General features: G+C 65.2%; 224 protein-coding genes, 2 tRNA genes, 5 pseudogenes and 1 riboswitch (1 of these 232 running past the window's edge). Of the genes and pseudogenes, 119 read left to right on the forward strand and 112 right to left on the reverse strand.

Annotated elements, in window-relative coordinates:
- Positions 1-255: 255 nt before the first annotated feature.
- Complete coding sequence (locus tag QX135_RS19335; protein ID WP_316178383.1) at positions 256-540, reverse strand: hypothetical protein; 285 nt, start codon at positions 538-540, stop codon at positions 256-258.
- Positions 541-1,413: 873 nt separating this feature from the next.
- Between QX135_RS19335 and QX135_RS19340 the strand changes: the two genes are divergently transcribed.
- The 7 genes from QX135_RS19340 (at position 1,414) to QX135_RS19370 (ending at position 5,483) form a co-directional block, all read left to right on the forward strand.
- Entirely contained in the window at positions 1,414-2,664 is a 1,251-nt protein-coding gene (locus tag QX135_RS19340; protein WP_316234218.1) for a site-specific integrase, read from the forward strand.
- Between the two features lie 121 nt (positions 2,665-2,785).
- On the forward strand, positions 2,786-3,001 hold the full coding sequence (locus QX135_RS19345) for a hypothetical protein (RefSeq protein ID WP_316234219.1): 216 nt from the start codon (positions 2,786-2,788) through the stop codon (positions 2,999-3,001).
- A complete protein-coding gene (locus QX135_RS19350; RefSeq protein WP_316234220.1) occupies positions 2,971-3,306 on the forward strand; it encodes a hypothetical protein in 336 nt (111 codons plus the stop codon). The genes QX135_RS19345 and QX135_RS19350 overlap by 31 nt, the downstream gene beginning before the upstream one ends.
- Positions 3,303-3,518 carry a hypothetical protein gene (locus QX135_RS19355; RefSeq protein ID WP_316234221.1) on the forward strand — a complete coding sequence of 72 codons (216 nt, stop codon included), beginning with the start codon at positions 3,303-3,305 and terminating at the stop codon, positions 3,516-3,518. Before QX135_RS19350 ends, QX135_RS19355 begins: the two co-directional genes overlap by 4 nt.
- Positions 3,511-3,864, forward strand: a complete 354-nt coding sequence (locus QX135_RS19360) for a hypothetical protein (protein ID WP_316234222.1) — start codon at positions 3,511-3,513, stop codon at positions 3,862-3,864. The genes QX135_RS19355 and QX135_RS19360 overlap by 8 nt, the downstream gene beginning before the upstream one ends.
- 212 nt (positions 3,865-4,076) lie before the next feature.
- Complete coding sequence (locus QX135_RS19365; protein WP_316234223.1) at positions 4,077-4,847, forward strand: hypothetical protein; 771 nt, start codon at positions 4,077-4,079, stop codon at positions 4,845-4,847.
- A 66-nt stretch (positions 4,848-4,913) separates the two neighbouring features.
- Positions 4,914-5,483: a hypothetical protein gene (locus tag QX135_RS19370; protein WP_316234224.1), complete on the forward strand. Its 570-nt coding sequence runs from the start codon at positions 4,914-4,916 to the stop codon at positions 5,481-5,483.
- 448 nt (positions 5,484-5,931) lie between these two features.
- Here the strand turns inward: QX135_RS19370 and QX135_RS19375 are convergent, their stop codons facing one another.
- From QX135_RS19375 to QX135_RS19405, 7 genes are all read right to left on the reverse strand, one after another.
- Positions 5,932-6,237 carry a hypothetical protein gene (locus QX135_RS19375; protein ID WP_316234225.1) on the reverse strand — a complete coding sequence of 102 codons (306 nt, stop codon included), beginning with the start codon at positions 6,235-6,237 and terminating at the stop codon, positions 5,932-5,934.
- A 20-nt stretch (positions 6,238-6,257) separates the two neighbouring features.
- Entirely contained in the window at positions 6,258-6,470 is a 213-nt protein-coding gene (locus QX135_RS19380) for a hypothetical protein (protein WP_316234226.1), read from the reverse strand.
- Positions 6,471-6,567: 97 nt separating this feature from the next.
- Entirely contained in the window at positions 6,568-6,822 is a 255-nt protein-coding gene (locus QX135_RS19385) for a hypothetical protein (RefSeq protein WP_316234227.1), read from the reverse strand.
- A 256-nt stretch (positions 6,823-7,078) separates the two neighbouring features.
- Positions 7,079-7,390, reverse strand: coding sequence for a hypothetical protein (locus tag QX135_RS19390; RefSeq protein WP_316234228.1), 312 nt, complete (start codon positions 7,388-7,390; stop codon positions 7,079-7,081).
- Positions 7,387-8,301 carry a hypothetical protein gene (locus QX135_RS19395; protein WP_316234229.1) on the reverse strand — a complete coding sequence of 305 codons (915 nt, stop codon included), beginning with the start codon at positions 8,299-8,301 and terminating at the stop codon, positions 7,387-7,389. Before QX135_RS19395 ends, QX135_RS19390 begins: the two co-directional genes overlap by 4 nt.
- On the reverse strand, positions 8,279-8,920 hold the full coding sequence (locus QX135_RS19400) for a hypothetical protein (RefSeq protein WP_316234230.1): 642 nt from the start codon (positions 8,918-8,920) through the stop codon (positions 8,279-8,281). The genes QX135_RS19395 and QX135_RS19400 overlap by 23 nt, the downstream gene beginning before the upstream one ends.
- Positions 8,920-9,255 (reverse strand): hypothetical protein, encoded by a 336-nt coding sequence (locus tag QX135_RS19405; RefSeq protein ID WP_316234231.1) that lies wholly within the window; start codon positions 9,253-9,255, stop codon positions 8,920-8,922. The genes QX135_RS19400 and QX135_RS19405 overlap by 1 nt, the downstream gene beginning before the upstream one ends.
- 136 nt (positions 9,256-9,391) lie before the next feature.
- Here QX135_RS19405 and QX135_RS19410 point away from each other — a divergent pair, with 136 nt between their 5' ends.
- From QX135_RS19410 to QX135_RS19455, 10 genes are all read left to right on the forward strand, one after another.
- Complete coding sequence (locus QX135_RS19410) at positions 9,392-9,583, forward strand: hypothetical protein (RefSeq protein WP_316234232.1); 192 nt, start codon at positions 9,392-9,394, stop codon at positions 9,581-9,583.
- Positions 9,584-9,589: 6 nt separating this feature from the next.
- A complete protein-coding gene (locus tag QX135_RS19415) occupies positions 9,590-11,887 on the forward strand; it encodes a hypothetical protein (RefSeq protein WP_316234233.1) in 2,298 nt (765 codons plus the stop codon).
- Positions 11,887-13,488 carry a hypothetical protein gene (locus QX135_RS19420; RefSeq protein ID WP_316234234.1) on the forward strand — a complete coding sequence of 534 codons (1,602 nt, stop codon included), beginning with the start codon at positions 11,887-11,889 and terminating at the stop codon, positions 13,486-13,488. The genes QX135_RS19415 and QX135_RS19420 overlap by 1 nt, the downstream gene beginning before the upstream one ends.
- On the forward strand, positions 13,485-13,883 hold the full coding sequence (locus QX135_RS19425; RefSeq protein ID WP_316234235.1) for a hypothetical protein: 399 nt from the start codon (positions 13,485-13,487) through the stop codon (positions 13,881-13,883). The genes QX135_RS19420 and QX135_RS19425 overlap by 4 nt, the downstream gene beginning before the upstream one ends.
- Positions 13,880-14,191 (forward strand): hypothetical protein, encoded by a 312-nt coding sequence (locus QX135_RS19430; protein WP_316234236.1) that lies wholly within the window; start codon positions 13,880-13,882, stop codon positions 14,189-14,191. The genes QX135_RS19425 and QX135_RS19430 overlap by 4 nt, the downstream gene beginning before the upstream one ends.
- Entirely contained in the window at positions 14,188-14,490 is a 303-nt protein-coding gene (locus QX135_RS19435) for a hypothetical protein (protein ID WP_316234237.1), read from the forward strand. The genes QX135_RS19430 and QX135_RS19435 overlap by 4 nt, the downstream gene beginning before the upstream one ends.
- 92 nt (positions 14,491-14,582) lie before the next feature.
- Positions 14,583-15,311, forward strand: coding sequence for a hypothetical protein (locus QX135_RS19440; RefSeq protein WP_316234238.1), 729 nt, complete (start codon positions 14,583-14,585; stop codon positions 15,309-15,311).
- Positions 15,308-15,490 (forward strand): hypothetical protein, encoded by a 183-nt coding sequence (locus QX135_RS19445; RefSeq protein WP_316234239.1) that lies wholly within the window; start codon positions 15,308-15,310, stop codon positions 15,488-15,490. Before QX135_RS19440 ends, QX135_RS19445 begins: the two co-directional genes overlap by 4 nt.
- Complete coding sequence (locus tag QX135_RS19450; protein ID WP_316234240.1) at positions 15,490-15,696, forward strand: hypothetical protein; 207 nt, start codon at positions 15,490-15,492, stop codon at positions 15,694-15,696. Before QX135_RS19445 ends, QX135_RS19450 begins: the two co-directional genes overlap by 1 nt.
- Entirely contained in the window at positions 15,693-16,073 is a 381-nt protein-coding gene (locus QX135_RS19455) for a hypothetical protein (RefSeq protein ID WP_316234241.1), read from the forward strand. Before QX135_RS19450 ends, QX135_RS19455 begins: the two co-directional genes overlap by 4 nt.
- On the opposite strand, the gene QX135_RS19460 is transcribed toward QX135_RS19455, so the two are convergent.
- The 5 genes from QX135_RS19460 to QX135_RS19480 form a co-directional block, all read right to left on the reverse strand.
- The gene (locus QX135_RS19460; protein WP_316234242.1) at positions 16,068-16,568 is read right to left on the reverse strand and encodes a hypothetical protein; all 501 of its coding nucleotides are present in this window, start codon (positions 16,566-16,568) and stop codon (positions 16,068-16,070) included. The two genes, QX135_RS19455 and QX135_RS19460, sit on opposite strands and share 6 nt — an antisense overlap.
- A complete protein-coding gene (locus tag QX135_RS19465; protein WP_316234243.1) occupies positions 16,565-17,512 on the reverse strand; it encodes a hypothetical protein in 948 nt (315 codons plus the stop codon). Before QX135_RS19465 ends, QX135_RS19460 begins: the two co-directional genes overlap by 4 nt.
- Positions 17,513-17,692: 180 nt before the next feature.
- Positions 17,693-17,768, reverse strand: a tRNA-Lys gene (locus QX135_RS19470).
- Positions 17,769-18,296: 528 nt separating this feature from the next.
- On the reverse strand, positions 18,297-21,023 hold the full coding sequence (locus QX135_RS19475; RefSeq protein WP_316178336.1) for a glycosyltransferase: 2,727 nt from the start codon (positions 21,021-21,023) through the stop codon (positions 18,297-18,299).
- A 354-nt stretch (positions 21,024-21,377) separates the two neighbouring features.
- On the reverse strand, positions 21,378-21,971 hold the full coding sequence (locus QX135_RS19480) for a beta-1-3, beta-1-6-glucan biosynthesis protein (protein ID WP_315774716.1): 594 nt from the start codon (positions 21,969-21,971) through the stop codon (positions 21,378-21,380).
- Between the two features lie 381 nt (positions 21,972-22,352).
- Between QX135_RS19480 and QX135_RS19485 the strand changes: the two genes are divergently transcribed.
- The gene (locus QX135_RS19485; protein ID WP_316178394.1) at positions 22,353-23,933 is read left to right on the forward strand and encodes a beta-(1-6) glucans synthase; all 1,581 of its coding nucleotides are present in this window, start codon (positions 22,353-22,355) and stop codon (positions 23,931-23,933) included.
- Here QX135_RS19485 and QX135_RS19490 read toward each other — a convergent pair.
- A complete protein-coding gene (locus QX135_RS19490) occupies positions 23,893-24,273 on the reverse strand; it encodes a hypothetical protein (RefSeq protein WP_284416120.1) in 381 nt (126 codons plus the stop codon). The two genes, QX135_RS19485 and QX135_RS19490, sit on opposite strands and share 41 nt — an antisense overlap.
- 108 nt (positions 24,274-24,381) lie before the next feature.
- Complete coding sequence (locus QX135_RS19495; protein WP_316178333.1) at positions 24,382-25,737, reverse strand: hypothetical protein; 1,356 nt, start codon at positions 25,735-25,737, stop codon at positions 24,382-24,384.
- 135 nt (positions 25,738-25,872) lie between these two features.
- On the opposite strand from QX135_RS19495, the gene glmU reads away from it, so the two are divergent.
- Positions 25,873-27,219 carry a bifunctional UDP-N-acetylglucosamine diphosphorylase/glucosamine-1-phosphate N-acetyltransferase GlmU gene (glmU, locus tag QX135_RS19500; protein ID WP_316178331.1) on the forward strand — a complete coding sequence of 449 codons (1,347 nt, stop codon included), beginning with the start codon at positions 25,873-25,875 and terminating at the stop codon, positions 27,217-27,219.
- 9 nt (positions 27,220-27,228) lie between these two features.
- Here glmU and QX135_RS19505 read toward each other — a convergent pair whose 3' ends face one another.
- Positions 27,229-27,456, reverse strand: a complete 228-nt coding sequence (locus tag QX135_RS19505; protein ID WP_315772131.1) for a hypothetical protein — start codon at positions 27,454-27,456, stop codon at positions 27,229-27,231.
- Between the two features lie 230 nt (positions 27,457-27,686).
- On the opposite strand from QX135_RS19505, the gene glmS reads away from it, so the two are divergent.
- The 3 genes from glmS (at position 27,687) to QX135_RS19520 (ending at position 31,167) form a co-directional block, all read left to right on the forward strand.
- Positions 27,687-29,513, forward strand: coding sequence for a glutamine--fructose-6-phosphate transaminase (isomerizing) (gene glmS / locus QX135_RS19510; RefSeq protein ID WP_315797383.1), 1,827 nt, complete (start codon positions 27,687-27,689; stop codon positions 29,511-29,513).
- A gap of 52 nt (positions 29,514-29,565) precedes the next feature.
- Positions 29,566-30,180, forward strand: a complete 615-nt coding sequence (locus QX135_RS19515; RefSeq protein WP_315785352.1) for a LysE family translocator — start codon at positions 29,566-29,568, stop codon at positions 30,178-30,180.
- A gap of 189 nt (positions 30,181-30,369) precedes the next feature.
- On the forward strand, positions 30,370-31,167 hold the full coding sequence (locus QX135_RS19520) for a DUF502 domain-containing protein (protein ID WP_315737899.1): 798 nt from the start codon (positions 30,370-30,372) through the stop codon (positions 31,165-31,167).
- A 45-nt stretch (positions 31,168-31,212) separates the two neighbouring features.
- Here QX135_RS19520 and QX135_RS19525 read toward each other — a convergent pair whose 3' ends face one another.
- Complete coding sequence (locus QX135_RS19525) at positions 31,213-31,587, reverse strand: VOC family protein (protein WP_315757431.1); 375 nt, start codon at positions 31,585-31,587, stop codon at positions 31,213-31,215.
- Between the two features lie 281 nt (positions 31,588-31,868).
- On the opposite strand from QX135_RS19525, the gene QX135_RS19530 reads away from it, so the two are divergent.
- A complete protein-coding gene (locus QX135_RS19530) occupies positions 31,869-33,761 on the forward strand; it encodes an autotransporter domain-containing protein (RefSeq protein ID WP_316178328.1) in 1,893 nt (630 codons plus the stop codon).
- Between the two features lie 163 nt (positions 33,762-33,924).
- Positions 33,925-34,788 carry an NAD(P)-dependent oxidoreductase gene (locus tag QX135_RS19535; RefSeq protein WP_316178326.1) on the forward strand — a complete coding sequence of 288 codons (864 nt, stop codon included), beginning with the start codon at positions 33,925-33,927 and terminating at the stop codon, positions 34,786-34,788.
- Positions 34,789-34,914: 126 nt separating this feature from the next.
- Here QX135_RS19535 and recG read toward each other — a convergent pair whose 3' ends face one another.
- Complete coding sequence (gene recG / locus QX135_RS19540) at positions 34,915-37,017, reverse strand: ATP-dependent DNA helicase RecG (RefSeq protein WP_316178324.1); 2,103 nt, start codon at positions 37,015-37,017, stop codon at positions 34,915-34,917.
- 196 nt (positions 37,018-37,213) lie between these two features.
- Between recG and QX135_RS19545 the strand changes: the two genes are divergently transcribed.
- A complete protein-coding gene (locus QX135_RS19545; protein ID WP_315757546.1) occupies positions 37,214-37,501 on the forward strand; it encodes a succinate dehydrogenase assembly factor 2 in 288 nt (95 codons plus the stop codon).
- Positions 37,501-41,016 (forward strand): transcription-repair coupling factor, encoded by a 3,516-nt coding sequence (gene mfd, locus QX135_RS19550; protein ID WP_316178322.1) that lies wholly within the window; start codon positions 37,501-37,503, stop codon positions 41,014-41,016. The genes QX135_RS19545 and mfd overlap by 1 nt, the downstream gene beginning before the upstream one ends.
- 12 nt (positions 41,017-41,028) lie before the next feature.
- Here the strand turns inward: mfd and QX135_RS19555 are convergent, their stop codons facing one another.
- On the reverse strand, positions 41,029-41,250 hold the full coding sequence (locus tag QX135_RS19555) for a hypothetical protein (protein WP_316234244.1): 222 nt from the start codon (positions 41,248-41,250) through the stop codon (positions 41,029-41,031).
- A 180-nt stretch (positions 41,251-41,430) separates the two neighbouring features.
- Between QX135_RS19555 and QX135_RS19560 the strand changes: the two are divergent.
- Together QX135_RS19560 and QX135_RS19565 are read left to right on the forward strand one after the other, a co-directional pair.
- A pseudogene (locus QX135_RS19560) lies at positions 41,431-41,931 on the forward strand (integrase core domain-containing protein); the annotation flags it as partial.
- Positions 41,932-42,173: 242 nt separating this feature from the next.
- Positions 42,174-44,294, forward strand: coding sequence for an MASE1 domain-containing protein (locus QX135_RS19565; RefSeq protein WP_316178320.1), 2,121 nt, complete (start codon positions 42,174-42,176; stop codon positions 44,292-44,294).
- On the opposite strand, the gene QX135_RS19570 is transcribed toward QX135_RS19565, so the two are convergent.
- The 3 genes from QX135_RS19570 to ctrA form a co-directional block, all read right to left on the reverse strand.
- On the reverse strand, positions 44,289-44,951 hold the full coding sequence (locus QX135_RS19570; RefSeq protein ID WP_316178319.1) for a response regulator transcription factor: 663 nt from the start codon (positions 44,949-44,951) through the stop codon (positions 44,289-44,291). The two genes, QX135_RS19565 and QX135_RS19570, sit on opposite strands and share 6 nt — an antisense overlap.
- Before the next feature lie 231 nt (positions 44,952-45,182).
- A protein-coding gene (locus QX135_RS19575) for an IS3 family transposase (protein WP_315797622.1) occupies positions 45,183-46,336 on the reverse strand; the annotation gives its coding sequence in 2 pieces (ribosomal slippage) (positions 45,183-46,087 and positions 46,087-46,336; 1,155 coding nt in all).
- Positions 46,337-46,734: 398 nt separating this feature from the next.
- A complete protein-coding gene (gene ctrA / locus QX135_RS19580) occupies positions 46,735-47,436 on the reverse strand; it encodes a response regulator transcription factor CtrA (protein WP_012046382.1) in 702 nt (233 codons plus the stop codon).
- A gap of 422 nt (positions 47,437-47,858) precedes the next feature.
- Here ctrA and fliI point away from each other — a divergent pair, with 422 nt between their 5' ends.
- The 4 genes from fliI to QX135_RS19600 all read left to right on the forward strand — a co-directional run bounded on the left by fliI (position 47,859) and on the right by QX135_RS19600 (position 51,453).
- Positions 47,859-49,181 (forward strand): flagellar protein export ATPase FliI, encoded by a 1,323-nt coding sequence (fliI, locus tag QX135_RS19585; protein ID WP_315734073.1) that lies wholly within the window; start codon positions 47,859-47,861, stop codon positions 49,179-49,181.
- 109 nt (positions 49,182-49,290) lie between these two features.
- Positions 49,291-49,710 (forward strand): flagellar export protein FliJ, encoded by a 420-nt coding sequence (gene fliJ / locus QX135_RS19590; protein ID WP_315714036.1) that lies wholly within the window; start codon positions 49,291-49,293, stop codon positions 49,708-49,710.
- Positions 49,711-49,863: 153 nt separating this feature from the next.
- On the forward strand, positions 49,864-50,412 hold the full coding sequence (locus QX135_RS19595; RefSeq protein ID WP_315714037.1) for a sigma-70 family RNA polymerase sigma factor: 549 nt from the start codon (positions 49,864-49,866) through the stop codon (positions 50,410-50,412).
- Positions 50,413-50,463: 51 nt separating this feature from the next.
- On the forward strand, positions 50,464-51,453 hold the full coding sequence (locus QX135_RS19600; protein WP_316179999.1) for an anti-sigma factor domain-containing protein: 990 nt from the start codon (positions 50,464-50,466) through the stop codon (positions 51,451-51,453).
- A 131-nt stretch (positions 51,454-51,584) separates the two neighbouring features.
- Here QX135_RS19600 and QX135_RS19605 read toward each other — a convergent pair whose 3' ends face one another.
- The 4 genes from QX135_RS19605 to QX135_RS19620 all read right to left on the reverse strand — a co-directional run bounded on the left by QX135_RS19605 (position 51,585) and on the right by QX135_RS19620 (position 57,493).
- Positions 51,585-51,785 carry a hypothetical protein gene (locus tag QX135_RS19605; protein ID WP_315734069.1) on the reverse strand — a complete coding sequence of 67 codons (201 nt, stop codon included), beginning with the start codon at positions 51,783-51,785 and terminating at the stop codon, positions 51,585-51,587.
- 372 nt (positions 51,786-52,157) lie between these two features.
- Positions 52,158-54,284: a flagellar biosynthesis protein FlhA gene (flhA, locus tag QX135_RS19610; protein WP_315714040.1), complete on the reverse strand. Its 2,127-nt coding sequence runs from the start codon at positions 54,282-54,284 to the stop codon at positions 52,158-52,160.
- Between the two features lie 1,107 nt (positions 54,285-55,391).
- Positions 55,392-57,056, reverse strand: coding sequence for a hypothetical protein (locus QX135_RS19615; RefSeq protein WP_316234245.1), 1,665 nt, complete (start codon positions 57,054-57,056; stop codon positions 55,392-55,394).
- Positions 57,056-57,493: a very short patch repair endonuclease gene (locus QX135_RS19620; RefSeq protein WP_315784005.1), complete on the reverse strand. Its 438-nt coding sequence runs from the start codon at positions 57,491-57,493 to the stop codon at positions 57,056-57,058. The genes QX135_RS19615 and QX135_RS19620 overlap by 1 nt, the downstream gene beginning before the upstream one ends.
- Positions 57,494-57,539: 46 nt before the next feature.
- Here QX135_RS19620 and QX135_RS19625 point away from each other — a divergent pair, with 46 nt between their 5' ends.
- Positions 57,540-59,639, forward strand: a complete 2,100-nt coding sequence (locus QX135_RS19625; protein ID WP_315784007.1) for a Z1 domain-containing protein — start codon at positions 57,540-57,542, stop codon at positions 59,637-59,639.
- 6 nt (positions 59,640-59,645) lie between these two features.
- Positions 59,646-60,746 carry a DNA (cytosine-5-)-methyltransferase gene (locus QX135_RS19630; protein WP_315784008.1) on the forward strand — a complete coding sequence of 367 codons (1,101 nt, stop codon included), beginning with the start codon at positions 59,646-59,648 and terminating at the stop codon, positions 60,744-60,746.
- Positions 60,747-60,980: 234 nt separating this feature from the next.
- On the opposite strand, the gene QX135_RS19635 is transcribed toward QX135_RS19630, so the two are convergent.
- Positions 60,981-61,991 carry an NAD(P)-dependent alcohol dehydrogenase gene (locus QX135_RS19635; protein WP_316234246.1) on the reverse strand — a complete coding sequence of 337 codons (1,011 nt, stop codon included), beginning with the start codon at positions 61,989-61,991 and terminating at the stop codon, positions 60,981-60,983.
- Positions 61,992-62,074: 83 nt separating this feature from the next.
- On the opposite strand from QX135_RS19635, the gene QX135_RS19640 reads away from it, so the two are divergent.
- The 3 genes from QX135_RS19640 (at position 62,075) to maiA (ending at position 64,215) form a co-directional block, all read left to right on the forward strand.
- Positions 62,075-62,422, forward strand: coding sequence for a MerR family transcriptional regulator (locus QX135_RS19640; RefSeq protein ID WP_315775336.1), 348 nt, complete (start codon positions 62,075-62,077; stop codon positions 62,420-62,422).
- 506 nt (positions 62,423-62,928) lie between these two features.
- On the forward strand, positions 62,929-63,444 hold the full coding sequence (locus QX135_RS19645; RefSeq protein WP_316234247.1) for a cytochrome family protein: 516 nt from the start codon (positions 62,929-62,931) through the stop codon (positions 63,442-63,444).
- Between the two features lie 99 nt (positions 63,445-63,543).
- On the forward strand, positions 63,544-64,215 hold the full coding sequence (gene maiA, locus QX135_RS19650) for a maleylacetoacetate isomerase (RefSeq protein ID WP_316234248.1): 672 nt from the start codon (positions 63,544-63,546) through the stop codon (positions 64,213-64,215).
- Between the two features lie 110 nt (positions 64,216-64,325).
- Here maiA and QX135_RS19655 read toward each other — a convergent pair whose 3' ends face one another.
- From QX135_RS19655 to QX135_RS19675, 5 genes are all read right to left on the reverse strand, one after another.
- The gene (locus QX135_RS19655) at positions 64,326-65,495 is read right to left on the reverse strand and encodes a TAXI family TRAP transporter solute-binding subunit (RefSeq protein WP_316234249.1); all 1,170 of its coding nucleotides are present in this window, start codon (positions 65,493-65,495) and stop codon (positions 64,326-64,328) included.
- Between the two features lie 383 nt (positions 65,496-65,878).
- Entirely contained in the window at positions 65,879-68,110 is a 2,232-nt protein-coding gene (locus QX135_RS19660) for a tetratricopeptide repeat protein (RefSeq protein WP_315784018.1), read from the reverse strand.
- A 360-nt stretch (positions 68,111-68,470) separates the two neighbouring features.
- Entirely contained in the window at positions 68,471-68,764 is a 294-nt protein-coding gene (locus QX135_RS19665) for a DUF1330 domain-containing protein (protein WP_315784020.1), read from the reverse strand.
- Between the two features lie 192 nt (positions 68,765-68,956).
- A complete protein-coding gene (locus QX135_RS19670) occupies positions 68,957-69,169 on the reverse strand; it encodes a 4-oxalocrotonate tautomerase family protein (protein ID WP_315734040.1) in 213 nt (70 codons plus the stop codon).
- Positions 69,170-69,224: 55 nt separating this feature from the next.
- On the reverse strand, positions 69,225-69,965 hold the full coding sequence (locus tag QX135_RS19675; protein WP_315784022.1) for an SDR family oxidoreductase: 741 nt from the start codon (positions 69,963-69,965) through the stop codon (positions 69,225-69,227).
- A gap of 103 nt (positions 69,966-70,068) precedes the next feature.
- Here QX135_RS19675 and QX135_RS19680 point away from each other — a divergent pair, with 103 nt between their 5' ends.
- Positions 70,069-70,962: a LysR family transcriptional regulator gene (locus QX135_RS19680; protein WP_315784024.1), complete on the forward strand. Its 894-nt coding sequence runs from the start codon at positions 70,069-70,071 to the stop codon at positions 70,960-70,962.
- A 30-nt stretch (positions 70,963-70,992) separates the two neighbouring features.
- Here QX135_RS19680 and QX135_RS19685 read toward each other — a convergent pair whose 3' ends face one another.
- From QX135_RS19685 to QX135_RS19710, 6 genes are all read right to left on the reverse strand, one after another.
- Positions 70,993-71,289 (reverse strand): copper-binding protein, encoded by a 297-nt coding sequence (locus tag QX135_RS19685; protein ID WP_316179984.1) that lies wholly within the window; start codon positions 71,287-71,289, stop codon positions 70,993-70,995.
- A 95-nt stretch (positions 71,290-71,384) separates the two neighbouring features.
- Positions 71,385-71,843: a cupredoxin family protein gene (locus QX135_RS19690; RefSeq protein ID WP_315796948.1), complete on the reverse strand. Its 459-nt coding sequence runs from the start codon at positions 71,841-71,843 to the stop codon at positions 71,385-71,387.
- A 47-nt stretch (positions 71,844-71,890) separates the two neighbouring features.
- On the reverse strand, positions 71,891-73,225 hold the full coding sequence (locus QX135_RS19695; RefSeq protein WP_316179982.1) for a copper oxidase: 1,335 nt from the start codon (positions 73,223-73,225) through the stop codon (positions 71,891-71,893).
- Positions 73,226-73,238: 13 nt separating this feature from the next.
- Positions 73,239-74,651 carry a TolC family protein gene (locus QX135_RS19700; RefSeq protein ID WP_316179980.1) on the reverse strand — a complete coding sequence of 471 codons (1,413 nt, stop codon included), beginning with the start codon at positions 74,649-74,651 and terminating at the stop codon, positions 73,239-73,241.
- Between the two features lie 10 nt (positions 74,652-74,661).
- Positions 74,662-74,952 (reverse strand): hypothetical protein, encoded by a 291-nt coding sequence (locus tag QX135_RS19705; RefSeq protein ID WP_316179978.1) that lies wholly within the window; start codon positions 74,950-74,952, stop codon positions 74,662-74,664.
- A 72-nt stretch (positions 74,953-75,024) separates the two neighbouring features.
- The gene (locus QX135_RS19710; RefSeq protein ID WP_316179976.1) at positions 75,025-75,492 is read right to left on the reverse strand and encodes a hypothetical protein; all 468 of its coding nucleotides are present in this window, start codon (positions 75,490-75,492) and stop codon (positions 75,025-75,027) included.
- 171 nt (positions 75,493-75,663) lie between these two features.
- On the opposite strand from QX135_RS19710, the gene QX135_RS19715 reads away from it, so the two are divergent.
- Both QX135_RS19715 and QX135_RS19720 read left to right on the forward strand, forming a co-directional pair.
- Positions 75,664-76,902 (forward strand): MFS transporter, encoded by a 1,239-nt coding sequence (locus QX135_RS19715; protein ID WP_316179974.1) that lies wholly within the window; start codon positions 75,664-75,666, stop codon positions 76,900-76,902.
- A 310-nt stretch (positions 76,903-77,212) separates the two neighbouring features.
- Positions 77,213-78,529 carry a TAXI family TRAP transporter solute-binding subunit gene (locus QX135_RS19720; RefSeq protein ID WP_316179972.1) on the forward strand — a complete coding sequence of 439 codons (1,317 nt, stop codon included), beginning with the start codon at positions 77,213-77,215 and terminating at the stop codon, positions 78,527-78,529.
- Positions 78,530-78,548: 19 nt separating this feature from the next.
- Here QX135_RS19720 and proC read toward each other — a convergent pair whose 3' ends face one another.
- Positions 78,549-79,376, reverse strand: coding sequence for a pyrroline-5-carboxylate reductase (gene proC / locus QX135_RS19725; RefSeq protein ID WP_316163769.1), 828 nt, complete (start codon positions 79,374-79,376; stop codon positions 78,549-78,551).
- Between the two features lie 163 nt (positions 79,377-79,539).
- A complete protein-coding gene (locus QX135_RS19730; RefSeq protein WP_315771836.1) occupies positions 79,540-80,040 on the reverse strand; it encodes a YbjN domain-containing protein in 501 nt (166 codons plus the stop codon).
- A 393-nt stretch (positions 80,041-80,433) separates the two neighbouring features.
- Positions 80,434-80,627: riboswitch (FMN riboswitch) on the forward strand.
- A 77-nt stretch (positions 80,628-80,704) separates the two neighbouring features.
- Here QX135_RS19730 and QX135_RS19735 point away from each other — a divergent pair.
- From QX135_RS19735 to QX135_RS19770, 8 genes are all read left to right on the forward strand, one after another.
- The gene (locus QX135_RS19735) at positions 80,705-81,310 is read left to right on the forward strand and encodes a 6,7-dimethyl-8-ribityllumazine synthase (protein WP_315784044.1); all 606 of its coding nucleotides are present in this window, start codon (positions 80,705-80,707) and stop codon (positions 81,308-81,310) included.
- Positions 81,311-81,793: 483 nt separating this feature from the next.
- On the forward strand, positions 81,794-83,002 hold the full coding sequence (locus QX135_RS19740) for an MHYT domain-containing protein (protein ID WP_315771839.1): 1,209 nt from the start codon (positions 81,794-81,796) through the stop codon (positions 83,000-83,002).
- Between the two features lie 328 nt (positions 83,003-83,330).
- Positions 83,331-84,194, forward strand: coding sequence for a xanthine dehydrogenase family protein subunit M (locus tag QX135_RS19745; RefSeq protein WP_315784049.1), 864 nt, complete (start codon positions 83,331-83,333; stop codon positions 84,192-84,194).
- A gap of 195 nt (positions 84,195-84,389) precedes the next feature.
- Complete coding sequence (locus QX135_RS19750) at positions 84,390-84,890, forward strand: (2Fe-2S)-binding protein (RefSeq protein ID WP_315771842.1); 501 nt, start codon at positions 84,390-84,392, stop codon at positions 84,888-84,890.
- The gene (locus QX135_RS19755) at positions 84,887-87,310 is read left to right on the forward strand and encodes an aerobic carbon-monoxide dehydrogenase large subunit (protein ID WP_316179966.1); all 2,424 of its coding nucleotides are present in this window, start codon (positions 84,887-84,889) and stop codon (positions 87,308-87,310) included. The genes QX135_RS19750 and QX135_RS19755 overlap by 4 nt, the downstream gene beginning before the upstream one ends.
- Positions 87,311-87,479: 169 nt before the next feature.
- Positions 87,480-88,349: a MoxR family ATPase gene (locus QX135_RS19760; RefSeq protein ID WP_316179964.1), complete on the forward strand. Its 870-nt coding sequence runs from the start codon at positions 87,480-87,482 to the stop codon at positions 88,347-88,349.
- Positions 88,346-89,551, forward strand: a complete 1,206-nt coding sequence (locus tag QX135_RS19765; RefSeq protein WP_316179961.1) for a VWA domain-containing protein — start codon at positions 88,346-88,348, stop codon at positions 89,549-89,551. Before QX135_RS19760 ends, QX135_RS19765 begins: the two co-directional genes overlap by 4 nt.
- Positions 89,552-89,767: 216 nt before the next feature.
- Positions 89,768-90,583, forward strand: coding sequence for an XdhC/CoxI family protein (locus tag QX135_RS19770; RefSeq protein ID WP_316179960.1), 816 nt, complete (start codon positions 89,768-89,770; stop codon positions 90,581-90,583).
- 15 nt (positions 90,584-90,598) lie between these two features.
- Here the strand turns inward: QX135_RS19770 and QX135_RS19775 are convergent, their stop codons facing one another.
- The 7 genes from QX135_RS19775 to QX135_RS19805 all read right to left on the reverse strand — a co-directional run bounded on the left by QX135_RS19775 (position 90,599) and on the right by QX135_RS19805 (position 97,296).
- Complete coding sequence (locus tag QX135_RS19775; protein ID WP_315796935.1) at positions 90,599-90,772, reverse strand: hypothetical protein; 174 nt, start codon at positions 90,770-90,772, stop codon at positions 90,599-90,601.
- On the reverse strand, positions 90,773-91,375 hold the full coding sequence (locus QX135_RS19780; RefSeq protein WP_316179958.1) for an ADP-ribosyltransferase domain-containing protein: 603 nt from the start codon (positions 91,373-91,375) through the stop codon (positions 90,773-90,775). It abuts the gene before it with no gap.
- Positions 91,376-91,496: 121 nt separating this feature from the next.
- Positions 91,497-92,591 carry an HWE histidine kinase domain-containing protein gene (locus tag QX135_RS19785; RefSeq protein ID WP_316179956.1) on the reverse strand — a complete coding sequence of 365 codons (1,095 nt, stop codon included), beginning with the start codon at positions 92,589-92,591 and terminating at the stop codon, positions 91,497-91,499.
- A 274-nt stretch (positions 92,592-92,865) separates the two neighbouring features.
- Positions 92,866-93,690, reverse strand: a complete 825-nt coding sequence (locus QX135_RS19790) for a carbohydrate ABC transporter permease (protein ID WP_315733991.1) — start codon at positions 93,688-93,690, stop codon at positions 92,866-92,868.
- Positions 93,687-94,622 (reverse strand): sugar ABC transporter permease, encoded by a 936-nt coding sequence (locus QX135_RS19795; protein ID WP_316179955.1) that lies wholly within the window; start codon positions 94,620-94,622, stop codon positions 93,687-93,689. The genes QX135_RS19790 and QX135_RS19795 overlap by 4 nt, the downstream gene beginning before the upstream one ends.
- On the reverse strand, positions 94,619-95,938 hold the full coding sequence (locus tag QX135_RS19800) for a sugar ABC transporter substrate-binding protein (RefSeq protein WP_315733987.1): 1,320 nt from the start codon (positions 95,936-95,938) through the stop codon (positions 94,619-94,621). The genes QX135_RS19795 and QX135_RS19800 overlap by 4 nt, the downstream gene beginning before the upstream one ends.
- 125 nt (positions 95,939-96,063) lie before the next feature.
- Positions 96,064-97,296: a benzoate/H(+) symporter BenE family transporter gene (locus QX135_RS19805; protein WP_316179952.1), complete on the reverse strand. Its 1,233-nt coding sequence runs from the start codon at positions 97,294-97,296 to the stop codon at positions 96,064-96,066.
- Positions 97,297-97,533: 237 nt separating this feature from the next.
- Between QX135_RS19805 and QX135_RS19810 the strand changes: the two genes are divergently transcribed.
- Positions 97,534-98,064, forward strand: coding sequence for an REP-associated tyrosine transposase (locus QX135_RS19810; protein WP_316179950.1), 531 nt, complete (start codon positions 97,534-97,536; stop codon positions 98,062-98,064).
- A gap of 463 nt (positions 98,065-98,527) precedes the next feature.
- On the opposite strand, the gene QX135_RS19815 is transcribed toward QX135_RS19810, so the two are convergent.
- From QX135_RS19815 to lgt, 5 genes are all read right to left on the reverse strand, one after another.
- The gene (locus tag QX135_RS19815) at positions 98,528-99,481 is read right to left on the reverse strand and encodes a ribose-phosphate pyrophosphokinase (RefSeq protein ID WP_315735662.1); all 954 of its coding nucleotides are present in this window, start codon (positions 99,479-99,481) and stop codon (positions 98,528-98,530) included.
- A gap of 186 nt (positions 99,482-99,667) precedes the next feature.
- The gene (locus QX135_RS19820; protein WP_315733982.1) at positions 99,668-100,231 is read right to left on the reverse strand and encodes a hypothetical protein; all 564 of its coding nucleotides are present in this window, start codon (positions 100,229-100,231) and stop codon (positions 99,668-99,670) included.
- A 198-nt stretch (positions 100,232-100,429) separates the two neighbouring features.
- On the reverse strand, positions 100,430-101,176 hold the full coding sequence (pgeF, locus tag QX135_RS19825) for a peptidoglycan editing factor PgeF (protein ID WP_409999119.1): 747 nt from the start codon (positions 101,174-101,176) through the stop codon (positions 100,430-100,432).
- A gap of 20 nt (positions 101,177-101,196) precedes the next feature.
- Positions 101,197-102,324: a class I SAM-dependent methyltransferase gene (locus QX135_RS19830; protein WP_315733979.1), complete on the reverse strand. Its 1,128-nt coding sequence runs from the start codon at positions 102,322-102,324 to the stop codon at positions 101,197-101,199.
- On the reverse strand, positions 102,321-103,178 hold the full coding sequence (gene lgt, locus QX135_RS19835) for a prolipoprotein diacylglyceryl transferase (protein WP_316179948.1): 858 nt from the start codon (positions 103,176-103,178) through the stop codon (positions 102,321-102,323). The genes QX135_RS19830 and lgt overlap by 4 nt, the downstream gene beginning before the upstream one ends.
- 257 nt (positions 103,179-103,435) lie before the next feature.
- Here lgt and QX135_RS19840 point away from each other — a divergent pair, with 257 nt between their 5' ends.
- From QX135_RS19840 to ychF, 4 genes are all read left to right on the forward strand, one after another.
- Positions 103,436-103,726: an accessory factor UbiK family protein gene (locus tag QX135_RS19840; protein ID WP_315714079.1), complete on the forward strand. Its 291-nt coding sequence runs from the start codon at positions 103,436-103,438 to the stop codon at positions 103,724-103,726.
- A gap of 184 nt (positions 103,727-103,910) precedes the next feature.
- Positions 103,911-104,600: a 50S ribosomal protein L25/general stress protein Ctc gene (locus QX135_RS19845; protein WP_315733977.1), complete on the forward strand. Its 690-nt coding sequence runs from the start codon at positions 103,911-103,913 to the stop codon at positions 104,598-104,600.
- Between the two features lie 72 nt (positions 104,601-104,672).
- The gene (gene pth, locus QX135_RS19850; RefSeq protein WP_315733976.1) at positions 104,673-105,278 is read left to right on the forward strand and encodes an aminoacyl-tRNA hydrolase; all 606 of its coding nucleotides are present in this window, start codon (positions 104,673-104,675) and stop codon (positions 105,276-105,278) included.
- A 40-nt stretch (positions 105,279-105,318) separates the two neighbouring features.
- A complete protein-coding gene (ychF, locus tag QX135_RS19855; protein ID WP_315778028.1) occupies positions 105,319-106,416 on the forward strand; it encodes a redox-regulated ATPase YchF in 1,098 nt (365 codons plus the stop codon).
- Positions 106,417-106,431: 15 nt separating this feature from the next.
- On the opposite strand, the gene QX135_RS19860 is transcribed toward ychF, so the two are convergent.
- Positions 106,432-106,722, reverse strand: a complete 291-nt coding sequence (locus tag QX135_RS19860; protein ID WP_315714083.1) for a DUF4282 domain-containing protein — start codon at positions 106,720-106,722, stop codon at positions 106,432-106,434.
- Positions 106,723-106,942: 220 nt separating this feature from the next.
- Between QX135_RS19860 and QX135_RS19865 the strand changes: the two genes are divergently transcribed.
- The 3 genes from QX135_RS19865 to QX135_RS19875 all read left to right on the forward strand — a co-directional run bounded on the left by QX135_RS19865 (position 106,943) and on the right by QX135_RS19875 (position 108,142).
- The gene (locus QX135_RS19865; protein WP_315757358.1) at positions 106,943-107,404 is read left to right on the forward strand and encodes a MaoC family dehydratase; all 462 of its coding nucleotides are present in this window, start codon (positions 106,943-106,945) and stop codon (positions 107,402-107,404) included.
- Complete coding sequence (locus QX135_RS19870) at positions 107,404-107,883, forward strand: MaoC family dehydratase (RefSeq protein WP_316179945.1); 480 nt, start codon at positions 107,404-107,406, stop codon at positions 107,881-107,883. Before QX135_RS19865 ends, QX135_RS19870 begins: the two co-directional genes overlap by 1 nt.
- A 109-nt stretch (positions 107,884-107,992) precedes the next feature.
- Positions 107,993-108,142 carry a hypothetical protein gene (locus tag QX135_RS19875; RefSeq protein ID WP_315714401.1) on the forward strand — a complete coding sequence of 50 codons (150 nt, stop codon included), beginning with the start codon at positions 107,993-107,995 and terminating at the stop codon, positions 108,140-108,142.
- 59 nt (positions 108,143-108,201) lie between these two features.
- On the opposite strand, the gene QX135_RS19880 is transcribed toward QX135_RS19875, so the two are convergent.
- From QX135_RS19880 to QX135_RS19905, 6 genes are all read right to left on the reverse strand, one after another.
- Positions 108,202-108,339: a hypothetical protein gene (locus QX135_RS19880; protein WP_315733970.1), complete on the reverse strand. Its 138-nt coding sequence runs from the start codon at positions 108,337-108,339 to the stop codon at positions 108,202-108,204.
- Positions 108,340-108,496: 157 nt separating this feature from the next.
- Complete coding sequence (locus QX135_RS19885; RefSeq protein WP_315714086.1) at positions 108,497-108,910, reverse strand: hypothetical protein; 414 nt, start codon at positions 108,908-108,910, stop codon at positions 108,497-108,499.
- A gap of 151 nt (positions 108,911-109,061) precedes the next feature.
- The gene (locus QX135_RS19890; RefSeq protein WP_316179944.1) at positions 109,062-109,991 is read right to left on the reverse strand and encodes a hypothetical protein; all 930 of its coding nucleotides are present in this window, start codon (positions 109,989-109,991) and stop codon (positions 109,062-109,064) included.
- Between the two features lie 134 nt (positions 109,992-110,125).
- Positions 110,126-110,566: a nuclear transport factor 2 family protein gene (locus QX135_RS19895; protein WP_315733968.1), complete on the reverse strand. Its 441-nt coding sequence runs from the start codon at positions 110,564-110,566 to the stop codon at positions 110,126-110,128.
- Positions 110,567-110,757: 191 nt separating this feature from the next.
- Positions 110,758-111,024 (reverse strand): hypothetical protein, encoded by a 267-nt coding sequence (locus QX135_RS19900; RefSeq protein ID WP_315714089.1) that lies wholly within the window; start codon positions 111,022-111,024, stop codon positions 110,758-110,760.
- 134 nt (positions 111,025-111,158) lie between these two features.
- Complete coding sequence (locus tag QX135_RS19905; protein WP_316179942.1) at positions 111,159-111,605, reverse strand: nuclear transport factor 2 family protein; 447 nt, start codon at positions 111,603-111,605, stop codon at positions 111,159-111,161.
- Positions 111,606-111,909: 304 nt separating this feature from the next.
- On the opposite strand from QX135_RS19905, the gene QX135_RS19910 reads away from it, so the two are divergent.
- Positions 111,910-112,134 carry a hypothetical protein gene (locus QX135_RS19910; RefSeq protein WP_315735660.1) on the forward strand — a complete coding sequence of 75 codons (225 nt, stop codon included), beginning with the start codon at positions 111,910-111,912 and terminating at the stop codon, positions 112,132-112,134.
- 478 nt (positions 112,135-112,612) lie between these two features.
- On the opposite strand, the gene QX135_RS19915 is transcribed toward QX135_RS19910, so the two are convergent.
- From QX135_RS19915 to QX135_RS19950, 9 genes and pseudogenes are all read right to left on the reverse strand, one after another.
- Complete coding sequence (locus tag QX135_RS19915) at positions 112,613-112,876, reverse strand: hypothetical protein (RefSeq protein WP_316230985.1); 264 nt, start codon at positions 112,874-112,876, stop codon at positions 112,613-112,615.
- Positions 112,877-113,057: 181 nt separating this feature from the next.
- Entirely contained in the window at positions 113,058-113,339 is a 282-nt protein-coding gene (locus QX135_RS19920; RefSeq protein ID WP_316179940.1) for a hypothetical protein, read from the reverse strand.
- A 9-nt stretch (positions 113,340-113,348) separates the two neighbouring features.
- Positions 113,349-114,137 (reverse strand): DpnI domain-containing protein, encoded by a 789-nt coding sequence (locus tag QX135_RS19925; protein ID WP_316179938.1) that lies wholly within the window; start codon positions 114,135-114,137, stop codon positions 113,349-113,351.
- Positions 114,138-114,273: 136 nt separating this feature from the next.
- A pseudogene (locus QX135_RS32445) lies at positions 114,274-114,454 on the reverse strand (hypothetical protein); the annotation flags it as partial.
- A 29-nt stretch (positions 114,455-114,483) separates the two neighbouring features.
- On the reverse strand, positions 114,484-114,699 hold the full coding sequence (locus QX135_RS19930) for a hypothetical protein (RefSeq protein ID WP_316179936.1): 216 nt from the start codon (positions 114,697-114,699) through the stop codon (positions 114,484-114,486).
- Between the two features lie 128 nt (positions 114,700-114,827).
- Complete coding sequence (uvrB, locus tag QX135_RS19935) at positions 114,828-118,319, reverse strand: excinuclease ABC subunit UvrB (protein ID WP_316234250.1); 3,492 nt, start codon at positions 118,317-118,319, stop codon at positions 114,828-114,830.
- A 188-nt stretch (positions 118,320-118,507) separates the two neighbouring features.
- Positions 118,508-118,690, reverse strand: coding sequence for a hypothetical protein (locus QX135_RS19940; RefSeq protein WP_315733962.1), 183 nt, complete (start codon positions 118,688-118,690; stop codon positions 118,508-118,510).
- Between the two features lie 203 nt (positions 118,691-118,893).
- Positions 118,894-119,106 (reverse strand): hypothetical protein, encoded by a 213-nt coding sequence (locus QX135_RS19945; protein WP_315733961.1) that lies wholly within the window; start codon positions 119,104-119,106, stop codon positions 118,894-118,896.
- A gap of 66 nt (positions 119,107-119,172) precedes the next feature.
- Entirely contained in the window at positions 119,173-120,096 is a 924-nt protein-coding gene (locus QX135_RS19950) for a LysR substrate-binding domain-containing protein (RefSeq protein WP_315757352.1), read from the reverse strand.
- Between the two features lie 90 nt (positions 120,097-120,186).
- On the opposite strand from QX135_RS19950, the gene QX135_RS19955 reads away from it, so the two are divergent.
- From QX135_RS19955 to QX135_RS19965, 3 genes are read left to right on the forward strand one after another with little or no spacing between them, the layout of a single operon-like run.
- Positions 120,187-120,951, forward strand: a complete 765-nt coding sequence (locus QX135_RS19955) for a sulfite exporter TauE/SafE family protein (protein WP_316234251.1) — start codon at positions 120,187-120,189, stop codon at positions 120,949-120,951.
- 7 nt (positions 120,952-120,958) lie between these two features.
- Positions 120,959-121,198: a hypothetical protein gene (locus tag QX135_RS19960; protein ID WP_316234252.1), complete on the forward strand. Its 240-nt coding sequence runs from the start codon at positions 120,959-120,961 to the stop codon at positions 121,196-121,198.
- Between the two features lie 30 nt (positions 121,199-121,228).
- On the forward strand, positions 121,229-121,924 hold the full coding sequence (locus QX135_RS19965; protein WP_316234253.1) for a glutathione S-transferase family protein: 696 nt from the start codon (positions 121,229-121,231) through the stop codon (positions 121,922-121,924).
- Here the strand turns inward: QX135_RS19965 and QX135_RS19970 are convergent.
- Entirely contained in the window at positions 121,921-122,703 is a 783-nt protein-coding gene (locus QX135_RS19970) for a crotonase/enoyl-CoA hydratase family protein (protein WP_316234254.1), read from the reverse strand. The two genes, QX135_RS19965 and QX135_RS19970, sit on opposite strands and share 4 nt — an antisense overlap.
- Before the next feature lie 102 nt (positions 122,704-122,805).
- On the opposite strand from QX135_RS19970, the gene QX135_RS19975 reads away from it, so the two are divergent.
- The gene (locus tag QX135_RS19975; protein WP_315813098.1) at positions 122,806-123,435 is read left to right on the forward strand and encodes a helix-turn-helix domain-containing protein; all 630 of its coding nucleotides are present in this window, start codon (positions 122,806-122,808) and stop codon (positions 123,433-123,435) included.
- Here QX135_RS19975 and QX135_RS19980 read toward each other — a convergent pair.
- From QX135_RS19980 to QX135_RS19995, 4 genes are all read right to left on the reverse strand, one after another.
- A complete protein-coding gene (locus QX135_RS19980) occupies positions 123,410-123,895 on the reverse strand; it encodes a hypothetical protein (RefSeq protein WP_316234255.1) in 486 nt (161 codons plus the stop codon). The genes QX135_RS19975 and QX135_RS19980 overlap by 26 nt on opposite strands.
- Before the next feature lie 15 nt (positions 123,896-123,910).
- Positions 123,911-124,477, reverse strand: a complete 567-nt coding sequence (locus tag QX135_RS19985) for a hypothetical protein (RefSeq protein ID WP_316234256.1) — start codon at positions 124,475-124,477, stop codon at positions 123,911-123,913.
- Positions 124,478-124,753: 276 nt separating this feature from the next.
- A complete protein-coding gene (locus QX135_RS19990; RefSeq protein ID WP_316234257.1) occupies positions 124,754-125,437 on the reverse strand; it encodes an HAD family phosphatase in 684 nt (227 codons plus the stop codon).
- On the reverse strand, positions 125,434-125,655 hold the full coding sequence (locus QX135_RS19995; RefSeq protein ID WP_315784232.1) for a cysteine-rich CWC family protein: 222 nt from the start codon (positions 125,653-125,655) through the stop codon (positions 125,434-125,436). Before QX135_RS19995 ends, QX135_RS19990 begins: the two co-directional genes overlap by 4 nt.
- A 140-nt stretch (positions 125,656-125,795) precedes the next feature.
- On the opposite strand from QX135_RS19995, the gene QX135_RS20000 reads away from it, so the two are divergent.
- The 4 genes from QX135_RS20000 (at position 125,796) to QX135_RS20015 (ending at position 131,544) form a co-directional block, all read left to right on the forward strand.
- A complete protein-coding gene (locus QX135_RS20000; RefSeq protein WP_316179923.1) occupies positions 125,796-127,316 on the forward strand; it encodes a DUF1800 domain-containing protein in 1,521 nt (506 codons plus the stop codon).
- A complete protein-coding gene (locus tag QX135_RS20005) occupies positions 127,313-128,536 on the forward strand; it encodes a DUF1501 domain-containing protein (protein WP_316179921.1) in 1,224 nt (407 codons plus the stop codon). Before QX135_RS20000 ends, QX135_RS20005 begins: the two co-directional genes overlap by 4 nt.
- Before the next feature lie 137 nt (positions 128,537-128,673).
- Positions 128,674-128,994, forward strand: coding sequence for an antibiotic biosynthesis monooxygenase (locus QX135_RS20010; protein WP_315733939.1), 321 nt, complete (start codon positions 128,674-128,676; stop codon positions 128,992-128,994).
- 567 nt (positions 128,995-129,561) lie between these two features.
- Positions 129,562-131,544: an AI-2E family transporter gene (locus QX135_RS20015; protein WP_316179919.1), complete on the forward strand. Its 1,983-nt coding sequence runs from the start codon at positions 129,562-129,564 to the stop codon at positions 131,542-131,544.
- Between the two features lie 161 nt (positions 131,545-131,705).
- Here QX135_RS20015 and QX135_RS20020 read toward each other — a convergent pair whose 3' ends face one another.
- The 5 genes from QX135_RS20020 to QX135_RS20040 form a co-directional block, all read right to left on the reverse strand.
- Positions 131,706-132,167 carry a GNAT family N-acetyltransferase gene (locus QX135_RS20020; RefSeq protein WP_316179917.1) on the reverse strand — a complete coding sequence of 154 codons (462 nt, stop codon included), beginning with the start codon at positions 132,165-132,167 and terminating at the stop codon, positions 131,706-131,708.
- Between the two features lie 63 nt (positions 132,168-132,230).
- Entirely contained in the window at positions 132,231-132,425 is a 195-nt protein-coding gene (locus tag QX135_RS20025; RefSeq protein WP_315733936.1) for a hypothetical protein, read from the reverse strand.
- A gap of 67 nt (positions 132,426-132,492) precedes the next feature.
- A complete protein-coding gene (locus QX135_RS20030; RefSeq protein WP_316163147.1) occupies positions 132,493-132,744 on the reverse strand; it encodes a hypothetical protein in 252 nt (83 codons plus the stop codon).
- 194 nt (positions 132,745-132,938) lie between these two features.
- Positions 132,939-133,589: a glutathione S-transferase family protein gene (locus QX135_RS20035; protein WP_315714112.1), complete on the reverse strand. Its 651-nt coding sequence runs from the start codon at positions 133,587-133,589 to the stop codon at positions 132,939-132,941.
- Between the two features lie 193 nt (positions 133,590-133,782).
- A complete protein-coding gene (locus tag QX135_RS20040) occupies positions 133,783-135,015 on the reverse strand; it encodes a glycosyltransferase family 87 protein (protein ID WP_316179916.1) in 1,233 nt (410 codons plus the stop codon).
- A gap of 191 nt (positions 135,016-135,206) precedes the next feature.
- Here QX135_RS20040 and QX135_RS20045 point away from each other — a divergent pair, with 191 nt between their 5' ends.
- The 8 genes from QX135_RS20045 to QX135_RS20080 all read left to right on the forward strand — a co-directional run bounded on the left by QX135_RS20045 (position 135,207) and on the right by QX135_RS20080 (position 143,981).
- Positions 135,207-136,409, forward strand: coding sequence for a pyridoxal phosphate-dependent aminotransferase (locus tag QX135_RS20045; protein ID WP_316179914.1), 1,203 nt, complete (start codon positions 135,207-135,209; stop codon positions 136,407-136,409).
- Positions 136,410-136,553: 144 nt separating this feature from the next.
- Positions 136,554-137,054: a DUF992 domain-containing protein gene (locus QX135_RS20050; RefSeq protein ID WP_410053225.1), complete on the forward strand. Its 501-nt coding sequence runs from the start codon at positions 136,554-136,556 to the stop codon at positions 137,052-137,054.
- 172 nt (positions 137,055-137,226) lie between these two features.
- A complete protein-coding gene (locus QX135_RS20055; protein ID WP_315778050.1) occupies positions 137,227-137,700 on the forward strand; it encodes a DUF992 domain-containing protein in 474 nt (157 codons plus the stop codon).
- Positions 137,701-137,876: 176 nt separating this feature from the next.
- The gene (locus QX135_RS20060) at positions 137,877-139,925 is read left to right on the forward strand and encodes an elongation factor G (protein ID WP_315771870.1); all 2,049 of its coding nucleotides are present in this window, start codon (positions 137,877-137,879) and stop codon (positions 139,923-139,925) included.
- Positions 139,926-140,130: 205 nt separating this feature from the next.
- Positions 140,131-140,433: a helix-turn-helix transcriptional regulator gene (locus tag QX135_RS20065; protein WP_315757334.1), complete on the forward strand. Its 303-nt coding sequence runs from the start codon at positions 140,131-140,133 to the stop codon at positions 140,431-140,433.
- A 93-nt stretch (positions 140,434-140,526) separates the two neighbouring features.
- The gene (locus QX135_RS20070; protein WP_315784136.1) at positions 140,527-142,290 is read left to right on the forward strand and encodes a SulP family inorganic anion transporter; all 1,764 of its coding nucleotides are present in this window, start codon (positions 140,527-140,529) and stop codon (positions 142,288-142,290) included.
- 126 nt (positions 142,291-142,416) lie between these two features.
- A complete protein-coding gene (locus QX135_RS20075) occupies positions 142,417-143,259 on the forward strand; it encodes a shikimate dehydrogenase (protein WP_315733927.1) in 843 nt (280 codons plus the stop codon).
- A gap of 143 nt (positions 143,260-143,402) precedes the next feature.
- Positions 143,403-143,981, forward strand: coding sequence for a hypothetical protein (locus tag QX135_RS20080; protein ID WP_315784236.1), 579 nt, complete (start codon positions 143,403-143,405; stop codon positions 143,979-143,981).
- A 281-nt stretch (positions 143,982-144,262) separates the two neighbouring features.
- Here QX135_RS20080 and QX135_RS20085 read toward each other — a convergent pair whose 3' ends face one another.
- A complete protein-coding gene (locus QX135_RS20085) occupies positions 144,263-145,399 on the reverse strand; it encodes an alpha-hydroxy acid oxidase (protein WP_315733926.1) in 1,137 nt (378 codons plus the stop codon).
- Between the two features lie 401 nt (positions 145,400-145,800).
- Between QX135_RS20085 and glmM the strand changes: the two genes are divergently transcribed.
- The 4 genes from glmM (at position 145,801) to QX135_RS20105 (ending at position 150,097) form a co-directional block, all read left to right on the forward strand.
- Positions 145,801-147,153, forward strand: a complete 1,353-nt coding sequence (gene glmM / locus QX135_RS20090; protein WP_315733925.1) for a phosphoglucosamine mutase — start codon at positions 145,801-145,803, stop codon at positions 147,151-147,153.
- A 597-nt stretch (positions 147,154-147,750) separates the two neighbouring features.
- Entirely contained in the window at positions 147,751-148,596 is an 846-nt protein-coding gene (locus tag QX135_RS20095) for an outer membrane protein (RefSeq protein WP_315778051.1), read from the forward strand.
- Positions 148,597-148,785: 189 nt separating this feature from the next.
- Positions 148,786-149,613, forward strand: coding sequence for an outer membrane protein (locus tag QX135_RS20100; protein ID WP_315733923.1), 828 nt, complete (start codon positions 148,786-148,788; stop codon positions 149,611-149,613).
- Between the two features lie 28 nt (positions 149,614-149,641).
- Positions 149,642-150,097: a GNAT family N-acetyltransferase gene (locus tag QX135_RS20105; protein ID WP_316179872.1), complete on the forward strand. Its 456-nt coding sequence runs from the start codon at positions 149,642-149,644 to the stop codon at positions 150,095-150,097.
- 5 nt (positions 150,098-150,102) lie between these two features.
- Here the strand turns inward: QX135_RS20105 and QX135_RS20110 are convergent, their stop codons facing one another.
- Positions 150,103-150,954, reverse strand: coding sequence for an amidohydrolase family protein (locus tag QX135_RS20110; protein WP_316179870.1), 852 nt, complete (start codon positions 150,952-150,954; stop codon positions 150,103-150,105).
- Complete coding sequence (locus QX135_RS20115) at positions 150,951-151,937, reverse strand: aldo/keto reductase (RefSeq protein ID WP_316179868.1); 987 nt, start codon at positions 151,935-151,937, stop codon at positions 150,951-150,953. Before QX135_RS20115 ends, QX135_RS20110 begins: the two co-directional genes overlap by 4 nt.
- 106 nt (positions 151,938-152,043) lie before the next feature.
- Here QX135_RS20115 and QX135_RS20120 point away from each other — a divergent pair, with 106 nt between their 5' ends.
- From QX135_RS20120 to QX135_RS20145, 6 genes are all read left to right on the forward strand, one after another.
- A complete protein-coding gene (locus QX135_RS20120; protein WP_316163141.1) occupies positions 152,044-152,334 on the forward strand; it encodes a hypothetical protein in 291 nt (96 codons plus the stop codon).
- Positions 152,335-152,478: 144 nt separating this feature from the next.
- Complete coding sequence (locus QX135_RS20125; RefSeq protein ID WP_315784151.1) at positions 152,479-153,651, forward strand: phosphoserine transaminase; 1,173 nt, start codon at positions 152,479-152,481, stop codon at positions 153,649-153,651.
- A gap of 275 nt (positions 153,652-153,926) precedes the next feature.
- Positions 153,927-155,516 carry a phosphoglycerate dehydrogenase gene (gene serA, locus QX135_RS20130; protein ID WP_315733917.1) on the forward strand — a complete coding sequence of 530 codons (1,590 nt, stop codon included), beginning with the start codon at positions 153,927-153,929 and terminating at the stop codon, positions 155,514-155,516.
- 452 nt (positions 155,517-155,968) lie between these two features.
- The gene (locus QX135_RS20135; RefSeq protein ID WP_316180008.1) at positions 155,969-157,636 is read left to right on the forward strand and encodes a mucoidy inhibitor MuiA family protein; all 1,668 of its coding nucleotides are present in this window, start codon (positions 155,969-155,971) and stop codon (positions 157,634-157,636) included.
- Between the two features lie 134 nt (positions 157,637-157,770).
- Positions 157,771-159,627, forward strand: coding sequence for an ATP-dependent zinc metalloprotease FtsH (ftsH, locus tag QX135_RS20140; protein WP_315778055.1), 1,857 nt, complete (start codon positions 157,771-157,773; stop codon positions 159,625-159,627).
- 117 nt (positions 159,628-159,744) lie between these two features.
- On the forward strand, positions 159,745-161,430 hold the full coding sequence (locus QX135_RS20145) for a methyl-accepting chemotaxis protein (RefSeq protein ID WP_315771877.1): 1,686 nt from the start codon (positions 159,745-159,747) through the stop codon (positions 161,428-161,430).
- 72 nt (positions 161,431-161,502) lie between these two features.
- Here QX135_RS20145 and QX135_RS20150 read toward each other — a convergent pair whose 3' ends face one another.
- From QX135_RS20150 to mgtA, 4 genes are all read right to left on the reverse strand, one after another.
- Positions 161,503-162,858: an esterase-like activity of phytase family protein gene (locus QX135_RS20150; protein ID WP_316179864.1), complete on the reverse strand. Its 1,356-nt coding sequence runs from the start codon at positions 162,856-162,858 to the stop codon at positions 161,503-161,505.
- A gap of 122 nt (positions 162,859-162,980) precedes the next feature.
- Positions 162,981-163,925, reverse strand: a complete 945-nt coding sequence (locus QX135_RS20155) for a DMT family transporter (protein WP_316234258.1) — start codon at positions 163,923-163,925, stop codon at positions 162,981-162,983.
- A gap of 130 nt (positions 163,926-164,055) precedes the next feature.
- On the reverse strand, positions 164,056-164,985 hold the full coding sequence (locus QX135_RS20160; RefSeq protein WP_315733912.1) for a DMT family transporter: 930 nt from the start codon (positions 164,983-164,985) through the stop codon (positions 164,056-164,058).
- A gap of 144 nt (positions 164,986-165,129) precedes the next feature.
- Positions 165,130-167,688, reverse strand: coding sequence for a magnesium-translocating P-type ATPase (gene mgtA, locus QX135_RS20165; protein ID WP_316179861.1), 2,559 nt, complete (start codon positions 167,686-167,688; stop codon positions 165,130-165,132).
- A 128-nt stretch (positions 167,689-167,816) separates the two neighbouring features.
- Between mgtA and QX135_RS20170 the strand changes: the two are divergent.
- From QX135_RS20170 to QX135_RS20195, 6 genes and pseudogenes are all read left to right on the forward strand, one after another.
- Positions 167,817-167,956 (forward strand): annotated as a pseudogene (locus tag QX135_RS20170) (FtsX-like permease family protein); the annotation flags it as partial.
- Positions 167,954-168,298 (forward strand): annotated as a pseudogene (locus QX135_RS20175) (ABC transporter ATP-binding protein); the annotation flags it as partial. The pseudogenes QX135_RS20170 and QX135_RS20175, both read left to right, overlap by 3 nt.
- Before the next feature lie 347 nt (positions 168,299-168,645).
- Positions 168,646-169,938 carry an adenylosuccinate synthase gene (locus tag QX135_RS20180; protein WP_315733910.1) on the forward strand — a complete coding sequence of 431 codons (1,293 nt, stop codon included), beginning with the start codon at positions 168,646-168,648 and terminating at the stop codon, positions 169,936-169,938.
- Positions 169,939-169,974: 36 nt separating this feature from the next.
- On the forward strand, positions 169,975-171,624 hold the full coding sequence (locus QX135_RS20185) for a hypothetical protein (protein ID WP_315784161.1): 1,650 nt from the start codon (positions 169,975-169,977) through the stop codon (positions 171,622-171,624).
- A gap of 54 nt (positions 171,625-171,678) precedes the next feature.
- On the forward strand, positions 171,679-172,125 hold the full coding sequence (locus QX135_RS20190; RefSeq protein ID WP_315798168.1) for a DUF5413 family protein: 447 nt from the start codon (positions 171,679-171,681) through the stop codon (positions 172,123-172,125).
- 48 nt (positions 172,126-172,173) lie between these two features.
- Positions 172,174-172,725 carry a DUF4112 domain-containing protein gene (locus QX135_RS20195; protein ID WP_410052046.1) on the forward strand — a complete coding sequence of 184 codons (552 nt, stop codon included), beginning with the start codon at positions 172,174-172,176 and terminating at the stop codon, positions 172,723-172,725.
- Positions 172,726-172,824: 99 nt separating this feature from the next.
- On the opposite strand, the gene QX135_RS20200 is transcribed toward QX135_RS20195, so the two are convergent.
- The 3 genes from QX135_RS20200 to msrA all read right to left on the reverse strand — a co-directional run bounded on the left by QX135_RS20200 (position 172,825) and on the right by msrA (position 174,725).
- Positions 172,825-173,109, reverse strand: coding sequence for a hypothetical protein (locus QX135_RS20200; RefSeq protein WP_315733902.1), 285 nt, complete (start codon positions 173,107-173,109; stop codon positions 172,825-172,827).
- A 396-nt stretch (positions 173,110-173,505) separates the two neighbouring features.
- Positions 173,506-173,916, reverse strand: coding sequence for a peptide-methionine (R)-S-oxide reductase MsrB (gene msrB / locus QX135_RS20205; RefSeq protein ID WP_315733900.1), 411 nt, complete (start codon positions 173,914-173,916; stop codon positions 173,506-173,508).
- A 95-nt stretch (positions 173,917-174,011) separates the two neighbouring features.
- A complete protein-coding gene (msrA, locus tag QX135_RS20210; RefSeq protein ID WP_410052045.1) occupies positions 174,012-174,725 on the reverse strand; it encodes a peptide-methionine (S)-S-oxide reductase MsrA in 714 nt (237 codons plus the stop codon).
- 939 nt (positions 174,726-175,664) lie between these two features.
- Between msrA and QX135_RS20215 the strand changes: the two genes are divergently transcribed.
- Both QX135_RS20215 and QX135_RS20220 read left to right on the forward strand, forming a co-directional pair.
- Complete coding sequence (locus tag QX135_RS20215) at positions 175,665-175,922, forward strand: hypothetical protein (RefSeq protein ID WP_315733898.1); 258 nt, start codon at positions 175,665-175,667, stop codon at positions 175,920-175,922.
- Positions 175,923-176,099: 177 nt separating this feature from the next.
- Positions 176,100-176,351 (forward strand): hypothetical protein, encoded by a 252-nt coding sequence (locus QX135_RS20220; protein WP_315757314.1) that lies wholly within the window; start codon positions 176,100-176,102, stop codon positions 176,349-176,351.
- A gap of 10 nt (positions 176,352-176,361) precedes the next feature.
- Here the strand turns inward: QX135_RS20220 and ppk2 are convergent, their stop codons facing one another.
- From ppk2 to napE, 7 genes are all read right to left on the reverse strand, one after another.
- Positions 176,362-177,489 carry a polyphosphate kinase 2 gene (gene ppk2, locus QX135_RS20225; RefSeq protein ID WP_315757313.1) on the reverse strand — a complete coding sequence of 376 codons (1,128 nt, stop codon included), beginning with the start codon at positions 177,487-177,489 and terminating at the stop codon, positions 176,362-176,364.
- Between the two features lie 146 nt (positions 177,490-177,635).
- Complete coding sequence (locus QX135_RS20230) at positions 177,636-178,745, reverse strand: ATP-dependent RecD-like DNA helicase (protein ID WP_315733892.1); 1,110 nt, start codon at positions 178,743-178,745, stop codon at positions 177,636-177,638.
- A 265-nt stretch (positions 178,746-179,010) separates the two neighbouring features.
- Complete coding sequence (locus tag QX135_RS20235; RefSeq protein WP_315733889.1) at positions 179,011-179,673, reverse strand: NapC/NirT family cytochrome c; 663 nt, start codon at positions 179,671-179,673, stop codon at positions 179,011-179,013.
- Positions 179,670-180,122, reverse strand: a complete 453-nt coding sequence (locus QX135_RS20240) for a nitrate reductase cytochrome c-type subunit (RefSeq protein ID WP_410052051.1) — start codon at positions 180,120-180,122, stop codon at positions 179,670-179,672. The genes QX135_RS20235 and QX135_RS20240 overlap by 4 nt, the downstream gene beginning before the upstream one ends.
- Before the next feature lie 23 nt (positions 180,123-180,145).
- Complete coding sequence (gene napA, locus QX135_RS20245) at positions 180,146-182,650, reverse strand: nitrate reductase catalytic subunit NapA (protein WP_316179854.1); 2,505 nt, start codon at positions 182,648-182,650, stop codon at positions 180,146-180,148.
- Positions 182,651-182,665: 15 nt separating this feature from the next.
- Entirely contained in the window at positions 182,666-182,986 is a 321-nt protein-coding gene (locus QX135_RS20250; protein ID WP_315733883.1) for a chaperone NapD, read from the reverse strand.
- Positions 182,987-183,003: 17 nt separating this feature from the next.
- Positions 183,004-183,189, reverse strand: a complete 186-nt coding sequence (gene napE / locus QX135_RS20255; RefSeq protein ID WP_315733882.1) for a periplasmic nitrate reductase, NapE protein — start codon at positions 183,187-183,189, stop codon at positions 183,004-183,006.
- 385 nt (positions 183,190-183,574) lie between these two features.
- Here napE and QX135_RS20260 point away from each other — a divergent pair, with 385 nt between their 5' ends.
- From QX135_RS20260 to QX135_RS20285, 6 genes are all read left to right on the forward strand, one after another.
- Complete coding sequence (locus QX135_RS20260; protein WP_316179853.1) at positions 183,575-184,531, forward strand: aliphatic sulfonate ABC transporter substrate-binding protein; 957 nt, start codon at positions 183,575-183,577, stop codon at positions 184,529-184,531.
- Positions 184,532-184,565: 34 nt separating this feature from the next.
- Positions 184,566-185,741 carry an FMNH2-dependent alkanesulfonate monooxygenase gene (gene ssuD, locus QX135_RS20265; protein ID WP_315813121.1) on the forward strand — a complete coding sequence of 392 codons (1,176 nt, stop codon included), beginning with the start codon at positions 184,566-184,568 and terminating at the stop codon, positions 185,739-185,741.
- Positions 185,738-186,544, forward strand: coding sequence for an ABC transporter permease subunit (locus QX135_RS20270; protein WP_315771890.1), 807 nt, complete (start codon positions 185,738-185,740; stop codon positions 186,542-186,544). The genes ssuD and QX135_RS20270 overlap by 4 nt, the downstream gene beginning before the upstream one ends.
- Before the next feature lie 9 nt (positions 186,545-186,553).
- Entirely contained in the window at positions 186,554-187,414 is an 861-nt protein-coding gene (locus tag QX135_RS20275) for an ATP-binding cassette domain-containing protein (protein WP_315733874.1), read from the forward strand.
- A 14-nt stretch (positions 187,415-187,428) separates the two neighbouring features.
- Positions 187,429-188,004: a flavin reductase family protein gene (locus QX135_RS20280; RefSeq protein ID WP_315733872.1), complete on the forward strand. Its 576-nt coding sequence runs from the start codon at positions 187,429-187,431 to the stop codon at positions 188,002-188,004.
- 91 nt (positions 188,005-188,095) lie between these two features.
- Positions 188,096-188,251, forward strand: a complete 156-nt coding sequence (locus QX135_RS20285; RefSeq protein ID WP_315733870.1) for a hypothetical protein — start codon at positions 188,096-188,098, stop codon at positions 188,249-188,251.
- Here the strand turns inward: QX135_RS20285 and QX135_RS20290 are convergent.
- The 9 genes from QX135_RS20290 to QX135_RS20330 all read right to left on the reverse strand — a co-directional run bounded on the left by QX135_RS20290 (position 188,242) and on the right by QX135_RS20330 (position 197,063).
- Complete coding sequence (locus tag QX135_RS20290; protein WP_315733868.1) at positions 188,242-188,766, reverse strand: hypothetical protein; 525 nt, start codon at positions 188,764-188,766, stop codon at positions 188,242-188,244. The two genes, QX135_RS20285 and QX135_RS20290, sit on opposite strands and share 10 nt — an antisense overlap.
- Entirely contained in the window at positions 188,696-190,075 is a 1,380-nt protein-coding gene (locus QX135_RS20295; protein WP_315784177.1) for a sigma-54 dependent transcriptional regulator, read from the reverse strand. Before QX135_RS20295 ends, QX135_RS20290 begins: the two co-directional genes overlap by 71 nt.
- A gap of 53 nt (positions 190,076-190,128) precedes the next feature.
- Positions 190,129-190,476, reverse strand: coding sequence for a flagellar motor switch protein FliN (fliN, locus tag QX135_RS20300; RefSeq protein WP_315733864.1), 348 nt, complete (start codon positions 190,474-190,476; stop codon positions 190,129-190,131).
- 30 nt (positions 190,477-190,506) lie between these two features.
- Positions 190,507-191,127: a FliH/SctL family protein gene (locus QX135_RS20305; RefSeq protein ID WP_315757304.1), complete on the reverse strand. Its 621-nt coding sequence runs from the start codon at positions 191,125-191,127 to the stop codon at positions 190,507-190,509.
- Positions 191,127-192,221, reverse strand: a complete 1,095-nt coding sequence (fliG, locus tag QX135_RS20310) for a flagellar motor switch protein FliG (protein ID WP_315733860.1) — start codon at positions 192,219-192,221, stop codon at positions 191,127-191,129. The genes QX135_RS20305 and fliG overlap by 1 nt, the downstream gene beginning before the upstream one ends.
- A gap of 44 nt (positions 192,222-192,265) precedes the next feature.
- Positions 192,266-193,867, reverse strand: a complete 1,602-nt coding sequence (gene fliF, locus QX135_RS20315; protein ID WP_316234259.1) for a flagellar basal-body MS-ring/collar protein FliF — start codon at positions 193,865-193,867, stop codon at positions 192,266-192,268.
- Positions 193,868-194,204: 337 nt separating this feature from the next.
- A complete protein-coding gene (locus tag QX135_RS20320) occupies positions 194,205-194,480 on the reverse strand; it encodes a DUF1153 domain-containing protein (protein WP_002714638.1) in 276 nt (91 codons plus the stop codon).
- Between the two features lie 267 nt (positions 194,481-194,747).
- On the reverse strand, positions 194,748-195,446 hold the full coding sequence (locus tag QX135_RS20325) for a flagellar hook assembly protein FlgD (protein ID WP_315733856.1): 699 nt from the start codon (positions 195,444-195,446) through the stop codon (positions 194,748-194,750).
- A gap of 12 nt (positions 195,447-195,458) precedes the next feature.
- A complete protein-coding gene (locus QX135_RS20330; RefSeq protein ID WP_410052050.1) occupies positions 195,459-197,063 on the reverse strand; it encodes a flagellar hook-length control protein FliK in 1,605 nt (534 codons plus the stop codon).
- 355 nt (positions 197,064-197,418) lie between these two features.
- Between QX135_RS20330 and mnmA the strand changes: the two genes are divergently transcribed.
- The 4 genes from mnmA (at position 197,419) to QX135_RS20350 (ending at position 200,018) form a co-directional block, all read left to right on the forward strand.
- Positions 197,419-198,615, forward strand: a complete 1,197-nt coding sequence (gene mnmA / locus QX135_RS20335; protein ID WP_315733852.1) for a tRNA 2-thiouridine(34) synthase MnmA — start codon at positions 197,419-197,421, stop codon at positions 198,613-198,615.
- A 27-nt stretch (positions 198,616-198,642) separates the two neighbouring features.
- Positions 198,643-199,278 carry a class I SAM-dependent methyltransferase gene (locus QX135_RS20340; protein WP_315733850.1) on the forward strand — a complete coding sequence of 212 codons (636 nt, stop codon included), beginning with the start codon at positions 198,643-198,645 and terminating at the stop codon, positions 199,276-199,278.
- A 75-nt stretch (positions 199,279-199,353) separates the two neighbouring features.
- The gene (locus QX135_RS20345; RefSeq protein ID WP_315757300.1) at positions 199,354-199,704 is read left to right on the forward strand and encodes a hypothetical protein; all 351 of its coding nucleotides are present in this window, start codon (positions 199,354-199,356) and stop codon (positions 199,702-199,704) included.
- 237 nt (positions 199,705-199,941) lie between these two features.
- A tRNA-Met gene (locus QX135_RS20350) sits at positions 199,942-200,018 on the forward strand.
- Here the strand turns inward: QX135_RS20350 and QX135_RS20355 are convergent.
- The 3 genes from QX135_RS20355 to traA all read right to left on the reverse strand — a co-directional run bounded on the left by QX135_RS20355 (position 199,975) and on the right by traA (position 205,352).
- Positions 199,975-201,633, reverse strand: coding sequence for a recombinase family protein (locus QX135_RS20355; protein WP_316234262.1), 1,659 nt, complete (start codon positions 201,631-201,633; stop codon positions 199,975-199,977). The two genes, QX135_RS20350 and QX135_RS20355, sit on opposite strands and share 44 nt — an antisense overlap.
- Positions 201,634-201,964: 331 nt before the next feature.
- Positions 201,965-202,177: a helix-turn-helix transcriptional regulator gene (locus QX135_RS20360; RefSeq protein ID WP_316179834.1), complete on the reverse strand. Its 213-nt coding sequence runs from the start codon at positions 202,175-202,177 to the stop codon at positions 201,965-201,967.
- A 160-nt stretch (positions 202,178-202,337) separates the two neighbouring features.
- A complete protein-coding gene (gene traA / locus QX135_RS20365; protein WP_316179832.1) occupies positions 202,338-205,352 on the reverse strand; it encodes a Ti-type conjugative transfer relaxase TraA in 3,015 nt (1,004 codons plus the stop codon).
- Between the two features lie 180 nt (positions 205,353-205,532).
- Here traA and QX135_RS20370 point away from each other — a divergent pair, with 180 nt between their 5' ends.
- From QX135_RS20370 to ligD (QX135_RS20390), 5 genes are all read left to right on the forward strand, one after another.
- Positions 205,533-205,859, forward strand: a complete 327-nt coding sequence (locus QX135_RS20370) for a conjugal transfer protein TraD (RefSeq protein WP_316179831.1) — start codon at positions 205,533-205,535, stop codon at positions 205,857-205,859.
- A gap of 1 nt (position 205,860) precedes the next feature.
- On the forward strand, positions 205,861-206,127 hold the full coding sequence (locus tag QX135_RS20375) for a conjugal transfer protein TraD (RefSeq protein WP_316179829.1): 267 nt from the start codon (positions 205,861-205,863) through the stop codon (positions 206,125-206,127).
- A 388-nt stretch (positions 206,128-206,515) separates the two neighbouring features.
- Entirely contained in the window at positions 206,516-207,166 is a 651-nt protein-coding gene (locus QX135_RS20380) for a DNA polymerase ligase N-terminal domain-containing protein (RefSeq protein WP_316179827.1), read from the forward strand.
- Positions 207,163-208,125 carry a non-homologous end-joining DNA ligase gene (gene ligD, locus QX135_RS20385; RefSeq protein WP_316179826.1) on the forward strand — a complete coding sequence of 321 codons (963 nt, stop codon included), beginning with the start codon at positions 207,163-207,165 and terminating at the stop codon, positions 208,123-208,125. The genes QX135_RS20380 and ligD (QX135_RS20385) overlap by 4 nt, the downstream gene beginning before the upstream one ends.
- Positions 208,122-209,054: a non-homologous end-joining DNA ligase gene (gene ligD, locus QX135_RS20390; RefSeq protein WP_316179824.1), complete on the forward strand. Its 933-nt coding sequence runs from the start codon at positions 208,122-208,124 to the stop codon at positions 209,052-209,054. The genes ligD (QX135_RS20385) and ligD (QX135_RS20390) overlap by 4 nt, the downstream gene beginning before the upstream one ends.
- Here ligD (QX135_RS20390) and QX135_RS20395 read toward each other — a convergent pair.
- Positions 209,051-209,491, reverse strand: a complete 441-nt coding sequence (locus QX135_RS20395) for a universal stress protein (RefSeq protein WP_316179822.1) — start codon at positions 209,489-209,491, stop codon at positions 209,051-209,053. The two genes, ligD (QX135_RS20390) and QX135_RS20395, sit on opposite strands and share 4 nt — an antisense overlap.
- A gap of 30 nt (positions 209,492-209,521) precedes the next feature.
- Complete coding sequence (locus QX135_RS20400) at positions 209,522-209,959, reverse strand: hypothetical protein (protein ID WP_316179820.1); 438 nt, start codon at positions 209,957-209,959, stop codon at positions 209,522-209,524.
- Positions 209,960-210,017: 58 nt separating this feature from the next.
- On the opposite strand from QX135_RS20400, the gene QX135_RS20405 reads away from it, so the two are divergent.
- From QX135_RS20405 to QX135_RS20460, 12 genes and pseudogenes are all read left to right on the forward strand, one after another.
- Positions 210,018-210,668, forward strand: a complete 651-nt coding sequence (locus QX135_RS20405) for a BON domain-containing protein (protein WP_316179818.1) — start codon at positions 210,018-210,020, stop codon at positions 210,666-210,668.
- A gap of 29 nt (positions 210,669-210,697) precedes the next feature.
- A complete protein-coding gene (locus tag QX135_RS20410) occupies positions 210,698-210,877 on the forward strand; it encodes a hypothetical protein (RefSeq protein WP_316179816.1) in 180 nt (59 codons plus the stop codon).
- A gap of 7 nt (positions 210,878-210,884) precedes the next feature.
- Positions 210,885-211,802: a hypothetical protein gene (locus QX135_RS20415; protein ID WP_316179814.1), complete on the forward strand. Its 918-nt coding sequence runs from the start codon at positions 210,885-210,887 to the stop codon at positions 211,800-211,802.
- Between the two features lie 76 nt (positions 211,803-211,878).
- Entirely contained in the window at positions 211,879-212,970 is a 1,092-nt protein-coding gene (locus tag QX135_RS20420) for an IS5 family transposase (RefSeq protein WP_316179811.1), read from the forward strand.
- A complete protein-coding gene (locus tag QX135_RS20425; protein ID WP_316179809.1) occupies positions 212,970-213,314 on the forward strand; it encodes a hypothetical protein in 345 nt (114 codons plus the stop codon). Before QX135_RS20420 ends, QX135_RS20425 begins: the two co-directional genes overlap by 1 nt.
- Positions 213,315-213,461: 147 nt before the next feature.
- Positions 213,462-213,746 (forward strand): annotated as a pseudogene (locus QX135_RS20430) (Hsp20/alpha crystallin family protein); the annotation flags it as partial.
- A gap of 78 nt (positions 213,747-213,824) precedes the next feature.
- Positions 213,825-215,189: a DegQ family serine endoprotease gene (locus tag QX135_RS20435; protein WP_316179807.1), complete on the forward strand. Its 1,365-nt coding sequence runs from the start codon at positions 213,825-213,827 to the stop codon at positions 215,187-215,189.
- Between the two features lie 407 nt (positions 215,190-215,596).
- A complete protein-coding gene (locus QX135_RS20440) occupies positions 215,597-216,061 on the forward strand; it encodes a CBS domain-containing protein (protein WP_316179805.1) in 465 nt (154 codons plus the stop codon).
- Positions 216,062-216,339: 278 nt separating this feature from the next.
- A complete protein-coding gene (locus QX135_RS20445) occupies positions 216,340-216,702 on the forward strand; it encodes an HPF/RaiA family ribosome-associated protein (RefSeq protein ID WP_316179804.1) in 363 nt (120 codons plus the stop codon).
- A 24-nt stretch (positions 216,703-216,726) separates the two neighbouring features.
- The gene (gene ald / locus QX135_RS20450) at positions 216,727-217,839 is read left to right on the forward strand and encodes an alanine dehydrogenase (RefSeq protein WP_316179802.1); all 1,113 of its coding nucleotides are present in this window, start codon (positions 216,727-216,729) and stop codon (positions 217,837-217,839) included.
- Between the two features lie 120 nt (positions 217,840-217,959).
- Complete coding sequence (locus QX135_RS20455; protein ID WP_316179800.1) at positions 217,960-218,280, forward strand: hypothetical protein; 321 nt, start codon at positions 217,960-217,962, stop codon at positions 218,278-218,280.
- Positions 218,281-218,307: 27 nt separating this feature from the next.
- Positions 218,308-218,724: a DUF2267 domain-containing protein gene (locus tag QX135_RS20460; protein WP_316179799.1), complete on the forward strand. Its 417-nt coding sequence runs from the start codon at positions 218,308-218,310 to the stop codon at positions 218,722-218,724.
- 38 nt (positions 218,725-218,762) lie between these two features.
- On the opposite strand, the gene QX135_RS20465 is transcribed toward QX135_RS20460, so the two are convergent.
- The 3 genes from QX135_RS20465 to QX135_RS20475 form a co-directional block, all read right to left on the reverse strand.
- Positions 218,763-219,188, reverse strand: coding sequence for a DUF2267 domain-containing protein (locus QX135_RS20465; RefSeq protein ID WP_316179797.1), 426 nt, complete (start codon positions 219,186-219,188; stop codon positions 218,763-218,765).
- Between the two features lie 53 nt (positions 219,189-219,241).
- Positions 219,242-219,970, reverse strand: a complete 729-nt coding sequence (locus QX135_RS20470; protein ID WP_316179796.1) for a CBS domain-containing protein — start codon at positions 219,968-219,970, stop codon at positions 219,242-219,244.
- Between the two features lie 70 nt (positions 219,971-220,040).
- Positions 220,041-220,727, reverse strand: coding sequence for a CBS domain-containing protein (locus QX135_RS20475; protein WP_316179794.1), 687 nt, complete (start codon positions 220,725-220,727; stop codon positions 220,041-220,043).
- Between the two features lie 131 nt (positions 220,728-220,858).
- On the opposite strand from QX135_RS20475, the gene QX135_RS20480 reads away from it, so the two are divergent.
- Positions 220,859-222,875, forward strand: the 5' portion of a protein-coding gene (locus QX135_RS20480; protein ID WP_316179791.1) for a protein-L-isoaspartate(D-aspartate) O-methyltransferase. 23 nt of this gene lie beyond the right edge of the window; 2,017 of the gene's 2,040 nt are visible here — the first part of the coding sequence; the start codon lies at positions 220,859-220,861; the stop codon falls past the right edge of the window.

A 222,875-nucleotide genomic window follows, 5' to 3' on the forward strand; every position in this document is an offset into this window, starting at 1 on the left:
CGAGATATCCCAAGCTCGCGAGCCACAGGCAGAACGCCTTCGCCTCGCTCGACGCGCTTGATCGCCTTCAGTTTGTAGGCCGTCGGAAATTGACGGTTCTTTCCTCTTGCTGCCACAGGTCATCCTCGGAATGCCTGTCACTTGAGATTATCGTGTCTCACTTGAGGGGTGCAGTCCACCGTAATCCCCGGGCCGGTGTCACCGTAATCGTTGGGACTCGAGTGGGTCGTAGCAAGCGCCGTCGTCACCGTTCAACTACTTGTGTGTTCGACGATACTGTTGCTCCTGCTTCAGCCGGGCGCCATCGCCAAACTTGCTCTCAGTTCTATCCAGTTGACTGTCAACAATCGCCTCGTGGTTGGACTGGGCCCTATCTTCTGAGCTCTGACCCGGCTTTCCGTTGTCGAGATTAGACCCCGCGAGGTCACCAGGAAGAACTACCAAATCCGGCGGAATCGTTTCTGAATTCTGCGCAAGTCCGGCTTGGCTCCAAGTAACCGAGGCGAGGGCGACAAGAATGCAAGGGATATTGTAGCGCATGGCATAACCTCCAAAGCTTCAGTGAACGTGGCCAACTAGAACGCTCTTTTCGAAGCGAGTCTCTCGCAAGACATCGTCCAGTTCGTCACCGTTCGCGGGTTCTTTTCGACGTGGGTTTTCTGGCCCGAACCGTCCACTCGGCTGATTCTAAGATATTCCTCGGATCCCGAATCGGACGTCTCTTTGAACGAAATGGTGAGGTCGGTGACTTTGAGGTCGGAATACACAATTCCGCCGTCGCCTCTAACAGTATTCCCCTGGGTGTCGAAGGAGAAAACCCAAGGATTGTTGTTGCTTCCATGGATGATGCAAGAGATGTCAATGATCTCAGCTCCGGCCGGGCTGGTCCCAAACGTCGCCGCGCCGACTCCGACTGCAATGGTCCAACATAATGACGACCACATCGCATAGGATCGCAGAGATGGCTTCTGATTGCCTTGAGGATCTGATGATGTCCCTGTCCAATTCACCAAAACACCTCAAGAACGATTTCTGCTGCACAACGCATAATTGTGCCTTGAATCAGCCAGATGTGCCAGTCGTTAAATCGATATGATCTATCCCAGCGGCGACGGCCGATTGAGAATTGGTGAGCGCGCTGGGGCTCGAACCCAGGACCCCGTGATTAAAAGTCACCTCAGGCCTACTAGAGGCCGTTTTGTTTTTGCTGACAAAATTCTGTGTCAGCACCTGCATCCCCTAAAATATCCGCACTTTCTGGAAAACCCCGTGACTTTTTGAAAATCGCTGTGTAAGACCAGTGCAAGTTATTGTGCTGACACAGTGCTGACACAGCGGGGGTGCGCGATGCCACAACTTCAATCTTTGAGCGAAAAAATCGTTGCCGGGCTCCAGGTGCCGGAGGCCGGAAACGTGGTCTATTGGGCCGCCGGTCTGAAGCTGCAGGGGCATGTGACGCCGGCCGGCTTTGGTGTGCGCGTCACCTCGAACGGTGCGCGTTCGTTCGTCCTCAATCATCGTGTCGACGGGCGTGAGCACCGCGAGACCATCGGCCGCTGGAACCTCAACCAGACCGGCGGCGACATCTCTCTCCTGGCCGCCATCGTGGCGGCGAAGGCCCGCGCCGAGGAACTGAGGAAGGGCATCGACAAGGCCGGCGAGAAGGTCGATGCCCGGCCGGAGCGCACGCGCAGGCTGGAGGAGGTCGCCAAGCCGAAGGCGCTGACGATCAACGACATGCTCGACCAGTTCGAGAAGAGGTATCTTGACGAGAAGGGCCTGCGCAGCGCCGACGCCTACAAGGGCGCGTTCAAGCGCTACGTTCGGCCCGACCTCGGCGACTACAGCATCTATGACATCCGCCGCAGCCACGTCACCGCGATGCTGGAGGATATCGCGGATGAGGAAGAGGGCGGCGGCTCGACAATGCGAGATCGCACGCTGGCTTACTTCCGCAAGGCTTGCAATTGGCAGTGCACGCGCGATGACGAGTTCCGCTCGCCCATCGTCAAAGGCATGATGCTGGGCACCGAGGCCAGGACGCGCATCCTCGACGATCAGGAGATCCGCGACCTATGGGCCGCGCTCGACAGGGTGAAGGAGCCGGCCTGCTATGCCCGCTACGTGAAGACGCTGCTCTTGACCGCGACGCGGAGGACCGAGGCGGCTGAGATGCATTCGACCGAGATCAAGGGCAACGACTGGACCATCCCGGCCGCGCGGTACAAGACCAAGGTTGACACGGTGATCCCGCTCTCCAAGGCCGCCCTGGCGCTGATCGACGGCAAGCCGGCGGGCTGCACCGGCAATGCGTGGTTTGTGTTCTCGACGACCGCAGGCGCCGTCAGCTTCAGCGGTTTCAGCAAGGCCAAGGCGGCGCTCGACAAGGCGCTGGTCGAGGTGCGCAAGGAGCGCGGCGAAATGGAGCCGATGAAGGACTGGCGCTTGCACGACCTGCGGCGCACCGCCAGAACGCTGATGTCCAAGGCGAAGGTGTTGCCGGACATCGCCGAGCGCTGCCTTGGTCACAAGATCGTTGGCGTGCGCGGCGTCTACGACCAGTTCGAGTTCCTCGACGAGAAGCGCGACGCCTTCGAGAAGCTGGCCGCCCAGGTCGAGCGCATTCTCAATCCGGAGAGCAACGTCGTTCCGCTGCGCGCGTAAGACGTCTTGTCAGTTGTCATTGCGGGTGTGGACAAGCTGGATACCGGTCGGTTTTCTGCGACTTCCTGCCACCGATTTTCATAGACTCCCACTTCCTCACAAAAGTGGGAGTTTGTTTGCCATGAGTGAACCGGAAATTGCAGGAAAATACCTGACCCGCCCGCAGCTGGCGGTGTTGCTCGGAAACTGGCTGCGCGGCAAGCCTTATACCGAAACCAACATCCGTCTCTGGGAGCGCAAGGGCAAGGCGCCGCCGCGCATCAAGGTTGGCAATAAGACGTTGTACGTCTCTGAAGACGTCGACGCATGGCTGCGCTCGCAACCGAGGGTGCGGTGATGGACGACGAGCTGATGCGCGTGTTCTGGGCGCTCCGGCGCGCCCTCCATCGCCAAGCCGACCGGGAGAACGATCCGCCGAACGTCTTCAGCCAGGGTAGGACGCTGGCCGACAAGGCCCATGTAACCGTGCGCGGCGATCTCGATCTTATGGAGATGGCCCGGCAGATCGTTGCCGATCTGCGGCGGCACGACAGGGCACCGCAGCTGATCGAGCGGACCGCCGAGGCCACAGGGCGGCACATCGTCGACCGGCTGCTGAAGCACGTAGTTGCGCCGGCTACATCCCAGGACTGGGACACATGACCCGCCGCAGCGACTTCAGCCGCCTCGCCGATCGCGACCGCGCGCGCCTGCGGGGCTCTGAGAGCATCGGCGGCCGGTTCTCCGGCCCGCCCGTGCTCCTGCCGGAGAAGGCGCACCAGCGGCCTCCGCAGCGCGACCGCGCGGCCATGCGCCAGGAGTGCGACCGCGCCTATCAGACGTGGCTGACCAAAAGGAGACTTCAACATGACTGACTGCGCCAGCTGCCGGACCGCACTCAACGAGGTCAACACGCCGTCGAATTACTCTGTCGCGCTTGGGCGCGCGCGCACGCGCGGCTTCAACAAGCCGTTGTGCCTCGACTGCCTCATCAAGTTGGACCAGTCCGAAATGCCCGACGCGGTGACAGTCGCCGAGGAACTGATCGATGAGGTGTGCGGCTCCGTTGCGGACCGCTACTCGCGCGGCATCTCGCGCAAGACGCTTGAGGACGCGGTCCGCCTGCTGGCAGACCAATTCAAGCGCGACCCGCAGTCCGCCATGAAGGAGGCCGACGCAATCGATGCACTCCTCGACGACGAGGAGGATGAAGACGAGTGACTCGTTTGCCGTCCAGCTGATGAAAGGCTTAGGATGAAGCGGCTCCGGCGGTTGCGCCGGCCGGAGCCGCGAGATGGGTGCCACGCGCCGTGGAGGCCCAGAGTGCAAGCAAACAACCCGCCCCGCAAAGGAAGGTCGTCGCCGTGAGTGATACCCGCCAGACCAAACTGACGCAAGCGCCATCGCGGACGGTGCCGCTCGCATCTATCAGGTTGCGCGAGATCGAGCGCCTCATCACCGACATGTACGGCCCGGTGCTGCCCGACGACGATGCCGGGCGCGAGATCGCAATGCTGGCGCTGAACACCATCGCCTACAAGAAGGCGAAAGATCCGGAGTGGCTGATGCGCGATTGGATCGCCCGGCGCGCGCCATGCATCAATGGCGAGGAACTCGACGCCCGCATCTGCAGCGTGCTCGGCCAGCCGATGCGGTATAGGGCGGACACGCTCGCCCAGGAGCTGGGCCTTCTCTATGTCGACCGGCAGCGCCTCGCAATCACGACCATCGGCGCCATCGACGTGCCGAAAGAGCAGCGCGACGAACTGCGCCGGGAACGCGACAAGATCCGCAAGCGCATGAAGCGGCGCAAGGCCGGAGCGGTTCCGCGCGAGCAATTCGAGGCCGAAAGCGTCAGGGCAAAAGCCGCCGCCGAAGGCATCAATCCGAGCACATGGTATCGGCGGCAAAAGGGCGCCAATTCCCATTATGCTGCGGACGGACGTGTTGCATTGCCAGTGGCGCGTGATGGGAGGGCGCGCCTAGAAGCGCGTCCCGGACGTCACGCGGGCAATGGTCTCACCAGTTGGGCCGATGACCCGAGCGACTGCGCCTATCGGCTTGCGCTCGCGTCACAGAGCAACGGCATCATGCTGGGAGAGATGGCGACACCTGTTTCCTCTGCCGCGCGCGCGATGCCCTTTGCCCCCGCCATCGCGTCAGCCTATGCTTGCGGCAGCCTCGCCGCTCTGTCGAGCGTCTAGACCGACATCGTCGCACCAACCGGCGCGGTGATGCTCGTTACTAACTCTAGTAAAAGCGATACGACGATGCCCCAGCTTCGCAACATCCGCCGCGAGCGCTTCGCGCAGAACTTCATCTCCGGCAAAGCGCAAGGCCTCTCCAACGGCCGGATCTACATGCTCAGCGGATACACCGCCAAGAGCGTGGAAGCCGCCGACGTCAACGCCTGCCGCCTCCTGCAGCAGCCCGACGTCGCCGCCAGGATCGTCGAGCTGGCCGCACCTGCCAAAACCATCGTGCGCGATGCCGAGCACTTCATGGGCAAGTTCGAGCAGGTGTTCCAGGGCAGCATCAAGGCCGAACAGTTCGGCAATGCCAACCGCAGCGCCGAGCTGCAGGCTCGCATCGGCGGCGTGCTGACTGACAAGCTGGAAGTGTCCGTCGAGTTTGGCGGGGCAAGGAATGCTAAGGAGGTCGTCGCCGAGATGCTGCGCGAGTTCGGCAGCGTCGCCGAGATGCGGGCCTGCCTCAACGACATCATCGCCCAGGCCGAGGAGATCGCGGCGGAGCAGGCGAAGGCGATCAACGGGCATGCTGTCGTGGCCGGAGCTGACACAGTGCTGACACAGCTCGACAAAGCAGAGAAAGTCGAATGATATCAACGCAGGCCTCGTGATTGATAATCATGGGGCGCTGCCCTGGTCGAGATTTCCCCCGCCGCCACAGCCGCCCCTGGTCGCCGCCGACCCCGAGGTCGACGCCTCCGACCCCAAGGGGAGCCTTAACCCCCACCCAGGGGCTGCAGGCAGGGCGGCTCGATCGAAATAGAGTTCCTCCCCTCCCTCTCCATCCCCCCATATCCCAAAACTTTTTGGATTTGGGGCCCCACCTCCCTGAGCCTCTGCCCATGGGGCCCCTCCAAATCGGACAATTTGTCCAGTTTGCCGATCTCGAGCCTCTGCCCGCTCCAGACGACCCCGCCAAAACCTAGCGCGAGTCGCCCATGCGTTTCCAGGGGGGGGTGCCCGTGTTGTAAGACCGGGCCGAGGTCTGAGCCTCTCCTGAGCCTCCCTAGGGGCCCGGCTACTGCGGGGCGGTTACCATTCACTGGCGCACCAAGCCGGCGAGCCAGCCAGCGTAGTAGCTGGCGGTGACCATGAGGCGCGGTGACATGATCGGCAGCAGGAGCCAGTAGACGAACGGCTGATAGTTCTTGCTGAAGACGGCTTGCTCGATCGCAAACACGATGATGCCGATGCCGAACAATTTGCGGCCCAGGCCGATGGGCAACCAGGGATATTTGAGCGCAACCTCGGGCATGGCGGCGCGGAACCTTGCGACAAAAAATGTGGTTGCCAGGATGATGACGCCCCATGCGATCAAGCCGTGGCCGATGGTTTCCGCTGTCATGGTGACCCCTCGCTCGATCCCTATGGGCAGCCAGCCAGATGGACCACGGCGCCGATCTTGAAGCCGGGGTCGGTGGAGCATTCCGGCGGCCAGGAGACGATAGCCCAGAGGCAGACGGCAATGGCGATAGCGGCGGCGGCTATTTCTCCCCGAGGAGAAATAGCCCTGCCGCGCAGGATCGCACGCCAGGGAACCGATACGGTGCGATCGAAATGCAGGGAATGCAGGCTCATCTGAGGCCTCCAAAATTCGGCCCCAAAATAATCCCGCTTGAGTCCGTGTCAAGAAGCGCAGCAAAATCAATACTTTGACCGCGTGGTCACTTCTTGCCTAGCGCCTGTGGCGGCGCTGCTCCAGCAGCCGGGTCCGGGTCTCATCGTCCGCCAGGATGGTGGCTTGCGACGTCTGCTGCGCTTGGATGATGGTGACCTGATCGTGGATGACATCGACCTTGCTGCTGATGCGGTCGATGGTGTCGATGGCGCGAAGCGCGATCCAGCCGGCGATCGGGAGGGCGCAGCCGCCGGCCAGGATGGCGAGGCGGGCCAGGACGATGAGGGTCACATTATGGGCGAGGGTGGTCATTAGCTGATCGAGATGCCGCCCCGGACGATGGTGCCGCCGGTCGGCACCCCGGCCGAACCCGGACCAAACGGTTCCGCTGATCTGGACGTTGGTGAGCGCCAGCGCCGCTGAGATGACCGTCGCGCTCGCGTTGGCCGCGAGCCGGACCGTGACCAGCGCGGTCAGAAAAGATAGCCGATCACCGCCGAGGAGACCACCCAGTCGGCGGTGCCACCCGCTGTCGGGACAAACTTCGCGAGGTCGACGAGGCGGGTCATCAGCAGCGGCCCATGGTCTGGTCATTGACGATCGTGACAATCGCGGCGGACGGTCGCAGCAGCCGATTGGCGGCGCTTTCGAGCAGGTCGAGTTCAACGCTCGATCCGTCGCCCCCTGCGCGACGGGAGCGCAGGTTGGCCAGGATGGCGTGCGCCAGATCGGTCCGCTTGACGACGCCTGCAACCTCCAGCATCGAGGCGAGGCCGTCGGTAATCGTCTCGATCGTGCTTTCGCAGGCGTTGAGTCGGCCGTGCAGCACCTGGATCTCGGCGCGCAGCTCTTCGGTTTCGCTCAACTCTGTCATGGTCATGCCGCCCTGATCAGGGTGATGCCGGCGACGAGCAGCGGCGGCATGTTCTGCGCGGCGCCATTGCCGGCGTTGTTGACGGTGATGCCGGTGGCCGCCGCCTGCGTCAGGAAGCCGCCGATCTGGATTGGCGCGCCAGTGCCACCGGTGACGAGACCCGGCGGGCTCCCCGCGCCTGACATCACCGTCCCGGTGTTCTGCGCGTGCTGATGCGTCGGGTCGGTGATGCTGTGGTTATGCGTCTGCGTTTGCTGATCGCCGCCGCCCGCAAAGATGGTATTGCCGGCCACGCCGGAGACCGCCGAGGAGACGCGCCCAACGCCCTGGTCGAGCATGTACCGCGTCCGGCCGCGCTGATCCGGCAATGTCGTTGAGCCGAGGATGAGCGCAAGCGTCGGATAGGTCGCCGAGGAGAACGTGCCGCCGTTGCAGATCAGGTAGGGCGGCACCGTGCAGCCGGAGACCCAGTTCGGGACCGATGAGCCGGCATAGTCCCAATATTCGCCGACGCGGCCGAGGTTTTTGAACCGGATGTTGGTGCCGTCGTTGACGACATCGACGATCTCGCCGGGCGGAATGCAGACCGCCTGACCGCCGGCCACCGTCGTCTGCAGCGTGATCGTAAACGCGCTCGACCCGGTGCAGGTGTTGTAGACCTCGTAGCTCTTTTTGAACGAGGTCGGGAAGGTCGCCGTGATCGACGTCAACAGCGTCGAGTTGAAGGTGATGGTCTTATTCTGGAATTGCGCGGCAGACAGGGCGACGCTGCCGGCGGCGCCGCTGATCGTCGTCAGTCCGCCGCCGACCAGATCGAGCAGCGTCATGTTTGCGTTGACGGGCGTGTCCCAGGTGCCGACCTGATCGCCACGCCCCGGCTCCTCAAGCTGCAGGTTAGGCGAGAACGTGCTGACCATAGGTCTGCTCCAAACTTTGAGCGGGCGCTCGATCCTTCTCGCCGAGCAGCTCCATGAGATCGGCGCGCGTCAGCGTCTCGATCGCAATCGCCGCCAAGCTGAAATAGTCCTGCCGGCCGGAGACCTTCATCGCCAGCGCAACGCGCCGGATCATGCTCTCGCCGGGCCGCTCGACGTGTTCGTCGCGCTGCGCCCTGGCGTTGCGGTCCTTATGCTCGACAACATGCCGGATCGGTTTCGGCCCCGGCTTCGCCGTTGGCGCGCTGCCTCGGCGCCAATGCACCAGAACCGTATTCGGGTGATTGCAGCGCATGCGCTCGGCTTCGGAAAGCGTCGCGCGGTACGCCTCGATCTCGCCGAGGTGTTCGACCATGAGCACCGCGTTGTATCTCTCGTGATTGTCGAGGTCGGCCATGCCCGCTTCGCGGAGCCAGTCGCGCATGTGCTTCTGATAGCTGCTGCCGAAAGGCGCGTTGACCCGCGCCCGCGCCATGCACTCGCGCCGCGCCGCCTGCAGCGCCCGGCCGATCGCGACCCAATCAGCGAAGGTTGCGCGGCTTTGATCCTTCAGCCGCTGCCATGCGGCCTTGCCTTCCGCGATGATGCTGGCGTCGCTCATCACGCCACCCCTTGCTGCAGCGCTGTCAGCTGCGAGAAGCCGCTCGCGTTCTGCGTCAGTCGCCATGCCGCGATCGGCATCGTGCTGATCGCGCCGACGAACGAGACCGACGAGGCCGCCGGGCCGCCGACCTGGGAGGCCTGCAGCACGGTCAATGTCGAGCTGGAGAAGGTCGAGCTGGGGTCCTGCAGCGTGACGTCGATCTGGCAGGTGCCGTTCAGGCCGGACAGCGTCGCCTGAAAACCGATCTGTTGCGGCGGCACGCTCCACCAATTCGTCAATTTCCACGGCGAAGAGCCGGACGATGAAAGCGTGACTGTGATCGGCTGGGTCATCGCGCTGTCTCCGTCAGAAGTCTTAGTTAGCATGCTATCTGACAGTTAGTTTGTAGTTCGCGCGCTCATTGCGCGCGGACCATGTCGGGTGATAGCATGTATTGACCATCTGCTCAAAGCATTCATGGAGAGCGCAATGGGCACGACAAAACAGCAGACCATCGCAGATCGGATTTACGCGGAGCGGCTGGAGCACGACCGCGCCTACGCGCGCTATCGCGCGACCGGCGACACCGGGCCCATCAACGCAAGCGACCGCCGCATGGCGAAGCTGCAGCAGGATCTCACCAACGCGGGCGATAATCTTTACATCCCGCCGGGCAAGTAGGCTGCGATGGGCAGCAAGGACACCCAGACCAGCAACACGCAGCAGTCGCAGACCTACACGCCGGCTGGCGGGAGCTATTTGACCAACGCGCTCAATCAGGCGCAGGGCCTCGCCGGCCAGAACCTCACTGTCCCGACCGCGCCGGTTGCCGGCTTCCAGCCGCTGCAGCAGCAGGCCTTCGGCGCGATCCAGGGCGCGCAGGGCATGGCGCAGCCGTACTATCAGCAGGCGCAGAACTACTTTTCGCCGCAGGGCGCGCAGGCGTTTTTCAATCCGTTCGCCGATGCCGTCACCGCCCAGATGCAAAACGTTTTCGGCCAGCAGAACCAGCAGAACACGGCCAATTTGGTGCAGTCTGCCGGCGGCGTTGGCGCCGACCGCATCGCCGTTGGCCAGGGCAACCTCGCCAATCAGCAGGCGCTCGCCGCAGGGCAGACCTATGCCAATCTGTACGGCCAAGCGCAGCAGCAGGCGCAGCAGGCCGGGCAGAACATCGCCGGCCTGGGGACGACCGCGCAGAACACCGCGCTGCAGGGCGCTAATGCGCTGCTCGGCGCGGGAGGCCTGCAGCAGTCGCTGGCGCAGCGGCAGCTGAACGCGCCTTACCAGCAGCAGCTCGCCCAGATGGCGCTGCCGTTCCAGCTCAGCAACTTCTTCAGCAACACGGCAGGCGCGCTTGCGCCGGGCCTCGGCGGCACCACGAGCGGGCAGGGGACGACGAGCAGCCAGTACAATCCCTCGCTCTGGTCGCAGATCCTCGGCGGAGGCGCGGCGCTGGCCGGGATCGGTGGCGGACTGTCCGGCGGCGACCTTTCCGCGCTCAATCCGTTCGGCTCCTCGCCGAGCTATGGCGGCGGCAACATGTGGAGCGGTGACGCCTATGGCGGCAGCAGCGCCAATCCCCTCCCTGGGCTGACGGCGGCGGACTACGGCGCAGGCTTCGCCGAGGGCGGCGCTGCCGAGGACGATGTCATCGACCCGCACAATTGGATGGCCGCCGACAGCGGATTGATCCCGGTCGCGCAGATCGCGCGCGCCACCGCGCCGAAACCAAATCTCAATCTGACGCCGCCCGCGCCGTCGAAGGGCGGCAGCGGAGGCGGCGGCCTCGGCGACGTCATCTCGACCGTTGGCAAGATGGCCATGATGTTTGCGGCGCGCGGCGGCGCGATCAATCCGTTCGCCAATGGTGGCGAGGTCTCTGATCAGGAGCGCCAGCTGGGCATGGACTACCTGCGGCAGGCGTTCACGGACCCGACGCGCCAGCAGGGCATGGACAAGCTGCGCGATGTCATGCAGCGGCAGTACGGCATCAATCCGAACGACCCGATCCGGCTGGACCCGCAGGCCGACGCCGCGTGGCGCGCCAGTGTCGACGCCAGCAACGAGACCCCTGCAGCAGTCTCCGCTCCTGCAGGCGCCGCCGCCGCAGCGCCTGCGGCAGCTCCCGGCGCACCTCCTGCGCCGGCTGCGGCGGCGGCATCACCTCCGGCGGCCAATCCGTTCGCGCCACCCCAGCGCAGCAGCATGCAGCAGTTCATGTCCTCGCCCTATGGCGCGCTGCTCGCTGGCGGCCTGTCGCTGATGGCAGGCCGCCCGGCGCTGGAAGGCTTGGCCTTCGCGCAGAAGCAGGAGGGCATCGATCAGGCCAGCCAGCGCTTGGAGCTGGAGGCGCAGAAGCACGCCGACGAGCTGGAAGCGGCCAAGGAGCTGACGCCGTATCAGAAGGCGTCGCTCGACCTTCAGCGGGAGCGGCTCGCCGCCGTGCAGGGCAAGGAGAAACCGCTGCCTGCCTCGCTGCTCAAAGACCTCGGCGAGAAGGCGACGAGCGCCAATCAGCTGCGCGCGCTCGAAACCGGCTTCAAGCCGGACTATGCGGGCTCCGGCTCGGCGACCATCGGCGACGTCAAGAATTGGGCGGCGCGGCAGTTCAACATCGGCAACACCGACGCCGCCGATTGGTGGCAGAGCTACCAGGGCTATCAGAACAAGGTCCGGCATGAGCTGTTCGGCTCGGCGCTGACCGCGACCGAGGCCGCGCAGTGGGAGCGGCAGTCGATCAATCCCGGCATGGCGCCCGATCGCATCAAGGCCAACCTCGCGCGGCAGCGTGAGATCGTCGAGGGCGCGCTGCGCCGTCGCGCCGACTCGCTCAAGAAGCAGGGCTATAGCGCGGAAGGCATCGACGCCGAGGTCGGTCCGCTGGGCAAGTCGACTGGCGCGCCGCAGGTTGGCGAGATCCGCACCAACGCGCATGGCGTCAAGGGCCGGTGGACCGGCCAGGGCTGGGAGGTCATCCACTGATGCCCGTCCTGAGCAATGACGAGTTCGAGAACTACGGCGCGCCGGCAGGAGCCGCGCAGCCGCAGGTTTTGAGCACCGACGAGTTCGAGAACTTCAAGCCGGCCGACAAGCCGCTGGCGTGGTCGGACGTCCCTGGTCAGGCGCTCGCCAATGCGCCGGGCAGCGCGGTCCAGTTCGCCAAGGACGTCGTCCAGCCGATCCTGCATCCGATCGACACTGTCGAGAACATCGGCAAGGTCGGCGCTGGCCTCGCCAATCAGCTCGGCATCGGCATCGGCGGACCGGACCCGGAAGCCGATCAGGCATGGGACCAGTTCAAGGGGTTTTTCAAGGACCGGTACGGCTCGGTCGAGGGGTTCAAGAAGGCGCTGGCGACTGACCCGGTTGGCGTGCTCGGCGACGCCTCGATCCTGCTCTCCGGCGGCGAGACGGCGCTGGCGCGCGCTCCGGGCCTCGTTGGCAAGGTCGGCAGGGCCGCTGGCGAGGTCGCCGCTGCGCCGGGCCGAGCGGCTGGCGCTCTTACGCGCGGCGCCGGCAACCTCGCTGCGGAGGGTCTTGGACTGACGACAGGCGCAGGCGCCGAGCCGATCAAGGCGGCGCTGCGAACCGGCATCGAGGGCGGCGGCGCAGGCGAAGCGTTCCGCGCCGGCATGCGCGGCGAGCGGCCATTGGAGGACGTCGTCAGCGAGGCGCGCGGCGCGGTCGACCAGATGCGGGTCGAGCGCGGCCAGGGCTATCGCGAGGCCATGGCCGACATCGGCATGGACACCAAGGTTCTCAACTTCGACAAGATCGACGACGCGATGCGCGAGGCCGGCAAGGTCCAGACCTATAAGGGACAGGACTTGTCGCCGACGACGCAGGCGGTCAGGTACAAGCTGGCCGACATCGTCGACGAGTGGCGGGCGCTCGACCCTTACGAGTTTCACACCGCCGAGGGGCTGGACGCGCTCAAGCGCAAGGTCGGCGACATCCGCGACGCGACCGAGCTGCATACGCCAGAGCGGGTCGTCGCGGACCGCGTCTACAACGCGATCCGAGGGACCATCGTCAAGCAGGCGCCGGACTACGGCCGCGCGATGGAGGCCTATGCGAAGGTCTCCGACACCATCAAGCAAATCGAGCGGACGCTCAGTCTCAATCCCAATGCCAACATCGACACCGCATTGCGGAAGCTGCTCGCGGTGACGCGCGACAACGTCAGCACCAATTTCGGCTACCGCAAGCAGCTGGTCGAGATCCTGCGCAACAGCGGTGCCGAGCATCTGCTCGACCGGATCATGGGTCACGCCCTGGGCCATTGGGCGCCGCGCGGCATCGCGCGCGTCGGCGCCGGCTTGGCGACCGCAGGTCTCGGCGCGCTGTCGACGCCTGCGCTCGCCGCGCTGCCTGCGATGTCGCCCCGGCTCGTTGGCGAGGCCGCCCATGCGGTCGGCCGAGGCGCGAGCTATCTGCGCCGCCCGGCCCAGCTCGCCGCTCCAGGCCGTCTGCGCGCGCTTGGGATCGCCTCTCAGCCTCCGCAGCAGGAACCGAAGGCCTCGCGGTTGGCGGCCAGCTTCGCGGCGCGGTATTATCCGATGAACAGACAGGAACAGCCATGACCATCGACAACAAGACGCTGCTCGCCGACACCATGCGCGGCTATCAGTACGCCCGCGAGGAGGCCTATTCCGAGCTGCGCCGCGCCCAGATCGACGACGACCGCACGGCCGCCGCCGAGGCGGTGTTCAAGATCAACGATCTCGACGTCAAGATGCAGAACCTCGACCGGCTCTACGCCCAGGCCGAGCACCGGCCGGAGCCGCAGCAGCGCGCGCCGAGCAACAAGTTTGGACTGTCGCCCGAAGAGGAAGAGATCGCGCGCAGCATCGGCGGCTCCATCAAGGGCATGACCGACGAGCAGCGCCTGGAGCGCTATGCACAGCAGAAGCAGCGCTATCAGCAGGCACGCGCGAGCGGCGAATACCGCGACGACCAGGGCAGGGTGACCCGATGACGCTGACCTTCAAGAGCACCGCGCTGGACGTCATCACCCACGACTATGGCCGGGCGAAGTATACCGCCACGCGCGAGGGGTCGAACTGGGTGGTGACCGGCCACAATGAAGCCGGGGAGCCGGTCAGGAAACAGATCAATTGGTGCCCGAACCGGTTTGATGCAGCGGCCCATATGCTTCAGTTCGCGATGGAGCAGCATGACGAGACCAAGCGCGCGCGGCCATCGCCGCGCGTGGACCGCGTTGTCAACGTCTACGACGACGGCGCCGTCGGCGCCGCGCCGATCGTTCCGAGGAGATGGCCATGAGCAGGCAGAGCAGGATTGAGGAGTACCGCAGGCCCGACAAGGCGGTCTCTGGCTTTTCGAGCAAGAAAGAAGATTTGGCCTACTGGGCTAAGCGTGCCAGCGACAACAGCCAGAACGCGACCAGGGCGAAGAGCGGAGATGTGAAGCTGCCGGACAACGGCGGCCAGCCGAAGGTGCATAGCACCAGCGCGGGGCCGCACGGTCATGGCATCGATCCTTACGACAAGGCGAGTCGCAACGTGAACAGCGCCGGGTCCAGCTACATGCGCCACGTTCGGCGGACGGTGGGCGGGAGCTAATCACCATGCGTAGGACGCAGCGAGTTCAACCCTATCGGGGCGGCGGAGAACAGCACCCTGCCGACGTCCCTGATGCGGCTCCGGCGGCGGAGATGGCCCCGCCGCTGGAGGCTGCCGCAGCGCCGCCGGAGCTGACCGAACAGGAGCGCGAGGAGCAGGAGCGCAACGAGCGCGCCGTCCGCGAGGCCCTGGCGCGGCAGCGCCGAGCCGAGGAGCTGTCGGCGGAGATGTCCCGCATGTCGCCGGTCGAGCGCGAGCTGGCGCAGCGCTTCCCCGACATGACGCCGGCCGAACGCTGGTTCGTCCTGCAGCATCCCGAGGTGCTGCATGAGGACAATGTCCACTTTGTCGCCGAGAGCTACCAGCGCGGCCAGCGCATCGGGCTGCAGCGCGGGAGCAAGGAGCTGTTCGCGCTGATCCTCGACGATATCGACACGCGCCAGCGGGCCGCGCGGGGTGCCGAAAGCCTCGACCGCGACGTTGAGCGCGAGCGGCTCATCTCGGCGGCGCAGGGTGGCGCGCCGGAGATCCCGGCCGAGCCAGCTGTTGAAACGGCAAGTGAACCCTCGCTGCCCGCGATCCCCGCACCCAGGAAAGGCATGCCGATGGCTGCACCCGTGTCCCGCAGCGAACCCCCGACCTATTCCGGGAGGCCGCGCGAGCCAAATTTTTTGACCCCCGAGGAGCGCGAGATCGCGCGCAACAGCTTCTCCGCGCCCGGCATGACCAACGCGCAAAAAGAGTACCTCTACCTCAAGAACAAACAGCGCTATCACCAGATGGTCCGCGACGGGACCTACACCACGGAGCGCAACCGGTGAGGGACGCTGAGCGCGATGCATGGACGTTCGCCGAGCTGCTGGTCCCCTGGATCGGCGAGGTGCTGATCAACGACCCGGAAGGCAAGCCGCTGACCCTGGCGCGCATCGTCCAGCTCGCCTGCCAGCACTATGGCGAGGCCGCGCTGCCGCTGCTCGATGCCGAGATTACGGTGCACTAATGGTCTCGTTCAAGCCGCAGCACCAGGGCCAGGAGCACGCAGGCATCGGCAAGTGCGACACCCTGCTGCAGGCGCCGCTGCTGACGCTGTCGATCATGCAGCGCGCGGCGCCGGCCGATTTGCCGCGCTACCGTGCCAAGGTGCGCCAGCAGCTGCAGGCGGCTGTCGACGCCTGCATGGCGCTGGCCGACGAGTTCAGCCGGTGAGAACGGACCGCAGCCAGGGCCGCCCAGGCGGCTACAATCCCCGAACCTATGGCGACCCGGATGAGCCGGACAGGCGCGCCAAGGCGCTGCAATCGCGCAAGGAAAAATTCGCGGCGCTGAACCGCTTTGTGACAAAAGCCGGCGGCTGGGTCACGAGCATCCCCGGCGACTATCTCGTGACCATCGAATGCACGGAAGGCTCGAGTTTGCCGGAGAAATTGCAGGATCTCGGCTATCGGCTGCGCGAGGTCGACCGGCGCGAACGCATGATCTCCAATGCGACGACCGAGGAAATTGTGGACTTGTGTCACAACAAGACCCGCACGCTTTCGCATGCGGGCCTCGTGCCTGTGATCGTCTATTCCTTCGAGCTATGAGATCGGTCTCAGCCGCTGCTGCAGCTCGTCTGTCAGGATGCGATATTCCCAATAGTCCATAAGCACCTCCCGGTTCAGCTCGATGAACCGGGTCACCTGCTGGAGCAGCGCGGGTGAGGCAATGTTGCCGGCCTTCACGCTGCCATCGCTGATCGCAACCGAGGCGGTCTCGCAATGCGGGCTGATCGAGTCCGGCGGATTGATCGCCACCTTCACCCGCGCCGCGTGCTGGGTCTTCCCCTTCGGACTGATGAAGATGGTGTTATCGATGCCCGTGACGTTCTTGCGGTACGAGACCATTTCCTCGACCAGCTCCTCTTCGGCGATCTCATCGGCCAAGTTCTGATCAACCAGCACGGGCCGGTACATCGTGCCGGTGTTTGAGGAGCTGATCGTCAGAGAAAAGTTGTTGCTCTGCAGGTAGGAGACGACCTCCGGCGGCAGCCGGCGCTCGACCTCAACCTTGACCTTTTCCAGTTCCGCAAGCGTCGTCATGCTGTCCTCCGGGAGACCATCAACAATAGGCCCCCGACCTGTGGAAGCAAGGCCAGGAGCAGCAGGCGGACCATGGCGACGTCACCCTCGGAGGGGCTGACGCGGCCAGCCGTCACCCAGGCAGTCAGCTGGACCATTGCCGCCGCCTGCGGATCGGCGCCGGTCTGGACCGCACCCATGGCCGCCGCTAGCCCGGCGCGCGCCGTTTCAACGGCGGTCTCACGCTCCCGGCAGAACCGGCCGACGCCGCCCTTGCATTCGAGATCCCGCGCCTTCATCGCGTCACCCAGGGCCGCCTGCGCCGCCGTCACCGCCGGGGTGACGCGGCTCCCGCGCGCCAGGGTGACGTCGCTTATGCTGGTCGAGGCAAAGCCGACCGAGCCGAGCATGGCGAAGGCGAACACCGCCACCCAGGTCGCCCAGGCCGCCACCTTGCTGCCGACGTCCTGGCAGGAGGCCGCGACCGAGGGCAGCGCCAGGGCGGCGCAATCAGCGCAAAGACCCAGCGCCAGGAACAGCCAGCCGGAGAGATCCGAGCTGCCCAGGCTATGGGCGTAGACCGCGTTCATGGACAGGCCGACCAGGGCGAGGCCGAGGGCGGCGGCGCGCAGGGCGAGGCGGGAAAACATTGACGGTGGCGTCAATGTTTCGGGCGTCACGTCCAGGGCGAGGCGGGCGGGGGATAGACCGTCTCGCCCGCGTTCTGGGCGGTCGAGGCGTGCGTTACTAGGATGAGTAATGACCAGCTCCGGCGCGTTCTGGGCGGCCGAGACGGTGGCGGGCGGCACCACCGCCGGCAGCTGCGCGGCCTTGGCGGCTCGGAGCCGGGCCTTGTAGGCGCGCTGCCTCTCGGCGCCGGTCTTGGGGCGCTGTGTCAGCGCTGTGTCAGCAGTTTTTTGGTGTTGCGGGAGGGGGATTATGGACGCAATGGTGGCGTCAGCCATGGTGAACCGTCCTGTCGGTTTGGCGTGGTTAGGGCCGGTTCCGTGCTTCCAACACGGTTCCGGCCCGCTATGTATGCACAGCATGGCTCTGAGCCGCAACCCCCCGAGGATTTTGCTGACATATTGCTGACACAGCCATTTTCTGTGTCAGCAGGTTTTGAGCTAAGTGCTTGATTTTGTTGGTGAGCGCGCTGGGGCTCGAACCCAGGACCCCGTGATTAAAAGTCACGTGCTCTACCGGCTGAGCTACGCGCTCGCTTCCAGGGAAGCGGTGTGGCGGCTGGAGCCGTCACTGTCCGGATCGTCGGCAGGATACCATGATAACGCGCAAGGCGTCGCCGTGATTCACTGCGGCGCGGGAACGGGGCGGCAAAAACCCCGGCCATGGGCCGCATGCTGTCGCCCGCGCTGTGTAGGGGGTGGGTTTGTTTCGGTCAATAGGGGGGTGAAACCACAGAGGCGTGGTGGGGTGAATTGTGTGAGCGGGTGGAGAGGGTTGGGGGTGTGGTGGGCGGGAGTGTGCCGCGGCGGCGGGGGCCTCGTGGTTCGAGACGCGCCGCCAAGGGGCGGCGCTCCTCACCATGAGGGTTGAGAAGGGGGGCGTGAGGGCGGTCGCACCGCTGGATAGGGGCGCAGACCTCGCCGCAGATCGCTCGGGCCGCGCACGCCGTCCTCATCCTGAGGAGCCCGCCGGAGGCGGGCGTCTCGAAGGATGGCCGCGGGCGGGCTGTCCCATGCAATTGCCGGGGACCGGTGCCGAAGTCACCCGACGCCGGCCTCTCGGCTACACCTTCTCCGGCACCTTCGTCGCGGCCGGCACGGCCACCTTGGCCGCCGCGCTCACTGTCGCCGGTTGCATCCCGGGCCCCGCCAGCTCCGGCACCCAGACCGGGCGCAGGCCGATCAGCTCGGCGGTGCGGACGGTGGCGTGGCGCCAGAATTCGAAGGAGTTGATGCGGGACATCTCCAGCAGCGCGATGGCGACCGCTGAGAGGAACGGCAGGCTCTCCAGGATCAGGACGGCGGCGAAGATGTAGAGCTCGGTGATGGCAAGCGTGTTGGTCACGATCAGGATGGTGGCGCCGATCAGGAGCAGGGCGCCGATCACCGCCTCCCAGAACGCCTGGAACTCGATCGACATCCTGGAGAGACCGCCCTTGGACGTGCGGGCAAAGGCGAGGTGCTCGGTGATCAGGCCCTGCGCCACGGCGCGGCTGACGGTCCACTGCACGCTCATGGCCGCGACCATCGCGCCCAGCATCTGCCACGGCTTCACCGCCACCCGCAGCCGGTAGAGGATCAGGAAGTGGGCAAGCGAGACCACGAAGGCGGCGAGGATCGGGATGGTCAGGATCTTGTCGGGAATGGCGATGCCGGCGAAGGCAACGATCGGCGTCCAGATCAGGTTGAGGATCGCGACCACGACGCCGAGGCTCTCGGCACCGAGCCAGTTGAGCCAGCCGAGCGAGAACTCGCGCTTCTGGTCCGAGGTCAGCCGGCTGTGGCCGGGCAGGAAGCGGCGCCAGTGCTTCTTGACGATCTGGAAGCCGCCATAGGCCCAGCGATGGCGCTGCTTCTTGAACGCCTCGTAGGTGTCGGGCAGGAGGCCCTGGCCGTAGCGGGTGTTGGTGTAGTGGGTCTGCCAGCCCAGCTCCTGGATGGCGAGGCCGAGATCGGTGTCCTCGCAGATCGTGTCGCTCGACCAGCCGCCGGCCATGTCCATCGCCGCGCGCCGGATCAGGCACATCGTGCCGTGCACGATGATCGCGTTCTCCTCGTTGCGCTGGACCATGCCGATGTCGAAGAACCCGGCATATTCGCCATTCATGATGTAGTGCATCAGCGACAGATCCTCGTCGCGATGCTCCTGCGGCGCCTGGACCAGGCCGACGGCGGGGTCGGCGAAGGCCGGCACGAGGTCGGAGAGCCAGTCCGGCGTCACGACATAGTCGGCGTCGATGATGCCGATGATCTCGGCGTCGACGGCGGTGCGCTCCATCGCGATGCGCAAGGCGCCGGCCTTGAAGCCCTTGACCTTCTCGGCGTTGATGAACTTGAAGCGCTCGCCGAGCATGCGGCAGTGATCCTGGATCGGCTGCCAGAACGCCGGGTCGGGCGTGTTGTTGATGATGCAGACGACCTCGTAGTTCGGGTAGTCGAGCCGCGCCAGCGCATCCAGCGTCTGCTTCATCATGTCGACCGGCTCGAAATAGGCCGGCACGTGGATCGACACCTTCGGGCAATAGCCCTCCGGCATGGCGGCGCGGTCGCGCGCGGCCTTGTCGCGGGTCAGCAGACGGCGCGGCTCGCGGCCGAAGGCGATCGCGGCGATCTCCTCGATGCGGGCCATCGCAATGAGGATCAATGGAACCAAGAGGATCAGGCCGAGGGTCAGTGCGAAGGTCGAGCCCCAGACGAAATAGTGCACGTTCCAATAGGCGAAGACGTTGGAGACCCAGGCACCGACGCCATGTGCCGTGATGGCGAGCATCATGGCCTGCAGCACGGTCGGCTGGCGCAGCCGCACGATCGGCAGCGACAGCAGCACGCCGACCAGCAGCGCGATGGCCGCGAGCTGCCAATAGTCGGGATTCACGATCGGGCCGGTCCAGGCGAATTTCGCCTCGCGCGCGGCATTCAGGACGCCCCAATACGGGCCGACGCCGCCTTCGAAATATTTCCAGGGCTGATCGATGGCCTCGACGATGTTGTATTCCATGCCGATCGAGGCGGCCTGGGCGAGAAAATTGCGCAGCACCTTCGCCTGCCGGAGCGGGCCCGGCACGGCGGGGCCGCGGTTGTCGCCGCTGCGGCTGTAGCCCTGGCTCGGCCAGCCGAACTCGGCGATCATGATGCGCTTGCCGGGGAACTGCTTCTTCAGAAGCTGATAGCGATCCACCGCCTGATCGACCGCCTGGTCGTCGGTGAAGAATTCCCAATAGGGCAGCACGTGCGCGGCGATGAAGTCGACATTGGCCGCGAGCTCGGGGTTGTCGCGCCAACTGTTCCAGACGTCGCCGGTGGTGACGGGCACGTTGACCGACTTCTTCACGCGCTTGATCTTCTCGATCAGCTCATCGACCTTCTGGGTCGCCGTGAGGATGGTCTCGTTGCCGACCACGATGCCGATGACGTTGCTGTTGCGGCGGGCGAGGGTGATGGCCGACTGGATCTCGCGCTCGTTGCGGTCCGGATCCTTGTCGATCCAGGCGCCGAGCATCACCTTCAGTCCGGCCTCCGCGGCCAGCGGCGGCACGATCTCGAGGCCGCCGGTAGAAGAGTAAAGCCGGATGGCCCGCGTCATCGTGGCGAGCTTCTTCATGTCGGCGCGGATACGTTCCGGCGAGGCCACGGTGTTGGCGCCGGGGGCTCCGGTTCCTTCATGCGGATCGTAGGAAACGCTCTGCAGCAGGCCGGTGAAATTGGGGGCCTCCTGCTTGTCCTGCAGCAGTCCCCAGAGGGCGGCGTGCACAGCGGTGACGAGGAGCAGGACGGCGACGACGGCACGCATTGGAGGGGCAACCATTCCTAGGATCAAGTCAGCGGCGAAGCGGAGCGGTCGATCGCCGTTCCATCTCGGGTATGCGATGCTACCGGGAGCACGTTCACGCGTGACGTTCGACGACGAACGACGAAGGCGGTCATTCTCACGCCGTCACAGCCGAAGGCCGCGACATCATATGCCATCCCAACAGAGCCCAATGATGCTGAACGGTGCCTGAACCGGGGCGAGGCTCAAGCGCGCGTCGACGACCTCGATCGTATCTCGATCGTATCCTGCCACGTGATCGGAGCGCTGTCATGCGCACGCCACGCATGGGGGGCGGTCGCCGGGATCGTGCGTCCTGCCTGCCTCAGGCGCCGGTCACTTCGCCGGAGGCTGCGCGGGCGAGGGCGAAGCCTGGGGGGCGGGCTGCTGCGTCGGCGCTGGAGACGCCTGCGCGGCCGGCGTCGCTGCCGGGCTCGAGGCTGGGCCCGGCGCAGGCGCCGCAGCCACCTGCGGCTTCGCGTCCGGATTGATCCAGCAGGTATGGACGTGGTTGTTCAGCGAGTTCGGCACCTTCGGATCGATCTGCGGGATGAATCGCGTCAGGCAGCGGAAGGCGGCCTGAACGTGGCCACCGGGGCAGCCGAACCGGTCATAGAGATCGAGGTGGCGGAAGGCGGTATCGAGGTCGTCGTTGTACATCAGCTGGACGACGCGGCGGCCGAGCCAGACGCATTCGGGATTGCCGGCCGGGCCGCCACTGAGCGCCTGGGACGCTTCGGTGAATTCGTCGGCCTTGCGCTGGTTGTCCCTCGACACGTCGGCCGGATTGGCCGCCTGCGGCTTTTGGTCCTGGGGATGGTCGCTGCCGCTCTGGGCGAGGGCGCCGGGCGCGCCGATGAGGAGCACGAGGCCCAGAGCCGCGGACAGGCGCGAAACCGAAAACTTGGACTTGAGCACGCGTCGACCCATAAATTCCCCGATTGTTGCCTTCGTGCCGTCCCCTGACGGACGCAGTGGTGATGCCGATCAAATCGGCCCCGATTGCGGCGGGAGATTGATTCCGACTGTCGCGGAGCGTTCCTGACGGGCGCTTGCGCAGGGCCGAGAAACCTGGTTGCGACGGCCGGGGTCAACCGGGATTCCCAATGACCGGAATCTCGGAATTTGTCCAGCAACGTACCAACTTTCTCGCGTCATCGTAAAAGGGTGATTTGGAGCGGGTCCGCCAAGAGTGCCGGAGGGCTCGGCCGATCGCCTACTTGGCAGATCGCCGCCGACCGGGTAATCGACACCACCCTGCCTGGAGACACGGAACTGAAATCCCTTCCTACGCCGCTGGCGCTTCTGCTCATATCCTTGGGTGTCATCGCCGCCGCGTGGTGGTGGCTGGCCCAGCCGATCACGCTCGCGCGCGCGCCGATCGAGCTCGATTCGAAGCTGCAGTGCGTGTCCTATGCGCCGTTCCGCGGCCAGCAGAGCCCGCTGGATCCGACCACCCATATCGACGCCGAGCAGATCGAGCAGGACCTGGTGCAGCTCGCCAAGATCTCCGAATGCGTGCGCACCTATTCGATCGAGAACGGCCTCGACCAGGTGCCGGGAATCGCATCCCGGGTCGGCATCAAGGTGATCCAGGGCATCTGGCTCGGCTCCAACAAGCTGAAGAACGAGCAGCAGATCGCGATCGCGGTCGACCTGATCAAGCGCTATCCGAAGGTGATCACGGCGGTCGTGGTCGGCAACGAGGTGCTGCTGCGCGGTGAGATGACGACCGCCGATCTCGCTGCGACCATCCGCAGCGTCAAGGCCCAGGTCCAGGTCCCCGTGACCTATGCCGACGTCTGGGAGTTCTGGCTGCGCAATCGCGAGCTCTACGACATCGTCGACTTCGTCACGGTTCATATCCTTCCGTATTGGGAGGACATGCCGGTGCGCGCGAAATTCGCCGCCTCCCATGTCGACGCCATCCGCCAGCAGGTCGGCGTCGCCTTTCCGGGCAAGGAGATTCTGATCGGCGAGACCGGCTGGCCGAGCGAGGGGCGGATGCGCGAGGGTGCGCTGCCGTCGCGCGCCAACCAGGCGCGGGTGGTGTCGGAGATCCTCAGCCTCGCCAAGCGCGAGAACTTCCGCGTCAACCTGATCGAGGCCTATGATCAGCCGTGGAAGCGCAAGCTCGAGGGCACGGTCGGCGGCTATTGGGGCCTGATCAGCGACGACCAGCGCGCGCTGAAATATCCGCCGGGCGAGCCCGTCAGCAACTATCCGCTGTGGAAGCTGCAGATGGGCGGCGGCATGATCCTGTCGTTCGTGGTGTTCTTGGCCGGGTGGCTGACGGTGCGGCGCCGGCCCTGGCCGCCGCACGTCTCAGCCTGGATCGGGGTCGGGTTCTCCGCGACGACAGCGGGCGTGCTGTTCGGCATGGCCGCGGACAAAATGTTCTATGAGAGCCTCGGTGTCGGCGGCTGGCTGCATTGGGGGGCGCTGCTCGCTGCCGGCGTCCTGGCGCCCATCCTCAGCGCCAACGCGGCGATGGCCGGGCGGCCGTTGCCGACCTTTCTCGACCTGCTCGGACCGAATGACGGCCGCAAGCAGTTGAAGATCACCTACCTGCTGGGCCTGGTCCTCGTCGTGACGGTGCTGATTGCGGCCGAGACGGCGCTCGGCTTCGTGTTCGACCCGCGCTACCGCGATTTCCCGTTCGCGAGCCTGACCATGGCAGTGGTGCCGTTCGCGATGCTGCTCGGCAATCGTCCGGCGCAGGGCGCGCGCCCGATCGCCGAGGCCAGCTTCGCCGGCCTGCTCGCGATCTCCTCGGTCTACGTGATCTACAACGAGGGCCGCGACAACTGGCAGGCGATGTGGACCTGCGCGATGTATCTGCTGCTGGCGTTCACGCTGTGGCGGGCGCGGGCCGCGCAAAGCCGAGGATGAGCAGGCCGATCGCCAGCCCCGACAGCACGATGTTGTAGAGCACGATGCCGAGGCCGGCGGCGATCAGCCCGCCGGTCAACAGCACGATCGACGGCCGCATCACGTGCAGCACTGCAATCACCAGCGCGGTGGCGCCGAATACCGAATTCTTGAACAGCGTGGTCGCGACCGCCCGGCTCTTGCAGGCCAGCGTCTGCAGGCCCGCATCGCAGGCCAGCGCGACGCTCGACAGCTCGATCGCGAGATAGCGCAGATAGAGGGCATAGCCGACGGTGACGAAGCCTATGATCAGGAGCCATTGCACCTGATAGGGCGAGAGGCGGAACGGGGTCTTTTTCATGCGCGGGACTATGCTGCGGAAAGGATCGTCGGACAAGCCGCAAAGCCGGTTCGCGGACTGCTTTCACAATCCGTCCCAACCGGCTTTGGCTGCACGATGATTTGAGGCTCAGGAGCGGCGGAAGAACGACGACAGCGCCGACGGTTGCTCGGGCTTGGGCGCCTCTGCCGGCGGCGGCGCTGGTGCTGCTGCTGTGGGCGGCGGCTCCTCGCGCTTGCCGTGGCGCTGCTGCTGGGCCTGCGGCTGAAACGTGCGCCGACGCTGCACCGGCTTCAGGGCGGCAGCCGCCGGAGCGCCCGGCTTGGCCGCCTCGGCCCCCTCCGGCTCCTCACGGACTGCGAGGCGCTGGCCGTCATAGACGGTGGTCTCGCAAGCGCGCCGGCTCTCGGCGAGCACCGCGCAGATCTTCGCCGCCGTGGCCGCGTCGCCCAATGGGCCGGCGCCGAGTCGCAGCTGCATGCCCGGACCGCTCCGGCCTTCCTTCAGGATGATGATCGGCCTGAGCGAGGCGAGGTCGGCATGGGTCTTCACGAGATCCCGCCACAGCGCCCGCAATCCTCCGAGCGAGCTGGCCGCGCCGAGATCGACTGCGAATTCGGTCTTCTGGACCGCCGTGACCGTGACGTCCGTGCTGTCATTGCCCTTGGCGGCGGCCTCTGCGGGCTCAGCCTTTGCGAGCTTGTCGGTCTCGGCCGGCTTGCCGGCCGGGTCCGGTGCGCCACCAGGCGACTGGGAACCGGTCGCCGCGACGGCGGGTGCAGGTGGGGGCGGCGACAGAGCGGCGGAGACGGACGATGACGAAGCACCCGACAGCCCGGCCGACATCGGCCTGGACTGCTCCTGTTTCGTCTTGTCGGCGCTCGCGGCAGCCGCCGGGGAACCGGGCTGAGCCGGATTGATTCCGGCGGCCCCGTTGGGAATCGGCATGAACGGCGACGCGTTCGCGTAGGCCGGCAAGGGGCTGGACGCCGCGGAACTCGATGGGGCCGCCACCGTGGCCTGGGACTCCACGGCCGCGATCTGCGGCGCGGGTGCGACTTTGCCGCCGGGGGCGGGATTGGCGGTTGCCTGGGCGCTCTGCTTGGCCAGCGCGCCGGTCACCGAGTCCAATCCCTGCTCGAGCACGGTCACGCGCGCGTACAGCCGGTCGCGATCGGTGTTGAGCGTCTCGATGGCCGCGCCGAGCTGGCGCGCCTCGCCTTGCGTCTCGCGGGCCAGCGACTGCAGCAATTGTGCCTGGCGCGACAGATCGGCCGCGGAAACACGGTCCTGCCGCCATCCCTGTGCGGCCTGATTGGTGAAAACGGCCAGGCCGACGGCGCCGACGGCGCCAGCCCCCCACCAGCCGAGCCGCCACAGCGCGCGGCGATCGAGCTCGTTCTCGTCGGCAAACAGTCCGGACAGAGTCGCCCCCGTCTTCTCAGCTCCGTTCGTGCCGGCGGATTTGCGGGAGTCCTTAGCCATGAACCTGCCTTAATCGAATCACGAAGCGAACATTAACAGGAAAACCACCAGGGGCTTCAGCGGGTGCGGTTTGCCCCGCGCAGAAAACGCATTATGACAGCGCGACCTATGCGCTCCCTTCATCCCAGGTGTTTCATGACCGCTCGATCCAGTCTGACCATCGTGCTTGCGGCAGGCGAGGGCACGCGGATGCGCACGAGCGTCCCCAAGGTGCTGCATCCCATCGCCGGCGAATCATTGCTCGCGCACGTCCTGGCGGCGGCGCCGCAAGGCGATGGCGCCAGCATCGCCGTGGTGGTGGGGCCAGGGCACGAAGCGGTCGAGAAGGAAGCCAAGCGCCTGCGGCCCGACGCGGATATCTTCGTTCAGCGCGAGCGGCTGGGGACGGCGCATGCGGTGCTGGCGGCGCGGCAGGCGATCGCGCGCGGCGCAGACGATCTGCTGGTCGCATTCGGCGACACGCCGCTGATCACGGCCGAGACGTTCGCGCGCCTGCGGTCAGCGCTCGCGGAAGGCGCAGCGCTCGCCGTGCTCGGCTTCCGCGCCGCCGATCCGACCGGCTATGGACGCCTTCTGCTCGACGGATCGAAGCTGGTCGCGATCCGCGAGCAGGCCGATGCAAGCGAAGCGGAGCGGGCGATCACGCTGTGCAATGCCGGGGTGATGGCGATGGACGGCCGTCGCGCGCTCGCGATCCTCGACAGGATCGGCAATGCCAACAGCAAGGGCGAGTACTATCTGGTCGATGCGGTGGCGATCGCGCGCGAGCAGCGGCTCGAGGCGGTCGTGATCGAGACCTCCGAGGACGAGGTGCGCGGCGTCAATACCAAGGCGCAGCTCGCCGAAGCCGAGGCGGTGATGCAGAACCGGCTGCGCCGCGCGGCGATGGATGCAGGCGTGACGCTGGTCGCGCCGGAGACCGTCTACCTCGCTGCGGATACCACGTTCGGCAAGGACGTGACCATCGAGCCGTTCGTCGTGATCGGCCCCGGCGTGTCGATCGGCGACGGCGCGGTGGTGCATTCGTTTTCGCACATCGTGCAGTCCAAGCTCGGCCGGAACAGCCTGCTCGGGCCGTTCGCGCGGCTGCGGCCCGGTACGACACTCGGAGACGGCGCCAAGATCGGCAATTTCGTCGAGGCCAAGGCCGCGGTGCTGGAGGCGGGCGTGAAGGTCAATCACCTGTCCTATATCGGCGACGCCCATGTTGGGGCCAATGCCAATATCGGTGCCGGCACCATCACCTGCAACTATGACGGCTTCAACAAGCACAAGACCAATATCGGCGAGGGCGCTTTCATCGGCACCAACACCTCGCTGGTGGCGCCGATCACCATCGGCGCCCGCGCCTATATCGGCTCTGGCTCGGTGATCACGCGCGACGTTCCCGATGATGCGCTGGCGCTCGAGCGGAGCCCGCAGACGACGCGTGAGGGCGCCGCGGCGCGCTTCCGGAATGCCAAGCAACGCCACAAGAAGTGAGCTGAGAAATCAGCTTTCGTCGTCCTGGAACTCAGCGAACATCGCACGTGTCAAACGCCACCCGCGGCGGGTGGCGTGCTTGACGGGCTCGTTGGCGCGATGTTTGATCGGCATCGGCTTGAGCTCGTTGCTCAAGGCCGGCGGCGGCCAGTGCGCCAGATGGCTTCCGGAGGTCGGATGCGACAGGCTCAGCGGGCTGGTGCCTTTGGGATCAGTTGGGCGGCGGCTATAGGTCATGGCGTCCTCTCCGACGCGACAGTCTCTGCGCGAAAGCGTTGACCGGGCGTTAAGTGCGCTCCGAACCGGACCTCCGCATCAAACCGGAGTTGCATGCAGGCCCTCGGTTAGGGCTCCCACTTAAACCCTGTCGCAATCCGCAATAATTATTGAATCCTGAAAGCGCGCGGTTTTCGTTAAGACAATGCCACGCTTTTGAATCTTTCTCGACGATTTGGGGACTAGCGCTGATGTGCGGAATCATCGGGATCCTGGGACGCGGGCCGGTTGCCGAGCATCTCGTCGATTCCTTGAAACGTCTCGAATATCGCGGCTACGATTCCGCGGGCGTTGCCACGCTCGAGGGCGATCATTTGGACCGGCGGCGCGCCGAGGGCAAGCTCAAGAACCTGCAGAAGCGGCTCGAGCAGCATCCGCTGAAGGGGCACGCCGGCATCGGTCACACGCGCTGGGCGACCCACGGCAAGCCGACCGAGAGCAACGCGCATCCGCATGCGACTGACAACGTTGCCGTGGTACATAACGGCATCATCGAGAATTTTCGCGAACTACGGGCCGAGCTCGAAAAGCAGGGCGCCAGGTTCGCGTCGGAAACGGACACCGAGACCGTCGTCCATCTGGTCAACTCCTATTTGCTGAAAGGCCATTCGCCGCAGCAGGCCGTGGCTGCGTCGCTGCCGCAATTGAAGGGCGCGTTCGCGCTGGCCTTCCTGTTCAAGGGTCATGGCAACCTCCTGATCGGTGCGCGCAAGGGCTCGCCGCTCGCGATGGGCTACGGCGACGGTGAAATGTTCCTCGGCTCGGATGCGATCGCGCTGGCGCCGTTCACCGACACGATCAGCTATCTCGATGACGGCGACTGGGTCGAGATCACTCGCGACTCCGGCATCATCCACGACGCCTCGGGCGCGGTGGTGAAGCGCGACGTGTTGAAATCCGGCGCGTCGTCGTTCCTGGTCGACAAGGCCAACTATCGCCACTTCATGGCCAAGGAGATCCACGAGCAGCCGGAGGTCGTCGGCCATACGCTGGCGCGCTATGTCGACATGGGCACCGAGCGCGTAGTGCTGCCGGCGCGGCTGCCGTTCGACTTCAAGGACATTCAGCGCATCTCGATCACCGCCTGCGGCACCGCGAGCTACGCCGGCTTCGTCGCCAAGTACTGGTTCGAGCGCTTCGCGCGCGTGCCGGTCGAACTCGACGTCGCCTCGGAGTTCCGCTATCGCGAGGCGCCGCTGCGCCAGGGCGATCTCGCCATCTTCATCTCGCAATCCGGCGAGACTGCCGACACCCTGGCGGCGCTGCGCTATGCGAAGTCGCAAGGCGTGCACACGCTCTCCGTCGTCAACGTGCCGACCTCGACGATTGCGCGCGAGAGCGAGATCGTGATGCCGACGCTCGCCGGCCCGGAGATCGGCGTTGCCTCGACCAAGGCCTTCACCTGCCAGTTGATGGTGCTCGCGGCGCTCGCGATCGCGGCAGGTCGCGGCCGCGGCGAGCTCTCCGAAGCCGACGAGACCAAGCTGGTGCATGGCCTGGTCGAGGTGCCTCGCCTGATCGCGGCGGCGTTGACGACCGAGCCGCAGATCGAGAAGCTCGCCCGCGAGATCGCGAAGTCGAAGGACGTGCTCTATCTCGGCCGCGGCACCTCCTATCCGCTGGCGCTGGAAGGCGCGCTGAAGCTGAAGGAGATCTCCTACATCCACGCCGAGGGGTACGCCGCCGGCGAGCTCAAGCATGGGCCGATCGCGCTGATCGACGAGACCATGCCGGTCGTCGTCATCGCGCCCTATGATCGCGTGTTCGAGAAGACGGTGTCGAACATGCAGGAGGTCGCCGCGCGCGGCGGCAAGATCATCCTGATGACCGACGCCAAGGGAGCCGAGGAGGCGACCGTGGACTCGCTGGTGACGATCACCATGCCGGATATGGCCGCGACGTTCACGCCGATCGTCTACGCCATCCCGGTGCAGCTGTTGGCCTACCACACCGCCGTGGTGATGGGGACCGACGTCGACCAGCCGCGCAACCTCGCCAAGTCGGTCACGGTGGAATAGGCAAACGTCCGGCCCGGCGGATCGGTCGGTTCGCTTGATCACGGGGATCGGGATGACCCTCAACACCTGGCTGCTGTTCTTCGTCACGTCCGTGGGGATCTCCCTGACGCCAGGCCCGAACGGCCTGCTCGCCTTGACGCACGGGGCGCTGCACGGCGGACGCAGGACGCTGTTCACGATCGCGGGCGGCCTGATCGGCTTCATCCTCGTCATCGCGCTGTGCATGTTCGGCATCGGTGCGCTGGTGCAGTCGTCGATCACCTGGCTCGTGGTCCTAAAATGGGTGGGCGGGCTCTATCTCGCATGGCTCGGGGTCAAGTTGTGGCTCGCGCCGCCGGTGGGCGTCGATCTGGCCGACCAAGCCGTGACGGCCAGAGGACACGCGCTGTTCCGCCAGGGTTTCCTGACCGCGGCGACCAACCCGAAATGCCTGCTGTTCTTCAGCGCGCTGCTGCCGCAGTTCATCGATCCCGATCGCAGCCTGGCGGTGCAGTTCGCCGTCGTGGCCGTCACCTATACGGTGACCGAGTTCGTCACCGAATACGCCATCGCCAGCGCGGCGGCCCAGGTTCGCCCCTGGCTCGCGCGGGTTGGGCGGCGCTTCAACCAGGTCTGCGGCGGCATCTTCGTGGCGGTCGGGCTGGCCTTGCCGCTGCGCAGCGCCTAGGGCGCCGCGTTCGGCCGTCCGCGTCGCAATTCGCCGCCACGGACCTGAAGCACCTTCCGCCTGAAATGGGTGTCCGGCTGCCGGGCCACAGGTCAGCGGCAAAGCGCGCATGTGTCGGAAAGAGGGCCTTTGCCCTTCAAAAATCTGCTAAGACCCTTAGCTGAGATTTGATCCGACCCGGAAGTTCGCATGAGTTCCCGCGACGACCTGCCGCCAGAGACCGATCCCTTGGCCGATGCTCCGGCCGAGACGCCCCACCATGGGCTGATGTTCCGGTTTCGCAACTATTTCCTGACCGGCCTCGTCGTAGCCGGACCCGTCGCCATCACGCTCTACATCACGTGGTGGTTCGTGACCTGGGTGGACGGGCTGGTCCGGCCGTTCGTGCCTCTGGTCTATCGTCCGGAAACCTATCTGCCGTTCGGCGTGCCCGGCTCCGGCCTGATCGTGGCCGTGATCGGACTGACGCTGCTCGGCTTCCTGACGGCCAACCTGATCGGCCGCACCCTGGTCGACCTCGGCGAGCGGCTGCTCGGCCGCATCCCGGCGGTGCGGGCGATCTATCGCGGCCTCAAGCAGGTGTTCGAGACGCTGTTCTCGGGCAAGGGCTCGAGCCTGCGCCGAGTCGGCCTGGTCGAGTTTCCGTCGCCGGGCATGTGGTCGATCGTCCTGATCTCGCAGCCGCCGAGCACGGAGATTGCGAGCCGCCTGCCCGGTGACGACGAGCAGATCTCGGTGTTCTTGCCGTGCGCGCCGAACCCCACCACGGGCTTCTTCTTCTATCTGCCGCGGAGCAAGATCATCGAGGTCGACATGAGCGCCGAGGACGCGGCGACGTTGATCATGTCATGCGGCGTGGTGCAGCCGGGATCCGACCAGCAGAAAAAGGTCGCGGCGCTGGCCAACATGGCCAACACCGCGCGCCTCGCCAACGCACCCGCGCAGCCATCGCCGCATCGCGAGCCGGAGCCGGCCAAGGCGGACTAGGCTGAAAGGCCGATTGATGCGCATGGCCGGCCACCCGCGGAGGGGCTAGGCCGCATCCTGCGGAACGAACACGCGCAGGCGATGCCCGTCCGGATCGAGCGCGACGAACGTCGTTCCGAAATCCATCCGCGTCGGCGCTTGCGCGATCGAGAGTCCGCGCGCCTTCCAGTCGTCGTGCAGCCTCTGGACCTCGCCGGCATCGCCGACCGCGAACGCGACCTCGGCGAAGCCTGCGGCGCCTGTCGCTGTCGGCTCGACCGTGTGCCGCGACCACAAGCCCAGCATGACCCCCTCGCGCAGCGGCAGCATGGCGAACGTCGGCGATTGTTCGATCACGGGCCGGCCGAGCAGATCCGCATAGAAGGCGGCGCTCCTCGGCGGGTTGTCGACGTAGAGGATCAGGAAATTGAAGTCGGGCATCGTCGTTTCTCCGGTGGCGGCGCCGTCTGCAGCGCTTCAGCCACACGACTAGCCGAGCCCTCTGCCAGATTCTGTCAGCAGCCTTCGTGAGCATGGTCGGTGGCGGTCCGGTCCGCCCAGCGGGCAAACGTGCGCATCGCGGCGCTTTGCACTGCATGATGATGCGGGGAAAGCACAGCCACGGATGTCGTCGTTCCTACAACCAGCGGGCGGTGGTGTTTCGAATGGTCACCATGGAAACATCGGGCAAACAAAAGTAAGGCGTTGGGGAGGCGCGTAGGATGCCTGTGAGTAGGACGACATTGTTGTGCGCGGTCGCGCTGTCCGCAGCGTCCCTGCAACTGATGGGGCCGGCAGCAGCCCAGACCACCTATACGCGCATTCAGGCATTTGGCGACAGCTACGCCGACACGGGCAATCTCTGGACCTTCACCGGCGGCGCCGGCAAGCTGCCGCTCTATCCCACCGGCCGCTTCAGCGGCGGCACGAATTTCGTCGACACGACCTCGGCGCTGCTCGGCATTCCCCAGCTCAACTACGCGATCGGCGGCGCCATGGCCGGCAACACCAACGTGGTGGCGCCCGGCATTCCCGGCTTCTTCCAGGAATGGAGCGGACTGACGGGCTTCTCCGGCAGGATCTCGTCGACCGACCTGGTCGAAATCTCGGTCGGCGGCAACGATGCGCGGGCCTATTACCGCGCCGGCGGCTCGCTCGCTGGAGCGCCGACGGCCGCGGCCGTCACGGCCCAGCAGGCCATGGCCGGCATCAACGCGCTGGTCGGGGACGGCGCGCGCAGCATCGTGTTCACGGCCGGCGATGTCAGCACCTTGCCGGAGGCCGTAGGCAACGCCAATGCCCCGGCCGGCAAGGCCTACAGCACGACCTATAACAGCCTGATGCAGCAGTCGCTCGCTGGCGTCGCGCGTTCGGGCGTACGTGTCGAGTATGTCGACACCGGACTGGTGGGGACGCTAATCCAGGCCAATCCACAGCGCTATGGCTTCACCAATGTCGGCGCCTGTCCGGTGGCGTGCATCGGCAATCCGGCGCTGCAGAGCCAGTATCTGTTCTATGTCGACGGCGTGCACCTGACCTCGCACGGCTTCGAGGTGCTGGGCCAGTACATCGTCAACCGCCTCAACGCGCCGCTGACCTTCGCGCCGCAGGGCGAGGTGGCATCGATCACGGCGATGGGGTTTGCCTCGACGCTGTTCGGCAAGCTGGATCAGTTCCGCGAGACCACCGGCTTCGCGCCGTCGACGATGAATTCCTTTGCCGCCGTGACGAAGGCGCCTTACGCCAAGTCCCCTTACACCAAGGCGCCGCCGCTGGCGCCGGTCAGCCCATGGTCGTTCTACATGCAGGGCAATGGCGGCGTCAGCGACCGCCAGGGCAGCGCCGCCTCGAACGGCTTCAATCTCGACAGCATCGGCGGCACAATTGGTGTCGAGTACCGGCTGTCGGCGAACTCCATGATCGGTACCGCCTTCGACTATTCCAATCCGAAGGCGAGGCTGTTCAACAGCGCCGGCACCACGGATGCCAACTCCTATCAGTTCGGCCTCTACGGCGCCTGGGCGAGCAGCAACCTGTTTGCCGAGGGCCTGGCGACGATCGGCCGTCAGGACTATCGCAACACGCGGCCGGGCGTGGTCGACACCATCACCTCCAGTCCCGGCGGCACCACCTTCGTCGCGGCCGGGAAGGCCGGTTACCTGTTCGACGCAGGCACGGCGAAGCTCGGCCCGATCGGCGGGCTGACCTATGCCCGCGCCCGTGTCGACGGCTTCACCGAGACCGGCGATCCTGCGCTGACGCTCGCGGTCGGCTCGCAGACCGCCGAGACCCTGATCGGCAGCGTCGGCGTGCAGCTGCGCACCCCGTTCCAGGTGCAGGGCAACGTCATCAATCCGTACCTGAACCTGACGCTCGATGACGACATCATCGGCAACGGCCGCCTGATTCAGTACAACGCGACCTCGGCGCCCGTCATCGTCAACAACTGGACGGTTCCGAACGGCACCTCGCACAACGTCTACGGCCGGGTGAGCGCCGGCGTTGTGGCGCCATTCTGGAGCAATGTGGCGCTGACGGTGAATGTGTCGCGCACGATCGGACGCACGGGGGGAGACGATTTCTTCGGCAGCGGAGGCTTGAAGATCGCGTTCTGAGGGTCTGCCGCGGCAGCCAGCGTTCTCGGGGGCTCTGAGGGGGCGCTGGCGTTGCGGCCAAGGCGAGGGCAGCCCGGAAGGGCTGCCCTTCGTTTTCGTGCCTTCAGTTTTGTCATGGGGTGGGCATAGTTTTAGAGACCATCGTTGGAATCGGAGCGTCATCATGCCTCCCAGCATTGCCGTCATCGCGCCCGGCGCCATGGGCAGCGCCATCGCCGCCCGTCTCGTGGAGCACGGCTGCAAGGTTCTGACTTCGCTCGAGGAGCGCAGCGCGGCGACGCGGGCGAGGGCGGCCGCATCCGGCATGGTCGGCGCCAGCGACGCCGAGATCGCCAATGCCGACATCATCCTGTCGATCGTGCCGCCGGGCGAGGCTGTGGCGCTGGCGGAGCAACTCGCGACGGTCATCAATCGGAATTCGAAGAAGCCCATCATCGTCGACTGCAACGCCGTCAACGTCGACACCATCCGGACCATCGAGGACATCGTGCTGTCCTCGGGCGCGCGCCTGGTCGATGCCGCCATCATCGGTCTGCCGCCGAAGCCGGGCACGAAGGGACCGGCGTTGTATGTGAGCGGCGAGGCGGCCGTTGATGTCGCCGTGCTGGGCCAACTCGGGCTCGATCTGCGCCGGATCGAAGGGCCGATCGGCGCGGCTTCGGCGCTGAAGATGTCCTATGCGGGCATCAACAAGGGCCTGACGGGGCTCGGCGCCGCGATGGTGCTGGCCGCCACCCGCGCCGGCGCCGCCGACGCGCTGCGCGACGAGTTGGCGCTGAGCCTGCCGCACGTCCAGGCTCGGCTTGCCAATGCGCTGCCGGACATGCTGCCGAAGGCCTATCGCTGGGTCGCCGAAATGCGCGAGATCGCGGGCTTCCTGGGTGATGACCATCCGGCCGCGCTGATCTACGAAGGCTTCGCCCGTCTGTTCGAGCACATCGCGACGGACGTGCAGGGGCAGGGCACCGATGCAGCGCAGCTGGTGGCGTTCGCCGAGAGCTGCAAGGTGAATAAGCCGGCGTCATAGACTCGTAGGGTGGGCAAAGGCGCACCGCGCAACGCGCGGTGTGACGTGCCCACCGTTGTTCTTTACGACCATCGACATGGTGGGCACGCGCCGCCTTTGGCGTCGCTTTGCCCACCCTACGACATGTCAGCCCGCCGTCAGCAGCGGGATCGCCTCGTCGCGTTCGTAGAGATAGAGCAGGCAGCGCAGCGCGTCGCTGCGCGGGCCCTTCAGCTTCGGGTCTTCCTTGAGGATCCGCAGCGCCTCGTCGCGCGCCTGGGTGATCAGCTGGGCATGCACCTCGGGACGGGCGATGCGATAGCCGGGCAGGCCACTCTGGCGGATGCCGAGCACGTCGCCTTCGCCGCGCAGCTTGAGGTCCTCCTCGGCGATCCGAAAACCGTCGGTGGTCTCGCGGATCACGGCGAGCCGCGCCTTCGACATCTGCCCCAGCGGCTCGTGATAGAGCAGGATGCAGGTCGAGGCCTCCGAGCCGCGGCCGATGCGGCCGCGCAACTGGTGCAGCTGGGCGAGGCCGAAGCGCTCGGCATTCTCGATCACCATGATGCTGGCGGCCGGTACGTCGACGCCGACCTCGACCACGGTGGTCGCAACCAGCAGCCGCAACTCGTGGGTCGCGAACCGGCCCATGACGTCGTCCTTCTCGCTGCCCTTCATCTTGCCGTGGACGAGGCCGACCTTGGCACCGAAGCGCTCGCGCAGGCTCTCGAAGCGATCCGTCGCATTGGTGAGATGATCGATGCCCTCGGCCTCGGATTCCTCGACCAGCGGGCAGATCCAGTAGACCAGCTTGCCGGCATCGAGCGCGCGCCCCACCGCGTCGATGACCTCGCCGAGCCTGGTGTCGGCGACCGCACGGGTGTCGATCGGCTGCCGGCCGGCCGGCTTCTCGCGCAGCTCGGAGATGTCCATGTCGCCGAAATAGGTCAGGACGAGGGTGCGCGGGATCGGCGTCGCCGAAAGCACCAGCACGTCGACGGCCTCGCCCTTCGAGGTCAGCGCCAGCCGCTCGCGCACACCGAAGCGATGCTGCTCGTCGACGATGGCGAGCGCCAGCGACTTGAAGACCACGTCGTCCTGGATCAGCGCGTGGGTGCCGACCAGCAGGTCGATTTCGCCGGCCTCCAGACGCGCAAGAATGTCGCGACGCTCCTTGCCCTTCTCGCGCCCCGTGAGAATGGCCACGTTCATCCCAGCGCGCTCGGCGAGCGGCGTGATGGTCTTGGCATGCTGGCGCGCCAGAATCTCGGTCGGGGCCATCAGGGCCGCCTGCTTGCCGGCCTCGGCGACGGCGGCTGCCGCCAGCAGCGCCACCACCGTCTTGCCGGAGCCGACATCGCCCTGCAGCAGCCGCAGCATCCGTACCGGCTTTTCGAGATCGGCGGCGATCGCGGCCATCGCCTCGGCTTGCGAGTTCGTCAGCGCATAGGGCAGGGCGTCGATGATCTTGCGGCGCAGACGGCCGTCGCCGGCATGACGGTTGCCCGCGGGCCGGCGCAGTTGCGCCCGCACCAGTGCCAGTGCCAGTTGGCCGGCGAGCAGCTCATCGAAGGCCAGCCGTGACCAGAACGGGTTTTCCGGCAGGATGTCGGTCAGCTCCTGCGGCACATGCACCCGCGTCAGCGCCTCCTTCAAGGGCGGGAAGCCACAGCGGCTGAGCACCTCCGGACTGATCCATTCCGGCAGCTCGGGCAGCTTGGTCAGCGCCGCGGCAATCGCGCGCCGCAACGATCCGAGTGCGAGGCCTTCCGTCAGCGGATAGACCGGATCGATGCCGGAGAGTTTTGCAAACCCCGCTTCATCCAGGATGCGGTCGGGGTGCACGATCTGCGGCACGCCGTCATACATCTGCACGGTGCCGGAGACATAGCGCTTGGCGCCGACCGGCAGCACCTTCTCGATGTAGTCGCCCTTGGGACGGAAGAAGGTCAGCACGACGTCGCCGGTCTCGTCGCTGGCGTAAACGAGGTACGGCGCGCGGGCGTTGCGCGAGGGGCGGTGGCGATCGACCGTGACTTCGAGCGTCACCATGGTTCCGGCCTCGGCGTCGCGCACCTTGGGCCGGTGGCGGCGGTCGATGACGCTGGCCGGCAGGTGCAGCAGCAGGTCGACCAGCCGCGGCGTCTCGCTGCAGCCGAGCAGGTAGCGCAGCAGCTTGTCCTGCTTCGGCCCGACCCCGGAGAGGGTGGTGACCGGCGCGAACAGGGGATTGAGAACGCTTGGGCGCATGGACCGAACACTTAAAGCGGTTTGAGAGCCGGAATAGCCGCGAATGCCAAGACATCCACGTCTTTTTCTCAGGTTTCAGGTGCCGGGCATGCCGGTTCTGCAGCCTGGGAGGGCTGACAGGAGCGCTGCGTGCCGCTATATCGAACCGCGCCCGGCACCGTCCGGGCTTTTGGCGTTGTCCTGCAGGAATATCGCGATGACCGGAACGACCCGATCGAGCCAAGGCCTAGACGACCGTCGCAAGCGGCTCCTGTTCCGCTGCTGGCATCGCGGCACCCGTGAGATGGACCTGATCCTCGGCCGCTTCGCCGATGCAGAGATCGGGAGCCTCTCCGAGAGCGAGCTGGCCGAGCTCGAACAGCTTCTGGAAGTTCCGGACCCGGATTTCTATGCCGCGGTGACCGGCGCCCGGCCGCTGCCGCCGGAGCAGACCCCGGCATTGTTCGAGCGCATCAAGGCGTTCCGCGCGGTGGGCGCCGATTGATGAAGAGCCCGGTCAAGTCGCCAGCCGAGCATCTCGCGCCGGGGCGCGCGCTGACGCTCGCCAATGTCGCCGAGGGCGCCGAAGGCCTGGTCGTCTCCGATCTCGCGCGGGCGGTCGCGGCCAAGCCGAAGCCGCCGGCGGTGAGCCTCGCCGTGGTCTGTCGCGACGGCAATCGGATGCAGCAGCTGGCGCGGGCGCTCGACTTCTTCGCGCCGGATCTGCCGGTGATGCAGTTCCCGGCCTGGGACTGCCAGCCTTACGATCGCGTCTCGCCGCATGGCGGTATTCTCGCCCAGCGCGTCACGACGCTGGCGCGGTTGTCGCGCCTCGCCGGCAGCGACAAGCCGCTGATCGTGCTGACCACCGTCAACGCCATCGTGCAGCGCGTGCCGGCGCGCGACACCATGGCCGGGCAGGCGCTGTCGGTCGCGCCCGGCCATGTCGTGCCGATGGACTCCGTCGTTGCCTGGCTCGAGCATAACGGCTATCACCGCTCGTCGACCGTGCGCGAGAGCGGCGAATATGCGGTGCGCGGCGGCATTCTCGACCTGTTTCCCGCCGGCCTCGACCAGCCGGTGCGCTTCGACTTTTTCGGCGACAGCCTGGAATCGATCCGCACCTTCGACGCCGAGACGCAGCGCACCTTGCTCGACATGCGCTCGCTCGACCTTGTGCCGGTGTCGGAATTCCAGCTCGTCACCGACACCATCCGCCGCTTCCGCATGGGCTATGTCGCCGAGTTCGGCGCGCCGGAGCGCGATGACGCGCTGTACGAGGCCGTCAGCGAAGGCCGCCGCTATCCCGGCATGGAGCACTGGCTGCCGCTGTTCCACGACAAGATGGAGACCTTATTCGACTATCTGCCGAACACGCCCATCGTGATCGAGCCGCAGGGCGAGGATGCCGCGCGCGAGCGCTTCAAGCAGATCATCGATTATTACGACGCGCGCCGCGAGGCGATGGAGCATCCCGGCGGCGGGGCGATCTACAAGCCGCTGACGGTCGACCGCCTCTATCTGACGTCCTCCGAATGGGCCGAGCGGCTCACCGCCGTCCCGCTGGCGCGTGTCACTCCGTTCGCGGTGCCGGAGAGCGCCAACGTCGTCGACATCGGCGCGCGGCAGGGCCGCAATTTCGCGCCCGAGCGCAACGACGCCGCCGTCAACGTGTTCGAGGCAGTTGTCGCCCACGTGCAGGCATTACAATCGGTGCGCAAGAAGGTCGTGATCGCGCTGTGGAGCGAAGGCTCGCGCGACCGCATGGCCAGCATGCTGAAGGACCACAAGCTGATCCACGTCACCAGCGTCAACACCTGGCGCGTGGTGCAGGCGACGCCGCGCAACGAGACCATGCTCGCGGTGCTGGGCCTGGAGACCGGCTTCGAGACCGATCAGATCGCGGTCATCTCCGAGCAGGACATTCTCGGCGACCGCCTGGTGCGGCCGCGCCGGGCGAGCCGCAAGCTCGACAATTTCATCTCGGAGGTGACGAGCCTCGCGATCGGCGACATCGTGGTCCATGTCGATCACGGCATCGGCCGTTTCGTCGGGCTGCAGACGCTCGAGGTCGCCGGCGCGCCGCATGACTGTCTCGAACTGCGCTATGCCGGCGAGACCAAGCTGTATCTGCCGGTCGAGAACATCGAGCTGTTGTCGCGCTACGGCTCCGACCAGACCAACGTCGAGCTCGACAAGCTCGGCGGCTCCGGCTGGCAGACGCGCAAGGCCAAGCTGAAGAACCGCATCCGCGAGATGGCCGGCGAGCTGATCAAGATCGCCGCCGAGCGCATGCTGCACGAGGCACCGAAGCTGCCGGTGCAGGCCGGCCTCTATGACGAGTTCTGCGCCCGCTTCCCCTATGACGAGACCGAGGACCAGCTCGCTGCGATCCAGGCGACGCTCGCCGATCTCGAAGCGGGACGTCCGATGGACCGGCTGGTCTGCGGCGACGTCGGCTTCGGCAAGACCGAGGTGGCGCTGCGCGCCGCCTTCGCCGTCGCGCTCGACGGCAAGCAGGTCGCTGTCGTCGTGCCGACCACGCTGCTCGCGCGCCAGCATGCAAAGACTTTTGCTGAGCGCTTCAAGGGCTTTCCGGTCAACGTCGCACAGGCGTCGCGGCTGGTCAGCACCAAGGAACTCAATCAGGTCAAGAAGGGCCTCGCCGACGGCTCGGTCGACATCGTCGTCGGCACCCACGCGCTGCTCGGCAAGGCGATCAAGTTCCGCGATCTCGGCCTCGTCATCGTCGACGAGGAGCAGCATTTCGGCGTCAGCCACAAGGAGCGGCTGAAGCAGCTGCGCGCCGAGGTGCATGTGCTGACCCTGTCGGCGACGCCGATCCCGCGCACCTTGCAGCTCGCACTCACCGGCGTGCGCGAGCTGTCGATCATCGCCTCGCCGCCAGTCGATCGTCTCGCCGTTCGCACCTTCGTCGCGCCGCACGACCCCGTGATGATCCGCGAGGCCCTGCTGCGTGAGCGCTATCGCGGCGGTCAGGCGTTCTACGTCGTGCCGCGTATCGACGATCTCGCCGAGGTCAAGGAGTTCCTCGACAAGACCGTGCCGGAGATGAAGGTCGCCGTCGCGCACGGCCAGATGGCGCCGACCGTGATCGAGGACATCATCGGGGCGTTCTACGACGGCAAGTTCGACATCCTGCTGTCGACCACGATCGTCGAATCCGGCCTCGACATTCCCCGCGCCAACACGCTGATCGTGCACCGTGCCGACATGTTCGGCCTTGCCCAGCTCTATCAGCTGCGCGGCCGCGTCGGCCGCTCCAAGCTGCGCGCTTATGCGCTGTTCACCCTGCCGTCGACGCACAAGATCAGCCCACTGGCCGAAAAGCGCCTGGGCGTGCTGCAGTCGCTGGAGACGCTGGGGGCCGGCTTCCAGCTCGCCAGCCACGACCTCGACATCCGAGGCGCCGGCAACCTCCTCGGCGACGAGCAGTCCGGCCACATCAGGGAGGTCGGCTTCGAGCTCTATCAGTCGATGCTGGAGGAGGCGATCGAGAACCTCAAGGCTGGCATCACTGAGCCGACCGTCGACCGCTGGTCGCCCCAGATCACCATCGGCATGCCCGTGCTGATCCCCGAGGACTACGTCTCCGACCTCTCGGTGCGACTGTCGCTGTACCGCCGGCTCGCCGATCTCGAGACCGACGACGAGATCGACAACTTCGCGGCCGAGCTGCGCGACCGCTTCGGCAAGTTGCCGGACGAGACGCGCTATCTGTTCAAGGTCGCCGCGATCAAGAACTACTGTCGCAGGGCCAATGTCGAGAAGGTCGATGCCGGCCCGAAGGGCGCGGTCATCGCCTTCCGCGACAACAGCTTCGCCTATCCCGATCGTCTCGTCGCCTTCATCAAGCGCCACGGCCAAGCCGCCAAGGTGCGCCCCGACATGAAGGTCGTGTTCCTGCAGGTCTGGGAGACGCCCGAGGAGCGGCTCGCCGGCACCACCGATATCCTGAAGGAACTCGCCGACCTCGCGGAGAAGAAGAAAGCGGCGTAGCGGAATGGAGCGTTAGCGAAGCATCCAGCCGAAATGCAACGCAAGGCTGGCGATCGTGAAGACTGAGACGATCGCGATCACGCTGATCCAGTCGGTCTCATCGCGAGATTGTCTGTTCTGCATCGCAAGGCTCCGCTTCACAAGACGCCACACGCCCCGTCCGATGATCAGATCAGACGAGTGAGGCGAATGCGCGATCTGAAGATGTACGTGTTTGGTTGAGATCGTGGCCAAGCCGACGTTCCGTCATTGCGAGCGAATCGGAGCAATCCAGAGCCGCGCCAGAATTCTGGATTGCTTCGTCGCTTTGCTCCTCGTGACCTGCCCCTAAGAATTTCCTCCAGAAGGATTTAGAGTCCGGCCTGACGAAGGACGGACAGATGAAGCGTAAACGGTTCACGGAAGAGCAGACCAGACGTCACCAAGGAGAGCCTGGGAGCGATCGCTGACACCTCGATCTCGGGCCGGCGGGTGGCGCGGGAGCTGACCACTATCGTCGCCCGACGCGGCAAGCCGGGTTCGATCGTCTCGGACAACGGCACCGAGTTCACCTGCAATGCGATGCTGGCCTGGTGCAAGGACAACGCCATCGACTGGCACTTCATCGCGCCCGGCAAGCCGATCCAGAACGCCATTGTCGAGAGCTTCAACGGCCGGATGCGCGACGAGTTCTTGAACGAAACGCTGTTCTTCGGCCTCGACGACATACGGCGCAAGCTCGCCGCCTGGGTCACGGACTACAACGGCGAGCGGCCGCACTCCTCACCGAAATACCAGACCCCTGCGGCCTATGCCGCCAACCTTCCCGCAACGGGCGATCGGCTGCGCAACCCCGACCAGCTCCGCCAATCGCCCGTTGCTGCATCCGCGCCACTCGGCGTAAGACCCAACAGGACTCCAAATGCTCCTGGATGAAACTTCGGTGGCAGGTCAGTTGCAGAACACGGCGGGCCTGCGATGCCCGCCCGTATCGGCACCATGCGAGCGCTAGCTAAGCCCGGCTCGAACGCGTGTGCAACCTTGAGATGGTCGCACGAGTCCCTAAAGAGGATTAATGTTTCGCAGATCTTTATCAACGAGATCAGTTTCGCAGATCTTCAAGAAGATCAAAGGTCAGTTGTGGGGGGCGATCCAACTGCCTGGTCCAGGCATCGACGATGTCCGATCCACGATCACTATCGCCGGAGATAAATTTCCGCCGAGGCATTAGCTATGCCAGCGGTCTGGTCGCAATTGGACTGATCTATTTCGCCCTGGCAAAAGGTGGCCTTGCTCTCGCCTCTATTCATCCCAGTGCAACGCCAATTTGGCCACCGACAGGTGTCGCGCTGGCGGCGGTGCTGTTGTGGGGATATCGGACTTGGCCCGCAATTTTCACGGCGGCGGTGATCGCCAATGCGGCGACCGCCGGCTCGGTTGCCACCGCAATTGCGATTGCGACCGGCAACTCTCTTGAAGCCGTTGTTGGCGTTTACCTCATCAATCGATGGTCGAGCGGATGTAATACGTTTTCGACGCCAAATTCTGTCGCGAAGTTTACCCTGATTTGCCTCGTGATCGCGACACCGATCAGCGCCACCATTGGACTGTCCAGCCTGGCAACCGCCGGGTACATCGAACGGACGAATTTCGCAAACGCCTGGGTCACATGGTGGCTGGGAGATGTGACCGGCGCGCTGGTCATTGCCCCCGTTATCGTGCTTTGGGCATCAAGCCCCTACCATGCTTTCAACCGCAAGGAATTTTTGGAGACGGTCGGCGTCCTCGCAACAGCGGCGGCTGTTGGACTCATTGCTTTCAGCCCCCTGATCGAGCAAACGCCGAGCCGAAATCCACTGGGTTTTCTTGCGATCCTGCCAATGTTGTGGGCGGCGCTGCGCCGCGGTCCACGTGACACTGCAACCGTTGCGCTGGTGCTTGCGGGGATCACGATTTGGGGGACGCTCACGGGCGGCGGCCCCTTCACGACCGTGGATCTCAACGTTTCATTCCTGCTGGTATTGATGTTCTTGATCAGTATTACCGTTCCAAGCTTGTTACTGAGCGCCGACGTCGAGGTGCGCAAGAAAGCGGAGGAAAGTCTGCGCCACGCGCACATGGAACTCGAACGGAAGGTCGCAGAACGTACGCAAGAGTTGGAGCTCGCCAATGCAGCAAAATCGCGCTTTCTTGCCATGGCAAGCCATGATTTGCGGCAGCCATTACATGCACTAGGCCTGTTCGTTGCGCAGCTGCGCACGCCGCTCAAATCGGGGGAAAGGACAAAGACGATCGAGCGGATCGATGCAACGCGCAAAGAAATGGATGAAATGTTCAACTCGCTCCTGGATATTTCCAGGCTCGATGCTGGAATCCTTACACCCAAAATTACCGAATTCCCGATCGCGCGCCTGTTGCAAACAATTGAGACTACGTTTGATCAGGCAACGCGAGAAAAAGGCTTGCGTCTACGCGTTCGGCGAAGTGATGCCTGGGTGCGGAGCGACGCCATGCTGCTCGAACGCATACTGCTCAATCTGGTATCCAATGCTGTGCGCTATACGTCACGGGGCGGGATCATCGTCGGATGTCGTCGGCGCGGTGAAATGTTGCGTATCGAAGTATGGGATAGCGGTCCCGGCATTCCTGAGGATCAGAAGCAGAATATCTTTGGCGAGTTTTTTCAACTACCCGGCCCAGAACGGAACCGGTACGGCGGCCTGGGGCTCGGCCTGGCTATTGTCGACAGGCTTCGCGTACTTCTCAACCATCAAGTCGACTTAGCTTCGACTGTGGGCCGAGGTTCGCGATTCGCAATCTTGATTCCGATGGCCGATAAATGCGTCACGTCCACCGAGCCCGTCGACTCACCTCGCCCCGCAGTCGTTGCGGTCGAAGGTAAGGTAATTCTTGTTATTGCCGATGCTCCAATTGTGCGAGAGGAGACAGGCGGATTGCTTGGCAAATGGGGATACTCCGTCCTTACCGCCGGATCCGACGAAGCTGCGCTTATCCGACTGGCTGAGCGCCAGCAACGCCTCGATCTTATAATCTCGGATTATCATCTTGCGAGCGGAAAGACCGGGATCCGAGCAATTGAACAAATTAGTGCGGCGTTTGGCTCATCAATTCCAGCTATCCTCACCAGCGGCGATACGGCACCCGAACCATTACGTGACGCGAAGGATAGAGGGTACATTTTGCTGCACAAACCTGTCGACCCAATGCGGCTCCGCGCTGTCATGCAAGAGTTCTTGAGGGATCAAGACGATAGGAGAGACACCGGGGCGGCGTTATGAATCAGATTTCGGCGACAATTCCCAGCCCATTTTTCCGACTTTTATTACTGCCTCGGTGCGACTCGTTACATTGAGTGCCTTGAGAACGACCGTGATGTGGTTCTTCACTGTCGGCACGGCCATATCGAGGGTCTTGGCAATGATCTTGTTACTTTTTCCCTTCATCAGGAGCGCAAGCACGTCAATCTGCCGATCGGTCAACCCGAGACCCTTGGGAGAGTCGCGCGTCGCTAGCTTATTTGTAAGCCGCGGAGACGTTGGTTCCTCAAGAATCTCCGAGGGAATGTAAATGCCGCCAGAAAACACCAACTTGATGGCGTTGAGCATGACCTCACGTTCGGTCGTTTTCGGGATGAAACCCAGAGCGCCTAGTTTGAAAGCGCGCTTGACTGTATCTTGATCATCCGAGGACGAGAGCATGACGATAGCAATGGTCGCATAGCGGTCACGCAGTTCGCGGAGCACAGAGAAGCCATCTCGATCAGGCAAATTGATATCAAGCAAAATGAGGCTGATGTCAGGATGTTCCTCGACTATGTGCACTGCCTCACGGCCGTTCGAAGCTTCAAAAATGACGGAGTCTCGCTTCAGTTGTTTCACGACAGCGTGCAACGCCTCGCGGATTAATGCATGATCGTCGACAATAAGAACTTTCATAAAAGCTCTCCGTCATCTCATTGCACGGAGATCCAACTTAAAAAACATACACCCACCTTCGGGTCTTTGGCGAGGAAGAAGCTGGCGGAAGACTGGCTCCCGATACCGTCCATCCACCATCATCCTTGGCCCAACCAGCGGTTCGCCGCCGGGCACTCAAGGTAGGAGCCGAATGCCGTTGTGTGGTGTAATTGTAATCACTGAGCTGCTGCCGGTTTGATGGACACCCGGTCAAGCTAATCCCACCTTGCGCTCGAACTCAACCGGGCTGACGTAGCCGATGGTCGAGTGCCTGCGGGTCGTGTTGTAAAATCTCTCGATGTAGTCGAACACATCGGCTCGCGCCTCGTCTCTGGTCCTGTAGGTTTTGCTCTCCGTCCGTTCGGTCTTGAGCGACGAGAAGAAGCTCTCCATCGCCGCATTGTCCCAGACATTGCCGGAACGGCTCATGCTGCAGACGATGCCGTGGTCGGCCATCAGGCGCTGGAACTGCTCGCTGGTGTACTGGCTCCCCTGGTCGGAGTGGTGCAACAGCGCATCCGGTTTGCCCCGTCGCCAGACTGCCATCAGCAACGCATCGGTCACCAGCTGAGCCGTCATGGCGGCGCTCATCGACCAGCCCACCACCCGGCGCGAGAACAGGTCGATCACTGCTGCAACGTAGAGCCAGCCCTCGGCCGTCCAGAGATACGTAAAGTCGGCGATCCACTTCTGGTTCGGCCGCTCGGCGGCGAACTGCCGGTCCAGCAGGTTCGCCGGCACTGTCTCGAGTTGCCGATCGCCACTGTCCTTCGGTAAACACCGGCGTCGCGGCCGCGCCCGCAAGCCCTGCAGGCGCATCAGCCGTTCGATCTGGTGGAGGCCGCAGTCCACCCCGTCGGCGAGCAGATCACGCCACACCCGGCGCGCGCCGTAGGTGCGGTCGCTAGCCATGAAGCTGGCCTTGACCTTGCCGCCGAGCTCTTCGTCGCTGCGGGATCTGGCGCTGGGAGAGCGGTTCAGCCAGGCATGAAAGCCCGACCGCGACACCCCCAGCGCATTGCATAGCCATGCCACCGGCCAGATCGCCCGGTGCTTCGCGATGAAGACGAACTTCATGTCGCTTCCTTCGCGAAGAAGGCTGCGGCCTTTTTTAGAATATCCCGCTCGGCCTTCAATTTGGCGACCTCACGGCGCAACCGCTCGATCTCCTGCTGCTCAGGCTTCATCTGGCCATGGCCGGGAAAGGCCCGTACCGGGTCGGAGCCGAACTCCTTGACCCACTTGCGCAGCACGTTCTCATGAACGTCCAGATCGCGGCCGGCTTGCGCCACCGATACCCCGCGCTCCCTGACCAGCTTGACCGCCTCGACCTTGAACTCGCGACTGAACTTCCGTCTCTTCATCGCCCACCTCCGGCTTCATGAAACACCCAATCTCGGTGTCCATCAAACCGGCAGCAGCTCAGTTGGGGGTGGGGGTTTCTTGCTCCGAACGAAGTTTGTGGCGCATGCAGGCACGAGCGGGGTGTGCGCTGATAGGGATGACTAATCAGCTGTCGGTGGGGTGGCTTCCATGAAGTCCATTTCCGTGGACCCCCACCCCCGACCCCTCCCCGCAAGGGGGAGGGGAGCGCACCGATCGGGTCGCGAGAGTTTGGGTCGAGCGCCCCCAAGGCTCCGAGCAAACAAGCACCGGCCCCACAGCAATCACACCCCCCACAAACAAAAACCCCGCCATTTGCGGCGGGGCCCAGTCTGGGAGGAGCAAGCCGGTGAGGCCTGCCGGAGTACCCAGTGAAAGATCAGGCGGGGATGCGCTCGTCCATGTCGTGCGGCTCGCGCAGCACGTAGCCGCGGCCCCAGACGGTCTCGATGAAGTTGCGGCCTTCGGAGGCGTTGGCGAGCTTCTTGCGCAGCTTGCAGATGAAGACGTCGATGATCTTCAGCTCGGGCTCGTCCATGCCGCCGTAGAGATGGTTGAGGAACATCTCCTTGGTGAGCGTGGTGCCCTTGCGGAGCGAGAGCAGCTCCAGCATCTGGTATTCCTTGCCGGTCAGGTGCACGCGCTGGCCGCCGACCTCCACCGTCTTGGTGTCCAGGTTGACGACGAGGTCGCCGGTCTGAATGACCGACTGGGCGTGGCCCTTGGAACGGCGGACGATCGCGTGGATGCGGGCGATCAGCTCGTCCTTGTGGAACGGCTTGGTCATGTAGTCGTCGGCGCCGAAGCCGAGACCCTTGACCTTGTCCTCGATCCCGGCAAGGCCGGAGAGGATCAGGATCGGCGTCTTGATCTTCGAGACGCGCAGCTGCTTGAGCACGTCGTAACCGGACATGTCGGGCAGATTGAGGTCGAGAAGGATGATGTCGTAATCGTACAACTTGCCGAGGTCGACGCCTTCTTCGCCAAGGTCAGTCGTGTAGACGTTGAAGCTCTCAGACTTCAACATCAGCTCGATCGACTGCGCGACGGCGCTGTCATCCTCAATCAGCAAAACGCGCATGCCAGTTCCCCATAGTCGCCGCTCCGGGCGTCAGGTCGGCCGCCATCGCGGCACTCAAAACGCCTTTGAACAACTGATTCGGATCCTGACGAGAGATGGTTAACAAATCCTGATTCCCCTCCGCAAGCTCTATCCGTGCAATTTTTATCGAATCGCCGTAAGGTGTTGCGATAAGGCAGTTTTTCTTAGCCGTCCTCGTTCAAGCTCCATGTTAAGAGATGGACCTAACCGACTCTCGGATCTCACCGCTTTTCGAAGGCGGCAAAGCGAAGCACGTCAGTCACTCCAGACCATGACGTAATGATTAATGATGCGAGTAAACACAGAGTTAAACCGACGACGCGAATCTGCCCCTACTTAAGGTTTTCGCAATGAAGGCTCTGGCGCAATGAACTTTCTCTCGCGATGAAGGCGCTTTGGCAATGAAGGCCCTGGCCGAGCAGATCAGCGACATCGACGCCGTGAACACCTATGGGCGTGTCGTCGGCGTGAAGGGACTCATGGTGGAGATCGCCGGGCCGATTCATGCGATGTCGGTCGGCGCGCGCATCGTGATCGAGACCGGCAACAATTACATCCCTGCCGAGGTGATCGGTTTCTCCGGCAAGAATGCCGTGGTGATGCCGTTCGCCGGGCTGGAGGGCGTGCGCCGCGGCTGCCGCGCCGTGATCGCCAATGCGGCCAACCAGGTGCGGCCATCGCCGGCCTGGCTCGGCCGCGTCATCAATGCGATGGGCGAGCCGATCGATGGCAAGGGGCCGCTGCCGCAGGGCGCCTCGCCGGTTCCTTATCGGAACAATCCGCCGCCGGCGCATTCGCGCAGGCGCGTCGGCTCGCCGCTCGATCTCGGCGTCCGCGCATTGAACACCTTTCTCACCTGTTGCCGCGGTCAGCGGCTCGGCATCTTCGCCGGCTCGGGCGTCGGCAAATCGGTGCTGCTGTCGATGCTGGCGCGCAACGTCGATGCGGCGGTGTCGGTGATCGGACTGATCGGCGAGCGCGGCCGCGAGGTGCAGGAGTTCCTGCAGGACGATCTCGGCGATGAGGGTCTCGCGCGCTCGGTCGTCGTGGTCGCGACCTCCGACGAGCCGGCGCTGATGCGAAGGCAGGCGGCGTATCTGACGCTCGCGATCTCCGAATATTTCCGCGACGAGGGCAAGGATGTCCTTTGTCTAATGGACTCTGTGACGCGCTTTGCGATGGCGCAGCGCGAGATCGGGCTGTCGGCTGGCGAGCCGCCGACCGCCAAGGGCTACACGCCCACCGTGTTCACCGAGCTGCCGAAACTGCTGGAGAGGGCGGGGCCGGGCAGCGGCGACGGCACCATCACCGGGATCTTCACGGTGCTGGTCGATGGCGACGATCACAACGAGCCGGTGGCGGATGCGGTGCGCGGCATTCTCGACGGCCACGTCGTGATGCAGCGTTCGATCGCCGAACGCGGCCGCTATCCGGCGATCAACGTCCTCAAATCCGTGTCGCGGACGATGCCGAAATCGGCCGACCCCGTATTCTTGCCGACCATCATGCGGGCGCGCCAGGTGATGGCGACCTACGCCGATATGGAGGAGCTGATCCGGCTCGGCGCCTACCGCGCCGGTTCCAGTCCGGAGGTCGACGAGGCGATCCGGCTGCACGAGCCGTTGGAGGCGTTCCTGCGCCAGCGCAAGGACGAGGTCTCGACGTTGCAGAGCGGGTATCGGGAGCTGGAACAGATCCTGGGGCGCTTGGAAACGGAAAGCTAACTTTGTCGGGTAATCATCCCCTCCATGTAACGAGCCTAGTCGGCGAGCCCAGGGAGGGCGGCCGGCCCTGTCCCGCGCCGTACACGGGACTTCTGGGGAGTATGAGTCGATGAAGTCGCGCGAAACGCTGATCCGTCTGAAGAAGTTTCAGGTGGATGAGAAACGCCGCCGGGTGACGCAGATCGAGGGCATGATCGCTGACTTCCAGCGCATGTCGGCCGAGCTCGAGCGGGAGATCCAGACCGAGCAGGAGCGGGCCGGCATCAACGACCCGACCCATTTTGCCTATCCGACCTACGCCAAGGCCGCGATCCAGCGCCGGGAAAACCTGACGCGCTCGGCCGACGAGCTGCGCACCCAGCTCGAGGACGCCAAGGCTGCGTTGTCCGAGGCGTTCGAGGAGATGAAGAAGGTCGAGCTGCTCGACGAGCGTGACCAGGCCCGCGAAAAGGCCGAGGAGAGCGCCCGCGAGCAGGCCGACATGGACAGCATCGGTCTGATGCGCGCCCGGCTCGGCGTCATCGCCTGAGCCTGTCGCCGTCGCGGCTGTCGCTTTCGAAAACCCGGGCCGCGAGGTCCGGGTTTTTCGTCGCGCCCGCCCCGGTGGAGAGTTGCCCAGGACTTGTGCTACGGGAGGACGTAGGCTCGAACGAGGGAGTGGGGCGATTTTCGGGGACGCCAAATGCTGACGCCGGCAGAGCTGGTCTGGTTGCTTGCCGCTGTTGCCAAGGGGGACGAGGCCGCCTTCGAGCGCCTCTACGCGGCGACGCGCGCGAAACTCTATGGCGTCGTGCTCCGTATCTTGCACCGACAGGACCTCGCCGAGGAGGTCGTCCAGGAGACCTATGTGAAGGTCTGGAACAACGCCGCGCAGTTCAACCCGGCCGTTTCTTCCCCGATCACCTGGATGGCCGCCATCGCCCGCAACCGCGCCATCGACCTGGTGCGCAAGCGCGGTGAGTTGTCTTTGGAGGATGAGCCCTCCGCGCTCGAGGTTGCGGCCGAGACGCCGGATCCGCTGGCGCGGCGCGAGATGTCGGAGGAGCTCAAGCGTCTTTTGGAATGCGTCGGCCAGCTCGAGCCCGACCGCCAGAAGCTCGTGCTGCTTGCCTACTATAACGGCTGGAGCCGCGAGCAATTGGCGACCAAGTTCGAGGCGCCGGTGAACACGGTGAAGACCTGGTTGCGGCGGAGCATGATGGACATCCGCCAATGCCTCGGTCTCGGATGAGGTGCCGTTCGATCCGGCGAGAGACCCTGTAGGACGTGACCTGGACCTGTGATGGCGTATAGCGAAGACCATATCGCGCTGGCGGCGGAATATGCTCTCGGGACGCTCGACGCCGCCGAACGGGCGCAGGTCGAGACCATGATGGCGGTCGACAAGGATTTTGTCGCGCTGGTCCAGGCGTGGGAATTTCGTCTCGGTCCGCTCAACCAGATGGTCGGGCTGGTCGAGCCGCGCCCCGAGCTGTGGGAGCGCATCAAGGCCGAGATCGCGCGGTTGCGCGCGTTCGCCGAGAGCGCGCCGCCGGCTGAACCGGTGGCGGTGGCCGAGGCTCCAGTCTTTGCTGTTCATCCTGACCCTGCGCCTCCCGAGGGTTCGCCTGTCGCGGCGGAAGCCCTGCCGATCGAAGCGGCTTCGGTCGAGGCGCCCGAGCCTGAGGTCGCGGCCGTCGCCGCGACGCGCAGCGCGTCTGCAGCGCATGAGATCGCGAACAATGATGCGAATGTGGTGCGGCTCTCGTCCAAGGTCCGGCAGTTGCGCGCGGTCGCCAACATCATGACCGCGCTCGCGGCCGTGCTGCTCGCGCTGGTCGGTGTCCAGGTTTACCGCCCCGATCTCTTGCCGCAGCCATTGCGGCCGAAGCCGCGGATCCAGACTGTCGAGATCAAGGTGCCGGTCGCGCAACCCTCCGCCCAGTTCGTTGCTCTCCTGCAGAAGGACGCGGCGTCGCCGGCGTTCATCTTGACCGTCGATGCTGCCAGCAAAAGCTACACCGTGCGCCGGGTCGGCGCTGCGCCGGAGCCGGGCAAGAGCTTCGAGTTGTGGCTCGTGTCCGACAGGCTGCAGAAGCCGCGCTCGCTCGGCGTGATCGGCGGCAGCGACTTCACCAGCCGTCCCGTTCTCTCGTCCTACGACGCCGACACCGTGAGTCGCGCGACCTACGCCGTCACGGTCGAGCCCGAGGGCGGCTCGCCGACCGGGCAGGCGACCGGGCCGATCGTGTTTACCGGCAAGCTGATCGAGACGGTGCCGCCGGCGCGGTGATTCAGGGCCCAAAAAAGAAAACGCCCGTGGGGAGCGGGCGTTTTCAGTAGTCGACTTGGGGTTGGGTCTACTACATATCCACGCGGCCAGTTGGGGGGCTGTGAGAACCGCGTGAATTCGGGAAATTCCTGTCAGCGAACCAGCGACGTCTCCGAACTCGTCACCACGACCGGCTTGCCGGCCTTGAGGACCTTTGCCGTCTGCGCGTAGTTCGGCTCCGCGTTGAGACGGGCGGAGATGCCGAAGCCGGCCACTGCGATGCCAGCCACGAGCGCCACCACCACGATCTTGAGGTGGGTGGTCCGATCCGCGCTGTAAATCGAGTGGTTCATGGAAGCCTCCTGCCGTCTTCCGTCCTTCGCTGATTCGTGTGAGCCGGGGGCTTTCCGGTTCATCGTCTCGCGTGAACTAACGTAGGAAACCTCAATTCTGTTTCGTAGACCACATCACAAGTGTGTGATAAGTCGTGATGCTTCGCGATCGAAAGTCGATGAAATACACATTTGCATTGTTATATCAATAACTTGAATGCCTGTTCGGTGTGCGGATGAAACTTCAGCCACTTAACGCAAATTTAAGAATTCGTTTGCCTGTGGCGGTAAAGCAAGGGGTGGTCTGCCGGTAAAAACGGCAAAAGCCGGCGCCTGGCGCCGGCCCCGCTGATCAAACGCGCTCGGGATTCCGCGGTTCCGCAACGCCAGCCGTCACACGCTCCCCACCGTCTTCAGCCGCGCCCGCGGATGGATTTCGGCCTGCGACAGCACCGTGGTCTGGGCCCGGAAGCGCTCGACCAGCGAGCGGACGAACGGCCGGATCGCGGCCGACGTCACCAGCACCGGCGATTCGCCCTCGCGCGCGGCGCGCTCGAACGCGTCGCGCGTCGCGGTCATGAACTCCGACAGCTTCGACGGCTGCATCGCCAGGCTGCGCTCCTCGCCCTGGCCGATCAGCGATTCCGCAAACGCCTGCTCCCACCTCGCCGACAGCGCGATCAGCGGCAGGTAGCCCATCGGCGAGGTGTTCTGGGCGCAGATCTGGCGGGCGAGGCGGGCGCGCACGTGCTCGACGATCGTGGCCGGGTTGCGCGAGAACGCGAGCGCGTCGGCGATGCCTTCGAGGATGGTCGAGAGGTCGCGGATCGAGATGCGCTCCGACAACAGCAGCTGCAGCACGCGCTGGATGCCGGAAATCGTGATCTGCGTCGGCACGATGTCCTTGACCAGCTCGCTCTGCTCCTTCGGCAGCTCCTTCAGGAGCTTCTGCACCTCGCCGTAGGAGAGCAGGTCGCTCATATTGGCCTTGAGCAGCTCGGTCAGGTGCGTCGACAGCACGGTCGCCGCGTCGACGACCGTGTAGCCCTTGAGCGTCGCCTCTTCCTTCAGGCCGGCGTCGACCCAGGTGGCGGGCAGGCCGAAGGTCGGCTCCGTCGTGTGGATGCCGGGCACCGCAACCTGGTTGCCGCCGGGGTCCATGACCATGAACTGGCTCGGCCAGATCTTGCCGGAGCCGGCGTCGACCTCCTTGATCTTGATGATGTAGGTGTTGGCCTCGAGCTGCACGTTGTCGAGGATGCGCACCGACGGCATCACGAAACCCATCTCGATCGCCAGCGACCGGCGCAGCGCCTTGATCTGGTCGGTCAGGCGGTCGGTGCCGTCGGGTGCGTTCACGAGCGGCAGCAGCGCATAGCCGAGCTCGATCTTGAGGTCGTCGATCTTGAGCGCGGCCGAGATCGGCTCCTCGGCGGCCGCGGCGGTGGCAGCCGCCGCCGGTGCTGCGGCCGCGGCGACCTCCTCGGCCTTCGCGACCTCCTTCTGCTTGCGCGCCTTGAGGGCGAGCGCGGCGGCGCCGCCGCCGAGCGCCAGGAACGGAAGGGTCGGGATGCCCGGCAGCAGCGCCAGCACCAGCATCACGGCGGCCGACATGCCGAGCGCCTGCGGATAGCCCGAGAACTGCTTGATCAGCGCCTTGTCGGCGGCACCGCTGACGCCGGCCTTGGAGACCAGGAGGCCCGCCGCGGTCGAGACGATCAGCGCCGGCACCTGGGTGACGAGGCCGTCGCCGACGGTCAGCGTGGTGTAGGTGCGGGCGGCCTCGGCAAAGCCGAGACCCTGCTGGGCGACGCCGATGATGATGCCGCCGATGATGTTGATGAAGACGACGAGCAGGCCGGCGACCGCGTCGCCGCGGACGAATTTGGAGGCACCGTCCATGGCGCCGAAGAAGCCGCTTTCGTCCTCCAGCTCCTTGCGCCTGATCTTGGCGACCTTCTCGTCGATCAGGCCGGCGGAGAGGTCGGCGTCGATCGCCATCTGCTTGCCGGGCATGGAGTCCAGATGGAAGCGCGCCGCGACCTCGGCGATGCGGCCCGAACCCTTGGTGATGACGACGAAGTTCACCGTCACCAGGATCGCGAACACGATGATGCCGATGACGAAATTGCCGCTCATCACGAAGTTGCCGAATGCCTCGATGACGTGGCCGGCCGCATCGGTGCCCTCGTGGCCGCGCGACAGGATCAGCCGGGTCGAGGCCAGGTTGAGCGACAGCCGCAGCATCGTGGAGATCAGGAGGATGGTCGGGAAGGAGGAGAACTCCAGCGGTGCCTGGATGAACAAAGCGGTCATCAGGATCAGGATCGACAGGGTGATCGAGATCGCCAGGAACAGATCGAGCACCAGCGAGGGCAGCGGCAGGATCAGCACCACCAGGATGGTGAGGATGCCGAGCGCCAGCGCGATGTCGCCGCGCAGGACTGCTGTCTTGAGGTCAGCGAATGAGAACCCGCCGGCCGGAGATCCGACCCCCTGACCCGCCGTGACGTCGACCATGGCTTTCGCCCCTTCCCGCCGGCCGCGTGTGCCGGCCCCAAACGACTGCGCGACGGCCGCAGGGCCGCCGTTCCGAAACTGAGGTACCGCGCCGGCGTCCACGGAAGGTCTCCTCCGTCAACTGCACCCAACCACGACACGCACATTCCACCCGGCAATTTTTGCCCGGTGGTTGGTTAGCGTTCGGTTAATGCCGGTTAACAAAAGGTTGCGGGGGAGAGGGGATGCGCTCTCCTGCCGCATCTTCGTTACGCCGCCACGATCCGGGCCTCGCCCTTCGAGACGCCCGCCTACGGCGGGCTCCTTATGGTGAGGAGCGAGGGTCGTATCCGGACGATGAATTGTGCCGGCCATCGCGCTCCTCCCGATGAGCACACCGCTCACGGCCAAATGCAGCTCCGGTTTCGGCGCCAAACCCTCATGGTGAGGAGGCGCGCAGCGCCGTCTCGAACCATGAGGCCCCTGCCGGGTCTGACTGCGAACAAGCACGAATGAATTTCCTCTCGCGGACATGCGGCATCGTCTCCCGCGGCGGATCGCGCCCGAGTTGTGCATCAGGTCCGCCCTCGACACAGAGGAGGGCGCAGGGAAGGCCGGGCGCCGGCCGCGCCCGTGGCCCGCCTGCAGCAAAAAAAGCAGGCGGCAGTCACCACAGGTCTGGCCGAAACACCCGGCCTTCCCTGCGCGACGGTTGGAACGGCTTATACGTGGTCTCCCTGGTGCACCGGGCTTGTTGGCCACCATGCGCGACGGCGCGCTTGCGCACGCCAGCCGCGGGACACCAGCATCGGGGTGTCAGGACCGCACGATTTCGCCGTGCGCAACGAACCGTTCGTCCGCGCGACCAGGGGCCACGCTGCGATTCCTCGCGCCCATCGCATCCCACTCCCCACGTCTCATGACGGTCGCGACACGCCCCTCCGGCGGAAGCAGGACGGGGGGATATAAGCATGATTTCTGAAAAAAGGAAATAGAAAAATTACTGTGTGACTTGGGCCTAGAAGCTGGACGCAAGAGTGTTGCAGGGTCGATCATGCGCGCGGATCCAAGCTGCAGCGTCAAGACGCAGAGCGGCTCGGTTCACGAGAGCCGCGCAGCGGTCGCGCCTTACAGCGCCGATACAAGAACGTCTAGCCCGCGTAGCTTGTAAGTGAAGTCCTCCGGGCGACTATAGGATGCGAGAGATCCGCCACTCTTGAAGTCGCGATGGAGGTCGAACAGAGGGGCTTCGGCCTCTTTGTTTTCTGTCCGCATCCGCACCACTTCGGGCCATGCGACCCAACAGGCGCGTTCATCAAGGTGGTCATTCAGCGTGAACCGGGCTGCATACCGCGGAATCACCATAAGGGTCGGCGGTTTCGATTCAGAGGCTCCGTCGGGCATGCCAAGCGCTTTTGCAATCCGTCTCGCGCTGCGCCCATCGACCCAACTAGAGACCCGATCCACCCATTCATTTGCCTTGAGCAGATTAAGTCTTCGACTTTCGCGCTCCTTCGGCGACATACCGTGTATATCGGGCCACTTCAGCTGAACCAGAGCGAGATCACCGGTCTGGCGGTCAAGAATGGCCGCATCCACATCGGTGATATGGCTGCCGTCTTCACGACGGAGTGTCATGCCGTGATCAGGCACATGGAAGCGTGGTTCGCCAAAGTGATTTTTCAGGTCCTCGCGAAAATACACCTCGCGCCCATCCACTGCTTTGTCCCAGTCGCGGGTGTGTCTCAACCGCAGTGTGCGAACAAGGCCGCAAACGGGATTGAGAAGGCCGCCGAACAACGGAAGCAGAAGCCAGCCGCCGCCAACGTCCACATAGAACGGAGCCGGGATTTCGTGGTGGTGCTGCCAGGACGCGATCGACTGCGCGTCCAAAGCCAAGTGCGCGATCGTATCATTCGCATGTTTCGGCTGGTCTCCCGCTTCGATCCACACGGCACGGGCATCGCGTCGAAGTACGGGAACCGTGAGCAAGTTTCGGATCGATAAAGCGGGAAACCGCGTCATGAGGCGTGAGGCATACGCGACGTGGTTGAACACGCGACCAAGCGCGGCCACGCAAAGCGTACGCCATTCGGCAAATGGTCTGCCGCCAATCATGGCGTCGTGAGGCAATGCTTCCGCTTCCGCGCAGCCGAGCACATCGATCATTGCGCGTTGTCGGTACGTCTCGATCAGTTCGGGATGGCCTTCGTAGTTGATGAACCATCCGTCATGCACGGTAGAGGTGGCGTCCAGCAGGCTCTCTACATACGCACTATCACGCGTCGGACCCTGCATGAGCGCGACGCGGCGCATGGTTTCGGCGGTCAACCAGCGTGCGGCATGTACGTCCATTAACTCCCCCACACCAGCGTTCATCTCAATCCGCATCGTGGCGACGTCGACCATTTCGCTTCGCGCGAGGCCATACCGCTCTAAGGCGGCGAAGCGCCGCATGCGGGCAAGCGTACCGAACTCGAAGAGCATCCGGTCGATCCAGCGGGCAGTCTGAGGCGCCGCCGGGCCAAAGGGCAGCCCCCGGCCTCCCTTTATCAGAGGCAGGAAAGTGGCAAGCGCGGGCGCGACACCCAATAGGATCAGCCGCAACTCGTCCCGGGCCACCGCGTTCAGGGAATTGTCCGCTTCGGACGCGCACTGGATAATGTAGGCCGCATAATCGGCGGAGCGGACGATTTCGATGACAGCTTCGCGCTCAAGCCCGTTCCACGTCTTGCAGACCTGGGCCTGAAGCTCGTCAAACTTTTTCTGCAAAATGGGCTCGGCAATTCCCATCATCGGTTTCCGCCGGGCTGCCTGGTCTCAAGCTTCGATCTCACCTTCCGCACGACGGATTGCGGATTGGTCTTGATCTGGGTTTCACCAAAACGAAGCACTGACCAGCCATCGCGCCTCAACGCGCGGTCGACTTGGCGATCCCGCTCCATGTTGCGCTCGATCTTGGCTCGCCAGAACCCGTTCATACGCGACTTTAGTCGATGATAGTTTCGGCCATGCCAAAAATCGCTGTCGATAAATACCACGAGGCGATGCCCGACAAACACGATATCCGGTGTTCCGCGCAACCGCCGATAATGCTTGCGGTAGCGGTAGCCAAGCGGATAAAGCTCCGCGCTGAGGGCGCGCATGATCTTGAGCTCGAACCGCGTATTGCGACCGCGAACAGCGGCCATGAGGCGGCTTCGCTGGTCCTTTGACATCACGTCGGGCATAGTTATAGCCTAGGTTGTTTCCTCAAAAAACATACCTTAGTCCATCATGCAAACGAACGGGCCTCATTTCACCGAAACCCTCAAAGCGCTCCAACTGACGGGTCAACAGGAGGCGGACGCGCGCCGGAACGCCTCCGACATTGTTGGGGGTATCATCGAAGCTTACGGCACCAGAGCCGATGGCGGACTTGACACGGCACGAATCCCTAACGCGCCGATAACCGGTTTGGTCTATGGCCGCATTCAGAGCGGCAAAACGCGCGCCATGATCGCGAGCACGGCGATGGCGTTCGACAACGGTTTCCGGATATCGATCGTGATGACTAGCAACATCAACGATCTTGTCAGACAGACCCACCTCGATTTCGCGGGCGGCACCTCCGGCGTTCTCATCCTGACAAAAGACGATGCGCTGGATCGGGAGGTTGCGGATACCAAGCTCGTGATGGAGCGGACTGGCAATTGCCTGTTAATCGTCTGCTCGAAGGGCAACAAGAGCCTGACGAATGTGGCGAAGTTCCTGCGGGCGATCGATGCCGATCAATATCCCGCAATCATTTTCGACGACGAGGGCGATCAGGCGTCGCTCGATACGAATACGCGGAAGCGAACCAAACAGGCTGCCGCTTCCGGAGTTCGCGTTGGCCCGAGCCCGATCAACAACATTATTCAAACCAAGCTGCGCCCGGCCGTGCAGCGGCATGTGTATGTCAGCGTGACCGGCACGCCGCAAGCCGTGTTATTGCAGAGCGCCGATTCAACCCATCGACCAAGCTTCATCAAGATGCTTCCGGCGGGTTCATCCTACGTGGGGGGCGAAGCTTTTTTCAGCACGGAAGAGCCGGAGGACAACGAGCGGCTCATCACGCTGGTTGATCGTAACGAGAAGCAGCAACTCTTGGACGCGAGGAGCGAGATTCCGCCGGGATTACGCGATTCTATCCTCTTTTTTCTCGTGGCGGCAGCGGCGGCCATCCGCAATATTGGACTGAAGGACCATGGGTATTCGTATCTGTGCCATCCGAGCCTGAAGAACAACGAGCAGGCTATAGCCGAAGATCGCATTGGTCGCTTTTTGACCGATGTCCTGGACGCGCTGACGGGGGGGACTGGTGGTCGGCAGGTCCTCGATGACCTGGAATCGGCCCACGCCAGGTTGTCCGCGACGCTTGGCGCTCAAACGCCGACCTTCGACGAGGTAAAGGAAACGCTGCGAAAGTTCCTGCCCTTGAAGCGCCTCTTGGTAATCAATGCCAAGGTGAAACGCGTCGGGATTAACTACGGCAAAGGCCTGAACTTCCTTATCGGCGGCAATACGCTTGGTCGGGGCATCGCGATTCGAGACCTGCTGGTCACATACTACATTCGCGAGGCGAAGGTGTCGCAAATCGACACGATGCATCAGCACGCGAGAATGTATGGCTATCGCAGCGTGACGATCGAGTACACACGCCTCTTCATCCCGCGTCACTTGTACTATCGCTTCCGCGACATCTATCAATCGGACGAGGATCTTCGGGCGTACATCGAACGGCACGCGGCGCTGCCCGCGACCTTTCCCGTCGAATACACGTCCGGGCTGCGAGCGACGCGTCCCGGCGTTCTCGACGCCAAGAAGATCGATACGGTCGTTCCCGGCAAGCAAGTGTTTCCGAATTACATCGTGCTTCCGCAATCCGATCGGGTGTACGAGAAGGTCCTTGGGTTGGTTCGGCATCAATTCGGATTTGCGACCGAGAGCGTCGACGAAATGGTGAGCCGGGGACGCCAAGGCGTAGAGATCGACGCCGCGGCCGCGGCCGCTCTGATCGCGCCCATCAGGAGTCGCTCCCGTAACATTTGGCGCGACAACACCATCGCCGAGATAATTCGTCGCGTCGCAGCAAAGGAGCAGTTCGGCGGCCGGATCATGCTGCGGTTCAGAACCGCCGACCGCCGGGTGGACGACGAAGGCTTCATATCGACAGGTATACTTTTCGGCGGCGAGTTGGACGCGGCCCGCGCGGCAAGGATTCCGACGCTTTGGATTTTCGCGGCTACGACGCGGGCGGGCAGCGCGGATGGTGCAGGGCTCAAGTTCATGTACCCGACGTTCGTCGTCCCGAACTCTTATCCAACCTTGTTCATGTTCAATCGCGGCGAGTAAAGTGCTATGTCCAAGAGAGTAACGCGTCGCGCGAAACAGCCCGCGGAACCGAAAATAAAAGTCGTCGATCTCTTCTGCGGGGTCGGCGGCCTTTCGCATGGCCTCAAACTCGAAGGCTTCGATGTCGTCGCTGGCGTCGATAACGACAAGTCATGCAAATTCGCATTCGAGCGCAATAACCGCGCGAAATTCATCGGCAAAGATATCGCACGTTTCTCGTCGTCGGAATTGAACAAACTTTTCGGCGATGCCTCGATCCGTGTGCTTGTGGGTTGTGCGCCATGCCAGCCGTATTCGTCCCTGACGCGCAAGAAACTTTCGAAGGAGAAAACTCGAGAGCGTTGGTATCCGTTGTACCGGTTCATGCGTTTGGTGAGCGCGGTGCAGCCGGAAATCGTTTCCATGGAGAACGTACCCGACCTCTCCAACAAGAAGAAGTATGAGGTTTTCGATACGTTTGTGAAGCGTCTCACTCAGTTGGGCTATCGCGTTTCCTTCAAGACCGTGGACGCGTCGCGGTATGGCGTTCCACAGCGCCGCAATCGGCTCGTCTTGCTGGCTTCAAAACTTGGGGAGATCGACCTTATCGCCGAGACGCATTCCGAAGAGACGGTCGTGACGGTTCGCGATACTATAGGGGAATTGCCCCGTCTGCGCGATGGCGGAATGGATCGAATGGATCCGCTGCATCGTGCCAGCAAGCTGAGCCCGCTAAACAAGATGCGTATCGCGGCGACGCCGAAGAACGGGGGAAGTGCGACGAGTTGGAAGACCTCTCTCATACCGAGTTGCTATCGTAAAGAATCCGGGAAGTCGTATATGGTGACCGTGTATGGTCGTATGCGCTGGAACGATCCTGCACCGACCATGACGACCCATTGCACCACATTGGGTACGGGCCGTTTCGGTCATCCGACGCAGAACCGCGCCATTTCTTTGCGTGAAGCCGCACGTTTTCAAACGTTTCCCGATAGTTATGTGTTTCACGACGAGCAAGATCTGAACATTACTAGGACGGCGAAGCACATTGGCAACGCCGTGCCGGTCTTGCTTGCTCGCGCTATCGGCAAATCCATAAAGAAGCACATTCGTCAAGCGGCGACTTGATTGAGGGCGTCGGAGCTATCGGCATATGCCTGTTCCGTAATCGTAGCCGCGTGATCTAGTCGAACCATTTTCAACCTAAGGAACGGCGGGTGCCGCCGATGGTGTCGATCCAGATCGGCAACGACGGCGGGATGCGCAGAGAGATGGCCGGCCGGTTCCGTGGCAGACGGCGAGCATTCCGCGACGACGCACCTTCCGTCGTCGCAGATCGGCGAAGTGCTCACATCCTCTCGCCTATAGCTTCAAAACGATCTTGCCGAAATGCGAGCCGGACCGGAGATGGGCAAACGCCTCGGGGGCCTCGTCGAAGCCAAACACCCGATCGACGATCGGGTGGATCGCATGGTCAATCAGGAAACGATTCATCGCCGTGAAATGGTCGACCGATCCGACGGTGACGCCGATGATGTCGGCATTTTCCCACTGCAGGCGCGCGAGGTCGGGCTTCGGGCCGAATCCCGTCAAGACGCCGATCTGAACGATCTTGCCACCCGAGGCGACCGATCGCATCGACCGGTCATAGGTGCCGGGGCCGCCGAGCTCGAGGATATGACTGGCGCCTTGGCCGTCGGTCGCCGTCATCAGTGCCGCATCCCAGTCAGGCGTGTCGCGGTAGTTGATCAGGATCGCAGCCCCGAGCGCCTTGGCCTGGGCGAGTTTCTCATCCGAGGACGAGATCACGATCGCACGCGCGCCCAGCGCGGTGGCGAACTGGAGGCCGAACAGCGCGACGCCGCCGGTGCCCTGCACCAGCAGCGTGTCACCTTGGCCCATTCCGCCGCGCGTGACGAGGCCATGCCAGGCCGTGACGGCGGCGCAGGGCAGGGTCGCGGCCTCGATCGACGTGAGGTGCTCCGGCACGGCGACCACCGCCGTGGCCGGCAGCACCACATGCTCCGCCAGCATGCCATCCATCGTGCTGCCGCCCAGCGCTGACGCGACGTAGTCGGTCTTGAACGGACCCGAGACCCAGTCGCGAAAGAACGACGCGGCGACCCGGTCACCGACCTGCCATTGGACGACATCGGGGCCCACGGCATCGACGACGCCTGCGCCGTCGGAAAGCGGAATGCGGCCATCCAGCCCGTCTTGGCCCGCGCGGTCGAGGATGATGAGGTCACGGTAGTTGAGGCTCGCCGCCTCGACGCGGATGCGGACCTCGCCATTGCCGGGTTCGGGCTTGCGGACGTCTACCCGCACGAGGCGACCGGCGCCGGCATGGCCATTCACATGATAGGCTTTCATGGTTGCTCCTTTCCAAGGGCATTCACCTGGATGAGCAGACTCTGTAAGGTCTGACAGCGCTGTCAGGGTCAAGAGGTTTTCAGGTGAAGATTGGCGAGCTCTCCCGGAGGACGCGGGTCAGCGTCCGGATGCTGCGTTACTACGAAGACCAGGGATTGCTGGCGCCGCGACGGACCGATGCCGGCTATCGCGACTATGGCCCGGCGGAAGAGGAAACCGTGCGGCGGATCAAATTGCTGGGCGCGGCCGGGATGACGCTGGAGACGATCCAGCAGTTGCTGCCATGCGTGAAGAGCGACCAGCCGGCCTTTACGCCATGCGACAATCTGCGACGCATCTTGGCCGAGCAGGTTGGCCTGATCGATCAACGGATCGAGACGCTGAGCCAGAGCCGGACAATCCTGGCCGGCTTCCTGTCGAGCGTGAACTGAGCTCTCTGTCGACGGCCGGACGGCATCGAAGCGTCATCACCAGGCCGCGGCGGTCGGCGTCCGGGTGTTGCCGCCATGGCCCGCAAGGCACCGCGGCGACGCGCTCCGCAAGCGGCGCATCGCATTGACCGCTCACCGACGCAGGGATGATCGAGCAACTTGGAAAAAAGAAATCAGATTGTTTCGATCAATCAAGAATTGCAGGGAGACCTGGAGGAGCTCTCGCGGTTTTGCTCAGGCTCGATCAACTCTGTCTCATCGCGCCTTGGCGCGGATCGGCAGGGTGATCCGCCGCTTCCATTCGCGGAGGTTGCAGGCGATTCCAGTTGGACCTGGAGGGGGCGCGGGCCGATGGTGCCCACCGCATCAGGCAATGTGGCCGGATCATGCGCGTCGCGCTGCGTGACGCTTCAAGTTTTTCTGATCGCTGCGATCAGCGATTGCGATTGGCGATGCGGGATGTTGCTCTTTAGAAGGCTTCTAAATTTCTTTCAGGAGAGCCGAAGATGCATCGACCGAAGCTCCGCCATGGTCTGCGGCTGATAGTGACGGCCGCTGGCCTTGCCGGGCTTGCATCGCTGATCGCGATCGCCGCGCCAAGGGCGGAGACGCCGACGCCCGCACCAGCACCGGCCTATCTGCCGACCGTCAGCGACCTGATGATCGCGACCATCCAGCCTCGCCATCTCCGGCTCTGGATCGCCGGCCATAGCGGCAATTGGGCGTTCAGCGCCTATGAGCTCGGCAATCTCAAGGGCGCGTTCAACCGTGTCAGCCGGGCGCAGCCGCTGGTCGAGGGCAATTCGTTCGCCGACATGACGACGGCCGTGACGCAGCAGCCGTTCGACGAGCTGGCGCAGGCCATCAAGCAGAAGGACATCGGCCGCTTCGAGCGCTCCTATGCCGACCTCACGGCCGCCTGCAATTCGTGCCACCAGGCGCTCAATCGCGACGCCGTGGTCATCAAGGTGCCGCAGACCGCCGGCGTTGCCGATCAGGACTTCACGCCGGGCGCGGAGTGACGGGACGAGCCTCGGGCAAGACGATTCGGAAGCGGCGGGCACCTTCATCGAAACGATATTGGTTGCTGAAATGCGATATTGAGGTGAAGGGGGACCCGCATGAAGCTCTATTCGTTCTGGCAGTCGCTTGCGAGCTTTCGCGTGCGCATCGCGCTCAACCTCAAGGGCATCGCCTATGAGCAGGTCGCGGTCGATGTCGACCGGCAGCAGCATCGCGACGAGGCCTATGCCGCGCTCAATCCGCAGATGGCGCTGCCGGCGCTGGTGCTCGACGACGGCACCGTGCTGACGCAGTCGCTGGCGATCCTCGAATATCTCGACGAAGCCTGTCCGGGCGCTGCGCTGCTGCCTGGTGATGCCAAGGGGCGCGCGCGGGTGAGGGCGCTGGCGGCGATGATCGCCTGCGATGCGCATCCGCTGACGACGCCGCGGGTGCAGCGCTATCTCACCGAGGTGCTGCACGTGGACGACGCGGCACGCGCGGCCTGGCTCAGGCACTGGACGGCGGAGATGCTGGTCGCGATCGAGGCCCAGCTTGCAGGCCATGTCGCGACCGGCCGGTTCTGCCATGGCGATGCGCCGACGATGGCCGACATCTGCCTCGCCGGCCACGCCGTCTACGCGCGCAATAAAGGCCTCGACCTCGCTGCGACGCCGACGGTGCAGCGCGTCGTCGAGGCCGCGATGGCGCTGCCGGCCTTCGCGTCCGCCCATCCTCTGGCGCAGCCGGACACGCCGCCGGCGCTGCGCGCCAAGCCGGCTGCGCCGTAGCCTCATCTCTTTGTTGAGCATGATCTCCGCACAAACGCCTTCGGCGTTTGTCGCGAGGGAAAACCGGTTTCCACTTTTCCGGATCAGGCTCTACGCCAGAACCATCGGCGCTACCGCGCCGGCTGGCCGCCGTCGCGCTTCATCCAGTCGCGGAACTGCTCGAACAGCACCCTTGTTTCGTCCTCGCTCATTCGCCGGCCGCCGGTCGGCGCCCTTGCGCTCATCCAGTCGTCGAACTGCTGCTTGATGGCGGCGCCGTCGGCCTGCGGCGCGCGCGTGCTGGCCAAAAGCTCCTCCGCGGCGCGGAAGCGGGTCCAGCCGGGCAGCGAGGAGGAGAGGCTGATCTCGTTCCATTTGGGGTGGAACGGCGGCCGCTTGAACTGGTCGAACCGCTTGAACAGATAGTCGACGAAGCGCGCGACGCGGCGGTAGCGCTCGGTCTCCGGCGGCCAGTTGTAGACCGCCAGCACCTGCGGCACGCCGATGGTCTCGACGCTCTCGCCGGGCTTGAGCAGATTGGGATAGTCCTGCGACGTCAGCTTGGTCGGCACGTAGTAGTCCTGCAGGCTGCGCGCGAATGGAATCGGCAGGAAGTGGAAGCCCGGCTCCGGCTTGAACTTGGCGAACAGATCGGTCGGCTTGCCGGTGACGTGGACGACGCCGGCGATCTCGCCGCTGCGCATCTTCTCCAGCGCCACCGAATTGTTGATGAACACCTTCTCCGCGCCGATCTTGAGCCGGTCGAACACGATGCCGCCGGTGAGGTTGGCGGCGCTGCCCACGGTGTTGAAGGAGACCTTCTTGCCGGCGAGATCCTCGAGCGTCCTGATCTCCGGGCGGACGTAGACGTGCATCTCGTTGATGTAGAACGAGCAGATGTAGCGGATCCGGTTCTTGATGTTGGCGAGCGTGCCGTTGCGGACGAACTCATCGAGCACGTCGGCCGAGGTGATGGTGACGTCGACGCCGCGCAGATAGAGCAGGTCCTCGATGTTCCCCAGCGCGCCGTAGGTCACCATCGGCAGCACGCGCAGGTTCGGGCGGTCGTCGAGCACCTTGGCCATCTCGGCCGCAAAACGGATGTTGGTGCCTTCGAGCAGGCCGCCGGCGACGCCGACCGTCCATTCGTTGGACTCCTGCAGCTTGCCGCCTTCGCCGGCCGCGGCGGCCGTTGCCGCCGCCGGCCTTCCGGTCCGCGCCGTCTGTGCAGTGGCCGGCAGAAGCGGCGCCACCAGACTCAATCCCGCCGCAACGACGCAACTCAACAACGCGACCCGCATGCCCCAAATTCCTCCGTTGCCGGCCACACGGCGATCGTGAGGCGCGGCCGATTTTCGCGCATTATCTCCTTGGTTGAGGAATGAGGTCTACTACTCGCCGGTTGGGCGCAGCCGGGGCTGCTGCGAGGCGCATCCTTGCCACCAAAAAGCCATAGGCTTGATTGCGCCTCGGTCTGGACGGAGAAACGCCGCGATATCAGTCCGAGAGTCGTCGCCTCATCGCACGCGGCCACAATGGCTCGCTGGAAACCGGTGCAGCTTGCGGTTGCAGGGAGCGGTCGAAGCCGGACCGTCGTGAGCGCGGCTCGTGCGCTCGCGGGACGTTCTTGCGATCGGGCCTCTAGGCCTGCTGCGAGATGCTGACCTCGGCGATGCCGGCGCGATCAGGCGCCGGCCTTGCTTGCCTTGGCGCAATGGTCGCGCCAGAACTGCCGATAGCCGGCCTCGACGCAGCGCGTGTAGTTGGCGACGTCGCCGGCCGGCGAGCGTGCGACAATGCCGGGCAGCTCCGCCCGCAGCTTCGCCAGCAGCTCGGGCTGCGCGGCAAAGCTCTTGGCGATCCGGATGTAGCCGTCATCGTTGTCGGCGACCCAGTCAGCGAGGCCGGCCGCGGTCAGGATGCCGCCGGCGGCGCGCGAGGCCGCGCCGGCGCCGAGCTTGGCGACGACCGGCACGCCCATGTAGAGCGATTCGAACGTCGAGATGCCGCCGTTCTGCGGGAACGGGTCGAGCGAGATGTCGATGCGCTCGTAGGATTTGAGATGCTCGACGCGCTCGCTGGCGCCGAGGCAGAGGATGCGCGCCTCGGGCACGCCCTGGGCAACGAAGCGGGCGAGCAGCCCGTCGCGCACCGCGGGATCGTTGAGCGCGAGATGCTTGACGACGAGCTTCGCGTCGGGGATCTCGGCGAGCAGCCGCGCCCACAGCGCGATCGCCGCGTCGGAGATCTTGTCGATGCGGTTGTAGACGCCGAAGGTGACGTGGCCGTTGGTGAGCATCGGCAGCGGTGCCGGCGGAACGTCGAGCACCGGATCGATCGTGATCACCGACGGCAGGTCGTGGACGTGCTCGGCGAACAGCGGCCGGACGCTCTCGGGTACCGTGACCGGATCGGCGAAGAAGTAGTCCATGGTGGCAAGGCCCGTGCCGGTGCCGCTGCCCCAGGCCGTGACCTGGATCGGCGCCGGCTTGCGCGCGAACACCGGCATGCGCGTGCCCGTGGTGTAGCCGGAGAGGTCGACCAGGATGTCGACGCCGTCAGCCTGGATGCGGTCGGCCAGCTCGTCGTCGGACAGGCTCGAGGCCTCGACCCAGACGTCGGCGATCGACTGGAATGTCGCGGTGTAGGAATCGTGCCGCGGCGAGGTCGAGTAGCAGTTGACCTGGACCTGCGTCTTGTCGTGGCCGCGCAGCACGGGCAGGAAGGCGAAGGCCGCCGAGTGCATGCGGAAGTCGGCCGAGACGTAGCCGACGACGATGCGCCGGTCGGGATCGAGCGAGCGCGGCGCAAGCTTGCGGCGCGGGAATTTGGAGCCGACCGCCATCCACCAATACTGCCGCGCCGCCTGCTGGACCGCGAAGTCGGCGCCGGGCAGGAAGTCGAGGTAGAAGATCTTCTTGGTGATCGCCTCGTCATAGTCCGGCTGCACCGCGAGCGCCTGGTCGAACTGGGCGATGGCGCCTGCGACGTCGCCGAGCCGGCCGCGGCAGGCGCCGAGCAAGGTGAGCGCGACCTGCGCCTTCGGATTGGTGTCGAGCACGCGCTTGCAGGCGGCCATCGCCTGCGCAACGTTGCCGTTGAGGATGCAGATCTGCGCCTTGCCCTGCCATCCCAATTGCAGATTGGGATCGAGCGTCACGGCGGCGTCGAAATCGGCTTCGGCGTCCGCGGTGCGTCCAGAGATCATGTAGAGCCGGCCGCGATGCGCCCGCAGCTCGGCGTGGGCCGGGCGTGCCGCCAGCGCCGCGTTGAAGGTCGCTTCCGCCAGCTCGAAATGGTGCAGCTCGAGATGCGCGAGACCCTTGTTGACCGTGGCCTCGAAATGGTTCGGGTTGAAGGCCAGCGCGCGCTCGGCGCTGGCGGCAGCGGCGTCCCAGCGCCGCAGCATCAGTTCGGCGACGCTGCGATTGCACCAGGCATCGACGTCGTCGGGCTTGAGCTCGAGGGCCCGCGTCGCGGCCGCGAGCGAGGCCTCGCCCTGTCCGAGCCGCAGCAGCGCGATCGCGAGGTTGCGCAAGGTGATCGGCGCATTCGGGCGCAGCGCCAGCGATCGCTCCAGCGCGGCGCGCGCCTCCTCGTAGCGCTCGCAATTGACCAGCGCCCAGCCGAGATTGGACTGCGCGTCGGCGGAATTCGGCTCCATCGCCACGGCCTGCGCCAGGAAGGCGGTGGCCTCGGCGAAGCGTGCCGACGACACCAGGGACACGCCGAGCAGATGCATGGCATCGAAGCAGCCGGGGACCTCCTGCAGCAGCTTCGCGCACAGCGCCTGCGTCTCCGCCTGGCGCCCGGCCTGGAAGGCCTTGAACGCCACCGCCAACTGCCCCTCGACGAGCTTCTTCTGTTTCTTTTCCTGTCGTGCCTTCTGGAAGGCGCGCGAACCGACGGTGCTCAAGGACTTGGGTCTCCGGACAGACAGGACGGCATGGCGTCGGACGCCGCAGCGATGCGCTGCGGCCGGCAACCGGGGCGCCGCCATGCCCGGCGGCAGCAAAGCCCAGGATGTCCTGTGGTCGTCCGGTCGCCGGCCACGCGCAGCGCGACGCGGCAAAGCTTGCCCGCGTCGTGGTTAGCAAATGGTTAACGGGATGACGGAGGGAGCTTGTCGCGCCCCGCGAATGCCCCGGGGAATGACGGGGCAGCTCGCGCAGGGTGGATCAGCGCCGCGTGATCCGCCAACTGCGGATGTCACGCCGACGAATAGGGATCTTCCTTAGCTGGGCACCGTCGTCCGGCACGACATTGCAACGCGCGCTCACGCCGCGCAGCCGTCGACCAGCACCAGCCGGCTCGTCGTGGCGCCGTGCCGGATCGCGAAGAGGTGCTGGATCTCGGGATCACCGAGGAAGTCGGTGGCGGTCTGGCGCGACGGGAATTCCAGGATCACCATCCGCTCGGGCGTCCAGCTGCCTTCGACCGGCGTGGGCACCGCGCCTTGGACGATGTAGCGGCCGCCATGCCTCGCGATGAAGGCGGGGATCGCATCGATATAGGCCTTGAACGAGGCGTGGTCGTGAATGGCGAGATCGAGGACGAGATAGGCCTTCATGGCGGGCTCCGCGCGACGCGGTGGATCATACGATCGGAACATCGGCGCAGCCATAAGCGGCCGACAGATCGGTGCGCATTCCGTCGACGTGCGCTTCCGATGCATTCGCGGGGGAGGGCGGATGATACTGCTGCTCATCCGCCCATGCCTGCCCGTTCGGCGACCGTTGCGCGAGCGGCCGCGGCCCGCGGCTCACGTCGTCGCGCGATAGGCTTGCGGGATCACGAACACCTCGTCGGCGCGGCCGTAGCCGCCGTCGGGCACCTCTTCGATCAGCACCATCGTGTGCGGTCGCGCGGCCTCGCTGAAATAGTCGACGAACATCGCGGTCACGCGATGCACGATCTCCTCCTTCTGCGCCTTGGTCAGCGCGGCCTGCGGCACCTTGATGTTGGCGAACGGCATGGGAACTCCTTTGGTGTTGGGCCGGCATCGGCCGGCGGGTGACAGCAGCGCGGCGTCAGATCACGCCGCCATTGACGCGCACAACCTGGCCGTTGACCCAGCCGGCCTCCGGGCTCGTCAGGAAGGCCACGACATCGGCAATCTCGCGCGGCTGTCCGAACCGGCCGAACGGGTTCGCTGCGGCCATCGCGCGCAGCTGCTCGTCGGTCTTGCCGTTGAGGAACATCTCGGTCTCGGTGGGGCCGGGCGCCACCGCGTTGACCGTGATGCTCCGCCGCGCCAGCTCCTTGGCGAGCACATGCGTCATGGCTTCCACCGCGGCCTTCGCGGCGGCGTAGGCGCCGTAGCGCGGCTGATACAGCCCGACCACGCTGGACGAGAAATTGACGATGCGGCCGCCGTCGCGGAGCCGCCGCGCCGCTTCGCGCAGGGTTCGGAACACGCCCGCGACATTCACCTCGAATTGGCGCGCGACATCTGCGTCGCTCAGCTCCGCGAAGGCGCCGAGCGCCATCGTGCCGGCATTATTGACCAGGATGTCGACGCCGCCGAAGGCCTGCTCGGCGGCATCAAACAGCGCCGCCGCGCTGGCGGGATCGGCAACGTCGGCCTGCACGGCGCGCGCGCGGCCGCCGGTCGCCTCGATCTGTTGCACCATGTGCGCCGCGGCCTGCTCGGCCCGGGCATAGTTGATGACGACCGCGACGCCATCAGCGGCGAGGCGTTCGGCGATGGCCGCGCCGATCCCGCGCGAGCCGCCGGTGATGATCGCGACCTGGGATGAAGAATTGGGCATGGTCAGTCTCCCTCTTTTCAATGCGAGCGGACATAGCTGATCGCCTCGTCCGTATAATCGGCCTTGGCTTGACATCAGATGTCGGCCTGGGCGAACAATCGCTATGGATCGCCTGGATGCCATGCGTCTGTTCATTCGCGTCGTCGAGCGCCGCAGCTTCACCGCCGCTGCCGCCGATCTCGGCCTGCCGCGCTCGACGGCGAGCGAGGTGCTGAAGGAGCTCGAGGCGCGGCTCGGCATCCGGCTGATCGAGCGCACCACGCGCCACGTCACCCCGACATTGGATGGCGAGGAGTACTACCGGCGCTGCGTCGGCATCCTCGCCGACATCGAGGAGGCCGAGACTGCACTGCGCGACTCGCGCCCGCGTGGCCTGCTGCGCATCGACGCGCACCCGCTGCTGACGAGGACGTTCGTGCTGCCGCATCTGCCCGCGTTTCTCGCCGCGCATCCGCAGCTCGATCTGCGCATCGGCCAGGGCGACCGCCTGGTCGATCTCGTGCGTGAGGGTGTCGATTGCGTGATCCGCTCCGGCGAGCCGGAGGCGAGCGGCATGATCCAGAGCCGACTCGGCACGATCGAGGAGATCACCGTCGCCAGCCCGGCCTATCTGCGCGAGCACGGAACGCCGGCTGGACCTGATGATCTCGACGGCCACCGCATGGTCGGCTTCATCTCGTCGCGTACCGGCGAGGTGCTGCCGCTCGAATTCACCTGCGGCGGCACGCTGCGCCATCTGGTTCTGCCGAGCCGCGTCACGGTCAACAATTCCGACACGATGATGGACCTCGCCCGGCTCGGCCTCGGCCTGGTGCAGGCGCCGCGCTATCGCTTCGCGCCGGATCTGGTGGATGGCAGCCTGGTCGAGATCCTCGCCGACACGCCGCCATCACCGACGCCGCTGCACGCGCTGTATCCGCAGAACCGGCAGATGACGCTGCGGCTGCGCGTGTTCCTCGACTGGATCACGGCGATATTCGCCCGGGCGAGGCTGTAGCGGTTGGGCAAAGCAGCCGGATGCCCGTTGCTACTTGCCCTTCTCGATCTTCGTCACCGTGTAGCCGGAGGCGTCCTCGACCGCCTCGAACTTCACCTTGTCGCCGGCCTTGAGGCCTTTCAGCAGCGCGGCGTCCTTGACGCGGTAGACCATGGTCATGGCCTCGTCCATGCCAAGACTCTTGGCCGGGCCGTGGTGGAGCGTGATCTTGGCGTTGGCCTCATCGACCTTCTTGACGTCGCCGCTGATCGCCTCGGCGGCGAGGGCAGGGCTCGCGAGAGCGAGAACCAACGCGGCGGCGGTCGTGAGCTGAGAGAACGTCTTCATGATGTGTTTCCTTCTACTGGTGAACTCATAGCGAGGCGTAGGGCGGATGACGCTGCGCTGATCCGCCCTACGCCTTGTCAAGACGGCTTCATCCGTCACTTCACGGCAACGTGGCCGGTCATGCCGAACTCGCGATGATCTGGGATCAGGCAGGAATATTCGAACGTGCCGGGCTTGGTGAACCGCCACAGCAGCTCGGCGGTCTTGTTCGGCGCGAGCCGGGTGCCGTTCGGCTCGTCGTGCTCCATATGCGGGTGCTTCTTCATGACCGCGGCGTGCTTCAGGTTCTCGGCCTTGGTGGCGAGCAGGAACTCGTGATCCTCCTTGCCGGTGTTGCGCAGCACGAAGCGGATCTGCTCGCCGCGCTTGACCTCGATGCGCGCTGGCGTGAACTCCATCTCGCTGAGGAGCACCTCGATGGTGCGTGACGGCTGTTTGGGATCGCCCGGCTCGCCGGCGGAATAGCCGCGCGATCCGTGCTGCTCATGGCCACGGGCCGGTGCGACGATCAGAGCGGCCGCCGCCATTGCGCTGATCGCGAATGCAGTCTTCATGGAGATCTCCTGATGGTGGTCGTCGGTTGATGCGGTGCTTGGTGAATTCAGCGCTGGGTGCGGACCTGCGTCGGTGGGCCGTCGCTTCGCCGCACCGGCTCCGGTGCGCTTGCGACCTCATAGGCCACGCTGCCCTGCGGGAACTGATAAGGGCCGGGATCGCGGTAGTCGTCGCGGGCGAGGCCCTCGCGTACCTTCACGGTCGTGAACATGCCGCCCATCTCGATCGGCCCGAACTGACCGCTGCCGGTCATCATCGGCAGGGTGTTGTCGGGCGCCGGCATCTCCATGCTGCCCATCGCCATGCCGGTGTTGCCCATCACCATGCCGTCGGGCGCGAGCTTGCCGACGGCGGCGGCCAGCTCCTTGCGCGGCACGCCGACCAGGTTGCGCATGTCGTGGCCCATCGCATTCATCGTGTGATGCGACTTGTGGCAGTGGAACGCCCAGTCGCCGGGATTGTCGGCGGTGAAGTCGAGCACGCGCACCGCGCCAACCGGCACGTCGGTCGTGGTCTCCGGGAATTGCGCCGTTTCGGGAAGCCAGCCGCCATCAGTGCCGATCACCTTGAACTTGTGGCCGTGGAGGTGGATCGGATGGTTGGTCATGGTGAGATTGCCGATGCGGATGCGGACGCGATCGCCGAGCCGCACCGGCAGGGGATCGATGCCGGGAAACACCCGCGCGTTCCAGGTCCACATGTTGAAGTCGGTCATCTCGGTGACCTTCGGCAGGTAGCTGCCGGGCTCGATGCGATAGGTCGACATCACGAACACGAAGTCGCGGTCGACCGGCGGCGGCTGCGGCCCGCGCGGATGCACGACGATCATGCCCATCATGCCCATCGCCATCTGCACCATCTCGTCGGCATGCGGGTGATACATGAAGGTGCCGGCGTGCCTCATCTCGAATTCGTAGACGAAGGTCTTGCCCGGCTTGATGTGCGGCTGCGTCAGGCCGCCGACGCCGTCCATGCCGCAGGGCAGGATCACGCCGTGCCAGTGGACGGTGGTGTATTCCGGCAGCCTGTTGGTGACGAAGATCCTGACCTTGTCGCCCTCGACCGCCTCGATGGTCGGGCCCGGCGACTGGCCGTTATAGCCCCACAGATGCGTGGTCATGCCGGGCGCAAACTCGCGGGTGACCGGCTCGGCGACGAGATGGAATTCCTTCCAGTCGCCGTTCATGCGGAACGGCAGCGACCAGCCGTTGAGCGTGACCACGGGCTGATAGTCCGGGCCGGCGCTGGGATGCAGCGGGGGCTGCATCACCGCCTTGTCCATCACCGGCGCTTCGGGAATGGCGGCGGCCTGGACCCGGCCGGAGACGGCGGAGGCGCCGGCCAGCGCCGCGGAGCTGAGCAGTGTGCGGCGTGAAAACATGCGTGCTCTCCTGTCAGTCGTTGCCGGGCGCGACTGCGCTCGCGGTCTGCTGTGCGCTGTCCTCGCTGCTCGCGACTCCGCCATTGACCGCAGCCGACAGCTCGGCCTCGGCGAGGAAGAAGTCTCTGACGGCGTCGATCGCGGCGCGGCGTGACGCCAGGCGCTGCCGCGCCTCGAGCAGCAGCGCGAAGATGTCGACCTGCATGCTGGAATAGCGCAGTTGCATCTCCTCGCTGATGATCCGGCGCAGCGGCAGCACCTCGCGGGCGTAATGGCCGGCGATGTCGAAGGCCGCGCGGTAGCTGCGATAGGCGTCGCGCGCCTCGGAGCGGACGGTGACGGCGCGCTCGGTGAGGCGGTTGAAGGCGATGTTGTAGGTCTCCGCGGCCTGCCGCACGCGGACCTCGCCGCCGTCGAAGATCGGGATCTGGAACTGCACGTCGTAACCGCGTTCGCGGATGACGCGGCCGTCGGGCTCGACGGTCTTGCGATCGAGGCCGGCGAGATCGAGCAGGGTGACGAAGCGCGTCGCCTCGCTGAGCTGCAGCGATGTGGCGAGCGCCGTGAGCTCGAGGCGGGCGATCTGCAGATCGATGCGATGGCCGACGGCATCGGCCTCGACGAAGGGCTGGCTCAGCGGCCGGCGCGGCAGTGCCGGCAGCCGGTCGGGCAGGCGGAAATTCAGATCGTCGCCCCACAGGCCCATCAGCCGGATCAGCCGCTCGCGGGCGCTTCCTGCGGCACGGCGGGCGGTGGCGAGCTCGGCCGTGGTCTCGGCATAGAACACCTGCTCGCGGGCCTGGTCGAGCCGGTTGAGCGCGCCGGTCTCGCCGAGCTTCGAGGCGAGCTTCGCGGTCGCCTCCGCGGCCGATTGCGCCTCGACCAGCAGGGCCGCCAGCTCGTTGGCGGCGACGACGCGCACATGCGCGCGGCGCACCTCCGCGGCGAGCCGCAACGTCGCCAGCGCGGCCTTCAACTGGGCCTGGCGAAACCGCTCGCGCGCGATCTCCGAGCGCAGCGGCAAGGTGGCGAGCGCCAGGATGTCGCCGGCGACCTGGCGCTCGGCCTCCAGCGCGCCGTCGCCGCTGATGCGCATCAGGGAGAAGGTCGGGTTCGGCGGCAGGCTGGCCTCGACCATGTCCGCCTCGCTGAGCGCGAGCGCGTTGTAGGCCGCCTGCAGGCCCTTGTTGTTGAACAGCGCGACCTGCACGGCGGCATCGGCCGACAAGGGCCGGGCGAGCAGGCGGCGCGTTGCAGCGCGGACGCGTTCGGCGTCGTCATTGCCTCTCACGGAGGCGACCTCCTTGCCGGTGGTGTGGCCGGTGATGTCCGCGACGGCGCTCATGCCGCCGTCCGGCGAGAACGAGGCACAGCCTGCGAGCGCAAGTGCTGCGGCGAGCGCCGCGAGCCTGATGATCCCCTGCATGTGGCGCTCCTTAGCGGCTCGGCTCAAGGCGCGGTGCGCCGGGGTCGGTGCGCTGGCCCCAGGCGGCCGGCGCGGCCGGGCGCAGCGGCGTGTAGGGCCCGACGACCCCCGACATGCGCACGGGCGCAACGTTCGCCGCCGGATCGGCCGGATCAGCCCCGGCCAATGCGATCGTGCGCGGCTGGCAGGCGCCGAGGCTCGCCGCGGCAAGCAGCGTCAATGCGCAGGCGGCAACGGAGAATGGCAGGCTGCGCCGCGCCGGAGATGCGGCAGCGGGCGTCGCCATGTATTGCGACAACATGAGGTATCCTTGGTCTGTCGATGAATCGCGAGCAGCCGCGCGCGACACGCGCACGAAGCCGGCGTCGTTCGCTCAGACCAGGACGATGGGGGGCCGATACAGGCGCGGCGGCGTGCGACCGGGCAGGCCTTCGTCGCGCGGGGTCACGCTGGTGGCGGCGAACGAAGCGGGAAGGGTGACCGCCGGCAGCGCGGCAGCGAGGCCCACCGCGCACATCATGGCGCAACAGGGGCCCGGCATCTTGCTGTGATCGTGGTGCGACGGCGCGGGAGCTGGCGCCTGCATCCCAGCGTCTGCAACAGGGTGATCATGATGATGGGCGTGCGCGGTCTCTACCTGCGGCATCGCCGCCAAGATCATCTCGTGATGAGCCGCGTCATGATGAGTGGCCGCAACGGCAACGACGGTCTCGTCGAAGCAGGGCGCCGCCCCATCGCCCAGCGCGAGCGCCACGCCCGGGCTGAGCACGCAGACGAGGTAAGCGAGGACGAGCAGCCGTCCCGCCACCATCAGCATCTTCCGTGTCAGTCCCAACGACATGCGCGCCCAAATCACTCCGATCCGCCGCGCAACCTAATGATAAAGCGCGGCGCCGCCAAGAGGGCCGGACCGTGATCGTGCAGATCCCTCCTGTTGCGCTGCTTCTGCATGCCCAATGCCGCAGCAATGTGGCTTGACCTGATGCGGTGCGGCAACGAAGTTGCGGACATCGTGCACGGACCCAATACAAGATTCGAGGAAGCGCCTCATTTCATTCCGGACTCGCGCCAGGCCTGGGCGCGGCTGGCGCTTGCGCTCGTCATCGGTTCCATCGGCGGCGCCGGGATGTGGACCGTCGTCGTCGTTCTACCGGTCGTGCAGGCCGAGTTCGCCGCCAGCCGCGGCGCGGTCTCGCTGGCCTATACGCTGACGATGTTCGGCTTCGGCCTCGGCGGCGTCGTCGTCGGCCGCATCACCGACCGCTTCGGCATCGTCACCGCGATGGCCCTCAGCATCACCTGCACCGCGGCCGCCTATCTGCTCGCCGGCGCGTCGGTGACGCTGTGGCAGTTTCAGGCGGTGTATTTCCTGATCGGGATCGGTTCGTCCGTCACCTTCGCGCCGCTGATGGCCGAGGCGTCGCACTGGTTCGTGCGCTATCGCGGCCTCGCCGTCACCATCGTCGCCTCGGGCAACTACGTCGCCGGCACGGTGTGGCCGCCGCTGGTGAACTGGGGCGTGCAGCAGATCGGCTGGCGCGCCAGCCATGTCGCGCTCGGTGTCTTCTGCGCGGTGACGATGAGCGCGCTGCTCCTGGTGCTGCGCGCGCGCATGGACGGTGCCGGCGCGCAGGACCATGCCGGCGCGGCGCCGCCGCAACTGGAGCTGCCGATCTCCACCAACGCGCTGACCGTGCTGCTCAGCATCGCCGCGATCGCCTGCTGCGTGGCGATGGCGATGCCGCAGGTGCACATCGTCGCCTATTGCGGCGACCTCGGCTATGGCGTCGCTGTCGGCGCGCAGATGCTGTCCTTGATGATGGCGCTCGGCATCGTCAGCCGGATCGGCTCCGGCTTTCTCGCCGACCGTGTCGGCGGCATGCGGACGTTGCTGATCGGCTCGCTGGCGCAGGGTTTTGCGCTTCTGTTCTATCTGTTCTTCGATGGCTTGACGTCGCTCTATTTGATCTCGGGCATGTTCGGCCTGTTCCAGGGCGGCATCGTGCCGAGCTATGCGATCATCGTGCGTGAGGCGATGCCGGCACGCGAGGCCGCCACCCGGGTCGGCATCATCATCTTCGCCTCGGTGTTCGGCATGTCGTTCGGCGGCTGGGTCTCGGGCGTCATCTTCGACGCCACGGGGTCCTATTCGGCGGCCTTCGCCAACGGCATCGCGTGGAATGGCCTGAACCTGGCCATCGTCGTGACGCTGCTGATCCTGGCACGACGGCAACACCGGCTGGCGGCCTGAAACAAGAGACGTTGCAGCGGAGCCACAGCCGGAGTCCAATATCCGGTTTATATGCACGTCGTCATACAAAATCCCGGCGCCCGCCGCAAATTCATCGAATCACCTCACCCAACTGTGGAACTCGATCGGAGCCGATCGTGGCCATTTGGCCTCGTGCGTGCTCCGCATCGCGAGCTTGGTTGTCGCGAGGTCTCAGCCGAGGCCGCGGTCGCCCGTCGCATGCCTGACGCAGGCAGGCCTCGAGGTGAATGCTCCGGACCGGTCGAGAACGCTGCGGCGGCATCGCGATGGTGCAGGAGGCCGTTGCGCTATGTCCATCGTCACGAAGGCAACTTCGCAAGTCGTGCTCGCCGCGCTCGCAGCCGGACTCATGCTGAGCCAGGCATCGGCGCAGGCGTGGCCGCAGCTGCAACAACAACCGCCGCAGCCGCCGCGCCCGGCAGCGACCCGCTCCATCATCGTGCCTGTCGCCCCGGCCGCCCGGCCGAACGGCGCGCCCGTGATCCCCGCGCCGCCACGTCCCGCCGGCCTGCCGGCGTCGCTGTCGCCCGCGCCCGGCAGCGGGCCGGACGTATGGCGGCTGCCCAACCCGACCGACGTCAACGACGGCACCGTCACCATCATCACCGCGCCGGCCGGCGGCGCCACCTCCGTGTTCGGCTCGGACATGGCGCGCGTGCTCGATGATCAGACCAACGTCCGCGTGCTGCCGGTGCTCGGCAAGGGACCGGTGCGCAACGTCTCCGACATTCTGTTTCTGAAGAGCATCGACATGGGCGCGGTCGCAGCCGACGTGCCCGAATTCTACCGCCTGCAATACGGCATCCCCGACATCACCTCGCAGCTCCGCTACATCGCGCGGCTCTATCACAACGAGATCCATGTCATCGCGCGCTCCTCGATCCGCTCGATCTTCGACCTCAACGGCAAGCGCATCATCGCGCCGACCGATGTCGGCTTCTATTCCGCGCGCGTGATCTTCAACCGGCTCGGCCTGACGGCGTCGTTCGACTATGCGACCGATGATGCCAGATCGATCCAGAAGCTGATCGATGGCGACGCCGACGCCTACATCGTCTCCACCGGAAAGGTGTTCCAGCTCGCCCGCAGCATCAGGAACGACAACCGCGCGCTGCACCTGGTGACGATCCCCTACGACCGCCGGCTGCAGGACCTCTATCTGCCCACGACGTTGTCCTCGGAGGAATATCCGAACCTGCTCAACCCCGGCGAGACGATCGAGACGGTGGCGATCGGCATGCTGCTCGTCAGCTACAATTGGCCGGAGAATACCGAGCGCTATCGCAAGGTGGCGCGCTTCGTCGAGGCGTTCTTCGCCAACTACGACGAGTTCATGAAGCCGCCCCGGCATCCCAAATGGCGGGAGTCGAGCATCGTCGCCGCGATTCCGAACTGGAAGCGGTTCAAGGCGGCGGACGAGTGGCTGCTGGCGCGCAACATGGTGCCGCGGCCGCAGGTTGCCGACGTGCGCCAGACCCAGTTCGAGAGCTTCGTGCGCCAGAGCGGGGGACAGCTGTCCAACGATCCGGCTGAGCGCAGCTCCCTGTTCCGCCAATTCCTGCAATGGCGCCAGCAGCATGGCGGGCCGCCGACGCCGTCGCGCTGAGCTGTCAGCTCGTTGTTGTCTACTTCGCGAGCTCTTTCGAGCGCGCCGTGGCCGCGGCGACCGCCCTGGTCAGCAGCGGCTGGAAGCCGTCGGCTCCCATCAGCACCGACAGCGCCGCAGCGGTAGTGCCGCCCGGCGAGGTGACGTTCTGGCGCAGCGTGGCGGACGGCAGGTCCGATTGGCGCAGCAATTCGCCGGCGCCCGACACGGTGTCGCGCGCGAGCTTCGTCGCCAGGGACTCGGGCAGGCCGGCGGCGACGCCGGCGCGGGCGAGCTCCTCGGCGAGCAGAAATACGTAGGCAGGACCCGAGCCGGACACCGCGGTCACCGCGTCCATCAGCGCCTCCTCGTCGACCCATTCCACCGCGCCGGTGGCGCGCAGCAGCGCGTCGGTCAGCGCCCGTTGCGTGGCGCTGACGTTGGCGGCGGGCACCGCCACGGTGATGCCGCGGCCGATCGCGGCGGGCGTGTTCGGCATCGCGCGCACGACCGCGCCGCCGATCGTTTGCTGCAGGCCGGCGATCGTCGTCCCCGCCATGATCGACAGCACCAGCGTCGCGTCGCCGACCCACGGCTTCAAGGCGGGGCCGGCGTCCGGGAACATCTGCGGCTTGACGGCGACGATGACGACCTCGGCCGGCGCAGCCGCCGTCGGATTGAGGCGGACGCCCCTGGCCACCAGCGCCGTGATCTCCGCGGATGGCATCGGCTCGATCACCACCACGCGCGCAGGATCGAGCCCGCCGGCCAGCCACCCGGTCAGCATCGCGCCGCCCATCTTGCCGGCGCCGGCCAGCACGATGGTGCCGGTGAGCTGATGAAGCAGGTTGTTGTCCGCTGATGTCACGACGCACTCCGCTGTCGTCCCTGCGAAAGCAGGGACCCATAACCACCGGCGGTTCTAGTGGAGCAGGGGCAGAGCGACAAGCGTCGCGCGCCAGACGGACATCACGCGGTATGGGTCCCTGCGTGCGCAGGGACGGCACCGCGTGTGAGGAAGCGGCGGCGGCTTACGCCTCGCCGTCGGTATCGAACAGCGCGGCCGCCATGGCCTCCTGGGTCGACTTGCCGGCCCAGACCACGAACTGGAAGGCCGGGAAATAGCGCTCGCAGGCGTGGATGGCGCCGGCCAGCATGCTCTCGCATTGCAGTCCCGACGCGGTGATCCCGCCGGGCAGCACCAGGGCCTGGCGGTGCATCACCATGCCGGTGTGGGTCCAGATGTCGAAATGGCCGAGCCAGAGCTGCTCGTTGATCGCGGCGATCAGCCGCTGCACCTCGGCGCGGCGCGCTTCCGGAATCTTCATGTCGAAGGCGCAGGCCAGATGCAGGGCCTCGATCTCCGCCATCCAGGTGAAAGAGAGCTGATAGTCGGTCCATTGCCCCTTGGAGGCGATCGTGATCTCGTCCTCGCCGGAGCGCTCGAACATCCAGTTGTTGTCGGCCGCAATGGTCTCGACCACGCTCAGCGGGTGGTCGGTGGAATCGATAGTGCTTTCGAGCAGGGACATGCCGTCTCGACCTCGTCTTCTTGATCTCGTTGGTACATACGCGGCGACCCGGCCCACGCCCTCTCGGCGCTTCGAGACCCGGCTTGCAGTCCCGGAGGTACCCCGGGCGTGCGAGGACAAACTGATGTGATTTGCGGAATCTGCGCAACGGGGGGGCGAGTCCGTCCACAGCCAAACACCGCTTCGTCCACAACTCCTGTCCGGCCTGTGGAATCATGGCCGAATGAGAACAAAACGGAATCGGATTCGCCGCAACCGCCCCGTCCGAGCCGATTTGGCCGCGGCAACGGCCGCGAGCGGCTGCATGGCCGCCCGTCGCGGACCGCGGGCGTGAGGCCTTGCCGCAGCCGCCGACCGCCTGCATAGTTCATTCAGGCCGTCCATCCGGGCGGCCGATGTTCTCAGGGCGGGGCGAAATTCCCCACCGGCGGTAAGCGTTCTCGGTCGAGCGCGAGCCCGCGAGCGCCTTCTCGGCAAGGCACGGTCTGGAGAATTCTGTTCTCCGGACCGCGTCGTGCAGAGAAGGGTCAGCAGATTCGGTGCGACTCCGAAGCCGACGGTCACAGTCCGGATGAAAGAGAACGGGTCCCGGCACCCCGCGCAATCCAGCGTGGGGGCGTCGTTGTTCCGTGTGCCCTGATTCTGGTCTCTGACGAGGACAACCATGAATCAGATGTTGCAAGACGCGCCTACTGATACGCCCACCGACACCATCACCGTAGGAACGTCGCCGCCGGCGGATACGCCGGTCGCGTCACCGCCCGACGAGTCGCCACCGGCACCGTCGCATCCGCGCTTCAGCAAGCCGCAGCGCGTCGCCTTCGTGCAGTCAGCCTGGCATCGCGACGTCGTCGCCGAATGCCGTCTCGCCTTCCTCGACGAGATCGAGGCGCGCCACATCCCGCGCGATCGGGTCGACATCTTCGAGGTGCCAGGCTCGTTCGAGATCCCGCTGCATGCGCAGCTCCTGGCCAAGACGCGGCGCTACACCGCCATCGTTGCGGCCGGCCTCGTTGTCGACGGCGGCATCTACCGCCACGAGTTCGTCGCCGACACCGTGATCAAGGCGCTGATGGACGTGCAATTGCGCACCGAGGTGCCGGTGTTCTCCGCGGTGCTGACGCCGCAGCAATTCCACGAGACGCAGGCGCATTTCGAGTTCTTCCGCAAGCATTTTGCTACCAAGGGCATCGAGGTGGCGACCGCCTGCGCCGAGACGCTGCTGAGCCTGGAGCGGCTGCGGGGGCAGGTGGCCGCGGGGATCATCTGAGGCGGTGATGTCGTGTGGCTGGCTTCAGGCTAGCCACACACCCGCTATCGAAACGCCGGGATCGAGATCTCACGGCAACGGCAGTGAACTCCCCTCCCCCTTGCGGGGAGGGGTTGGGGGTGGGGGTCTCCGGGCGCCGAACTTCGTCTTGTGCATCTTCTGCTTTACCGAACAAGACGAATGCGATGGCGTGTGTCATCGCCGTCATCCTCTCGAATGCGAGTGATCATCATCGAGAGCACGACTCGTGGACCCCCCCCACCCCCGACCCCTCCCCGCGAGGGGGAGGGGGGCTTACCGTCTCGCGGCTCGAGCTCGAATTCAGCCTCTTGCTCCGCGCCGATCAGTCATCGTGTCGTCTGCCCCACCCCAGCGACACCACGCCCCCTCACGCTCCCCGCCTTGTGTTGTCAATTTCCTCGCCACCCCTGTAAAATCCCTCCTGGGAGGAGGCTTGCCCGTGGCGACGGGCGGCCGACAAGGATGATCGAAGGATACGATCCTTATCTCGTCGCGCTCTCGGTCGTGATCGCGAGCCTGGGTGGCTATACCGGTTTCAGTCTCACCGCGCGCATCCGCAGCGGTCCGGGAGAGAATGCGCGCGTGCTGCTGTCCGGCGCCGCCGGCATTCTGGCCGTGGGCATCTGGACCATGCACTTCGTGGGCATGATGGCGGCGCCACTGCCGGCCGATGCCGTCTATCTGGTGCTGCCGACCATCATCTCGTTCCTGATCTGCGCGCTCGTGATCGGCATCTCGCTGTTCTTCGTCAGCATCGGCGATCCCTCCCCCCGGCGCGTCGTCCCTTCCGCGCTGCTGCTCGGCGCCGGCATCGCCAGCATGCATTATGTCGGCATGCACGGCCTGTCCGGCTCATTCGGGCTGACGCATGATCCGGCGCTGGTGGCGCTGTCGGTGGCGATTGCGATCGTCGCCGCCTATGGCGGCCTGCGCATCTTCCTGGCGCGGCAGGACGGGCTACGGCTCGCCATCAGCGCGGTTGCGTTCGGCATCGCCGTGTCCGGCATGCATTACACGGCGATGCTGGGAATGCATGTCGTGCCGATGGGCGAGGGACATCATCACGCCGCAACAGGACTTGCTGCGTCGCCGCAAGCGCTCGCGATCGTCGTCGCCGTGCTGTGCTTCGTCATCGTCGCCGGATTTTTGCTGTCGCTGGTGCCGGACCCGCGCCGTCAATCGCAGCCGATGCCGGCCGTTGCCGAGGCTGCGCCGCAATTGGCACCGGAGCCGGCCGCGACGGCGGCCGAGCCGGTCGTCGAGGTCGCCGTTCCGAGCCGGGCGACGGCGGCGCCGCTGGGGGGCATCGGCCAGCCGCCGCGCGCGACCGCGGCGCGGCTGCCACTGGAGGGCGCCAACGGCACCCATTTCATCGATGCCGGGGACGTGCGCAGCGTGCGCGCCGATGCGCACTACACGCGGATCCACGACGGCACCCGGGAGCGGATGTGCCCATGGTCGATCTCCGAGGCTGAGGCGCAGCTCGATCCCGGCCGCTTCATCCGCGTGCACCGCAGCCACATCGTCGCGATCGAGCATGTGATCTACGTCGGTCGGGAAGGCGAGGGCGCGATCATCGAGCTCGATGGCCCCTCGAAGCCGCGCGTGCCGGTGAGCCGCGCCAAGGTCGCCGAGGTCAAGGCGCGGCTCGGGCTGCGGCGGCCGGCCTGAGTTCAGCGTTCGTTTCGCTGCGGCAACAGAGCGCCGCCATTCTCCCCAACGCATGCAACACCGCGCGCGCGTCTTGCGCGGCCGCTCACGCCGTCACTCGCGCGATTGGGTCGCCCTCGCTGACGCAATTCGTGCGCGACCAGCCGCATTTCGTGCGATTTCGCCGCTCTCCGTGCCGGCTTCGTTGCGCGGCCAGCGATCCCGATCGACGCTCCGCGCCAATCCGCGATGCGTCCGCGTTCGCACTTCGCTCTCGCAGCACGAACGCCCGCCGCAACAACGCGACGGCCTTGCCGATAAAGCAGGCCAGCACAGGAGAGGAAACGTCATGATTCCTGGCCCGTTCGACTATCACCTGCCGGCGAGCGTCAGCGATGCGATCAAGCTGCTCGCCGACCTCGGTGATGACGCGCGACCGCTCGCCGGCGGCCACAGCCTGCTGCCGATGATGAAGCTGCGACTGGCGACCCCGGCGCATCTGATCGATCTGCACGGCATCGCCGGGCTCAAGGGCATCCGCCGCGATGGCGACCGCATCGTCATCGGCGCGATGACCACGCAGGCCGAGCTGCTGGCGTCTGCCGACATCGGTGAGGCGCTGCCGATCCTGCACGAGACCGCGCTCTTGATCGCCGATCCGCAGGTGCGCTACCGCGGCACGCTCGGCGGCAATGTCGCCAATGGCGACCCCGGCAACGACATGCCGGCCTTGATGCTGGCGCTGGACGCCTCCTATCGGCTCGAAGGGCCGAACGGCGTTCGCGAGATCGCGGCGCGCGAGTTCTACCAGGGCGCTTATTTCACCGCGCTCGAGCCCGGCGAGATCCTGACTGGCATCAGCATCCCGCTTCCGGCTGCGGGGCACGGCTACGCCTATGAGAAGCTGAAGCGCAAGGTCGGCGACTATGCGACGGCCGCAGCCGCCGTGGTGCTGACGATGGCTGGCGGCAAGGTGGCGACGTGCGTGATCGCACTGACCAATCTGCACGAGACGCCGTTGCTGGCGACCGACGCGGCGACTGCAGTGATCGGCACCACGCTCGACGATGCCGCGCTGAAGGCGGCGGCGAGCGCCGCGCGCGCGATCATGCAGCCGGCCTCCGACGCGCGGGGACCTGCCGAGTACCGCACGCATGTCGGCGGCATCATGGTGATGCGCGCGCTGCAGCGCGCTGCGAGGCGGGCAACCTGAACGCACATCGCCACTCGGCGAACTCTCTCTTCTCCCTCCCCCCTTGTGGGGGAGGGCCGGGGAGGGGGGGTAGCCCTAAGCGACACTGCCGCTGAGGACCCCCACCCCCGACCCCTCCCCGCATGGGGGAGGGGAGCGCACTGACACTGCGGCTCAAGTGGTGCCCAAGCTTTGCGATTTCCCAGGGAGCAACGAATGCCCAAAACCCATATCACGATGAAGGTGAACGGCAGCGAGGTCGAAGGCCTCGCCGAGCCGCGCACGCTGCTGGTTCATTTCCTGCGCGAGCAGGCGCAGCTCACCGGCACCCATATCGGCTGCGAGACCAGCCATTGCGGCGCCTGCACCATCGACATCGACGGCATGAGCGTGAAGAGCTGCACCATGCTCGCGGTGCAGGCCAACGGCTCCGAGATCACCACGATCGAAGGCATGGCCAACGCCGACGGATCGCTGTCGGCGCTGCAGGAAGGCTTTCGCATGATGCATGGCCTGCAATGCGGCTTCTGCACGCCGGGCATGATTCTCCGCGCGCATCGGCTGCTCAAGGAAAATCCGTCGCCGACCGAGACCGAGATCCGCGCCGGCATCTCCGGAAACATCTGCCGCTGCACCGGCTATCAGAACATCGTCAAGGCGATCCAATACGCCGCCGCCAAGATCAACGGCGTTGAATTCCAGGAGGCCGCGGAATGAACGACATGACTCCCACGCGGGAACAACGCGAAGCCGCGCTCGAAGGCATGGGCTGCCGGCGCAAGCGCGTCGAGGACATCCGCTTTACCCAAGGCAAGGGCAACTACGTCGATGACGTCAAGCTACCGGGCATGCTGCACGGCGACTTCGTGCGCTCGCCGCATGCGCATGCGCGGGTGAAGGCGATCCACACCGAGGAGGCGCTGAAGGTGCCCGGCGTGCTCGCGGTCATCACTGCCGAGACCTTGAAGACCGTCAACCTCGCCTGGATGCCGACCCTCGCTGGCGACGTGCAGATGGTGCTCGCCGACGGCAAGGTGTTGTTCCAGAACCAGGAGGTCGCCTTCGTCGTCGCCACCGACCGCTACGCCGCCGATGACGGCGTCAACAAGGTCGTGGTCGATTACGAGCCGCTGCCGGTGCTGGTCGATCCGTTCAAGGCGATGGATTCAGATGCGCCCGTGCTGCGCGAGGACCTCGTCGGCAAGACCTCGGGCGCGCACGGCCTGCGCAAGCACCACAACCACATCTTCGAGTGGAGCGTCGGCGACAAGGAGCTCACCGACGCCGCGTTCAAGAAGGCCGACGTCACGATCAAGGAGATGATCTCCTATCACCGCACCCATCCATCGCCGCTGGAGACCTGCCAGTGCGTCTGCTCGTTCGACAAGATCAAGGGCGAGCTGACGATCTGGGGCACCTTCCAGGCGCCGCATGTCATCCGCACGGTGGTATCGCTGATCGCAAAACTGCCGGAACAGAAGATCCACGTCATCGCGCCCGACATCGGCGGCGGCTTCGGCAACAAGGTCGGCGCCTATCCTGGCTACATCTGCGCCGCGGTGGCCTCCATCGTCACCGGCAAGCCGGTCAAATGGGTCGAGGACCGCATCGAGAACCTGACCGCGACCGCGTTCGCGCGCGACTACCACATGACCACCGAGATCGCGGCGACCAAGGATGGCAAGGTCACCGGCCTGCGCGTCCACGTGCTGGCCGACCATGGCGGCTTCGATGCCTGCGCCGATCCGTCGAAATGGCCGGCCGGCTTCTTCAACATCGTCACCGGCTCCTATGACTTCCCGGTCGCGCATTGCGTCGTCGACGGCGTCTACACCAACAAGGCGCCGGGCGGCGTCGCCTATCGCTGCTCGTTCCGCGTCACCGAGGCGGCCTATTGCATCGAGCGCGCGATGGACATTCTGGCGCAGAAACTCGGCATGGATCCGGCCGAGCTGCGCCTGAAGAACTTCGTCAGGCCGGAGCAGTTTCCTTATCACTCGGCGCTCGGTTGGGAATATGACTCCGGCGACTACCACACCGCCATGCGCAAGATGATGGAGGCCGTGGACTACGCGGCCTTGCGCAAGGAGCAGGCCGAGAAGCGCGCCGCCTTCCAGCTCGGCGAGACCCGCGAGATCATGGGCATCGGCGTCTCCTTCTTCACCGAGATCGTCGGCGCCGGTCCGTCGAAGAACTGCGACATCCTGGGCATCGCGATGTTCGATTCCTGCGAGATCCGGCTGCATCCGACCGGCGCCGGTATCGCGCGGATGGGCACCAAGAGCCAGGGCCAGGGGCACGAGACCACCTGGGCCCAGATCATCGCCAGCGAGATCGGCATTCCCGCCGACAACATCATGGTCGAGGAGGGCAACACCGACACGGCGCCCTATGGTCTCGGCACCTACGGCTCGCGCTCGACGCCCGTCGCAGGGGCAGCCATCGCCATGGCCGCACGCAAGATCAAGGCCAAGGCGCAGATGATCGCGGCCTACAAGCTCGAGGTCCACGAGGACGATCTCGAATGGGACATCGACGGCTTCCGCGTCAAGGGCCTGCCGGAGAAGGTGATGTCGATGAAGGACATCTGCTGGGCGGCCTACAACTCCGTGCCGCCGGGCATGGAGCCGGGGCTGGAGGCGGTGAGCTACTACGATCCACCCAACATGACCTATCCGTTCGGCGCCTATCTCTGCGTAATGGACATCGACGTCGACACCGGCGTGTACAAGGTCCGGCGCTTCTATGCGCTCGATGATTGCGGCACCCGCATCAATCCGATGATCATCGAGGGCCAGATTCATGGCGGCCTCACCGAAGCCTTCGCGATCGCGATGGGCCAGGAGATCCGCTACGATTCCGAGGGCAATGTCGTGACCGGCTCGTTCATGGACTTCTTCATGCCGACCGCGGTCGAGACGCCGCATTGGGAGACCGACTTCACGGTGACGCCCTCGCCGCATCACCCGATCGGCGCCAAGGGCGTCGGCGAAAGCCCCAATGTCGGCGGCGTGCCGGCGTTCTCCAACGCGGTCAATGACGCGTTCTCGTTCTTAGGCTCGACGCACATCCAGATGCCGCATGACTATTGGCGCAACTGGCAGGCCGCGAAGAACCTGGGTGTATTGGGGTCGTAATATTGAAGGCGTTGGCGTTCGCCGCGCGCGCGCGTTCCCTCCCCCCTTGTGGGGGAGGGCTAGGGAGGGGGGTACCCCACGGGCAGTGTGCGTGGAGACCCCCACCCCCAACCCCTCCCCACAAGGGGGAGGGGAGTTCACCTCCGATGACGCAGCAGTCGAACTTGACATGAAGACCCGCGACGACATCGCGCAATCGCTCTCCGCCTGCGGCTACATCGCCGATGGCGAGCTTGCGACGGCGCTCTCACTGATGCACCTCCTCAAGCGGCCGCTGCTACTGGAAGGCGAGGCCGGGGTCGGCAAGACCGAGGTCGCCAAGGCGCTCGCCTGCGTGCACGGCACCGAGCTGATCCGGCTGCAATGCTATGAGGGTCTTGACCAGAGCTCCGCGCTGTACGAGTGGAACTACCAGCGCCAGCTGCTTGCGATCGAGGCGCATCGCGGCCAGCCGGATACCATCGAGGACCAGATCTTCTCCGAGAAGTATCTGCTGGAGCGGCCACTGCTGGCGGCGATCCGCCGCGCCACGCCGCCGGTGCTGCTGATCGACGAGATCGACCGCGCCGACGACGAATTCGAGGCGTTCCTGCTGGAGCTCCTGTCGGACTTCCAGATATCGATTCCCGAGCTCGGCACCATCAAAGCCATCAGCATCCCGCACGTGGTGCTGACCTCGAACGGCACCCGCGAGCTGTCGGACGCGCTGCGCCGGCGGTGTCTGTATCACTACGTCGACTATCCCGACGTCGATCGCGAGGCCCGCATCATCCTGGCGCGGATCGATGGCGCGTCGGCGTCGCTTGCGCTGCAGATCGCGCGCCTGGTCGAGGGCCTGCGAAAAGAAGAGCTGCGCAAGGTGCCGGGTGTGGCCGAGACGCTGGACTGGGCAGCCGCACTGGTCGGGCTCGATGTGCGCGACCTCGATGACCAGCCGGAGGTGGTGCATGACACCTTGATGTGTCTGCTCAAGACGCATGAGGACCGCTCCCGCATCAACCGCGAGGTCGCCGCGCGATTGTTGGGGAAGGTCGCATGAGCTGCTGTGGCGCCACGCCTGATCATGAGGACATGGACGCGGTGGCGCGGCTGGTCGCGGGACGCCTCAGCGCATTTCTCAAGACGCTGCGCGACAACGGCTTTGCGGTCGGCCTGTCGGAGGGGCAGGATGCGGCAGCCGTGATGACCGCAGGCTATGCCGACAGGCCCGGCCTGTTGCGCTCCGCCTTCAAGCACCTGTTTTCGGCGCGCAAGAGCGAGTGGGATCGCTTCGACGGCCTGTTCGACGCGTTCTGGCTCGGCAAGCGCGTGCGCTCGCGCGTTCTGACGGCAGGGTCGCCGCAATCGGCGAACAGCCCGTCCCTGAAGAGTCTGCAGGATGCGAATGCTGCTCGGCAGGGGCATCACGGCGCGACCGATCAGATTCCCTCTGACGAAACCCCACGCGAGGCGGCCGGCGAGGGCGTCCGTGAAGGTGCATCGCGCGTGGAGTCCATCAGCGATACCGACTTCCGCAAGCTCGCAGATCCCGACCAGGTCGCGCTGGCGCATGAGGCGGCGGCGCGTCTCGCCAAGGCGATGCAGACGCGCCTGACCCGCCGCGATCAGCTCCGGCGCAAGGGCGAGCGGCTCGACCTGCGCCGCACCATCCACCGCAACATCAGCCATGGCGGCGTGCCGATCGCGCTGGTGCATCGCCGCCGCAAGCCCAAGCCGCTCCGGCTGGTGGTGCTGCTCGACGCCTCCGGCTCGATGAGCCCCTATACGTCGGTGTTTGTTCGCTTCATCCACGGCGTGCTCGACGCCTTCCGCGAGGCCGAAGCGTTCCTGTTTCACACCCGGCTGGCTCACGTCTCAGATGCGATGAAGGAGAGGGATGCCGCGCGGGCGCTGGATCGGCTGTCGATGATGGCGCAGGGCGCCGGCGGCGGCACCAGGATCGGCGAAAGCCTAGCGACCTTCAACCGCTGGCACGCGCCGCGCGTCATCCATTCGCGCACCTGCGTGATGATCGTCTCCGACGGCTACGACACCGGTGATCCAGCCTTGCTCGGCCGCGAGATGGCGCAACTGCGACGCCGTTGCCGCCGTATCGTCTGGCTCAATCCGATGCTCGGCTGGCACGGCTACGCGCCGGAAGCCCGCGGCATCAAGGCGGCGCTGCCGCATGTCGATCTCTACGCGCCCGCGCATACGCTGGGCTCGCTCGCGGCGCTCGAGCCGTATCTGGCGAGGTTGTGAGATGACGAGGGTGAGCCGCTCTGAAGTGTTGTTGACGCAGACTGTCTCGGCATCGGCGGTCGGCTCCCTTCCCCCTTGTGGGGGAGGGCTGGGGAGGGGGGTACCCCGAGTTCGGTGCAAGACGCCCCCCTCCCTAACCCTCCCCTACGAGGGGGGAGGGAACAGACCTTCAGTGCTGCTGCAGATTGCCTCGAACGTGCGTCAGAGGAGGCACCCATGACCACCTCCTCCGAACTGCTCGATCTCGCCGCCCAATTGAAAGCTGCCGACGAAAGCTTCGTGCTCGCCACCGTCGTGCGCACGGTGTCGGTGACCGCGGCAAAGGCCGGTGCCAAGGCGATCATCCGACCGGATGGCGCCATCGTCGCGGGCTGGATCGGCGGCGGCTGCGCCCGTGGCGCGGTGCTGAAAGCCGCGCGCGAGGCGCTCGCCGACGGTGTCCCGCGCATGGTCTCGGTGCAGCCGGACGACCTGCTCGCTGAGCTCGGCGTCAAGCCGGGCGAGATGAAAGAGGGCGTGCGCTTCGCCGCCAACATGTGTCCGAGCAAGGGCACGATGGACATCTTCGTCGAGCCGGTGCTGCCGTATCCCGCGCTGGTGATCTTAGGCGCGAGCCCGGTGGCGCTGTCGCTCGCCGCGCAGGCGCGGCCGCTCGGCTATCACGTGACACTGGCGGCGCCGGCGTCCGATCTCGTCACGACACCGGAGGCCGATGTGCTGATCGATGGCTTCGCGCTGGATCAACCGGCCGGGAGCAGCCGCTTCGTCGTGGTGTCGACGCAAGGCAAGGGCGACGAGGCGGCCTTGCGCGCCGCACTCGCCTGCGATGCGGCCTACCACGCCTTCGTCGGCAGCCGCCGCAAGATGGACAGCCTGCGCGACAAGCTGATCAAGGACGGCATCGACGCCGCGCTGCTCGACAACGTCAAGGCACCGGCGGGCCTCGATCTCGGCGCCATCACGCCGGAGGAGATCGCGATGTCGATTCTGGCCGAGATCACGCTGGAGCGGCGTCGCGGCCAGCGCGGCTGAGATCGAATAGACGGGTCACCCGCCAGAACCCTGCATCCGTCGATGGAGATTGGATGCCGGCCAATCCTTTTCGGGTTTGCTTGCGAAGAAGAGCTTAATCACCTTCGCCTCGTCCGCGCTAATCTTTCCAGACGAAACGCTCTGCTCAAGATGCTCTTCGGCCCTGTCTTGTTTATCCCGATCGGTCATCTAGGGCCTCTCGCTCGTTTCTTGGAGAACAACAACCAGCTTGTCTTGTTCCTCACCAGCGGACAGGAACTCTTTGTCGATCACAAGGAACGTGCATCCGGTGGGAAGGAGAGCTTCCTCTTCGTGGAAGTTGGGCGAAAGCCACCAGATTGACCTCGCACTTAACGCCCGAATGATGAACAAAACGTTTCCACCGAAAGCGCCAGTCTCGGAAAAGGACGCGCTGGTGAATGCAGGAAAATGCACCGGCCGATCGAGCGGGTATTGTTCACTGAACGCATTCAGATCCGGGGCGCTATAACCACGGTACACGGTCCCAGGCTTGCCCCTGATTGGAATAATCTTGCTCAGGCCCCTGTTCAAAACAGCAGCAAACGCCAGTACGTCCGGGGCCGGATTGCCCGACCAAAGCTGCTCATTGATGTAGCTGTGCCAGCCGTTAGCTGTCGAATAGACATAAAATGCCAGGGCTTCGGTATTCGTGATTTTTTCGTGAAATAGGGAGTCAAGTTGCGCGGCTGTGCAGATTTTGCGCAAACATCTCGCCGCCTCGTCGTTCCCGATCAGCCGGCAAAGCAAATTGAAAAATTCATGTCCATCCATGTTGCTGGCGATTGGTTACGACAATGAACGCAAGTTAAGAAATCTCCTGTAGTAGAGTCGGATATGTAGCACATCCTTTGATGTATATGAAGCATTCAGGAGAAGTGTGTTCGCCGCCCGCTCAGTGTTTGAGCGGCAGATCAAACGTCACCTTCAATCCATCCGGCGCGAAGTCGCGCGTGACCTCGCCCTTCAGCGCGGCGCCGAGAATGCGCTCGAACAGCAGCGAACCGAAGCCGTTGCGTGCGGGCGGGGAGACATCCGGCCCGCCGTTCTCCTGCCAGAACAGCTTGAGCCGTCCGTCGGCATGGGTCCAGCCCAGCGTCACGCGACCCGCATCGTTCGACAGCGCGCCATACTTCACCGCATTGGTGACGAGCTCGTGCAGGCCCATCGACAGATACAGCGCGATGCCCGGCGCGAGCTGCAGGGCGGGGCCGTCGACGGCGATCCGGTCGGACTGCAACGGCGCCAGCTCGGCGCACACCAGCTCATTGAGCGCGATCGCTTCGCGGCCGCGATCCAGCGCCAGCGCGTGGCTGCGCGTCAGCGCCGCGATGCGGCCGCGCAGCACCTCGCCGAACTCGGCCAGCGCCGAATCGGCGCGGATGCTCAGCGCGATGACGCTGTCGACCAGCGCCAGCGTGTTCTTGACGCGGTGATTGAGCTCGTGGACCAGCACGCGATGGTGCTGCTCGACCGTGCGCCGCCGCGCATTCTCGGTGCGCAGTGCGATTTCGTCCATCACGATCTCGCTGAGCTCGGTGAGCTGGGCGATGTCGTCGTCGCTCCACGGCCGCGGCTCGTGATCGATGGCGCAGAGCGCGCCGATCACCTCGCCGCTCGGCAGCCGCAGGGGAACGCCGAGATAGGCGATCACGCCGAGAACCGGCACCGCGAGATTGTCCTTCACCAGCGGATGCTCGTTGGCGTCGCTGATCACCAGCGGCTGCGCCGAGGTCACGACGTGCTGGCAGAAGGAGTGGCTGAGCGGCGTCTCGCGCAGCGACGCCCATGGCTCGCACAGGCCGACCGAGCTCTTGAAGAACTGCCGGTCGCGATCGACCAGCGCGATGATCGCCGCCGGGGCCTGCAGCAGCCGCGTGGTCAGGCGGGTGACGCGATCGAAGCCCGGCTCCGGCGGCGAGTCGAGCAGCTCGGTTTGCAACAGGGAAGTCAATCGGTCTGGCGCGGAGGCGTCGCGATCGGACGTCATGCAGCTTTCGTCGGTCGGGCGTTCAGCCGGTGACAGGTTGCAAGACGGACCGGACGGAGCGCAAATCCGGAGCCGGTCGATCGTGCGGCGCAGTGGTATTCGGCTGGAACGAAGCCGGCGCAGAGACGAGATGAAGCCATCAACGCGGCCATCGCCGCGCTTCAGGGGCGGGGCGAATCCCGGTTCCACGCAGGTAACCAAGTGGTAGACTATGGCCTGACCAAGGCAAGTTCAGCATTCCGCCGCAGGTTCTCTTTGGTATGCATTATACCCGTCAGCCCCCCTTGACCGCACCCGCCGTCAGGCCGGCCACGATCTGCCGCTGTGCGAACACGGTCAGCAGCAGCACCGGCAGGGTCACGATCAGCGCCGCCGCCGCGAGCGGCCCCCACGAGAGCTGATCGAACGAGATCATGTTGTAGACCGCGACCGGCAAGGTGCGGGTCTCGCGTCCGGCCAGCACGATGCCGAACACGAAATTATTCCAGGAGAAGATCACCGCGAGGATGAAGGCGACCGCGAGGCCGGGCTTCGCCACCGGCAATGCCACGTGGCGGAAAACCTGCCAGCGCGTTGCGCCGTCGATGCGCGCGGCCTCCTCGAGCTCGATGGGCGTGGTCTCGAAATAGCCGATCATGATCCAGATCACGATCGGCACGGTGACGACGAGATGGATGATGATCTGCGGCCACAGCGTGCCGAGCAGGCCGAGCCACTGAAACAAGAGGAACAGCGGGATGAGGTACGACAGGCCGGGCGTGATGCGCGCGATCAGGATCACGATCGCCGATTTATGCGCGGCCATCCGTGCGATGCCGTAGCCGGCGGGCACGCCGACCAGCATGGCGAGAAAAGTCGCGCCGCCGGTCACCAGCAGGCTGTTCTTGAAATAGGTGAAGAAGCGGTTGGACGACAGCACGTCGGCATAGTTCTTCCAGGCGAAATGCTCCGGCCAGAACACCGGCGGATACGCGGCGTTGTCGACCTCGAACTTCACCGACAGCGAGATCATCCAGAGGAAGAACAGGATCGCCGGGGAGACGATGAGGAAGACGCCGAGCGCGAGGCCGAGCCGGCCGAGGATGGTCTGCGCGCTCATGCGTCGCCCCCCAGCGCATTCCACTGTGCGCGCCGGCGCAGCACCAGCAAGAGCGCAGTCAGCGCGATGATCAGCGCGAAGAACACCACCGCGATCGCCGAGGCATAGCCGAGGTCGTAATAGACGAAGGCGACGCTGTAGAGATAGAGGTTGATGGTCTCCGACGCCGAGCCCGGCCCGCCCTGGGTGATCGCGAAGATGATGTCGAAGCTCTTGATGGCGTCGATGGCGCGGATCATCGCGGCGATGAACAGGAACGGCATGATCAGCGGCAAGGTGATGTAGCGGAACATCTGCCAGGTCGAGGCACCGTCGATCTGCGCGCTCTCATAGGGCTCGGTCGGCAGCGAGGCGATGCCGCCGAGCACGATCAGCATGACCAGCGGCGTCCACTGCCAGGTCTCGACCAGCACCAGCGAGGGGATCACCGTGCCCGGATGAAACACCCAGAGCTGTGGCGGCAGGCCCACCAGCGACAAAAGATAGTTCAGGATGCCGAGCTGCGGGTGGAACATCATCGTCCACACCAGCGCGATCGCCACCGGCGTCGCCATCATCGGCATGATGAACAGCGCGCGCAGCAGCCCCCGGCCCGGGAAGCGCGCATGGAAGATCACCGCCGCGAAGGTGCCGAGCACCAGCGGCAGCAGCACCGATAGAGCCGTGTAGGACAGCGTGTGCCCGACCGACTCGACGAAGCGCGGGTCGGCCGGCAGCCGCAGGTAGTTCGACAGCCCGACGAAGGTCGTGGGTGAGCCGACCTTCCACTCCTGGAAGCTCATCCAGATCGTGAACAGCCAGGGAAAGATGATCACCGCGAGCACGGTGACCAGCGCCGGCACCACGAACGGCCAGTACGACGGCGGCCGCAACGCACGTTCCGGCGCAGCGGCGTCCGCTGCCGCGCCGGCCTGTTCGACGATCGTGCTCACGCTTTCTCGCTGCGCTCCAGGATCGGGCGGAACTGCTCGTGCGCCTTCTTCAGCTCGGTCGCGGGATCGGCGCCCGACAGGGTGGCGGTCAACGCAGCGCCGACGAGGTCGCGGAATTCGGCGACCGGGATGATCACGGGCAGGCCGAGCTTAGAGATCTTGCCGGAGTCGATCGCCGACTGCAGCCACTCCTTCGGCATCTTCACGCCGCCCTGGACTCCGGGATCGTTGAGCACCGAGTTGCGGAACGGTACGCCGCCGCCGGCTTGCACCAGGCGGGCGCCTTGCGGCTTCGACACAAGCCACTGGCACAGCAGCCAGGCGGCTTCCTTGTTCTTGCTCGCAGCCGCAATGCCGATGCCGTCGCCATAGGTCGCCGAGTACTGTCCCTTCGGTCCGGCGGGCACCACGGTGTAGCCGACCTTGCCGACCACGCGCGAGGCATTGGCGTCCTCCAGCGGCGGCGCCCAGCCGACGCCGTCGATCCACATCGCCGAGCGGCCTTGCGTGAACGAGGCCATCGACTCCATCCAGTTGAAGCCGGCCACGCCGGGCGGCGCGCAGGTGGTCAGCAGCTTCTGATACAGCTTGGTGGCCTCGATCGCTTCGGGGCCGTCGGTCAGGATGTTGCCCTTGGCGTCGAGGAACTCGCCGCCGTAGTTGAGAAAGAAGTTCGTCCACAGGGTCATGTTGGCGTTGCGCAGGCCGCGGCCGACGAAGCCGAACGTGCCGTCCTTGGCATCGGTCAGCTTCTGCGCCGCCGTGACCATCTCGTCGAGCGTCTTCGGCACTTCGACGCCCTTCTTCGCGAACAGCTCCTTGTTGTAGTAGAGGATGAAGTAGTCCACCGACCATGGCAGCGAGAACATCCGGCCCTTGTCGTTGCTGGCGTAAGTCAGCCCGGCGGCGGAGAAATCGCTCTGCACGAGGTCCGGCGCCGTGAGGTTCGGATCCTTCATGAAGTCGGTGATGTCGGCGAGCCAGCCGGCCTTCTCGAACTGCCGCTTCTGCACGTGATAGCTGAGATGGACGACGTCGAAGCTCGGCTTGCCCGACGACAGTTCGATCACGACCTTCTGTCGCTGCTGCTGCTCCGGGATCTGCTCGGATTCCACCTCGATGCCGGTCAGCGCGGTGAATTCCTTGATGTTCTTCTGCAGATTGTCGCCGCGCGGCCCCTTGGCGAGGATCACCTCGAGCTTGGTACCGGCATATTTCTTCCACTGCGGCTCAGACCAGGCCGGCTGGCCGGTGAGCGCCAGCGCGCCTGCTGCTGCCGTGCCCGCAAGCATGTTGCGACGCGTGATCGCGGTCATTGGTATCCTCCCGGAAGACTTCTTGTTTGGTCGTGAAGTGTAGCGCGATCCAGCGGCGCTGCAACAGCATGGTGCCCGTTCGACTGGGGATGCGACGACCGCGCGTGGTGCGATGCGGCAATCCGTTATGCGCCCGATGCGGCTGTGAAATCCGCCCGCTCCAGCAGCCACGACAGTGCAAAGCCAGCGACGAGCCCCCAGAACGCCGCGCCGATGTTGAGCAGCGGCACGTCGGCGACGGTGACGAGGAAGGCGATCAGGGCGCCGAGGGAGAAGTTCGTTCTGAACGCGGTCACGAACGCCGTCTGCAGCACGCGCAGCATGGCGAGGCCCGCCAGCGCGGTGATCAATGATTTCGGCGCGATCAGCAGCAGCGTGGTGAAGGTCGGCGCCAGCAGGCCGAAGCCGAGCGCCAGCACGCCCACGACCATCGCCGCGGTATAGTGACGTTTGCGCTCGCCGCCGGAGACGACGATGGCGTTGGTCGGCCCGGTCAGGCAGGTCGAGACGCCGCCCACCATCGCGGCGAGCGCCGAGCCGATGCCGCAGGCCACGGTGACGAGATTGACCGGGGGCGTGTGGCCGGCCGCGGTCAGCACCGCAAAGCCTTGGCCGTTCTGCACCACCAGCACGGTGACCGCGAGCGGCACGATCAGCTCGATCATCGCCGCCAGCGACCAGGACGGCGTCTGGATCACGGGCCGGATCAGCGCGATCTGCAGCGACGCGCTCTGGTCGTATTTGCCGAACAGGATGGCTGCGAGCGTGCCAATGACGAGCGCGCCGATGATCGGCGGGCAGCGCCGGCCCAGCGCAGGGAGCGCGGTCAACAGCAGCCAGAGCACGACCATCGGCCCGGCGATGGCGAAGTCGGCGAACACGGCGCGGACGAGATCGAGGCCGAAGCGCAGGAATACGCCGGCGACCATGCCCATCACGATCGGCATCGGCACCAGTTGCATCGCGCGCTTGACCCAGCCGGTGAGCCCGAGCACCAGCATCAACAGCGCGGTGCCGTAGAACGCGCCGACCACCTGCGGAAAGCTGAGATGCGTCAGCGACTGGCCGACCAGGACGGTGCCCGGAATGGTCCAGAACAGCACCAACGGCTCGCGATAGCGCCACGACAGCAACAGCGTGATCAGCCCGTTGATGAAGAACACGCCGAAGATCCACGACGCGATCTCCGCCTGCGACAGCCCGCCATTGGCGCCGACCGACAGGATGATGGCGACCGGTCCGGTGATCGCGAACAGCCAGCCGATGAAGCCGTGTGACACATAGAGTGGGCCCAAATCGCTGGTGATCTGGCCGAGGCTGGGCGGCGGTCCGGCGGGGCGTTCGATGGCGTTGAGCATGGAGGGCAGGGCTCGGGCGGGGCTCTTGTTGTTGTCCTTGGTGTCTTGGGGGATGTTGGCCGAAGCGGACGGGGCGTGCAAGGCGTAGGGCTGATTGGCGGATTACGCTGCGCTAGTCCGCTGTGCGGGTTTGAGCGTAGGGCGGAATAGGCGAAGCCGTAATCCGCCGCAGATCTTGAACTCATACATCCGCTGAGAGTAGGCTTACGTTGATCGTCTCGACTCGAGACTCAATCGATGCCCAACTATCGACGCGCATTCGTTCCGGGCGGGTGTTGGTTCTTCACGGTGAATTTGCTCGATCGGCGTCAGACTTTGCTGATCGATCACGTCGACCTACTGCGCTCCGCGGTCGCTGCCGCGAAACGACGATTTCCTTTCGAGATCGATGCCTTCGTCGTCATGCCGGATCATCTTCATGCGATCTGGACCTTGCCGCCCGATGACGCCGACTTCTCGATGCGCTGGCGTCTGATCAAGAGCCGCTTCGCGCGGGCGCTTCCAAGGACAGAGAATCTCAGCCCCACTCGTGTCGCGCGGCAGGAACGCGGGATCTGGCAGCGTCGGTTCTGGGAGCACCTGATCCGTGATGAAGACGACTATTCGCGTCACGTAGAGTATTTTTACATCAATCCGGTGAAGCATCGCCTCGTGAGTCGTGTGGCGGACTGGCAGCATTCTTCGTTTCATCGGGATGTGCAGGCAGGAGTGTTTCCCGCAGACTGGGCCGGTGATGTCGCTGTGAGCGGAACGTTCGGGGAGCGTTAAGCCGTTCAAGTTGTCTTCGTGCCGAGGGGGGGGCGGATTACACTTTGCTAATCCGCCCTACGGGTCCTCTCTCTATCGAGGGTGATGAGATCGCAAAGCTCGGACGCGAAACGCGCCGCGAGATTGCGGAGGTGTATCCGCAGATGCCGTTCGAAATCATCAGCTGAAGTATGCCACGAGCGTCGGCGCGAGGGCGCCTCGCGATCACGGAGTGTGGGGCACGACGCCCACCTTCCCCTGGAGGGGGGAGGGTCGCTCGCGCGCGAAGCGGGCGAGCGGGGTGGGGTGAAGCCACGGATACCAGTGCTCGTGGAGAGATCACCCCGCCCCGCCTCACGTTTCGCTTCGCTCCTCGTGAGGCGACCCTCCCCCTCCAGGGGAGGGTGGACGACAGCGAGACGCTTGCATGCGAGGAAGCAGGAAGGCGCGAAGAAGACGATGCGGGATGCTATTAGAACCAGCCTCAGTCGAACAGGCTCGACACCGATTCTTCCGCCGCCGTGCGGCCGATCGCCTCGGCGATCAGCGGCGCGATCGCCAGCGTGCGGATGTTGGGCGCGTTGCGGACCGCTTCGGTCGGCATGATGGAGTCGGTGATGACGAGCTCCTTCAGCCGCGACGAGGTGATGCGGGTCGCGGCACCGCCGGAGAGCACGCCATGCGTGATGTAGGCGTAGACGTCCTTGGCGCCGTATTTGAGCAGCGCATCCGCCGCGTTCACCAGGGTGCCGCCGGAATCGACGATGTCGTCGATCAGGATGCAGGTGTGCCCGGAGACGTCGCCGATCACGTTCATGACCTCGGACTCGCCGGGACGCTCGCGGCGCTTGTCGACGATGGCGAGCGGCGTGTTGATGCGCTTGGCCAAGCCGCGGGCGCGCGCCACGCCGCCGACGTCCGGCGAGACGACCATGAGGCTGGAGAGATCGAAGCGATCCTTGATGTCGCGCACCATCAGCGGCGAGGCAAAAAGGTTATCGGTGGGGATGTCGAAGAAACCCTGGATCTGGCCGGCGTGCAGATCGAGCGTCATGACGCGGTCGACGCCCGCATGGGTGATCAGATTGGCGACGAGCTTGGCCGAGATCGGCGTGCGCGAGTTCGATTTGCGATCCTGCCGCGCATAGCCGAAATAGGGCACCACGGCGGTGATGCGGCGCGCGGAGGCGCGGCGCAGCGCATCGGTGATGATCAGGAGCTCCATCAGCAGGTCGTTCGCCGGATAGGACGTCGATTGAATGATGAAGACGTCGGAGCCGCGGACGTTCTCCTGGATCTCGACGAAGATCTCCATGTCGGCGAAGCGCCGGACCACCGCTTTCGTCAGCGGCAGCCCAAGTTCAGCGGCGATGCCGGCGGCGAGGGCCGGATTGGAGTTGCCGGCGACGAGTTTGATGGAGCCGTTCTTGGCCGACATCGTGAATTCTCCTCGCGTCTCGCTGGAGACCTTGTTCAGCATATCGGGCTATCCATGGAACCGGCAGTTTTGCACGGGCGAGGTGATATCAAGGACACTGCGCGCATGGCAACCCGCCGCAGGCGTTTTTCCCGGTCAAACAGGTGTTTTTCCCGGTCAAGAACGGCGCAAATTGCGCCTCTTTGCCTAATGGTCGGTGTAGCCGAGGGCCGCGACGCTGGTGCCGTCGGATCTGGGCGATGCGGGCTCGGCCGCGGCGACCGCGGGGCCGCGGGCGGCCGGCGCCGCCGGTGGCGCGCTGTCGGCCGGCGCGGTGCCGTTCAGCATGTTCGAAAGTCCGCTGAAGCCAGCCTGCGCGATTTTCCGAAGCACCATGTCGTCGACATTGTTCCACGGATCGCGGCCGCCGCGTCCGACCGGCTCTTCGCCCGACAGCCGCAGCGCGCGCTGCTGATTGCGATCGTAGACGTCGAACACCCAGGCGATCACGCCCTTGCCGCTGACGACCTGGGCGGAGAGATAGGTGCGGACACGATACGCTGCAGGGGCCTCGCGCGACACGATGGCGAGGCTGCGCAGCTTGGACTCGCTGTCGAGCACGCTGACCATGCGATCGAAGATTTGCGGCGGCGGGCCGTCGATCTGCTCGAAGGCGATCGTGGCGCTATCGGATGCAGGCGCCATCGCATAGGCGTTGGACGGACCACCGCTGCTGGTCGCGCAGCCGCCGAGCGTTGCGGCGGACGTCATCAGCAAAACGGCAACGCAGGCGTGCTGCGCAGCGCGGCTGATCCGTCGAAGTGGTGTCGGCGCTCCCCTCATCGTCGGGAGCGATATCGTTAAAATCGATTAACGTCTAGGTCGCGGCTGCCACAGATCGGGACAGAGTGCACTCAGTTGTACAGAAAGGGTTAAGCAATCCACATGCGGCCACAATGGCGCCCAGCTTCAGCCTTCGAGCATGATGGCGTGGACGTGCCGGCCATAGTCCGGCTCGTTGCGATGGACCGAGCGGCGGTAACTGAAGAAGCGCTCGTCGACATAGGTGTCGAGGCCGAGATCGTCGATCAGCAGCACGCCGGCGTTTTCCAGCCGCATCCGGATGAAGCCGGCGAGGTCGAACATCGCGTGGCCGTCGCGAACCGACGGCAGGAAGAAGCGCGCGTGCTCGGCGTCGTCGTCGAGGAAGCGGGTGACGAACTCGGCGCCGACCTCGTAGCTCGGCTGGCGGATCAGGGGGCCGATCGCGGCAATGATCCGGCCGCGCTCTGCGCCGAGCTCCTCCATCGCCTGCAGCGTGCCTTCGAGCACGCCGGTGAGCGCACCTTTCCAGCCGGCATGCGCCGCGCCGATGACGCGCTCATGCGGGTCGACGAACAGGATCGGCCCGCAATCGGCCGTGGTAACGCCGATCGCGAGATTCGGCGTCGCGGTCACCAGCGCATCGGCCTTAGGCCTGACGGGGCCGTCCCAGGGCCCGGTCGCAACCACGACGTCGGGCGAATGAATCTGGTGCAGGCTGAGGAACTGGTCGGGCGCGACGCCGAGATGGACGGCCATGCGGCGGCGGTTTTCGCGGACGTTCTCCGGCACGTCATTCGATCCAAGCCCGCCATTGAGCCCGGCATAGATGCCGTCGGAGACGCCGCCCTCGCGGGTGAAGAACGCGTGGCGCAGGCCAGGAATCGCGGACATCACATCCGATGATACCAGCATCATGCGCCTCCCGTCGTCTCGTTGGTGTGTTCGTCGCTGATGCCCGCCAGCACCGGAATGGCCGGATCGGAGATGCCGACCACCTTGAACAGCGACCCCATTCCGCCGCGGCCGCCGCCGGTCAGGCGCTTCAGCCCGCTCGCGATGTCCTCCGAGACTTCCGGCGACGCCTTCTGCATGAGGGTCAGCGCGCGGGTTTCGATGCCGAGCCGCTGCAGGAACTCGCCCTGCGTGACCGGGCCGTGAACGCGCGCGCCGACGGCTTCCGCGGCCCGCGCCAGCGCGTCGAAATCGACATGGGCGGTGATGTCGGCAAGCCCCGGTGTCTTGAGGGGATCAGCGAAGCTATGACGGGCGATGGCCTGGAAGGTGTCGCCGACGTCGCTGCGCACATGGCCGTAATCAATGATGACGGCGGCGCCGCGCTGGTCGCGGATGCGCCTGGCGATGGCCATCATCTCGGTGTTCGGCCGCCATTCGAAGATCGCGCCGGCCGGGGCGGCGCGCACCAGAGGCGGCAGCAGCAGCTCGAAGCCGGGCGTCGGATCGGCGGCCGCGCCGTAGACGAAGTTCTCCTCCTCGTCGAGCTCGACCACGCGCTCGTGCCAGCCGGTTTCGCGCTTCACCATCTGGTGAATCGGCAGCACGTCGAAATACTCGTTGGCGAAGATGACGCTGGGGCCCTCCGGCACCTCGTCGAAGCTCTCGTGCCAGGTGACGTTGCGCAGGCCGGTCAGCGTCGCCTTCTGCTTTTCACGCAGCACCGGATTGACCTCGACCATGTGAACCGAGATCGTCTGGTACAGCGGCGGCAGCACGCGCAGCGCCCGCAGCGCATCCGACATCATGGTGCCGCGGCCGGGCCCGAGCTCGATCAGCCGGAACTGCTGCGGCGAGCCGGCCGCCTTCCAGATCGAGGCCGCCCACAGCCCGAGCAGCTCGCCGAACATCTGGCTCACTTCGGGGGCGGTGGTGAAGTCGCCCTCGCGTCCGAGCGGATCGCGCGAGATGTAGTAGCCGTGCTCCGGATGCATCAGGCACAGCTCCATGTAGCGCCAGACCGGCATCGGGCCGGACGCCTTGATCAGCCGCTTGATCTCGGTGTGGAGCGGAGACGTTTCGATCACGGATTGGCCTGCAGCGGGGGAGTGGCTTGACGACTCTCGGGCCTGCGCAGCGCCCGTGCCACGAGAACGGCGCCGACGATCAGCATCGGCACCGACAGCAGCATGCCCATGGTCAGGCCGCGCCAAAGGAAGCCGAGTTGCTCGTCCGGCTCGCGGAACAGCTCGCTGACGATGCGCGCCGTGCCATAGAGGCCGATGAAGCTGCCGAGGATCATGCCGGGCCGCCTCAACGCGCCGAGCCGGATCATGATCGCCAGGACGATGAACAGCAGGATGCCTTCGAGGCCGGCTTCGTAGAGTTGGCTCGGATGGCGCGGCAGGTGGGTCGGATCGCGCGGGAAGATCATCGCCCAGGGCAGGCTGGGATCGGCCGTGCGGCCCCACAACTCGCTGTTGATGAAATTGGCGATGCGGCCAAGCAGCAGCCCGATCGGAGCGACGGCGGTGGTGAGGTCGCCGAGCGACAGGATCGGCAGGCCGTTGCGGCGGCTGAACCAGATCACGGCGATGACGCAGCCCATGAAGCCGCCATGGAACGACATGCCGCCCTTCCACAGCTGGAAGATCTCGAGCGGATGGTCGATGAAGAACGGCAGATTGTAGAACAGCACGTAGCCGGTGCGGCCGCCGAGAATGATGCCGATCGTGACCCAGAGAATGAAATCGTCGAGCTGTGGCAGCGAGATCGGCGCCGGGCCTCCCCACAGCCGGTCCTTCTTCAGCAGCGAGCGAGCGTAGAGCCAGCCGAGCACGATGCCGCAGATATAGGCCAGCGCGTACCAGCGGATCGCGAACGGGCCGATGGCGATCGCAACCGGATCGAACACGGGGAAGTCGATGAGGAGAGGCGTCATTCACTGGCTTTCGTGGACACGGCGTCCCGCTTCTGGAAGCCCCCGGGCGCTGCGGGCTTCGAACGGGCCCCGCCACATGAACAGGCGCGGCGCGATGTGATCTCAGGGCTGCTCATACCAGCGCCGCGGGCCGGCGCAACAAGTACGATGACAAGGAAACCAAGGCATGACAAGACGGGCCCATCTTGCGGGCGGCGACAGGGATCGCCATTCTGTCTTCCACAATCGTGCTCGTCGCGGGACGCGGAGTTTCTCACATGACCCAGACCAACAACCGGTTTTTCGACGAACTCGGCCGCCTGATGAACGATGCCGCCGGTGCCGCCCAGGGCATGAAGCGGGAGGTCGATTCCGTCATCCGCAACCAGGCGGAAAAGATCCTGAACGACCTGGACATCGTGAAGCGCGAGGAGTTCGAGGCGGTCAAGGACATGGCCCGGCTCGCCCGCGAGGAGAACGAGGCGCTGAAGGCCCGAATCGCGGCGCTGGAAGCCAAGCTGGGCGGCGCGGCCGGCACGCCGCCGGGTGCCGGCAGCGCGGACGGCTGACGCCGCGGCCGGGTCGCCCTGGGACGGGAGGGCAGGCGGCCCCTTCATTTCCTTGTCATTTCCCAGGTTTGCCGCTAGAACGCCGCCACGTCCGCGGCCCCCGCACCCCTGGAGGCTTGCCGAAGGACGTCCAGCAACGGGCCGCATTGCGGCCTTTAACTTTTTAAAACAAGGACTTAACACGATGGCGACCGTCAGAGAACTGAAGGCGACCGCCCGTCCGTCAGTCGGCAAGGGGGCCGCACGGGCAGAGCGTCGCGCCGGGAGAGTGCCCGGAGTGATTTATGGAGACAACCAGCCCCCGCTGCCGATCTCGGTGGAAGACCGCGAGCTGCGCCAGCGCATCCTTGCGGGCCGGTTTCTGACCACGATCTTCGACGTCACCCTCGACGGCAAGAAGCACCGGGTGATCCCGCGTGACTTCCATCTCGATCCGGTCAAGGACTTCCCGATCCACGTCGACTTCATGCGGCTCGGCCAGGGCGCGACCATCCGCGTCAGCGTGCCCTTGCATGTGGTGGGTTCGGAAGCCGCGCCGGGCGTCAAGCGCGGCGGCACGGTCAACATCGTGACCCACACGCTCGACCTCGAGTGCCTGGCGGAGAACATCCCGCAGTTCATCGAGGCCGATGTCAGCGCGCTCGAGATCAACCACTCGCTGCACATCTCCGACGTCAAGCTGCCGACCGGCGTGAAGACGCTGTCGCGCGACGACGCCACCCTCGTCACCATCGTGCCGCCGTCCGGCTATGGTGAGGAGCAGAAGGCTGCTGCTGGCGCCGCCGCGGCACCCGCTGCCGCTGCTCCGGCTGCCGCCGCCAAGGCACCCGCTGCCGCGGCCAAGGCGCCGGCTGGCGGCGACAAGAAGAAGTAAGCCGTTCCGCTTGCGGGAAGCACGGGCGGGTCCCGTGCTTCCCGAAGCGACGGCGGGTGCGGATGCCGCGTCATGCTGCTGTTTGTCGGCCTCGGCAATCCCGGCGCGAAATATGCGCGCAACCGGCACAATATCGGCTTCATGGCCGTTGACGAGATCGCGCGGCGTCACCGCTTTTCGCCGTGGCGACGCAGGTTTCAGGGCGAGACCTCGGAAGGCACGCTGGACTCTGAGCGCGTCATCCTGTTGAAGCCCTCGACCTATATGAACGAATCCGGCCGCGCCGTGCAGGAGGCGACCAGCTTCTTCAAGCTCGGCGTCGGCGACGTCACGGTGTTTCAGGACGAGCTGGAATTGCCGCCGGGCAAGCTGCGCGTGAAGGTCGGCGGCGGCATTGCCGGCCATAACGGGCTGCGCTCGATCTCGGCGCATCTCGGCAACGACTATCGCCGCGTCCGGCTCGGCATCGGCCATCCCGGCGTCAAGGAATTGGTGCACGGCCACGTACTGTCGGACTTCGCCAAATCCGACATGCCCTGGGTCGAGGCGCTGTGCGAGGCGGTGGCCGACAATGCAGGTTTGTTGACGGGCCGGCGCGACTCCACCTTCGCCAACAAGGTGCATCTGGCGCTGCAGGCCAAAGGTTTTCTGGACAAGGGCGACGCTGGCGCCGTGTGAGGCGCCTCAGGCCGTCGTTTAAAAGGATGCGGGACGGGTCATGGGATTCAAATGCGGAATCGTTGGGTTGCCCAATGTCGGCAAGTCGACGCTGTTCAATGCGCTGACGGAGACGGCGGCGGCGCAGGCCGCGAACTATCCGTTCTGCACCATCGAGCCGAATGTCGGCGAGGTCGCCGTGCCCGATCCGCGGCTGGAGAAGCTCGCGGCCATCGCCAAGTCGGGACAGATCATCCCGACGCGGCTGACCTTCGTCGACATCGCCGGCCTGGTGCGCGGCGCCTCCAAGGGTGAAGGCCTCGGCAACCAGTTCCTCGCCAACATCCGCGAGGTCGACGCGATCGCGCATGTCGTGCGCTGCTTCGAGGATTCCGACATCACCCATGTCGAGGGCAAGATCGCGCCGCTCGCGGACATCGAGACCATCGAGACCGAGCTGATGCTGGCCGATCTCGACAGCCTCGAGAAGCGGGTCGACAACCTGTCCAAGAAGGCCAAGGGCGGCGACAAGGATGCCAAGGAGCAGTACGAGCTCGTCACCCGTGCTCTGGTGCTGCTGCGCGACGGCAAACCGGCGCGGCTGTTGGAGCGCAAGCCTGAGGAGGAGCGCGCCTTCGGCATGCTCGGCCTGCTGACATCCAAGCCCGTGCTCTATGTCTGCAATGTCGAGGAAAGCTCTGCCAAGGACGGCAATAGTTTCTCCCAGGCGGTGTTCGCGCGGGCCAAGGAGGAGGGCGCGGTCGCCGTCGTGATCTCAGCCAAGATCGAGTCTGAGATCGCGACGCTGTCGCGCGAGGAGCGCGTCGACTTCCTGGAGACCTTGGGGCTCGAAGAGGCTGGCCTCGATCGGCTCATCCGCGCCGGCTATCAGCTGCTCGACCTGATCACCTATTTTACCGTAGGTCCGAAAGAGGCGCGGGCCTGGACCATTCACCGCGGCACCAAGGCGCCGGCGGCTGCCGGCGTCATCCACACCGATTTCGAGAAGGGCTTCATCCGCGCCGAGACTATCGCCTTTGCCGACTACGTCGCGCTTGGCGGCGAGGCGGGCGCGCGCGAGGGCGGCAAGCTGCGGCTCGAAGGCAAGGAGTATGTCGTCGCCGACGGCGACGTGATGCACTTCCGCTTCAACAACTGAGAGCCTGTGGGGCGGCTACATCCGCCCCTGCTCGCGGATCGCGCCGAGGTGCTCGTTGATACGGAAGACGATCAGCACGAACTCGGCGATGATGCGCGAGAACACCATGCCGACGATGATTCCGGCGAGCGAGGACAACAGCATCAGGAAACCGCCGAATGGGCTGATCGCCATTTCGGAGAGGCCCGTGAAAATGCCGCGAATTCCCGACAGGATGATCAGCGCAATCACGAGCCAATAGAACGTCTTGATGATGGTGGGCGTGATGAAGCGGTCCCACTGGAACAAATCGCGAAATTCCAACATCCTGATCCCCCGGCCACGTCCGAATCGAAGTCGAATCCGTCTTTAAGTCCTGCTCGACTCTCGCGCCAGACGACATGCGCGGCGGCCGAGTTGGTCCCAGTGTGTGGCGCCTTCTGGCACTCTCGTGCGACTGGACCGGGCGTCAGCCATGCGAGCGGCCCGGTTGTGATTGCTGCAAAGTGCGGCCACAATCGGGCTTCTTTCAGCCATTCCCAGCCTCATGACCCTCACCTTCGAAGATTTTCCGCAAGGCCCGTTCGGCAGCTTTGGCCCGCGACACGTCACCCGCGACGAGATCATCGCCTTCGCCTCTGAGTTTGATCCGCAGCCGATGCATTTGGACGAAGAAGCCGCCTCGCAGTCGATGCTCAGGGGCCTGTCCGGCTCGGGCTGGCACCTCTGCTCGCTGATGATGCGCATGATGTTCGACGGCTTCATCGGCCGCACCGCCTCGCTCGGTTCACCGGGCGTCAACGAGGTCCGGTGGCTCTCGCCCCTGCGTCCTGACGATGAGCTGATGCTCGATGTGGAGGTTCTGGAAGCGCGGGTGTCGCGGAGCCGTCCGTCGACCGGGATCGTCACCTTCAAATGCAGCGTGCGCAACAAGGCGGGCATGAGGCTTTGCGAGATGGTTTCTCCCATCATCGTCGAGCGCCGTGAGAGCCGCGGGCAGGTGGGCTGATGCGCTTTTTCGAAGATCTTCAGGTCGGCCAGCGCCGCGAGCTCGGCTCCTACACGTTCACAGCCGAAGAGATTAAGCGCTTTGCCGTTCAATTCGATCCGCAACGCTTTCACCTCGACGAGGAAGAGGGCCGCCGATCGCTGTTCGGCGGGCTCGCGGCATCGGGATGGCACATCGGCTCCGTCTGCATGAAGCTGATCGTCGCGGATAATCAGCGCCTCCTGGAGATCGCGCGCTTGCGCGGCGAGCCGATCGTCCTCGGAGGTCCTTCTCCCGGTTTTCGGGATCTGCGCTGGCACAAGCCGGTGCTTGCGGGTGATACGATCAGCTTTTCCAGCGAAATCGATTCGCTTCGCGCGTCGGCGTCGCGCCCGGAGTGGGGCATCCTGCAGGCGCGCAATACCGGCATCAATGACCGCGGCGAGCTGGTGTTCTCGGTGCTTGCATCGGCCTTCGTCCCTCGACGGAACGAGGGTTGAGGCGAAAAGGTCACGCTTCGTAGGATTGTCGGCGCGGAACGAACTTCGCGCTAACGCATTCTGAACTCCGACTCTATAAGACAGCCAATCAGGGATCAGGATGTGGGGGATGAGTATGGCAGATCGCGGTGGTCTGAAACTCCTCGGCTTTATCTTTGCCAGCGTGACGCTCGCGGTGATGCTCGCGACGGGAATGGTCGTGAAGGGCTATGCCGACGGCTCGTATTCGCTGGAGACGTCAGCGACGATCAACGAGTGACGGATTAACTACTCGTTAACCAGAACGGACCACGCAGTTCTGTTGTTTGTAGAGGCGGTCTAGCGGCTCCAGATGAGCACCATGACCGCCATCGCCACCACCAGCAAACCGACGAAGCGGACCATGATGGTCCCGATCCGCTGAGGCTCAGGCCTCAGAGGAATCGGATCGGTGTTTTCCGGCCGGATCGTTTCCATGAAAGTGACACCCTCTTGACGCAACCTGCCCGCCACGAGATGGGCGGGAGTTGGTCGCGGGAGGGCCGGGTCACGTTCAAGGGCGAGGCGCTGCAAAGACGAAAACCGCCGCGCGATGGCTCGCACGGCGGCCCTCTTCAAGGTCCGGAAAGAATGCTCAGCTGCTGCGCAGGCCGTCGGCGGCGCGCTTCCACTGCGTCACGTTCTCGGCGATCGCCCGGGTCGACTTCATCGCCGCCTGGCTGAGCTGCGCATAGCTCGCGATCTCGCGCTGCACCCGCTGGCCCTCGGCGTGCAGCAGCTCGCGCAGGCTCTCGAGCTCCCCGATCAGGTTCTCGATCTCCGACAGGGAGGTGCCGGCGACGCGCTGGATCAGCGTGGTGACGCTGTTCACTGCTGCATCGGCATCGATCGAGGCCTCGGCCGTGGCGGCCGCATTGGGACGGCGCAGATAGGCGATATCATTACGGACGAAATCACGAATGCCGGCCTCGACTTCGGAGACCGCCGCCAGATCCGTATCCAGCTCGGCTTCAGTTCCATCGATCTTGTCCGGACGAATGACATTCATCGGCTATTTCCTCATTTCGCGTTCAAGCGAGCGCGGTGTCCCCGCACGACGAACTTCTCAAAGCCTATCAGTGCGGCCAAATTGGGCCGCACCGCGGCGAAGTCGCGGCGATGGTTCGACCATTCGTGGCGGCCTGCCGCAATGGTGAACGTCACCAGCTCCGCTTGAAGCCGGCTGAAATGCTCTTGCTGGTGCCGCCCTGCGCTGTCTCGCTGACCGAGCCCGATACGCTGAGACCATCCGACAGCTTCTGCTCGGCACCGAGCTTGCGCAGCCATTTGTCGTCGCTGGACGACAAGGTCTGGCCGGCGGTGACGCTGGTGCCGGTGTCGCCGATCGAGAGCCTGGCGGATTGCTCGGTGTCGAAGCTGCGGCTGGTCTTCGGCGCCGCGCCGGGAATCGGCACCATGCCCTGCTGGGTGACGTTGTAGCCGTTCTGCAGGGTCAGATTGTAGTGATCGATCGGCACCGCCTTGGTGATGGTGGTGCCCAGCCGGCTCTGATCCGAGCTGGGGTCGACGCGGGCCTCGATGGCGGTCTTGTCCCAGATCGAGCCGGCGCCCGGGGCGGTGACGGCCGCCCAGGCCGAGCCGCCGGATTGCGGAGCATTGCCGCCGTTCTCGGCCTTCTCCGCCAGCAATTCCGACATCGTGGTCGGCTGCCGCGCGACCGTCATGTCGGCGCCGACGCGGGCGTCCCAAAACGGCGACACCGACTGCTTGACCGACACGCCCGAGGCGAGGCTGCCCTTGTTCTGGTTCGACCAGTCGAGCGCGGCGGCTTTCTCTGCGGCGGCCTTGCGCCTCGCCGCGGCGGCGGCTTCGGGACGGTCGAGGAAGGTGGTGTCGTCGATCGCGAGCTGGCTCCAGTCGAGCTTTTCGACGTCGATGTCCTTCATCGGGTCGGCCGTTGCGGCCTGGTCCTCGGACTTGTCATCGTCCTCTGGCTCCGGCGCGATCTGCTGCCAGGGCACGATCTGCAGCGGTTGCGGGGCCTGCATCAGCGTCTGGGCCTGCGCGGCGGACGCAAGAAGGCCGAAGCCGGCCGTAAAAACCGCCAGCGCGCAACCATACGATGTCATGAGAGCAACCCCCGCCGCCCGAACCTGTGTGCCGGAATATGGTGGAATCTTGGCGCAAAATTATGGCTGCGCCAGTCACGATCTGTTGGGTTGTCGGTGAGTCTGACCACAATCCAACCCGCGGGGCGGCGGGCTCAGGCGAAGCTGCCGATGCGCGGCAGGTCGATGGAGCGGCCGAGCGTCTGCTCGACCAGATCGAACGTATCGATCAGGATCCGCAGCCGGGCGAGCTTTCCGGCGCGGAATTGCATGAATTGCGCGAGCCGCGCGGTGATCGGCTTGTCGGAATCCTGCGCCGTCATCGCACAGCGGACCATCGTCGCCGCGCTGGTCTCGTCCAGCATCAGGGTCTCGCGCTCCAGCCGCCGGATGCTCACATTGTCCGCGATCTGCCTGACGGCGTCGAGCACCGCCGCGCGGCCGTGCCGCGCGCCGAGGAAGGGAAACATGTCGATCGGGCCGTAGATGGCCCAGTCGATGTCGTCGTCGAGAAGCTCGGCGAAATCGTCGAAACGGCGGTCGTTGATCGCGCCATGCAATGCGCGCGACAGACGCCAGAGGCTGTGCTCCGTCATCGGCTCGGGATCCTGAACTGGCTTGCGAGGGGGCGCGCCGGCCCGAAGGCGACGCCGCAATGGACGTCACGCCGGGGCGCCGAATCTATCTCTCTTACGCCTCACATAAATCAACCACCTGCGCGCGCAACGGTTCTTTTTGCATCGCACAAATGCATGCCAGTGCCGGCAGCGGGGCGCCAGGACCCCCGTCAACGCCCTTCGTGCTGCATCCGCTGCTGCGCGATCGCGACCTCGTGGTCGCGGAAGGCGGCCATGCCGAACAGGGTGGCGCCGGCGAGACCGCCGATCAGGGCGCCGAGCGGCATGAACGTGAAGAACACCAGCATGCCTGCATAGCCTTCGAATTCGCTGGTGTTGAACAGCTCGATCCAGGCCAGTCCAAGCCCTACTCCGATCGTCGCGCCGCCGACGACGCCCATCACCAGTCCGGCCATCGCCAGGAATGCTATTCTCATGTCACCGATGCCTCGTATACCACCGCTGATGGGGTGCGGAGCCCGGGCCACAGGTTCAAGGCAACGGCGCCGCCGGTGGTGACGTTTGCGTGATCGGCTGGTCCAGGCCCTGGTCCGCTACGGCCGTGCCGGCCTCAGGGCCGGGCGGCGCCCGCGATCAGCAGCCGGCTGAGATCGCATTCCAGCACCTGCTGCACCAGGTCGTAGGTGTCCATGATCTCGCGGATGCGGGCGACGCGGCCGTCGCGCAGCGTGTAGAAGGCCGCGACGTCGTATTGCACGATGCGGTCGTTGTCGCGCTTGCGCAGGAAGATGCGCAGATCCACGGCGACCTGGTCGCCTTCGCAGATCATGGTCTTGATCTCGTGCCGGACCTCGGCATAGCGGCTGCGTGCCGTCTCCCACATCTGCCGCACCTCGGCCTTGCCCCGGCGGCCACCGAGATGGGGGAAGATGTCGATCGGCGCCGAGGCGAAGTGCTCGAGATCGTCGGTGCAATGCGCCAGCACGCTGTCGAAATCGCCGGCGGCATGGGCCTCGAGCAGCTTGCGCACGCGCTGCTTGTTGATGTGCTCGATCATCCTGTCTCCACTGACGGGAACGCCCGCGTCGGCGATGGCGTTCTGGAGATGCCGGCCCGCGGCCGTCAACCACTTGAGTGACCGTCTGCCGGCGCAATGCGCCGGTACGGTGAACGGAAGCTTGGCGCGGGATCGCGTCACGATCATGTCTCGGGCCATCTCTCATCCCATGGGTCATCCCCGCGCGCGAAAGGTTCGCGCAAGGCGTCATGTCGGTTGCGAGGCGGGAACCGCTCCGCCGCGTCGCCGTTACCCCGCACCATTCTTGCGGAGCTCGATCACGAAGATGTCGATCACGAAGACCATGCTTGCCGCCTCCGTCGCAGCGCTGGCGCTGCTGTCGACGCAGGCCGCCGAGGCCAAGGGCTGCATCAAGGGCGCCATCGTCGGCGGCGTTGCCGGCCACTATGCCGGTCATCACGGCGTGCTCGGCGCGGCCGCCGGCTGCCTCTATGGCCGTCACCGTGCCAAGGAGCAGGAGCGTCAGCAGCAGCAGCAGGGCCAGGTCAACGGGCAGGGTCGGACGTAGTTGATCCGCGCGTCCATCGTGCTTGGCATGCCTTCACCTCAAGCTGGCGGCGATGGTCCGGCGTGACCGGGCGTTCGGTCCGTGTCGGAGGTGCCGGCTACAAGGGAGCGCCGCTTGTTCGCGTCGTGGCTTTTTCCGTTACGCCAGCGAGGGTGATGCGCATCGGCCTCAACAAACCCTGTTGTCGTCCCGGCGAACGCCGGGACCCATACCCCCAGGGAGCGGTTTGAGGCACGCTTGCTATTGGCTTCTTGTCCCTCACGACCGCCGCTGCGTATGGATCCCAGGTCGCCGCGCCGCGCTGTCGCGTCGCAGCTTGCCCGCGACGGCAGTGGAGAGAACAACGGATTTACGATTCAAACAGCTAAGGATTGCTCCGAAACATGACGGCGCGGTCTCGCGGCATGTGATGCCCGAGTGATACGATCCGCGTGGCCCTCGTGAGTGCAGAGGGCGCAGGGAATGCCGGGTGAAGGCCTCACCCATGGCCCGCCTGCGAAAAAAATGCAGGCGGCAGGTACCACAGGCAAAGCCGATCAACCGGCATTCCCTGCGCGACGGTCTTCACGCTTATACGCAGTCTCCCTGGTGCGCCGGGCTTGTTGGCCACCATGTCGCACGACGCGCTTGCGCGCGTCATGCTGGATACCAGCATCGGGGTATCAGGACGCTGCGACTTCACGTCCGCGCATTGCCGTTCGTCCGCACGCCGATAAGCATGCTGCGGCAACAACGCGGCCATCGCATCCCCACCTCGCGTGTCGTGACGATCGCGCGCAACGCCCCTCTGCGGTGAGGCGGGATGCGGGGGAGATAATCATGAATTCCGATAAAGCGCAAGAAGTTTATGTTTTTCGGAAGATGCGCGCTTCATCTCTCGCGTTGTCTGGCGGGCCGTCTGATGGATTTCGTGAAGGGCACCCCTAATTTGGGGCCGACGCCGCGAGAAATTCTTCCGCTTTGGCTCGGCTCGAGAACCGCCCGAGCTCTTCATAGGACGGCTCGTCCTCGGCGTCATCAGCCGATCGCAGGACGACAAAGCAATCCTCATTGCTCAAAATCAGCTCTGTCAGGTCCTCGCTCCGGGACGGAGACATGTCGCGGGCGCCGCAATGAGGACACTCGTCGTCGCACATGCACGACCATTCATCGGTCCAGGCCTGCGCGCAACGTTCACAACGATAGAAGTTCAAGAACCAGGCCATTGCCGGACCTCACGTCTTCAAACGATAGCGGCCGCGCGATACGAACTCCAGGAATCCCTGATCGCGCAGGAACTGGAGCTGCTGGCGGATTTTCGGTCGGACGTTCTGGTTGCCGGGATAGAGCAGGCTGAGATGGCGGTCGAAAGCGTAGACATCGTCGAGCGTGAATTCCGCTTTGCCGAGCGACTCGACGCATTTCAAGACCTCGATCAGCCATCCGCGTGAATCCAAGGATTCCTTGCGGAGGAAGAGCGTCCGGCTCCACTCCTGCAGCACGACCTCCTTCGCGCGGACGACGCGATTCTGGACGATGTGAATCTTGCCCGACTCGGGAACGCGATCGAGAAGAATGTTCGAGCCGACCCACCCGGCGCGGCGCGCGGTCGCCGCGAGCGGCTTGCGCTGCTCGATGATGTCGCGGACAAAGAAATGCTTCGGCACGACGAAGAGGTTGATGACCGACCGGGTGTCACGGTCATAGTTCATCAGCAGGAGATTGGGATTGTTGCTGGCGGCCAGCCGCTCGCACTTCGTCCCATAGGCGCCGTCGGCGACCTTGGCGCCGAATACCTTCTTCTGGCTCTTCAGCTCGAACTCTTCGCTGCAGCTCGTACAGAAGAAGTCGGCCAGCGGGCTGTTGTTGGGAAACTGCGCCATGTTCGATCGGCCGCAGTTCGGACAATAGGCTTGCGCGCCGACCCAGGCTTCGGTCCAGGCCCGCGCCTTCTGCGTGCCGCTGGTGTAGGCAATCTGAGGTTCTTCAAAGCCGAGTTTCATGTGAGCAGAGTAGCTCAACATGATATGTTTTCCAGTCGAGATCGCGGGCCGGACGTCATTGCGAGCGAAGCGAAGCATCCAGATCAGGCCAAGTGCATAGACTCGATTGCTTCGTCGCTGTCGCTCCTCGCAATGAGGCGGCGAGAAGGTTTACACCTCACCGCTTCTTCCACCCGCCGCGCTTTCCCGGCGCGCCGCCGGTCGAGCGGGGGCAGGACCGAATTCGGGGCCTGAGTCGCGCGAGTTGGTCGGCTGGATGATACGGACCGGAAAGATTTTTCCGGCAGGGGGCGGTAGGGCAGCGACTCCTCGCCGTGCATTTGGTCCAGATGCAGCCTGTCGACTTGGCCGACGCTCGATCGAGCGCTTAGCCGGTGACGTGGAGCTGCAATCCCGCCTGCTTCTGCAGATAAGCGATCACGCTTAAGAGGTTCTTGGCCTGAGGATTGCCTTGCGGGCCGAACATGCGGATCAGGCTCTTGGGCGGTGTATCGATCGCCTCACCGAGCTTTTCGAATCCGACGGTCGCCTTGATGTAGTCGCGAAGAATGGTTTTCCCCGTTTCCATGTCGCCGCTGAGCATCGCGTCGACGCCTTCGCGAAGAAGCGCCGCCGCGAATCTCGTGTCCGCTGTCCGCCTTCGCCTGCCGATGAAGCAGCTTGTCGAAACGCTTCGTCTTCATGGTCATCGCTTTTCCCCACGGACGACGCTCACCGCTTCTTCCACCCACCCCGTTTGCCAGGCTGCCCGCCGGTAGAGCGCGGGGCGGGGCCGAATTCGGGGCCGGACTCGCGCGAGTTGGTCGGCTGGATGATGCGGCTGGTGCTACCGAACGGTTTTTCGGGCAGCTTGGGGTTGGGGCGGTAGGGCAGGGACTCCGGGCCGTGCATCTCGTCGAGATGCGGCTTGTGGACTTTGGAGGCGGTGCTTGCGCCATGGGCGCCGCGACTCGTGGGCCCCCCACCCCGACCCTCCCCCGCAAGGGGGGAGGGGGAGGAGCGACCGTCCTCGCGGCGCGAGGAGCCGGTGAGTTCGTCGAGGAGTGGCGCGAGCGGATCTCTGTCGCGGGATTTTGCTCCGCGACGGCCGCCGCGACTCGTGGGCCCCCCTCCCTGGCCCTCCCCCACGAGGGGGGAGGGAACGGAGGGACCGCCCGCGCGGCTTGACGCACCGCCGCCGCGTGCTGCCGAGCCGCGGCCCTTCATCGCCGTGGTCGGGAGATTGGCGGCGTCGCCGTACTTCTTGGCGCCGGCGTAGCTGCCCGCCTTGCCCTGCACGGTGCGCTGCTTGGCGGTGGGGTCGTCGACGACGGCGAGCTCGGTGGCGCGCAGGCGCTTGACCTCGTCGCGCAGGCGGGCGGCTTCCTCGAAGTTCAAATCGGCGGCGGCTTCGCGCATGCGGGTTTCGAGATCGGCCAGCACCGCCTCGAAATTGTGGCCGATCGAGATGACGTCGTCGGTAGTGGTGCCGCCGCCGGTCTCGATCAGCACGTGGTCGCGCTCGTAGACCGAGTTGAGGATGTCGCCGATCGACTTCTTCACGCTCTCCGGCGTGATGCCGTGGGCCGTGTTGTACTCGACCTGCTTCTCGCGGCGGCGGTTGGTCTCGGCGATGGCGCGCTCCATCGAGCCGGTCATCTGGTCGGCGTAGAGGATCACCTTGCCGTCGACGTTGCGCGCGGCGCGGCCGATGGTCTGGATCAGCGAGGTCTCGCTGCGCAGAAAACCTTCCTTGTCGGCGTCGAGGATGGCGACCAGCGCGCATTCGGGAATGTCGAGGCCCTCGCGCAGCAGGTTGATGCCGACCAGCGCGTCGAAGGCGCCGAGGCGCAAGTCACGGATGATCTCGATGCGCTCGATGGTGTCGATGTCCGAATGCATGTAGCGGACGCGGATGCCCTGCTCGTGCAGATATTCGGTGAGGTCCTCGGCCATGCGCTTGGTCAGCACCGTGATCAGCGAGCGATAGCCGGCCTGCGCGGTAGCGCGGACCTCGCCGAGGAGATCGTCGACCTGGGTGCGGGCGGGGCGGATGTTGACGGGCGGATCGATCAGCCCGGTCGGGCGGATGACCTGCTCGACGAACACGCCGCCGGCCTCGTTCAGCTCCCAGCCGCCGGGGGTCGCCGACACCGCCACCGTCTGCGGCCGCATCATGTCCCACTCCTCGAAGCGCAGCGGGCGGTTGTCCATGCAGGAGGGCAGGCGGAAGCCGTATTCGGCCAAGGTCGCCTTGCGGCGGAAGTCGCCGCGGAACATGCCGCCGATCTGCGGCACGGTGACGTGGCTCTCGTCGGCGAACACCAGCGCATTGTCGGGGACGTATTCGAACAGCGTCGGCGGCGGCTCGCCGGGCAGCCGGCCGGTGAGATAGCGTGAGTAGTTCTCGATGCCGGCGCAACTGCCGGTCGCCTCCATCATCTCGATGTCGAAGGTGGTGCGCTGCTCCAGCCGCTGCGCCTCGAGCAGGCGGCCCTGCGCGTGCAACTGGTCGAGCCGGATCTTCAGCTCCGACTTGATCGACTTCATCGCCTGCACCAAAGTCGGGCGCGGCGTCACATAATGCGAATTGGCGTAGACCTTGATGAACTCCAGCTCGTCCTGCTTGTGGCCGGTGAGCGGATCGAACTCCTCGATATTCTCCACGGTGTCGCCGAACAGGTTCACGCGCCAGGCGCGGTCCTCATAGTGCGCCGGGAAGACGTCGATGACGTCGCCCCGCACGCGAAAGGTGCCGCGGGTGAAATCGTGCTGGGTGCGCTTGTATTGCAGGGCGACGAGGTCGGCGATGAGCTGGCGCTGGTCGATGCGCTCGCCCTTCTTCAGCGCGAAGGTCATCGCGGTGTAGGTCTCGACCGAGCCGATACCGTAGATGCAGGACACCGAGGCGACGATGATGACGTCGTCGCGCTCGAGCAGCGCGCGCGTCGCCGCGTGGCGCATGCGGTCGATCTGCTCGTTGATCGAGGAATCCTTCTCGATATAGGTGTCGGTGCGCGGGACGTAGGCCTCGGGCTGGTAGTAGTCGTAATAGGAGACGAAGTATTCGACCGCGTTGTCGGGGAAGAAGCTCTTGAACTCGCCATAGAGCTGCGCGGCGAGCGTCTTGTTCGGCGCCAGGATGATCGCCGGGCGCTGCGTCGCCTCGATCACCTTCGCCATGGTGTAGGTCTTGCCGGAGCCGGTGACGCCGAGCAGCACCTGGGTGCGGTCGTTGCGCGCGATGCCTTCGACCAGCTCCTTGATCGCCTGCGGCTGGTCGCCCTTCGGCTCATAGGCCGACTTGATCTCGAAGCGCACGCCGCCTTCGGACTTCTCCGGGCGGGGCGGGCGGTGCGGCGTCCACACCTTGAGCGAGCCGTCGTCCTTGCGGAACTCGGGACGGCCCTCGCGGATCAGCGACTCCAGCGCTTCCGCCGTGGCCTTGACGCCGAGCGCCTCCATCTTGTTGCGCGGCGGGCGGGCGAGCGCCTCCTCGTCGTCCTCGGCCGTGGGCAGGCCAAGCTGCCGCGCCAACTCGGGATCGAGCGTCGGAATGGTGGCGGCGGTGCCGTAATTGGCCTGCGGGGCTTCGGCGAGGCCTGACTCGCCAGCGTTGTCAAAGGGCGCGTCCGCATGCGCTGCGGCGCTCCCTCCCCCCTTGTGGGGGAGGGGTGGGGAGGGGGGTACTCCGGCACGAGCTGTGTCTGAGTCGTCGGCCAACGCGGGAGGGGACTCAGGTCGCGCCGCCACGCTCTCCTCCTCTCCCCCTTGCGGGGAGGCGGCGGGGGTGGATTCACGGGCAGTGTTGCTTGGGGCACCCCCCTCCCCAGCCCTCCCCCACAAGGGGGGAGGGAGCGCAGCGTCCTGCTGGGCTGAAGCTTGTGACGTGTCACGGACGGACGAACGCCCACCCACCGGCTGCGGATTCGGCCGCAGCGGCATGGACCGCGCCGAGGCGTCGCCCGTCGCAACCTCGGCACTCCTGCCCTTGGTCGACGCCCGCGCGCGGTGCGCGGCGGCCTCGCCGCCGCTGCGGCGGTCCCAGGAATTGTCCGGCGGAGGCTTCAGTCCCGTTGAGGAACCGATGCCGCTCTCGCCGCGGTTGATGGCGGGATTGAGCAGCTCGGCGAGCGCGGGCGCGATCGGCTGCACGTCGGGCCGGTGCGCTTTCGATTTCGGAGTTCGGCCAGGCTTCTTGGGGGTGTCGGGGGTCTTCGCCATGGCCCGAATATGGGACGGATGACGCCGACTTGAAAGAGTGATCGGGCGCCGCGCAGCGGCCTTGCTGACAGCATGGTGGCAGCAGGACGGCCCGAGATGCGCCTGCACGCGGAAGGCCACACGAGATCAGCAAGCGACTCGCGAGCCGTGGCGCGCGCGATGGCGCTCCAGCGACGCCTCGCTGCGGTTCAATGCCGGGTCGGCTGCTCGACGATGTCGAGATGCACGCCGTGGCAGGCGACGCATTGCAGGGCCCAGTACTCGGAACCGCCGCGGCCGTTGATGACGCTCAGGACGCTCAGCTCGGCATCGCAGTCCGGGCATCGCGTACGCACCGAATAAGCGAGGTGTTTGACGGCAGGCTCAGCCATGAATTGCAGTCCGCATTACGAATACACTCGGCATTTCGAATTGGCGTTTGGATTGTTGGCTTGGAACCGTCTGGCCGCGCGGATGGACTCTCGGGGACTTCACTCTCGAAGATTGTTCCACGTCGCGCTATCCGTCTTTTCCCGGGGGGCGGTCGATATCCTCCGTTGCATGCTCGAAGCGACGGCCTATCAGCTGGCCGTCGTCAGTCCCACCGCTTGCGGAAGCGGTCGATGTGGCTCTTGGCATCGGCGATCGCCATGTCTGCATCGGACCAGGCAAAGCCGACTTCGAGAGACGGGAACGAAACACCATTGATCACCACCGGGGTCATGTCCGCGCGGCGGATCCGCGCGTGCCACAAGCCGCGTCCTGCTTCGAACGGCTCGATGGCGAAGTCCTCGTACAAATACGTCATTGCGCAGTCCTGGATGTTCCAAACTGCAACAACAGCATGAGTTTGTCCGAGCATTTGTGAACAGGTTCACACGTCAGCGTCTTTTTTGAGCGCGTCCCTGCGCTGAGAATTCCGGGTCGCGGGTTGCGACGCTGCGCGCATGATCCAGCGCCGGAACGCGGCGAAATCACGTTGGCCGGCCTGGAAGTGGCGGTAGACAAGATACCAGCGCTCGCCTTTTGGGACGGTCAGTGCGAACGGTGCAACCAGCCGTCCCGCCGCGAGGTCATCGTCGATATAGGGACGGATGCCCATCGCGACGCCGAGCCCGTCGATCGCGGCCTGCAGCGCGTGCCCGTAATACTGGAACTCGGTGCCGCGCGCGCTGACGCGGGTGACGCCCGCGGCCTTCAGCCACAGCGCCCAGTCCTCGGCCGCATGCGACACCCGCAGCAGGCTCGGGCCCTTGAGGTCGGCCGGTTTCTTCAAGGTCGCGGCCAGCCGCGGCGTGCACACCGGCACGAGATCGGCGGCGAACAGCGGCTCGGCGACGAGACCCGGCCAGGCGCCGTGGCCGAGCTTGATGCCGCAGCTCCAGTCGTCGCCGAACGGCACCGCCGCCCCGCCGGTGGTGATGCGGACCTCGATGTCCGGCTGCTCGGTGCTGAAATCGGCGAGCCGCGGGATCAGCCATTTCATCGCGAAGGTCGGACCGACGCCGAGCGTCAGCACGCGCATCGACGACGGCGCCATGATCTGCGCGGTCAGGCTCGACAGCGCATCGAAGATCGGCGTCAGCCCGCTCTGATAGGCGCGCCCCGGCGCGGTCAGCGCCAGGCGGTTGGCCTTGCGCTCGAACAGCACCACGCCGAGCCGCTGCTCGAGCAGGTTGACCATGCGGCTGATCGCGGCCGCGGAGACGTTGAGCTCGCTGCCGGCCGCGGCGAAGCTGCCGGTGCGCGCAGCCGCCTCGAATGCCTTGATGCCGTTGAGGAACAGCAGCCGTCTCATCGAGCCCTCAGGAAAACTGATGGAGGGCAAGATAACTCGGTTTGTGCGGCCGTCGCCAGTACGACAATCTGCATGGCGAGGAGATCAGCCATGACACCAGCCCTGATTGCAGCGCTCGGATTGCTGATGGTGGCGACGGCGTTCCTGTCGGGTCTGTTCGGCATGGCGGGCGGGCTGATCCTGATCGGCGTGCTCTTGGCGATCATGCCGCTGCCGGCGGCGATGGTGCTGCACGCGGCGACGCAGATGGCGTCGAACGGCTGGCGCGCCGTGCTGTGGCGCCGGCACATCCGCTGGCGGCCGGTCGCGGTGTATCTCGTCGGTTGCGCGCTGGCGCTCGGCCTATGGTCCCTGGTGCGCTACGTGCCTGACAAGCCGGTCGCGCTCCTGCTGCTCGGCGTCACGCCGTTCATGGCGCGGCTGATGCCGGCCGGCCTCAGGCCCGATCCGGACAGCGTCTGGCAGGGCGCGATCTACGGCACGATCTGCATGGGGCTGATGCTGATGACCGGGGTGTCGGGGCCGCTGCTCGACACGTTCTTTCTCGGCGCGCGGTTCGACCGCCGCTCGATCGTCGCCACCAAGGCGACGTGCCAGGTCGCGAGCCACCTCACCAAGCTGATCTATTTCGGCGGCATCATCGATCAGGCCGCGGGCCTCGATCCCGTGCTCGCGCTCGTCGCCGTCGGAGCGTCGGTGCTCGGCACGAGCCTGGCGCGGCGGCTGCTGGAGGCGATGAGCGAGCAGCAGTTCCGCACCTGGGCCAACCGCATCATCACGGCGGTGGCGAGCTACTACATCCTCTATGGCGGCTGGCTGCTGCTGGCCGCGCAGAGCTCGGCGGCGGCAGAGTGAGGTGCGCATGGCCGTATCGGCAGACCCCCTGGTGCTGGACTTCATCGAATGGATCGCGCGCGCGCCGCGCAGCCATGCCGAGGTGGTGGCGACGTGGCGAACGAGCTGCCCGCGGCTGACGGTGTGGGAGGATGCCGCCGATCTGGGCTATGTCACGCGCCAGGCGATCGCGGGCGTCGGCATCCTCATCATCGTCACCGATGCCGGCGCGCGGCTGCTGCGCGACAACGGCCGCGTCGTGCGCTAGAACGGTCCGGAGTTGGAGGAAAGACCGGGAATGGCAGTGAAGCTGTATGAACTCGTCGGGACCGATGCGGGCCGCCCGTTCAGCCCCTATTGCTGGCGCACGCGGATGGCGCTGGCGCACAAGGGGCTGAGCGCAGAATCGATTCCGTGGCGCTTCACCGAGAAGAGCGCGATCGCGCCGCATGGATCGGAGAAGGTGCCGGTCATGCTCGACGGCGACCGCGCGGTGGCCGACTCCTGGACGATCGCCAACTACCTCGAGGACACCTATCCGGACCGGCCGTCGCTGTTCGGCGGCGCCGGCGGCCGCGCGATGGCGCGCTTCCTCAATGCCTGGGGTGACATCGCCATCGTCGGCGGCATCTTCCCGCTGATCATCGCCGACATCCCGAAGAACCTTGCCGCCGAGGATGCCGACTATTTCCGCAAATCGCGCGAGGCGCGGTTCGGCAAGAGCCTCGAAGAGGTCATGGCGACGCGCGACCAGGCGGTCATCGGCTTCCGCAGATCGCTGGAGCCGCTGCGCCAGACCTTGAAGACGCAAGCCTTCATCGGCGGCGACGCGCCCGACTATGCCGACTACATCGTGTTCGGCGGCTTCCAATGGGCGCGCGTGGTGAGCCCGTTCCGGCTGCTGGAGGAGAGCGACAGCGTCCATGCCTGGCGCGAGCGGCTGCTCGATGCGTTCGACGGGCTGGCGCGCAAGTCGCCGGGCCACCCGGTCTAGAAACGCGGCGGCCGGCGCTCGCGCCAGGCCGCCAGCCCATCGGTGAGATCGCGGCTGCCGACCAGGCTCGCGAACTGCTCGCTCTCGACCTGCAGCCCTTCGCCGATCGCCATGTTGAGCCCGCGCGTCGCGGCGGTGATGATGCCGGCGACGGTGTCCGGCCCGTGGCGGATGATGCGCTGCGCCAGCGCGCGCGCCGCCGGCAACAGCTCGTCGTGCGGCACGACGGCGTTGACGAGGCCGATCTCCAGCGCGCGCTGCGCCGGGAAAGCGTCGCCGGTCAGCAGCAGCTCGAGTCCGCGCTTGCGGCCGACCAGCCGCGGCAGCCGCTGCGTGCCGCCGAAGGTCGGCGGCATGCCGAGCCTGATCTCGGGCTTGGCGAAGCTGGCGCGCTCGCTCGCGACCGCAAGATGCACGGCCTCGGTGATCTCGCAGCCGCCGCCGAAGGCGAGCCCGTTGACCGCGGCGACGACCGGCTTGCGGAACGCCTCCAGTCGCGCCGTCATCGCCTGGCCGCGCCGCACGAAGTCGCGCAGCGCCGCGGCGCGCCCCTTGCGGACGCTCTCGGTGAATTCGTCGATGTCGGCGCCGGCCGAGAAGGCGCGTTGTCCCGCGCCGGTGAGGATCACGGCCCTGACGCCGGCATCGGTCTCGATGCGGTCGAACGCGGCCATCAATCGATCGATCAGCGCGTAGCTGAGCGCGTTCAGTCGCTCCGGCCGGTTCAGCGTGATCGTGGCGATGCGGTCGGAGATGTCGAGCAGGATGAGGTCGGTCATGGCGTCTCGCAGGCTGGCGGTTGGAGCAGGCGAAGACTAGGCGTCGCGGCAGCCGAGGTATATTCACTGGTGAGTATACATTGACCGAGACCGAGCGCCGCCATGCCCCGATCCTCCGATCCCACGCCCGCCCGCATCGTCGCCGCCGCGAGCAGGCTGTTCTATGCCGAGGGCATCCGCGCCGTCAGCGTCGACGCGGTGGCGGAAAAGGCCGGCGTTACCAAGAAGACGCTGTATTATCATTTCCGCAGCAAGGACGATCTCGTCGCGGCCTATCTCGCCGCGCGCGACCAGCCGAACCTGGAGCTGTTCAAGCGCTGGTTCGATGAGACCGAGGGCGTGCTGCCCGACAAGATCGCCGGGATCTTCAATCAGCTTGCGCGCGCCGCGCGGCATCCGAAATGGCGCGGCTGCGGCTTCCTGCGCACCACCGCGGAGCTCGCCAATCTGCCCGGCCATCCCGCGATCAGGATCGGCGCCGCCCACAAGAAGAAGTTCGAGGCCTGGCTGCAGGCGATGTTCGAAGAGCAGGGAATTGCCGAAGCGGGCGAGCTCGCGCGGCAGATGCTGCTGCTGCTCGACGGCGCATTCGCGGTCGTGCTGCTGCATCGGGACGCCAGCTACATGGAGACCGCGGGCGCGGCGGCGCGGACGCTGGTCGCGGCGGCGCTGCCAAAGGGGAGGCGATATGCTTCCCGCAGGACCGTCAGCCTGCGCAGCCGCGTCCCCTGACCCGCTCGCCGCGAACGATCGTTGCGACCATCTGGCTGGCCATGCCGTCGAAATCGGATGGCTTGATGTAGCCGCCGGCGTAGGCTTCCTGGGTCAGGCGTTCGATCCGGCGATCCTCGGCGGTCGTCCAGACGCCGGCGATGTAGGCGGCGCCGGCCGGACCATAGGTCTCGGGATAGCGCTCGTTCTGGTTCTGCCGATGATAGTAGTAGTGGTTGAGGCCGCTGATGAAGCTGTCGCGATTGGCGCCGCAGCGGTCGCTCCAGGCCAGATCGAGCGCCTTCAGCGCGTCCTGGCGCTGCGAGCGCCGGGCGTCCTCGGTGTATTTCTCGTGCTCCTGAAACTCCGCGCCCGTGACGGGCGGAAACGCAGCCGCCGCACTCGGCGCGTCGGTCAGGAACAGGCGTCCGCCAACCTGCCAGACGAGGATGGCTGCAATGATGAAGATGAGCCGGTTCATGGCAGCGCTCGTTTGCTATCGCCGGTCGCGTTGCGCCTGCCGGATACGGCACACCGACGATTCGTCGGACCAGAGACCGGGTCCGGCGAACATCGGGACGTCCTCGCGCACATCGGCCGGAAAGTCCGCCTTGGTGATTCCCTTCTCGTCGAAGGCTTCGAACATGGCCTCCTTCACGCGCTGATCGAGCGGCGTGCCGACGCTGTCGGCCGCCTCCTGGAGCGATTTGTCCGTGCAGATTTTTGCACCCCAGAACTGCCGCTTGCAATCCAGCTTGGCGACATAGGCGCGAGTATAGGCCGTCAGTGCGTCCACCAGGTTCTGCTTCATGGTCTTGTCGCATGGCGACAGCTTGTAGGCCGTCGCGGCCTGCAGCGCGTCCATGCGCAACGCGTCGAGCTTGGGATTCTTGTCGCTCTGCGAGGTATGCTCCGCGAGCCACGCCTTGCGCTCGAACTCTTTTGCCTCCGGGCCGCCGAAGGTCTTGTCCACCAGGGGAGATAGAGGTGTCACAACGGCCCCGCTCTCGCGCAAGGGCGCAGCGAGATTTGCCGCGGTTTCAATCGAAGCCGTCCGAGCCATGCCCCGCCACGGTCCATCCGGAAGCGGAAAGCCTCTCACCGCCCAACTCACACCTGCGAACGCAACCAAAAATGCCGCACCTGCGGCGCCAATAAATCGCAACATGAAAGAAGCCCATCCGCCAACGCCTGCACGGTAGTGCGTGCGGGTTAATGCATCCGATAGGGCCGCCGGCGGCGCGCAACGACGTGAACCGATCGTGACCGTCTTCTGCCGCCTTTGAAGACAATGGCTGATGAATTAGCGGCATGGCCGGACGAGCCTGCCGACGTGACGTCATGTCTTGACGGGCAACACCGAACGGCGCGCGAGCAGCGCGATGGCGGCATCGAGATCCGGCAGCACGGCCGCCGCGTTCGCCCGCGAATGATCGTTCGGCGGCACGATGTCCGGCACCATCAAGGTGATCGCGCCTGCGGCGTGCGCCGAGGCGACGCCGGGATTGGAATCCTCGATTGCGACGCAGGCCGGCGCGCGCGTCCGTAGCCGTTCCGCGGCGAGCAGATAGAGGTCCGGATGCGGTTTGGCGCGGGTCACGTCGTCGCGCGTCAGGACCGCATCGAAGCGGTGGTCGATGCGGGCGAGGCGGAGATGCTCCGCGGCCGTGCTGCGCGAGGACGAGGTGACGACGGCCTTGGGCAGGCCGACCGCGTCGATCGCGTCGAGCAGCGCGACGACGCCGCGTTTCAGCGGCATGCCTGCCTGCAGGATCTCGACCGTCTTGGCCGCGAATAGGCGGTTGACTTCGACCAGCGGAAAATTGTCGCCGAAATGGTCGCGCAGGGTCTGCTCGTTGTCGGGTCCGGGAATGCCGATCATGGCGTGGCAGAGCTCGGTCACCCCGTCGACATGGCCGAGCGCATTCAGCGCCGCGATCGCAGCTTCGAGATAGACCTTCTCGGTGTCGAGCAACGTTCCGTCCATGTCGAGCAGGACCGCTTCGACGTGCCAGCGCGTCACGATCCCGCCTCCGGTTCGCCGGCCAGCCTCTTGAGGCAGTTGACGCACAGGCAGTCCTTGAACCGGCTTTGTCCGCTCTTGGGCAGCGGCAGGCGCACGGCCTCTTCGAAGCACCAGCAGGAGCCGCCGGGATCGCAGCTGAACTCCGCGCCGCACGACTCGCAGGTGAGTTGCCGCGCGGTCATGTCCGCTAAACGATTTGTCACGTTCGGAGCCACGTCCGACCAGCCCCTTTTCATGTCCGGTTCATCTGCCGGGGCAAGTATAGTGCGTGACAATCTGCCGCGCCATCGCAGTCTGCGGTCGCGGCAACACAGCGTTTCGGGAGCTCCCGCGATGACAGGCTCGAGGATGTGGCATGGCGCGTGATGCTCGAGCGGCTCTTGTTGCATTGAATCGCTTCGGCTTCGGCGCGCGTGGCGGCGCCTCGGGCGATCTCGTCAATGCGGCGTCGGACCCGCGCGGCTTCGTCAAGGCCGAGCTCGGGCGTCCCAATGGAGCGCTCTTGGAGGCGCCGGGTCTGCAGTCGACGCCCGCACTCGCCGATGCCGTCTTCGCCTATCAGGACGAGGTCAAGCGGGCCCGCGAGGCCGCGAAGTCGGAGGCTGCGCCGCAGGAGCAGCCCAGCCCCACGCGCGGCCTGTCCACGAACGGCGCGGACAAAGCCACAGCCGCAACGCCATCGGCGGCCCCAGCAGCCGGCGCCGACCCTGCACCCGCGATGCAGGGAACGCCGGCAAAGCCCGCGCAGGCTCAGCAGCCGCCCAACGTCGTCCAGAAGACGTTCCGTGCCGAGGCGCTGGCGCGGCTGCAGCGCGCCGTGCTCGCCGATTGCGGCTTCACCGAGCGGCTGGTGGCGTTCTGGTCGAATCATTTCTGCATCTCCGCAGGCAAGGGCGAGTTGGCGCGGATGTGGGCCGGCGCGTTCGAGCGCGAGGCGATCCGGCCGCACGTGCTCGGACGCTTCGCCGACATGCTGAAGGCGGTCGAGCAGCATCCGGCGATGCTGTTCTTCCTCGACAACCAGGAATCGCTCGGACCGGACTCGCGCGCCGGCCAGAACCGCAAGCGCGGCCTCAACGAGAACCTTGCGCGCGAGATCATGGAGCTGCACACGCTGGGTGTCGGCGGCGGCTACACCCAGGAGGACGTAACCTCGCTGGCGCGCATCATCACCGGCTGGAGCTTTGCCGGCCGCAACAGCCGCAACGCGGCGCCCGGCAGCTTCGTGTTCAATGCCAATGCGCACCAGCCGGGGCCGCAGACCCTGCTCGGCAAGGTCTATCAGGATGACGGTCTCGCGCAGGGCGAGGCCGCGCTCGCGGACATCGCCCGCCATCCCTCGACGGCGAAGTTCATCGCCACCAGGCTCGCGCGCCATTTCGTCGCCGATGATCCGCCGCCCGCGCTCGTCGCCCGGCTCGAAGCCGTGTTCAAGAAGAGCGATGGCGACCTCAAGGCGCTGACCTTGGCGCTGGTCGACTCCGACGAGGCCTGGTCGGCGCCGCTGACCAAGATCCGTTCGCCCTATGAGTTCCTGGTCGCCGGCGGCCGGCTGCTGGCGCGCGTGCCGGAAGATCCCGGCTTCTATCTCAGTTCCCTGAACACGCTCGGCCAGCCGCTATGGGCGCCCGCAGGACCAAACGGATTTGCTGATACCAACGCGATGTGGGCTGCCCCTGAGGGCATGAAGCTGCGGCTGGACATTTCCGCGCAACTCGCCGCCCGTCTTGGCAACAATCTCGATCCGCGCGACCTGCTCGATCTCGTCGCGGGCGATGCGACCTCGACGGAGACGCGGCGCACGATCGAGCGTGCGGAATCGCGCCAGCAGGCGCTGGCGTTGTTGCTGATGTCGCCGGAATTCCAGAGGAGATGACGATGGACCGGATCGCGACCTCGCTGTTGACCTCGCGACGCCATTTGCTGCTGGCAGGCGCGTCCTTTGCGGCCTGGGGCTATCTGCCGAAATTCGCGCGGGCCGCCGGCCAGCGCGACCCGCGGCTGATCGTCGTGATCCTGCGCGGCGCGCTCGATGGCCTCGCCACCGTCGCGCCGATCGGCGATCCCGACTACGCCGGACTGCATGGCGCGATCGCGCTGACGACGGCGGGACCAAATCCGGCGCTGCCGCTCGATTCGTTCTTTGCGCTGCATCCGTCGATGCCGGAATTGGCGCGCATGTATCGCGACAAGCAGGCTGCCGTGGTTCACGCGGTCGCGACACCGTATCGCGAGCGCTCGCATTTCGATGGTCAGGACGTGCTCGAAAGCGGCTTCGCCGGTCCTGGCCGCGTGCAATCGGGCTGGCTGAACCGCGCGGTGGAGGCTCTGCCGCGCGGCCCGCGCGTCACGGGCGCGCTCGCGGTCGGTCCGACGGCGCCGCTGGTGCTGCGCGGCGCAGCGCCCACCGTCGGTTGGGCGCCGGTGACGTTGCCGCAGGCCGATGACGACACCGCGATGCGGCTGGTCGACCTCTATGCGCATCGCGATCCCGCGTTGGCGGCTGCGTTGTCGCAAGGGCTCAAGCTCGAGAAGGTCGCGGTCGGTGACGACATGAAGCCGAAGCCGGGCGGCAACCAGATCGCGGCGATGCGCCAGGTCGCGCGCGGCGCGGCGAAGCTGATCGCCGCGGATGATGGTCCGCGCATCGCCGCGCTGGCGTTCGACGGTTGGGACACGCATGCCAATGAAGGTGGTGCGGTCGGTCGGCTGGCGCAGCTCTTGTCGGGTCTCGACGGTGCGCTCGCCGAGTTCGAAAGCGGGCTTGGCCCGCGCTGGCGCGATACGGTCGTGGTGGTCGCAACCGAGTTCGGGCGCACGGCAAGGATCAACGGCACCCAGGGGACCGATCATGGGACCGGGACGATTGCGCTGCTTGCCGGCGGTGCGGTGAAGGGCGGACGGGTGATCGCCGACTGGCCGACGCTGAAGATGGCGAGCCTCTACCAGGGACGCGATCTTGCGCCGACGACGGATCTTCGCGCGGTGTTCAAGGGCGTACTCGCCGATCACCTCGGCATCGGCGAGCACGCGCTCGGCGGCGCGGTGTTTCCGGACAGCGCGGCCGTGAAGCCGATCAAGGGGCTCGTAGCGTAAGGCTTGCTTGCGCCATTTCCTGATCAGGCGTCCTGAAGCCTTCCACATTGCGGCATCAGCGGCCGTCGTCGCAGGCGCATTGCACCGCGAAGTCTGCTACTCCTCGACCTGCGGCATTCATCCCTCAGGAGATCAGCATGTTCATCGCCATGAATCGTTTTCGCGTCGCCAAGGGCTCGGAGGCCGCCTTCGAGCAGGTCTGGCTGTCGCGCGACAGCCATCTCGACAAGGTACCGGGCTTCGTCGAGTTTCACCTGTTGAAGGGACCGGAAGCCGAGGACCATACGCTCTACGCCTCGCATACGATCTGGGCGTCGAAGACGACGTTCGAGGACTGGACCAAGTCCGAAGCATTCCGCGCCGCGCACCAGCGGGCCGGCGACACCAAGGTGCACTATCTCGGCCCGCCGCAGTTTGAGGGGTTCGAGGTCCGCCAAACGGTGGGCAGCAAGACGTAGGACAAGGACCGCCATTGCGATCCGTCTCCGCGACTCGTCTTGGCTGAGCACGGCCGAGCGGACGCTCGTCTTGCGCTGAAGTGACGCGGCGGCCGACAGGACCCGGACGGCCGCCGGTCGTGCGCCATCGCAAGCTGCTCGCGCCGGGCCAGCCGGTCCGCCGGGCCTGCTGGCGTCAACAAGGACAACGCCATAGCGAAGGTCCGGCTGATTCGAGCAGGTGCGACGGTGCGCCGAAGCGGACCAGTCGTAGCCGTCAGCAGACGCGCATGCGACGTCAGGCGCTCTCGGGAACAGGAGCCTCACGAGGCTGTTATCGCGTGTCTGAAACAGGAAGCCGAATGTCCGGCAGGGCGGGCAGCGCCGGCCAGCGCCCTCGGTCGTTCTGTTCTAGCGAAGGCCGGGATGGTTGCTCGGATCGAGACGAACCTTCCGCCATATGACCACCGGCGCCGGCGACATCGTCAGAAGCTTCCCTCCGTTGCAACGCGCCGCCTTCGTCGACGTTGACAGCCTGACCGCATGAGCGACGTGCGCCGCCCTTCCTCGTTCGGAGAGAGAGATTCGATGATCATCAGACAGCCGCTCAAGGTCCGCACCCCGGAGGAAGTTCTCGGGCTGATCAGCGCGCTGGCCGTCGCCATTTTTGCGGTCATCATCATCGCGCTGCTGTATTTCGGTCGTGACATCCTGGTGCCCGTGGCCCTGGCCATCCTGCTCAGCTTCGTATTGGCGCCGTTGGTCGCGCAACTGCAGCGGCTTCGTGCCCCGCGCGGACTGGCCGTCGTCAGCGTGGTCGTTCTCGCGTTCGTCGTGATCTTTACGCTGGGCAGCCTGCTCGCCACCCAGCTCACCCAGCTTGCCAGTGAGTTGCCGAACTATCAATCGACGATGAGCAACAAGATCCAGTCGTTCCGCGACACCAAAGCCGGGAGAGGGACGCTCGAGCGTGCATCGGACATGCTCAAGGATCTGGGCAAGGAACTCGACAAACCGAAAGAGCCGGAAGCGGCTCGGCCGCCGAGCGGACTGCGAACGAATTCCTCAGTCCCTGTGACCCCGATCCCGGTGGAGGTCCGGCAGCCCGATCCTGGAGCGCTGGACAGTCTTCGCACGCTGATTTCGCCGCTCATTCATCCACTGGCGACGACCGGCATCATCATCATCTTCGTGATCTTCATATTGCTTCAACGCGAGGACCTGCGGAATCGGCTCATCCGCCTTGCGGGCTCATCGGACCTGCAGCGCACCACGGCGGCACTCGATGATGCGGCTTACAGGCTCAGCCGGCTGTTCCTCACCCAGCTCGCCCTGAACGGCGGGTTCGGCGTCGTGATCGGCGTCGGCTTGTGGTTCATCGGCATCCCCAGCGCCCTCCTTTGGGGAATCCTCGCCGCAGCGCTTCGGTTCGTGCCCTATATCGGCGCCGTCATCGCCGCGGCGTTTCCGCTTGCTCTGGCGGCAGCGGTCGACCCTGGCTGGTCGATGCTGATTTGGACGCTGGCCCTGTTTCTCGTGGTCGAGCCGTTGCTCGGCCACGTCATCGAACCGATGGTCTATGGGCGCAGCACGGGCCTGTCCCCCGTAGCGGTGGTCGTTTCGGCCGCGTTCTGGACCGCGCTGTGGGGCCCAATCGGGTTGGTGCTCGCGACGCCGCTGACGGTCTGCCTGGTCGTCATCGGACGACATGTGGAGCGCCTGGAGTTCCTCGACGTCATGTTCGGTGATCGTCCAGCGCTGTCTCCTCCCGAGATCTTCTACCAGCGCATGCTTGCGAACGATCCGACGGAAGCAGCCGAGAAGGCAGAGGAGTTCTTGAAGGAGCGCTCGTTGATTGCCTATTGCGACGAGGTCGCGGTGAAGGGGCTGCAATTGGCCCAAGCCGACGCCGACCGAGGGGCGCTCGCCTATGATCGCCTTGCAACGATCCGTGACGCCGTCGCCGAGTTGACCGCCGATCTTTCCGATCAGAATGATGGTCCGCTGGCGAAACGCGAGACCACCAGCGATCCGGAGGCGGCATCGGCCGTCGACAGCTCGGCCAGCAGTGGGGCCATCGACACGATACCCATCCTCAGCAAGAACAATCTCGCCGAAGGATGGCGGAGCGAGCAGCCGGTCCTGTGCGTGGCGGGGCGAACCCCGATCGACGAAGCGGCGGCGGTGATTCTCGCGCAACTGTCGTCGGCGCACGGGCTGGGCGCGAAGGTTTCAGGAGCGGAGGCGCTCTCGACGGCGAACGTCATCAAGCTCGAGCCCGCAGGTGTCGCGATTGCCTGCCTGATCTATATCGGCAATTCCGGCGTCGCACATATGCGCTACTCCGTTCGTCGCTTGAAGCGACGGCTCCCCAGAGCAAAGGTGATGTTGGTCTGCTGTGCGGCCGAGGTCGATCAGGAGGCCGCGAAGGTGCTGCAAGAAGCCACCAAGGCCGATCTGGTCGCGGCGAGCATGGGCGAGGCTGTCAGAATGTGCATCGAAGCCGCGCAGGCGAAGGCTTCTCAGCTGGCACCATTGGAGCAGCAGGACACGACGACGAACGTGGCGTGAGACGCGCCACGTCCAACGACCAGGCCCGACAAAAAAATGCGGCCCCGGTCAGAGACGGCGACTGACGGGGACCGCTGAAACGCGTGACCGGTGACGGGGGGATGATCAGGCGCTCGATGGAGCGTAGGCCGGCCCCGTGACGGCGGCGTGACACCGCCCGCTTACAGCGCCTTGCGGTAGACGATGAAGCCCGAGCGCTCGGCGATCTTGTCGTAGAGCGCCTGTGCCGTGGTGTTGGTCTCGTGCGTCTGCCAATAGACCCGCGGCGCGCCGGCCTGACGCGCTTCGCGGTAGACCGCCTCGATCAGCGCCCGGCCGACGCCCTTGCCGCGGGCGGCCTCGCTCGTGAACAGGTCGTTGAGATAGCAAAGCGGCCCGATCGTGGTGGTGGCGCGATGAAACAGGTAATGCGTCAAGCCGATCAGCTCGCCACCGCTCTCGGCGACCAGGGCATGCACCGGCTCGTTGGCATCGAAGAAGCGCGACCATGTCATGGCGGTCACCTCGGCCGGCAGCGCCGTCGGCCCGGAACGGCCGTAGAAGGCGTTGTAGCCGTCCCAGAGCGGCAGCCAGCGATCATGGTCGTCGCGCGCGATGGCGCGCACAGTGAGTGCTTCGTGCATGAAGGATTCGTCGTCCGTTTGAAAATCTCGACGGACCTTCGATACGCGCAGCCGTGTTCGCGATCAATCAGGGATGGGCAGCACCGGTTCGGCGGTGGGCGGCCGCATCAGCTCGACGTAGACCGACCGATCCTCCTCGGTCAGCGGCGAGAGCGAGAGCTCGCCCCGTCGCTCGATCAGGATCAGCAGTGACGCCGCCAGCAGGATCGCGAGTGCCAGGGTCACGGCAACGATTACGACCGTTGATTTCATCGCCATTTTGTGTGCGAGACAATCATCGCCTGTTGTCGCGAAAACCGCGAAGGGTTGTCAAAATGGCTTCCTGCTAAGCGGGCATCGACAAGACGGCGCGAATCGACACCACCGCAATGGTGACGCTGACACCCAATGAGAGCGTGCTGGCCGCGATCGTTGCGACCACGGCGGTGGTCAGGCCGGGCGAAAGGGTGAGCGTTGCGTGGCCGTGAAAGCCGCTGACGGGCGTGCGGAGCCCTCTACGGTGGTTCGACTCCTGCGGCGACGCGCGGCCGCGGACCCAACTGAACTTCGGAACGGAAGCACAACGCCACCGGGACATGAAGTCGAAATCCCTTACCCATACATCCGCGAGCGAATCACTCGCAGAGGTAAATTCTAAGGTCGCGCTGGGCAGGATTGCGGCGGCAAATCAGCAAAAAAGGCAAGAACATGGCGCTCGTGGTATTTGTTCCCGCCTAAACGTGTATTTTCCCCGCTGTTCTACGGGCGGTCGGTAGTTTTACGGTGAGCATGTCACCCGTAGTCGGCGGCGATGCCGGCCGAATCGATCAGTGCCGGCTGCCAATCCATCGCGACGAAACCGGGTGTCTGTTCGACGCGGCGCAGCCAGTTGCGGATCTTCGGGAAGGTCGACAGATCGAAATCGCAGCGATCGGCGACGTGCGTGTAGCCGTAGAGCGCGATGTCGGCGACCGTCAGCTGTTTCGCGGCAAAGTAATCGTTGCTCTTGAGATGATTCTCCATCACCTGGAGCGCGGCATAGCCGCGCTCCATCCAGTCCTCCAGCGCATGGGTCTGAAGGTCGCGCCCGCCCTTGACCAGGAGCAGCCAGAAATAGGCGGCGCCGATGTTCGGCTCGAGCGCATGCTGCTCGAAGAACATCCACTGCAGCGCTTCGGCGCGCTCGATGCGCTGCTCCGGCACCAGCGGCGTGCCGCCGGCGACATACCAGAGGATCGCGTTCGATTCGGCGATGAAGCGGTCCTCGCCGACTTCCAGCAGCGGCACCTGGCCGCTCGGATTCTTGGCGAGAAAATCCGGCGTGCGGCTCTCGCCGCGCAGAATGTCGATCTCGATCGCCTGATAGGGCGCGTTCAGAAGCGCAAGCGCAAGGCGGACCTTGTAGCTGTTGCCTGACCGCTGCATCGAATAGAGCTTGTACATCCGGCCGATTTCGAGTTCGAGGAATCAAGGGTTGGACGCATCGCGCATCCGGACGCCAGATCGTCCCGCAATGCGGCCAGACAATGATGCCGATGAGCGCAGGCTGCAAGTGCCGGCGGATGGAAAAAGTCGAAATGCGCTACTGCACTGCACTCTCGAATAACAACTTTCCAATAGATTCAAACAATCGAGATCACGCTTGTGCGATGCGCGCGTGTCCACCGATCTCGACGGCGCGATCGGCGAGTGCGCGGCGCAGGGTCAGCGCGAACAGGGCCATCAGAATGATGAGGCCCAGCGGTATCGTCGTCAGCCCGGCGACGCTGCGCGAGAGTAGCGGCACGATCCAGGCGGCCGCGAGCACGCTGAGCTCGTAGTCGCGAAAGCCGTTCGCGAGGCCGTGCCGGACGAAGAAAATGATCGCAACCGCAACGACCACGAGGTCGTAGTCGAGCACGTAGGGCGTCGCCAGCAGGCTCGCGCTCGCCAGTGCCGAAGCCTTGAGATCGAACGCAGCCTCGCTCTGCCACAGCCAGGCAAGTCCGGCCGCGAGCGACAGCGCCAGCAGGCTTTGCAGCGCATAGGCGGACCTGACATCGGCGCCCCAATGGCGCGCGGCGGAGAATACCGACTGGATCTTCTCCCACCCGGTGCCGCCTTGCTCGAGCACGACGCTCTGTGTGAAAGTCATGGACTGGAAGAAGGCGTGCCAGACCTCGTTGCCGAGCGCGGCGAAGCTGATCGCGACCAGCGCGGCCACCGTGGCGGCTGCAGCAGCGATCGTCGGCCAGCGCGTGCCTGCGAGCAGCGCCACGGGAATGAGGACGCCGAATTGCGGCTTGTAGGCGAGCAGGCCGATCAGGATGCCGGCCGCCCACGGCCGGTCGCGCTCCATCAGCAACAGCGCGCCGCCGAGCAGCGCCGCGGTGAAGAACGCGTTCTGGCCGTGACCGATGTTGACGAACACGGCGGGAAAGGCGGTCGCCACCAGCAGGGTCTCGGAACGCGGCAGGATCGCGCGCATGACCGCGAGGTATGCGAGCAGGCTCGACACGACCCAGAGCGCGAGCCCTCCGGCATAGGGCAGCAGGGCGGTGATGGCGGCGATCGCGAAGAAGAAGGGCGGGTAGTGCCAGCCGAAGAACGGCACGTCGCGGCCATCGAACACGGCCTTTTCCATCGCATGCTGCAGCGGCGGATCGTAGGCATCGGCCGCCTTGCCGTGAAGGGTCAGCACGCCTGCCGCATAGACGTTGGAGAAGTCGGTCCCGATCGGCTTGCCGTTGCGGTCGATCAGCCCGTCGGACAGCGCGATCCAGCCGGCGATCGCAGCGATCGTGAACGCGAGCAGAATCCAGCTGTAGGACTTGATCCGCGTGGCCGTGAGCCAGTCGCCGGATCGCAGGGCGCACCCGATAGTGGTCATTTCGGCCTGAGACTCTGGACAATCGTGGGCCCACGCTAGCGGGGCGGCTTTAACGTTCTCTAAAGTCTTGGGAGCCATGTGCCCAAGCTTCTTGCGATGCAGCGCTGGGGATCCTACAATTAGGCGTTTCCCTGACATGACTGGTCGTGGCCCCGAGGGGGTGATCCACGACGCCTGCATAGGAGCTGATGATGTCCTTTCTCGCCGCTGCGCTCGACCGTGTGAAGCCCTCCGCGACCATCGCGGTCACGGATAAAGCGCGCGTCCTCAAAGCGGCGGGCCGCAACGTCATCGGCCTCGGCGCCGGCGAGCCGGATTTCGACACGCCGGACAACATCAAGCAGGCTGCGATCAAGGCGATCCAGGACGGCAAGACGAAGTATACCGCGGTCGACGGAATCCCCGAGCTGAAGGAAGCCATCATCGGCAAGTTCCAGCGCGAGAACGGCCTCACCTATAAGCCGAACCAGGTGATCGTCGGCGTCGGCGGCAAGCAGGTGCTGTACAATGCGCTGATGGCGACCATCAATCCCGGCGACCAGGTGATCATCCCGGCGCCGTATTGGGTCAGCTATCCGGAGATGGTGGCGCTCGCCGGCGGCGAGCCGGTGCCGGTGGTCTGCACCGCGGCGCATGGCTTCAAGCTGCAGCCAGAGGCGTTGGAGAAGGCGATCACGCCGAAGACCAAGTGGCTGATCCTGTGCTCACCGTCGAATCCGACCGGCGCGGCCTATACCAAGGCCGAGTTGAACGCGCTCACCGAGGTGCTGGTCAAGCATCCGCATGTCTGGATCATGACCGACGACATGTACGAGCACCTCGTCTATGACGACTTCGTGTTCACCACGCCGGCGCAGGTCGAGCCGTCGCTGTACGACCGCACGCTGACCGTGAACGGTGTCTCCAAGGCCTATTGCATGACCGGCTGGCGCATCGGCTATGCCGGTGGTCCGGCGCACCTGATCAAGGCGATGGCGACGATCCAGTCGCAGTCGACCTCGAACCCGTGCTCGATCGCGCAATGGGCGGCGGTGGAAGCCTTGAACGGTCCGCAGGACTTCATTCCCGCGAACAACAAGGTGTTCAAGGAGCGCCGCGACCTCGTGGTCTCGATGCTGAACCAGGCGAGCGGCATCGAATGCCCGCGGCCGGAAGGCGCGTTCTACGTCTATCCGTCCTGCGCCGGCACGATCGGCAAGACTGCGCCGTCGGGCAAGGTGATCGACAATGACGAGGCCTTCGTCACCGAGCTCCTGGAGACCGAGGGCGTCGCGGTGGTGCACGGCTCGGCGTTCGGCCTCGGCCCGGCGTTCCGCATCTCCTACGCGACCAAGACCTCCGACCTCGAGGACGCCTGCAAGCGCATCCAGCGCTTCTGCGGCAATCTGAGGTAATCGGGCAACATCCGTCTCGAAACTCCAGAAGCCAAGTTCCAGGCCGAAAGGCGCCATGTTTTGAACATGGCGCCTTTCTCTTGTCGGTCGATAGGTCTGGTGGCGTAGGGTTGGAGTTCGATGCGGCTGCTTCTGCTGTCGATCATGTTGCTTGTGTCGGTTGCTCCGTTCGCGCAAGCCCACGCAAATCGCCCCATGCGCGCCGGTGTGCTCGAGTGCGCGGGACGAAAGACTTCCGGCAAGCTCGTGATGTCCCAGTCACGCCTGCGCTGCGTGTTTCGCAGCCAGGGCCGTCAGCCGGAGCGCTATGTCGCCAAGGTCCGGCGCTACGGCCTCGATGTCGGGCTGACGGATGAGACCAGGATGGCGTGGGCGGTCAGCGCACCGGTCAACGATTTCGGCCGCAGCGAGCTGCGCGGGCGCTACGGTGGATTGTCCGCCAACGCTGCGGCTCTGGTCGGCTTCGGCGGCAGCTTCCTGGTGCGCGACACCGATCGCGCCGCCGCCCTGCAGCCGATCAGCGTGCAGGGGCAGACCGGCCTGAACATCGCTGCCGGAATCACCGAGGTTGAGCTGGTGCCGCTGCTGCCGATCCACCCGAGCCCGAGCCGTTCATCGTCCTATTTCTCGCGCTTCTATCGCTGAGCCGCGGAAGCGTTCGGGCGAACGCGTCGCAATGGCCGGCGCGATGGCGCGTGCTGACGGCGCGGCGAATCTGGTGCGACTGTAAGGCTTATGGCATAGATGTGATGCCCCGTGATCGTCAGTCCGATCGACGGAGCTGCATCACACGTTCATTTCAGCCGGAGTTTTATTCATGCGCTCGACCATCCTCGCCGGGCTCGCCGCTGCGGTCGTCCTCTGCATCGGTGGCGCTGCCCAGGCGCAAGATCGCGTGCGGGTCGGTGTCCTCGAATGCCGCGGCGGCGCCAGCGTCGGCTTCATCGTCGGCTCGGTCACCCATCTCGGCTGCGTGCTGCGCGCCGACGGGCTGCCGGAGGATCGTTACGTCGCGACCATCCGCAAGGTCGGCCTCGATCTCGGCATCACCCAGGAATCGCTGCTGGCCTGGGTGGTCTATGCCCCGGTTGCACGGCTCGGGCCGGGCGATCTCTCCGGCGACTATGCCGGCGCACAGGGCTCGGCCGCCGTCGGCGTCGGCCTTGGCGGCAACGTGCTGGTCGGCGGCTCCGCCAACTCGATCGCACTGCAGCCACTCAGCGTCCAGGGCCAGGTCGGCCTCAGCGTCTCGGCGGGGCTGCAAAGCCTCGAATTGCGCCCGGGTCGGTGATCTTCCCCTTGCCGTGAATAGCCGCTCTTTCCGCCATCGTGCGGGAAGGCGGCGTGCTCCCCGCACTGCAGCGACGTTTTTCGCGGGCCCCCTGCTTGCCAAAGCGGCAGCCGAGGCAGAGCATTCGGCTTTGCCGACCCAATCAAGGGCCGAGCTCCACAACGAGGAGGCGGCGAATGGGACAAGACCTGAGAAGTCCCCGCGGTCCACGGTGCATTGCGCTGGTGGGCCCTTTCCAAAGCGGTAAAACCACTCTGTTGGAGGCGATCCTGGCGCGGACGGGCGTGATCCCGCGCGCGGGCAGCGTCGACGCCGGCACATCCGTCGGCGATGCCAGCCCGGAGGCGCGTCAGCACAAGATGAGCGTCGCCATGACGGCGGCGACCACGACCTTCATGGGCGACAGCTACACCTTCCTCGATTGTCCCGGCTCGATCGAATTCATCCACGACATGCGCGCGGCGCTGCCGGCGGTCGATGCCGCCATCGTGGTCTGCGAGGCCGACGAGAAGAAGCTGCCGCAATTGCAGATCATCCTGCGCGAGCTCGAGGAGCTGCGCATCCCGCGCTTCCTGTTCCTCAACAAGATCGACCGCGCCAATGCGCGCATCAGGGAGACGCTTGCCACATTGCAGCCGGCCTCGCGCGTGCCGCTGGTGCTGCGCCAGATTCCGATCTGGAACGGCGAGCTGATCGAGGGCTTCGTCGACCTCGCGCTGGAGCGCGCCTTCATCTATCGCGAGCACAAGGCGTCGGAAGTCGTTGGGCTCGAAGGCGGCGATCTCGACCGCGAGAAGGAGGCGCGCTTCTCGATGCTGGAGAAGCTCGCCGATCACGATGACGCGCTCATGGAGCAACTGCTGGAGGACATCCCGCCGCCGCGCGACGCCGTGTTCGACGATCTCGCGCGCGAATTGCGCGAGGGGCTGATCTGCCCGGTGCTGCTCGGCTCGGCGCTGCGCGAGAACGGCGTGCTGAGGCTGATGAAGGCGCTGCGCCACGAGGCGCCCGGAATCGCCGAGACCGCGCAGCGGCTGGGCGTGAAGGACGCGAAGGAGGCGCTCGGCTACGTCTTCAAGACGTTGCACCTGCAGCATGGCGGCAAGCTGTCATTGACGCGCCTGCTTTCGGGCCATCTCGACGACGGCGCGACGCTGCATGCCGCTTCGGGCGAGGCGGCGCGCGTGTCCGGCATCCTGGCTGCGACCGGCGCCTATGACAGCAAGCGCGCGGGCGCCGAAGCCGGCGACACGGTCGCGCTCGGCAAGCTCGATGCGGTCAAGACCGGAGATACGGTTGCGACCGGCAAGACGGCGCCGCTGCCGCTGGCAAAGGTCGAGGCGTGTCCACCCGTGCTGGCGCTCTCGATCGCCGCCGTGGACCGCAAGGACGACGTCAAGCTCGGCCAAGCCTTGCAGCGGCTCCACGAGGAGGATCCATCGCTGACGATGGTACAGAACCCGCGCACCCACGACACGGTGCTGTGGGGGCAGGGCGAGATGCATCTGCGCGTCGCGCTGGAGCGGTTGCGCGACCGTTTCGGCGTCAACGTGAAATCGCATCAGCCTGCGATCGGCTATCAGGAGACCATTCGCAAGCCGATCACGCAGCGCGGCCGCCACAAGAAGCAGTCCGGCGGTCACGGCCAGTTCGGCGACGTCGTGCTCGACATCAGGCCGCTGCCGCGCGGCGAAGGCTTCCGCTTTGCCGAGAAGGTGGTCGGCGGCGCGGTGCCGCGCAACTACATCCCGGCGGTGGAGGAGGGCGTTGTCGACGCAATGGCCCGCGGCCCCCTGGGCTTCCCCGTGATCGACGTCGAGGTCACGCTGACCGACGGCTCCTATCACAGCGTGGATTCGTCCGACCTCGCGTTCCGCACCGCGGCGCGGGTCGGCGTCGGCGAGGGGCTGCCGCAATGCCAGCCGGTGCTGCTGGAGCCGATTCACACCGTTGAGATCGTCTGCCCCACGGAAGCGACCGCCAGGATCAATGCGATCCTGTCGGCGCGGCGCGGCCAGATCCTGTCGTTCGACACCCGCGACGGCTGGCCGGGCTGGGATTGCGTCCGCGCGATGATGCCGGAGGCCGAGATCGGCGAGCTGATCGTCGAATTGCGCTCGGCCACGGCCGGCGCCGGCAGCTTCACCCGCCAGTTCGACCACATGGCCGAGGTGACGGGCCGCGCCGCCGACCACATCATCGCCTCCCACCGCGACGCCGCCTGAGCCGAACGCTCCGCGCCGAGCAGCACCGGCCCGTCATCCTCTCTCGGGATGGCGGGCCGGATCGCGTCGGGACCTTTGCTCGGGCGCGCAGGGAACAGTGGGCGAGGGCCGGTTCCAGCTTGCCTCCGAAAGCAATTTATGATGTATTTTACATCATTGTCTTTGTCTCAGACATCATTTATGGTGTCTGCTACGTGAGGCCATCGTGATCACGTCGTTCCAGATGCGAGCAGCCCGTGCGCTGCTCGGGATAGATCAGAGAACCTTGGCCGAGCTGGCCGGCGTGTCGCTGCCGACGATCCAGCGGATGGAAGCCTCAACGGGCAACGTCCGCGGCGTGGTGGACTCGCTGACCAAGGTCGTCGATGCGCTCAATCGTGCGGGCGTGGATCTGATCGGTGAGCATTCCCGCAGCGAGAATGGCGGGCGTGGTGTTCGCCTGAAGGACCCGGGGCCGCCCCGCCGCATGGGCCGTCAAACTGACATTGTGCGCGATGACGCGAGCTAGGCTCATCGCGCGGCACGGGGCCCCTGGGCGCTTCGTGTGGGACGCATCGTCGGCTGCGCCGCGGCCCGATGAGGCGACGGGAGCGTGACGGGCATGAGCATCGCAAATGAACACCGTTCGCACGGGCGGGTCGGACATCATGAGCCGACCTTCGCCGAGCTTTATTCCCCCAAACTCCTGACGGTCTTGCGCGAGGGCTACGGCCTCAGCGACTTTCGCGCCGACGCGCTGGCGGGCCTGACCGTGGCGATCGTGGCGCTGCCGCTGTCGATGGCGATCGCGATCGCCTCCGGTGTCTCGCCGGGGCGTGGTCTCTACACCGCCGTGATCGGCGGCTTCCTGGTCTCGCTGCTCGGCGGCAGCCGCTTTCAGATCGGCGGTCCCGCGGGTGCCTTCATCGTGCTGGTCGCTGCGACGGTCGATCGCCAGGGTCTCGATGGCCTGCTGATCGCGACGATGATGTCCGGCGTGATCCTGGTGATCGCAGGATATTTGCGGCTCGGCACCTACATCAAGTTCATTCCCTATCCGGTCACGGTCGGCTTCACCGCGGGCATCGCCGTCATCATCTTTGCCAGCCAGCTGAAGGATCTGTTCGGTATCACGCTTGCGGGCAAGGAGCCGGGCGAGCTGCTTCCGAAGCTCACGGCGCTCGCGCATGGCGCGCCGACCGCGAGCATGTCTGCGGTCGTGACGGCCGCGCTGTCGATCGCGATCATCATCGGCCTCAAGCATCTGCGGCCGACCTGGCCCGGCATCCTGATCGCGGTCGTGGTCGCGGCCATCATCACCTTCGCGCTGCAGCTTCCGGTCGAGACCATTGGGACGAAATTCGGCGGTATCCCGCGCGAGCTGCCGGCGCCGGCGTTGCCGGCGTTCTCGCTCGCCAAGGTCCAGGCGGTGTTCCCCGACGCGATCGCCTTCGCACTGCTCGGCGCCATCGAATCGCTGCTGTCGGCCGTCGTCGCCGACGGCATGACCGGCCGTCGCCATCGCTCGAACTGCGAGCTGGTGGCGCAGGGCTTTGCCAATGTCGGCTCGGCACTGTTCGGCGGCATCTGCGTCACCGGCACCATCGCGCGCACCGCCACCAACGTTCGCGCCGGCGCGCGCGGGCCGGTGTCGGGCATGCTGCATTCGCTGTTCCTGCTGGTGTTCATGCTGATCGCGGCTCCGCTCGCGAGCTACATCCCGCTGTCGGCGCTCGCCGCGGTGCTGGTGGTGGTGGCCTGGAACATGGCCGAGAAGCACGAGTTCGCCACCCTGATCCGATCGTCCTGGGGCGATGCCACGGTGTTGCTCGCGACCTTCGGGCTGACGGTCTTCCGCGATCTCACCGAGGGCATCCTGGTCGGCTTTGCGCTCGGCGCCGTGCTGTTCATCAACCGCATGGCGCAGATGACCGGCGTCGAGGACAGCACGCCGCTGGTCGCGCAGGACCGTGCGGATTTCGAGGACAGCGCGCGGGTGCCCTACAATCCCAAGCTCAGCACCGACAAGGACGTGCTGGTCTATCGCATCACCGGGGCGTTCTTCTTCGGCGCCGCCTCGACCGTTGGCACCGTGCTCGACTCGATCGCCGACCGCCGCAAAGCCTTCGTGGTCGACTTCGCCGCCGTACCGTTCCTGGATTCGACGGCCGCCAACGCCATGAGCCGCGTCGCCGCCAAGGCCAGGCGCCAGGGCATCCGCCTGTTCATCACGGGCGCGTCGCCGACCGTGCGCCGGGCGCTGCTGACCCACGGCGTGCGGCCGCCGCTGGTGCGCTATCGCGAGACAATCGAGCGCGCCGTGGCCGACATCAAGGGCAAGGAGACGGCGCCGGCGGACGTCGCCGATGGGCTCGCCGCGAGCTGACACGCGACCTCAACGCCGCGTCGCCGTTGGGGCCATGGCGCCTCTCGGCCGCTGCGGCGGTTTTCCGGGGGGCGACTGCCGAGCCCCAGCATTGACTCCAGCCGGGGCTTGTCCGATGTCACGGCCATGACCCTCGCCGCCAAACCCCGCGCTGCGTGCCTGATCGGCTGGCCTGCCGCGCATTCGCGCTCGCCTTTGATCCATCATCATTGGCTGCACGAGCTTGGCATTGCCGGCGGCTACACCATCGAGGCGGTGCCGCCGGAAGAGCTGGCGGACTTCGTCATGCATCTCGACCGTCGCGGCTTCGTCGGCGCCAACGTCACGATCCCGCACAAGGAGCGCGTGCTGGAGCTGAGCGAGCCGGACGCGCGTGCCCGCGCGGTCGGCGCGGCCAACACGCTCTGGTACGAGGACCGCATCCTGCGGGCCACCAACACCGACGTCGAAGGCTTCATCGGCAATCTGGATGCCGCCGCCCCAGGCTGGGACCGCACCGACGAGGCGCTGGTGCTCGGCTCCGGCGGCTCGGCGCGGGCCGTCGTGTTCGGCCTGCTCGAGCGCGGCATCGGCCGCATCCACGTCATCAACCGCACCGCGGCGCGCGCACAGGCCCTGGCTGATCAGTTCGGCAGCCATGTCGTTGCCGAAGGCTGGGACCGCGTCGGCGCGCTGCTGCCGCGCGCGGGCCTGTTCGTGAACACCACCTCGCTCGGCATGCACGGCCAGCCGCCGCTCGAGCTCGACGTCGAGCTGTTGCCGCAGCAGGCTGTCGTCGCCGACATCGTCTACGTGCCGCTGGAGACGCAGTTGCTCGCGGCGGCGCGGGCGAGGGGGCTGCGCACTGCCGATGGGCTCGGCATGCTGCTGCACCAGGCCGTGCGTGGCTTCGAATTGTGGTTCGGCCGCCGTCCGCAGGTCACGCCCGAGTTGCGCGCGCTGGTCGAGGCCGATCTCACAAGGGCTTGAACGCGGAATAAGCGCAGATGGTCGGCGTCTCATTGATCGAGCGTCCGCGTAGCCCCGCATTGGACGCGGATGATCTTCTCTCGCCCTCGGAGCCCTGCATGTCCGCTGGTCTCGTCCTGATCCGTTCCGTCGCTTCACTCGCCATGGTTGCGGCTGTATCCGCGCTCGCCATTGCCCAGCAGGCGCCGGTGCCGACGCGCGTGCGCGGCGCCATCGAAAGCGTCGACGCCGACATGATGACGGTGAAAGCCCGCAGCGGCGAGATCTTCAAGCTGCGCATGGCCGGTGATCTGCGCGTTTCGGGTGTCGTCAAGGCGCAGCTTTCCGACATCAAGCTGGGCTCGTTCATCGGCGCCACCACGGTGCCCGGCCCGGACGGCGCGCCGAAGGCGGTCGAGATCCACATCTTTCCCGAGGACATGCGCGGCACGGGCGAAGGCTCGCGGTCGTGGGACCTGAAGCCGAATTCGAGCATGACCAACGCCACCGTATCCGAAAGCTCGGTCTCGACCGACGGTCACTCGCTGCTCGTCAAATACAAGGGCGGCGAGAAGCGGGTCGACATCGCGCCGGACACGCCGATCGTGACCTTCGTGCCCGGCGACAAGTCCGAGCTGACGGCCGGCGCGAAGGTGATGGCCACCGTCAAGCAGTTACCCGATGGCTCGCTCGAGACCAGCCGCGTCAGCGTCGGCCGCGATGGGCTGACGCCGCCGATGTGACCCAGCTCATCTGGAGCGTATGCCGCATCCTGACAAAAGGTGTCGTCCCTGCGAACGCAGGGACCCATAACCCCAGGATGGAGTGTCGGGGCACGCCAGGGTGTCTTAGTCTGAGCAGATGCCCAAACGCACCATGCAGTGGCGCGACCGCCCGAAATAACTGACAGCGGTGGCTATGGGTCCCTGCGTTCGCAGGGACGACAGCTTTTGCTTGGCAAGCGCTTCGGATCATCACGGTGTGAGACCAGCGTCATGCTTTGTCCCAACCGGTTAAGTGTCGATCAATCCGCCAGCACCTTCCGGTCGATCTCGGCCACCGTGTTGATGCCGCACAGGCCCATCGTCGTCAGCAGCTCGTTGCGGATGATGTCGATCGCCTTGGCGACGCCGGCCTGGCCGCCGGCGCCGAGGCCGTAGGCATAGGCGCGGCCGAGCATGCACGACTTGGCGCCGAGCGCGAGCGCGCGCATCACGTCCTGGCCCGAGCGGATGCCGCCGTCGAACATGATCTCGATCTTGTCGCCGACCGCTTCCGCGATGCCGGGCAGCACGTGGATCGAGGACGGTGCGCCGTCGAGCTGGCGGCCGCCATGGTTGGAGACGACAAGCGCCTGCGCGCCGGTCGCGGCCGCGAGCTTCGCGTCCTCGATGTCGTGGATGCCCTTGATGATCAGCTTGCCCGGCCAGATCGAGCGGATCCAGTCGACGTCCTTCCAGTTCAGCGAAGTGTCGAACTGCGCCGCGGTCCAGGCCGAGAGCTTGGTGAGATCCTCGGTGTTCTTCACGTGGCCGGCGATGTTGCCGAAGGTGCGGCGCTTGCCCTGCAGCACACCCTGCACCCAGGCCGGCTTGGTGGCGAAGTCGAACAGCTTCGACAGCGTCCATTCCGGCGGCACGCTCATGCCGTTCTTGATGTCCTGGTGGCGCTGGCCGATCACCTGCAGGTCGACGGTCAGGCATAGTGCGCTGCACTTCGCAGCAATCGCGCGCTCGACCAGGGCCTTGATGAAGCCGCGGTCCTTCATGACGTAGAGCTGGAACCAGAACGGCTTCTCGACGCTGCCCGCGATGTCCTCGATCGAGCAGATCGACATCGTGCTCTGCGTGAACGGGATGCCGGCGGCCTGCGCGGCGCGGCAGGCGTGAATCTCGCCGTCGCCGTGCTGCATGCCCAGGAGGCCGACCGGCGCCAGGATCAGCGGCATCGATGACGGCTCGCCAAGGATCGTCGTCGACAGATCGCGCTTGGACACGTCGACCAGAATGCGCTGGCGGAATTTGATCTTCTGCAGATCGTCGCGGTTGGCCCGCAGCGTCTCCTCGGCATAGGAGCCGCGATCGGCGTAGTCGAAGAAGGCTTTGGGCACGCGGCGCTTGTGCAGCAGGCGCAGGTCTTCAATGCAGGTGACGTGTTTCATCGCGCTCTTCGACTCCCCACCGACGTCTCGTTTCTTGGGCTCGGCAGTCATCTAGCATCTTTGCGGCGCCTGCCAAATCCAACTTGGGAACCGCCACGGCGTCCGGGCAAGACACGCAAACTGCGAGCGTTCCGCAACAGGACGTCAGGGGCCGCCGGAGCGAGCACATTCCTGCTGCGGGGGCGCTCCGAGGGGGGCCCTCCGGAGCCGTCAGGTCGAGTGAAAAATTAGCCTTAACAATGACTTGCGGCGGCCGTGGCGGTTTCGTGGTAATGATTGATCACATTTTTTGAATCCATCTTAGCTTTAAGGCGACTATAACCCGCGGGCTGACCGGAGGGGCTTGCCATGTGATTCGCCCCCGCCGGTAACGAAATCCAGAAGCCGTTGCTGGGGGTCATATGAGCCGTAACTATTTCGGGACCGACGGGATTCGTGGCCGCGCCAACGGCCTGATCACGCCGGAACTCGCGCTCAAGGTCGGGCAGGCCGCAGGTCTTCTGTTTCAGCGCGGCGAGCATCGCCACCGGGTGGTGATCGGCAAGGATACCCGCCTGTCCGGCTATATGATCGAATACGCGATGGTGGCCGGCTTCACCTCGGTCGGCATGGACGTGCTGCTGGTCGGCCCGATGCCGACGCCAGCGGTCGCCATGCTCACCAAGTCGATGCGCGCCGATCTCGGCGTCATGATCTCGGCCTCGCACAATCTGTTCGAGGACAACGGCATCAAGCTGTTCGGGCCGCAGGGCTTCAAGTTGTCAGACGATGTCGAGAAGCAGATCGAGCAGCTGCTGGACGAGTCGCTCGACAAGAAGCTGGCGCAGAGCGCGAGCCTCGGCCGCGCCCGCCGCATCGACGGCGTGCACGATCGCTATATCGAATTCGCCAAGCGCACCCTGCCGCGCGACCTCTCGCTCGACGGCCTGCGCGTCGTGGTCGATTGCGCCAATGGTGCGGCCTACAAGGTCGTGCCCGAGGCGCTGTGGGAGCTGGGTGCCGACGTGATCTCGATCGGCGTGGAGCCGGACGGCTTCAACATCAACAAGGAATGCGGCTCGACCTCGCCGGAGGCACTGTGCCGGAAGGTACGGGAAATGCGCGCCGACATCGGCATCGCGCTCGACGGCGATGCCGACCGCGTGATCCTGGTCGACGAGCGCGGCCACATCGTCGATGGCGACCAGCTGCTCGCGGTCATCGCGCAGAGCTGGAAGGAGGATGGCCGCCTGGCGCGCGCCGGCATCGTCGCGACGGTCATGTCCAATCTCGGTCTCGAGCGCTTCCTGCAGGGGCAAGGGCTCGAGCTGGTGCGCACGCCGGTTGGCGACCGCTATGTTCTCGAGCGCATGCTGGCCGACGGCTACAATCTCGGCGGCGAGCAGTCGGGCCATATCATTCTCTCGGACTACGCGACCACGGGGGACGGCTTCGTCGCCGCGCTGCAGGTGCTGGCGACGGTGCAGAGGCTGCGCCGTCCGGTCTCCGAGGTCTGCCATCGCTTCGATCCGCTGCCGCAGATCCTCAAGAACGTCCGCTATCGCAGCGGCAAGCCACTCGACGCGGACGAGGTGAAGTCGGCAATCGACACCGGACAGAAGCGCCTCAACGGCCATGGCCGACTGCTCGTGCGCTCCTCCGGCACCGAGCCGGTGATCCGCGTGATGGGCGAGGGTGACGACCGCGATCTGGTCGAGGAGGTCGTCGACGAGATCGTTGCTGCGGTCGGCAACGCGGCTGCGGCCGCCGCATAATCATCAACCGTCATATTCGGCCTTTGCGGCCTGCCATCATCGTCTGATGGCAGGCCTTTTTGTTGGCAGCTTGTCGTCCTGCGCGCGAGAGCGGTGGGCTCGGGTCTGCCGGCGCGATCTGCGGCTCGTCGTAAAGCGGGCAGGGGCCAGGACAGGGCGATGCATCGATGAAATCGGCCAATCGCGGCGGGCAAGTCTGCCAATCTGTTACGTCGTGCCCGGGCTTGAGCCGGGCATCCACGACGTTCCTTCCGAGCGCAACAAGGACGTGGCTGGCCGGGACAGGCCGGCCACGACGATGTGGGAGCAGACGGCGCAAAACGCAGATCGCCATATGCGATCGCTCCGTCTGGAGAGAGGCGATATCGACAATTTTAAGTTGAACTAATTAGTTGATGATTACTACGAGGACGAGACGGAGATGACGAATTGTTAGGAGGTGTTGCGCGGTCGTTAACGGTTCTTGTGCGCTCAGGAAATATCAACCTTAATAATTAGGGTTAAGCGCCGCTTAAGCATTTGGCGCGATTGTACGGTCGTCAGTTGTGATGTGGGGCCGGATTCTCGATCGCCTCACCGGCCAAAGGGACGAAGCCAATGCGTAGCGTTAAGTCTTTGATCGCCGCCGGAGCGGCCTCTCTGTTTTCAACTCTCGCCTTTGCGGCCGACATGCCCATCGCGCCTCCTCCGGTCTACGCGCCGCCGCCGGCGGCCGATTTCGGTGGCTGGTATCTGCGCGGCGACATCGGTTTCAGCAATCAAAAGGTCAAGGACGTTCATTACTCGCGCGAGTCCGCCTACACGCCGATGACGTCGTTCAACCAGACCTCGGCGTTCGACACCGCGGGCATCTACGGCGTCGGCGTCGGCTATCGCTTCAACAGTTGGTTCCGCGCCGACGTCACCGGCCAGTATCGCGGCAATTCGAACTTCAAGGCCACCGACCGCTTCAATGCAACGGCGGGCGGCGTGCCCTACAGCGGCATCGACAATTACAGCGGCAGCAAGTCCGAATGGCTGGTGCTCGCCAACGCCTATGTCGATCTCGGCACCTGGTGGTGCGTGACGCCGTTCATCGGCGCGGGTGTCGGCGGTGCGCGGGTGACGATTTCGAATTTCACCGACACGGGCATCAACAACCTGCCGTTCACGACCACGAGCTTCGCGACGGCGCCGACCTCCTCGAAATGGAATTTCGCTTGGGCGGCCCATGCGGGTCTCGCCTACAACGTGAATCCGAACTTGGTGTTGGAGCTGGCCTACAGCTACGTCGATCTCGGTCAAGGGCAGACCGGCGTCCTGTCCGACTATGTCGGCAACACCACCGGCAACGTCTTCAAGTTCAAGGACATCACCTCGCACGACCTGAAGCTCGGCGTGCGCTGGAATTTCGACCAGCCTCCGCCGCCCCCGATGATGCCGCCCTTGATCCGCAAGGGCTGAGCCGAGCGGTCCTCATCACTGTAAACAATCAAGCGGCGCGGGCCTCCCGCGCCGTTTGGCGTTTCTGATCCCGCTGTTCGAACGCCTCCGCGCTGAAAGAATTTCCGTGCAGAGCGCTGCGACAACGAATGATTAAGGTTAACGCGCGATGATCGGAACAGAGAGTCAAGTGTTGATTGGAGCGTTGCGATGCGTAGCCTGGTGGTGGCGGTTTCGGTGTGCGGCATGATCTCCGCGGCGCAGGCCGCGGATTTGTCCGACCTTCCGATCCTGCGGGGCGGCCTGACCGAGGGCCTGAACAATTCGCGGGTCAACTGGGACGGCTATTACGTCGGCGTCCAGGGCGGCTACGGCTCGTCCGATGAGAATTTCAACGGCTCGACCAAGAACATCACGGCGGCGGTGCTTGCCAACACGCTGATCGAGAGCCAGATGCAGGTATCGTCGTGGAACCCCAATCTCGGCAAGCAGTCCTCGCGCGCATCTGGCTTCGGCGCCTTCGTCGGCTACAACAGTCAGTGGGACGACGTCGTGCTCGGCGTCGAGGCGAGCTATCTGCATGGCAAGTATGGCGGCATGGCCTCTTCGAGCCGCACGCTTGTCAGCACGGCCGCACTGTCTGACGGCAACTTTCACGCCGTGACCTCGACGCAGTCCTCGCAGATATCGATCACCGACATGGCAACGATCCGGGGTCGTGCCGGCTATGCAATGGGCTGTTTCCTGCCTTATGGGTTCTTCGGCCTTGCGCTCGGCAATGCAGATCTCGGCCAGTCCGTGACGGTTCAGGATCGCGTCAGCACCACTTTCCTGGGGACCTACACGCCGCTCGCGCCGCTCAGCGCCAACAACATTCAGCACAATCACCTGATCTATGGCTACAGCGCCGGTCTCGGCGTCGACGTCAATCTCGTCGGCGGCCTGTTTGCGCGGGCCGAATACGAATACATCCGCTTCACCTCGACCGTCGACACCAGCATCAACACGGTGCGCGCGGGCCTCGGCTACAAGTTCTGAGCTGTTTGCAAGCCTGTCCTGAAAGCTCATGTCCATCATGATCCGGCCTGCGCAACGCGACGACGTCGGCGCCATTGTCGCCATGCTCGCCGACGATCATCTCGGCCGGGCGCGGGAGCGTATCGAGCAGCCGTTGCCGCAGTCCTACTACGACGCATTCGAGGCGATCGTGCGGGACGCGAATATCACCCTGGTCGTCGCCGTGGAGGCGGACAGGGTGGTCGGCTGCCTGCAACTCTGCATCCTGCCCGGGCTCAGCTCGCAAGGTGCGTCGCGCGCGCTGATCGAAGACGTTCGGGTCGCAATCGACCGGCGCAGCCGGGGCATCGGCGAGCAGCTGCTGCAATGGGCGATTGCCGAGGCCCGCAGCCGGCGCTGCAATCTGGTCGAGCTCATGACGCATCAGAGCCGCACCGACGCACAGCGCTTCTATGAGCGGCTCGGCTTCGCCAAAAGCCATTTCGGCATGGTGATGCGGTTCTGATCTAATCAGAGCGGCAGGCGGTAGGCTGCGACGGCGTTCGGGCCGAAGGCCTTGTCGCGGACCTCGGCACCGAGCCGGGTCAGGCAGTGCTCGAGCGCCTGCTTGATTTCGCCATAGCTGCCGGCGAGCAGACACACCGGCCAGTCCGAGCCGAAGATCAGCCTGTCGGCGCCGAAGCAGCGTGCGACGTGCGCGACATAGGGAAACAGCCGCTCGGCATCCCAGTCGGTCCAGACGGCTTCCGTGGCGAGCCCCGACACCTTGCACCAGACATTGCCGCAGGCCCCGAGCTCGGCGATGCGATCGGCCCAGTCCTGATCGAACCCGGTTACGATCGGCGGCTTGGCGGCGTGGTCCAGCACGAAGCGTGCTCTTGGAAACGCGCGCACGGTCGCGATCGCCGCCGGCAGCTCGCGCGTGCGCACCAGCAGATCGTAGGTCAGGTCGTGCGCGAACACGATGTCGAGGCCGCGCCTGACATCGCCGCGATAGATCCACGCCGGATCGGCCTCGTCATGGACCTGGTGGCGGATGCCGACCAGCCTGTCGCCGCCGGGCAGGCCGCGCAGCCTGTCGATCGTCGACCCTACCGATGGATCGCTCAGGTCGACCCAGCCGACGACACCGGCGACGAACGGCGTCGCGTGCGCGACGCGCAGGAATTCCTCGGTCTCGTCGAGCGACGACCGGGTCTGCACCAGGATGCTGGCGTCGAGGCCATTTTCGGCGAGCAGCGGGGCGAGGTCGGCGGGACCATACGGACGGCGGATCGGCGCCAGCGCGTCGCCGGCCATCCACGGATAGTCGGCGCGGCCGGGATCCCAGAAATGCTGATGCGCATCGATGACGCGGCTCATGACGCCTCTCCCGGCAGCGGTGCGCGCGCATCGATCAGATTGCTGGCGCGCAGGTCGCGCCAGAACGTGTCGGGGATTCGCGCCTGCGCCAACGCGATGTTGTCGGCCGCCTCCTGCGCATTGCGCGCGCCCTGCAGGCCGACGGTGACGGCGGGATGGGCGAGACAGAACTGGATCGCGGCGGCCTTGAGCTCGGTGCCGTGTTGCTTGCACAGGGCGTCGAGCTGGCGCGCGCGGGCCACCAAGGCGGCATCGGCATCTTCGTAGTTGAACTTCGCCGGCCCGTAAGGATTGGCCAGGATGCCGCTGTTGTAGATCCCGCCGAGAATGATGGCGATGTTCTTCGCGCGGCAGATCGGAAACAGCGCCGTCAGCGCGCCCTGGTCGAGCAGCGTGTAGCGGCCGGCCAGGAGGAAGCAGTCGACCGGAACGGCCTCGGCGAAGCGCGCCAGCATCTCCGACTGGTTCATGCCGGCGCCGATCGCCTTGATGCTGCCGTCGTCGCGCAGCCGCTGCAGGGCACGGAAGGCGCCAGCCACGGCTTCGTCATAGTGGTCGTCGGGATCATGCACGAGCAGGATGTCGACGCGATCCAGGCCGAGCCGAACCAGGCTCTCCTCGACCGAACGCATCACGCCGTCGTAGGAATAGTCGAACTGCGGCCGCAGCGGCGGCGTGCCCTTATAGTGCGTATCTTCGCCCGACGCCGTCGGGTCCGGCCGCAGCAGCCGTCCGACCTTGGTCGAGATCACGTAGCTGTCGCGCGGCTGCCGGCGCAGAAACGCACCGAGCCTCTGCTCGGCGAGGCCGAAGCCGTAGAGCGGCGCGGTGTCGTAGAAGCGCACCCCGCGCGCCCACGCCGCAGCGATCGTGGCTTCGGCATCGCCATCGCTGACCGGCTCGAACAGGCCGCCGAGCGGCGCCGTGCCGAGGCCGAGTCGGGTGATGTCGAGCGGGCTCCTCCCGAGACGGACGCGTTCCATTGTTCTGTCCTTGTTGTTCGGCGCGTACAGATCGCGTCATTGTGCATGGATGCGTTCGGCGAGACAATGACGTCGCTTGGTGCAGCACAACGAAGAGGAGAGGACGATGTCGGCGATCAATCCACTCACGGCCTTCGGTGTCGCCCTAGCGACTGCAGCGACCGATGCGGTTTACGTCATGTTCACTTCGGCGGTCGTTGCCAAGCGGCGAGTGTCAGCGGCGACCTGGAGCTCGATCTGGTACATGCTCTCGTCCTTCGCCGTGATCAGCTACACCGAGAACTGGATCTACGTCGCGTTTGCGGCGGTCGGCTCCTGGATCGGCGCCTATGCCTCGATGACCTTCCTGCATCGTCCGCCGGCTGGTCAGGCACCGGTCGGTGCCGCACCGGAATGAATTGCATTCGCTTGCATGCCAGCACGACTGCGTGAACGCCGACAAGAGGGCGCGAAGTTCCTTGACGCGGAACGACCCTTCCCGTATTCACGCCGGCGGGACACCTCCCCCCAACGGGAGGCTTACTATCTGGAAGGATAGACGATGACTGCAGCGAAGCCCTCGCAGCGGCCTGCCGTGCCGCATTTCTCCTCCGGCCCCTGCGCCAAGCGCCCCGGATGGACCTCCGAAAATCTCAAGGACGCTCCCCTCGGCCGTTCGCATCGCGCGAAGATCGGCAAGGCCAAGCTCAAGCTGGCCATCGAGCTGACGCGCGACGTTCTCGAAGTGCCGGCCGACTACAAGATCGGCATCGTGCCCGCATCCGACACCGGCGCGGTCGAGATGGCGCTATGGTCGCTGCTCGGTGCGCGGCCCGTCACCACGATCGCCTGGGAATCCTTCGGCGAAGGCTGGGTCAGCGACATCGTCAAGGAGCTCAAGCTCAAGGACGTCACCAAGCTGCACGCCGGTTATGGCGAGATCCCCGATCTGTCGAAAGTCGATCCGGCAAGCGACGTGGTCTTCACCTGGAACGGCACCACGTCGGGCGTGCGTGTCCCGAATGCCGACTGGATCAGCGCGAGCCGTGAAGGCCTGACGATCTGCGACGCCACCTCGGCCGCATTCGCGCAGCCGCTCGACTGGCCGAAGCTCGACGTCGTCACCTTCTCCTGGCAGAAGGCGCTTGGCGGCGAGGCCGCGCATGGCATGCTCATCCTCTCGCCGCGCGCGGTGGAGCGTCTCGAGACCTACAAACCGGCTTGGCCGCTGCCGAAGATCTTCCGCCTCACCAAGGGCGGCAAGCTCAACGCCGGCATTTTCGAGGGCGAGACCATCAACACGCCCTCGATGCTGTGCGTCGAGGACTATCTGGACGCGCTCAACTGGGGCAAGTCGATCGGCGGCCTCAAGGCGCTGATCGCCCGCGCCGACGCCAACACCAAGGTGCTGGCCGACTGGAAGGCGCGGACGCCGTGGATCGATTTTCTCGCCAAGGATCCCGCCATCCGCTCCAACACGTCAGTCTGCCTCAAGGTCGTCGATCCCGCGATCACATCGCTGTCGGCCGATGCCCAGGCGGAGTTCGCCAAGAAACTGGTGTCGCTGGTCGAGAAGGAGAACGCCGGCTTCGACTTCGCGCACTACCGCGATGCGCCGGCCGGCCTGCGCATCTGGTGCGGCGCCACCGTGGAAGCCAAGGACGTCGCGCTGCTGACGCAGTGGATCGACTGGGCTTTTGCCGAAGCCAAGGCCGCGCTGCCCAAGGCGGCCTGACCCACGCTCGTCGTGCCGTCATTGCGAGCGCAGCGAAGCAATCCAGGGCCACGAAGAAAGTCTGGATTGCTTCGTCGCTCCGCTCCTCGCAATGACGAAATTCAAGACGCGTAGGGTGGGCAAAGGCGCGAAGCGCCGTGCCCACCATCAACGTCAACCGACGCGAAAGACGGTGGGCACGCTGCGCTTTGCCCACCCTACGATTCGATTGCTTCCACCCATTCCGGCGCCGATGCGCTGTCCCTCTCTCGCGAGAGGCGTGAAGGAACATCGTCATGTCCAAACCCAAAGTTCTCATTTCCGATGCGCTGTCGCCGGCTGCCGTGCAGATCTTCAAGGATCGCGGCATCGAGGTCGACTTCCAGCCCAATCTCGGCAAGGACAAGGACAAACTCGCCGACATCATCGGCGACTATGACGGCCTTGCGATTCGCTCCGCGACCAAGGCCACGGCCAAGATCATCGAGCGCGCCAAGCGGCTCAAGGTGATCGGCCGCGCCGGCATCGGCGTCGACAATGTCGAGATTCCCGCGGCGACCGCCAAGGGCATCATCGTGATGAACACGCCGTTCGGCAATTCGATCACGACCGCCGAGCACGCGATCACGATGATGTTGTCGCTGGCGCGCGAGATCCCGCAGGCCGACGCCTCGACCCAGGCCGGCAAGTGGGAGAAGAACCGCTTCATGGGCGTCGAGATCACCGGCAAGACGCTCGGCGTGATCGGCTGCGGCAACATCGGTTCGATCGTCTGCGACCGTGCGCAGGGCCTGCGCATGAAGGTGATCGGCTTCGATCCGTTCCTCACCGAGGAGCGCGCGCTCGATCTCGGCGTCGAGAAGGTCGAGCTCGAGGAGCTGCTGAAGCGCGCCGACTTCATCACGCTGCACACGCCGCTGACCGACAAGACCCGCAACATCATCGATGCCGCGGCGATCGCCAAGATGAAGCAGGGCGTGCGCATCATCAATTGCGCGCGCGGCGGCCTGATCGACGAGCAGGCGCTGCTCGAGGCCCTCGACAGCAAGCATGTCGCGGGTGCGGCGCTCGACGTGTTCGCCGAGGAGCCGGCGACCAGCAATCCGCTGTTCGGTCATGCCAATGTGATCTGCACGCCGCATCTCGGCGCTTCGACCACGGAAGCGCAGGAGAACGTCGCGCTGCAGATCGCAGAGCAGATGTCGGACTACCTGCTCACCGGCGCGATCTCGAACGCGATCAACTTCCCGTCTATCACCGCGGAAGAAGCGCCCAAGCTGAAGCCGTTCATCGCGCTCGCCGAGAAGCTCGGCTCGTTCGCGGGCCAGCTCACCGAGAGCAGCATCACCAAGATCCAGATCACCTATGAAGGCCACGTCGCCGAGATGAAGACCCGGGCGCTGACCTCGGCGGTGCTGGCCGGGCTGCTGCGGCCGATGTTGGGCGAGGTCAACGTCGTGTCGGCGCCGGTGATCGCCAAGGAGCGCGGCATGATCGTCGACGAGGTGCTGCGCGCCGGCGAGAGCGACTATGAGAGCCTGATCACGGTCGCGGTCACCACCGAGCACCAGGAGCGCGCGGTGTCGGGCACGGTCTACGCCGACGGCAAGCCGCGTCTCGTCGACATCAAGGGCATCCGTGTCGACGCCGAGTTCGGCAAGTCGATGATCTACGTCACCAACGAGGACAAGCCGGGCTTCATCGGCAAGTTCGCAAGCCTCCTGGGCGACGCCAAGATCAACATCGCGACCTTCCATCTCGGCCGCGTGGCGCCGGGCAGCGACGCGATCGCGCTGGTCGAGGTCGACGGTGCGGTGCCGGCCGAGCTGCTCGGCAAGATCCAGGCATTGCCGCAGGTCAAGCAGGCCAAGGCGCTGGCGTTCTGATGACGCGCTAGAGCGCGCGGTGCTTCTTGGTTGAATCGACTTAGCCGCTGGCTCAGTTCACCTCTCCCGTCAAGCGAAGCTTCGCTTCGCCAGAGCGGGGGAGGTCGGCGCGAAGCGCCGGGTGGGGGCTCCCTCCACTCGGGCAGCCTCAATTGAGGAGACACCCCCACCCCAGCACTCCCCCGCAAGCGGGAGAGGGAGCGCACATCCTTCGCGGTTCGCAACCAGACCTCAACTCTTCACGCGCTGGGCCAAATTGACCGACCGGAAAGGGGCAGCACGGCACCGTGGCCGTGCTGCCTTTTTCTGTGCTCGTCTGTGCTCGGCGGAATTTCAACGGCAAGCTTTGCGGTCGCACGATTTGAACCCGCGGACCTCTCGTGGCGTCTAACGCCCCGCAAGGGACCGGCTCCTCCGGTTCTCAGGGCTGGGATACGGAGAGATCGATGGCAATGCGAACGACGTGGCTGGTTACGACAACTCTCGTTCTCGGTGCCTCGCTGGCGGCGGCGCCGGGCCATGCTGCAAACCTCGACACGACGTCCACCGTTGATGCCGTCACCGTGTATCCCGACGGCGCGACCGTGACCCGGGTCATCTCGCTCGACCTTCCCGCCGGCGACACGACGGCGATCGCCAAGGACTTCCCGCTCGGACTCGATGCGTCCTCGCTTCGTGTGGAAGGCGAGGCCGGCGCCAAGCTCGTGATCGGCACCGTCGACGCCAAGCCACCGCGTGCGGCGCCGCCCGTCAACCTGCCCGACATCGACAAGCGCATCGAAGCGCTGAAGGACGAGCGCGCCAATCTCGATGGCACGATCGCCGCGGCCCTGGCGCGCAAAAAGTTTGCCGAGCGTTTTGCCGAGGCGTCACCGGCCGGGCTCGGCGAGAAGGGCGAGGCGCGTCCGATCACAGAATGGCGTGCCGCGTTCGCCGCCGTTGCCGACGAGGTTGGACAGGCCGACGCGGCGATCCGTGATGCCGAGCGCAAGCAGCGCGAGATCGACCGCGAGATCGCGCGCCTGCAGGACAATCTCACGACGAAGCCCCCGAGCAAGCTGGAGGTGCGGATCGAATTGTCGGCTGCAGCAGCGACCAAGGCGACCTTGCGCGTGACCTACGCGGTGCGCAATGCCCGCTGGGTGCCGCTCTACGACGCGCGTCTCGACACGTCGGCGAAGGACCGCAAGCCGGCTCTCGAACTGGTGCGACGCGCCGAGATCCAGCAGGCCACCGGGGAGGACTGGTCCGAGGTCGCGCTGACGGTTTCGACGGTGCGGACCGGACGCGGCGGCAGCGCGCCCGAGCTCAGGACGATCATCGCGCAATATCCGCCGCCGCCACAGCCAGCGCCGAAGCCGGCCGCCGTCAGCGCCGCGCGAGGACTCATGGAGAGCCGACAGGAGTTTCGCTTTGGCGGAGGGACGACGTTCGGAGATGTCGCGGACAAGGCCGTCGAGCAGCAGACGGTTGCGGAGATCAGCGCCTTTCAGACCGTCTTCCACCTCCCCGGACGGGTCAGCGTCGGTGCCAATGATGGCGCGAAGAGCCTGCGTATTTCTACCGCGACGATCACGCCCGAACTGACGATCCGTTCGGCGCCCGTCATCGATCCCACCGCCTACCTCGAAGCGAGCTTCCCGCAGAACGAGGAGGCACCGCTGCTGCCGGGCAAGGTCTCGATCTATCGCGACGGCATGTTCGTCGGCACCAGCAGACTGGCGTCGGCGGGCAAGGACGAGGTCGTTCATGTCGGCTTCGGGGCCGACGACAAGGTCAAGGTCGAGCGCAGCGTCGTCAAGCGCAACGAAGGCTCGGCCGGCCTGATCGTGACGACGGCGAAGATCGACGAGCGCACCTTCAAGACGACGGTCCGCAACGCTCACGACTTCCCGGTGAAGGTCGCGATTCAGGATCAGCTGCCGGTCAGCGAGAACGAGGAGATCGTGGTCGAGATGCTGTCCGCGACCACGCCGCCGACGTCGACGAACGTGCGCGATCGTCGCGGAGTCGTCGAATGGGTCATCGACGCCAAACCGGGCGAGGCCAAGGATATCGCCTTCGCCTGGCGGGTGCGCTGGCCGAAGGACAAGTCGATCGTGATGCAGCCGTCGGGTTGAAGCGGGGCGTGAGGCCACGGGCCGGCGCCGTTTGATCCATGACAAGCCGCCCGGTCCCGCTCCTGTTATGCGCGTGGGAACCCGTTCGATCACGTCCTGTCCGGCCGTGATCGAACTCGACCGAGAGCGCCGCCATGGAATCCGACCCGAACACCCGCAAGCAGGCCGTCGCCGTCGGCTACATCTTCCTCGCCGGCGTCGGCATGCTGCTGCTGCAATGGCTGCTGACGACCTACAACACGGTCGAAACCATTCCCTATAGCCAGTTCGAGCAGCTGATCGAGCAGGGCAAGATCACCGAAGTGGCGGTTGGCCAGGATACGATCCAGGGCAAGTTCAAGGACAAGCAGCCGGACGGCAAGACCTCGTTCATCACCACGCGTGTCGATCCGCCGTTGGCGGCGAAGCTTGCCGCGAAGGGCGTGACGGTGACCGGCGTACCCTCGGGCGGGCTGATTCAGGCGCTGCTGTCCTGGGTCGTGCCGGCGCTGATGTTCTATCTGATCTGGGTGTTCCTCGGCCGCAAGGTGATGGACCGCCAGGGCTTCGGCGGCCTGATGTCGATCGGCAAGTCGCGCGCCAAGGTCTATGTCGAGACCGACACCAAGGTGACCTTCGCCGATGTCGCTGGCGTCGACGAGGCCAAGTTCGAGCTGCAGGAGGTCGTGCAGTTCCTGAAGGATCCGAAGAGCTATGGCCGGCTCGGCGCACACGTGCCCAAGGGCATCCTGCTGGTCGGCCCGCCCGGCACCGGCAAGACCCTGCTCGCGCGTGCCGTCGCGGGCGAAGCGGGTGTGGCGTTCTTCTCCATCTCCGGATCCGAATTCGTCGAGATGTTCGTCGGCGTCGGCGCCGCGCGGGTGCGCGACCTGTTCGAGCAGGCGCGCAAGGCCGCGCCCTGCATCATCTTCATCGACGAGCTCGATGCCCTCGGGCGCAGCCGAAGCGGCGGCGGCCAGTTTGGCGGCTACGACGAGAAGGAGCAGACGCTCAATCAATTGCTGGCGGAGCTCGACGGCTTCGACCCAAGCTCCGGCGTCATCCTGCTCGCCGCGACCAACCGGCCGGAGATCCTCGATCCCGCACTCATGCGCGCTGGCCGCTTCGATCGGCAGGTGCTGGTCGACCGTCCCGACAGGGGCGGGCGGCTTGCCATTCTCAAGGTGCATGTCCGCAAGATCACGGTCGCCGACAGCGTCGATCTCGACAAGGTCGCGGCCCTGACGACCGGCTTCACCGGCGCCGACCTCGCCAACCTGATCAACGAGGCTGCGATCGCGGCGACGCGCCGCAAGGGCCACGAGGTGACGTTCGACGATTTCACGATGGCGATCGAGCGCATCGTCGCCGGCATCGAGAAGAAGAGCCGCGTGCTCAGTCCCGCCGAGCGCCGCCGCGTCGCCTATCACGAGATGGGGCACGCGCTGGTCGCAGCCAATCTCGTCGGCGTCGATCCGGTGCAGAAGGTCTCGATCATTCCGCGCGGCGTCGGCGCGCTCGGCTACACGATGCAGCGCCCGACCGAAGATCGCTTCCTGCTCGCGGTCAGCGAATTGAAGAACCGCATCGCCGTGCTGATGGGCGGACGGGCTTCCGAGCAGTTGATCTTCGACGGCGACGTCTCGACCGGTGCCGCCGACGATCTGCAGCGTGCGACCGAGATCGCGATCGAGATGGTCACCAAATACGGGATGGATGCGACCGTCGGGCAGCGCACATACGCGCCGCGTCCACAGGTCTCGTTCCTGCAGCCACAGGATCAGATCGTGTCGGCGGCGGAGGAGACCGGCCGCGAGATCGATCTCGCCGTGCGGGATCTGATCGCAGACGGCGGCGCCCGCGCTCGCGCGATCCTCGAAAGCCATCGCCCGGACCTCGAGCGCGGCGTCGCGCTCCTGATCGCCAAGGAGACGCTGACCGCCGAGGAGTTTGCGCCGTTGCGGCCGGCCTCCGCTGCGGTCCCGGTCCGGGATGCCGTTGTATCGAGCTGATCCGGGTTTCTACGGGGAGCGTTTGCAACCGAAATCTAACCATCGCCTGATCAGTTGACCAGTAGCTCACCTTGACAGATCGAGGTCGTCGATCGGGGACCGGGCGGAGTTCGTTACGTGCTGCTGAATAACCTGAAGATTGCCCCCAAGCTCGCCATCGTCGTCGGCGTGGCGATGCTGGGCCTTGCCGCGGCCGGTACGTTTGCCGGCACTCTGATGCAAAAGGAGATGGTCGACGCCCGCATCGAACAGTGCCGGGCGATCGTCGAGACCGCGCGTAACATGGCCATGGGCCTCATCAAGGAGGTCGAAGCCGGCAAGCTGACGAAGGAGGCCGCGCTCGACGAGTTCGTCAATCGCGCGAGAACGATGACCTTTGACAAGGGCATGGGTTATCTGTTCGCCTACACGATGGACGGCAATGTGGTGTTGTCCCAGGATCCGAAGCAGCGTGGCTCGAATGTGATCGATTTCGAGCTCAACGGCCGCAAGCTCGTCGTCGAGCTGCGCGACGGCGTTGCCAAGGACGGCGAAGTCACCTTGCACTACGAATATCTGCGTCCCGGTCAGGAGCAGCCGACCCGCAAGATCTCCTATGCGGTGATGATTCCGGGCTGGAATACGTTCGTGGGCACCGGCGTCTATGTCGACGATCTCGATGCGAAGATGAAGCCCCTGAAATGGCTGATCTGGATGGCCTGCGCGGGCATCGCGGTCATCGCCGGCGGGATCGCCTGGCTGATCAGCCGCAGCATCAGCGTGCCGCTCGATCGTCTCGGCATCCGCATGCGCGAGATCGCCGATGGCCGGCTCGATGGCGAGATTCCCGGTGTCGGCCGCGGCGACGAGATCGGCGGGATGGCCGCCACCGTCCAGATCTTCAAGGACAACGCGCTGCGGATGCGCGAGCTAGAGCAGGCCGAGGCCGCCACCCAGCAGCGCGCGGCCGCCGAGCGGACCGCGGCCATGCAGAACCTTGCCGCCGACTTCGAGCGCAGCGTCAACGGCATCGTCCGCTCGGTGGCGTCGGCGGCCGAGGGCATGCAGCACACCGCGCAATCGATGACCTCGACCGCGAGCGATGCCAGCTCGCGCGCCTCGACCGTCAGCGCCGCCACCCAGAGCGCCAATGACAATGTCGGCACGGTCGCGGCCGCGGCCGAAGAGCTGTCGAGCTCGGTCAATGAGATTTCGCGCCAGGTCGCCCGCTCCAGCGAGATTGCGAGCAAAGCCGTGGGCGACGCGGAGCGCACCAATGCGACCGTTCAGGTGCTGTCGACCGGCGCCGAGAAGATCGGCGAGGTCGTCAAGCTGATCCATTCGATCGCGGCGCAGACCAACCTGCTGGCGCTGAACGCCACCATCGAAGCCGCGCGCGCCGGCGAGTCCGGCAAGGGCTTTGCCGTCGTCGCCTCGGAGGTGAAGGCGCTCGCCAACCAGACGGCGAAGGCGACCGAGGAGATTTCGGCACAGGTCGCGGCGATGCAGACCTCGACCCAGGATGCGGTCACCGCCATCAGCGGCATCACCCAGACCATCGCGCAGATGAGCGAGATCACCAATTCGATCTCGACCTCGATCGCGCAGCAGGGCGACGCGACGCGCGAGATCGCCCGCAACATCCAGTCCGTCGCTGCAGGCTCCAACGAGATCAGCGCCCATATCGGCGGCGTCACCAAGGCGGCGGAAGCGACCGGCATGGCTGCCTCCGAAGTGCTGTCGAGCGCGCGCGAGCTCGACAGCCAGTCGGGCCTGCTGCAGCAGGCCGTCGATGGCTTCATGGCGAAGGTGCGAACGGCCTGATCAGGCCGGGCGCGCCGTTGATCCGGGGCTCTCGGATCAACGGCGGCCGTCAAGTCGTAGGCGTGCCAGCCGTCACTTGGCTTTGAGGAAGTCGCCGACCTCCAGCAGCACGAACTCGTTGTCGTCGGCCTTGTTGGGATCCCGGCTGGACGAGAACGGCAGGTTGTTGTCGTTGCCGACGATGATGTGGGTGTCGTCGACGCGGTCGACATTCTCGATCGTGAAGAACGGGAAGGCGAGCACGCCGTCGTTGAGCGGCTTGCGCGCCTTTTTGTCCGGATCCTTGATCTTCATCAGGTCGATAGAGGCGATCTTGCGGAGCGGCTTGCCGACGTTGGCGTCGGAGAGTTCGATCTTGTAGACGCGCTTGAACTTGGCGAGATCGGGAAAGCAGTTGTCGCCGCGCGTGCCCTGCGGGCAGGCCTTGTCGCTGGTGCCCTCGCCATTGTCGCGCTCGATGATCAGACCCTGGGTCGGATCGATCATGTTGAAGTCGCCGATCGCGTTGCCGTTCTGCTCGAACACGTACTGCCAATACCGGCCGGTGAACCGCTCCGCCGCGACGTCGAATTCGAGGATGCGCGAGGCTTCCTTGCCGTCGACCTTCTCCCAATCCTTCTTCTCGGCGTCCCACAGCGGGCCTTCGAGCAGGCCGTAGATGAACTTGCCGTCGACCGAGGACGCGAAGCCTTCGTAGCCCTTCGAGCGCCGCAGGTTGACGTTCGCATAGGTCGCGCCTGGCGCGCCCGGCGATTGCACCGCCCAATGGTCGGGCGAGCGCACCGGCTTGCCGTCGGCGACCGTGTCGAACACGGCCAGCACCTTGCCGGTCCTGTCCGCCTTGATGACGTAGGGACCGAACTCGTCGCCGATCCAGAGATTGTCGCCGATGATCTGGAAGCCCTCGGTATCGAAATCAGCACCGGTCAAATAGCGCTTGGCGGTGTCCTCATGGACGATGCGGAAGGGAACCTTCCTGTCGGGATCATGCAGGAAGATCGTCTCGAGCCGCTCGACCTTGCCGCTGGTCCAGTCGATCTTGTGGTGGTTCAGATAGAGCATCGAGTCGGGCGAGTTGTAGCGCGAGCCCATGCCGTTGTCGGTGAGGACCCAGAACGTGCCGTCGGCCATCTTCTTGATGCCGGAGTGGCCCTGGAGAGGTTGTCCCTTGAACGGGAGCGACACCCCGGTCGGACGCTCATAGGACTTGCCCATCACGCTGCCGATCGCGTCGATGCGCTTGCCGGTGGTGTATTTGCCGGAGGTCTTGAGATCGTTCGGGGCATCGGCCGGCGCCTCGACGAAGGACTCGGCCGGCATCACGGCATGGCCGGAGAGCGTCGCCGGGAATTCGCCTTCGCCCTGGGCGAACGCTGTGCCGGCGCTCAGAACGAACGCGGCAACGGTGGTCAGCAGATATCGATGCATGGGAGGGCCTCCTGGGAGCTTGATCCACGCATCGTTCTGGACAGGAGGCCTGACGCGGCGCTGACATTTCGATGACAGCCGGATGATGCTCCCCGGTCTTCATGAGGCGTCTTGCCGCACGCTCACACCTTGAGCCGGTCACCCGTGCCGGGAGGCCGGATCGGGACCCGCGACGCGATGATCACGCCGGCAATGACCAGCGCGTAGCCCGCAAGGTGGAACAGCCTGAGCTCCTCGCCGAGGAGCAGGATCGCGAGCACCGAGCCGAACAATGGCACCAGATGGAGGAACGGCGCGGCGCGGTTCGGTCCGATCAGGCTGATGCCGCGATTGAAGAACAGGTAGGCCAGTGTCGACGCAAACACGACCACGTAGCCGAGCGTCAGGAGCGACAGCAGATCGGGCTTGAGCACGAAGCCCGACGCGTATTCCCAAGCCGCGAACGGCAGCAGCAGCGCGGCGCCGGCCGCCGTGCAGGCTGAGATCAGCGACAGCTGGTGCACCGCCGGCCGTCGCGTCATGGCGGCCGAGTAGAGCCCGAATACCATCAGCGCGCCCGCAAACATCAGGTCACCGCGGTTGAACTGGATGCCGGCGAGCGCACCGAGATCGCCGCGCAGCAGGATCACCAGCACGCCGATCAGCGACATCGCAATGCCGGCGAATTGGGCCATGGTCAGGCGCACACCGAACAAGGCCAGCGACCACAGCGCGACGAACAGCGGCGTCGAGGATTGGATCAGGAGACCGTTCAGCGCCTGGGTATATTGCATCGCCCAATAGGACAGCGCGTTGTTGATGGCAAAGCCCGTCAGCGACAACAGCAGGATCAGCGGCCAATGCGCGCGCAATGTTCGCCAGTCGCGGGCGAGATGCGCGCGCGCGAAAGGCCACAGCATCAGGAACGTTCCGACCCAGCGGATGCAGGACAAGGTCAGCGGCGGGACATGACCGGCCACATAGCGCGCGAGCACGATGTTGCCGGCCCAGAACAGCGAGGCCAGCGTGAGCAGCAGATAGGGCTGGTTGTTCAGCCAGGAGAGCGGATGACGGTGTGGGGCAGGCAAAGGCAGCCAAGCGTGCTTGGAGAGACGAGGCAATCTGGGCTGAATCGTATCCCCTCGCAAGCCGGCGCAGCGGATTGGTGCCATGCATCGGACAGCAAAGGGCCGCGGGGGCGCGCGCAGGACGTGGATATCAGGTCGCCTGCTTGCGCGACGCCACGAACACGCCGGCCAGCACCAGGACGAAGCCGATCACGTGAAAGATCTGCGGCTGCTCGCCGAGGAACACGAAGGCCATGATCGAGCCGAACACCGGGACCACGTGAAAGAACGGCGCGGCGCGATTGGCGCCGATCAGGAGCACGCCGCGATTGAAGCAGAGATAGGCGATCGTCGAAGGAAAGATCGCGACGTAGAGCAGCGACAACAGGTTCTGCGCGTCGAGCGCCATGACCGGTCGCGCGTTGAGTTCCCAGATCAGCAGCGGAATGAGGCTGGCTGCGCCGCAACCGAAGGTGAAGGCGACCATCGACAGGCCGTGGATCTGCGGCCGCTTGATCGTCAGCACCGAGTAGAAGCCGAACACCGCCATCGCGAGGAGGAAGATCAGATCCCCTCTGTTGAAGCTGATGTCGGCCAGCGCGGTGGGGTGACCGCGCGTCAGGATGAGCAGCACGCCCACGAGCGACAGCACGATGCCGATGGCCTGCGCCAGGGTCAGGTGCACGCGCAACAGCAGCATCGACCAAATTGCCACGATCAGCGGACCAGCCGACTGCAGCAGCAGGGTGTTGAGTGCCTGCGTATATTCGAGCGACCAGTATTGCAGCGTGTTGAAGGCGCCGATGCCCGTCACGGACAACGCGATCATGATGCCGAGCCGCGACCGGATCGCGGGCCAGTCCTGGCGCAGCTGTTTCCAGGCGAGCGGCAGGATCAGCAGGAAGGCGAGCGACCAGCGCAGGAACGACAACGTCACCGGCGGGATGTGGCCGGCGGCGAGCCGCCCGACGATCGAGTTGCCGGCCCAGCACAGCGCCGTGATGCTGAGCAGCACATAGGGCTGGTTGGCGATCCAGGCGCGCGCGGGCGCGGCGGACGCGGTGGGATCGGCGGCGGACATGCGGCGGTGTTGGCCCCGTTCGATGCGCCGCGGCGCGCGGCCGGGATGTCCGGCCGCCGTTCCTCCCGGCGCTTTCGACAGACACCAATTGCAGCTGCCTATCAAGAGGGCAGATGCATCGCGACCATGCAGCGATGGTCGTCGTCAAGATCGCGCACGAGCGTGTCCCCGGTGCGGTCTCCGCGGTCCGGATCGCACCGCGAGCGATTTGAGGCCCTCCGCACTGACCAGATAGGCGACGACGAGGGCGGCGATGGCAGCCACGACGGTGAGGGGTGGTGCAACGAAGCCGAACCATGCGCCGGCCGGTGTGAAGGGCACGACCAGTGCGACGGCGAGCGCAGTGAGCGACGACGCCGTCAGCATCGGATCCGCCCGGTTGCTCCATGGCCGCCCATTGGTCCGGATGATGAAGATGACGAGAATCTGGGTTGCCATCGATTCGAGGAACCATGCAGTGCGGAACTCATCGGGCGTCGCATGGAACAAGTACAGCAGCGCGCCGAAGGTGAGAAAGTCGAACAGGGACGACAGGGGCCCCATGATCGCGGCAAAGCGCATGAGCCGCTTCATGTCCCAGCGCTGCGGCCGCGCGGTCGCCTGCCGGCTCACGCGGTCGAACGGAATGCCGAGCTCGGAGAGATCGTAGAGCAGATTGTTGAGCAGGATCTGCGTCGGCAGCATCGGCAGGAACGGCAGCACCATCGATGCGGCGGCCATCGACAGCATGTTGCCGACATTCGAGCTCGCACCCATTCGGACATACTTCAGGATGTTGGCGAAGGTGCGTCGGCCTTCTTCGACGCCGTTGGCGACGACGTCGAGATCAGAGGCGAGCAGGATGATGTCGGCGGCCGATTGGGCGACGCCGGTGGCGCCTTCGACGGACAGGCCGATGTCGGCGGCCTTCAGCGCCGGCGCATCGTTGATGCCGTCCCCGAGGAAGCCAACGATCTCGCCGGAGGCCTGCAGCGCCTTGACGATGCGCGATTTCTGATCGGGCGCGAGACGGCCGAACGCATCGGCCGAGTGCACCTGCACCGCGAGCGCGTCGTCGCTGAGCTCGGCGATGTCGCTGCCGGACAGCACGCGATCCGCCTTCAGCCCGACCAGGCCGGCCAGCCGCTTGACCACGACGGGATCGTCGCCGGAGAGGATCTTCAGCGCGATGCCGGCGCGGGCAAGCTGCGCGATCGCAGCCGCCGCGGTCGGCTTGGGCGGATCGGCGAACGCGCACAGCCCTTCGAAGATCAGTTCCTGCTCGTCGTCGGTTTCGATCTCGCGCGGCGCGCCGTTCCACGGCCGTGACGCGATCGCGACCGTGCGCAAGCCCTCGCGTGCGAGCGCGTGAACGCGCTCGTACATCTCGGTGCGGCCGTTGTCGTCGAGCGGCGCGAACGTGCCGCCATGCCGCTGCTGCATGCACAACTCGATCACCGCCTCAGGCGCGCCCTTCACGATCAGGATCCGATCCTGGCCGCGGATCGCCAGCACCGAGCCGAGCCGGCGCGAGAAGTCGAAGGTCTGCTGGCCGCCCAGGGACCATCCCTCGGCCGCATGATTGGCGCCTGCGACGAGCGCGCAATCGAGCGAGCCGCGATCACCGCCGAGCGCGGCCGCGATCGCGCCGAGCTCGGCAGCTCGCGGATGGTCGGTGCCGTCGGGCGCGACGCTGCGGGCGAGCGTGATCTCCGCGGATGTCAGTGTTCCCGTCTTGTCGGTGCACAGCACCGACATCGCGCCGAGATCATGAATCGCCGCAAGCCGCTTCACGATCACCTTGCGCTTGGCCATGCGCAGTGCGCCGCGCGACAGTGTCACCGTCGTGATCATCGGCAGCAGCTCGGGCGTCAATCCGACCGCGAGCGCGACCGAGAACAACAGCGAGTCGAGCACATCGCGTCCGAATACGACGCGAACCGTGAGCACGATCACGACCAGGGCCAGCGTAAGCCGCGCGATGACGAGGCCGAATTCATGCAGGTCGCGCTCGAACGGCGTGCGCGCCTGCCCCTCGGCGAGCGCCGCGGCGGCCGCGCCGAACATCGTGTTCGGTCCAGTGTTGACGACGATGGCGACGGCCTCGCCGGTCTGCGCCACCGAGCCGCGGAACAGCGCATTCGACGTGTCGTTCTCAACGGCCGGAATGCCGGCCTGTTTCGTCACGGGATAGGGCTCTCCCGTGAGCGCCGCCTCGCCGGCGGTGAACGCCTTGCTTTCGATGACCAGCGCATCGGCAGGAACGATGTCGCCCGCGCGTACGCGCAGGATGTCGCCGGGAACGACCGCCTCGACGTCGATCTGGCGATAGGCGCCATCCCGCTTGACCTCGGCCTTCAAGGCGACGGAGCGGCGGAGCTCCTCGGCCGCCTTGACGGCATGTCCCTCCTGAACCGTGTCGAGGCCGATCGACAGCGTCAGGATGAGAACGATGATGGCGCCGCCGATCACGTCTCCCGTCACCATCGAGATGATGCCCGCCACCAGCAGGATCAGCGACAGCGGCTCGAGTAGGCGGCGGAGCACGGCGCGCAATGGACCCACGACGTGCGAGGGCGCATCGGCGTTGTGGCCGTAGCGTTGCAGCCGCTGCTCGGCGTCGGCCGCGCCGAGACCGTTCAGGTCGCAGCCGAGCGTCGCGCCCGCCTGTGCGGGCGACAGGCGCCAAAATTGGTGCGGGCCGGAGGTCGTCTCAGTGCTCACGCGGGCCTGTCCAGGTTGGTGGATGAATGGTCGTGGTCATCATGGCTGATTTGCATGAAGCTCTCCGGGCGGCGGTTGACCTAGCGCAACATCCCGCTGCCGTGATGGCCTCGGTTGCCGCAATGCGCCGCATCGCCGCCGTGCTGATCGTCTCGGTGATCCAGCGCTCCAAGGAGATCGGGATCCTGCGTGCGATGGGCACCTCGCGCGGACAGATTTTGCGCGTGCTTCTGCTGCAGGCGGACTGCCCGGCTTCGTCGGCTCGCTGGTCGATCGCGGCTTCCCCGGCCCCGAGATCGAGGCGCAGGCGTCGGAGCTGCTCGACCAGGTCGGGCTGGCGAAATTCGCCGACCATCTCGCGAGCAACATGTCGGGCGGCCAGCAGCAGCGCGTCGCGGTGGCGCGGGCGCTGGCGATGAACCCCGATCTGGTGCTGGCGGACGAGCCGACCGGCAACCTCGACACCAAGTCGGCCGAGGCGGTCTTTGGCCTGATGCGCGAGGTCAATCGGGAGGTCGGCACGAGCTTCCTGCTCGTCACCCACAACCTTGATCTGGCCCGGCGCTGCGATCGCATCATCGAGGTTGTCGACGGCCGCATCCAGAGCTGAGAGCGCGCCGCTTCGATCGTAGATTCGCCGCCGTTCGGGTGCTCAATGGAACCGCCCGGGTCGATGCGCCGCCAGAAGCGTACGGCCGGGTCGCCCGATCCGCAGCCGGGGCGGCATGAAATTTTGGGGCTTATCAAAGGCTTGGTGGCGCTCTTGTGTGCTCCGAAGGCCCGTTCTCGCTTGCCTAGCCCGGCGGCTTCCTTTATCCGGTGGGTCGCCTCGCAAGCGAGCGGTCCCGGCCGCGATTTGGGCTGGGCGCATGGTTGGCCAGGCTGGCCCCTCATCGGAAGCGATTTCGTCCGAACCGATCGTGCTGTTTTGGATCTTGGCAGAGGAAAGAGCTGCGAATGGCTAACGTGGTCGTCGTCGGCGCCCAATGGGGTGACGAGGGGAAGGGCAAGATCGTCGACTGGCTGTCGGAGCAGGCCGACATCGTCGTGCGCTTCCAGGGCGGCCACAATGCCGGCCATACCCTCGTCATCAACGGCGCGACCTACAAGCTGGCGCTGCTGCCATCCGGCGTGCTGCGCACCGGCAAATTGTCGGTGATCGGCAATGGCGTCGTGTTCGATCCGCAGGCCTTCCTCGACGAGGTCGGCAAGCTCCAGTCGCAGGGCGTCGCCATCAGCCCAGACAATCTGCGCGTTGCCGAGAACGTCACGCTGATCCTGCCACTGCACCGCGAACTCGACGCGCTGCGCGAGTCCGCGAGCGCGGCGACCGCGATCGGCACCACCCGCCGCGGCATCGGCCCGGCCTATGAGGACAAGGTCGGCCGCCGCGCGATCCGCCTGATGGACCTCGCCGATCTCGATACGCTGCCGCACAAGATCGATCGGCTGCTCGCGCACCACAATGCGCTCCGCCGCGGCCTCGGCCTCGAGCCGATCGACGGCCAGCAGATCCTGCGCGAGCTGACGGCCTTTGCGCCGAAGCTGCTGCCCTATGCGGAGACGGTCTGGCGTCTGCTCGACATCAAGCGCCGCGAAGGCAAGCGGATGTTGTTCGAGGGCGCGCAGGGCGCGCTGCTCGACGTCGATCACGGCACCTATCCCTACGTGACCTCGTCCAACACGGTCGCGGCGCAGGCGGCCACGGGCGCGGGCCTCGGGCCGGGCGCGATCGGCTATGTGCTCGGCCTGTGCAAGGCCTACACGACCCGGGTCGGGCAGGGGCCGTTTCCCACCGAGCAGGACAACGAGACCGGCCGCAAGATCGGCGAGCGTGGCCGCGAATTCGGAACGAATACCGGCCGGCCGCGTCGTTGCGGCTGGTTCGATGCGGTCCTGGTCCGCCAGGCGGTGCGGACCTGCGGCATTAACGGTCTTGCGCTGACCAAGCTGGACATTCTCGATGGTTTCGACACCATCGATGTCTGTACCGGCTACAGGCTGGACGGCAAGGAGATCGATCATTTCCCGGCAGGTGAGGGCGCGCAGGCTCGGGTCGAACCGATCTACGAGACCATCGAAGGCTGGAAGCAGCCGACTGCAAACGCGCGCTCCTGGGCCGATCTGCCGGCACAGGCCATCAAATACGTCCGGCGGATCGAGGAACTGGTGGGTTGCCCGATCGCGCTGCTTTCCACCAGCCCCGAACGCGAGGATACTATTCTGGTCCAGAATCCCTTCGAGGCGTGACGGGACCCGACAGCTGAGCGCGCGAATTGAGTTGATATGGCCGACTACTACCCGCTGATAGCCCGTGCCATTGCCGGATTGGACCCCAACGCTCCCGGGGAAAGCCGGCGTGCGCTTTACGAGCGGGCGCGGGCGGCCTTGATCGCACAGTTGCGCAGCGTCCAGCCGCCGCTGAGCGAATCCGAGATCACGCGCGAGCGGCTGTCGCTCGAGGAAGCCGTGCGCAAGGTCGAGGCGGAAGCGGCCCAGCGCGCCCGTGAGGCACAGCGGGCCTCCAGCGGCGCCGCCCGCCCAGGTGATGCGCTCCGGCGGGCCGGTGCGCGCAATTCGGATGCTCCGGCCACCCCCGCGGCTCAGCCCGCTCCGACTCCAGACCAGGCCGCCACGACCGCCCCGCGGCCACGACCGGCGGCCCCGGCCGCTGCCCGGGCCGAGCGGCCGCCGCTCGGCGGCGAGACGGCCGAGCCGCGTCCGGCGCGCAATCCGCGACCGGAAGCGCCGCCGGCTGCTGCTGGCGCACCGGCTGTGCCGCCGCGGCCCCAGCCGCCTCAAACGCCTCCACAGGATGGGGCGGCGCCTCCAGTGCGCGAACGTCCGGCGGCCGCCCGCCGCGGTGCTCAGGACAACGGCAATCCGGCAACGCCGCCCGCCATGCGCGGCTTCCGCGACATCACCGCTGATGTCGACGATCTCGGCAAGGCCACTGCCCAGGCCAACCGTGCGGCGCGCAAGACCTACGCCAACGTTCCGACCACCGATCTCGATCGGCTCGAGGGCGACGACGATGATCGGCCGCCGCTGCCCGAGGCGCCATACTCCTATGACGAGTCGGTCCAGGAGGCCGAGCGCTACGCGCTGCCTGCCACCTCGACCCGCCAGCGCGGCGCCGCGCCGGATCGCGAGGGCAAGAAGAAGTCGGAGCGCAGCGGCTCGACCTTTCCGTTCAAGGCCGCCATCGCCGCAGGGATCGTGCTGATCCTGATCGGCGCCGGAATTCTGTGGGGCCGGCCGCTGGTTGGGATGGTCAATGGCCTGTTCAAATCTTCCTCGACGGTCGAGGCGCCCAAGGACACCGGCACGCCGCTGAGCAAGCCGAAGATCACCGACCGTGTCGGGCAGTCGCCGTCCTCGGACCAGATCGCGCCGGTCGCGCAACGCGTCGTGCTCTATGACGAGGATCCCGCCGATCCGAAGGGCAAGCAATATATCGGCTCGGTGGTCTGGCGCACCGAGCAGATCAAGGCGACGGGGACGCAGAAGGCCGACATCGCCGTGCGCGCCGACATCGAGATTCCCGATCGCAAGTTCAAGATGACGATGTCGTTCCGCCGCAACACCGACACGTCGCTGCCGGCGAGCCACACCGCGGAACTGACCTTCATCCTGCCGCAGGATTTCTCTGGCGGCGGCGTCGGCAATGTGCCGGGGATCCTGATGAAATCCAACGAGCAGGCGCGCGGGACGCCGCTGGCCGGCCTCGCAGTGAAGGTCACCGACGGCTTCTTCCTGGTCGGCCTGTCCAATGTCGACGCCGACCGGACCCGCAACGTGCAGCTCCTGAAGGAGCGCTCCTGGTTCGACGTTCCGCTGGTCTACAGCAATCAGCGCCGGGCCATCATCGCGATCGAGAAGGGCGCGCCGGGCGAGCGCGCGTTCAACGACGCCTTCGCGCTGTGGGGTGACTGAGCAGTCCGCACGCGCCTCGCGCGTTGGGCGAATCGGCGAGGCAGGAGATTGGGCATGAAGCGATATCTCATCTTCGTTGCCGTGGGCCCGGCGCTGGGCGGTTTCGCACTGCTTCTGGTCACGACCTACATGTCCGGCTATTGGACCAACACCAATCCCGGCGAAGTGGCCAAGCTGTTCAAGGTCTTCGTCACCTCGCTGCAATACAGCTACCTGTTCGGCTTCCTGCCGGCACTGATGATGTGCGCGATCGACGACATCCTGTTCCACGTCAGGCGCATCGGACCGACCATGCGGATGCTGCTGGTGGGCGGCATCGCCTTCCTGCTCGCCGGCTTCAACTACGCTTCGCACGGCTCCGAATATGGTGCCCTGCAATGGGTCCTTTACGGACTGGTCGGCTTCATTCCCGCGACGGTGTCGTCGTGGCTGGTGCACAAATTCGTCGACGAAACCCCGCCCGAAGCCCCGGCGGCTCAGCCCAGCGAGCACAGCGCGTGACGGCGTGACGCAACTTGCGCCCTGCTGCCGCGTTTCTATGTGATGGGTATGCAAGAGCAGATGACCCCCTCGCCCCGCCGCGCCTCCGGACGCGCCTCGCAGGCACGCTTCAATGCCAATGAGGCGCGCGGACCGATCATCGACCAGGACGGACGTGAGATCCCGCAGGGATCCTTCCAGTCCTCGTTCAATGGCGCCTTCGTCGGCCCGGACGGCGTGCGCTTCGATTTCAGCACCGCCAATCCATTCGGCAATCTGACCCGTGAGCAGCGCATCGCGCGGCTGGAGGCGGTGGCGAAGCTGCTCGACGTCGCCTTCGTCCTGCCCGGCACCAACATCCGCTATGGCATCGACGGCATCATCGGCCTGATCCCTGTGGTCGGTGACCTCATCGCGACCGCGCTGTCGCTGTGGCTAGTGCGCGAGGCCCGTGCGCTGGGCGCGCCCTGGCACGTCATCACCCGGATGCTCGGCAATGTCGCGGTCGAGGGGGTGATCGGCATGGTGCCGGTGGCGGGCGACGCCTTCGACGTGCTGTTCCGCGCCAATATGCGCAACGCCAAGATCTTGCGGCGGTGGCTCGATACCCAGCCGCGTTGACGCGCCGCGAGACCGGGCCAAAAGCCGCACAAACCGACCCCATAAAAAAACTGCCCCGCACAAGGCGGGGCAGGGTGTTGGAGAATGGTCTGGCAGCCGTTAGGCCGCATCGGCGTCCGGCGCCTTGTCGACCACCCGGCGCGGTAGCGGGAACGCCTCGCTCTCATACAGGGTGCGGATGCCGTTCTGGTCGAACCGGGCTTCCTCGACCTGCAGGTAGGCGCCATTCAGCGAATCCGCAGGCAACTCCTCCATGGCAAAGCGCACGGCTTCAGCCGCGGTGCCGAACCGCCGATAGGCAAACCCCGCCCGCTTCTTCTTGCGGATGGCGGCGGGAAACAGTTCGGCAGAGGTGTTGAAGTTGAACGGACGCAGTGGACGCATGGTCTGAGACCTCTTCTTGTCGGCTGGAAGCGCTGACGCGAGCTTTCAAAACATTCAGCTTGGCGATGACGCCAGCGATTGCGGGGGTGGAGGGCGGGATTTGCCGCTCCAGGCGGCCCGGCCCTGCATAGTCAGTTACGACCCCTAATATAGGCCGATTTGGCAGAAATGCGAATCCTGCACGCTCACATCGTAAATCCGGCCTGGTTCGGACCGCGCTGAAATGTCCTCTTTTTTCAATAGTTTAATCGATCTGCAACTTGTGAATGCAGGAGAGCCCGATCTGCACGGCTAAAATCTCACCCCTGGTGGCCGGTTTTGGCCGCCCACGCCTCGCCGGCCGCCAGCCCAGCGGCCCCATTACCGTCCGTAACGGAACCGGGGCCGATGGTGACGTCAGCGCGGCTTCAACTTCAGGGCCGCGGAGTTGATGCAATAGCGCAGGCCGGTCGGCCCCGGACCGTCGGGAAAGACATGGCCGAGATGGCCCGAGCATTTCGAGCACAGCACCTCGGTGCGGACCATGCCGTGGGTATAGTCGGTTTCCTCGTCGATGTGGCTCTCCGTCGCCGGCTGGGTGAAGCTCGGCCAGCCGCAGCCGGAGTCGAATTTGGCGTCGGACTCGAACAGGGTCTGGCCGCAGCCGGCACACACATAGGTCCCGGCGCGATGCTCATGCTCGTATTCGCCCGAGAACGGGCGCTCGGTCGCCTTCTCGCGCAGCACGGCGTACTGCATCGGCGTCAGCTCCTCGCGCCATTCCGCCTCGCTCTTGATGACCTTGTCGTCGGTCCTGGTGTCGCTCATCTCTTTTCCTCCGGCGGACCTAGACTCGTCCGCCCCTGTCATTGCGCTGATCGGCCACCGTCGCGGCCTCAAAGTCGTGGCGACAGGTCGTCGCCTCAGTTCGTCGCTTTGGCCTCGCCGACCAGCGTCGGCTTCTCGATGTAGTTCTCCGCGAAGATCTTCTTCAGGTTCTCGATCTTCGGCAGGTCGTTATAGGCAATATAGGGCTGGCTCGGGTGCAGCGTCAGATAGTCCTGATGATAGGCCTCGGCCGGATAGAACGCCTCGAGCTTGCCGAGCTTGGTGACGATCGGCTTGCCGAACACCTTGGCCTTGTCGAGCTGGGCGACATAGGCCTCCGCGACCTTCCTCTGCGCCTCCGAGGTGGTGAAGATCGCCGAGCGATATTGCGGGCCTGAGTCCGGGCCCTGTCGGTTCAACTGGGTCGGATCGTGCACGACCGAAAAGAAGATCTGCAGGATCTTGCCGTAGGAGATCTTCTTCGGGTCGTATTTGATCTGGACCGATTCCGCATGGCCCGTCGTGCCGCTCGACACCGTGCGGTAATCGGCCGTGGCCTTGGTGCCGCCGGCATAGCCGGAGACCGCGCTGACCACGCCCGCCGTGTGCTGGTAGACGCCCTGGACGCCCCAGAAGCAGCCGCCGGCGACCACGGCGGTTTCCAGCCCGTCGGAGGCCGGCTGATCCTGGGCCGGCGGCGGGATCACGACGGCCACCTCGGCGGCGTGCAGCGGCTGCCAGGCCAGGATGCCGGCCGCCATGGCACCGAGCGCGGCTGTCTTGACGAAAAGGGAGCGGGTGAGGCGCATCTTTGGATCCTCGCTAGGGGTGGCTTGTCTCGTCTCGCCAGCCGGAAACACTGGCCCGGTCCGGCCTCTGCTGCAAGATACGTCGGTGCTCGGCCGGCGTTACGGGGAACGCGACACGACTGCGTGAACGGCCGGGGTGGTGCGAGGCGTGCACAATTGCGCCCTGGGCGCCGGGACGACACTGTGAGTTGTGGCGGGAGCGTTCCAGACATGGCGATTTGTTCTCGCGGCTCGAATGGCCCGAGGGATGCCGGATCATCGGCCCTCCGGAAGCGGAGGGCGCAGGGAAGGCCGGACCTCGGCTGAGGCCCGTGGCCCGCCTGCGGAAAAAATGCAGGCGGCAGGTACCACAGGTTCAGCCGGACAGATCCGGCCTTCCCCGCGCGATGGTGTTAACGCTTATACGTGCTCTCCTCGGGGACCGGCTGTCTTGCCCCCGTCGCCGGCGGATCATCACCACCAGCTTGGCCTCAGCGTCGGGAGGCCAGGACCACACGCTTTCGCCGTCCGCGCCATGTCGTCCGTCCGCAGGCGCTTCGCCCGCTGCAACATGTCGCGTCCATCGCATTTCGCTGCCAACGTCCGTGACGATCGCGATACGTCCCCTGCCGTGCAACGAAACGCGGGCATCATAAGCGTGATTTGGGCAAACCGCGAAACGATTTATGTTTTTCAGAAGACCTTGACAGCTTCTGTCGTCGTTGGCCGATTTGCCCGACGGGCCATCTAGTCCGCAAGCTCACGATGACATCACACTTCGTCGATCTTCGAACCATGATGTGGTTCAGGTCTCGTGGTCGTGATGCCCGCGCGGCGGATACGCCGCGAATATTTCGTTCTCTCTGCGGTCAATACAGAGGCGGACGCGTCTCGATCGTCAGACCCCTGACCAGACATCGAGTGCGCGTTCTCCGCATCTTGAGAACCTGGAGAACAATCATGACATCCTGGAAATCAAAGGCGGCAGCGGTGCTGCTGTCGATGGCGACTGCCGCGCCGGCATCGGCGCAGGGCTGGTTCTACGGCGAGCAGGAGCCGGGGGCGTTTCAGGCGATGTATCCCGATCGCGACGTGCTCAACGGCGGCGCACTGACGCCGGCGGGACGAATGGGCCTGGTGCGCGCCTCCGGCGCGGCGCCCGCGTTTCCGCCGTCCGCTCATCTCCGCCCGTATGATCGGCTGCCGCAGCGGCGATGACGGGTCGCCTGGAAGGCGTCCTACGATCTGCTGCCCGGACAGCGGCTGCAGCGCTACGTCTGAGAGATGGGCACGATCACGAACGGCCGTCACCTCGCGCGGTCGTGATTGGGCTGCCGCTTTCGCCTGCCTACATCATCGCCTGCGCGAATTGGTGCGCAACAGGGAAGACCAATCATGATCGCATTCAGGAGCCTGGCGGCAGCTCTGCTGATGTCGCCACTGGCGGCCACCGCGGCGTCGGCCCAATTCTCCGAGCCGGCGGCCTATGCGGCCATGCATCCCGACCGCGATGTGCTCAATGGCGGCGCGCTGACGCCGGCGGCGCAGGCGGAGCTGGCCCGCCGTGGCACGCCGGCCTTTCCGAATGCAAATGCAGCGATGCCGCCGGCCGATCCCGTGAGGGCGCATCGGCGTCATCGGCGCTGAGCGCGTCGCCTCAGCTCGCGTGCTCCTCGCGCTCGTGGATGACGCTGGCGCGGCCGACGATGAGATCGTCGACCTGCCCGATGCGCGAGACGTCCTTGCCTGCATAGGGCAGGGAGTGCAGCACGCAGCGCATCGCGTTCAGCCGCGCGCGCTTCTTGTCGTCGGACTTGATCACGGTCCACGGACAGTCGGCGGTGTCGGTGGAGAAGAACATCGCCTCCTTGGCGCGGGTGTAGTCGTTCCATTTGTCGAGCGAGGCGGTGTCGATCGGCGACAGCTTCCACTGCTTGAGCGGATGCGCCTCGCGCTCCTTGAAGCGGCGGCGCTGCTCCTCGCGGCTGACCGAGAACCAGAACTTGATGAGATGCATGCCGCTGCGCACGAGATTGCGCTCGAACTCCGGCACCTGGCGCAGGAACTCGTCATATTCGGCCTGCGAGCAGAAGCCCATCACGCGCTCGACGCCGGCGCGGTTGTACCATGAGCGATCGAACAGCACGATCTCGCCCGCGGTCGGCAGGTGCTCGACATAGCGCTGGAAGTACCATTGGCCGCGCTCGACGTCGCTCGGCTTGTCCAGCGCGACGACGCGGGCGCCGCGCGGATTGAGATGCTCCATGAAGCGCTTGATGGTGCCGCCCTTGCCGGCGGCATCGCGGCCCTCGAACAGCAGCACCAGGCGCTGCCGCGCATCCTTCATCCAGTTCTGCAGCTTGAGCAGCTCGGTCTGCAGGATGAATTTCTGTTCCTCATAGTCCTTGCGGTACATGCGGAATTTGTAGGGGTAGCCGCCCTGGCGCCAGTTGTCGGCGAGCTCGTCGGAGGTGTGACGCTTGTCGGGCTTGGCCTTGCCCTCGATCAGCGCCTTCATCAGCTTGGCATCGTCGGGCGCGGCACCATCCAGCATCGCCTTGACCGGCGCAGAGTTGGCGTCGAGGGCCGGCGGTCCGTTGAGCACGGTCTCGAACGCCGACAGCCCGGTGATCTGCGCGGCCTGCATCTGTTCGTCGACCAGCGACTGCGCGATCGGATCGAGCCTGGCGGCGGACTGCCGGCGCGCGACACGCGCGGTGGCGGCTGCGCGCTTCATGCGTTGGCCGTTGGAGGCCTTGCCCTTCGTGGTCCTGGACTTTGCCATGCGATCCCGTCGCCTGCTGCTGGATTAACAGAGATGTGAATCGATCTCTATCCGCCAAGGACCCTGCGTCAGGTTGACGTGGATCAACCGGCCGCAGGCGGGTACCAGCGAGGCGGGCGAAATCGCCTCGCGCGGTAAAGCCGGCGTTACACCACGATCGACAGCCGCTTCGCGGCCCGTGTGATTCCGGTGTAGAGCCAGCGGGCGCGGCTCTCCTGGAAGGCAAAGCTCTCGTCGAACAGCACCACGTCGTCCCATTGCGAGCCCTGCGACTTGTGCACGGTCAGCACGTAGCCGTAGTCGAACTCGTCATAAGGCTTGCGCTGCTCCCACGGGATGTCCTCGATGCCGCCGCCGAAGCATTCGCCGCGCACCGAGACTTTCGTTACCTTGCGTCCGAGATCCTCGTCGGGCGCGACCCGCATCGTCACGATCTTGGATTTCGAGGTCGCGCGCGACTTCACCCGCCATAGCCCGCCATTGAACAGGCCCTTCTTGCGGTTGTTGCGCAGGCAGACCAGCTTGTCGCCGGCGACGGGGAGGGCGTCCTCGATGTCGAGGCGCTGCCGAAAGCGGTTGTTGTAGGCGCGGCGGGTGGCGTTGCGGCCGACCAGCACCTGGTCGGCCTCCATCACGCGCGACGGATCGAGCTCGCGGCGCTCCACCACCTCGCTCTCGCCGTAGCGGCCGATGTCGAGCGTGTTGCCTTCGCGCACGTCCATCGACATCCGCACGATCGGATCGTCCTTGGCCTGGCGATGCACCTCGGTGAGCATCACGTCGGGCTCGCTCTCGGTGAAGAAGCCGCCGCCCTTGACCGGCGGCAGCTGCGCGGGATCGCCGAGCACCAGCAACGGGCAGTCGAAGGACAGGAGATCACGGCCGAGATCGGCGTCGACCATCGAGCATTCGTCGATGATGATCAGCTTGGCCTTGGACGCCGGCGCGTCGTCCCACAATTCGAAGTTCGGCTGCTCCTCGCCGCTCTCCTGCGCGCGATAGATCAGCGAGTGGATGGTGGAGGCATTGTCGCAGCCCTTGCTGCGCATCACCAGCGCCGCCTTGCCGGTGAAGGCCGCGAACTTGACCTCGCCGTCGACGTCTTCGGCGATGTGGCGGGCCAGCGTGGTCTTGCCGGTTCCGGCATAGCCGAACAGCCGGAACACCTGCGGCGTGCCGTTCTTGCCCGGCTTGGCCTTCAGCCAGTCGCCGACGGCCTTGAGCGCGGAATCCTGATGCGGGGAGAAGGTGGTCATGGCTCAACGGGATGGAGCCGCGCGGCGACTCGGGGACATTCCGTGAACCTAAGGGCTGGCGGGGAGAGATCAAGCGCTCGATGCGAATGGGTCCACGCCTCCCCCGCTTGCGGGGGAGGTCGCATCGCATCGGAAGATGCGATGCGGGTGGGGGAACGCTCCGGCGGGACTGCCCGTGTGGCGCCCCCACCCCAGCCCTCCCCCGCAAGCGGGGGAGGGGGCGCAGCGTGCCTGCGGCGATCGCTCGTTCCCCTCCAGAAGAAGCCTACTGCCAGCCCGGGACGCCGCGCATGTCCGGCAGATGATGCGCGATGCCCTTGTGGCAGTCGATGCAGGTCTTCTCGCCGGTGAAGAGGAAGCGCTGGTGCGCTTCGACGGCGCGCGGCGACTGCTTGGTGATGTCCATCGATTGCGCGCTGTGGCAGTTGCGGCATTCGAGCGAATCATTGGCCTTGAAGCGCGCCCATTCGTGCAAGGCCAGCTCCAGCCTGCGGTCGGTGAACTTCTCGCGGGTGTTGATCGAGCCGAACAGATGGCCCCAGACCTCCTTGGAGGCCTGCATCTTGCGCGCGATCTTGTCGGTCCAGTTGTGCGGCACATGGCAGTCCGGGCAACTGGCGCGCACGCCGGAGCGGTTGGAGAAGTGGACGGTCGACTTCAGCTCGGCGAACACGTTGTCGCGCATCTCGTGACAGCCGGTGCAGAACTTCTCGGTGTTGGTGATCTCCAGCGCGGTGTTGAAGCCGCCCCAGAAGATGACGCCGGCGAGGAAGCCCGCCAGCACCAGCACGCCGAGCCCGAACACGGAGCTCGGCTTCAGCAGCACGTCGATGAGGTCGAGAATGAACTGCCAGGCGCGGCGGACAAGGCCGAGCCGCTTCTCGGGGACGGGCGCTTTGGCGCCCTCCGGGATGTCGGCGCTGCTCATCGCTTGCCACCCGGCCTGTCGTGCGCCAGCAGCGTGTCGATGTCGACGAAGTCGTTGCTGACCGGCGGGTTGGCGACGCTCTGCGGCACGTGGCACTGGGTGCAGAAGAAGCGGCGCGGTGACACCGAGGCCAGGAACTGGCCGTCGCGATCCATGAAGTGGGTGATCGACAGCATCGGCGCCTTCGACTCCGCGGTGCGCGCACGGGCATGGCAGGACAGGCATTTGTTGCCCTGCATGTCGACCTGATAGCCGTCGATGGCATGCGGAATCACCGGCGGCTGCTCCGGATAGTTGCGGACCTCCTTCTCGGCGGTGTTCTTCATCGGCTGCATCGGCGGCGCCGGGCCTTCGTCGTTGAGCGGCGCGGGACCGCGCAGGGACGAGCTGACGCTCTGGGCGAGCAGCGCGCTCGACCCGCCTGCAACGCTGGCCGCGACCAGCATCATGGCAAGTTTCCTGATCATGATCGTCACACCCGCTCGATGCGCACGGCGCATTTCTTGTAGTCGGTCTGCAGCGAGATCGGATCGGTGGCGTCGAGCGTCACCTTGTTGATCAGCTTCGACTCGTCGAACCACGGCACGAACACGAGCCCGCGCGGCGGCTTGTCGCGGCCGCGGGTCTCGACGCGGGCGCGGATAAAGCCGCGTCGCGAGGCGACCTTGACCTCGTCGCCGCGCCGCAGGTTGGCTTCCTGCGCATCGTCCGGATGCATGAAGCAGACGGCTTCGGGGAAGGCCTTGTAGAGCTCGGGCACGCGGCGCGTCATCGTGCCGGAATGCCAATGCTCGACTACGCGGCCCGTCGACAGCCAGAACGGGTAGTCCTTGTCGGGCGATTCCGCCGGCGGCTCGTAGGGCAAAGCGAAGATGCGCGCCTTGCCGTCGGGGAAGCCGTAGAACTGCACGCCGGTGCCGGCCTTGACGTAAGGATCGGAGCCCTCGCGGAAGCGCCAGCGCGTCTCCTTGCCGTCGACCACCGGCCAGCGCAGGCCACGCTCCTTGTGATAGGCCTCGAACGGCGCCAGGTCGTGGCCGTGGCCGCGTCCGAAGGAGGCGTATTCCTCGAACAGGCCCTTGTGGACGTAGAAGCCGAACGCCTTGGACTCGTCGTTGGCGTAGCCCGGCTCGATCTGGTCGAGCGGGAACTTGTCGACCTGGCCGTTCTTGTAGAGCACGTCGAACAGCGTCTTGCCGCGCACGTCGGGCTTCTTGGCGATCAGCTCCTCGGTCCAGACCTCCTCGATCTTGAAGCGCTTGGAGAACTCCATGAGCTGCCAGAGATCCGAGCGTGCCTCGCCGGGTGCCGACACGAGCTGGTGCCAGAACTGGGTGCGGCGCTCGGCATTGCCATAGGCGCCTTCCTTCTCCACCCACATCGCGGTCGGCAGGATCAGATCGGCGGCGAGCGCGGTGACGGACGGATAGGCGTCGGAGACGACGATGAAATTGTCCGGATTGCGGAAGCCCGGATAGGTCTCCTCGTTCGCGTTGGGGCCGGCCTGCAGATTGTTGTTGACCTGTACCCAATAGGCGTTGAGCAGGCCGTCCTTCAGCATCCGGCTCTGCAGCACGGCGTGATAGCCCGGCTTGTCGGGGATCGTGCCTTCCGGCAACTGCCAGATGTGCTCGGCCTTGGTGCGGTGCTCCTTGTTGGTGACGACCATGTCGGCGGGCAGGCGGTGCGAGAAGGTGCCGACCTCGCGCGCGGTGCCGCAGGCCGAGGGCTGGCCGGTCAGCGAGAACGGGCTGTTGCCGGGCTCGCTGATCTTTCCGGTCAGGAGGTGGATGTTGTAGACGAGGTTGTTGCACCAGACGCCGCGGGTGTGCTGGTTGAAGCCCATGGTCCAGAACGAGACCACCTTGGTCTTCGGATCGGCATAGAGCTCGGCCAGCGCCTCCAGCCGGTTCAGCGGCACGCCGGACATCTCGGCGGCCTTCTCCAGCGTGTAGTCGGAGACGAACTTGGCATAATCGTCGAACGAGATGTCGGTGGCGTCATTGGCCTTGGTGCGGCCGGTCGCCTTCTTCTCCAGCGGATGCTCGGGCCGCAGGCCGTAGCCGATGTCGGTCTGGCCCTTCTTGAACACCGTATGCGCCTGGACGAACTCCTTGTTGACGCGGCCGGTCTTGATGATGTGGTTGGCGATCGCATTGAGGAGATAGAGATCGGTCTGCGGCTTGAACACCATGCCGATGTCGGCGAGGTCGAACGAGCGGTGCTCGAAGGTCGAGAGCACGGCGACCTTGACATGCGGCGCCGACAGCCTGCGGTCGGTGACGCGGCTCCATAGGATCGGATGCATCTCCGCCATGTTGGAGCCCCACAGCACGAACGCGTCGGTGGCCTCGATGTCGTCGTAGCAGCCGGGCGGCTCGTCGATACCGAAGGTGCGCATCATGCCGGCGACGGCCGAGGCCATGCAGTGCCGCGCATTCGGATCGATGTTGTTGGAGCGGAAGCCGGCCTTGAACAGCTTCGAGGCCGCATAGCCTTCCCAGATCGTCCACTGTCCGGAGCCGAACATGCCGACGCCGGAAGGCCCGCGCTTCTTCAGCGCCTCCTTGTACTTCGCGGCCATGACGTCGAAGGCTTCGTCCCAGGAGACGGGGGTGAACTCGCCGTTCTTGTCGTACTTGCCGTTCGTCTTGCGCAGCATCGGATGCGTCAGGCGATCATGGCCGTACATGATCTTCGAGAGAAAGTAGCCCTTGACGCAGTTCAGGCCGCGATTGACCTCGGCCTTGATGTCGCCATGGGTGGCGACGACCCGGTTGTCCTTGGTCGCGACCATCACGCTGCAGCCGGTGCCGCAGAAGCGGCAGGCGGCCTTGTCCCATTTCAACTCGGAGGCTTCGCGCTCGGTGACGAGGTTTGCCGCGAGCGAGGCGCTCGGCATGCCGGCGGCGGCCGCGGCAATCGCGGCGGCCTCCAGCTTCAGCATCTGGCGGCGATCGATCTTCATGTCGGTCATTGGAGTCTCGTGTGATTAGCCGGCGTCGATGGCGTGGAAGACGAGGCAGGCGGAGTGCACGTGCGGCAGCAGTCCGATCCGGTTCATGGTGGCGCCGAGCGCGCCGGCATCGGGCGCATCGACGACCACGATCAGCTTGCCGCGCTCGTCGCGGCCGTGGATCTCGCAGCCGGACAGCGCGAGGATGTCGGCTTCGACGCGATCGAGCTGCTCGGGGCGGGTCTGCACGATGATGCTGGCGATCTCGCCCTTGGCCGGCGCGACGACGGGATCGGCGGTGAGGACACGGCCGGTGATCAGCGCGCGGCGGTCGAGGGAGGTGCGGTGGGAGAGCATAGGCGTGGTCGTTCCAATCAATGCGCAGCAGGCGGGCCGGGCGGCCCGACCATCATCTGGTAGACCCACACCGTGAGCCCGTAGGAGCCGACGGTGGCGACCGCGAGCGCGGGCATCAGCACGGCGGTGAGAAACAGGAAGGCAAAAATTTCCATGCGTCTGCGACGCGCATGCGCGTTCGCATCGCTGCCAACGAGCGACATGAGAGAATTCTCTGCTAGGGGAGGTTCAGGAGGGATTGCGGCATCCGGGCCGCGCCTAATCTTATGTTTAAGAAAGCTCCGGAAACCGGCGTTGACCTGGATCAAGCGGGCGGAACCTCGCGCACACCGGCGCACCGCCAGAGCGGAGTCGCGCCGGTCCCACCGAGATCTTGGTTGATGGGCCGTGAAGACGCGTGATCGCATCTTTGCTTGCGAGAAATTCTCGCTGCTTTGCGTGGGGGCCTCGATACGATCATCCCCTCTGGTCGTGAGCCGAGAGGACCGGCATCACTATTTTCCAGGGGTGCTCGACACGCGTTTCGCCCGCCACCATCATCCTGTGCATCGCATCAACGTAGATGCACAAGGGTGATCGGAGAGGGCAATGAAGCGGCGTGATTTTCTGAAACTGTCGTTGGCATCGGCTGCGGTGATGGCCTCTGCGACGCCGCTGCGCGCCGAGGACAAGCCGAAGGAGATCCGGATCGGCACCCAGAAGGGCGGCTTCTTCCCGGCCGTGAAGGCGCGCCGCACCATCGAGGACACGTTCAAGCCTGTCGGCATCGACATCGTCTGGGTCGACTTCCAGTTCGGTCCGCCGCTGCTGGAGGCCATCAATGTCGGCAGCGTCGATTTCGGCTATGTCGGCGACGCGCCGCCGATCTTCGCGCAGGCCGCCAGTGCCAAGATCCGCTACGCGGCGGCCGTCAAGCAGAACGGCAGCAGCCAGGCGATCATCGTGCCCAAGGACTCGCCGATCAAGTCGCTCGCCGATCTCAAGGGTAAGCGCGTCGCCTTCGGCAAGGGCTCGAGCGCGCACAATCTCCTGGTTGCCGCGCTGGAGAAGGCGGGCCTGTCCTGGACCGACATCACGCCGGCGCCGCTCGCGCCCGCCGATGCCACCGCCGCCTTCGTCAAGGGCTCGGTCGACGCCTGGTCGATTTGGGATCCGTATCTCGCGCTCGCCGAGCTCAAGGAGAATGCGCGGGTGATCGCGTGGGACAAGGACGTGCACAAGCCGAACTCGTTCTACATCGTCGGCTCCGACTTCGTCGAAAAGTACCCGGCCGTGGTGGCCAGGCTGAACGCCGCCTTCGCCGCGGAGGGCGTGTGGGCCAACAGCCATCACGAGGAGGTCGCCAAGGCCCAGGCCGAGGCCACCGGCGTCGATCTTGAGGCGGTCAAGCGCTTCGTCGACCGCTCGGTCTATAGCGTCGTGCCGATCGACGACGAGGTCATCAAGAGCCAGCAGGCCGTCGCCGACCGCTTCGCCCGGGTTGGGCTCATCCCGAAACAAGTCAACGTCGCCGACATCGTCTGGAAGTGGATGCCGTTCACCTGACGCTCGCCTGCGACACGATCCGAAAGAGAACGACATGAGCAATGCTTCGAAGCCCAATGTGCTGTGGTTCCTGCCGACCCATGGCGACGGCCGCTATCTCGGCACCTCGCAAGGCGGCCGCGAGGTCAACTTCAACTATCTGCGCCAGGTCGCGCAGGCCGCCGACCAGCTCGGCTATTTCGGCGTGCTGATCCCGACGGGGCGCAGCTGCGAGGATTCCTGGATCGTGGCGTCGGCCGTGGCGCCTTTCACCGAGAAGCTGCGCTATCTCGTCGCGGTGCGTCCGGGTCTGCAATCGCCGGCCGTGGCCGCGCGCATGACTGCGACGCTGGACCGCGTCACCAACGGACGCCTGCTGGTCAACGTCGTCACCGGCGGCGATCCGGTCGAAAACAAGGGCGACGGCGTCTTCCTGTCGCATGAGGAGCGCTACGAGGTCACCCGCGAGTTTCTCACCGTCTACAACGCGCTGCTCGAAGGCGAAGCCGTCAACTTCGCCGGCAAGCACATCAAGGTCGAGGATGGCCGGCTGCTGTTCCCACCGGTGCAGTCGCCACGCCCGCCGCTGTTCTTCGGTGGCTCGTCGGATGCCGGCATCGACGTCGCCGTCGATACGGTCGAGAAGTATCTTACCTGGGGCGAGCCGCCGGCAGATGTCGCGGCGAAGATCGCCAAGGTGAGAGCCGTCGCCGACAGCCGTGGCCGCAAGCTGTCGTTCGGCATCCGCCTGCACGTGATCGTGCGCGAGACCAACGCGGAGGCGTGGGCGGCCGCCGACGACCTCATCAAGCACGTCACCGACGACACCATCGCCTCGGCACAGAAGATTTTTGCGCGGATGGATTCGGTCGGCCAGCAGCGCATGTCGCAGCTCCACGGCGGCCGGCGCGACAAGCTCGAGATCAGCCCGAACCTGTGGGCCGGCGTCGGCCTCGTCCGCGGCGGCGCCGGGACCGCGCTGGTCGGCGATCCCGACACGGTCGCGGCTCGCATCCGCGAGTATCAGGATCTCGGCATCGATACCTTCATCCTCTCCGGCTACCCGCATCTCGAGGAAGCCTATCGCTTCGCCGAGCTGGTGTTTCCCAAGCTTGGGCTGAACGTGTCGGAGCAGGCCGGCAACGTGACCAAACTGCGCACCAACACCGGCCCATTCGGTGAGACCATCGCCAACGAGCATCGTCCGTTGCAGAGAGCCTCGCAGTCATGAGCCTGATCGAAAGCCTTCCCAAGGTCCGCAAGCTCGCGGTGCCGAGCGCGGATGCGCTGATCCCCTGGCTGGTGCCGCTCGCGATCATCCTGATCTGGCAGGCGGCCTCTCTCGCCGGCCTGGTGTCGCCGCGGGTGCTGCCGGCGCCGAGCGACGTCGCGCGCGCCGGGTGGAAGCTGCTGTGGTCGGGTGAGCTCGGCCGCAACATCTGGGTCAGCTTCTGGCGCGCCTCGATCGGCTTTTTGATCGGCGGCAGCATCGGCTTCGCCTTCGGGCTCGCCAACGGCCTGTCGCAGCTGTCGGCGAAGCTTACCGACACCACCTTGCAAATGGTGCGCAACGTGCCACATCTGGCGCTGATCCCGCTGGTCATCCTGTGGTTCGGCATCGACGAGAGCGCAAAACTGTTCCTGGTGGCCCTCGGCGTGTTCTTCCCCGTCTACCTCAACACGCTGCACGGGATTCGCACCGTCGATCCGCAACTCATTGAAATGGGCCGCGTCTACGGCATGACCGACGGCGAGCTGTTTCGCCGCGTGATCTTCCCCGGCGCGCTGCCGTCGATCTTCGTCGGCCTGCGCTTCGCGCTCGGCATCATGTGGCTCACCTTGATTGTCGCCGAGACGATCGCGGCCTCTTCAGGCCTCGGCTACATGGCGATGCAGGCGCGCGAGTTCATGCAGATCGACGTCGTCGTGCTCTCCATCCTGATCTACGCCCTGCTGGGCAAGGTCGCCGACAGCGCTTCGCGGGTGCTGGAACGGATGACGCTGTCCTGGCATCCGGCCTTCAGCAAACATTGAGGTTCGTAAATGCAGCAAGCGCTCCGAATTCCCGTGTCCGGCGCCGAGGCGATCGACGGCGCTGACGTGATCGGGCAGGCTGAGGCCTTCCGCCACGCGAGGAAGCCAGGCGTGACCCCGGCCAAACCCGAGACGCGCGGCCTGCCGCTGGTGATCCGCGACCTTCGCAAGGCGTTCGGCGACAACGAGGTGCTGCGCGGCATCGATCTCGAGATTCCGGCCGGTCAGTTCGTCGCGATCGTCGGTCAGAGTGGCTGCGGCAAGAGCACGCTGCTCCGCCTGATCGCAGGTCTGGACAAGCCGACGTCGGGCAGCATCAGCTTCGGTGAAGCCGCGGCGCGGCCCGAGGACGTCCGCGTCATGTTCCAGGAACCGCGGCTGCTGCCGTGGGCGCGGGTGCTCGGCAATGTCGAGGTCGGCCTCGGCCGCGAGCGCAAGGCCGCCGGCGCGCATGAGCGCGCGCGGCAGGCGCTGGAGGAAGTGGGTCTCGCCGACAAGCGCGACCAATGGCCGGCGGTGCTGTCCGGCGGCCAGAAGCAGCGCGTCGCGCTGGCGCGCGCGCTCGTCAGCGGTCCGCGCCTGCTGGCGTTCGACGAGCCGCTCGGCGCCCTCGATGCGTTGACGCGGATCGCGATGCAGCGGCTGCTGGAGCGGGTCTGGGCCGATCAAACCTTCACCGCAATCCTGGTCACCCATGACGTGGCGGAAGCCGTGGCCCTGGCCGACCGGGTTCTGGTCATCGAGAATGGCCGGATCGCCGAGGACATCAGGGTCGATCTGCCGCGCCCGCGCCAGCGCGGCTCTGCGGAGCTTGCGGCGCTGGAAGGCTCGATCCTGGGCCAGTTGCTCGGACCGGGCACGACGGGTTAGGAGATAATATCGCAATGAACTCCATCGTCCGCCTCATGCCCGACGTCACCGCGCTTCAGCCCGATTTCCGCTCCGCGATGCGCCAACTGGTCGGGGGCGTGAGCGTGATCACCGTGGGGCGCGGCGATGAGGTCACCGGCATGACGGTGAGTTCGCTGTCATCGCTCTCGATCGAGCCGGCGTCCGTGATCGTGAGCCTCAATCGGAACGCCTCGTCCTGGCCGATCCTGCAGCGGGAGCGTGTTTTCGGCGCCAATCTGCTCGCCGCGGACCAGATCGGCGTGGCCGAGCGGTTCTCGGGTAAAGGCGGTCTCAGAGGCGCCGAGCGGTTCGCCGGCGCCGAGTGGCGCAAGCACGTGACGGGCGTGCCGCTCCTGGTCGGGGCGCTCGCCGCGCTGGACTGCGAGGTCGAGGAGATCATCGAGCGGCATTCCCATGGCATCGTGATCGGCCGCGTGGTGCATGTCGAGGTGGCGCCGCAAGCGGCAGCCCTGGCGTATTGGCATGGCGGCTATGTGCACGTCGACCGCGACGCGGACATCGCCCGACTTGGCCCCCTCGGCGGGGCCGATCCGCAGGACGTGCCGTAGGGGGTGAGCGGCGGTTGGTCGCAGGGTGGCGTCCCGAAGCTGAACGCCGTAAAAGCACCGCGGCCTTGAGGCGGTGTTTGCGGCGGAGCTGATGAAACGGATCGGAACCTGGGCGCTCTACGTGATCGGCACCGTCGCGATCCTGTATCTCGCGCTCTATGCCTATGCCGTGCTGACGCAACGCGAGTTCACGCCCGGCGATCCCATTCACATTTTCCGCAATCCCGAGGCGCCGAACTATTCGTGAGGTGGTGCCCGGCGACGACGCGCCGGCGTGTTCTCGCGAACCCACGGATCCGGGGACTGCTGACAGTCCTGTAGCTGCATCCAATCGTCGGTCAGAAACTGCACGCGGCAGCGGCGCCACACTTTGATGCGCCCGCCATCCGGCGACGTCTCGGCATCGGACAACGAGAGGGTGGGCGGCCGCCAGCGATAGCTGCGTTCATTGTCCCAGCCGTCGCAGCCCTCCCTGCCACAGGCGATCGTTCGCGAGATCAGCTTGCCCTTGCCTGCGAAGCACCAGCTCCGGGCGCCCCATTCCTGACCCGACGACGGATTGACGAGCGGTGCGTGCGACGTCTGCTCCCAGCAGCCGGACAGCACGCCGCGCGTTGCGGCATCAGCCGGCGAAACGGCAAGCGGCGCGCCGAGGGCCAGCGCGCCGCCGAGAACGATCCGGATGGGCAGATTATACGGCGCTCGGCACGCGCGGCGTGTCGCCGGAGCCTGGCGGCGGGATCGGCACGCCGCCGTCGGCATATTCGTTGAGTTTGTTGCGCAACGTGCGGATCGAGATGCCCAAGATATTGGCCGCATGTGTCCGGTTGCCCAGGCAGTGCTTCAGGGTCTCCAGGATCAGGTCACGTTCGACATCGGCGACCGTGCGGCCGACCAAAGCGCGTGTGACCTGTTCCGCGGCCATCGTAGCATGCGCGACGGCAGGCTGGGTCTTGCCGATGTCGAGACGGGTGCCGTCCGGCGTGAGGATGGCATCCGGCCCGATCTCGTCGCCCTGCGCCATCAGCACCGCGCGATGCATCGTGTTCTCCAGCTCGCGCACGTTCCCCGGCCAGCGATTGGTGGTGAGGATGCGCTTGGCTTCCGCCGAGATCGGCCGCAGCGGCACGGCATTGGCATCGGAGTATTTGCGCGCGAAATGCTGCGCCAGCTCGAGAATGTCGGCGGGGCGTTCGCGCAGCGGCGGGATCTTCAGGTTGACGACGTTGAGGCGGAACAGCAGGTCCTCGCGGAACGTGCCCTCGCGAACGGCGTCGGCAAGGTTGCGGTTGGAGGTCGCGATGATGCGGATATCGACCGGCACCGGGCGGGTGCCGCCGACGCGGTCGATCACGCGCTCCTGGATGGCGCGCAGCAGCTTGGACTGCAGCCGCACGTCCATTTCCGAGATTTCGTCGAGCAGCAGGGTGCCGCCATTGGCCTCCTCGAACTTGCCGATGCGGCGCGCGACCGCGCCGGTGAAGGCGCCCTTCTCGTGGCCGAACAGCTCGGATTCCAGCAGATGCTCAGGGATCGCGGCGCAGTTGATCGAGATGAAGGGACGCTTGGCGCGGGCCGAGCGGGTGTGGACGTAGCGCGCCAGCACCTCCTTGCCGGTGCCGGACTCGCCGGTGATCATCACCGAGGCGTCGGAGCCGGCGATCTGTTGGGCGAGCTTGATCACCTTGGCCATCGCCTCGTCGCGATAGACGAGGTCGCGCGAATCGTTGGCGACGGCGGCGAGCACCGCCGCGATCAGCTCGGGATCCGGCGGCAGCGGAATGTATTCCTTGGCGCCGGCATGGATGGCGGCGACCGCGGCGCGTGCATCACTGGTGATGCCGCAGGCGACGATCGGCACGTGGATGTGCTCGGCGTCGAGCCGCATCACCAGGTCGCGGATGTCGAGCGCGACGTCGACCAGCAGCAGGTCGGCGCCCTTGCCGCCGCGCAGCACGCGCATCGCCTGCTCGTTGTCCTCGGCATGGGTGACGGTGGCGCCGTTCTCCATGGCGATCTTGGTGGCCGTCGTCAACTGGCCCTTCAGCGTTCCGACGATGAGAAGCCGCATGTTGGTCTCCTATTCGGTCGCGCCGCTCTCGATCGGCACGCAGGTCATGCCTGTCAGTTGCGGTCGGACTTGATGATTTCGGTCATCGTCACGCCGAGCTTGTCTTCGACCAGAACCACCTCGCCGCGTGCCACGAGCCGGTTGTTGACGTAGATGTCGATCGCCTCGCCGACCTTGCGGTCGAGCTCGAGCACAGTGCCGGGCCCGAGCTTCAGGAGCTCGCCAACATCCATCTTCGAGCGGCCGAGCACGGCCGAGACCTGAACCGGGACGTCGAACACCGCCTCGAGGTCGGCCGCGATGCGCGCGGCATGCTCTTCTTCGTTGTAGCCGACGTCCCCGCCCAACGGAGGTGCGTCCGCGGAATTGAGGTCGGGAAGCGGGATCTCGTTGTCGCTCATGACTTAAACTCCTTCGGCCGCCACAGCGGCCTAGTTCTTCCTGGACGCCATGTAGCGTCCGACCAGCTCGTTGATCTTGGCGTCGATCGCAGCGCGCTCCAGCACCACGCCGCCATCGGCCCACTCGATGCGGCAGTCGCCGGTCGCGATCTCCGGCTCGGCGAGGATCACGAGGCGTCCCTCGAAGCCGCTCTGCTTGGCGAGCTTCTCGATCTTCTCGCGGGCGAGCTCGTACAGCGTCTCGTTGATGCGCAGCACGAGGTGCGGCGTGGCGACCAGATGCGCGAAGCAGTCGTGCACGAGGCCGATGATCTCGCCGAGCGGCTCCGCCTCGATCAGCGCCGCGCACAGCTTGCGGGCGACGGCGACCGCCACATCGACGGCCTCAGTTTCCATCCGCTGCTCGATGCCTTCGAAGCGGGCGGAGATGCCCTGCAATTGGATGTTGATCTGCTCCAGCGCCGACGCGACGCGGCGGTCGGCTTCGACCTTGGCTTCGCGCTGCGCCGCCTCGTAGCCGTTGCGGTAGGCGGCGGCTTCGGCGGCCGCGACCTTCTGTGCGATCTCGGCGGACGTGGCCGCACGCTCCCGCGTCGTCTTCTCCGGCGCGGCGAAGTCGGTATCGAACAGGAATTTCGCGGGCTGAGCCATCAATACACCAGTTCGTCGTCGGCGCGGTTCTTGCTGAGCATGATCTCGCCCTTGGCGGCGAGATCCTTGGCGAGATTGACGAGCAGGGCCTGCGCCTCGTCGACGTCGCGCAGCCGCACCGGTCCCATGGCGGCCATGTCGTCCTGCAGCATCTTGGCGGCGCGCGACGACATGTTGCCGAAGAAGAAGTTGCGCACCTCCTCGTTGGCGCTCTTGAGCGCCACGCCGAGCTTGTCTTTGTCGACATTGCGCAGCAGCGTCTGCGCCGAGGCGGAATCGAGCTTGATCAGGTCGTCGAAGGTGAACATCAGCGCCTTGATACGCTCGGCTGACTCCCGGTTATCTTCCTCCAGCGAGGTGATGAAGCGGGTCTCGGTCTGGCGGTCGAAATTGTTGAAGATCTCGGCCATGACCTCGTGGGCGTCGCGGCGGCGGGTCTGCGACAGGTTCGACATGAATTCGGTGCGCAAGGTCTGCTCCACCCGCTCGATGACCTCCTTCTGCACCGCTTCCATGCGGAGCATGCGGCCGATCACGTCGAGTGCCATGTCCTCGGGCAGGATCGCAAGCACGCGCGCGGCATGCTCCGGCTTCAGCTTGGACAGCACGACCGCGATGGTCTGCGGATATTCGTTCTTGAGGTAGTTGGCGAGCACCTCTTCCTGGACGTTGGAGAGCTTCTCCCACATGTTGCGGCCGGCGGGGCCGCGGATCTCATCCATGATGCCGTTGACGCGCTCCGGCGGCAGATATTGCTGCAGCAGCCGCTCGGTGGCGTCGAAATTGCCCATCAGCGCGCCGGAAGCAGACATGCGCGAGACGAATTCGAGCATCAGGTCCTCGACGACGTCGGCTTCGATGGTTCCCAGCGTCGACATCGCGAGCGACAGTTCACGCACCTCGTCGTCATCGAGCTGCTGCCAGATCTTGCCGCCATACTGCTCGCCGAGCGCGAGCATCATCACGGCAGCGCGCCGCGGGCCGCTCAAGGGCTCGGTCTTCGGGCGCTGCGCCTGGCGGCTCGCCAGCGTCGCGATCACCGTGGAAATGTCGTTGTTGTTGGCGTTGGCGTTCTGGGTCTGCGGCAGCGACATGGCGTCTACGTTCTTTTCAGTTCAGGCGGTTCACGTCGGTGGGATCAGTTCTGCTGCGGCTCGGCGAGCCACTGGCGGATGATGGCGGCGGCTTCGCCCGGGTTGCGGTCGGCCAGCTCGCCCACCCGGTGGACGGACTGGGCGTGGACCTGGCCCTGGACCTGGGCGACGTCGATCAGGCTGGCGGTCTGCTGGGCGTGAGCGGCTGCCTGGACGGTTTCGTCGGTGAGCGCCGGCAGGCCGCCGCCCAGGGCGGCGACCTCTTCGGTGGCAATGATCTTCTTCACCAGCGGCCGCACCACCATGAACACGACGACAATGCCGAGCAGCATCATCACCGCGAGCTCGATGACGTACATGACGTCATCCTTGGTGAAGTGGAGCATGCCGAGAAAGCCGGTGGGCTCGTTGATCTGCGGCACCGTGGGAGCGTCGGCGAACTTCAGGTTGACCACCTCGACCTGGTCGCCGCGCTTCTGGTCGAAGCCGATTGCGGAGCGGACCAGCGCGGCGATGCGGTCGAGCTCGTCCTTGCTGCGCTCCTGATAGACCAGCTCGCCCTTTTCGTTCTTGGAGTAGGCGCCGTCGACCAGCACCGCGACCGAGATGCGGTTGACCCGTCCGGCCTCGGTGACCTCCGTCTTGGTGGTCCGGGAGATCTCGTAATTGTTGGTCTCTTCGGTCTTTTTGCTCTGGTCCCGCGGCTGCTGCGGCGGCTGGTTCTGCTGGTTGCCCGGCAGCTCGTTGTTGACCGTAACCTGGCCGTTACTCTCGTTGGTCGCCGACTGCTCTTCGCGGGTCTGGCTCGAGCGCAGCACGCGGCCTTCCGGATCGTAGCGGTCGGAGGTCTGGGTGATGCGGTTGAAGTCGAAGTCGGCGGAGAGCTGGACGCGGGCGCGGCCCGCACCGACGACCGAGGAGACGATGTCCTCGACCTGCTTGCGCATCCGCTTCTCGAAGGCGTTGCGGCGCTCGTCGCCGACCTGCTGGTCGATGTCGGTCTGGGTGCCGTCGGCGAGCAGCTGTCCGGCCTCGTCGACGATCGACACCCGCTGCGGCTTCAGGCCGTTGACGGCGGAAGCGACGAGGTGGCGGATGGCGCGGATCTGCGCCGGCTCGAGGGTGCCGCGCACGCGCACGACGATCGAGGCGGACGGCTCCGGGGTCTCGCGCGAGAACAGCGGCCGCTCCGGCAGGACGAGATGGACGCGCGCCGCCTGGACGCGGTCGATGGCGCGGATGGTGCGGGCGAGCTCGCCCTCGAGCGCGCGGAGATGGTTGATGTTCTGGACGAAGCTCGTGGTGCCCAGCGCGTCCGACTTGTCGAAGATCTCGTAGCCGATGCCACCGCCCTTGGGCAGGCCGCCCTCGGCGAGCTTCATGCGTAGCCGGGTGACCTTGTCCTTCGGCACCAGGATCACGCTGCCTTCATTGCGGATCTCGAAGGCGATGCCCTGCCGCTCCAGATCCTTGATGATGCTGGAGGAGTCTTCCATGGTCAGGTCGGTGAAGAGGGTGGTCATCTGCGGCGCCGTCACGCGCATGATGACGAAACCGAAGAAGCCGATCAGAGCAGCGGTGACTGCGATCATGGCGGTGAGCCGCGCGGCGCCCAAACCCTTCAGAAAGTCCAAGAGACCTTGCAAGCAACTGCCCCATAGTTCGGCATTTCGACGGGTGGCTGCTGAAAGGTGATTTGAGCTTCGCGGGCCTTTACGGCCGGTTGCATAGATCGCGAAATTCAATCCTTAACCTTCACCAACACCCGCATTCCAGGTGGCGATCCGATGTCAGCCGCTGCCCCCGCCATTCGCGGGACGGGTTGCGGAGGTTGAAACGAACCACTGGGCAATTATTGCCTATGGGAAGGTTTCGATATGGTTAACGGTGGTTAAAGGGTCCTAACAAAGTGTAGACATGCAAAAAATCGGCTTGGCAGGGCCAAGCCGATTTTCGAAGAAGTCCAGTCGCGTCGGTAACGATCTATTGGCGATATTGCTGAATTCGGGTGGTGCGCAGGCCGGCCAGACCGTGCTGGTCGATCGAGAACTGCCACGACAGGAATTCGTCGACGGTCAGGGTGTAGCGGCTGCACGCTTCCTCGAGGGATAGCAAGCCGCCGCGAACGGCGGCAACGACTTCCGCCTTCCGGCGAATGACCCACCTCTTGGTGCCTGGGGCAGGCAAATCCGCGATGGTGAGCGGGCTGCCGTCAGGCCCGATGACGTATTTCACCCTCGGGCGATGGGGTTCTGTCATGGCGTACTCACAAACTCTTAACCACTGAACTCACGGTAAGACCCTACGCCGCCTCGCTTAAAATTTGCCTAAGCCAAGGGCGCGAATCCGGCGATGTGCGCGAACGCCGCCACTTCCGGTGGCGAGACGCCCCGGGAGCGGAATCGTGGTAAATGATTGGTTAAGAATTTCCGGCGCTTACGCTGACGTGTCGTCGCGGCAGCAGAGCTTGATGTTCAAGCTCAGCTGCAGGCGCATCCGCGGTCTCAGGAGCCGGTTGCTTGGGGGCTAGCCGACGATCTGCCGGATCTGGTTGACCGTGTAGGTCTGGCCGCCGATCGTCAGCAATGGCGGCTGCTGGGTCAGGTCGACCGAGGACACCGCGCCCTGGACCTGGGTCTTGATCGCAACCGGATTGCCGTTGGTGGCGTCGGTCGCCACCGTCGTGATCTTGTACTGTCCATCCGGCCATTGCGTGCCGTCATTGCCCTGACCATTCCAGCTGTAGGTCTGGTTGTCACCAGCGTTGGCCGTATATTTGCCGGTGAAGACGGTCTGCCCGGCCTTGTTGATGATGTTGACCGTCAGATTGCAGTTCTTGGGGATGGTGAGGCCCCAGCTCGCCTTTCCACTGGACAGGCTGGTGGTGTCGCCGGCGACGACCGCGGTCTTGCCGACGAAGGCCAGCGCCTGGGTCGCCTGTGCCGTCTGCTGCATCGTGAGCAGCGATGCGAGCTGGTCGTTGGTCTTGAGCTGCTGCTCGACGCCGGCAAACTGCACGAGCTGCTGCGTGAACTGGTTGGTGTCGAGCGGATCCAGCGGATTCTGGTTCTGCAGCTGCGTCGTCAGCAGCGTCAGGAAGGTCTGGAAGTTGCCTGCAATCGTCGAGCCCGCGCTCGAGCCGAGGTTGCTGTTTCCGGATGACGAATTGGTGTTGGTCGTGCCCGAGACTGGCGGGCTTGACGTGATTGCGTCGCCGATTGCCATGGAAGCCTCCTGTTAAACCCTGATATCCACGCCGCCTTGCGCGCCGAACATCCGTCCATAGGACCGGCCGGCGAGCTGGACCGGGACGTTTTCGTCCTCGGTCACGATCAGGCGTTGTGCGTTGCCATTCTGTTGATAATCGCCGCCGTTCTGGCCGGACGAGTTCTGGTCGCGGAGCGAGAACTGCAATCCGCTGTTGTTGCTCTTGAGGCCGGCGTCCTGCAGCGCCTGCTGCAGCTGCGGCGCCGTCTGCTGCAGCATCGCCAGCGTCTCCGGCTTCTCGACCCGCAGATGCGAGGTCACCTGGCCGTTGCGGTCGACGTCGATCCGGACGTCGATGCGGCCGAGCTCTGCCGGATCCAGCCTGATCTCGAAGCGGCTCTTGCCGTTGAGCGCGGAGGCTGCGATCTCGACGGCAAGCCCGTGCAGCGGCACAGCGGCCGCCGTGGCGGCTGTCGCGGTCAGGTTGGCCGAGGTGATCTGGCTGGTCGATACGGCCGGCGTCGACAGCTGGGGCTGCACGGCGGCCGTGGCCTGTGCGCTCGGGTCGGGCGCCGGCGCGTTGGTCGGGCTGGTCGTCGGCGCGGCGTTGCGATCATGTGAGGCTGGTGCCTGCACGTTGCCATTCGCCTTCCCGTCGCCGGCCTCGACGGAGTCCGGCTTGGCTGCAACAGCGGGCTGTTGGGCGAGGGCGCCATGGCCCGGCTGCTGAGCGGCCTGGACGTCGCCATTGCCCGGTTCGGTGACCTTGCCGGCTGCGCCGTCGGCGAGCCCCGTCTTGGTCTGGGTGCCCGGCTTGCCCGTCGTCTTGGTGCCGCCGGGAACGGCCGCATCGAGCGCGGCGGTGAAGGTCTGATCGGCAGATGCGGCAGCGTCGCCGGAGGCCGCCGTTGCCGTCTCGGGCGCCGCCGCGGCGGATCCGGCTCCGTCGGCATCCTTGGCCGCACCGGTGGATTTGGCTGCGGCCGCAAGCAGATCTGCCGCGGCATCGACCGAGCCCTGCGGGCCAACACCGGATGCTCCGACGGGCGCGGTGGCGCCGGGCGCATTGGTTTTGCCGTCGCCGCCCGCCGTGCCATCGCCGGTGGCGGGGTTGGCGAGGGTGATGTCGGGCTGGATGGCGACGGCGACCGGCGTCGGCACGGCCACGGTCTGCTCGGCTATAGCGGTCGTTGCAGCGCTCGCATCCGTGCCGGCCTGATCGCCGTCCTTCTTGTCGCCCGTCTTGCCGTCGCTGGTCTTTCCGTCGGCGGTCCCGGCCGCATCGGTCTTGGTCGGCGTGCCGGTGGTCGCGTCGGCCGTGGTATCGGGACCGCTGGCGTCGGCGCCCGCACTGCTGCCGTCGGCCTTGTCCGCCGGCTTGTCCTGCGACCTGGCCTGGGTGGTGCGATCGGCGTCGCCGGCCCGCGCCGGCTCGCGGCTCGGGGTGGAGGCGCTGCCGGCGCGCGGTGACGGCGACGCGGAGGTGGGCGGCGACGCTGTCGACGGATCCGGAGTCGCGGCGTCGACCAGCGCCGAGAAGCTGTCGGCCGGCTGCGGAGCGTCCTGACGGGACTGTCTCGGCGCCGTGGTCTTGAGAGCCGTGCCGGCCTGGATGTCTGACGTGACGCTGAACACCTTGGAACCTCTCGCGATGAACTCGACGAAGCAGTTCAGCAAGGAGCGGGCCAAGCCAGCGCTGTCAAAAATAGTCAATGAATTCAATTTCTTATGGAATCGATCGCGGCGTGGATCCCCCGCCGCGTCCTCGCCATTTCTGCCCGGCCGGCAAGATTTGCCGCCGGCATCTGCGACCGGCGCAATTGCTTCGCAGGAAGTGCGCCTATATTAGAGACAGATGCTTTCGTGTTGTTTCCGATCAGGACATCCTGTCGGAGATCGCCGGAAGCAAGCCATCCGCAAAGACGGCGCATGCGAGGCGTTCCCGCGCCGGGAACCCGTTGCCTGGCGCCGCGATCGCAGTGACCGGATCATGCTCAACAGTCTCGATCTCGAAGGCCGTCCCGAAGACACCAGGGTCGTCGTCGCCATGTCCGGCGGCGTGGACTCGTCGGTGACGGCCGCGCTGTTGAAGTCGGAAGGCTACGACGTCGTCGGCATCACCCTGCAGCTCTACGATCACGGCGCGGCGACGCACCGCAAGGGCGCGTGCTGCGCCGGTCAGGACATCCACGATGCCCGCAACGTCGCCGAGCGCCTCGGCATCCCGCATTACGTGCTGGACTACGAAGACCGCTTCCGCGAGTCGGTGATCGACAATTTCGCCGCCAGCTACGCTTCGGGCGAGACGCCGGTGCCGTGCATCGAGTGCAACCGGGCGATCAAGTTCGGCGATCTCCTGAAGACCGCGCGCGAGCTCGGCGCCTCCGTGCTCGCCACCGGCCACTACGTCGCCTCGCGGCGGCTGGCGGACGGATCGCGCGCGCTCACTTGCGCGGCGGACAGCGATCGCGACCAGAGCTACTTCCTGTTCGCGACCACGCGCGAGCAGCTCGATTATCTGCGCTTTCCGCTCGGCGACATGACCAAGCCGGAGGTGCGCGAGCTCGCGCGCCGCTTCGGCCTGGAGGTCGCCGACAAGCACGACAGCCAGGACATCTGCTTCGTGCCCACCGGCCGCTATACCGACATCATCGGCAAGCTGCGCCCGAACGCCATGGAGCCGGGCGAGATCGTCGATCTCCAGGGCCGCGTGCTCGGCGTGCATCACGGCATCGCGAACTACACGATCGGTCAGCGCAAGGGCCTCGGCATCGCTGCCGGCGCGCCGCTCTACGTCGTCAAGCTGGACGTCGCCACCCGCCGCGTCGTGGTCGGCCCGCGCGAGGCGCTGCGGACGCATCGCATCACGCTACGCGAGGTCAATTGGATCGGTGACGGCGCGCTCGACGCGGCCGCGCGCGAGGGCCTCGAATTGTTCGTGCGGGTGCGCTCGACGCGGCCGCCGCAGCCGGCCTGGCTGCGCGGTGCGGACGGCCATTACGAGGTCGAGCTCGTCGCCGGCGAAGAGGGCGTCTCGCCGGGCCAGGCCTGCGTGTTCTACGATGCCGCGTCCGGCCGCGCCCGCGTGCTCGGTGGCGGCTTCATCCAGAGCGCTGTTGCGGAAAGCAGCAGCTTGGGCGGCAACGTGATCAGGCCGCAGCGCGTGGCCGAGCCGGTCCGCGGCTGATCGGCATCCATCATTCGGGGCAGGGGCATGGGGGACATCGACCGCGCGGGGGTCGAAAAGGCCTATGAGCGCTGGGCGCCGATCTACGATCTGGTGTTCGGCAAGGTCTTCGATCAGGGCCGCCAATCGACCATCGCGGAAGCCGATCGCATCGGCGGCCGCATTCTCGACGTCGGCGTCGGCACCGGCCTGTCTTTGTCGGACTATGCCCGGACCACGAAGATCTGCGGCGTCGATATCTCCGAGCCGATGCTGCGGCGGGCGCAGGCCCGCGTGCGCGAGCTGAAGCTCTTCAACGTCGAGACGCTTGCGGTGATGGACGCGAAGCATCTCGCTTTTCCCGACAATTTCTTCGACGCGGTGGTCGCGCAATACGTCATCACCGCGGTGCCGGATCCCGAAGCGACGCTCGACGATTTCATCCGCGTGTTGAAGCCCGGCGGCGAGCTGATCCTGGTCAACCACATCGGCGCCGAGAGCGGCCCGCGCCGCCTCTTCGAGCTCGCCTTCGCGCCGATCGCGCGCCGGCTTGGCTGGCGGCCGGAGTTCCCCTGGGCCCGCCTCGTGAACTGGGCCGCGAAGCATGGTGGCGTCACGCTGGCCGAGCGCCGGCCGATGCCGCCGCTCGGACACTTCTCGCTCATTCGCTACCGCAAGGGCTGATCGCCAGATACTCTGGCAGGCGCTTTGCCATGCCCTCCGCGCGGAACGCGAGCGCGGGGTTTGCGTTGCCCCGCCATGAGCATCAGGCAATCCTTGTTCCTCTCGTTCGCACTGGCCTCGGCCGCGGCTGCGGCCCACGCCCAGGCGCCCCCGACGCCGGCCACGCCGCCGCAGGCGACGGCACCGGCCCCCGACGCGAATGCCGCCTGCGCGCCGAACGTCCGCGCGACGGCGACGCCCGACGGCATCACCACCGGCCGCGCCGGCGAGCCGCTCGGCGACAAGCTGGCGAAGACCAACGGCGTGTTGTGTCCGCCGAGCGGGGTCGATCCGGAGATGCACGCGCCGACCCCGGAGGGCGGCACGACGCCGGTGATTCCGCCGCCCGGCAGCCCCGGCGGCAATCCGAACGTGCAGCCGAAGTGAGCCTTTTGTGATCTGCATTGCCGAGCTGCCTCTCTCTCCTGCGCGCGTCGGCCCGTGCCCCTCGGCGAGCGACGGATACATTCGCAAGGCCTTGGAGAGTCGCCTAGAATCCGCTCGTGCGAAAACCGCTGCGGCCCGCGAGCTTTGCTTGACAGGGGCGGAGACGCCTCCTTATATGCCGCCCGTTCACAAGGCCCGGCGCCCGCTTCGGCTGGTCTTGCCTTGATCGAACACCGTGGCGGGGTAGCTCAGCTGGTTAGAGCACGGGAATCATAATCCTGGGGTCGGGGGTTCGAGTCCCTCCCCCGCTACCACCTTTCCCCACACTCCTTTGACCTGGTTCGGATAGGCCTTTTCCCCGAGCAGGGCATTTAGCCGGCCAGCTATCTCCACGGCTGCACCACCTGGGCGCGCTGGATCGCGGAACACAGTGACCGTGTCGACCAGCTCTCTGATGGCCTCTGCGGCCTCCCCGTCGGCAGCACTGACCCCTTTCGCTAGTGCTTCTTCAAGGCGACCGAGTTGCTCCTCGTATCGTTTGAGGATGGCCGGATGCAGCGCGACTTCTTTCGGGGTGGGCGGTTCACTCCGTAACTCTTCAGATATCCGCTTTCGTTCGGCATCTAAGGCAGTCGATCGCGGCCCGAGAACAGATGGGTCGCCATGTCCTTTTGCAATCGCATCCACCAGTCGTTCGATTTCCCGGTTTAATTGTCCAAGCCGCTGCTCAAGGCGCTGCCGTTTTGCATTTGATGAAGCCGCGAGGCGCTTCCGCTCCTCGAGATACGTGCGTACGTATTCCGAAATAACCTTCGGCGCGCGCAATTCGGCCTTTAGGCCGCTGAGAACGGCACTCTCGACCGAATCCAAATAGAACGTTTTGGCGTCAGGACATGTGCCGCTCTCTGTCGCTGCCGAGCAGCGAATGCGAACGCGCCCCGATTTGTCGCGCCCATTCGTTGCCATGCCCGAACCGCATGAACCGCAACGGAGCAGGCCAGATAGCATCCGACGAGGCCGACGTTGATGGCTGGGGTGACCGTGACTGCGCTCCCCTTTGCGTTGCTGGGCAGCTGTGAACAGTTTTGGACTGACAATTGCAAGATGCGGCACTTCAGCTATCTGCCAGTCACTCTTGGGATTCGGTCGTGACAGGCGCTTTCCCGAGTCGGGATCTTTCACCATCCTGACCTTGTTCCAGACGAGGCGCCCTACATAGAGCTCGTTCTGCAAGATGCCGGCCCCCCTCTCAAGGTTGCCGTTAATAGTTGAAGCATTCCATGCGCGCCCTCGCGGAGGTGATACTCTCTCTTTGTTGAGATCGTGCGCGATTTCACGAGGCGTTCGACCGTCCACGTATTCCTGAAAGATGCGCCGGATCACTTGTGCCTCGGCCTCGACGATGACCCGTTCGCCGCTTTTTCCCGCGACCGCGGCATAACCGTATGTCAGGCCGCCTCCAGCCAGACCTTGCTTGACGCGCCCTGCTTGGCCACGACGCACTTTATGAGCGTTGTCCTCACGATAGAGTTGTCCGACCAGGCCGCGAAGACCGACCAGCACGGTGTTGACGACGCCTTCGTGAACCGCCCGAATCTCGATCCCCAGAAAAGATAGCCTCTTATGGATACCGGCCAGATCTTCCATGTCGCGAGAGAGGCGATCGAGCGCTTCGACGATCACGACATCAAAGGATTTCTCCCGCGCTTGGTCCAACATCCGCAGAAGGCCTTCGCGTCCCATGACCGAGCCACCTGAACGAGCCCGATCTTCATGGGTGCTGATAACCGTTAAGCCTTCGCGTTCGGCATAGCTTTGACAAAGTGAAAGCTGATCTTCAATCGACCGCTCATTCTGAAGATCGGTTGAGAATCGAGCATAAATCGCTGCTCTCTTCCTTGTCGCTTTGATTGGCGAGCTCTCTTTCATGATCTTCCCTCGCGGCCAGACGGGCAAGTACCCGTGCGAGGCGTAAGATCGCTTTGTCTGGACTCGCCTGCAAGGAAAATTTGAGACCGCTATCTCGCACGACCGTGGCCTAAGGCACCGCAAAATCCGACATGGCACACGCAGTTGTGCCGTTGCCCATCGAGCAAATTTCGGAAACGCTGATCATACCGAGCATTTTTGCTCGGGTGAGGTTCAAGCGGAACTTCGGCTATGAACTCATCTTACGATTGGATACGACAGCGAACAGAAAGGACAGAAACTTGCGATGGCTTAGACGGTGAATTGCTCAGATTTCTGATTACCGGGCTCATCAGGTCTCATCTAATTCACGTTTCGGACTCCACGAGACGGGATCTACGATCCAGCGATTGATGTCGGATTCATGCCAGCCGGCGCCGTTGGTGCTGATCTTGAGCTGAGCGGGGAACGTGCCCTCGGCAATCTTGCGGTAGATGGTGGATCTGGACAGCCCGGTCCTGGACAGCACGGTCTTGAGGCGAATGATCCGGTCTGGCTCGGGCATGGAAACGCTGGCTCTTGCTGACTGTTGGTGATCCAGACAGAACAAGCACTGCCTCGCACGCAAGTGCGTTTTTCAGGTTGTCGTAGCGTGGCGGACGAGCGGCGGCGAATAGGTGTGATCGGCGATCAACGCACGTGGTGGGATAACGACATGCATCGCGTCAGAGCCCGAGCCCACGGCCTCGGCCGAGGTCGAGGCCATGGCTGAAGGCGAGTTCGAGGCTGAGCCTGCGGCCTGTGTCGAAGGAGATGCCGAGTTCGATCTTGCGGTTGGCGAGGATCGATTCCATCTGCGGATCGTGCTCGAGGCCTCGCGCCATGTCGCTCATGGCGGATCGCGTGGCCCTGTAGCCGGACATGTCGCCGGCTTGATATTGGCGTTCGCTGGTCTGGTCGAGCCTCTGCCAGCGCTCCACGAAGCGGTCGGCGAGGCGGGTTGGATTGACGCGGATTTCGGTCTCAAACTGGAGCGCGCGGATAACGCGGCCGAGATTGTTGCCTGACGCAGCCTCCTGAGCAAGTTCCGGGTTCTTCTTGTAGGCGGCTTCGGCATCGTGCGAACCGTGGGGGCGCAGCTCCTCAAGAATCTTGCGGGCGTGCTGCAATTCCTTCACGTGCTCGGGGCTCGCCTTGCCGCCCATTTCTTGCACCTCGAAGATCGCATTCACCGCGCGGGCATGGCGGACCAGCGCCCGGGTGCGGGCCTTGCGCAATGCTACATCCGGATCCTCCGCTACGTTCCCTCCCTGCGCTTCGGTTTCGCGGCGCAGGGCTGGCGTACCGCCCCTTTCCATTTCCGGGGTTTCCCGCTCCGGCCCGCGTCTGCCATCCGGGCCTTGTATATCTCCAGGAGAGCGAAGGCCGTCGAACATGTTGCGCAGCTTTTCCGGCACGACCTTGCGCACGATCTCGGCCACGCGCTCGCGGAAGGTGATCCCGCGCCGCTCGGCGTAGCTCTGTAACGGATCGGCACGGTCGTAGTCCGAGGCCATGTCCTTGGCCCGGTCTCGCGACAGGGTGCGAGCAAGCCGGTCCTGATTGGCAAAATCGTCGCGGCCATAATGCAGATCCACGCCGTCGCGGTGCCGCGACAGGGCGACATAGCTGCTGTGGGCGTCCATGCCCGGCGTCGCCAGGACATGGGCACGATCCACCGTCATGCCCTGCGCCTTGTGGATGGTGGCGGCATAGCCGTGGTCGATCTTGCTGTAGTCCTTCAGGTCGAATGAGATATTTCGCCCGTCGTCGGTGCGTACCGACATGGATTGCGCGCTAACCTGTTCGATGGTTCCGAGCGTGCCGTTCTTGACCCCGAGCCCGCGTTCGTTTTGCAGGAACATGACGCGGTCCCCGGTGGCAAAGTGGCGCTCGCCGCGCTCAACGGTCAGGTACACCTCATCGCCCAGATCGCCTGCGGCCCGCATCCGTTCCCGCGCAGCTTCATTGAGCGCGCGGACTTCGTCGTTGGTGTGGGTGAGGATGATCCGGCTTTCGTCAGGCGACACCTGCCGGTCGCGGTCCCAGTGATCGATCAGATCGCCGCGCGCCTGCGCGCGGGTTGGGGCCTCATGCACCATGCTGCGGGCGCGGTAGGCCTCCAGCGCATGGCCGGTTTTGCTGGTCGCCAGGTCGTGCGTGGCGTCCCGCTGCCAGTCCTCCCGCTGGCGGCGCACCTCGCCGATTTCCGCGCCGCCATGACGCTCATGGATCGAGCGGAAGGCCGCACCCGCTTCGATGGCTTGCAGCTGTTGGGGATCCCCGACCAGCACGACCTTGGCGCCGGCCTCCGCCGCATGGGACAGCACCCGCTCCAGCTGGCGCGTGCCGACCAAGCCCGCCTCATCGATGACAAGCACATCGCGCGAGGTTAGGAGGTCGCGGCGCTGTCCCCAGCCATGTTCCATGCTGGCAATGGTGCGGGACGATATGCCCGATCCGCTTTCGAGATTTTCCGCCGCGATGCCGGATAGGGCAACGCCCCGAACCTCGTAACCCGCCGCTTTCCAGACCTCTCGCGCCACGCCCAGCATCGCGCTCTTTCCCGTTCCGGCATGGCCGACCACGACCCTGAGATCGCGACCGTCCGTGACCTGTGCCAGCGCGTTGGCCTGCTCCGCGGACAGGACTAGGCCGCGCTGTTCGGCACGTGCCAAAGCGGACTGCCGGTGTCTGTCATTCACCGCATGGCGATCCCGTTCCGCCATCGATTCTGCTGCGCGGTGCAGGCGCTGTTCGGCCGAAATCATCTCGCGGGTAGTGAAGCGATCCTCGCCGCGAGCGTCCTTGCCGAGTTCGACCAGATCGGGTGCGTTACGTATCGCGCCCGTGACTTCGTTGAACTGGTCGATCCCGTCGCTATGCCGATGCGCGAACTTCGCCATGTCGCGGCGTGTGAAGGTCGATTGCTGATGCGTGATCGCGTCCAGCCCAAGGGCAGGATCGGCGATGATGCGCGCGCCATTGCTCCGCGCGATTTCACGGTGTATCTCCGCGCGGTCGGCCTCGGTCCGTTCGCTGTCGATGCCCCGAACCTCGATACGTTTGGCCGGCGCTCCGATCTGGCTTTGCGGCTCCAGCGCAATCCCCTGCGCTTCCAGACTGCGATGGTCGATCCGCGCGTCGATGTCGAGTTCAGCCAGCCGTTCGTTGGCAAGCTCCGCCCAGCGTTCGCGCCAGCGCTCGACCATCTCCGTGCGGTTCCACTCCCGCACCTTCTGCCCAAAACCGTTCTCGTCTACGGAGCGCATGGTCAGCATGACATGAGCGTGGGGTTTAAGGCCCCCGTCCTCGGCCATGTCCCAATGCACATTGAGATCGGCGATCATGCCCCGATCGACGAATTCGCCCCGAACGAAGTCGCGGGCCAGTTCGATGCCGTCGCGCTCACTCATCTCCCGCGGGATGGCAAATTCCACCTCGCGGGCAAGCTGGGCGTCCTTGCGGACTTCGCAGGCTTCGACATCGTTCCAGAGCCGCTCCCTGTCGCTCCATGCCTTCGGCGCGTTCTCCGGCAGCAGTACCTCGGAATGGACGACGCCGCGCTTTCCGGAAAAATCGTGGCTGCGTTCAAGCCGCTCGTCGCGCAGCCGCGAGGCCGAGCGGTAGGCGGCGGATGCTACCGCGCTGCTTCCGGCCTTGCGGCCAATGACCTTGACGTGAAGATGATAGATCGCCATCGCGATCAGACCATCTACACGGCGAAGCGCACGTCGGCACGACGTATAAGCGCGCCCTCGAAACTAATTTCTCGGGACTGCCCGCGCTGTCCCAGACCGTCCCGGCAACCTTACAGCGTTCGGCCACGGGCTCGACTATCATCTCTTCATCGACAGTTTACACGGCTTACGGAGGATACAATGCGCAAGCCACGGAACTTTGATGCGGAATTGAAAGCGCTCGAAGACAAGGCGCGAGGGCTCAAGATACGCAAAGTACAGCAGCTCGGCGAACTCGTCATTGCCACCGGTGCTGACACGCTCACGGCCAATGAACTGGCGGGCGCGCTGATCGTGCTGGCCGAGACCAAAGAGGCCGGAAAGAGGGAGGCATGGGCCAGACGCGGGGCCGCGTTCTTTCAGGGACGGTTGCGGCAAGCTGCACCTGCAACTGAAGGCGACACGGATGGCGCTCCGGCGCAACCGGGCGGCTCGCAACCGGCATCGGGCCGCAAGGGCGCGGCATGACATGCGCATATGGCAAGTCGAGCGCCGCAAGCGCACACGGTACCTCATCGAACTCGGCGGCCTCGTCGTGAAAGCAGGTGTCGTGGACCTGACCGGCGACGACCGTGCTATGATTTATGGCGCGCTGCTCTGGATGGCGGACAAGCTCCAAAGCGATCAGGGCGAACAGGCACGAGCCCTGTGGGTAGCAAAAAGGAAGCAAGTGTTCGAGGCGGCTCCGGCGACACACAACGGAAAAGATCGAACCCTTCCAACAGTTCGTTCTTGAGACACGACAACGGCATGTCAGCCGAGCGACTGGGTGCCCGGAGCAAGGTTCAGGCATGCGATGGGCGCCGGAGACAGAAGTTTGTTCCACTGCACTCCTCAAGCTGTCCCAGCCGCGGTAAGGTCGCGGTGGGAGCTTGACCGCATCAAACGGACATTCTCGGTCGAGGGAACTGATCTGACATGCAATACTCCAATCTAGGTAGAATTTCCGAATTGGCCCCGCCTCCGAAAAGGCGAACCCCGCCGTCTGAACAGGCCGATGAAGCGCCGGGCCTCGTCGAGAAGGATCAAGTCGACGTCGAACGTGAAGCCCCCTTGGGGGAAAACGAGTCGATCGAGCGAAGTCCCCGCGACAGGCCGGACGCGGAACCACCGGCCTTTGAGGAATGAGCGCGGTACGGGCCGAGGTCGGCACGCGCAGCAGCAAGGACAGAATGGCGCGGCAGGTTTCCGGCCTGTCCAGTTATAGCAGCAAGCGCAACTTTCAGCATACGCCGGAGCCAGGGCCGGCGCGCCGCCGCAAGCAACACAAACATCTCGCCTTCGTGGTGCAGAAACATCGGGCGTCACATCTTCACTATGATCTCCGGATCGAACTGGATGGCGTCCTGAAGAGCTGGGCAGTCCCAAAGGGACCTTCGCTCGACCCGAGACAGAAACGGCTCGCAATTCGGGTCGAGGATCACCCGTGGGAGTATCGGAATTTTGAGGGCAGGATTCCCGAAGGCAACTACGGTGCCGGCGAGGTCATTGTGTGGGACAGGGGAACGTATCGCTGCATGGAGGGTGGCGGCGAGGAGGCCGTACGACGACAGCTGCGCAAGGGCTCGCTGAAGGTCTTTCTGCGGGGTCAGAAGCTCAGGGGCGAGTTCGCACTGGTGCGTCTTGGCACGCCGCGCCGGTGGCTCCTCATTAAGGCAAATGATCAATACGCAACGCTGCGGGACGTAACGCTGGACGACCGATCGGTTAAGACCCGTCGCAGGCTGCCGGATATGGAGCCTGTCAGCCGTCAGAAGAAATTACATCGGCGATGACCGGACAAAAACGCAAGCAGAGGATATCAAAAGCCGCGCTCAGCCCGATGCTCGCGACGCTGATTGATGCGCCGTTCGACGATCCGGACTGGATATTCGAAACCAAATGGGACGGCTACCGAATTGTTGCCAGAATCGACGACGGGAACGTGAAATTGCTGTCGCGCCGGGGCAAGGATGTCACGCGGGATTATCCACGAATTGCCGCTGCGCTTGCAAAGCTAAGGCGCGCACGCCAGTCCGTCATCGACGGCGAACTCGTTGCACTGGACAAGAGCGGCCGGTCGCGGTTTCAGTTGTTGCAGAATGCCGCCAACACCCGACCGCGCCTAGTATATTATGTGTTCGATCTCCTGTTCCTCAATGGCAGGGATTTGCGCCGGCTTCCCCTTGTCGAACGCAAACGCCAGCTGAAGTCGTTGCTCGTTCCGGGTAGGGTGGTCCGTTACAGCAGGCATGTCACGCGCAACGGCAAGACCGCCTTTCGCAATGCCAGGCGCCGGGGCGACGAAGGCATCATGGCCAAGCGCGCGCAAGGGTCATATGTCTCCGGCAGACGCACCCGAGAGTGGCTGAAGATCAAGACCGGTTTACGTCAGGAGGTTGCCATCGTCGGATACACGCGCCCGCAACGATCACGGCAATATTTCGGCGCGCTGGTGCTCGCCGTCCGCCAGGGAAGCAATTGGAAGTATGTCGGACGCGCCGGGACAGGGTTTGACCGGGACAGTCTCAAGCTGATTCATGCGAAGCTCGTGCCGTTGCGCACGGTGCGCAAGCCGATCGATGCAATCGTCCCCGGCGAACGCACGACCATTTGGGTTCGTCCGCGTCTGGTCTGCGAGGTCAAATTCACGGAATGGACGCACGACGGGCAAATGAGACACCCCGTCTTCGTGGGCTTGAGGACGGACAAGCCTGCGCGCAGCGTCGTTCGCGAAAGGAGGACGCCGGCATGAGTTCGGTCGAACTGAAGAATCTCGACAAGACATTCTGGCCGAAAGAGGGTCTCACCAAGGGAGATGTCATCAGGTACTACGATCGGATGTCGAGCCTCATCCTACCCTATTTGAAAGGCCGGCCGATGGTGCTGGTCCGCCATCCGAACGGTATCAAGGGGGCCAGTTTCTTTCAGAAGAACGTTGGTTCGATCCACCTGCCTTCGTACGTCAAAACAGTCAGTATCCGAGCCAGGAGCACTGGCCGAAACGTGCGTTACATCATCTGCAGCAACAAGGCGACGCTGCTGTACCTGGCGAACCTCGGATGCATCGAAATGCATGTCTGGGGCTCGCAAGTGAGGAAGCTTCATTGTCCCAGTTACATGGTGATCGACCTCGACCCCGGCGGAAACCCTTTTGCTCAGATTGCGGCCGTCGCAAGGGAATCGCGCAAGGTCATTGCGGCTGCCGGCGGGACCTGCTTGGTCAAGACCTCCGGCAAGAGGGGAATTCACGTCTACGTTCCGCTGCGGCCCATTTATGATTTCGAAGAGGTCAGGTCCGTCGCGAGGCTCGTCGCTGAAATCGTCAACCGCCGCATGCCGAAGCTGACAACTGTCTCTCCAAGGCTCAGCGGCCGCAGGAACAGGATCTATCTCGACTGTGCCCGCAACGGCTTCGGCCAGACCACCGTCGCACCGTATTCGTTGCGGGCTTTCCCCAAGGTCACCGTGTCGACCCCGCTCGACTGGCGCGAACTCACGGCTTCCTGCAGTCCAGGACGTTACAATCTGCGATCGATGGCGAGACGGGTCCGAATCAAGGGCGATCTCTGGCAGACGTCCATGCACAAGCCGAACAGCCTGCGGAGGCTCGAAGCGTCACTAAAGTCGATACTGTTGGCGGGTAAGAACGCTGGAGGGAAACGCCGCGCAAAGCCGCGTTAGTGCGACATCAGGGTCGGCACCGTCATCGACTGGAGCATGCCTCTCGTAACCCCGCCAAGCAGGCGCTCCTGAAGCCGGGAGTGGCTATAAGCTCCCATCACAATCAAGTCCAAGCCAGCATCGGCGGCAAGGGAGAGGATGGTGGCCTGAATGTCCACTCCGTCGGCGGTGGCGCGCTCAAATCTGGCCGTCAGACCACGTCGCGCCAAATAGGCCGCCAGTTCAGCCCCGGAGGGGTTCTCCGGTTTCAAAGGTTCATTGACGTTGATAATCGCAACTTCCTGCGCGTCTTTCAGAAATGGCGCCGCGTCGCGGAGGGCGCGCGCAGCCAAGCGGCTCCCATCCCACGCAATGCCGATGCGTTTGAACTGGAGCGGGCCCTTGTGGATGTAAGGGACAAAGAGGACGGGGCCACCACACTGGAACAGGATTTCCACGGGAAGATTATTGTCGAATGTGTCCCGTTCTTACTCGGGCTGCAGCAAGATCGTAAGGTCGGCAAGGCGCGCCATGGCACCGATTTGTGCAGCAGCATCGTACATCGCCCCGGTGATCGCCTTAAGGCTGTAGGCAACCCCGGCGTTGCGCGCTTCCGTATCGAACGCGGACAGGGCCGTGTCGGCCCTTAGTTGGGCGCTCTTGTGCTCCATCTCGAACACCGCAGCAACGGCCGCACCGCCATCGAGGGGAACCCCGATATTTGCGGTCTCGTACCCGATGGACGCGGCTTGAAGGCGGGCTTTGTGGGCTATCGCCAGCGAAACTGCGCCGTCGATCACCGGACGGGCCTGACGCTCGCTGGGAACGTGAACCAGAAGATCTCTGAGCATGCGGGCCTCCGACGCCTGTTGCTGCTCAAACATCATTAAGGACCAGGGACGCAAGGGGGGCTTGATGCAGGTCAAGCGGCGCTCAGCAGCTTGAACGAATAATGCCGCCCAGAGAAAATGAGGGCCAATGCCAATGCATGACAGCGAGTTGCGGCAACTCGTCACCGACGAGTTTGAATTCGATCCGGGATTTGATGGCGCTCACATCGGAATTGCCGTAGAAAATGGCATCGTAACGTTGACGGGTCATGTGGAGAGTTGTGCGCAGAAACTTGCCGCAGTCGCGGCAGCCAGACGCGTCAAAGGTGCGCGCGGTATCGCCGACGAGATCGAGGTCCGCTACCCCGACGGCAAAAAGACCGCAGATGATCAGATAGCAAGTCGCGCGCTCAACGTTCTTAATTGGGATTCGACGGTCTCGCCCTACCAGATCGATGTTACCGTCAGCGCCGGCTGGGTTACGTTGAGAGGCACCGTCGACTGGCAGTTCGAGAAGGAAGCGGCCGAGCTGTGTATAGGCAAGCTGTCCGGGGTTGTCGGGGTACGCAACGAAATCAAATTGAAGCAGCGCGCGACGGTCGAGGACGTGAAGTCGAAGATCGAAGCGGCACTCAAGCGCCATGCCGAAGTCGAGGCAAAGGCAATCCGGGTTTCCGTGACCGGTGGAGACCATGTGATCCTGGAAGGCGAGGTAGACAGTTGGGATGAACGGCGCGCCGCCAAGGCGGCGGCTTGGTCGGCACCCGGTGTGATGCTGGTGGATGATCTGATCACGGTCCGGTGACGTCCCCCATGTGAGTCCGGGAGGAGACGATGAAGCGTTCCAAAGGCTTGAAGAGCCTCTCTGGGGGATGCGGACCGAACAACGCACCCATTAGGTCGGACCTGAACTATCTCGACGAAGTTGATCCCGCCTCGGCCCGTGTCGCCGGCGAACGCTATGGTTGCCTGACACCGTGGCAGCGCAATCCCGCCACTCCATTCGGTGTGTGATCCCGTTATGAGCAGCGATGCGACCGCTTACGTTCTCGCGAAACTGAACTGGATGCGTGTCGAGCGGATTTGGCCCAATGGCTTGCGTTATCTTTGGACCGATGCCTTCGGACTGGTTTTGCTTGTCTCGCTCTATGCGGAACTCGGCGACAAAAAATTCCTGGACCAAGCCGAGCAGCTGGTCGCGGAGGTGGACCGGGTTCTCGGGCGCGCTCGCGGCGTTCGCATCGGGGAAGCGCCCGATCGCGACGGACAATATTTTCACTATTTGGCCGTCTGGCTGTACGCTTTGTCGGTACTGGCGCGCTATCGTCCGGCATACCGGCGCAAAGGGATTGATCTCGTCCGCCAGATCCATGGCGCATTTGTTCTGCCGGGCAGGGGCGTGATCTGGAAGATGAGAGAGGATTTGTCCGCGTCCTATCCCGGCTACGGACTTGGCGCGCTTGATGCGTTCGACGGCTACATTTCCTATCGATGTCTCGGTGAGGAGGCGCTGCACCGGGAAATCGCGGACATGAAAGTGCTAATCGACTTGTCCGCACCGGAACTGTTCATAACCCAGGATCTCGGGCTTGGGATGATGCTGTGGATGACCCACTTCTTTCCGAATGAAGAGTGGGCGGTGTCGCAACGGGGCCGTTGCCTGAGGCAGCTTGAGGCGATGTGGCAAAAGGACAGTTACTTTTGCCGCGAGCCGGATTTGCCCGACGTGAAGATAGCGTTCACCAATTACGGCGTCTCGGTCGGACTGCAGGCGGTAGGCGCAATGGCGCGGCGCGTGCAGCTGCTGAATGAATTCTTCGACGGCTTCCGGTCCGGCGATGAATATGATCGCGAAGCCATCACGCATGTGATGTCCTGCAGCTCCCATTTCCCTGGATTTTTCCTGCGCGACTTCCGCGGCTCGGCTAATCCTCCCTAGCAGGCTGTTGAAAAAGGCGCTCGCCGCCGACCGCCGACCATGATTCATTGGCTCCGACGAGATTCGGAGATGGGGCGTGCGCGGCGGCGACAATCGAACGGGCGAGCTGTTCAGCTACGTTGACCTGGAGGCGCGGGTACGGCGTGATCATCCGCTGCGGACGATCCGGACGATCGTGAACGAGGCGCTGTCAGCGCTGGAGCGCGAGTTTGCGGCGCTGTATTCGCCGATTGGGCGGCCGTCGATCCCGCCGGAGAAGCTGCTGCGGGCGATGCTGTTGCAGGCGTTTTATTCGATCCGCTCGGAGCGGCTTCTGATGGAGCGGCTGGAGTATGACCTGCTGTTCCGCTGGTTCGTTGGCATCGGCGTTGATGTTGCGGCCTGGGACCATTCAGTGTTCTCGAAGAACCGCGATCGGCTGCTGGAAGGTGACATCGCGGCCAAGTTCCTGGCGGCGGTGCTGGCGCAGCCCAGGGTCGAGAAGCTTCTGTCGAGCGATCACTTCTCGGTCGATGGCACGCTGATCGAGGCCTGGGCCTCGATGAAGAGCGTCAAGCCGAAGGACGGCTCGGGCGAGCCGCCGGCGCAAGGTGGTGGGCGCAATGCCGAAGCAGACTTCCACGGCCAGAAACGATCGAACGACACCCATGCGTCGACCACCGATCCCGATGCCAGGCTCTACCGCAAGGGCAAAGGCAAGGAGACGAAGCTATGCTTCATCGGGCACGGGCTGATGGAGAACCGCCACGGCCTGCTGGTCGACGCCTGCCTGACGCAGGCGGACGGGCATGCCGAACGGGTGGCCGCGCTGCACATGATCGAGCCTCGTGCCGACCGGCCGACAGCGATCACGCTTGGCGCCGACAAAGCCTACGATGCAGAAGACTTCGTCAACGAGCTGCGTTCGATGAACGTGACGCCGCATGTGGCGCAGAACACTAACGGCCGCAGCTCTGCGATCGACGGGCGAACGACCCGGCACGGCGGCTATGCCGTCAGCCAGCGCATCCGCAAGCGCATCGAGGAAGCATTCGGCTGGATCAAGATGGTCGCGGGGCAAGAGAAGACCAGCTTCCGTGGCCGTGATCGCGTCGCATGGGCTTTCACCTTCGCTGCCGCCGCCTACAATCTGGTGCGGCTGCCCAAGCTGATCGCGGAGGCCGGCTGATGGCCAAGGTCCCCAGCTTCGCCAAGGCCTTTGCCGGCCGCTGGCGCATCGCCGAAATGGACAACTGGGACAGCGACTTCCTCGATCTCGTCGAAGAGGCGCATCTCACGTTCACGGGTAGATCCGACGGTGAAATTGCCTTCGGTGCGCTGAAGGGCTTTCTCGACGTCCGCTACGCCACGCGAGATGGTTCGGCTTGCGCGGAGTTCTCATGGGAAGGGTACGACGAGAATGACCCCGCCTGCGGTCGCGGATGGGCTATGATCGGCACTGCAGGCAGGCTCGTTGGCCACTTCTATATACACAAGGGCGACGATTCAGCCTTCGTTTGCGAACGGGGCTGACTTCTTCAACAGCCTGCTAGCGAGTAGGCCGGCGGCCGGCGCTGTTTTTCTGGTAACCGACACAACGGCGCAAATCTGAGCGGAGCGTCGCCATGTTTGACTTATCTCAACAATGATCGTCGCGGTTGCGGTTCAAATGATCATGTCGCAATCACCGCTGAACTACCAAGAATGGATGAGAAGAATATCGAGGTGAAGGTCGATAATGCCGGGCTGACCATCAAGGGCGAAAGGCAGGAGGAGAATGAGGAGAAGCGGAAAGAGCTACCATCCCAAGAATGCAGCTTCGGCTCATTCGAGCGCTACTTTGCCGTTCCGGAGGGCGCTGACAAGATCGAGGCAAGCTTCAAGAAGGGTGTGTTGACGGTGACGCTTCCGAAAAAGCCGGAAGCGCAAGAGCCCGCAAAGAAAATCGACGTGAAGGCAGGGTAAGTTCTGCCCGACAGCTTCCGGGTTGCAGGCAAGCCGCCCGGGAACTGATGCTTCAGTTGGCTGGCTTGGAGCAGCGCCATGCGGTTATTGACAGTCGTTTTCATCGCGATGCTTGCATCGACGGCGGTTGGTTCGGCGCAAGGGCCGCTCGGTATTCCCTCTACGGGAAGCCCGGACGCCGCAATTCCGACCCTTGCGCCGTTGGTGAAGAAGGTTACGCCCAGCGTCGTCAATATTGCCGTCAAAGGACGCGTTGCCCAGGAGCAGAACCCGCTTCTCAACGATCCATTCTTTCGAAAATTCTTCAATGTTCCCGACACCCCTGCGGAGCAGGAGATCAGCGCTGCCGGATCAGGAGTCATCGTTGACGCGCGCCAAGGGCTCATCGTCACTAACAATCATGTCGTGGAGCATGCCGACGAAATTTCGGTGACGCTCACGGACGGCCGCCATTTTCAGGCAAGACGTGTTGGCACTGATCCGGACACCGATGTCGCGATCATCAAGGTGCCTGCCGAGGATCTGGTTGCGATACCGCTCGGGGATTCCGACAAGCTCGAGGTCGGAGATTACGTCGTCGCAATCGGCAATCCCTTCGGCATCGGCCAGACTGTCACGCAGGGTATCATCAGCGCGCTGCGCCGCACCGGCCTCGGTATCAAGGGTTATGAGGATTTCATCCAGACCGACGCGCCCATCAACCCAGGTAACTCGGGTGGTGCGCTAGTCAGCCTGCGCGGAGAACTAGTAGGTATCAACACCGCCATTGTCGGCCCGAGCGGAGGCAATGTAGGCATCGGCTTTGCTATTCCGGTAAATATGGTCCGCGAAGTCATGGATCAGTTGGTCAGGTTCGGCGAGGTGCGGCGCGGCCGGCTTGGGGTAGCTGTTCAGGATTTGACCCCCGACCTCGCCGGCGCGATGGGGCTACCTGCGCATCAATCGGGTGCGGTGGTCGCCAATGTCGAGGCCGGATCGGCAGCGGAGCGCGCCGGTCTTAAAGCAGGCGACGTGATCACGGCGATCGACAAGGCACCCGTGCGCAGCGCTGGCGATCTGCGCAACAAGATTGGGCTATTGCGCGTAGGTGACGCGGCGGAGTTGGCCGTGCTGCGCGCCGGAAAATCAATGGTCATCCGCGCGACTGTGACGAAACCTGTCCAGAAACTCACCCAAGGCGGACAGATTAATCCGCTTCTTGAGGGCGCCACGTTTGGTCCGGTCACGGTGGACCCTTCGACAAAGGGCGTCCAGGTTGTCTCCGTGCAGACTGGTAGCAAGGCAGCGCGTGCAGGTCTGCGCAAGGGTGACATCATCACCTCGGTGAACCAGGAAGAGGTAGCCGGACCCGACGAATTCGCTGCGCAAGCCAAGGCCAGCGCTAGGCGATTGTTGCTCACCCTAATCCGCGACGGCCACGCGCTTTTTCTCGTCGTGCAGTGAACTTACCCTTGCCGTGCGGCCTTGGTTTGTCCGGTGGCGATACCTCGTAAATATCCCCAAAGTGGACGCAAATCGCGCCTTGCGTTACTTCAGGTGCGCGGGAAGCGTTGCGACTTTCCGGCTTTGATTCACATCGTATCCGTCAGCATAAGCTCTTGCGGCTTCAATTGCGGCAGCATCGCCTACGCGATCGAAGATACGCCATTGATGAAAGTGAACGCAGTGCATTGCGGTAGATCAACAGGGGCGATCCAAAATTATGGTCCACCCACGCCGCTCACAAGCAGGCAGCTATGTGCTATCAACGCGACTTGACCCACCTCAAAACCGCAGGCTTTCGCTCCGCCAATTATGGCTTTGGGTTGCGGGAACCAGCTGAATGCCGCGCTTATTCGAAAGGTGATTCTATGAACGTGTCTGACATCATGCGCCGTTCAGTAGCGACAATCAAACCGGATGCGCTGCTCTCCGAGGCGGCGCATTTGCTGATGGAAACCAATCAGCGCGGTCTGCCGGTGGTCGACTGCGAGGGGGCGCTTGTTGGCGTCATTTCGGAGGGCGATTTCCTGCATCGGACCGAGCTCGATATCAGTCCGCCGCCAGGTAACTGGTTGGAAGAATTGCTCGGTATCGAAGAGGATACCCCCGCCCGCCGACGCATGGGTGCCCGGCTGGTTTGTGAAACGATGACGCGTGATCCGGTCTGCGTCGATGAGGAAGCGAGCCTCGACGAGGTCGTTGCTTTGATGGATGCGCGGCACATCGCGCAGCTCCCGGTCGTCTGCGGAGGCTCCGTGGTTGGCATCGTCAGTCGCTTCGAATTATTGGGCGCAGTCGCACGCGCCTTGGGTGCGATTGCAGTAAAAGCGTGAGCCCGTTCCGTCCGACGGCGCACTATGTGGACCTTCATTCCGAAAAGGTGCAAGAGCCGCCGACCGGCCGGTCCAGCAACCGACGAGAGTAGAACTTGTCATAAATCAAGTTGGCAAAGGCACTTGGGCTGGTTCTCCCGCTTACGATGGCCTGACGCAGATGGCCGGGAGTTGATGCGTGTCAACGCGACCGGTCTGGCTCCGCCTGGTCGTTGATCTTCCTCAAATCCGGTCTCCCCACCCGTGGTCGAATGCGGCCATCACAATGGAGATCACTCATGCAGACGCCGGCCCGGATTGAGTTTGAGGGTATCACCCCGTCGCCCGAGACGCGCCAAGCCATCGACCGGCATCTTGCCGATCTGGAGAGGCACTACGGACGGATTACCGCGTGCCGCATCGTGATCCGTGGTCCGGGCGAGCATCATCAATCCGGAGGACAGTACGAGGCGAGCATCCGCCTTGCGTTGCCGGATGGTCGCGAAGTCAATGTGCGCCGTACCCCAAATGCGGATGGGCGCTACGCGGACCTCACCTTTGCGATCGACAACGCCTTCGACCGCGCCCGTCGGCAACTGCAGGATAGCGCCTGGATTATGCGCGGCGATGTCAAGCATCGCGCGCAGGGTCGCGGTGCATAGCCGACGAACCGTTGTGAGGTCGTCATGCTGATCGGTGTGCCCGCCGAGATAAAGCCGAAAGAATACCGGGTGGGGCTTGTTCCCGCGACGGTGCGCGAACTCTCCGCCCGCGGCCATCGCGTCGAAGTCCAAACCCGGGCTGGTGTCGGGGCGGGGATATCTGATCGCGAATATCTGGAGGCGGGTGCAAATATCGTTGAAGCCGCAGAGCCGATTTTCGAACGAGCCGAGCTGATCGTCAAGGTTAAGGAGCCGCTGGCATCGGAGCGTCGGCGCTTGCACCGCGGGCAAACCATCTTCACCTATCTGTATCTTGCGCCCGACCGGGCTCAGCTGGACGACCTCCTGCGGTCTGGAGTTACGGCCATCGCCTACGAAACGGTAACCGACCCGATCGGAAGATTGCCCTTGCTGGCGCCGATGTCGAAGGTAGCCGGCCGCATGGCCCCGCAGGTGGCGGCGAACTTCTTGCAATATTTTCACGGTGGTCGCGGCATTCTGCTCGGCGGGATCGATGGCGTGGCTGCGGCCAGCGTCGTGATTGTCGGCGGTGGCACTGTGGGGGCCAGCGCCGCCGATGTCGCGATAGGTATGGGAGCCGAGGTCACGATCGCAGTCCGCAGCCGGGCGACCGCCGATCGGCTCGCGAGGCGGTTCGATGGCCGGGCCAAGGCGATCGCGGCTGACGAGAAGACGGTGGCGGAGCTTTGCCGGTCGGCCGATGTCGTGATCGGGGCCGTGTTGATCCCCGGCGCAGCGGCGCCAAAGCTGATTTCGCGTGAGACGATTGCGGCAATGAAACGCGGCACTGTCCTGGTCGACGTGTCCATCGATCAGGGCGGTTGCGCGGAGACTTCGCGGGCGACGACGCACGATGAGCCGATCTATGTCGTGGATGGCGTTGTGCACTACTGCGTCGCGAACATGCCGGGCGCAGTGCCACGCACGTCGACCTTTGCGCTCAATAATGCCACCGGTCCGTTCGTGCTGGCCCTCGCCGAAAAGGGGATCGTGCGGGCACTGCGGGAAGATCCCGGCCTTCGCAGCGGACTCAACGTGCACGATGGCAAACTTACATGTCGTGCTGTCGCCGACGAACCAGGATTGCCCTACGTATCTCCCGATGACCTCTTCTAGCCCCGCGGATCTCGCGAGTCCCGGCGCGCATCTAGTCGAGTAGGCTCGTTTGATCTTGCGCAATCCCGGCGTGAGCGAACACAGCTAGGCTGCATTTGTACTGCGTTGGAGGACTGAAAGATGCGAGCAAGACGGATCATCACCATTGCGGCCGCAGCGCTGCTTGCGACCGCAGCCATGGGCCCTACCACAGCGGATGCGCGCAACGGCAGGATCGCCGCCGGCGTCATCGGCGGCATTGCGGCCGGGGCGCTGATCGGTGCGGCAGCCGGCGGCTATTGGGGTCCCGGACCTTACTACTATGGCTACCCCGCTCCCGTCTATTACTATCCGCCTGCACCGTATTATTATGCGCCGTATGGCTACTATGGTTACGACGGCTGCTATCGCCGCGCCGTCTGGACGGGACGCCATTGGCGCCGCGTCCTCGTCTGTGGCTGACGGATCCGTCACGGAAAGGGCGCAGGCATGGCATCGGGCCTAGACTTCGCTGCGGATGTGCAGGCGGTCGAAGACTGGATTGCCGTACTCTTGCATCGTCTTGACTGGCATGACCGACGGCGGGCTTGGTCAGCACTGGTCGCAGCACTCCACGCAATACGAGATTGCCTCGGCCGCGACGAGGCAATTTATCTCGGCGCCAACCTACCGAGCCTATTGCGTGGGTATTACTATGAGGGCTGGCACCCGCATGCGCACAGGTTGACCAGCCGGGCTGGCTTTCTTGAGCGCATTCGTGACGGGGTCAATCATGACTTGGCAGTCGATGCCGAGCCGGTCGCCCGCGCGGTCATGCTTGAACTCGCCAGGCGCAGGCCTGCCACAGTGTTGGAAGATGCAAAAGCAGCTACGCCGCCGGAAATTCACGGACTTTGGCCGGCCTAGTCGCGCCGTTTGCGCGCCTGCTGCAACGCCCTGAATGTCTAGGCATTCAGCTCCCTTATGGAAGCCGGCAGGTGCTGCATCACTTTCTCAAACTCGCCGGGATCAAGGTGTTCCCACAGGATTTCGAACACGCCCCGGGTCACGTTCAATGGGTCGACGGGAAATTGCTTCGGCAGCTCCGACCATACGTGGTCCACGAAATCGCCGAGGTGGCGCTCTTTGGTCGGCGTTCCCGCAGCATGCCAGCCCTCGTAATAGATTCCGCGCAGCAGCAGAGGGAGTTGTGCCCCCAGCTTGATCGCGACTTCAGGAGGAAGCCGGTCCCGCAGCGTGTGAAGCACTGCCCGCAAGGCGTTATAGGCTTCCTGTCGCGTCTCCAGGTTCATCTCCTCCTGGACGTCTTTGAGCCATATGTTGGTTTCCTGGACCGTGTGGTCGAGACTGGTAACGCCTGTCGCACTCATTGATCTGCTCCACTAAGAAGATGATTGAAAGTACATACCGCGCGGGAAGCCGGTCAACTTGCTTTCGCGTACTCCTCGTCCTCCGGGGACTCAATCGTTATTCCCGACATCGGATCCATCCAGCGCAGGTGATCATGCACCTTGACGACACCCTCGACGTTTTCCGCCGCGACGATGGCCGCCTGCCGACCCCCCACACTGGTCAGAATGCCGCTGAGGTGAACGATCCCGTCCCGGACGATGACATTGAGGCCGAACGGGCACCACTCCTGCTTCTCCATCGCCTGGATGATGCGATTGCGGATGTGGTCGTCATCGGCCGTAGGATCGGAAACATGTCGGGCCAGGCTTGCGACGGCCTGAAGGAGATTGGCACGTGTGACAATGCCGACGAGCTCGTTGCCGCGGGTTACGGGTAGCCGCTTGACGTTCTTCGACTCCATCAGCTCAACGACGTCAGCCAGCGGAACCTCCTCGGTCACGGTAAACGGTTCCGGTGTCATCACTTCCGATATCTTGCGACCATGCTCGTTGACGTAATCACCCGCGGTAGAGCCCGGTCCAAAAAGGAAGCTGAGCCAGCGGCCGCGGCGACGCTGGGTACCGGTTTCACTCCTGCGGAGGAAATCGCCTTCAGAAATGATGCCGACAAGCTTGCCTGCCGCGTCGACGACCGGCAGGCCGCTCACATGATGCTTGAGCATGATGTTTGCAGCCTCGACGATTGTAGCTTCGGGCGCGACGGTGATGACCGGCCTGGACATGATCTGATGAGCACGCATGGGAGGCCTCAATTCAGCTAGAGAGGGACGCCTTTCGGAATCGCTTGGTCTGCGCAGGTATCGCGCCGGATCAGTAAACGAACGCCGGCACTCGCATCAGGTGATCATTGACCGCGACCACGCCTGGCACGGATTCGGTGGCAATCCTGATGGCTTGTCGCTCCTTGTCGGACTCCGCAAATCCCCAGAGATCGACAACGCCGTTCGTTACAGTGACGTTGAGGTTGTGAACGTGGGACCAGGAGTGTTTCTTGAGTTCCGCGATCAGCTTCTCCCGGATCGCTGTGTCAGGAAGGCTGATCTCGAGCTGCGGGCGCGCGCTCGCAACGGCCTGAATGATGTTGGCACGGCCGACGATGCCGACCAGCTTGCCCGCAGCATTTACGATTGGAACCCGTTTGATGTGCTTTTCCTCGAACATGTCGGCGATTTCGACGAGAGGCGTGTCCGGCTGCGCTGTCTGGACGTCCGTCGTCATCACGTCTTTCACTTTCAGCGCGTGACTCTGGACGTATTCGGCTGCGAGAGCACTCTCACCAGAGATTAACGACAGCCACCACGAGGAAGGACGCTCGGTGCCGGCTTCCGCGCGGTGCATCAGGTCAGCTTCGCTGACAATTCCAACCACCTTGCCGCCGGAATCGACCACCGGGACTGCGCTGATGCGATTGGCGAGCAGGAGTTTGGCCAGATCGCGTACCGTGCTGTTTTTGCCGACGGTGATGACCGGCGAAACCATGACGTCTCGGGCTTTCATGCGCGGCTCCAGGAACGGGGGTTATTTAAAAAGATTAGTCTAGGGTCGCCTGCCGGCATTGATTCTGCTCAATGTGAGGCCCATCGGGTTGCCTAGGCTGCCATTTGTCGAGGCGTGAAGGAAAGTGGCGCATGGCACCGCAAATTGCGAAGGAGCGTCCTGCCGCGGAAGCCGAGTTTCGTTCGCGCAGGCTGGAGATGGTCGAACACAGCATTGCGGCACGTGGTGTTCAGGACGAGCTTGTTATCGAGGCGATGCGCAAAGTGCCGCGCGAATTGTTCCTTCCGGAGCAGCTTCGCGAGTTCGCCTATGACGACTCGCCATTGCCGATTGCTGCCGAGCAGACCATTTCGCAGCCCTATATCGTCGCCTTCATGGTGGAGGCCCTGTTGCTGAAGGGAGGCGAGAACGTACTGGAGATCGGAGCCGGCTCCGGCTATGCGGCCGCAGTGCTCTCGGAGATCGCGGCCGATGTCTATACCGTCGAGCGTGTCGGCTTGCTGGCGGAGAACGCGGCTAGGACGCTTTCCGAGCTTGGGTACGATAACGTGCATGTGCTTCACGGCGACGGCACCAAGGGTTGGCCAGAGCACGCGCCCTATGATGCCATTGTCGTGGCTGCTGGCGGGCCGCAAGTGCCGGAATCGCTCAAGTCGCAGTTGAAGGTTGGCGGCCGCCTGGTGATGCCGGTTGGCTCGGACCAGCGTGTCCAGGAGCTGGTGCGCGTTACGCGTGTGTCAAAAACCGAATATCGAAGCGAGGACATCGCCGACGTGCGGTTTGTTCCCTTGATCGGCGAGGAGGGGTGGACCGGCGAGGGGAGAAAAGCGGAACGCACCGGGCGACGCTTGCTCCGGCGCACACCCGGCGACGAAGAATTGCTGGTGCAAGAGCTGGCGGACGGCGCCGAGCCGTTCCGCTCCATCGATTCCGCCGATCTCAACCCGCTGCTGGAACGGATCGGCTCCGCCCGGGTCGTGCTGCTGGGCGAAGCGACGCATGGGACGTCGGAATTCTACAGGATGCGCGCGCGCATCACGCGCGACCTGATTGTCAAGAAGGGCTTCAGCTTCGTGGCCATCGAAGGCGATTGGCCGGATGCCGCGCGGGTCGATCATTACGTCAGGCATTTCAACTACCCACCCTCGGAATGGACGGCATTCGCGCGTTTCCCGACCTGGATGTGGAGGAACACCGAGTTCAGGGAACTGGTCGACTGGCTTCGTAAGCACAATGGGGCCGTTCCCCGGGGCCGACGTGTCGCTTTCCATGGCCTGGATTTGTACTCTCTCTACGATTCCATCAGGTCAGTCCTGGCGTATCTCGACGAGATCGATCCGGAATCTGCCAGGATTGCCCGCGAGCGCTATGCCTGCCTGACGCCGTGGCAGCGCGACCCTGTGACCTATGGGCATGCAGCGCTGAGCGGCAGGTTTCCGATCTGCGAAGGCGATGTGGTGCGCAACTTGACCGATCTCTTGGCGAAGCGGCGTGCCTATGCAGAACACGATGGCGATCGGTTTCTCGACGCCGCCCAGAACGCGCGGCTGGTCACCAATGCCGAGAAATACTATCGCATCATGTATTACGGCTCGCGGGCGTCATGGAACTTGCGCGATACGCATATGTTCGAGACGCTGGAGAATCTCCTTGCGCATCATGGCCCCGATAGCAAGGCGGTGGTCTGGGCGCACAACTCCCACGTCGGAAATTCGCAGGCGACGGAGATGGCTGCGCGAGGCGAATACAATCTCGGTCAGCTGTGCCGTCGCGCCTTTGGCGCGCAGGCCTATCTCGTCGGCTTTGGCACTTACAGCGGAACCGTCGCCGCTGCTTCCGACTGGGGAGGCCCGATGGAGATCAAGCAACTCCGGCCCTCGCTGTCCGGCAGCTATGAGCGGCTTTGCCACGCCACCGGGCATGCGCATTTCCTGCTTGGCCTTCGCGGCCGCGACGACCTGTCGGGCCCGAACGCGCTTGGCAAAGAGCGACTGCAGCGCGCGGTCGGCGTGATCTATCGGCCTGAGACCGAACTGGCCAGCCACTACTTCCGCACGGAGCTGCCGCGGCAGTTCGACGAGTATGTGTGGTTCGACAACACGCGTGCTGTCACGCCGCTGGATACCACAGAGCTGAAGGGTCTGCCCG

Origin of the sequence: Bradyrhizobium sp. SZCCHNR1098 (genome assembly GCF_032489375.1) — a bacterium.
Taxonomy (GTDB): domain Bacteria; phylum Pseudomonadota; class Alphaproteobacteria; order Rhizobiales; family Xanthobacteraceae; genus Bradyrhizobium.

Excerpts from the sequence above, each read along its gene's own strand:
- QX135_RS20105 (WP_316179872.1), top strand. The coding sequence starts at position 149,642 with ATGTCCATCATGATCCGGCCTGCGCAACGCGACGACGTCGGCGCCATT.
- QX135_RS20380 (WP_316179827.1), top strand. The coding sequence starts at position 206,516 with ATGAGCGCGGTACGGGCCGAGGTCGGCACGCGCAGCAGCAAGGACAGA.
- QX135_RS19595 (WP_315714037.1), top strand. The coding sequence starts at position 49,864 with ATGCTGACGCCGGCAGAGCTGGTCTGGTTGCTTGCCGCTGTTGCCAAG.
- fliN (WP_315733864.1), bottom strand. The coding sequence starts at position 190,476 with ATGAGCGACAACGAGATCCCGCTTCCCGACCTCAATTCCGCGGACGCA.
- QX135_RS19720 (WP_316179972.1), top strand. The coding sequence starts at position 77,213 with ATGTCCATCGTCACGAAGGCAACTTCGCAAGTCGTGCTCGCCGCGCTC.
- msrB (WP_315733900.1), bottom strand. The coding sequence starts at position 173,916 with ATGAGCGACACCAGGACCGACGACAAGGTCATCAAGAGCGAGGCGGAA.
- QX135_RS20270 (WP_315771890.1), top strand. The coding sequence starts at position 185,738 with ATGAGCCTGATCGAAAGCCTTCCCAAGGTCCGCAAGCTCGCGGTGCCG.
- QX135_RS19775 (WP_315796935.1), bottom strand. The coding sequence starts at position 90,772 with ATGACCGATCGGGATAAACAAGACAGGGCCGAAGAGCATCTTGAGCAG.
- QX135_RS20460 (WP_316179799.1), top strand. The coding sequence starts at position 218,308 with ATGGCATCGGGCCTAGACTTCGCTGCGGATGTGCAGGCGGTCGAAGAC.
- QX135_RS20445 (WP_316179804.1), top strand. The coding sequence starts at position 216,340 with ATGCAGACGCCGGCCCGGATTGAGTTTGAGGGTATCACCCCGTCGCCC.
- fliJ (WP_315714036.1), top strand. The coding sequence starts at position 49,291 with ATGAAGTCGCGCGAAACGCTGATCCGTCTGAAGAAGTTTCAGGTGGAT.
- QX135_RS19685 (WP_316179984.1), bottom strand. The coding sequence starts at position 71,289 with ATGAAGACGTTCTCTCAGCTCACGACCGCCGCCGCGTTGGTTCTCGCT.
- QX135_RS20125 (WP_315784151.1), top strand. The coding sequence starts at position 152,479 with ATGACTGCAGCGAAGCCCTCGCAGCGGCCTGCCGTGCCGCATTTCTCC.
- QX135_RS20320 (WP_002714638.1), bottom strand. The coding sequence starts at position 194,480 with ATGACAGAACCCCATCGCCCGAGGGTGAAATACGTCATCGGGCCTGAC.
- QX135_RS19495 (WP_316178333.1), bottom strand. The coding sequence starts at position 25,737 with ATGGCTAAGGACTCCCGCAAATCCGCCGGCACGAACGGAGCTGAGAAG.
- QX135_RS19735 (WP_315784044.1), top strand. The coding sequence starts at position 80,705 with ATGAATCAGATGTTGCAAGACGCGCCTACTGATACGCCCACCGACACC.
- QX135_RS19765 (WP_316179961.1), top strand. The coding sequence starts at position 88,346 with ATGAGCTGCTGTGGCGCCACGCCTGATCATGAGGACATGGACGCGGTG.
- QX135_RS20120 (WP_316163141.1), top strand. The coding sequence starts at position 152,044 with ATGTCGGCGATCAATCCACTCACGGCCTTCGGTGTCGCCCTAGCGACT.
- QX135_RS19885 (WP_315714086.1), bottom strand. The coding sequence starts at position 108,910 with ATGAATGTCATTCGTCCGGACAAGATCGATGGAACTGAAGCCGAGCTG.
- QX135_RS19950 (WP_315757352.1), bottom strand. The coding sequence starts at position 120,096 with ATGAGACGGCTGCTGTTCCTCAACGGCATCAAGGCATTCGAGGCGGCT.
- QX135_RS19875 (WP_315714401.1), top strand. The coding sequence starts at position 107,993 with ATGAGTATGGCAGATCGCGGTGGTCTGAAACTCCTCGGCTTTATCTTT.
- QX135_RS19800 (WP_315733987.1), bottom strand. The coding sequence starts at position 95,938 with ATGACCGCGATCACGCGTCGCAACATGCTTGCGGGCACGGCAGCAGCA.
- QX135_RS20440 (WP_316179805.1), top strand. The coding sequence starts at position 215,597 with ATGAACGTGTCTGACATCATGCGCCGTTCAGTAGCGACAATCAAACCG.
- QX135_RS19700 (WP_316179980.1), bottom strand. The coding sequence starts at position 74,651 with ATGCAGGGGATCATCAGGCTCGCGGCGCTCGCCGCAGCACTTGCGCTC.
- QX135_RS19730 (WP_315771836.1), bottom strand. The coding sequence starts at position 80,040 with ATGTCCCTGCTCGAAAGCACTATCGATTCCACCGACCACCCGCTGAGC.
- QX135_RS20250 (WP_315733883.1), bottom strand. The coding sequence starts at position 182,986 with ATGCTCTCCCACCGCACCTCCCTCGACCGCCGCGCGCTGATCACCGGC.
- QX135_RS20040 (WP_316179916.1), bottom strand. The coding sequence starts at position 135,015 with ATGACCACTATCGGGTGCGCCCTGCGATCCGGCGACTGGCTCACGGCC.
- QX135_RS20075 (WP_315733927.1), top strand. The coding sequence starts at position 142,417 with ATGACCCTCGCCGCCAAACCCCGCGCTGCGTGCCTGATCGGCTGGCCT.
- QX135_RS19450 (WP_316234240.1), top strand. The coding sequence starts at position 15,490 with ATGGTCTCGTTCAAGCCGCAGCACCAGGGCCAGGAGCACGCAGGCATC.
- QX135_RS19390 (WP_316234228.1), bottom strand. The coding sequence starts at position 7,390 with ATGACCATGACAGAGTTGAGCGAAACCGAAGAGCTGCGCGCCGAGATC.
- QX135_RS20375 (WP_316179829.1), top strand. The coding sequence starts at position 205,861 with ATGCGCATATGGCAAGTCGAGCGCCGCAAGCGCACACGGTACCTCATC.
- recG (WP_316178324.1), bottom strand. The coding sequence starts at position 37,017 with ATGCGCCCAAGCGTTCTCAATCCCCTGTTCGCGCCGGTCACCACCCTC.
- QX135_RS19745 (WP_315784049.1), top strand. The coding sequence starts at position 83,331 with ATGATTCCTGGCCCGTTCGACTATCACCTGCCGGCGAGCGTCAGCGAT.
- QX135_RS20005 (WP_316179921.1), top strand. The coding sequence starts at position 127,313 with ATGACGATGGACCGGATCGCGACCTCGCTGTTGACCTCGCGACGCCAT.
- QX135_RS19400 (WP_316234230.1), bottom strand. The coding sequence starts at position 8,920 with ATGAGCGACGCCAGCATCATCGCGGAAGGCAAGGCCGCATGGCAGCGG.
- pth (WP_315733976.1), top strand. The coding sequence starts at position 104,673 with ATGCTGCTGTTTGTCGGCCTCGGCAATCCCGGCGCGAAATATGCGCGC.
- QX135_RS19605 (WP_315734069.1), bottom strand. The coding sequence starts at position 51,785 with ATGAACCACTCGATTTACAGCGCGGATCGGACCACCCACCTCAAGATC.
- QX135_RS20415 (WP_316179814.1), top strand. The coding sequence starts at position 210,885 with ATGAGCAGCGATGCGACCGCTTACGTTCTCGCGAAACTGAACTGGATG.
- QX135_RS19845 (WP_315733977.1), top strand. The coding sequence starts at position 103,911 with ATGGCGACCGTCAGAGAACTGAAGGCGACCGCCCGTCCGTCAGTCGGC.
- QX135_RS19385 (WP_316234227.1), bottom strand. The coding sequence starts at position 6,822 with ATGACCACCCTCGCCCATAATGTGACCCTCATCGTCCTGGCCCGCCTC.
- QX135_RS20475 (WP_316179794.1), bottom strand. The coding sequence starts at position 220,727 with ATGAAAGCCCGAGACGTCATGGTTTCGCCGGTCATCACCGTCGGCAAA.
- QX135_RS19965 (WP_316234253.1), top strand. The coding sequence starts at position 121,229 with ATGGCAGTGAAGCTGTATGAACTCGTCGGGACCGATGCGGGCCGCCCG.
- QX135_RS19970 (WP_316234254.1), bottom strand. The coding sequence starts at position 122,703 with ATGACCGACCTCATCCTGCTCGACATCTCCGACCGCATCGCCACGATC.
- QX135_RS20135 (WP_316180008.1), top strand. The coding sequence starts at position 155,969 with ATGCGAACGACGTGGCTGGTTACGACAACTCTCGTTCTCGGTGCCTCG.
- QX135_RS20015 (WP_316179919.1), top strand. The coding sequence starts at position 129,562 with ATGATCATCAGACAGCCGCTCAAGGTCCGCACCCCGGAGGAAGTTCTC.
- QX135_RS19880 (WP_315733970.1), bottom strand. The coding sequence starts at position 108,339 with ATGGAAACGATCCGGCCGGAAAACACCGATCCGATTCCTCTGAGGCCT.
- napA (WP_316179854.1), bottom strand. The coding sequence starts at position 182,650 with ATGACCGACATGAAGATCGATCGCCGCCAGATGCTGAAGCTGGAGGCC.
- QX135_RS19355 (WP_316234221.1), top strand. The coding sequence starts at position 3,303 with ATGACCCGCCGCAGCGACTTCAGCCGCCTCGCCGATCGCGACCGCGCG.
- QX135_RS20355 (WP_316234262.1), bottom strand. The coding sequence starts at position 201,633 with ATGAAAGAGAGCTCGCCAATCAAAGCGACAAGGAAGAGAGCAGCGATT.
- QX135_RS20195 (WP_410052046.1), top strand. The coding sequence starts at position 172,174 with ATGCAAGAGCAGATGACCCCCTCGCCCCGCCGCGCCTCCGGACGCGCC.
- QX135_RS19480 (WP_315774716.1), bottom strand. The coding sequence starts at position 21,971 with ATGGGTCGACGCGTGCTCAAGTCCAAGTTTTCGGTTTCGCGCCTGTCC.
- QX135_RS19525 (WP_315757431.1), bottom strand. The coding sequence starts at position 31,587 with ATGCCCGACTTCAATTTCCTGATCCTCTACGTCGACAACCCGCCGAGG.
- uvrB (WP_316234250.1), bottom strand. The coding sequence starts at position 118,319 with ATGGCGAAGACCCCCGACACCCCCAAGAAGCCTGGCCGAACTCCGAAA.
- QX135_RS20340 (WP_315733850.1), top strand. The coding sequence starts at position 198,643 with ATGGGGGACATCGACCGCGCGGGGGTCGAAAAGGCCTATGAGCGCTGG.
- glmM (WP_315733925.1), top strand. The coding sequence starts at position 145,801 with ATGAGCCGTAACTATTTCGGGACCGACGGGATTCGTGGCCGCGCCAAC.
- QX135_RS19975 (WP_315813098.1), top strand. The coding sequence starts at position 122,806 with ATGCCCCGATCCTCCGATCCCACGCCCGCCCGCATCGTCGCCGCCGCG.
- pgeF (WP_409999119.1), bottom strand. The coding sequence starts at position 101,176 with ATGTCCGCGATTCCTGGCCTGCGCCACGCGTTCTTCACCCGCGAGGGC.
- QX135_RS20410 (WP_316179816.1), top strand. The coding sequence starts at position 210,698 with ATGAAGCGTTCCAAAGGCTTGAAGAGCCTCTCTGGGGGATGCGGACCG.
- QX135_RS19900 (WP_315714089.1), bottom strand. The coding sequence starts at position 111,024 with ATGAGAATAGCATTCCTGGCGATGGCCGGACTGGTGATGGGCGTCGTC.
- QX135_RS19870 (WP_316179945.1), top strand. The coding sequence starts at position 107,404 with ATGCGCTTTTTCGAAGATCTTCAGGTCGGCCAGCGCCGCGAGCTCGGC.
- QX135_RS19925 (WP_316179938.1), bottom strand. The coding sequence starts at position 114,137 with ATGTTGAGCTACTCTGCTCACATGAAACTCGGCTTTGAAGAACCTCAG.
- QX135_RS19425 (WP_316234235.1), top strand. The coding sequence starts at position 13,485 with ATGACCATCGACAACAAGACGCTGCTCGCCGACACCATGCGCGGCTAT.
- QX135_RS19790 (WP_315733991.1), bottom strand. The coding sequence starts at position 93,690 with ATGAGCGCGCAGACCATCCTCGGCCGGCTCGGCCTCGCGCTCGGCGTC.
- QX135_RS19360 (WP_316234222.1), top strand. The coding sequence starts at position 3,511 with ATGACTGACTGCGCCAGCTGCCGGACCGCACTCAACGAGGTCAACACG.
- QX135_RS20200 (WP_315733902.1), bottom strand. The coding sequence starts at position 173,109 with ATGCGTCCACTGCGTCCGTTCAACTTCAACACCTCTGCCGAACTGTTT.
- QX135_RS20070 (WP_315784136.1), top strand. The coding sequence starts at position 140,527 with ATGAGCATCGCAAATGAACACCGTTCGCACGGGCGGGTCGGACATCAT.
- QX135_RS19690 (WP_315796948.1), bottom strand. The coding sequence starts at position 71,843 with ATGAAGACTGCATTCGCGATCAGCGCAATGGCGGCGGCCGCTCTGATC.
- QX135_RS20030 (WP_316163147.1), bottom strand. The coding sequence starts at position 132,744 with ATGTCCCGGTGGCGTTGTGCTTCCGTTCCGAAGTTCAGTTGGGTCCGC.
- napE (WP_315733882.1), bottom strand. The coding sequence starts at position 183,189 with ATGTCGCTCGTTGGCAGCGATGCGAACGCGCATGCGCGTCGCAGACGC.
- QX135_RS19955 (WP_316234251.1), top strand. The coding sequence starts at position 120,187 with ATGACACCAGCCCTGATTGCAGCGCTCGGATTGCTGATGGTGGCGACG.
- QX135_RS20465 (WP_316179797.1), bottom strand. The coding sequence starts at position 219,188 with ATGAGTGCGACAGGCGTTACCAGTCTCGACCACACGGTCCAGGAAACC.
- QX135_RS19810 (WP_316179950.1), top strand. The coding sequence starts at position 97,534 with ATGCCCAACTATCGACGCGCATTCGTTCCGGGCGGGTGTTGGTTCTTC.
- ligD (WP_316179826.1), top strand. The coding sequence starts at position 207,163 with ATGACCGGACAAAAACGCAAGCAGAGGATATCAAAAGCCGCGCTCAGC.
- ald (WP_316179802.1), top strand. The coding sequence starts at position 216,727 with ATGCTGATCGGTGTGCCCGCCGAGATAAAGCCGAAAGAATACCGGGTG.
- QX135_RS20085 (WP_315733926.1), bottom strand. The coding sequence starts at position 145,399 with ATGAAACACGTCACCTGCATTGAAGACCTGCGCCTGCTGCACAAGCGC.
- QX135_RS19490 (WP_284416120.1), bottom strand. The coding sequence starts at position 24,273 with ATGAAAAAGACCCCGTTCCGCCTCTCGCCCTATCAGGTGCAATGGCTC.
- QX135_RS19710 (WP_316179976.1), bottom strand. The coding sequence starts at position 75,492 with ATGTCGTTGGGACTGACACGGAAGATGCTGATGGTGGCGGGACGGCTG.
- QX135_RS20180 (WP_315733910.1), top strand. The coding sequence starts at position 168,646 with ATGGCTAACGTGGTCGTCGTCGGCGCCCAATGGGGTGACGAGGGGAAG.
- QX135_RS20060 (WP_315771870.1), top strand. The coding sequence starts at position 137,877 with ATGGGACAAGACCTGAGAAGTCCCCGCGGTCCACGGTGCATTGCGCTG.
- ychF (WP_315778028.1), top strand. The coding sequence starts at position 105,319 with ATGGGATTCAAATGCGGAATCGTTGGGTTGCCCAATGTCGGCAAGTCG.
- flhA (WP_315714040.1), bottom strand. The coding sequence starts at position 54,284 with ATGGTCGACGTCACGGCGGGTCAGGGGGTCGGATCTCCGGCCGGCGGG.
- QX135_RS19915 (WP_316230985.1), bottom strand. The coding sequence starts at position 112,876 with ATGGCCGCGTTGTTGCCGCAGCATGCTTATCGGCGTGCGGACGAACGG.
- QX135_RS20150 (WP_316179864.1), bottom strand. The coding sequence starts at position 162,858 with ATGCATCGATATCTGCTGACCACCGTTGCCGCGTTCGTTCTGAGCGCC.
- QX135_RS19615 (WP_316234245.1), bottom strand. The coding sequence starts at position 57,056 with ATGGGAATTGCCGAGCCCATTTTGCAGAAAAAGTTTGACGAGCTTCAG.
- QX135_RS20010 (WP_315733939.1), top strand. The coding sequence starts at position 128,674 with ATGTTCATCGCCATGAATCGTTTTCGCGTCGCCAAGGGCTCGGAGGCC.
- ppk2 (WP_315757313.1), bottom strand. The coding sequence starts at position 177,489 with ATGGCAAAGTCCAGGACCACGAAGGGCAAGGCCTCCAACGGCCAACGC.
- QX135_RS19960 (WP_316234252.1), top strand. The coding sequence starts at position 120,959 with ATGGCCGTATCGGCAGACCCCCTGGTGCTGGACTTCATCGAATGGATC.
- QX135_RS19820 (WP_315733982.1), bottom strand. The coding sequence starts at position 100,231 with ATGACGTCCGCCGCAACGCTCGGCGGCTGCGCGACCAGCAGCGGTGGT.
- QX135_RS20280 (WP_315733872.1), top strand. The coding sequence starts at position 187,429 with ATGAACTCCATCGTCCGCCTCATGCCCGACGTCACCGCGCTTCAGCCC.
- QX135_RS20290 (WP_315733868.1), bottom strand. The coding sequence starts at position 188,766 with ATGCCGACGGCGGCGTGCCGATCCCGCCGCCAGGCTCCGGCGACACGC.
- QX135_RS20215 (WP_315733898.1), top strand. The coding sequence starts at position 175,665 with ATGACATCCTGGAAATCAAAGGCGGCAGCGGTGCTGCTGTCGATGGCG.
- glmU (WP_316178331.1), top strand. The coding sequence starts at position 25,873 with ATGACCGCTCGATCCAGTCTGACCATCGTGCTTGCGGCAGGCGAGGGC.
- QX135_RS19705 (WP_316179978.1), bottom strand. The coding sequence starts at position 74,952 with ATGTTGTCGCAATACATGGCGACGCCCGCTGCCGCATCTCCGGCGCGG.
- QX135_RS20275 (WP_315733874.1), top strand. The coding sequence starts at position 186,554 with ATGCAGCAAGCGCTCCGAATTCCCGTGTCCGGCGCCGAGGCGATCGAC.
- QX135_RS19535 (WP_316178326.1), top strand. The coding sequence starts at position 33,925 with ATGCCTCCCAGCATTGCCGTCATCGCGCCCGGCGCCATGGGCAGCGCC.
- QX135_RS19670 (WP_315734040.1), bottom strand. The coding sequence starts at position 69,169 with ATGCCGTTCGCCAACATCAAGGTGCCGCAGGCCGCGCTGACCAAGGCG.
- QX135_RS19740 (WP_315771839.1), top strand. The coding sequence starts at position 81,794 with ATGATCGAAGGATACGATCCTTATCTCGTCGCGCTCTCGGTCGTGATC.
- QX135_RS19980 (WP_316234255.1), bottom strand. The coding sequence starts at position 123,895 with ATGAACCGGCTCATCTTCATCATTGCAGCCATCCTCGTCTGGCAGGTT.
- QX135_RS20160 (WP_315733912.1), bottom strand. The coding sequence starts at position 164,985 with ATGTCCGCCGCCGATCCCACCGCGTCCGCCGCGCCCGCGCGCGCCTGG.
- QX135_RS19780 (WP_316179958.1), bottom strand. The coding sequence starts at position 91,375 with ATGGATGGACATGAATTTTTCAATTTGCTTTGCCGGCTGATCGGGAAC.
- QX135_RS20230 (WP_315733892.1), bottom strand. The coding sequence starts at position 178,745 with ATGACCACCTTCTCCCCGCATCAGGATTCCGCGCTCAAGGCCGTCGGC.
- QX135_RS19945 (WP_315733961.1), bottom strand. The coding sequence starts at position 119,106 with ATGACGTATTTGTACGAGGACTTCGCCATCGAGCCGTTCGAAGCAGGA.
- QX135_RS19655 (WP_316234249.1), bottom strand. The coding sequence starts at position 65,495 with ATGCGGGTCGCGTTGTTGAGTTGCGTCGTTGCGGCGGGATTGAGTCTG.
- QX135_RS19415 (WP_316234233.1), top strand. The coding sequence starts at position 9,590 with ATGGGCAGCAAGGACACCCAGACCAGCAACACGCAGCAGTCGCAGACC.
- QX135_RS19865 (WP_315757358.1), top strand. The coding sequence starts at position 106,943 with ATGACCCTCACCTTCGAAGATTTTCCGCAAGGCCCGTTCGGCAGCTTT.
- QX135_RS19860 (WP_315714083.1), bottom strand. The coding sequence starts at position 106,722 with ATGTTGGAATTTCGCGATTTGTTCCAGTGGGACCGCTTCATCACGCCC.
- QX135_RS20185 (WP_315784161.1), top strand. The coding sequence starts at position 169,975 with ATGGCCGACTACTACCCGCTGATAGCCCGTGCCATTGCCGGATTGGAC.
- QX135_RS19370 (WP_316234224.1), top strand. The coding sequence starts at position 4,914 with ATGCCCCAGCTTCGCAACATCCGCCGCGAGCGCTTCGCGCAGAACTTC.
- QX135_RS19570 (WP_316178319.1), bottom strand. The coding sequence starts at position 44,951 with ATGAAAGTTCTTATTGTCGACGATCATGCATTAATCCGCGAGGCGTTG.
- QX135_RS20325 (WP_315733856.1), bottom strand. The coding sequence starts at position 195,446 with ATGGCAATCGGCGACGCAATCACGTCAAGCCCGCCAGTCTCGGGCACG.
- QX135_RS20220 (WP_315757314.1), top strand. The coding sequence starts at position 176,100 with ATGATCGCATTCAGGAGCCTGGCGGCAGCTCTGCTGATGTCGCCACTG.
- QX135_RS20260 (WP_316179853.1), top strand. The coding sequence starts at position 183,575 with ATGAAGCGGCGTGATTTTCTGAAACTGTCGTTGGCATCGGCTGCGGTG.
- QX135_RS20240 (WP_410052051.1), bottom strand. The coding sequence starts at position 180,122 with ATGATGCTGGTCGCGGCCAGCGTTGCAGGCGGGTCGAGCGCGCTGCTC.
- QX135_RS19785 (WP_316179956.1), bottom strand. The coding sequence starts at position 92,591 with ATGACGTCCGATCGCGACGCCTCCGCGCCAGACCGATTGACTTCCCTG.
- QX135_RS19940 (WP_315733962.1), bottom strand. The coding sequence starts at position 118,690 with ATGGCTGAGCCTGCCGTCAAACACCTCGCTTATTCGGTGCGTACGCGA.
- QX135_RS19505 (WP_315772131.1), bottom strand. The coding sequence starts at position 27,456 with ATGACCTATAGCCGCCGCCCAACTGATCCCAAAGGCACCAGCCCGCTG.
- ssuD (WP_315813121.1), top strand. The coding sequence starts at position 184,566 with ATGAGCAATGCTTCGAAGCCCAATGTGCTGTGGTTCCTGCCGACCCAT.
- QX135_RS20370 (WP_316179831.1), top strand. The coding sequence starts at position 205,533 with ATGCGCAAGCCACGGAACTTTGATGCGGAATTGAAAGCGCTCGAAGAC.
- QX135_RS20345 (WP_315757300.1), top strand. The coding sequence starts at position 199,354 with ATGAGCATCAGGCAATCCTTGTTCCTCTCGTTCGCACTGGCCTCGGCC.
- msrA (WP_410052045.1), bottom strand. The coding sequence starts at position 174,725 with ATGCGCCTCACCCGCTCCCTTTTCGTCAAGACAGCCGCGCTCGGTGCC.
- QX135_RS19410 (WP_316234232.1), top strand. The coding sequence starts at position 9,392 with ATGGGCACGACAAAACAGCAGACCATCGCAGATCGGATTTACGCGGAG.
- QX135_RS19520 (WP_315737899.1), top strand. The coding sequence starts at position 30,370 with ATGAGTTCCCGCGACGACCTGCCGCCAGAGACCGATCCCTTGGCCGAT.
- QX135_RS20095 (WP_315778051.1), top strand. The coding sequence starts at position 147,751 with ATGCGTAGCGTTAAGTCTTTGATCGCCGCCGGAGCGGCCTCTCTGTTT.
- lgt (WP_316179948.1), bottom strand. The coding sequence starts at position 103,178 with ATGACGCCTCTCCTCATCGACTTCCCCGTGTTCGATCCGGTTGCGATC.
- QX135_RS20100 (WP_315733923.1), top strand. The coding sequence starts at position 148,786 with ATGCGTAGCCTGGTGGTGGCGGTTTCGGTGTGCGGCATGATCTCCGCG.
- QX135_RS19750 (WP_315771842.1), top strand. The coding sequence starts at position 84,390 with ATGCCCAAAACCCATATCACGATGAAGGTGAACGGCAGCGAGGTCGAA.
- QX135_RS20115 (WP_316179868.1), bottom strand. The coding sequence starts at position 151,937 with ATGGAACGCGTCCGTCTCGGGAGGAGCCCGCTCGACATCACCCGACTC.
- QX135_RS19335 (WP_316178383.1), bottom strand. The coding sequence starts at position 540 with ATGCGCTACAATATCCCTTGCATTCTTGTCGCCCTCGCCTCGGTTACT.
- QX135_RS19665 (WP_315784020.1), bottom strand. The coding sequence starts at position 68,764 with ATGAAGGCCTATCTCGTCCTCGATCTCGCCATTCACGACCACGCCTCG.
- maiA (WP_316234248.1), top strand. The coding sequence starts at position 63,544 with ATGAAGCTCTATTCGTTCTGGCAGTCGCTTGCGAGCTTTCGCGTGCGC.
- QX135_RS19625 (WP_315784007.1), top strand. The coding sequence starts at position 57,540 with ATGCAAACGAACGGGCCTCATTTCACCGAAACCCTCAAAGCGCTCCAA.
- QX135_RS19695 (WP_316179982.1), bottom strand. The coding sequence starts at position 73,225 with ATGTTTTCACGCCGCACACTGCTCAGCTCCGCGGCGCTGGCCGGCGCC.
- fliG (WP_315733860.1), bottom strand. The coding sequence starts at position 192,221 with ATGTCGCTGCCGCAGACCCAGAACGCCAACGCCAACAACAACGACATT.
- QX135_RS19910 (WP_315735660.1), top strand. The coding sequence starts at position 111,910 with ATGCTTGCCGCCTCCGTCGCAGCGCTGGCGCTGCTGTCGACGCAGGCC.
- QX135_RS19530 (WP_316178328.1), top strand. The coding sequence starts at position 31,869 with ATGCCTGTGAGTAGGACGACATTGTTGTGCGCGGTCGCGCTGTCCGCA.
- QX135_RS20470 (WP_316179796.1), bottom strand. The coding sequence starts at position 219,970 with ATGCGTGCTCATCAGATCATGTCCAGGCCGGTCATCACCGTCGCGCCC.
- QX135_RS19805 (WP_316179952.1), bottom strand. The coding sequence starts at position 97,296 with ATGCTCAACGCCATCGAACGCCCCGCCGGACCGCCGCCCAGCCTCGGC.
- glmS (WP_315797383.1), top strand. The coding sequence starts at position 27,687 with ATGTGCGGAATCATCGGGATCCTGGGACGCGGGCCGGTTGCCGAGCAT.
- QX135_RS19395 (WP_316234229.1), bottom strand. The coding sequence starts at position 8,301 with ATGGTCAGCACGTTCTCGCCTAACCTGCAGCTTGAGGAGCCGGGGCGT.
- QX135_RS20405 (WP_316179818.1), top strand. The coding sequence starts at position 210,018 with ATGCATGACAGCGAGTTGCGGCAACTCGTCACCGACGAGTTTGAATTC.
- QX135_RS19380 (WP_316234226.1), bottom strand. The coding sequence starts at position 6,470 with ATGAGCCTGCATTCCCTGCATTTCGATCGCACCGTATCGGTTCCCTGG.
- QX135_RS20000 (WP_316179923.1), top strand. The coding sequence starts at position 125,796 with ATGGCGCGTGATGCTCGAGCGGCTCTTGTTGCATTGAATCGCTTCGGC.
- fliI (WP_315734073.1), top strand. The coding sequence starts at position 47,859 with ATGAAGGCCCTGGCCGAGCAGATCAGCGACATCGACGCCGTGAACACC.
- QX135_RS20020 (WP_316179917.1), bottom strand. The coding sequence starts at position 132,167 with ATGCACGAAGCACTCACTGTGCGCGCCATCGCGCGCGACGACCATGAT.
- QX135_RS19620 (WP_315784005.1), bottom strand. The coding sequence starts at position 57,493 with ATGCCCGACGTGATGTCAAAGGACCAGCGAAGCCGCCTCATGGCCGCT.
- QX135_RS19680 (WP_315784024.1), top strand. The coding sequence starts at position 70,069 with ATGGATCGCCTGGATGCCATGCGTCTGTTCATTCGCGTCGTCGAGCGC.
- QX135_RS19755 (WP_316179966.1), top strand. The coding sequence starts at position 84,887 with ATGAACGACATGACTCCCACGCGGGAACAACGCGAAGCCGCGCTCGAA.
- QX135_RS20025 (WP_315733936.1), bottom strand. The coding sequence starts at position 132,425 with ATGGCGATGAAATCAACGGTCGTAATCGTTGCCGTGACCCTGGCACTC.
- QX135_RS19635 (WP_316234246.1), bottom strand. The coding sequence starts at position 61,991 with ATGAAAGCCTATCATGTGAATGGCCATGCCGGCGCCGGTCGCCTCGTG.
- QX135_RS20050 (WP_410053225.1), top strand. The coding sequence starts at position 136,554 with ATGTTGCTTGTGTCGGTTGCTCCGTTCGCGCAAGCCCACGCAAATCGC.
- QX135_RS19815 (WP_315735662.1), bottom strand. The coding sequence starts at position 99,481 with ATGTCGGCCAAGAACGGCTCCATCAAACTCGTCGCCGGCAACTCCAAT.
- QX135_RS19630 (WP_315784008.1), top strand. The coding sequence starts at position 59,646 with ATGTCCAAGAGAGTAACGCGTCGCGCGAAACAGCCCGCGGAACCGAAA.
- traA (WP_316179832.1), bottom strand. The coding sequence starts at position 205,352 with ATGGCGATCTATCATCTTCACGTCAAGGTCATTGGCCGCAAGGCCGGA.
- QX135_RS20055 (WP_315778050.1), top strand. The coding sequence starts at position 137,227 with ATGCGCTCGACCATCCTCGCCGGGCTCGCCGCTGCGGTCGTCCTCTGC.
- QX135_RS19905 (WP_316179942.1), bottom strand. The coding sequence starts at position 111,605 with ATGATCGAGCACATCAACAAGCAGCGCGTGCGCAAGCTGCTCGAGGCC.
- serA (WP_315733917.1), top strand. The coding sequence starts at position 153,927 with ATGTCCAAACCCAAAGTTCTCATTTCCGATGCGCTGTCGCCGGCTGCC.
- QX135_RS20455 (WP_316179800.1), top strand. The coding sequence starts at position 217,960 with ATGCGAGCAAGACGGATCATCACCATTGCGGCCGCAGCGCTGCTTGCG.
- QX135_RS19675 (WP_315784022.1), bottom strand. The coding sequence starts at position 69,965 with ATGCCCAATTCTTCATCCCAGGTCGCGATCATCACCGGCGGCTCGCGC.
- QX135_RS20190 (WP_315798168.1), top strand. The coding sequence starts at position 171,679 with ATGAAGCGATATCTCATCTTCGTTGCCGTGGGCCCGGCGCTGGGCGGT.
- QX135_RS20110 (WP_316179870.1), bottom strand. The coding sequence starts at position 150,954 with ATGAGCCGCGTCATCGATGCGCATCAGCATTTCTGGGATCCCGGCCGC.
- ctrA (WP_012046382.1), bottom strand. The coding sequence starts at position 47,436 with ATGCGCGTTTTGCTGATTGAGGATGACAGCGCCGTCGCGCAGTCGATC.
- QX135_RS19465 (WP_316234243.1), bottom strand. The coding sequence starts at position 17,512 with ATGGCTGACGCCACCATTGCGTCCATAATCCCCCTCCCGCAACACCAA.
- QX135_RS19890 (WP_316179944.1), bottom strand. The coding sequence starts at position 109,991 with ATGACATCGTATGGTTGCGCGCTGGCGGTTTTTACGGCCGGCTTCGGC.
- QX135_RS19895 (WP_315733968.1), bottom strand. The coding sequence starts at position 110,566 with ATGACGGAGCACAGCCTCTGGCGTCTGTCGCGCGCATTGCATGGCGCG.
- QX135_RS19840 (WP_315714079.1), top strand. The coding sequence starts at position 103,436 with ATGACCCAGACCAACAACCGGTTTTTCGACGAACTCGGCCGCCTGATG.
- QX135_RS20285 (WP_315733870.1), top strand. The coding sequence starts at position 188,096 with ATGAAACGGATCGGAACCTGGGCGCTCTACGTGATCGGCACCGTCGCG.
- QX135_RS20425 (WP_316179809.1), top strand. The coding sequence starts at position 212,970 with ATGGCCAAGGTCCCCAGCTTCGCCAAGGCCTTTGCCGGCCGCTGGCGC.
- ligD (WP_316179824.1), top strand. The coding sequence starts at position 208,122 with ATGAGTTCGGTCGAACTGAAGAATCTCGACAAGACATTCTGGCCGAAA.
- QX135_RS19460 (WP_316234242.1), bottom strand. The coding sequence starts at position 16,568 with ATGACGACGCTTGCGGAACTGGAAAAGGTCAAGGTTGAGGTCGAGCGC.
- QX135_RS20235 (WP_315733889.1), bottom strand. The coding sequence starts at position 179,673 with ATGAGCAGCGCCGACATCCCGGAGGGCGCCAAAGCGCCCGTCCCCGAG.
- ftsH (WP_315778055.1), top strand. The coding sequence starts at position 157,771 with ATGGAATCCGACCCGAACACCCGCAAGCAGGCCGTCGCCGTCGGCTAC.
- QX135_RS19930 (WP_316179936.1), bottom strand. The coding sequence starts at position 114,699 with ATGCTCAGCGGCGACATGGAAACGGGGAAAACCATTCTTCGCGACTAC.
- QX135_RS20305 (WP_315757304.1), bottom strand. The coding sequence starts at position 191,127 with ATGGCTCAGCCCGCGAAATTCCTGTTCGATACCGACTTCGCCGCGCCG.
- QX135_RS19920 (WP_316179940.1), bottom strand. The coding sequence starts at position 113,339 with ATGGCCTGGTTCTTGAACTTCTATCGTTGTGAACGTTGCGCGCAGGCC.
- mfd (WP_316178322.1), top strand. The coding sequence starts at position 37,501 with ATGAAGAGCCCGGTCAAGTCGCCAGCCGAGCATCTCGCGCCGGGGCGC.
- QX135_RS19475 (WP_316178336.1), bottom strand. The coding sequence starts at position 21,023 with ATGCGTGCCGTCGTCGCCGTCCTGCTCCTCGTCACCGCTGTGCACGCC.
- QX135_RS19350 (WP_316234220.1), top strand. The coding sequence starts at position 2,971 with ATGGCTGCGCTCGCAACCGAGGGTGCGGTGATGGACGACGAGCTGATG.
- QX135_RS20295 (WP_315784177.1), bottom strand. The coding sequence starts at position 190,075 with ATGCGGCTTCTCATCGTCGGAACGCTGAAGGGCCAGTTGACGACGGCC.
- QX135_RS19345 (WP_316234219.1), top strand. The coding sequence starts at position 2,786 with ATGAGTGAACCGGAAATTGCAGGAAAATACCTGACCCGCCCGCAGCTG.
- QX135_RS19375 (WP_316234225.1), bottom strand. The coding sequence starts at position 6,237 with ATGACAGCGGAAACCATCGGCCACGGCTTGATCGCATGGGGCGTCATC.
- QX135_RS19770 (WP_316179960.1), top strand. The coding sequence starts at position 89,768 with ATGACCACCTCCTCCGAACTGCTCGATCTCGCCGCCCAATTGAAAGCT.
- QX135_RS19600 (WP_316179999.1), top strand. The coding sequence starts at position 50,464 with ATGGCGTATAGCGAAGACCATATCGCGCTGGCGGCGGAATATGCTCTC.
- QX135_RS20035 (WP_315714112.1), bottom strand. The coding sequence starts at position 133,589 with ATGTACAAGCTCTATTCGATGCAGCGGTCAGGCAACAGCTACAAGGTC.
- QX135_RS19515 (WP_315785352.1), top strand. The coding sequence starts at position 29,566 with ATGACCCTCAACACCTGGCTGCTGTTCTTCGTCACGTCCGTGGGGATC.
- QX135_RS19420 (WP_316234234.1), top strand. The coding sequence starts at position 11,887 with ATGCCCGTCCTGAGCAATGACGAGTTCGAGAACTACGGCGCGCCGGCA.
- QX135_RS20360 (WP_316179834.1), bottom strand. The coding sequence starts at position 202,177 with ATGCCCGAGCCAGACCGGATCATTCGCCTCAAGACCGTGCTGTCCAGG.
- QX135_RS20080 (WP_315784236.1), top strand. The coding sequence starts at position 143,403 with ATGGTTGCGGCTGTATCCGCGCTCGCCATTGCCCAGCAGGCGCCGGTG.
- QX135_RS19985 (WP_316234256.1), bottom strand. The coding sequence starts at position 124,477 with ATGGCTCGGACGGCTTCGATTGAAACCGCGGCAAATCTCGCTGCGCCC.
- QX135_RS19435 (WP_316234237.1), top strand. The coding sequence starts at position 14,188 with ATGAGCAGGCAGAGCAGGATTGAGGAGTACCGCAGGCCCGACAAGGCG.
- QX135_RS19565 (WP_316178320.1), top strand. The coding sequence starts at position 42,174 with ATGTCCGATCCACGATCACTATCGCCGGAGATAAATTTCCGCCGAGGC.
- QX135_RS20045 (WP_316179914.1), top strand. The coding sequence starts at position 135,207 with ATGTCCTTTCTCGCCGCTGCGCTCGACCGTGTGAAGCCCTCCGCGACC.
- QX135_RS19545 (WP_315757546.1), top strand. The coding sequence starts at position 37,214 with ATGACCGGAACGACCCGATCGAGCCAAGGCCTAGACGACCGTCGCAAG.
- QX135_RS19430 (WP_316234236.1), top strand. The coding sequence starts at position 13,880 with ATGACGCTGACCTTCAAGAGCACCGCGCTGGACGTCATCACCCACGAC.
- mnmA (WP_315733852.1), top strand. The coding sequence starts at position 197,419 with ATGCTCAACAGTCTCGATCTCGAAGGCCGTCCCGAAGACACCAGGGTC.
- QX135_RS19760 (WP_316179964.1), top strand. The coding sequence starts at position 87,480 with ATGAAGACCCGCGACGACATCGCGCAATCGCTCTCCGCCTGCGGCTAC.
- QX135_RS20435 (WP_316179807.1), top strand. The coding sequence starts at position 213,825 with ATGCGGTTATTGACAGTCGTTTTCATCGCGATGCTTGCATCGACGGCG.
- QX135_RS19405 (WP_316234231.1), bottom strand. The coding sequence starts at position 9,255 with ATGACCCAGCCGATCACAGTCACGCTTTCATCGTCCGGCTCTTCGCCG.
- QX135_RS19440 (WP_316234238.1), top strand. The coding sequence starts at position 14,583 with ATGGCCCCGCCGCTGGAGGCTGCCGCAGCGCCGCCGGAGCTGACCGAA.
- QX135_RS19645 (WP_316234247.1), top strand. The coding sequence starts at position 62,929 with ATGCATCGACCGAAGCTCCGCCATGGTCTGCGGCTGATAGTGACGGCC.